This window comes from Lysobacter yananisis (assembly GCF_031199375.1).
In the GTDB taxonomy this organism is placed as follows: domain Bacteria; phylum Pseudomonadota; class Gammaproteobacteria; order Xanthomonadales; family Xanthomonadaceae; genus Lysobacter; species Lysobacter yananisis.
This window is the reverse complement of sequence record NZ_CP133568.1, coordinates 3,441,920-3,670,168: the sequence shown is the minus strand read 5'-3', so window position 1 is coordinate 3,670,168 and position 228,249 is coordinate 3,441,920. Positions and strand designations below refer to the sequence as shown.

The following is a 228,249-nucleotide window of genomic DNA, read 5'->3' as shown; positions in this document are numbered from 1 at the left end:
GGGCGCGGGCCGGACGCGGAGCCGCGGCCGGCTGAGCACGATGCTAGCGGCGGGCCGGGACCGGCCCATGGCCGATTGGGGGGGATGACCGATGGCAGGGCGGGCGGCGGGTGCGTCCGGGGCGGTGCGGTGGCGGCGATGCTGGGCGTTCGCGGGCGGCGGGATTGCGCGCTGGGAGGGATCGGCGCGAGCGGATCGGAAGGCGTCGGGACTGAAGTCCCTCCCACAAAAGCCGAGCGCTCCGGACCCCATACACCGGCATCCCCGCGAAGGCGGGGATCCAGAGAGTTCAGAGTCCTGCCGCGATGAGGCCCTGGATCCACGCCTTCGCGGGGATGACGGACTTGAGGATGGCAGTGCTCACCGGGCCCTCGGTTCTTGTGGGAGGGACTTCAGTCCCGACGCCCTCCGCTCCGCTCGCGGCGATCCGCCCCGCGCCCTCACCCCTGCCGGCGAAACTCGTTCGGCGTGAGCCCATAGCGCTTCCTGAACACCGCCGACAGATGGCTGTGGCTGGAAAACCCGTTCTCCACCGCGATGGTGGCGATGTCGTCGGCGCTGCCGCGCAGGCGCAGGCACACCCGGCGCAGGCGCTGCGCCAGCACGTACTGGATCGGGGTCAGGCCGAAGGCGTGGCGGAACGCGATCAGCAACTGGTGGGTGCTCAGGCCGCCGAGTCCGGCCAGTTCGTCCAGGGTGATGCGCCGGTCTAGATGGGCCTGGATGTGGTCCTCGATCCGCCGCCGCGCCGGCTCGGCCAGGCGCACCGGCGCCGGCGCGGCGCGCGCGGCCGTGCCGGCGCCGTGTTCGCGCAACAGGTGCAGGCACAGCGCCTGGCCCAGCGATTCGCGCAGCATCGCGGCGAGGTCGTCGCCGGCTTCGCTGAGCTGGGCCAGGCGCGCGGCGATGCCGTGCACGAACGGATCGCGGTGCTTCATCCGCGCGGCCAGCCCCGCACCATCGCCCAGGCCGGGCGCGAGCGCGGCGAAGCCGGCCGGGTCGATGTTGAGCTCGGCGTAGGCGATCTCGCCGCCGAGCGCGCGGCCGAGATAGCGACGGCCGGCCGGGATCAGCCACCAGTCGCCCGCGGCCGGCGCCGCGCGCAGGCGGCCGGCGCCGTCGATGCGGGTCTCGAGCCGGCGCATCGGGCCGTCGAGATGGACGATCAGGGTGTGGCGCGCGTGCTCCAGGCTCCACTGGGTGGGCTCGGCGATGTTCTCGGTCGCGAACGCGAACTGCAGGCCGGGGCCGAGTTCGAGCTCGTGCCGGCGCTCGACCCGGCGCTGCCGCGCCCAGCCGCGCGCGGCCGCTTCGCCCAGCGCCGCGGCGCCGTCCAGGCCGGTGCGCTCGGCTTCGCCGGCACGCGGAGAAATTGACAGTGCGTCGGACATGTTGAAAGCGCAGCGGACCTTGGCCGATGTAAACATGACTCAGCTCACAAATGCGTCAAGGCGGTGTGTTTCCGATGCTCGGCTTCGTTGGCCCCGCCCGCCCTCGTCCACCCGTCGCGCCCGGCGCCCGCGTCTTCGCCGCGGCGCTGGCGCTCGCAGCCGCCCTGGCCGTCGTCCCGGCCAGCGCCTTCGCCCAGGAACCCGCCGCCATGTCCGCCCCCGCCCTGCCCTCGCCCCTCGCCGAGTTCGTCGCCGCGGTCAATCGCGGCGACGCCGCCGCCGCGCTGGCCTTCTTCGGCCGCGACGGCGTGGTCGACGACTGGGGCACGCGCTATGTCGGCGCCGCGGCGATCGCGCAGTGGAGCGCGCGCGAATTCGTCGGCGCGCGCGGCCGACTGACTCCGACCCGGGTCGGCCGCGACGGCGGGCGCATCGTCGTCGACGCCGGCTGGACCAGCGATTTCTACAGCGGCGACAGCCGCTTCGTGTTCACCGTGGACGGCGCGCGCATCCGCGAGATGCGCATCGTCGGCCACTGATTGCCCGTCCGTCCCTCACCCCCAAGGAGATTTCCATGCCCGACCGTTCCCTCACCGGCAAGCACGTCGTCATCGGCGGAGGCGCCAAGAACCTCGGCGGCCTGATCTCGCGCGAGCTCGCCCAGGCCGGCGCCGCCGGCATCGCCGTGCACTACAACTCCGACGCCACCCGCGCCGCGGCCGAAGAGACCGTGGCCGCGGTCAAGGCCGCCGGCGCCGACGCCTTCGCCCACCAGGGCGATCTGACCCGTCCGGCCGAAGTGGCCAAGCTGTTCGACGCGGCCAAGGCGAAGTTCGGCAAGCTCGACATCGCCATCAACACCACCGGCATGGTGATCAAGAAGCCGCTGGTGGAAGTGACCGAGGCCGAGTACGACACCATGTTCGCGGTCAATTCCAAGGCCGCGTTCTTCTTCATCCAGGAAGCCGGCAAGAAGCTCGCCGACGACGGCAACATCTGCACCATCGTCAGCTCGCTGCTGGCCGCGTACACGCCGTTCTACGCGGTGTATCCGGGCAGCAAGGCGCCGATCGAGCACTTCACCCGCGCCGCGTCGAAGGAGTTCGGCGAGCGCGGCATTTCGGTCAACGCGGTCGGCCCGGGGCCGATGGATACGCCGTTCTTCTATCCGGCCGAGTCCAAGGAATCGGCCGCCTACCACGCCACCGCCGCGGCGCTGAGCAACCGCACCAAGAGCGGCCTGACCGAGATCCAGGACATCGCCCCGCTGGTGAAATTCCTGGTCACCGACGGTTGGTGGATCACCGGGCAGACGATCTTCGCCAACGGTGGGTACACCACGCGCTGAGGGCGCATGGCGGGTCCGGCGCGTCCGTGCGGATCTTGCGGCGGCGGGGCTCGAACGCTTCGCCGCCGTCTCGTCCGGGAGACGACCGCGGTCGGCAACGACAGCGAACGCCGATCTGCACGCGGCTTGCACGCGCCGGTGCGAAAGATGGCCGCACGTTCGCGCTGCCGCAGCCGCCCCGCCATCGAACGCATCGTTGTCGAACGCATCGTTGTCGAACGCCTTCCTATCGAAGCCAGGGGAACCCGCATGCACACCGTCCTCGTCATCCTCGGCGGTTTCGCCCTGCTCGCCGTGTGCCTGCTCGTCGGCCGAGGCCTCGGCGGCCCCGGCGCGGCGCCGCTGATCCTGGCGATCCAGGCCTTCCTGCCGCTGTGGCTGCTCGGCGCGGGGATCAACCTGTACATCGGCGTCGCCCGCGCCGGCTACACCGTGGCCGAGGAGTTGCCGATCTTCCTCGGCGTGTACGCCGTGCCGGCCGCAGTCGCCGCGTTGCTGTGGTGGCGGCTGGCCAAGAGCTGAAGGCGACTGGCTGCGGTGGGAGGGCCCTCAGGCCCGATGCATTTGTCCCGGATCGCCGCGACCGGAGCGAAAGGCATCGGGCCTGAAGGCCCTCCCACCACGACGCGCATCGGGCCTGAAGGCCCTCCCACTGCAACGCGCGTCGGGCCTGAAGCCCCTCTCATGGACACCCGCCCTCTCCCGCCTGCACGCCGCCTGCGCGAGCCGTCGCGCTAGTCTGTTTCCGCTCCCGCCCCGGCCCCTCCGCTCATGACCCCATCCCGCCCCAGCCTGCTGCGCCTGCGCGAAGGCCACGCCAAGGTCGGCTTCGCCGAACTGTTCTTCGACCTGGTGTTCGTGTTCGCCGTCACCCAGCTCTCGCACACCCTGCTCGAACACCTCGACCTCGCCGGCGCGCTGCGCACCGGGCTGCTGTTCCTGGGCGTGTGGTGGCTGTGGATCTACACCTCCTGGGTCACCAACTGGCTCGACCCGGAAAAGGTTCCGGTGCGGCTGATGATCTTCGCGCTGATGCTCGGCGGCCTGTTGCTGTCCTCGTCGCTGCCGCACGCCTTCGCCGAGCGCGGACTGGCCTACGGCGCGACCTTCGCCGCGATGCAGGTCGGGCGCACGGCGTTCATGCTGTGGGCGCTGCGCGGCGGCCGCAGTCCCGGCAATTTCCGCAACTTCGTCCGCATCCTGGTGTGGCTGTGCGTGTCGGCGGTGTTCTGGCTGCTCGGCGGGCTGGCCGAACCCGAGGCGCGGCTGTGGTGGTGGCTGGCCGCGGTCGCGATCGAATACCTCGGCCCGATCTCGTTCTTCCGCGTGCCCGGCCTGGGCCGCTCGTCGCTGACCGACTGGGACATCGAGGGCGGCCACCTGTCCGAGCGCTGCGGCCTGTTCGTGATCATCGCGCTGGGCGAATCGATCCTGATCACCGGCGCCACCTACGCCAAGCTCGACTGGAACCCGACCACGCTGGCGGCGTTCGTGAGCGCGTTCCTCGGCAGCGTGGCGATGTGGTGGATTTACTTCGACAGCGGCGCGGCGCGCGGCGAACACCGCATGGTCCACGGCGGCGACGCGGCGCGTCAGGCGCGGCTGGCCTACACCTACCTGCATCTGCCGATCGTCGGCGGCATCATCGTCTGCGCGGTCGCCGACGAACTGGTGCTGGTGCATCCGGGCCACGCCGATGCTGCCGGCGTCGCCGCCATCGTCGGTGGTCCGGCGCTGTACCTGCTGGGCTGCGCGTTGTTCAAGTGGGTCACCAACACGCGCAGGTTCCCGCCGCTGTCGCACCTGGCCGGGCTGGCGATGCTGCTCGCGCTGTGGTTCGCCGCCGGCCCGCTGCATCTGTCGGCGCTGGCGCTCGGCGCGGCGACCACGACGGTGTTCGTCGTCGTCGCCGGCTGGGAGACCGCGGCGCTGCGGCGCGGCAACGCCGCGCCGGCGCACTGAGCGCACGAGCCGAGACATCGACGAGAACGGGCGGCAAAGCCTTACCGGCGCAGCGCCAAGCCTGCTGTGTGAGGGCCTTCAGGCCCGATGCCTTTGTGTCGGATCGAAGTGAGCTGAACGAAAGCATCGGGCCTGAAGGCCCTCCCACCGAAGCTCAAAGGCCTTGCGGCACGATGTGGTCTTGGCCGCGTGAAGGCCGAAAATCCGGCGTTTGCTACAATCGCCGGGCTCCGCATCTCGCACCGGACCCTCGCGTCCGCTTGCGCCGCCACCGCCGCGGCCATGGCTCGCGACGCGGAGCGCCTCCGTCGGTCCCTCATCGCCGCTGCCTCAGTCGGCTGCGCCCGCGCTCGCGGGCGTCCGGGCCGTGTCCGTCCGCTCTCGCGCGTTCCGCGCAGCGGCGCCCTGCGCGCGAAGCATTCGCGCGCCCGCATGGAGAGAGCCCTTTGGTTTTCCGATTGTCCATCGTCCTGCTCGCCGCCCTGGTCGCCGCCGGCGCGCTGATCCCGCAGGAATTCAACGCCGCCGCGCAATTCGCGCTGGCGCTCACCGTGGCCAAGGCCGGCTGGCTGTACCTGATCGTGGTGTTCGCCGCGCTGCTGTTCCTGCTGTATCTCTCGCTCGGCCGCTTCGCCGACCTGCGCATCGGCGGCGACGACGCCGAACCCGAGTTTTCGCGCACCAGTTGGCTGTCGATGCTGTTCGCCGCCGGCATGGGCATCGGCCTGGTGTTTTGGGGCGCGGCCGAACCGATCTCGCACTTCCAGCACCCGCCCGAGGGGCTGACGCCGGAAAGCATGCAGGCCGCGCGCGCGTCGATGCGCTATGTGTTCTTCCACTGGGGCCTGCACCCGTGGGCGATCTACGCCCTGGTCGGGCTGGCGATGGCCTGGTTCCAGTTCAACCGCAACGGCCGCGGCCAGATCAGCGATCTGCTGCAACCGCTGATCGGGCGCTGGCACCGGCGCTGGCCCGGCAAGCTGGTCGATGTCGCCGCGGTGGTCGCCACCGCGATCGGCGTGGCCACCACGCTGGGCTTCGGCACCATCCAGATCAGCGCCGGCCTGGGGCGCGTGTTCGGCCTGCAGGCGACGCCGGCGCTGCAGCTGTGCGTGGTCGCGGTGGCGTTCGTGCTGTACATGGCCTCGACCCTCACCGGCCTGCACCGCGGCATCAAATGGCTGAGCAACCTGAACCTCGCCCTGGCCGCGCTGCTGCTGGCCTTCGTGCTGGTGGCCGGGCCGACCGCGTTCGTGTTCGAGACCTTCACCACCACGCTCGGCAGCTACATCAACCAACTGCCGAACATGAGCCTGCGCATGGCGCCGTTCTCGCGCGACCCGTGGGTCGGCGAATGGACGATCTTCTACTGGGCCTGGTGGATCGCCTGGGCGCCGTTCGTGGGCAGCTTCATCGCCCGCATCTCGCGCGGCCGGCGCATCCGCGAATTCGTGTTCGGGGTGGTGCTGGTGCCGTCGCTGATGAGCTTCGTGTGGTTCGCCACCTTCGGCGGCACCGCGCTGTGGGCGCAGATGTTCGCCGGCGCCGACCTCGGCGGCGCGCTGGCGCAGGGCTACGAGCAGGTGCTGTTCTCGCTGCTCGACCAGTTGCCGGGGGCGCACCTGCTGGCGGTGGCGGCGATCGCGCTGCTGATGATCTTCTTCGTCACCTCGGCCGACTCCGCCACCCTGGTGCTGGCGAGCATGTCCAGCGACGAACGCGAGGACCCGCCGCTGTGGCGGCGCGCGGTGTGGGGCGCGATCCAGGCGCTGATCGCGGTGACCTTGCTGCTGGCCGGCGGGTTGGATGCGCTGCAAGGCGCGATCACCGTCGCCGCGCTGCCGTTCGCGCTGTTGCTGGCGCTGATCATGTGGTCGCTGTATCGCGCGCTGGATCAGGAATACGTACGCCAGCAGCGGCAGGCGGCGCGCTTCCGCCATGCGATGCAGCGCTGGCTGCAGCGCGAGGACGCCGGCGCCGACGCCTCGGCGCAGCCCCAGTCCCAGCAAGCGCCGCGCGGGCCCGCGTCGGCCGACGCCGCCGCATGAAAAACGGCGGGAGCCTCACTAGGCTCCCGCCGCGTCCGACACTTGGGCGCACGCCCGGCCGCAACGGCCGGGCGCGCGCGTGGGCTTACTGGCGCGACTCGCAGGTCGCCTGGTTCTGGTCGACGCGGATCTGCCGTTCCTGCGCGGTCAGTTGTTCCTGCAGGAAGTCGATCACGTTGTCGCGGTACGCCGCGGCGGTGAAGCAGGCGTCCGAGTTGGCGTGGAAGCGCACGCGCCCGTAGCCGCAGCTGCCGTCGTGGCCGACCGCGCCGAGGTCGTTGCCGCCGGTGCGGCCGACCTGCTGCAGGCTGTCGCGGGTGGCGTTGGCCAGCGCCAGGCGCTTGGCCGCGGTGTCCTGAACGTCCGGCGGATCTTGCCCGTCCTGCGCGTCGCCCTGCGCCAATTCGATCTGCCGTTGCAGCACCAGCGCGGCCAGGCCGGCCACGTGCGGCGTCGCCGAGGACGTGCCGTTGAACTCGCCCGGCCCGTAGGACACGGTATCGACGTTGGCGAAGCTGGCGGCGTTGGGCTTGGGGTTGTTGTCCGCGCCGTTGCCCGGCAGCGCGCCGCCGGCGGCCAGCGCCGGGCCGCGCGAGCTGTAGTTCTCCAGCGCCGAATCGCCGACGTTGAGCGCGGCGATGGTCAGCACGTCGGCGGTATCGGCCGGGAAACTGAGGCTGCGCTCGGGCACCGAGCGGCCGATGCCCCAGTTGGCGAACAGCTGCAGATTGTTGTTGGCGCCGGCGGTGTTGCGGCTGACCCGCACCGCGTAGACCGCGCCGCGGTTGCCGCACTCGCGCGTGGCCTGGTTGGCCGGCGGGGTGTAGTTGAAGCGCTCCACCGGCTCCTGGCCGGCGCCGCCGTTCTGGCGCGCGTCGACCGAGCCGACCAGCACCCACGACGCCACGCCTTGCGCGTTCGGGTTGCCGCGGCGGTACAGGTGCAGGCCGTAGTCCTGGTCGGTGAGGTTGGCGGCGTTGGCGCCGCCGGCCCAGTCGTTCCAGAACAGCGAAGCCGACAGGCTGTAGTTGCCGGCCACCGGGAAGCACTGGCCGTTGTTGAGCAGGTTGTAGGTCTCTCCCGCCGCGTTCCAGCGCTGGAAGCCGTTGGCGTCGACGTTGCTGGCGCCGCCCCAGTGCTTGAGCGCTTCGTTGCCGGCGGCGTTGAGCACCACCACGCCGTTGGCGCGGGCGGCGCGGATCGCGTCGTAGAGGCCCTTGAGGAAGCCCAGGCGGCCGCTGCCGTCGCCGATGCTGCCGTTCTCGAAACCGAGCGAGGCGGTGATGACCTGCGCGCGCGGGCGGCCCTGGGCGACGTTGTTCGCGTCGAGGTTGGCGGCGTGGCGCACGGCCGCGGCCCAGTCGTTGTTGTCGCTGGTGTCGTAGGCGATGAAGCTGGCCTGCGGGGCGAGGTCGTAGGCGATCTCGAGCACGGCGTTGCCGTGGCTGGAATCGTCGGCGCCGAAAGCGCCGGCGGCGTCGCGGCGCAGGATCAGGCGATCGGCGTCGGGCCATTCGCCCGCGGCCTGCAACGCGGCGACTTCGCCGTCGGTGTCGTCGAAGCCGTCGATGACCGCGACGGTGATGCCCTCGCCGTTCAAGCCCAGATCGTGCAGGCGCTGCACTTCGCTGGCGGCGGCGCCCTGGGTGGCGACCGGAGCGGGAGCCGCCTGGGCGAAGTTCGGCAGGGTCTTGAGATCCACGCGCGCGACCAGCGCCTGTGCGGCGACCCACTCCATGCGGTCCAGCGGCACGCTCGCGTCGAGCACGGCGGAGCCGGCGATCTGCTGCGCGCGGATGCCGGCGCGCTGCAGGCTGCCGGCCAGTTCGCCGCCCAGGCGCGCGAGCACGCCGGGACGTTCGATCTGTTCGGGCGTGGCGGCGAGGTCGATGTGGACCGATACGCGGTTGTCCTCGCGCAGCTTGGCCGGCACGCCGGCCTGGACCAGCGCGGCGATCTGCACGGCCACGCTCGGCGCGGCGGCGCCGGCGCTGCCGCCCGCGCGGACGGCGCCGGCGGCGACGGCCGACGCGCCCGGCGCGGCGGCGGCGGCTTCGGCGGCCTGCAGGGCCTGCAGCAACTGCCCGCCGAGCTTGGCCTGGGCGTCGTTGCGCGGCTGGGCGAAGGCGTTCAGCGCGACCGGCAGCATGCGCCCGGCCGGCGCCGGCGCGGCGCCCGTCGCGCCCGGATGCGCGGCCTGCGCGCCCGCCGCGGCGACGGACGCAGGCGACGACGAGGACGAGGACAGGCCCGACCACAGCGCGCCGAGGCCGACCGCGATGCCGATGGCGAGCGCGGCGTGACGGCGTTTTCCAGAGGGGATCTTCATGCAGGAACGGCTCCGAATGGGGAAGGTCGAAAAACGCCGGGCGCGACCCGCAGGGGGTTGGCGCGGGCCACGCCCGACATCATGAAAGGACACAAAAAATGCGCCTTTCACTCGATCTAACGCCGGTGGCGAAGCGCCTCCCTACACCGATCGGAAAAAAACTTCAGAACGCTTTCTTATGTAGAAAACACCCTACGTCGCCGCCGGCGACCGCGGCCGCCGGAATGCGATGGGCTGCTCAATTCGCATCGTTGCCGCGGCCGCGCCCGCGACGCCGGATCATCGGCGGCGACCGCCGGCTCAGGCCCGTCCCAACCGCCGCAGCGCGATGCCCAAGGCGAGGCGGTAGCTCGCGGCCAGATCTCCGTTGATGACGATGGTGGCGATCGGCGCGGCGCGCGCGCGCAAGCGCTCGTCGAGCGTGGTGGCGCTGTCGGCGTGCACTTCGATGTAGTCGCTGGGCAGTTCGTCCAGCGCCTGCCGCAGCGGCTCGGGGCTGGCCAGCGCCTGCGGCGCCAGTTCGCCCGGGTCGAGCAGGACGAACTCGCAGCCGCGCCGACGCGCCGCGCGCAGGCTGCCGATCAGTTCGCGCAGGTCCGCGCAGGGCCGCAGTTCGAGGTGGCGGCCGACCGCCTGCGCGAGCCGGCGCAGTTCGGTCAGCCGCCGCGATTGCAGCGGCAGCGCAGCCGGATGGCGGCCTTGCAGGATCAGGATGCTCATGCGTTCGCGACGATGGGGGGATGCGCGCAGCGTGCGCGCCGGCCGCATAAAGCCGCCATGCCGGCCGGCGACGGCGCGCGTAAATTCTTCGCAATCGCCGCATCGCGACGCAGCGATCGCGCGCTATCGATCGCGCCGGCATCCGCTCGCGTCATCGCCGCGCCGCGGCGCCGGTTTGGCCGCTTCGGCGGCTGCGGCCTGGCGCAGCATCAGCGACGGTTGCGGCGTCGTCCGGTACGCGCTGCAATCGATGGCCTGCACCGGCGAGCCGCGGTTGCGCCAGATCTCGCGGTCCAGCGGCGCCAGGCTGCCCTCGAACACGATGTCCGCGTCCTCGTCGCCGCCGCCGGGCAATCCGTCGCGCCCCAGCGAGAACAGGGCGAAGCGGCCCTGGCGGTCGTCGGAGGCGTAGTAGAGCGCGCGGCCCCAGCTGTCGGTCAGGTCGTACTCGTTCGCGTAACGGCCGTAAGGCAGGTCGCCGGCGGTCAGCGTCGACAGCGCCGCGGGCAGGAAGCCGACGTCGCAGCGGAACGCGCGGACCTTTTCGCCGAGTATCGCCACCTGCGCCCGCACCCGCGCATGCGGGGTGCAATGCGGTCCCAGCCACAGGTGCAGCAGCCACACGATCGAGGCCAGCGACCCGACCGCGACGGCCGCGCCGACGACGCGTTTGCGCAACCGCACGTTCATGCCTGCCTCCTGCGATCCGTCCGCTTCCCTGCCGGCGGGCGCGCCGCGCGCCGCTAGACCAGCAGATCCTCGTAGAACGCCCCGAACGGCCGCTCGGGGTGGGCGATCTGGATTTCCAGGATCCACAGCCCCGGCGCCGGCGTGCCTTCGAACTCGCCGAGGTCGCCGGCGCGGTACACCGCATGCGGGAAGTCGCTGACCCGATGGCCCTGGATGTCGAGGTTCAGCCGCCAGCCCAGCGCCTGCGCGCGTTCCTGCGCATAACCGTACAGCTGTGGCCCGCTGGCGCCGCGCTCGCGCCAGCGCTGCGCGACTTCGTCGAACAACTGCCGCGCGGCGGCGGCGCAGGCGTGCATGTCGGCGTCGTCGCCGACCACGAAGGTATCGCCCGAATCGCCTTCGTGGCCGTTCCAGACCACGCCCATGTCGATGAAGTAGATATCGTTCGCGCCCAGTTCCGGATCGCCCTCGGAGCGCTCGCGGAAGGTCTTGAGGGTGTTGGCGCCGAAGCGGATCAGCAGCGGGTGCCAGATCCGGCCCATGCCCATCTCGACCAGGGTGCGCTGGCCCATCTCGCGCGCCTGCGATTCGCGCATCCCCGGCGCGATCTGCGCGCGGATGCGCTCCACCGCCTGCCAGGTCAGCTCGCGCGCGCGTTGCATCGCGTCCGCGTCGAAGGCCGCGCCGACGCGCTGCTTGGGATCGACGCCGTCGCAACCGTTGGCGTTCGCGTTCGTATCGCTCATGGCATCGCTCATGGCCGGGCTCAAACCTGCAACGTCAGGCCCGGCCGCGCCAGCACCGCGCGGGTGCCGAAGCGTTGGCCGATCTCGCCCGCCAGCGCTTCGCGCGCCTTGTCCTCGCCGTGCACCAGCGCCAGCGGCGGATGCCCGGCGATCGCGCCGTACCACTCGATCAGGCCGTGCTGGTCGGTGTGCGCCGACAGCCCGCCGATGGTGTGGCGCTGCGCGCGCGCGCGGATGTCGCGGCCGTGGATGCGCACCCACTGCGCGCCTTCGACCAGGCGTCGGCCGACGGTGCCCTCGGCCTGGTAGCCGACGAACACCACATGGGTCTGCGGCTTGTCGAGGTTCTGGCGGAAGTGGTGCAGGATGCGGCCGGCGTTGGCCATGCCGGAACCGGCGATGACGATCGCGCCGCGTTCGATCGCGTTGATCGCCATCGACTCCTGGGCCGATACGGTCAGGTGCAGATTGGGCAGGTCGAACGGGTTGGGCTTTTCCTTCCACACCTTCGCCGCGTCCTCGTCGAACAGTTCGGCGTGGCGGTCGTAGACGGCGACCACCTTGGCCGCCATCGGGCTGTCGAGGAAGATCTTCCAGCGCGAGAGCTTCCACTCGTCCCAGTACTTGGCGAACCAGTACAGCAGTTCCTGGCTGCGGCCGACCGCGAACGCCGGGATCAGCACGTTGCCGCCGTCGTTCCAGGCCGCTTCGAGGATGCGGCCGAGTTCGAGGATGGTTTCGGCGCGGTCCTTGTGCAGGCGGTCGCCGTAGGTCGATTCCATCAGCACCAGGTCGGCGGCGGCGATGGGTTCGGGATCGCGCAGGATCGGCGTGCCTTTCGGACCGAGGTCGCCGGAGAACACCAGGGTGCGGCCGTCGGCGCGCAGTTCCACCACCGACGAGCCGAGGATGTGGCCGGCCTCGCGCAAGGTCAGCCGCACGCCGGGCAGGATCTCGCTGTCGCTGCCGTAGCGCAGCGGGCGCACCCGGCGCATCGTTTCCTCCACGTCCTCGCGGGTGTACAGCGGCTGCAGTTCCGGCTCGCCGGCGCGGCGCTTGCGGTTGCCGCGCTCGGCTTCGCTTTCGGCGATGGACGCCGAATCCAGCAGCATGATCCGCATCAGCTCGGCGGTGGCCTGCTGGGCGTGGATCTCGCCGCGGAACCCGCGCTTGAGCAGCAGCGGCACCCGGCCGATGTGGTCGATGTGGGCGTGGCTGATCACCAGCGCGTCGAGCGCGGCGGCGTCGAAACCGAACGGATCCAGGTTGCGGCGCTCGGCTTCGGGGCTGCCCTGGATCATGCCGCAGTCGAGCAGCAGGCGATGGCCGGCGGCTTCGACTTCGTGCAGCGAACCGGTGACCTCGCCGGCCGCGCCGTGGAAATGCACTCGCATCGGATCGGACTCCTCGGCCGCGGCGGGGGCCCCGGCGTGCGCCGAAATTAGCATGCGGCCGGCGACGAAGGTTTCGCGGCGGCGGGCTGTTGTAGGAGCGACTTCAGTCCCGATGCCTTGCGATCCGTTCGCGGCGATCCGAACCATGCGCATCGGAACCGAAGCGGCCCCCACCTCGCCGCAAAGCCCGCATCGGGCAAAGCCGCCCGCCACCCCACGTGACTGAAGACACCCTCCCCCGGCGGCCGCCGGGTCCATCATCGCGGGGTTGCGCGCCCGCGCCGCGCCCGTTCCATGCCTTCAGGGAGTTCCCGCGATGACCCTCCGCCCCCGCCGCCTGTTGCTGCCGCTGGCCCTCGCCGCCGCGCTGACCGCCTGCGCCAAGCCCGAACCGTCCGCGCCGGCCGCCGCGCCGCAAGCCCAGGCCCCGGCGCCCGCCGCCGCGCTCGCGCTCGACGAGTCCAAGCTGCCGCAGCCGGTGCGCTTCGCCGCGACCGACCTGGACCCGTCCCGCAACGCCTGCGACAGCCTCACCGGCTACGTCAACGCCAAGTGGTTCGCGGCCAACCCGATCCCCGGCGACCGCTCCTCGTGGGGCGTGTCCGACGTGCTGGCCGAACGCTCGCTGGCGATCCAGCGCCAGCTCGCCGAACAGGCCGCCGGCGACGCCAAGGCCGCCGGCGTGGAGAAACTGATCGGCGACCTGTGGGCCACCGGCATGGACGAGGCCAAGATCAACGCCCAGGGCCTGGCGCCGCTGAAGGACGAACTGGCGGCGATCGACGCGGTGGATTCGCCCGCGCGCCTGTCGGCCTACCTGCGCGACAGCGCCGCGCTCGGCCGCAACGTGCTGTTCGACTTCTCGCCGGAAGCCGACTTCAAGAACTCCGCGGTGAACATGGCCTACGCCGTGCAGGGCGGGCTCGGCCTGCCCGACCGCGGCTATTACTTCGACGCCGACAAGCGCGACAAGCTCGCCGCCTACGGCAAGCACATCGCCAAGGTGCTGGAGCTGGCCGGCGCCAGCGTCGCCGACGCGCAAGCGCAGGCCAAGGCCGTGCTCGAATTCGAAACCCGGCTGGCGCGGGTGTCGCTGTCGAGCGAGCAGTTCTCGCGCGACGTCGCCCTGTACTACAACCCGATCAGCCCGGCCAAGGCCGACGAACTGACCCCGAATTTCTCCTGGACCCAATTCTTCGAATCCCAGGGCGTGGCCGCGCCGAAGACGTTCTCGCTGGCGGTGCCCGGCTTCCACCAGGAAGTCAGCAAGATGATCGCCGACGTGCCGCCGGCGACCTGGCGCGCGTTCCTGCGCTACCACACCGTCGACAACGCCTCGCCCTACCTCGGCGACGCTTTCGTCGCCGAGAACTTCGAATTCCACGCCAAGACCATGCTCGGCCAGAAGGAGCCCAAGGCGCGCTGGAAGCGCGTGCTCGGCGGCATCGACGACCAGGCCGGCGAGGCGATGGGCCAGCTCTACGTCAAGGTCGCGTTCCCGCCGGACGCCAAGGCCCAGACCGAGGCGCTGGTGCAGCAGCTGCGCACCGCGTTGAAGGCGCGCATCGAGAACCTGTCGTGGATGAGCGCCGACACCAAGAAGAAGGCGCTGGAGAAGTGGGCCAGCTTTACTCCGAAGATCGGCTACCCCGACAAGTGGCGCGACTGGAGCGGCCTGGCGACCGGCCGCGACAGCTACTACGCCAACGTCATGGCCGCCAACGAATTCAATTACAAGTGGCGCCTGGGCAAGATCGGCCAGCCGGTCGACAAGACCGAATGGAACATGAGCCCGCAGACGGTCAACGCCTACTACAACCCGCTGCAGAACGAGATCGTGTTCCCGGCCGCGATCCTGCAGCCGCCGTTCTTCGATCCCAAGGCCGACGCGGCGATCAACTACGGCGGCATCGGCGCGGTGATCGGCCACGAGATGACCCACGGTTACGACGACCAGGGCGCGCGCTTCGACGCCCGCGGCAACCTCGCCGACTGGTGGACGCCGGCCGACGCCAAGGGCTTCGCCGCGCGCAGCCAGAAGCTGATCGAGCAGTTCGACGGCTACGAGGCGGCGCCGGGGCTGAAGGTCAACGGCAAGCTGACTCTGGGCGAGAACATCGCCGACCTCGGCGGCCTGGCCACCGCCTACGACGCCATGCATCGGGCCGTCGGCGACACGCCCGATCCCAAGACCGACGGCTTCAGCCGCGACCAGCGCTTCTTCATGAGCTATGCGATGAGCTGGCGCGACCGCTACACGCCGGACCTGCTGAAGGTGCTGGTCGCCTCCAACCCGCACGCCCCCAGCGACCTGCGCGCGATCGGCGCGCCGTCGAACCTGCCGGCCTACGCCGCCGCGTTCTCGTGCAAGCCCGGCCAGGCGATGGTGCGCACGGCGGACAAGCAGGTCGTCATTTGGTGACTCGGGACCGGGGACCCGGGACCCGGGACCCGCCAGAAGCCCGGCGATCTGCCGCTCTGCTCGGACCCCGGTCCCTGGTCCCCGGTCCCCGGTCCCGCCCTCCCAGAACATTACGAAGCCGTCACACATGACCTTCGACACCCTGCGGGCACGCCCCGCCGGACTATCGTCGGCCCGGTGCCGGGGGCTCGCGCCTGCCGCGACGCCCTGGAATCGGCCACAATTCCCGCCTCGTTTCACGCCTACGCCTTACGGCCGGAGCCCGCTGTGACCCTCAAGAAACCGCAAGTCCTGTTGTTGTCCGTCGCCATCGCCACCGCCGTGGCGGCCTGCGGCGGCAAAACCGAAGCCCCGGCCGCGAACGCACCGGCCGCCGACCAGGCCGCCGCCAAGCCGGCCGAACCCGCCGCGCTGACGCTCGACGAGAGCAAGCTGCAGAAGGTCAACCGCTTCGAGATCGGCGACCTGGACAGCAGCAAGGACGCCTGCGTCGACTTCGCCGGCTACGCCAACGGCAAGTGGCTCGCGGCCAACCCGATCCCGGGCGACCGCACCTCCTGGGGCGCGTTCGAAATGCTCGACGAGCGTTCCAACGACGTCCAGCACCAGCTCGCCCAGCAGGCCGCGGCCGACACCAAGGCCACCGGCGTGGAGAAGATCGTCGGCGACCTGTGGGCCACCGGCATGGACGAGGCCAAGATCAACGCCCAGGGCCTGGAACCGCTGAAGGGCGACCTGGCCAAGATCGACGCGATCGACAGCCCCGAGAAGATCGCCGCCTACCTGCGCGAGACCGCCGCGACCGGCGACAACCCGCTGTTCGGCTTTGGCGCCGAGGCCGACTTCAAGGATTCGGCCAACAACATCGCCTACGCCTCGCAGGGCGGCCTGAGCCTGCCCGACGCGCCGTACTACACCGACGCCAAGTTCAAGGACAAGCTGGCCGCGTACGAGCAGCACGTGGCGAAGGTGCTGGAACTCGGCGGCGCCAAGCCCGAGGACGCCGCCAAGCAGGCCAAGGACGTGATCGCGTTCGAGACCCGCCTGGCCAAGGCCTCCAAGACCCGCGAGCAGCTCTCGCGCGACGTCTCGCTGTACTACAACCCGCTCAGCCCGGCCAAGGCCGACGAACTGACCCCGAACTTCTCCTGGACCAAGTTCTTCGAGTCGCAGGGCGTGGCCGCGCCGAAGATGTTCTCGCTGGCGGTGCCGGGCTTCCACCAGGAAGTCAGCAAGATGATCGCCGACACCCCGGCCGCCGCCTGGCAGGCCTACCTGCGCTTCCACGCGATCGACGGCGCCTCGCCGTTCCTGTCCGACGCGTTCGTGCAGGAGAACTTCAACTTCTATTCCAAGACCCTGCGCGGCCAGAAGGAAATGAAGGACCGCTGGAAGCGCGTGCTCGACACCGTCGAGGGCCAGGCCGGCGAAGCGATGGGCCAGCTGTACGTGAAGGTCGCGTTCCCGGCCGAATCCAAGCAGCGCATGCAGGCGCTGGTGGAGAACCTGCGCCAGGCGCTGAAGGTGCGCATCGAGAACCTGTCGTGGATGAGCGCCGACACCAAGAAGAAGGCGCTGGAGAAGTGGGCCGGCTTCACCCCCAAGATCGGCTACCCGGACAAGTGGCGCGACTGGAGCGGCCTGGCGACCAGCCGCGACAGCTACTACGCCAACGTCAAGGCGGCCAACGAGTTCAACTACAAGTGGAACCTGAGCAAGGTCGGCAAGCCGGTCGACAAGACCGAGTGGGGCATGAGCCCGCAGACCGTCAACGCCTACTACAACCCGCTGCAGAACGAGATCGTGTTCCCGGCCGCGATCCTGCAGCCGCCGTTCTTCGATCCCAAGGCCGACGACGCGGCCAACTACGGCGGCATCGGCGCGGTGATCGGCCATGAGATGACCCACGGCTACGACGACCAGGGTTCGCGCTTCGGCCCGACCGGCAACATGGAAGTGTGGTGGGCGCCGTCCGACGCCAAGGCGTTCTCGGGCCTGACCGGCAAGCTGATCAAGCAGTTCGACGGCTACACCGCGATCGGCGGCCAGAAGGTCAACGGCACCCACACCCTGGGCGAGAACATCGCCGACCTCGGCGGCCTGGCCACCGCGTACGACGCGATGAAGAAGGCCGCGGGCGAGACCCCGGACCCGAAGACCGACGGCCTGACCCGCGACCAGCGCTTCTTCCTCAACTGGGCCACGGTGTGGCGCCGCAACTTCACCCCGGACGAGGAGAAGATGCGCCTGCAGACCGACGAGCACGCGCTGGCCAACTTCCGCGCGATCGGCGCGCCGTCGAACCTGCCGTCGTTCGCGGCCGCGTTCTCGTGCAAGCCGGGCCAGCCGATGGTGCGCGAGGGCGACAAGCAGGTGATCATCTGGTGATCGTGGCGGCGCGGTAATTGCGCCGAAGCCGATGCATCGACGAAGGCCCGGGGATTCCCCGGGCCTTTGTTTTTGCTTAGCCCCTCTCCCGCTTGCGGGAGATGGGTTGGGATGAGGACCGCCCGCCGCCGCCCTCATCCGGCCCTTCGGGCCGCCTTCTCCCGCCAGCGGGAGGAGGAACAGCGTCACGACACCGAACTCCCAACCCCGTTCACCGCCATCCCACGCCGGATTGTTAAACTCCCGCATCCTCCGGATGGACTACGCGATGCTGACCCTACGCCCGCTTGCCTGCGCCCTCGCCCTGAGCCTCATCGCCGGCCTGGCCTCGCCCGCCGCCGACGCCGCCAAGAAGAAGGCCGCGCCCAAGTCCAAGGCCCCGGCCGTCGCCAACGCCTGCACCGACTTCTACGGCAACGCCAACGCCGATTGGCTGCGCGCCAACCCGCTGTCCGGCGCCGCCTCGGTCTCGGCGCTGGAAACCCTGGCCAACAACGCCCGCCGCCAGCAGTTGGAACTGCTCAACACCGCGATGACCTCGCCGCAGGGCAACGTGCAGAAGCTGCTCGGCGACTTCTGGGCCAGCGGCCTGGACGAGGCCGCGGTCGAGCGCGACGGCTCGCAGCCGATCGCCCCGCTGCTGGGCCGCATCAACGCGATCAAGAAGTCCAAGGACATCCCCGCCTCGATCGCCGCCCTGCACCAGGTCGGCATCCCGGTGCTGTTCAACTTCGGCGCCGACATCGACCTGCAGGACCTGGAACGCCACATCGGCTACTTCAGCCAGGGCGGCCTGGGCCTGCCCGACCCGGCGTACTACACCCGCACCGACAACGACACCCGCCAGCTGCTGGCGCAGTACAACGTCTACGTGCAGAAGATCCTGACCCTGACCGGCACGCCGAAGGAAAAGCTCGCCGCCGAGTCGCAGCTGGTGATCGATCTGGAAACCCGCCTGGCCCGCGCCTCCAAGCCGCTGGCGGACCTGCGCGATCCGCGCGCGAACTACGCGACGGTCGCCACCAACACCCTGGGCAAGACCTACAAGCGCCTGCAGCTGGGCGACTTCCTCAAGGCCCAGGGCGTCAGCGACGACAGCGTGTCGATGGCCAATCCGGCGCTGTTCGCCGAGATGGACAAGCTGATCGACCAGCTCAAGCCCGAGCAGTGGAAGACCTACCTGCGCTGGCGCGTCGGCGATTCGATGGCGCCGTACCTGGCCAAGTCGTTCCGCGACGCCGAATTCGACTTCCGCGGCAAGATCCTGCGCGGCCAGCGCGAGCAGCCCGCGCGCCAACAGGCGGTGCTCGACGCGATCACCCTCGCCGCCGGCCCGATGGTCGGCCACGAGTACGCCGCGCGCTACCTGCCGGCCGCGACCGACCAGCGCGCCGAGCAGATCGCCCAGCAGGTGCGCGAAGCGCTGGCCAAGGCCATCGACGCCGACACCCGCTTCAGCGACGGCGTCAAGAACGAAGCGCGCGCCAAGCTCGGCAAGCTCAAGATCGAAGTCGGCACGCCCAAGCGCGACCTCGACTACACCGTGCAGCCGATGGGCCGCGGCAGCTTCGGCAGCAACATGCTGATCGCCTCGACCTGGCGCCACCGCGAGGAAATGAAGCGGATCGGCCGCGGCAACGCCGACCGCCGCTGGGACGTGCTGCCGCAGGAGCCGTCGCTGGCCTACGACATCGCCCAGAACCGCCTGATCGTGACCGCGGCGATGCTGCAGGCGCCGGTGCTCGACATGAGCCGTCCGGAGTCCGCGCAGTACGGTTCCTTCGGCGCCCTGGTCGGCGCCGAGCTGACCCACGGTTTCGACAGCCGCGGCCGCTACGTCAACGCCAAGCAGGAAGTGCGCGACTGGTGGACCCCGGCCGAAGTCTCGGCCTGGGACGCGCTCGCCGCGCGCGTGGCCGCGCAGTACAGCGCCGAATCCTGGCCGGGCCTGGGCTCGGTCAAGGTCAACGGCAACCAGGTGCGCGACGTCGCCATCGCCGACCAGGCCGGCGTCGAACTGGCCTGGAGCGCGTACCGCGCCGCCCAGCCGGCCGCGAGCAAGGACGCCAACCAGACCTTCTTCAAGGCCTGGGCCGGCGTGTGGGCGCAGCAGCTGAGTCCGGAAGCGGCGGCGCAGCGCGCGGCCTCGGGCATCCACGCCCCGGGCCAGTGGCGCACCAACATCCCGCTGTCGAACCTGCCCGCCTTCGGCGAGGCCTACGGCTGCAAGGCCGGCACCGCGATGACCCGCAAGGCCGACCAGCAGATCAAGGTTTTTCCCTGATCGCCGGCGCGGTACGCGGATAACGAAAAAGCCCGGCGCCTGCCGGGCTTTTTCTTTGCGGCGGCATATCGGACGGCGCCGACATCGCGCAGCCTTGTGCAAGACCTGCGCACGCCGCGACCAACCGCAGCGATTCACCCAAGCGCCATTGCCGAAGCCCGGCCAACCGGCGCGGCCGCGCAACCGACGCCGCCCCAAGCCTCCTGCAGGAGCGGCGCGAGCCGCGACCGCGCCAACGCAGCCTCGACGCGGCGTTCGGCGCAGTTGCGCTGGCGCGGTCGCGGCTCGCGCCGCTGCTACCGGGGAACACCCGACTGCGGCGACCTCAACGCAACTGCACGCTGCGCACCTGCGAGGTCTCCACGCCGATCGACATCGCCCGCCCTTCCTCGTCGAACAGCACCAGCCGGTCGGCCTGCTCGCGCGCGCGCAGCCGCGCCTGCGGCCAGTCGATCCGCGCCACGCAGCGCGCGGCCTCGTCGTTGCCGCGGCGGATCAGGTAAGCGCGCATCCGGTAGACGCCGTGCAGCACCACCAGGAAGCCGCGCGCCAGCGGGATCAGCGAGCTCTCGCATTCGCCGCCGACCGGTTCCGGCGGTTCCAGGTCGATCGCGCAGTTGCGGCCGCTGAAGCGGAACGAGAAGCGCATGCCGCCGTCTTCGTTGGCGGCGATGACGACGTCGTCGACGGTGTTGTGCGGGTCCAGCAGCATCCAGCCGTGCGCCGGCACCTCGACCGGCTCGCGCGAGACCAACCCGCGGCTGGGATGGGTGCGGTAATGCCAGACCGTGGTGACGCCGCGGCCGGCGACCAGGAACAGTTCGTCGTGGCGCAGGAACCGCGCCTGGACGATGTCGCCGCCGAGGTCGCCGACGCTCCACAGCACCTGCAGCGGCCGTGCGCCCTCGCCCACCGGTCCGGCATCGAAGGCGACGATGCGCTGGCCGGCCACCGCCGCCCAGGCGACGCCGTCGAAGCGGTCGGCGAAGAACTGCAGCGGCAACGCGCCGAGGTCTTCGATGCGGTGCCCGGTCAGGTCGAGCCGGGCGATGCGCCAGACCGATTCGCGCCGCGCCAGCGCCAGCGCGACCTCGCCGCTGTCGCCGATCACCAGCCGGTGCGCGGGCGCCGCATAGCGTTTGAGGCAGCGGCCGGCGGCGTCGAACATCGCCGCGCCGGCTTCGCCGAACGCGGCCAGCCAGCGGCCGTCGCCGAGCGCGGCCAGATCCAGCGGCGCCTGCAGGCCGGGATCGGCCTGCAGGCTCGCCTCGAGCGCGGCGCGGCGTTCCCACAGCGGCAGCGCCGGCGGCGTCGGCGGCACGCCCCACACGGGCAGGTCGGCGTCGAGCCAGGGATCGGCGGCGAGCGCGCGGATGCGGTCGAGTTGGGCGCGTTCGAGCGCGTTGGCGCCGCCGGCGCGATCGGCCGCGAGCGCCGGCAGCGCGCGCGCGGCGATCCGCGCCAGCGCGTCGTTGCGCTGCGCGTGCGCGATCGTCGCCAGGGCGAGGCCGAGCGCTTCGCGCGGCGCCGCCGGCGCGTCCGGGTCGGTCAGTTCGGCGACGCGCCCGGCGTAGTGCTGCAGGGTGTCGGGCAGCAGCGCGGCGCGGCGCACCAGCGCGCGCGCCGACAGTTCGGCGCCGCCGGCCTCGGCGGTCTGCAGCCAGCGCGCGGCCTGTTCGCGCGAATCCGGGTCCGGCCACACCGCTTCCACCGCGTCCAGCCAGCGCCCTTGCGCGGCCAGCGCGCGGCCCCATTCGCGGCGCAGGCTCAGCGCGTGCGCGCGGTGTCCGGACGCGCCTTCCAGCAGCGCCAGCGCCGTGGCGAAGGCGTTGTCGCGGCGCGCCACCAGCGTCGCGCGCTCGGCGTCGCCGGCCAGCATCAGCAGGCGGATGATCGCGTCGGCCGGCATGTCCCAGCCCAGGGCCAGTTCCGCCGCCTGCGCCGCGCGCCCGTGCTTGACCAGATAGTCCAGCGCTTCCTGGCGCGCGTTGAGCAACTCGGCCAGCACGAACACCGCTTCGTCGATCTTGCCCGCGCCGTCGAGCCGCTCGAACGCGCGGCGGTAACGCTGGCGCAGCAGTTCGCGGATGTCGTGGCCCGCGCCGATGCTGGCGCCGACGTTGCGCTGCGCGCTCAGGCTGAGGTCGTCGCGGCGGCCCGGCGTGCCGAAGGACTGGCCGAGCGAACCGGCGTCGTCGCCGTCGATCGGCAGCGCGTGGCGCAAGGCTTCCAGGGTATCGCCGTGGTCGAACTGTTCCAGCAGCCGGCGCAGGTAGGCGCCCTGGCGCAGGCCGATCAGCCGCGCCGCGCCGCTGGCCGCGGCCATGCGCGCGAGCGCGGCGCGCCAGCGCTGCGGCAGCACCGTGTTGCGGCGCTGGGCGATGCCGCCGGCGGAACCGGACGTCGTCGCGTCGGCCACGCCGGATCCGAATCCGCCCGCGCCACCGCCACCGCCGCCGAAGCCGAAGCCGACGCCCAGCCCGGGAAAGCGGCGCAGCAACCACGCCGCGGCGCCATCGCGCACGCCGGTCGCGCGTTCCAGCAGGCCCGGCTTGTCGTTGCCTGCATCGTCGCGGTCGCGGCCCAGCGCGCGCAGGAAGCGCTGGCGTTCCTCGCTCGGCGGTGCGATGCGGTCGCCGAGCAGTTCGCGCACCGCCTTGCCGGCGATCTTGTCCGGCTGCAGCTTGGGCAGCGCGCGGTCGCAGACGAAGGTGTCGTGCAGGGCGTAGTCGTCGAGTTCGATCGCCAGCGACGGGTCCAGCGCTTCGCCGTCGGCCAGATCCAGCGCCAGCGACTGCCCGCCCAGCACCAGGCGCACGTCGGCCGGCGCCAGGCCCTCGCGTTCGGCCGTGGTCAGCGGGCCGGCGTAGAGGCCGTGCGCGCCGATCCGGCACAGCGGCGTGCCGCCGGCGTCGTCGCAGTGCAGCGCGCGTTCGGCCTCGAAGCGCAGCAGGTCGCCGCGCGCGGGACCGCGGTCGAAGCGCCAGGCGCGGCAGCCCGGCGCCCACCAATGCAGCAGGCGTTCGCCGCGCTGCTGCGCGTTGAGCAGGTCCGCCGGCAGCCACAGCCCGGCCACGGCCTGCTGGCCGCGCCATACCGGATACCGCACCTGCGCGCCGTGCGCGTCACTCATCTGCGCTCCCCCCGGCGTAGATCGTGGTGCTGGCGCCGCGTTCGTGCAACACCACCAGTCGGCCGTCGAGATCGATCAGGGCGATGGTCTCGCCGCCGCCGGCGACGCTGCCGACGCTGAGCCGGGTCGCCGACTGGTACAGGGTGCGGCGCTCTTTCTCGCCGATCGCCAGCACCGCGGTGCGGTCGGGGTTGATCGCGATCAACGCGGCCGCGCCCTCGGGCCCGGCGTCGACCCCGATCACCTTCCACTCGCTCGGCAGGATGATCTCGAAATCGGCGGTCTTGTCCTGCTCCAGCCACTGCAGCACCCGCCACAAGCCGGCGCGGTCGCCGCCGTGGCCGCCGATGCGCAGTTCCACCGCGGCGGTGCGCAGGTAGCGGCGATCGACCCGCTCGGCGTGCAGCCACGCCGACAGCGGCGTGCCCGCGCACTCGGCCTTGGCCAGGATCTGCCCGCCGAAACCGGCGCGCGTGCAGCAGACCTGCAGTTCGCTGTCGCGCACGCGCAGGTAATCGACCCAGGCGCCGTGCATCGGCGCGAACGCCAGCACGTCCTCGGAATACGGGCCGTTGCCGAAACTGGCCGCGCGCGCGGTGTCGGCGTCCTGGCGCCAGCGCCACAGCTTGCCGGCGGCCAACATCAGAAGTTCCGCCGCCGGCGCGGCGTCGTAGGCCTGGCGTTCGGGCTGCACACGCGTCAGCGGCAGCCAGCGGCCCTGTCCGGGCGCGCTGTTGAGCGCGTCGGGACGGTCGCCGTGGCTGAAACCGCTCAGCGACCAGAACACCAGCCCGGCCGCGCTCGCCACCGCGCCGCCGAACTGGTGCTTGTGGATCGTCGCCGCCAGCAGCGAACGCGCCGGGCCCCAGCGCACCAGGGTCGGCATGCCGAGCCGGCGCTTGCCGCTGAGGCGCTGCACGTAGGCCGCGGCGCCGTCGAGCAGCGGCACCGCCACGTCGTGGCCGTCGGCCGAGAACAGCGGCGGTTGCTTGAGCGAAATCCGCTTGCGCATGCGCACGATCCGCACTTCGCCGTCGTGCTCGACGAGCGGCGCCAGGCTCGAGCCGCGCGCCAGCACGAACTGCCCGCGCAGCAAGCGCGTCGCGCGCGCCGGATCGGGCAAGGCCAGGGTCGCCTCGCGCCGCGCCCGGGCCGCGCTGACCGTCACCGCCAGTTCGCCCGCCTGCGCCGCGCCGATGCCGACGCGGTGGCCGAGCCCGTGGCCCGCGCCCGGCGCGCCGATCGACCAGCGTTCGCCGGGGCTCGGCTCCAGCGCGTCCAGGTGCTGCGCCCATTGCTGTTCCAGCGCCGCGCGCGCCGCGCTCGAACCGGCATGGCCGGCGTCGGCGCGGAACCGCCACGCGCGCGCATCGAGCAGTTGCCGCAAGTGATCGGCGCTGGCGGCCTCGTGCAGTTCGCCGGGAATGCCGAGCACGCCCCACGCGAACCGCGCCTTGGCCGCCTGCGCGCGCTGCGCCAGCAGGATCCACAAAGCCAGATGCAGCAGCCGCGGCGCGCCCAACTGCGCCGGGCCGCTGTCGAACACCGCCACGGTCAGCGCATCGGCCTGGCGCGCGACCAGCTTCGGGCTCAGGAACAGATGCTCGCCGCCGGCGGCGCGGCGGTCGAATTCCTCCGGCGCGGCGTCGGCCAGCGCCCACTCGCTCAGCAGCAGGCGCTCATAGCTGCCGCGCCGGCGCAGGTCGTCGATGCCTTCGGGTTCCAGTTGCCCGCTCTGCGCGCGCAGGCGGAACGCGCCCAGCAGCGGATGCAGGCGCAGCAGCAGTTCGCCGAGCGCGCCGGCCAGGTCCGGGTCGAACCAGTCCAGCCACGGCCGCCAGGGCGTCAGGGTCGCGGGCAGGCGCATGCGCTCAGTCCTGCCAGCGCGCGCGGATCTGCGCGATCAGTTCGTCGCTGGCCGGCAACGCGCGATGCAACGGCACCAGTCGCGCCGGCTCGCGCAGCATCAGCAGCGGCGATTGCGGATGCCGCCGCGCCAGCGCGCGCTGCAGCAGGTCCAGCGGCAACTGCGGGCGCTGGGTGGTCGGCAGCCACAGCGCCGGCGCGGGCTCGCGCGGGGCGATGTAGAGCACGCCCTCGCACCAGGGCAGCGCGTCGCCGGGGCCGGTGGCGACCAGCACGTCGGCGTTGGCGGTCAGCGCGAGCGCGCCGCGCCGCGCCGGCTCCAGCGCCTGCAGCGCGGCCAGCAGCGCGCGCGACGCGGCGCGGCCGACTCCGGCCGCGCCTTGCGGCGGCGGCGGTTCCGGCTCCGGGCCCCACGACCACTTCATGCCGCCGCCGACACCCGCTCGGCCAGGCGCGCGCGTTCGGCGGCCAGTTCGGCCGGCAACGCGTCGGCGTCGAAGTTGGCGTCGATCTCGCGCAGCAAGGCTTCGGCGATAACGCCCGCGCCGGGCGCGTCGCCGGGGCCGGCCAGGCAGGCGCGCGCGGCTTCGAGCAAGCGCGCGACCCGCGACACCGGCTGCAGCGCGGCATGCTCGACCGCCGCGCGCAGGGTCGGATTGGCGGCGGCGGCGAGCGAATCGCGCAGCACATCCTGCGCCGCCACCTGCGCCTCGCGCGTGGGCAGCACGTAGAACAGCGGCCACAGGTCGGCCTCGGTCGCGTGGTCGCGCCCGGCCAGCACCGCGGCCGCGGCGATCAGGCGCTGGGCCTTGACGATGCGCCGGTCCGACAGGCTCAGCCCGGCGCCGCGCAGCTTGCGGATCGCATCGGCCAGCGCGCCGCGCGCGCGTTCCATCGCCACCGCCGGCACCCGCCGGCTCAGTTCGTCGATGTCGCTCAGTTCGGCCTGGTGCGACAAGGCCAGGCGCTCGGCCTGCCAACCGCCGGCGAGCAAGGCTTCGAGCTGGTGGTCCGGCACCGGCTCGACGAACAGGTGCAGCAGGAAGCGGTCGGCGAAGGCGGCCAGCGATTCGTCGTCGGGCAGCGCGTTGGACGCGCCGACGCAGACCCGCAGCGGGCACGCGATCTGGGTGTGGCCGCGGCGGAAGCGGCGCTCGTTGAGCACGCCGAGCAAGGTGTTGAGGATCGCGGTCGAGCCCAGGAACACTTCGTCGAGGAAGGCGACCTCGGCCTGCGGCAGCATGCCGCTGACGTCGGTCTCGACCACGCCCTCGCGCAGCCGGCGCAGGTCGACCGGGCCGAACAGTTCCGACGGCTCGGTGAAGCGGCCCAGCAGGTATTCGAAATAACGCCCGCCCAACGCCGCGGCGACCCGGCGCACCACCGCGCTCTTGGCGGTGCCGGGCGGGCCGAGGATCAACAAGTGCTCCTGCGCCACCGCCGCCAGCACGATCAGTTCGGCCAGTTGCTCGCGTTCGATCAGGCCGGTGGTGGCCGCGTGCACGGCATCGCGGACGCGGGCCGCGGCGTGTTGCGCGGCGGAGTCTTGCGGGCTGGAAATCATGGCGGAGGCGGCCTGGGTCCTTAGGCCGCGCGCGCGGCGGCGTGGCCGGCGCGGCGGGCGGGCGTGGAATCGGTAGGAGGGTCGGCCGCGCGCGCATGCCGCGGCCACAGCGCGCACTGTAGGCGCGGGCCGCGCGAAACCGCAACTGCGGTCGCGTTAGGATCGTGAGCGGCGCAGCGCTCGCGCGCCGTCGCCGCCACGCGCGGCGGTTGGTTACCCTATCGCTCCCCTGCTCCACCGACCCGCTCCACCGATCCGCTCCATTCACCCGCTCCGCTCCGGCCCGGATGCCGCCATGCCCGATACGCCACCGAACGATCCCACCGCCGGCCTGCTCGCCGCGCTCGCCGCCGGCCCCGACAATCCGGCGCTGGCCCGGTTGGTGGTCGACGCCTGCCTGGGCGCGGCCGACGCCGCCGCGCTGGGCCGCGCGCTGGACCTGTCCGGTCCGGCCCTGCTCGCCGATCCGGCCCAGCGCGACGCCGCGCTGGCGCTGCTGCTGCGCGCCGGCGACGACGCGCGCGCGCTCGCCGTCGCCGCGCCCGATTCGGCCGCCGCGCTGGTCGCGCAGGCGCGGCTGAAGCTCGGCGAGGGCGCGCGCGACGAAGCCCGCGCGCTTTACCAACGCGCGATCGCGCTGAATCCGGCGCTGGAAGACGCCGCGCTGGCCTCGGAACTCAGCGGCAAGGTGATCTCGCTCGCCGCCGCGCGCCGGCCGAGTCCCGGCCCCGGCGCGCAGACCAGCATCGCCAACGACGACACCGACGCCGACGACGTGGTCCGCCTGCTGCAACCGGCGCAGGCGCGGATCGACTTCGCCCAGGTCGGCGGGCTGGACGAGGTCAAGCAGCAGATCCGCCGCCGCATCGTCACCCCGTTCCTCAAGCCCTCGCTGTTCGAGCGCTTCAAGCGCCGCTCCGGCGGCGGCATCCTGATGTACGGCCCGCCCGGCTGCGGCAAGACCCTGCTCGCCCGCGCCACCGCCGGCGAGTGCGGCGCGCGCTTCTTCAACGTCGCCATCACCGACGTGCTGGACATGTACATCGGCGAATCCGAGCGCAAGCTGCACGCGATCTTCGAGACCGCGCGCCGCCAGGCGCCGGCGGTGGTGTTCTTCGACGAAGTCGAGGCCATCGGCGGCAAGCGCCAGCACTCGCGCGAGGCCGGCGCGGCCAAGCTGGTCAGCCAGTTCCTGACCGAACTCGACGGCTTCGCCCAGAACAACAGCGGCGTGCTGATCCTCGGCGCGACCAACGTGCCGTGGGCGGTCGACGCCGCGTTCCGCCGCCCCGGCCGCTTCGACCGGGTGCTGTTCGTGCCGCCGCCGGACGAGCCGGCGCGGCGCACGATCCTGCAATTGCTGCTGCGCGAGCGGCCGCAGGCCGACGGCATCGACGCCGGCGAACTGGCGCGGCTGACCTCGGGCTACTCCGGCGCCGACCTCGGCCATCTGGTCGAGACCGCGGTCGACGAGGCGATCGAGGAATCGATCGAACAAGGCCGCGAGGCGCCGCTGACCATGCAGCACCTGCGCACCGCGCTCAAGGACACCCGCGCGACCACCCTGGAATGGCTGACCACCGCGCGCAACCACGCGCGCTACGCCAACCAGGGCGGCCAGTACGACGAGGTGCTGGACTTCCTCAAACGCCACGGAGCCGGCTGATGGCCGAACGCGCCCTGTACCGCCTGCCCGACGAGCCGCTGCCGTCGGGCCTGAGCCGCTACGCCACCGATCCGCTGTGGCCGCTGCTGACCCTGATGCTGGCCGGCGGCGGCTTCGGCCTGGCCTGGTTCGCGTTCAACTCCGCCGCGCTCGGCAGCCCGACCCGCATGCGCGAATGGGGCTGCGTCGCGCTCAGCCTGCTCGGCGCGCCGGTGCTGGTGATCGCGGTGACCGTCGCGGTCGGCGCGGGCTGGCTGACGCCGGCGGCGGCGCAGTACGCGCTGCTGTCGGTGCTGCTGCTCAAGGTCGCGGTGGCCTACGCGCTGTACCTGATGCAGCAACGCACCTTCGACATCTGGGAGCACTACGGCGGCGAGCCGCGCAACGGCATGCCGCTGACGATCCTGCTGGCCGTGGTCGGACGCGGCGCGCTCGACCTGTCGGCGCTGCCGCCGCTGCTGCGGGCGGCGCTGCAATGAGCGCCTTCGGCCACGACGCGCTGTACCGCATGGCCGAGCGCTACTACGCGCACGGCCAGATCGACGCCGCCATCGACGCGCTGCTGCGCCTGCTCGGCGAGGACGCCGACCACAGCGACGCGCACGCGTTCCTGGCGCTGTGCCTGGTCAAGCGCAAGCGCCTGCACGCGGCCGCGCTGGAGGCGCGGCGCGCGCTGGAGCTGACGCCCGAGTCGGCGTTCGCGCACCTGGCCGCGGCCAGCGCGGCGACCGCGCAGCGCCGCTACGCCGATGCCGAAGCGCACCTGCAGGCCGCGCGCGAACGCTCGCCGGAGGCGGCGGCGGTGGCCGACGCCTTCGCCCGCCTCTACCGCGCCTGGGGCCGCGACGCGCAGGCGCTGGAGCAGGCGCGCCGGGCCTGCGCGCTCGATCCCGACGATCCCGACTACCCCGCCCTGCTGGCCTGGCTGGAACTGCGCCGCGGCGACCGCGCGCAAGCCGAGCGGCTGGCGCGCGAGGTGCTCGCCGGCCATCCCGAACACCTCGACGCGCTGTGCGTGCTCGGCCACTGCGAACTCGCCCGCGGCCGCGCCGACAGCGCCCGCGAGCACGCCGCCTGGGCCCTGCAGATCGATCCCACCGACGCCGACGCGCTGACCCTGATGGCCGCCGTCAAGGCGCGCCAAAGCCCGCTGCTGGGCCTGTGGTGGCGCTTGCAGAGCTTCCTCAGCGCCGGCTCGCGCACGCGCATGGTGTTGCTGCTGCTGGGCATGTTCCTGATCTACCGCATCGCCCTGATCGCGTTGCCGCAGCAGGGACTGGCGCAATGGGTCGGCCCGATCTCGTACGGCTGGCTGCTGTTCTGCGCCTACACCTGGATCGCGCCGACGCTGTTCTGGCGCTCGGTCAAGAAGGAACTGGAACAGGTGCGGCTGCGCCCCGGTTTCTGAGCGGGGTGCTTTTTGTAGGAGCGGCGCAAGCCGCGACCGCGACGACGCAACCGCCGCGCAAGTTGCGGCGTAGGTGCGTTGTCGCGGTCGCGACTCGCGTCGCTCCTACAGCGGCAGCCGTCGCGGCTTACTTGACCAGCCGCAGCTTCGACGCCTTGCGCCGCGCGCGCAGCGCCTCGGCGCGCGGGTCGCGGCGCGGGCCGCCGCTGCCGCCGCGCGGCGGGTGCGAGCGCCACCAGCGGATCAGCAGCCACCCCACCAGCATGCCGCCGAGATGGGCGAAGTGGGCCACGCCGGTGCCGGTGGTGAACACGCCGTAGAACAGCGAGGCGACCACGTACACGATCACCAGCGTGCGCGCCTTGAGCACGATCGGGAACGGCAGCAGGGTCACCTTGCGGTTCGGGAACATCACCCCGTAGGCCAGCAACAGGCCGTAGATCGCGCCCGACGCGCCCAGGGTCAGGATCAGCTGGCCCTGGTAGATGGCATAGGTGGCCGCCGCCAACTGCAGCAGCGCCGAGCCGAGCAGGCAGACGACGTAATAGATCGCGTAGCGCCGCGCGCCCCATTCGTGCTCGATCGACGCGCCGAACATCACCAGCGCGAGCATGTTGAACACCAGGTGGCCGAGCCCGCCGTGCATGAAGCCGGAGGTCAGCAACTGCCACGGCATGAAGCCGGGCCCGTCGACCTCGTACGGCGCCGGCACCCACGGCCACAGCTCGAACCACAGCGGCCAGGCGCGCGTGGCCTCGCTCGCGCCGGCGATGGACTGCAACAGGAAAACGGCCACGTTGGCGATCAGCAGCTTGCGCGTGACCGACGGGATGCTGGAAAAAAGCCTGGAAACCATCGCGACTCCTCGAATCGGGCGCTATGGTAGCCGCGCCCGCGCGCCATCGAGGTGAGCGCGGCGTGCAGGCTGCGCCGCGCGTTCAGATCGGAATGCGGCGGCGGTCGCGCCGGGCCGCGGCGCCGGTTCAGTCGCCCGGACCCCAGATCTGCTCGTCCACGCTCGGCGCCGCGCGCTGGCCGCGCACCCGCCCGTTTTCGACCTTCACGCCTTCCGCGCGCAGGCGTTGGGATTGTTCGCGCCAGCCCTTGGAACCCTCGGGGAAGGCGATGCGGCCGTCCGAGCGCAGCACGCGGTGCCAGGGCAGCCTGGCGTCCTCGTTCTGGCCGAGCAGCCGCGCGACCAGGCGCGCGCGTCCGGGCAGTCCCGCGCGGCGCGCGACCTCGCCGTAACCGGCGACTTCGCCGCGCGGAATCGCGCGGATCGCGGCGAAGATGCGTTCGGCGGCAGTTTCGCTGTCCATCGCGGTAGCATATGCCCTGTTGCGCGCAGGAGTCGCCCCCATGCAGTTCGACCGTATCCACAAGCATCTGACCCAGGCCGGATTCCGCCTGTCCGTCCACGACAGCGTGATCTGCGTCGAGCTCTCGCTCGAACAGGGCACCCGCCACCAGTCGATCTTCCTGTCCGAACAGGAAGACGACGACGGCCGCGCGTTCCTGCGGGTGAGCACCGCGATCGCCCCGACCACCGGCCTGGACGCGCGCCGCGCGCTGGCGTTCAACTGGGAAAGCCACGTCGGCTATCTCGCCATCGGCAACCTCGACGGCGTGCCCTACCTGCAATTGTGCGAGAACCGCCCGCTGGAGACCCTGGACGCGGCCGAACTGCAGCGCCTGGTGATGGAAATCGGCGGCGTCGGCGACCGCATGGAGCGGGTGCTGTCGGCGGACGGCGATCTGCTTTGAGTTCGCGCGAAGGTCGGGTTCGTCGCGGTTGAATGCGGTCGCGGCTCGCGCCGCTCCTACAGGGTCTGCGGATGCCGCATGGCTTACCTGTAGGAGCGGCGCGAGCCGCGACCGCGTCATCGCAGCAACGACGCAACCCCATCTCCCGCAACGAAAAAGGCCCGCATCCGCGGGCCTTTTTCGCATCCGGCGCCGGACCTCAGATCCAGCCCATGAACCGCATCAGCTCGAACAGCCCGTAAGCGATGCCGCCGGCCGCGGGGATCGTCAGGATCCACGCCCAGATCATCTTCTCGACCACGGTCCACTTGATCGAGTTGAAGCGCTTGGCCGTGCCCACGCCCATGATCGCGGCGGAGATGTTGTGGGTGGTCGAAACCGGGATGCCCAGCGAGGACGCGGCCATGATCACCGAGGCCGCGCTGGTCTCGGCGGCGAAGCCGTGGATCGGGTGCAGCTTGACCAGCTTGTGGCCGAGCGTCTTGATGATGCGCCAGCCGCCGGCGGCGGTGCCGGCCGCCATCACGATGGCGCAGGTCAGCTTGATCCAAGTGTCGATGTCGTTGTGGGCGATCGCGCCCGGCGAGGGATGCAGGAACGCCAGCCACGCCGGCAGGTTGTCGAGCGTGCCGGCCTGCTGCGCGCTGATCAGGGCCAGGGCGATGATGCCCATGGTCTTCTGCGCGTCGTTCATGCCGTGGGCGAAGCCCATGCCGGCGGCGCTGAGCAGCTGGGCCTTGCCGAAGAAGCCGTTGACCCAGCGCGGCCGCGCGATCCGCCGCAGCACGCCGCCGCTGGCGGCCATGGCGGAGATCAGCGCGAACAGCACGCCCATGACCAGGAAGCCGGCGGCGAAGCCGAGCACCGGCGAGGTGAACATCGGCACGATCACCTTCCACAGCACGCCGGCGCTCTTCCAGATCGGTTCGGCCGGGTGCGACCACACCACCGCGTGCCAGTTGTTGGAGGCCGCGGCGATCGCCGCGCCGCACAGGCCGCCGATCAGCGCGTGCGAGGACGAGGACGGCAGGCCCAGCCACCAGGTGATCAGGTTCCAGATGATGCCGCCGAGCAGCGCGCACAGCAGCAGCTGCGAACCGACTTCGACCACGCCGGCGTCGATCAGGCCCGAGGCGATGGTCTTGGCCACCGCGGTGCCCCACAACGCGCCGACCAGGTTGGTCGAGGCCGCCAGCATCACCGCCTGCATCGGCGAGAGCACCTTGGTCGCCACCACCGTGGCGATGGAATTGGCGGTGTCGTGGAAGCCGTTGACGTATTCGAAGATCAACGCGGCCAGGATCACCACCAGGACGAGCGTAAGCATCGCGCGCGCCTCAGGAGTTTTTCAGGACGATCTGGTAGGCGACCACGCCGGCCTCGCGGCAGCGGTCGATGGCCTTCTCCAGGATCTCGAAGAACTCCTTCAGCAGGAACATCTGCAGGTTGTCGAGCTGGCCGGAATAGATGTCGCGGTACAGCTCCAGCATCAGCCGGTCGGCCTCGTTCTCCAGCGCGCGCAGCTGGTCGTTGAGCGCCTTCATCGGCTCCAGCTTCAGGTGGCGCAGCTGGTGGACCATCTTCACCACCACGTCGGCGGCCTGTTCCAGCATCGCCGCGCGCGGGGCGAAGTCGATGTGCTCCAGGTGGCGGGTCGCCAGCGAGTAGCGGTCGGCGAACTTCTCCACCTGCTTGGGGATCTTGTACAGCGCCGAGGACAGCGCCTCGATGTCCTCGCGCTCGATCGGGGTGATGAAGCTGTCGACCAGCTCCTGGCTGATCTTGTCGGAGGTCTCGCGCTCGCGCTGGCGGGCCAGCTTGAACGCGTCCAGCGCCGGCTGGCGGTCGGCGGCCTTGAGCATCTCGTGCAGCGCCTTGGTCGCGTCGTGGGCGGCGACGGCCGCTTCCTCCAGCAGGGTGTAGAACTGGTTGCCTTGGCCGAAAATCGTCTGCAGGGAGAACATGCGGGGAGCCTCTGGGCCGGTCGCGGCGAGGCCGTCCGGCGGGTTCGAATGGGGGTCGGCGACCGGCCGGGCCGGCGCCGCGCGCCGCCGCGCCGGGGAGCCGGAACGGGGCGTGCGGGCGCGATTATGACGGTTTGACGACGGCCCGCCCACCTTGACGGGCCATCCGGGCGTCCCCAGTACGGTACGGACCCGCACCGAGTTGGCGGTTCCGCGCGCCGGCCCGGCTTTCACGAAAGGGCGCCGCGCGGGCCTGCTAAGATCGGCCCCGCCCCGTCCCCCGCCCCGCGCGGCGGCCGCGGCGACCCTTCCTTTCACGCACCACACAATGGACGACGACCCAAAACCGCCGCCCGGCCGCGCCCTGCCGGCCTTCGCGCACCGCACCGCCCCTTTCCGTGAATCGCCCTTGCGAGGGTCCACCGGCCACAGGAGGCGCTGCCGATGCTGGAACTTCTGATCGTCGTGGCCCTGATCGTCCTCAACGCTTTCTTCGCGATGTCGGAGATGGCGCTGATGACCTCGCGCAAGCTGCGGCTCAAGCAAATGGCCGAGACCAGCAAGGGCGCGCGCACCGCGCTGGCGCTGGCCGAACAGCCCGACAACCTGCTGTCCTCGGTGCAGATCGGCATCACCGGCATCGGCGTGCTGACCGGCTATTTCGGCGGCGAGTCGATCGGCCTGGTCATCGCCGGCTGGCTCAGCCACGTGCTGACCGGCGATTTCGCCCAGTACGCCCGTCCGATCGGCATCGGCACGGCGATGGCGCTGATCACCGCCTCGCAGGTGATCTTCGGCGAGCTGATCCCGAAGCGGCTGGCGCTGACCAATCCCGAACGCATCGCCAGCACGGTAGCGGTCGTGCTGTACACCATCACCCGCGTGGCCAGCCCGGTCGTGCGCGCGCTCGGCGCGATCAACCGCTTCGTGCTGCGCCTGCTCGGGATCAAGGACGACGCCCGCAGCGAGATCAGCGAAGAGGAGATCCGCCTGCTGGTCAGCGAAAGCCACGAGCAGGGCGTGATCGACGCCGACGAGCGCAAGATGGTCAATCGCGTGCTCAGCCTCGGCGACCGCACCGCCGACAGCCTGATGACGCCGCGCACGCGCATCGCCTGGCTCGACGCGTCCGCCTCGCGGGAGGAGAACCTGGCGATCATGCGCGAGTCGCCGTTCTCGCGCTTCCCGGTCTACCGCGGCAGCGACCAGGACGTGCTCGGCGTGCTCGAGGCCAAGGCGCTGCTGGCCGATCTGGTCCAGGGCCGGGTGCCCGACCTGTTCGGCCAGCTCAAGGAAGCGCTGTTCGTGTCCGAGTCCACCCACGCGCTGAAGCTGCTGGAGATCTTCCGCGAGGAACAGCAATCGGTGGCGCTGGTGGTGGACGAGTACGGCGACGTCACCGGCCTGATCACGGTCAACGACCTGCTCGGCGCGGTCATCGGCCGGGTCCAGAACGCCGATTCCGACGACCAGCCCGGCCCGGTGGTGCAGCGCGAGGACGGCAGTTACCTGGTCGACGGCGCGCTGCCGGTGGAGGAGTTGCGCGAAGTCGTCGGCGGCCGCCTGCCGAACGAGGACGAGCACGACTTCAACACCGTCGCCGGCATGGTCATCGCCCACTTCGGCCGCATCCCGCACGTGGGCGAGCATTTCGCCTGGGCCGGCTGGCGGATCGAGGTGATCGACCTGGACGGCCCGCGCATCGACAAGCTGCTGCTGCAGCCGCAGCAGGCCAAGCCCGCGGAATCCGGCGACGATGACGCCACCAGCGGCTGATCGCGATCCGCCCGGGCGCGGCGACGGCGGCGCGCGCCGCCGCGCCGGCGCGGGCGCCGCGCACGAGGCCGGCACGCGCGCCTTGCTCGACGCCATCGCCGCCGGCGATCCCGACGAGGCGGTCAAGTTCGGCGACGTGTTCAACGGCCTGGGCAACCGTTCGTTCGGCATGCTGCTGTTCGTCTCCACCCTGCCCGCCTTCATCCCGATCCCGGGCGTCGGCGGCGCGGTCAGCGGCCCGCTGGTGATTCTGGTCGGCCTGCAGTTGCTGATCGGCCTGCGCAAGCCGTGGCTGCCGGGCTTCATCGCCCGGCGCGGCCCGCACCGCAGCGCGCTGGGCAAGTTCCGCAACCTGCTGGCGCCGTGGCTGACCCGGCTGGAACGCTTCGTCAGCCCGCGCCTGCCGGCCGTGCTCGACCATCGCGCCGCCAGCGCCTGCACCGGCCTGCTGCTGGTGCTGGTCGGCGTGCTGCTGTCGCTGCCGATTCCGTTCACCAACTTCCTGTTCGGCGCGCTGCTGCTGTTGTTCGCCTTCGCCCTGCTCGAACGCGACGGCAAGCTGATGCTGATCGCCTGGGCCGCGGGCGCGGCGGCGGTGGTGGTGTTCGGCATCCTCTCCGGCAGCCTGGTGCAGGCGGTGGCGGAGTGGGTCGCTTTGGCCCAAGACAAGCTGGGCTGAAAGCGAGGAGTGAGCGGAGAGAAGTGAGAAGTGAGCGAAAGCAGGCCTTCGCTCTTGCTCACTCCTCACTCCTCTCCGCTCACTCCTCGCCTCAAGGCAGCTGCGCCAGAAACTCCGCCGCCGGCACCGGATGGCCTAGCCAATAGCCTTGCGCCAGATCGCAGCCGCGCTCGCGCAGCACGGCGTACTGGCCTTCCTTCTCCACGCCTTCGGCCACCACGATCACGCCCAGCGAATGGGCCATGGCGATGATCGCGGTGGTCAGGGCCAGGTCGTCGGGGTCGCGCAGCACGTCGGCGATGAAGCTGCGGTCGATCTTGACCCCGTCCACCGGCACCCGGCGCAGGTGGCTCAGGCCGGAGAAGCCGGTGCCGAAATCGTCCAGCCAGACCTTGACCCCGCTCGCGCGCAGCCGCGACAGCAACGCGCTGGCGTGGACTTCGTCGCCGATCACCGCGGTCTCGGTCAGCTCCAGGTGCAGCCGCCAGGCCGGCAACTGGGTTTCCTGCAGGCAGGCGGCGACCACGTTGGGCAGGTCGCCGTTGCGCAGCTGGCGCGGCGAGACGTTGACCGAGACGAACAGCGGCTCGGCGTCGGGGCGCGCGCGCTGCCACGACACCGCGTCCTCGCAGGCCGCGCGCAGCACCTGCGGGCCCAGGGTCTCGATCTGCCCGCTCTGCTCGGCCACGTCGATGAACACCGACGGCGCGATCAGGCCCTGCTCGGGATGCTTCCAGCGCAGCAAGGCCTCGGCGCCGACCATGGCGCCGTCGCCGAGCCGGTACACCGGCTGGTAGGCCAGGCTCAGTTCGCCGCGGTCCCAGGCGCCGCGCAGCGCGTGTTCGAGCTGCACCCGCCGCTCCACCGCCTGGTCCATCGCGCGGCTGTAGAAGCGGTAGCAGTTCTTGCCGGCGACCTTGGCCTGGTACATGGCGATGTCGCCGTTCTTCATCAGCGAGGTCGCGCCCGCGGCGTCTTCCGGATACAGGGTCACGCCGATGGACGTGCCCAGGAACACCTGGCGCTCGTGCACCGCGATCGGCTGGCCGAGTTCGGCCACCAGCGCCTCGGCCAGGCGGGTGGCGACTTCGCGCGCGGCGTCGGGGCGGCCGGCCTCGCCGCGGCCCTGCACCAGCATGACGAATTCGTCGCCGCCGAAGCGCGCCAGCAACGCGCTGTCGCCGCCGACCCGCTCGACCGTGGCGGCGATGCGCTGCGCGCACTGCAGCAGCACCTCGTCGCCGGCGTCGTGGCCGAGGGTGTCGTTGACCCGCTTGAAGTCGTCGATGTCGGCGAACAGCAGCGCCAGCTGGCCGTGGCCGCCGTCGAGCTGCTGCAGGCGCGCGTCCAGCGCCTCGCGGAACGCCAGCCGGTTGGCCAGCCCGGTCAGCGAATCGGTGTAGGCCATGCGCCGGATGTCGCGGTCGTGGCGCGCCAGCGACTGGCTCATGCGGCTGAAGGCGCGCATCAGGTCGCCGACTTCGTCGTTGTGGCGGGCCGCGTCGGAATCGTCGAACTGGCCGAAGCGGCCGTCCTCGATCGCGTGCGCGGCCTCGGCCAGATCGCGGATCGGCCGCACCAGCCAGCGCTGGATCAGCCACAGCATCGCCGCGCCCAGCGCCAGCAGGCCCAGGCTCAGCAATCCCACCCACAGCAACTGCAGCCGGCCGAGCGCGTCCAGGCGCTGGCGCAGTTCGTCCAGCGCGCTGTCCTGGTAGGCGCGCATGGCCTTGAGGTCGTAGCCCACGCGCACCCCGCCCAGGCGCTGCTGGCCGATCTTGATCGGCGCGGACACGTCGAAGGTGTTCTCGTCCCACTGCCCGAGCAGGCGTTGCGAGGCCACGATCCGCGCCGCCATCGCATCGTCCATGCGCTTGCCGTAGCTGGGAATCGCCTCGCTGCCGTCGTGGACGATGTTGCCGTCGTTGTCGTAGACCACGACGTAGCGCACGCCGGGGTTGGCCATCGCCGCGCGGCCGAGTTCGCCGATCGCGTCCAGGTCGAAGTAGTACAGCGGGTTGGTCAGCGAGCCGGCGAGCTGGGCCACCTCGCCCTCGCCGTGGCGGCGCAGGCTGGCGACGAAGCTGTCGCGCATCGCGTCGCGGCTGACCCCGACCACCGCGCTCTGGATCCGCTCCTGGCGCAGCAGCAACAGGGTGATCAGCACCGCCACCACCAGCAGCGCCAGGCCCATGATCGACAGGAACTTGGCCTGCAGGCCGCGCGGCGATTTCATTCCACCTCCGCGCGCACCTGCGCCACGCCGTGGCCGATGCGGTCGAGCGCGCGTTGCGAGGCCGGGTCGACCGGCATGAAGCGGGTGGTCTTGAAGAAGCGCAGCAGCGCTTCGCCGGCGTCGGGATCGCCGGCCGCCTCCAGCAGCACCTCGCGCAGGCGCGCGCTGACTTTCGGGTCCAGGCCCGGGCGCACCAGCTCCAGCGCGCGCGGGTAGTCGGCGCTGCGGCCGATCAGGACCAGATCGCCGCGGAACGCCTCCGGCACCCGGCGCGGGTTGTCCCAGTCCAGGTTGCTCATCACCCCGGCATCGACCAGGCGCTTGTGCACCCAGGTGGCGATGTTGAGCTCCGAGCGCGCGAACAGGTAGCCGACCGCGCCGCGGTTGATGCGGTCGGTCGGCGACAGCAGGATTTCCAGGCGCAGGCCGCGTTCGAGCAAGGTCGCGGCGGGCACGAAGTAGGCGCTGGTCGAGGACGGGCGCTGAAACGCGACGTTGTGGCCGCTGAGGTCGTCGAGCGAGCGCAGGCCGCTGTCGCGGCGGGCGAAGAACACGCTGTGGTAATGGCTCACGCCGTCGCGCTCGGTCAGCAGCAGCGGCAGCGCGCCGGCGCGCTGGTTCAGCAGCATCGCGGTGCCGGCGGTCTCGCTGACCCAGTCGACCCGGCCGCGGCGCAGATAGCTGCCCATCTGCTGCGCGTCCTTGGCCATCAGGATCCGGCCCTCGCGGATGCCGACCTCGGCCATGCGCGGGACCACGTAGTCCAGCAGCGGCTTGAGCTGTTCGTAGTGGGCCTTGGGATCGTCGCTGATCCGGCCCAGCACCAGCACGTGGGCGTCGGGATCGTCGCCGTGGCCATGGCCGGGGCGCTCGTGCGGCGCCGGCGACGCGGCGGCCGGACCCCAGGCCCCGGACAGGACCAGTCCGAACAGCAACGCCAAACGCCAAGCTCTAGCGACCAATCGCATCATCCTCGCCGAGCGGATCGGCACACCGCAGCGGCAGCGTAATCGAAACCCCGGGGCGGCCGATAGTTCGACCGCGCCGGCCCGCATGGCGCAGCGCGCCGCGGCGACCGGCGTCGCGACGGCCGCGGGCGCGTCAACGCTTCTGCGCGGCGGCCAGCAGCATCGCGGTGCGCTCCACGTCGGCCAGCACGCCGCGCAACAGGCGCACTTCGCGCTCGTCGAGCTGGGCGCGCAGGAACAGCCGGCGCAGCTTGTGCATCGCCGCCTCGGGCGTGCGGCCCTTGTGGAAGTCGATCGCGTCCAGGGCCTGGCCGAGTTGGCCGAAGAAGCCTTCCATCTGGGCGTGGCTGGCCGGCGGCTCGCGGCGGTCGCCGCCGTCGCCCACGATCGCCGCGGGCAGCGGCGCAGGCGCCGCCGCCGGCGCGGACGCCGCCAGCGAGGCCATGCGCAGCTCGTAGCTGAGCACCTGCACCGCCGCGGCCAGGTTCAGCGAGCTGTAGGCCGGATTGGCCGGAATGTGCACGGCGGCGTGGCACAACTGCAATTCGTGGTTTTCCAGGCCCGTGCGCTCGCGCCCGAACACCAGCGCGACCTCGCTGCCGGCGCGGGCGCGGGCCTCGCACAGCGCGGCGGCCTGGCGCGGGTCGAACTGCTCCAGGGCGATGCGCCGGCTGCGCGCGGTGCAGCCGAGCACGAAATGGCAGTCGGCCACGGCGGCGGCGAGGTCCGGCACGACGGTCGCCGCGGCCAGGACGTCGTCGGCGCCGGCGGCCAGGGCGTAGCTGTCGCGGTCCGGGGCCTTCTCCGGCGCGGCCAGGACCAGCCGCGACAGGCCCATGGTCTTCATCGCCCGCGCCGCCGAGCCGATGTTGCCGGGGTGCTGGGTGCCGACCAGGACGACGCGGATGCGGGCCATGGCCGGGTCGATGGCGGCGGGTTCGTCGCCGGGCGCCGGGGCGGGCGCGGGCGCCGATGCAGCCTCAAGCGGGTTGGTCTTAGGGTTGGCGTTCGGGTTGGCGTTTTCGGTCGCCTGGGCGGTCGGGGCGGGTTCGCGGGGATCGTGATTCATGCGCAGATGGTAAACTCCCCGCCCCGGCCACAGGCGCCGGCCCGCTCTTTCCCCCCGTCAGCCGTCCCCACCTCATTCCGCCCGAGGCCGTAAAGCCATGCAGAAACCCGCCGTCACCCTCATGGTCAAGGCCGCCCGCGCCGCCGGCAACATCCTGTTGCGCCACATGCACCGCCTGGACGCGCTCAACGTGGTGGAGAAGGACCGCATGGACTACGCCAGCGAAGTCGATCGCCTGGCCGAAGCCGAGATCATCAAGGAATTCCGCCGCGCCACGCCCGACTACGCCATCCTCGGCGAAGAGCACGGCCCGCTCGGCCAGTCGCGCAACACCTGGGTCATCGACCCGCTCGACGGCACCAGCAACTACCTGCACGGCATCCCGCACTTCTGCGTGTCGATCGCGCTGTGCGAAAACGGCGAGCCGACCCACGGCGTGATCTTCGACCCGCTGCGCAACGACCTGTTCACCGCCAGCCGCGGCAGCGGCATGCAGCTCAACGAAAAGCGCGTGCGCATCGCCGACCGCAAGGACCTCGGCGGCGCGATGCTGATCACCGGCTTCCCGCCGCGCGAGCGCGCCCGCGCCAGCGCCCACCTCAAGTGCCTGGACAACCTGCTGCTCGACGCCGAGGACGTGCGCCGCACCGGCTCGGCCGCGCTCGACCTGGCCTACGTCGCCTGCGGCCGCGCCGACGCCTACTTCGAAGCCGGCCTGAAGCCCTGGGACGTGGCGGCCGGCGTGCTGATGGTGCGCGAGGCCGGCGGCAAGGTCTCCGACTTCAAGGGCCGCGCGACCGGACCGATGGACAACCGCGGCCTGCCGCCGCGGCAGATCGTGGCCGGCAACCTGCGCATCGCCGAAGCGCTGCAGCAGCGCATCGTCAACACCGGCTACGCCGCCGCGTTCGACTGAGCCGGCGCGCCGCGACGGCGCCGCTGCCGAACGAAAAACGCCGCGCCCGTCGCGGCGTTTTTCGTTGGCGTTCCCGAATCTCACGCCGCGACGGGCGCGCGATCGGATGGTACCGGCTTGCCTCGCGCGCCGAGGCGGGCGCACTCACCCCGCCCGCGCCGTCACCACCCAGATCGCCCCGCCGACTTCGAGCCCGTCGTCGTCGGCCAGTTGCAGCAGCGCCGCGCGGATCGCATCGCGCGCCGCGGCGTTGAGCTCTTCGCCGCGCGCCTCCAACAGCCGCGCGACCGGCCCGACCCGGAACACCTGCTCCATCGCGTCGTCGGCCATCGCCTCGCGGGTGGCGCCGCGGCCTAGGTAGAACGGCGTGGCGAACGGCGCCAGCTCGATCTGCGCGAAACCGGCCGCGGTCAGCACTTCGCGGGTGTAGCCGGGATCGCTGAACGCGAACGGCCCCGGCTGGCGCGTGTCCACCGGCGCGCGCTCGACCAGGTGCGCGATCGCGGTCAGCGGCAACTCGTACCAATCGTTGAGCCGCGGCTCTTGCCAGCAGGCGAACGCGATGCGGCCGCCGGGCTTGAGGGTCTTGCGCAGTTCGGCGAAGGCCGCGACCGGGTCGTCGAAGAACATCACTCCGAATCGCGAGAACAACAGGTCGAAGCGCTGCGGCGCGAACGGCGGCCGGCTGGCGTCGGCTTCGAGGAACTCGACCGCCAGGCCGAGCGCGGCGGCGCGTTCGCGCGCGCGGCCGAGCAAGGGCGCGGAGATGTCGATGCCGGTCGCCGAACCGTCGCGGCCGACCGCGCGCGCGAGTTCGAACGTGGTCGCGCCGGCGCCGCAGCCGATGTCGAGCACGGCCTCGCCGGGTCGCGGCGCGGCCGCGGCGAACGCCGCGCGGCCGTAGGCGGCGGTGCGTTCGTCGAGCCAGTCGTTGTAGGTCAGCCAGCGCAGGCCGACCGCGCCGTTCCAGTATTCGATCTGTTCCGCGTTCGGCGGCGCGTCGGGAATGGGGGTTTCCAAGTCGGTCTCCGGTGGCGCTCAGCGCTTGAGGCCGCGGGCGTGGGCGAGCAGACCGGGCGTGGCCCGGATCCAGCCCACGCTGTCGTCGGTCGGGTACAGCCGGCCCTCGGGCGTACGGCTGAGGTTGAGAATGTAGTCGCCGCCGTCGGGCGGCTGGCTCGGCTGCTCCTGGGTGACTTCGAAATCGAACTCGCCCGGCGGATCGCCCTTGAACGTTTCCAGCGCGCGGGCGCGGACGCGAAAGGTGCGATAGCCCAACCGTCCGTCGCTGCCGTGGTGATCGGCGACGGCCTGCGCGCCGAGCAGGCGCGCATGCACGCTTATCGCGGAGCGCTCATGGAAATACGCGATGTCGCGCTTGAAGAACGCCTCATCGTGCGCCTGCGCGAACGCCAGGCCGCTCGCGGCGAGCGTCGCGGCGATCGCGGCCGCCGCCAGCGCGGGCGCGAACCGTCGCGGCACGTTCTTGTCCGACTTCATACCGATCCTTGCGCAGTCGTGGCCGCAGCAGTCTTCCGCGTAGCGCCGGCGCGGTCAATCGCCGCGGTGTCGCACGCCTCCCTGCAGGAGCGGCGCGAGCCGCGACCGCGCCAACCCAGCCACGGCGCCAGTTTCGCCGCGAGCGCAAACCCCGCGACCGCGGCTCGCGCCGCTCCTGCAGGGGCCCGCGCCGGATCACACGTCCGGCGCTTCGCCGCGGCCGGCGCCTTCGCGATCGCGCTCGTAGCGGCGGGTCCCGGCGAACGCCGGCAGCCAGGGTTCGCGCCGGATCGTCCACAGCTCGTAGGTCGGCACGAACTGGCCAGGCGCATCCATCGCACCGAGATTCACCTCGACTTCGTCGCCGCTGCGGCCGAACACCGAGGAGCCGCAGTCCGGGCAGAAATGCCGGCCGGCGTAGGCGCGCGTCTCGCCTTCGATCGCGACCGCGGCTTCGGCGAAGATCGCCGAAGCCTGAAACAGCGCGCCGTGATGCTTGCGGCAATCCAGGCAATGACACACGCCGACGCGGTACGGGCGGCCGCTCGCGACCAGGCGCACCTTGCCGCACAGGCAACCCGCGGTGACTCGGTCCATGCTGCGCCCTCTCGATCGTATGGCCCGCGGGCCGGTGCCGCCACGGTAGCGCCGCCGCGGCCGCCCGCGCCCGAACCTGCGCCGCAGAACGGCCGCGCGGGCACGCCGGGCGGAACCGGAGGCGGCCCGTCTCTACGCGCGCCCACGAAAAAGGCCGCGCTCGCGCGCGGCCTGTTCCGGGATACGGACGCGAAAACCGCTTACGGCCGGCGCGCCAGCGCCGCTTCGTCCTTGGCCTTCGGCATCAGGTCCTGCTTGGTGACCTTGAGCAGGCCCAGGGTCAGCAGCGGACAGGCGACGAAGATCGACGACAAGGTGCCGATGATGATGCCCAGCATCTGCGACTCGGCCATGCCGCGCAGCGAGCCGCCGCCGTACAGGTACAGCGCCAGCACGGTCAGGAACGCCACGAACGAGGTGATGATGGTGCGCGACAGGGTCTGGTTGATCGACTTGTTCAGCACCGTCTCGGGATCGGCGCGCATGGTGCGGAAGTTCTCGCGCACGCGGTCGAACACCACGATGGTGTCGTTGATCGAGTAGCCCATCACCGACAGGATGCCGGCCAGCACGGTCAGGTCGAACTCGTGGCCGCTGACGGCGAACCAGCCGGCGACCACGATCACGTCGTGCAGGGTGGTGATGATCGCCGCCACTGCGAACTTCCATTCGAAGCGGAAGGCGATGTAGATCAGGAAGCCCACCACCACGAACACCAGCGCGTACAGGCCCTTGAGCGCGAGTTCCTTGCCGACCTGCGGGCCGACGAACTCGTTGCGCACGATCTTGGCGGTGCCGCCGTTGCTGACGACCGCGCGGGTCACCGCCTCGGCCGCGTGCGCGGTGGCGGCGTCGCCGCTCTCGCCCTCGCGCGGCTGCAGGCGGATCAGCAGCTGGTTGCCGGAGCCGTAGGTCTGCACCTGGGCGCTGTCGTAGCCGTCGGCGGCGAGCTTGTCGCGCACCGCGTCCAGCGACAGCGCCTTGTCCAGCTGCGCCTCGATCAGGTTGCCGCCGGTGAAGTCCAGGGCGTAGTTGAAACCGCGCGTGCCCATCGCGCCGATGGCGACGAACATGATGATCGCCGCGACCGCGATGGAGACCCATCGCAGGCGCATGAAGTCGATGTTGGCGTCGTTGGGCAGCAGCGTCAGCGGGAAAATCTTCATGTCAGGGTTCTCCCGTCAGATCGCGATGGACTTGAGCTTGCGGCGGCCGCCGTAGATCAGCGTGGCGATGCCGCGCGACACGGTGACCGCGGTGAACACCGAGGTCAGGATGCCGATGATCATGGTCATCGCGAAGCCCTGCAGCGGACCGGTGCCGAACGCCCACAACGCGACGCCGGCCAGCAGCGCGGTCATGTTGGAGTCGAAGATGGTGCCGGAGGCCTTGTCGTAGCCGGTGGCGATCGCCGCCTGTGGCGGCACCCCGGCCCGCAATTCCTCGCGTATGCGTTCGTTGATCAGCACGTTGGCGTCGACCGACATGCCGACCGACAGGGCCAGGCCGGCGAAGCCGGGCAGGCTCATGGTCGCGCCCATCAGCGACATCAGCGCCACCACCATCAGCAGGTTCAGCACCAGCGCCAGGCAGGTGATCAGGCCGAACACGCGGTAGTAGATCAGGAAGAAGCTCAGCGCGAACACGAACGAGTACAGCACCGCGGTGGTGCCGCGCTTGACGTTCTCCGCGCCCAGGCTCGGGCCGACCACGCGCTCTTCGACGAACACCATCGGCGCGGCCAGGGCGCCGGACTTGAGCTGGTTGGCCAGCGACTTGGATTCTTCCGCGCTCAGGCCGGTGGTGCGGAAGCTCTTGCCGAACACGCCGCGGATCGTCGCGGAGTTGATCACCCGCTCCTCGGTGCGGACCGACTGCACTTCCTTGCCGTCGACGATGCTGGTGGTCGGGATCTGCTCGACGTAGACGATGCCCAGGCGCTTGCCGACGTTCTCCAGCGTGTGCTCGAGCATGCGCTGGCCGCCGACGCTGTTGAGGTTGATGTCCACGCCCTGCTCGCCGGTCTGCGAATCGGTCAGCGGCTGGGCGTTGACCAGCTGGTCGCCGGAGACCAGAAGGCGCTTGGACAGCAGCAGCGGGACCTTGTCCTGGGTGTAGTAGATGCGCGAATCCGGCGGGATGCTGCGGTCCTTCAGCGCGGCCTCGGCGGCGCGCTCGTCGCCGGTGACGGCGCGGAACTCCAGGGTCGCGGTGGCGCCGATCTGGCGCTTGGCCTCGACCGTGTCCTGCAGGCCCGGCAGCTGGATCACGATGCGGTCGGTGCCCTGGCGCTGGATCACCGGCTCGGCCACGCCGAAGGCGTTGATGCGATTGCGCAGGGTGTTGAGGTTCTGCTCCACCGCTTCCAGCGCGATCCGGCTGAGTTCGGCCTGCGGCACTTCCAGGGCGACCGTCTGGCCGTCGAGGTTGATGATCAGGTTCGGGAACGCGGTGCGCAGGCGCTCCTGCGCCTTGGCCTTGTCGGCGTTCTGGCCGAGGGTGGCGACCAGGGCCTCGTTGCCGCGGCGCACCACCGAGGTGTAGGGCACGCCGGCGTCGCGCAGGGTCGAGCGGATGTCCTCGACGTAGGCGTCCAGGCGCTTGTCGAGCGCGGCGTTCTGGTCCACCTGCATGACGAAGTGGACGCCGCCCTGCAGGTCGAGGCCGCGCGGCATCGGCTTGGCGGCCAGCGCTTCGAGCCACTTCGGCGCGGTCGGCGCCAGGCTCAGCGCGACCACGTAGTCGCCGCCCAGGCGCGGGCGCAGGGTGTCGGCGGCGCGGGTCTGCTGTTCGGTGTCGGTCAGGCGCACCAGCAGGTTGCCCTGCTCTTCCACCAGCACCGACTTGGCCGGAATCTTGGCCTCGGCCAGGATCCCCTCGATGCGCTTGGCCAGCGAGGCGTCGATCGCGGTCGTACCGGCCTTGGCGGCGGAGACCTGGACCGAGGGGTCTTGCGGATAAGCGTTGGGCAGCGCGTAGATCACGCTGAGGATCAGGACCGCCAGGATGGCGAAGTATTTCCAGCGCGCGAAGGTCAGCATCGAAAACCCCTGCGACGGCCTCCCCGGCCGCCGCTTCTCAAGATGGCGTGGCGTCGGCTCAGGCCGACTTCAAGGTGCCCTTCGGCAGCACGTTGGCGATCGCGCCGCGCTGGACGCGGATGGCCACGTTCGGGGCGATCTCGACGGTGATGAAGTTCTCGCCGATGTTGGTGACGGTGCCGGCGATGCCGCCGTTGGTCAGCACTTCGTCGCCCTTGGACAGCTTCTCCAGCATCGCGCGGTGTTCCTTGGCGCGCTTCATCTGCGGGCGGAAGATCAGGAAGTACATCACCGCGATCAGCACCAGCGGCAGGACCAGGCCGCCGAAGCTGCCGAGCGGGCCCGCCGAGGGCGCGCCGGCGGCGGCCTGGGCGTAGGCGGGGGCGATCAGGAGGTCGAGCAGGTTCATCTGTGAAGTCCTGGAACTAAAAATAGCCGGGGATTATGCCACGGCCGGGCCGGGGCTACGGCCGGCCCCGATCCGGGCGGAGCCGGGTCGGATCTGGGCCGGGGCGCACGCTTTCGGGCCGGGCCGGGGGCCGTCGCGGGCCGCGCCGGCCCTGTACGGGGCGGCGGGCGACGGCGGCTGGGAGGCCCTCACCCCTGCCCTCTCCCGCGGGCGGGAGAGGGGGACGGGGAGTTCGCCCGCCTTGCGGGCGAACGGCTTACTGCGTGCGTGCGGCGTAGAAGGACTCGCGGAAGGCGGCAAAGGTTCCCTGCTCGATCGCCGCGCGCATCTGCGCCATCAGCCGCTGGTAGTAGCGCAGGTTGTGCAGGGTGCCCAGCATCGGCCCGAGCATCTCGTTGCAGCGGTCCAGATGGCGCAGGTAGGCGCGGCTGAAGCCGTTGGCGCAGGCGTAGCAGTCGCAGCCCTCCTCGATCGGGCGCAGGTCGCGCTCGTACTTGGCGTTGCGCACCCGCACCGTGCCCTGGGCGGTGAAGTAGTGGCCGTTGCGGGCGTTGCGGGTCGGCATCACGCAATCGAACATGTCCACGCCGCGCGCGACCGACTCGACCAGGTCCTCGGGCCGGCCCACGCCCATGAGATAGCGCGGGCGGTCCTGGGGCAGCTGCGGGCAGGTGTGCTCGAGCATCTCGTTGCGCTCGGCCTCCGGCTCGCCCACGGCCAGGCCGCCGATGGCGTAGCCGTCGAAGTCGAGCGCCTTGAGCCCCTCGGCCGAGCGCGTGCGCAGGCCGTGGTGGACGCCGCCCTGGACGATGCCGAACAGCGCCGCGTCGTTGCCCTCGTGGGCCTTCTTCGAGCGTTCGGCCCAGCGCAGGCTCAGCTCCATCGACTTGCGCGCGACGTCCTCGGTGGCCGGATACGGCGTGCATTCGTCGAAGATCATGACGATGTCCGAATCCAGCACGCGCTGGATGTTCATGCTCTCTTCCGGGCCGAGGAACACCTTGCTGCCGTCCACCGGCGAGGCGAAGGTCACGCCCTGCTCGGTGATCTTGCGCCGGTGCGCGAGCGAGAACACCTGGAAGCCGCCGGAGTCGGTCAGGATCGGCCCGTTCCAGCGGGCGAAGCCGTGCAGCCCGCCGTGGTCGCCGATCACGTCCAGGCCCGGACGCAGGTACAGGTGGAAGGTGTTGCCGAGAATGATCTGCGCGCCGAGGTCGCGCACGTGCTCGGGCATGATGCCCTTGACCGAGCCGTAGGTGCCGACCGGCATGAACGCGGGGGTTTCGACCGTGCCGCGCGGGAACGTCAGGCGGCCGCGGCGCGCGGCGCCGTCTTGGCCGAGGAGTTGGAAGGACATGCGGCTCATGCGCGGGTTCCTTGGGTGGCGGCGGGCGCTTGCAGCGGCACGCGGGTGTAAGTGGAATTCGTTGCGGCGCGCGGCGCGGATGTCTCCGCGCCCGTGCCCTTTTCGCCGTCATTCCGGCGAAAGCCGGAACCCATCTTGCCGTTGCTTTTCGATTCGATGGCGCGAAGCAAGATCAAAATGGGTTCCGGCTTTCGCCGGAATGACGGCGTGTGAGGTTCTCGCTTTCGGGACGGCGCTACTCGGCGTCGCTCGCCGACAACAACATCGCGTCGCCGTACGAAAAGAACCGATAGCGTTGCGCGATCGCGTGCGCATAGGCGTCGAACACGCGCTGCTTGCCGGCGAAGGCCGAGATCATCATCAGCAGCGTGCTTTCCGGCAGGTGGAAGTTGGTGACCATCGCGTCGACCGAGCGGATGCGGTAGCCCGGCAGGATGAACAAGCGGGTCTCGCCGGCGTAGGGCTGCAGTTCGCCGCCGCCCTGGCGGGTCGCGCTTTCCAGCGCGCGCACCACGGTCGTGCCGACCCCGATCACGCGACCGCCGGCGGCGCGGGTGCGGCGGATCTGCTCGACCAGGCCGGCGCCGACGTTGAGCCATTCGCTGTGCATCACGTGCTGGCTCAGATCGTCCGCGCGCACCGGCTGGAAGGTGCCGGCGCCGACGTGCAGGGTGACGTGGCCGAACTGCACGCCGCGCTCGCGCAACGCCTGCAGCAAGGACTCGTCGAAATGCAGGCCGGCGGTCGGCGCGGCCACCGCGCCGACTTCGCGCGCGAACACGGTCTGGTAGCGCTCGGCGTCGTCGCGGCCGGGCTCGCGCTGGATGTACGGCGGCAGCGGCAGGCGGCCGGCGTGCAGCAGCCACTGCTCCAGCGACTCGGACACGTGGAAGCGCAGCCGATAGAACTCGCCGTCGCGGCCGAGCACCTCGGCCTCGCCGCCGGCGTCCAGGGCGATGCGCGCGCCTTCCTTCGGCGACTTGCTCACGCCCAGCTGGGCGCGCGCCTCGTTGCCGCCGAGCAGGCGCTCGATCAGGATCTCGACCCGCCCGCCGGTGCTTTTCTGCCCGAACAGCCGCGCCGGGATCACCCGGGTATCGTTGAACACCAGCAGGTCGCCGGGCTGCAGCAACTGCGGCAGGTCGCGGACGTTGCGGTCCTCGAGCGCGGCCGGCGCCGGCGGCACCCGCAGCAGCCGGCTGGCCGAACGCTCCGGCAGCGGCGCCTGGGCGATCAGCTCGGGCGGGAGGTCGTAATGGAAGTCGGATTTTTTCAAAGGGAACCGGAGTGTTTGAGCGCCAAGCGCCGCCCCGTCCGAAGCCCGGCCAATCGGCCGCGCTCCCGGCCGCGGGGCCGGTTCGGATCGGGGAAGAGAACGGGCCATTATCCCGGCTAATGCCCGCGAGCGCCAAAACGGCGGTTCAGCCGCGCATGACCGCAGCCCCAACCGCCCTCGAATCCACGCGATCTACCTGTAGGAGCGGCACAAGCCGCGACGCGGCCCTGTGAGCGCCGACGCGCCTGGAACGGGCGAGATCCCGTCGGGCTGCCCCGAATGCTCGATCTTCAGTAGCCCATTGACTCTTGATCAACAGGCCCAAGGCCGATGCCGTGCGGCGCCGGCCTGCCGAACGCGCGCCGCTAACGGTCACCCCGCGGTCGCGGCTCACGCCACTCCTACAGGGGGCTACGGGCGGGATTACAGCCAGCCGTTCTGGCGCGCGCGCCGGTAGGCCTCGATCCGGTTGCTGCTGTCGAGCTTGCCGATCGCCTCGGACAGGTAGTTGCGCACCGTGCCCTGGCTCAGGTGCAGGCGTTCGCCGATCTCCGCCGTCGACAGGCCCTCGCCGGCCAGCCGCAGCACCTGCCGCTCGCGCTCGGTCAGCGGGTCTTCGTCGCTCCACGCCGCCACCGCCAGTTGCGGGTCGATCGCGCGGCCGCCGCGGTGGACCTGGCGCAGGGCCTCGGCCAGCTGCCCGGCCGGGGCGTCCTTGAGCAGGTAGCCGCGCACGCCCGCGTCCATCGCCCGGCGCAGGTAGCCGGCGCGGCCGAAGGTGGTGACGATCACCACCCGCGTCGGCATGCCCGAGTCGCGCACCCGCATGGCCAGGTCGATGCCGGTCATGCCGGGCATCTCGATGTCGGTGACCACCACGTCCGGCTGCACCCGCTTGACCGCCTCCCAGGCCTGGGCGCCGTCGCCGGCCTCGGCGATCACCTCGATGTCGGGTTCCAGGTTCAGCAGCGCGGCCAGCGCGCCGCGTACCAGGGCTTGGTCTTCGGCCAGAAGCAAACGGATCATGCGGTACCTCGTTCGAGCAGCGCCGGTTGGCGCACGGACCCAGCGGGAGCGACGGCGGCCGGCAGCCGGCGCGCGGCGTTGAGCGCCTCGCGCGACACCAGCAGGCTCAGGCGCGTGCCCGCGCCGGGAGGGGATTCGATTTCCAGCACGCCGCCGACCGAGCGCAGGCGCTCGCGCATGCCGGTCAGGCCGTGGCCCTCGGCGGACACGCCGCCGCGACCGTCGTCGACCACGCGCAGGACGATGCCGCCGCGCGGGTCCTCGGTCAGCTCGACCTCGACCCGGCGCGCGCGCGCATGCCGCAGCACGTTGGTGACCGATTCGCGCAGCGCCAGCGCCAGCGCGGTCTCCACCGCGACCGGCAGGTCGATCGGGTCGAGGCGCTGGTCCAGGCTGATCTCGCCGCCGAGCAGGGCCAGCCGCGCCGCCGCCAGTTCGGCCTGCAGGCCGTTGGCGCGGATTCCGGCGACCGCCTCGCGCACCTGGGTAAGCGCCTCGCGCGCGACCCGCTCGACCTCGCTGATCTGGTCCTGGGCCGCGCATTTGTCGTGTTCGATCAGGCGCGCGGCCAGCTGCGACTTCAGCACCACCACCGACAAGGTGTGGCCGAGCAGGTCGTGCAGGTCGCGGCCGATGCGCTCGCGCTCGGCCAGGCTGGCGAGCCGGCGCACTTCTTCCTGGGTCAGGCGCAGTTCGGCGTTGCGGCGCTCGCGCGAGCGCGCGGCCAGCACGCCGGTGAACACGATCGCCCCGACCAGGGCCTGGATCAGCACGCTGAACACCGGCGCGCCCTGCGCCGGCAGGGTCGCGATCGATTCGGCCGCGAACAGCGCGAACAGCGCCGCGGTCAGCGCCAGCCCGCGCCACAGCGGCAGGAAGCTGGCGATCATGCCGGCGGCGAAGATCAGATAAGTGCCGCCGCCGATGCCGAACGGCACGGTGGCGAAGCCCAGCGCCGCCACCGCCAGCACCAGCCACAGCCGCAGGGTGGCGCCGCCGCGGTAGAACGCCCAGTACAGCGGCAGGAACACCAGCACCGAGCCGATCGCCAGGGCCAGGATCCACCACGGCGCCGGGAAGTTGAACACCGGGATGAACACGAAGCTCAGGTAGAGCAACGAGGCCAAGTGCCAACCCAGCAGGTTGTCGTGGGCGTCGAGCGGTGGGCCGGGCGTGCGCATGAGGGCGGTGATCCTGGAAGTCGGGCGCGACCGGCCGGAGCGTGGGTCCGGCGTTCCGCCATAACGGGCGGCGATCGCGGCGACCAGCGCGGTGAATGGGGTGCGCGCCGGCGATCCCTCCTCGGCGCGCGGCGCGGCAGCGGAAAATGAACGATTCGGTCGCACGCTGGCCACGAACGATGCGGACTTTAGCCGAGTTCGGCCGCGTCGGCCGCAACCGTGAGACGCGCGGCGGGCGCGACCGCCGTGGGCGCGCTCGCGGCAGGCGCGCTCGCGGCAGGCGCGCTCACGACACGCCCGCTCACGGCAGGCTCCGCGCACCGGCGGCGGCTGCGCGCGCCGCCGTCGGCGCGTGCGGCGGCGCATGCTCGGCCGCGCGCGCCGCGCGCACCAGGGCCGGCGCCGCGCGCCGCGGCGGCTCGGGCCGGGCCCGGCGCGCGATCGCGGCGAGGACGTGGTGGAACGGATGGATCGCGCTCATGGGCTGCCTCGCCGGGGTCGGCTCGCTGGGGCCGATGCTCGCCGCCACTGTCGGTTCCGCCGCCCCGGGCGGGCAGTGCAGCCCGCCACCGATCGCCGGTGACAAGCGTCATCCGCCCCGCCGGAGCCCGCCCGACGCGGCCAAGCCAGCGGCCCGGCGCAGGGGGTTATCGGCGTTGGGCGGACGTGCTAGACTTCGATAAATCATTGAAATGAAACGAAAAATCGTCAAAAGCCCTAGGGCTTGCGCAAAAATTTTGCGCGGTTTTCCGGCATTTCAACGAGTTAGCCCGAGTTAGCCGCAGCCTGGTCCGACGCGCCCGCCGACGACTCGGCCCGGCACCCATTCCCGTTGTGAGAGATGGCGCTTGGCGGCCGGGGAGGCCGTTGCAACTGCGAGGGTCCGGCCCAGGGGGCGGACCGGTCTGCTCACGCAACAACCCGGCAGGACGCCGACGAAACCGACACGCAGGAGATCCGCCATGACCCAGTTGCTCGCCACCCTCGCGCCGCTGCGCGCCCACGCCGGCAAGCGCCGCACCGTCGGCCTGGACGACGAGACCGTCGTCCGCTTCGCCGTCACCCACCCGGAACTGGGCGAGGCCATCGCCGCCGCCGCCGCCGAGTACGCCCTCATCCGTGCCTCTGACAGCGCCGAGCTCCACGCCGACCTGCTCGACCTCGACGAGGACGCGCAGATCCAGGCGATCCAGGCCGGCTACGTCAACTTCTACCCCGACGACGGCGTCAATCCCTACGTCGCCCTGACCGCGCGCGGCCCGTGGGTGATCACCCTCAAGGGCGCGGTGCTGCACGACTCCGGCGGCTACGGCATGCTCGGCTTCGGCCACACCCCCTCGGCGGTGATCGCGGCGATGGCCAAGCCGCAGGTGATGGCCAACATCATGACCCCGTCGCTGTCGCAGCTGCGCTTCGAGCGCGCCCTGCGCGGGGCCATCGGCGCGCAACGCGGCGGCTGCCCGTACGAGCGCTTCTTCTGCCTGAACTCGGGCTCCGAGTCGGTCTCGCTGGCCGCGCGCATCGCCGACGTCAACAGCAAGCTGATGACCGACCCGGGCGCGCGCCACGCCGGCCGCGCGATCAAGCGCCTGGTGATCAAGGGCAGCTTCCACGGCCGCACCGAGCGCCCGGCGCTGTACTCGGATTCCTCGCGCAAGGCCTACAACCAGCACCTGGCCAGCTTCCGCGGCGAAGACTCGGTGATCGCGATCGAGCCCTACGACGCGCAGGCGCTCAAGCAGGCCTTCGCCGACGCCGACGCCAAGGGCTGGTTCATCGAGGCGATGTTCCTGGAGCCGGTGATGGGCGAAGGCGACCCGGGCCGCGGCGTGCCGGCATCGTTCTACGCGCTGGCGCGCGAACTCACCCGCGACCACGGCTCGCTGCTGCTGGTCGACTCGATCCAGGCCGGCCTGCGCGCCCACGGCGTGCTGTCGATCGTCGACTACCCCGGCTTCGAAGGCCTCGACGCACCGGACATGGAGACCTACTCCAAGGCGCTCAACGCCGGCCAGTACCCGCTGTCGGTGCTCGCCGTCGGCGAGCGCGCGGCCTCGCTGTACCGCAAGGGCCTGTACGGCAACACCATGACCAGCAACCCGCGCGCGCTCGACGTCGCCGTGGCCGTGCTCGAACAGGTCACCCCGCAGCTGCAAGCCAACATCCGCGCGCGCGGCGCCGAGGCGATCGAGAAGCTGGAGAAGCTCAAGGGCGAACTCGGCGGCCTGATCACCAAGGTCCAGGGCACCGGCCTGCTGTTCTCGTGCGAACTGGCCCCGCAGTTCAAGTGCTTCGGCGCCGGCTCCACCGAAGAATGGCTGCGCGAGCGCGGCATCGGCGTGATCCACGGCGGCGCCAACTCGCTGCGCTTCACCCCGAACTTCACCATCGCCAGCGACGAGCTGGAACTGCTGGTGTCGATGGTCGGCCGCGCGCTGCGCGAAGGGCCGCGGGCGCAGCAGGCGGCGGCGGCCTGACGGCCGCTGCCCAGGAGCGAGCGAAGAGAAGCGAGAAGTGAGCGCAAGCCGCTTCCTGCTTTATGCTCCTGCTCGCTCCTCACTCCTCTCCGCTCACTTCTAGAGAAACGAAATGATCCGTTTGTCCAACAAGGAAACCGGCGCCGACATCGGCGAGATCAGCGAGGAAGAGCTGCAGATCCTGGTGCTGGCGCTGGAAGAGGAAGACAGCAAGGACCAGGACTACTGGATCGACCACGCCACCGTCGACATGATCGAGATCGACCATCTCAACGCCGGCTCGCTGATCACTGTGCTGCGCGCGGCGATCGGCGACAGCGACGGCGTCGAGATCCGCTACGTGCGCACGGCCTGACGCCGACGGCGCGCGCGGGCCGGGCGCGGCGATACCGCGCGCCGGCCCTCGCGGGCCTCGCAGCGGCCCCGTCCATGGCGCTCGAACTGATCCAGGCCCGGCACCAAAGCGCGATCCACGACTCGCGCAAGCTGTTCGCCATCGACGAACGCTTCCATGCGCAGTTGTTCGCCCGCGCTACGTCCCAGCGCGAGTATCCGCTGCTGCACCAACTGCGCGACTACTACGCCGACGCGACGCTGCTGCTCGGCGACTTGCCGCGGCTGCACGCGGAGCTGGAGCGGTTGACCGCGCAGTTCACCGAGCGGACCCAGGTGCGCGAGTTTTCCCGCTTCGTCGCGCAAGCCATCGCCGACGGCGACAACCTCTACGCCACCGCCGACTGAGCCTGCCGCCGGATCATCCCGTCGGATCGCCGCGCCGGATTTGCGCCGCCGACGCGCACCGCAAGCCCCTGCCGACGCGCGCCACCGGATGTTCCCGCGACGCTCCGCGTCGTCGTCCACCCGGCGCAAGCGGCCGCGAACGCGCGCGGCGAACTTGCGCCGCGCCCGACAACCATCAATCCTTTGCGGCAAGGATCGCCCGCTCCGCCCGACTGAGGCCACCGCATGAAGATCGTAGAAGTCCGCCATCCCTTGGTCCAACACAAGCTCGGCCTGATGCGCCGCGCCGACAACAGCACCAAGTCGTTCCGCGAACTGGCCTCGGAAGTGGCCACCCTGCTCACCTACGAAGCCACCGCCGACCTCGAGACCGAGGAAGCCGTGGTCGAAGGCTGGGCCGGCCCGGTGACCACGCGCCGGATCAAGGGCGCCAAGGTCACCCTGGTGCCGATCCTGCGCGCCGGCCTGGGCATGCTGCCGGGCGTGCTGGAACTGATCCCGGCGGCCAAGGTCGGCGTGGTCGGCCTGCAGCGCGACGAGCAGACCCTGCAACCGGTGGGCTATTACGAGAAGCTGACCGGCCGCATGGACGAGCGCACCGCGCTGATCCTCGACCCGATGCTGGCCACCGGCGGCAGCCTGATCGCGACCATCGACCTGCTCAAGAACGCCGGTTGCAAGCGCATCAAGGGACTGTTCCTGGTCGCCGCGCCCGAGGGCCTGAAGGCGCTGGAAGCCAAGCACCCCGACGTGGAGGTGTTCACCGCCTCGGTCGACGAGCGCCTCAACGAAGTCGGCTACATCCTGCCGGGGCTCGGCGACGCCGGGGACAAGATCTTCGGCACCAAGCACTACACCTGAGCGCGGCGCTGGTTCCCGCGGATAGCCCGATGGCGGCGCGATCCGCGCAAGACCGAGCGCCATCAGACGCAGAGACTTTTGCCCCCCGCTCCCGCGAACCCGCGGTCGCCTCCTGTAGGAGCGGCGCAAGCCGCGACCGCGACATCGCACATACGACGCAAACTGCAACCCTGCGGTCGCGGCTCGCGCCGCTCCTACAGGGGCGATCGGTTCAACGCGGAAGCGTGAGGCAAAATCAAAATGGGTTGCTGCTTTCGCCGCAACCCATTTTGCTCTGCGCTCTACCCCGCCCGCTTCAGGCCGCGCGCCTGCGCCGCCGACCGCGCAACCACACCAACGCGGCCGCCGCGACCGCGACGCCCGCCACCAGCCACGCCCACGACCAGCGCCGGTCCTGCGGCAACTCGCCCAGCACCGTCGCGCTCGGCCGCGCCGGCGCCGCGTTGAGCGCGGCCGCGGCCGCTTCGGGCTTGAGCTGCCACGCGCCCTCGCGCAGTTCCAGCTTGCCTTCCAGGGCCGGCAGGCGCAGTTCGCGCCAGGTCACGCGCAGGTCGCCGATCTGCGGCGCCAGCGGGTTCTCCGAGCTGCCCAGGCCATCGCCCTCGGGCTGGAACGTCGCCGCCAGGTTCGCCGGCAGGCGGCTGAAGTTGGGCCGGAACACGCTCCATTCGCCCAGCGCGCGCAGCACTTCGCTGTCCAGCGGCTTGCCGTCGAGGGTCGCCGACTCCGACCACCAACGCTTGTTCTCCAGCGGCAGGCCGGCGGGATTGACGTGGCCCGGCGCGAACTGCGAGGAATCGATCGGCGCCGAATTCCAGATCCGCTCATAGCCGCCCTGCCCGGCGGCCGGATCGGCGGCGCGCCGCCATTGGTACATCTCCACCCGCCGGTCCAGGCCGAACTGGCGGGTCAGCACGCCGAAATCGCGATCGCGCAGGTTCTTGCCGGCGACCGGCTCGCCGATCGGTTCGCCGCTGTCCTCGTCCTGCGCCGCGGCCGGCAGCGCCGCGCACGCCGACGCCGCGAGCGCGAATGCGAACAACGCGCGCGCCGCGGCGGAGCGATTCATGCCGCCAGCGCCCTGGCCTGCAGTTCGGCGACCTCGTGCGCGGTGCCGAACTTGCCCTTGTCGTCGCGCACCACCTGGGCCAGCGCGCAGCCGGGATCGTGGGTGAAGAACAGATGCACGTTGCGTTCGAGCTTATCGCTGAGGAAGGCGCGCTTCTCGTCGATCAGCAGTTCGGCGTTGCGGTCGTAGCCCATGGTGATCGGCACGTGCACCCACGGCCGCCCGGGAATCAGGTCGGCGCAGAACACCACGCCGCCGTGCGCCTGGCCGTCGAGCGTTTCCGGGCCGACGATCTCGGCCAGCATCAGCCCCGGCGTGTGGCCGTGGCTGTAGTGGAAGCGCACCGTCTCGCCGAGCAGGCGCGAATGCTCGCCCTCGACCAGTTCCAGCCGGCCGGTGGCTTCCAGCAGCGCGGGCAGTTCGGGAATGAAGCTGGCGCGATCGCGCGGATGCGGATGGCGCGCGCGCTCGTAGTGCTCGCGGCCGATCAGGTAATGCGCGTTGGGAAACAGCAGCCGCGCCGCCTCGCCTTCGGCCCACGGCGCCAGCAGGCCGCCGGCGTGATCGAAATGCAGGTGCGAGAGCACCACGACGTCGATGTCCGCGGGCGCGAAACCCGCCTGCGCCAGCGAATCGACCAACACATGGCGCTGCTCGACCACGCCGTAGCGCTCGCGCAGCTTGGGCTCGAAGAACGCGCCGATGCCGGTCTCGAACAACACCGTCTTGCCGGCCAGCGGCGAGGCCAGCAGCGCGCGGCAGGCCAGGTCGATGCGGTTGTGCTCGTCCGGCGGCGCCCACTTGGACCACATCGCGCGCGGCGCGTTGCCGAACATCGCCCCGCCGTCGAGTTTCTGCGAGTTGCCCAGGATCGACCAGAGTTTCATGGCGGCATCGCCCTCGCGGGCGTCGGCTGAGTGGGGTTCGATTTTAGGCGTTGGGGCGTGAAGCGGGAATGGCCGACCGGCGCGGCGGAATCGCGGACGCGGCCGCGTTCGATTTCCGAACCTTTATTGCCGATCCCCTCGCTTCACTGCGGCGTCGCCGCCGTGGCGAAATGGAAAATGAACTCGCCGTCGCGCGGATCGGCCGCGACCACCTTGACCGGCGCCAGCGCGCGCTCGGCGACCAAGGTCGCGGTGCCGCTCGCCGACAGCTTGCTGATCAGTCCGCCGGAGCGGCCGCTGATCTTCACCAGCATTTCCTGGCCCGGCACCAGGGTGACCCGGCCCATCGACGGATCGCTGGTGCGCGGCGTGGCGATGCGGCTGTCCTCGGCGTCGTTGTAGTCGCGCGCGGGCAGCTCGAACAGGTCCTGGCCGCCGGCGCTGACGTCGAAGGTCCACGACGTGCTGCCGCTGGTGCCGTCGTTGACGACTTCGATCTTCTCCAGCGTCAGCACCACCGAATAGCGCGCCGGCGCCTTGGGCTCGGCCGGCTTGACCTCGGGCGCGGGCGCGGCCGGCGCGGCGACGGTGGCGGCCGGCTTCTTGTCCTTGAGCCCGCCGATCTCGCGCACGTTGTTGACCAGCGTGGTCAGGGTCACCAGGAAGGCCACCAGCGCGACCGAGATCGCAGGCACGCGGGTATACCAGCGCTTGTCGTTGTCGTCGCTCACTGCCGTGGTCCCCTGTACGGCCGCGTCCGGGTGCGGCTCATGCGGCGCAATCTACCTTGGGAAGGCGGAATCGGGAATGAGGGGAATCGGTGCGATGCAGGCAAGGCAAGCCGCGCGGCCGCGCGCCTTGCCTGCCTGGCCGCCGCTCACGGCCGGCTCGACAACACGTCCGCCTGCCCGACCGGATTGCGCGGATCGGTGCCGCCGGACAGGGTATTGGCGGCCTTGTCCCACATCACCGTCTGCAGGTTGCCCCAGGTCGATTCGCCGGCGTTGACCTTGTGGCCCATCGCCTGCAGCTTGGCCACGGTATCGGCGTCGAGCGCGCCGGCCTCGGCCGAGATCGCGTCGGGCATCCACTGGTGGTGGATGCGCGGCTGCGCGGCCACCTGCTGCGGCGCCAGGCCGGCGTCGTAGGCCAGCACCGCCAGCATCACCTGGGTGATGATGCGGCTGCCGCCGGGCGCGCCGACCGCGATCACCTTGTCCTTGGATTCCAGGAAGCTCGGCGTCATCGAGCTGAGCATGCGCTTGCCCGGCTCCGGCGCGTTGGCGGCGAAGCCCATCACGCCGAAGGCGTTGGGCGTGCCCGGGCGCAGGGCGAAGTCGTCCATCTCGTTGTTGAGCAGCACGCCGGTGCCGGGCGCGACCATGCCCGAGCCGTACAGCAGGTTCACCGTCTGGGTCGCCGAGACCCGGTTGCCCTGCGCGTCGATGATCGAGAAATGGGTGGTCTCGTCGTCCTCCAACGGCGCCGGTTGGCCCGACAGCAGGTCGCTCGGCGTGGCCTTCTCCGGGTGGATGGTGGCGCGCAGGCCGGCGGCGTAGTCGCGGCTGGTCAGGCGCGCCAGCGGCATCTTCACGAAGTCCGGATCGCCCAGGTAGATGGTGCGGTCGCGATACGCGCGGCGCATCGCCTCGGCGATGATGTGGGTGCGGTGGGCGGGGTCGAGCTTGCTGAGGTCCCAGCCTTCCAGGATCTGCAGGATCTCGGCCATCGCCACGCCGCCCGAGGACGGCGGCGGCGCGGTGACGATGTCCCAGCCGCGGTACTTCAGCCGCAGCGGCTCGCGCTCGACCACCTTATAGCCGGACAGTTCCTCCGGCTTCCACTGCCCGCCTTCCTCCTTCACCGCGGCCAGCAGCTTGGCGCCGACGTCGCCGCGATAGAAACCGTCGTAGCCCTTGGCCGCGAGCAGTTCCAGCGTGCGCGCCAGGTCGGGTTGCTTGAGGATTTCGCCGGCCTTCGGCGGCGAACCGTCGGCGAGGAACACCTCGCGGGTGCCGCGGTAGCGCTCCATCACTTCGCGCCGGCTGCCGTAGCCCTTCTCCAGGCGCGGATACACCTCGAACCCTTCGCGGGCGATGCGGATCGCCGGCGCCAGCGAGGTCTTCAGCGGCAACTTGCCGTACTTCTGCGCCAGGTGCACCAGCGCCGCCGGCAGGCCGGGAATGCCGGCCGACCACGGGCCGTTGGTGGCGCGGTCGCGGTTGAGTTCGCCCTTGGCGTCCAGGTATGCCGCCGGAGTGGCCGCGGCCGGCGCGGTCTCGCGCGCGTCGAGGAACACGTCGCGGCCGGTCTTGGCGTCGTGCAGCAGGAAGAAGCCGCCGCCGCCGATGCCGGAACTGATCGGCTCGACCACCGACAAGGTCGACGACACCGCGATCGCGGCATCGAAGGCGTTGCCGCCCTGGCGCACGATCTCCAGCCCCGCCTGGGTGGACAGCGAATGCGCGCTGGCGATGGCGGTGCCCGGCGGATGCGCGGCGGCCGGCTGGGCCGCCGGCGCGCGCGCCGGCGCGGCCGGCGTCTTGCAGTACGCGGGCGCGGCGATCAGCAGCAACGAAGCCAGCAACCACGGGGACATCAGACCGGCTCGCGGCCGCAGCGCCTTGCGCATCGGGTTCACTCCTGTTGTAGGCGGCGCAGCTTGTCGAGCAACTGCGTTTGCGATTCGACGAATTCGGGATCCGGGTCGATGCATTCGACCGGGCACACCATCACGCACTGCGGTTCGTCGTAATGGCCGACGCATTCGGTGCAGCGCGCCGGATCGATGACATAGATGCTCTCGCCCTGGGCGATGGCCTGATTGGGGCAGGCCGGCTCGCAGACGTCGCAGTTGACGCAGAGTTCGTTGATCTTCAGCGACATGGGCGGTTCGAAGGCGCCGGCACGGCGGCGCGGAGGGATGGCCGGCTCGGACGGCCAGTTTAGGCCGGCGCCGGCCCGGGGCATAGCGCCGGGCCGGGATGCTGCGTGTCGCGGCGGGCCCGACCGGCCTGTCGAAGCGGCTCGGGCCGCTTGCGCGGCGGGCGGCGGGCCCAAAAAAGATTCGGGCCGCGTACGCGGCCCGAATCGGCAAAGCTGGAGCTAACCAGCGGCGCGCCGGAACCGGCGTGGCGCGGGCTTACTTCGCTTCGACGAAGGTGTAGTTCACGCCGGCCGGGGTCACCGCGGCCTTGACCCGCTCGCTGTCGGCGGCGTCGCCGACGAAGATGAACTTCACGCCCTTCATGGTGTTCGGGTCGACCTTCTCGAACGAGGCCACGGCCAGGTCGGCCGACTTGGCCGAGTTCGGCGAACCGAACGCCACCAGGTTGCCTTCCAGCACGCCGCGGCTCATGTCGGCCTGGGCCTTTTCCAGCATGCGGTCGTAGTCGCCCTGGAAGGTCGGCGCTTCCGGCGCCGGCAGGGTGTAGACGTAGGTGCTGCCGGTCACGCCGTCGAGATTGCGCTTGATCACGTCGGTCAGGTACGCGCTCCAGGCGTTCTCGTCGCTGGTCTTGGGCGCCGACAGCGGCGCGGTCTCGGCGGCGGCTTCCTTCTTCTCCTCCTTCTGGCAGGCGGCGACGAACGGCAGCGCCAGGCAGGCGATCAGCAGCAGACGGGAGGAAGTTTTCATCGGTAGGCCCCTTGGGTATCGGTTCGTTGTGGCTTGGGTTGGAATCGGTGTCGCGCCGGCGAGCTCAGGGCTGCCGGCGCTGCCATTCGTCCTGCAGCGCTTGCGCGACCTGCGGCGGCACGAAGCCGGAGACGTCGCCGCCCAGGCGCGCGATCTCGCGCACCAGCGAGGAGGAGATGAAGCCGTATTGCTCGGCCGGCGTCAGGAACAGGGTTTCGACGTCGGGAATCAGGTGGCGGTTCATGCTCGCCAGCTGGAATTCATACTCGAAGTCCGAGACCGCGCGCAGCCCGCGCAGCAGCACCCCGCCGCCGACTTCGGCGACGAAATGCGCGAGCAGGCAGTTGAAGCCGCGCACCTCGACATGGGCGTGGTGGGCGACGGCCTTGCGCGCCAGATCGACCCGGATGTCCAGCGGCAGCGCCGGGCCTTTGCCGGGGCTTTCGGCCACGCCGATGATCATGCGCTCGAACAGAGGAGCGGCGCGGTCGACCAGGTCGATGTGGCCGTTGGTGATCGGGTCGAACGTGCCGGGATAGACGGCGGTGCGCAGGCGGGCCGAGCTCATTCGTGGGGTCGTTCTTCGCGGGAAAGAGCGGGAGGCGGGCAGGCCGCCGCGCCGGATGCGGCGCAGTGTAGCAGCCGTCCGCGCGGCGGGAACCTGCACGGGCGGTCGAATCGGCGCGGCGGATCGGCCTCGGCCGGGCACGGCGGCCGAGGCCGGGCGGCGCCCGGCGCGCGCTCAGCCGGCGCGGCGGTACAGCGCGTAGCGCACCTCGCGGGTGGCGCCCTCGCGGTGCGGCAGCCACGGCGCGGGCAGCGCCAGCGACGCGGCCAGCGGCGCTTCCACGTACAGCCAGGCCGCCGGCGCCAGCCGCGGCGACAGCGCCGGCCACACCGCGTCCCACAATCCGGCAGCGAACGGCGGATCGACGAAGGCCAGGTCGAAACCGGCGCCGCCCTCGCCGGCCGCGCCCGCGGCGACGGGTTGCTGCGCCAGCCACGCCAGCGCATCGGCCTGGACCACCTGCGCGGCCTCGCCGCCGGGCAGGCGCGCGGCCAGCGCGCGCAGCTGCGCGGCCAGGGCCGGATCGCGTTCCACCAGCACCGCGCCGGCGGCGCCGCGCGACAGCGCCTCCAGCCCGAGCGCGCCGCTGCCGGCGAACAGGTCGAGCACGCGCGCGCCGGACAGCATCGGCTGCAGCCAGTTGAACAAGGTCTCGCGGACCCGGTCGGAGGTCGGGCGCAGACCCGGCGCGTCGGCCACGTCCAGACGGGTGCCGCGCCAGCGGCCGCCGATGATGCGGACCTTGCCGGGCTGGCCGCGCGCGGGCGCGCCGCCGGCCTTGCTTTGGGCGGCGTCGGACCGACCCGCGGATCGAGCGCCGGAGCGGCCGCGCTTGGACATGTTCATCTCGGACCGTGGTTCATCGGGGGCGGAGGGAGGCCGGTGCTAGCATGTACGGATTCTCGCGCATGCCCCCATCTTCCGTCTCATGCTCAGTTTTTTCCGCCGCAAGAAGCCCGACGCCGGCAAGCCGTCCGAGCGCGAATACAGCATCGAGGAACTGGCCGCCGCCATTCCCGGCGCGCAGCCGCAGGCGCCGGCCGATGCGCCGGCCCAGGGCGGCGAAGCCGAGGCGGCGGCCGACGCCGCGCCGGCTGCGCAGAACGAGGCCGGTCTCGCCGCGGCAGCCGTTGTCGACATCCCGCCGGTCGAGGCCGCGCTGGTCGACGCTACGCCGGTCGAAGCCGCGCCGGTCGAAGCGCCGCCCGCCGAAGTCCGCCCCGCCGAAGCCCGTTCCGCACCCGCCGCGTTCACGCAGGTCGCGCCGCCGCCCGCCGCTAACCCGCCTGCACCCGCGCCGACTCACGCGCCAGCCGCTGGCGCACCGGCTCCAACCGCACCGGCTCCAATCGCACCCGCCTCCGCCGCGCCGGCCCAGGCCGAACCGCCCAAGCCGGCGGCGCCCACGGTCGTGGCGCCGGCCGCGCTCGCGCCACGGGAAACCGCGCCGGCCACGACCGACCCGGTCGCGCTCGCGCCGGTCGAAACCGCTCCCATCGAGTACGTCGACAAGCCCGCCGCCCCCGCCGGCAAGAGCGGCTGGCGCGAGCGCCTGCGCAACAGCGCGTTCGCCCGCAGCTTCGGCGGCCTGTTCTCGCGCAACCCGCGCCTGGACGACGACCTGCTCGACGAAATCGAAACCGCGCTGATCACCGCCGACGTCGGCGTCACCGCCACCACCGCGCTGGTCGAGAACCTGCGCAAGCGGATGAAGTCGCGCGAGTTCGCCGACGCCAACGCGCTGCTGTCCGCGCTGCGCGCAGACCTCATCGGCATGCTCCAGCCGGTGGCCAAGCCGCTGGCGATCGACACCGACGCAAAACCCTTCGTGGTGCTGACCGTCGGCGTCAACGGCGTCGGCAAGACCACCACCATCGGCAAGTTGGCCAAGCGTTTCCGCGACGAGAACCGGCCGCTGATGCTGGCCGCCGGCGACACCTTCCGCGCCGCCGCGGTCGCGCAGCTGCAGGCCTGGGGCGAACGCAACGGCGTGCCGGTGGTGGCGCAGGGCCAGAACGCCGACGCCGCCTCGGTCGCCTTCGACGCGCTGACCGCGGCCAAGGCGCGCGGCACCCAGGTGCTGATCGCCGACACCGCCGGCCGCCTGCACACCCAGCAGGGGCTGATGGCCGAGCTGGGCAAGATCCGCCGGGTGCTGGCCAAGGTCGATGCGACCGCGCCGCACGAGGTGCTGATGGTCATCGACGGCACCACCGGCCAGAACGCGCTGTCGCAGTTGCGCCAGTTCCACGCCGCGGTCGGCGTCACCGGCCTGGTGGTGACCAAGCTCGACGGCACCGCCAAGGGCGGCGTGGTGTTCGCGCTGGCGCGCGAGTTCGGCATTCCGATCCGCTTCGCCGGCATCGGCGAGCGTCCGGAAGACCTGCGCGTGTTCGACGCCGAAGCCTTCGTCGACGCCCTGCTGCCCGAAGCGCTGGGCGGCTGAGGCGCCGCGCATGGCCGCCGCCGAAACGACGGCGCCGCCCGCACGCCGCTCGCGCAAACGGCTCTGGATCGCCCTGGCGCTGCTGCTGGCCGCGCTGATCGGCCTGCGCTGGGTCTCGCGGCCGAGCCAGGTCGGCTGGATCGTCCTGAGCCAGGCCGGACGCGCGCTCGGCCTGGAGATCAGCGCCAGCGGCGCCAGCGAGTACCGCCTGCGCGGCACGCCGATGCTGGAAGTGCGCGACCTGGTCGCGCGCGTTCCCGGCAGCGACAAGCCGCTGCTGCGCGCCGGCCGCGTCTATCTGGCGGTGCCGTGGACGACGATCCGCGCCGCCGGCGCGTCGCTCGACGTCGAGCGGATCGAACTCGACGCGCCGCAACTGGACATCGGCGAACTCCAGCGCTGGCTGGCGTCGCGTCCGGCTTCGACCGAACCGTTCGACATCCCGCGCCTGAGCCGCGGCGCGCGGGTGCGCGACGGCCGCGTCGCCGCCGCGGGCTGGTCGGTGCAAGGCATCGGCGTGGAGTTCGCCGAACTCGATCCTGACCAACCCGTGCGCGGGCGCCTGCGCGGCCGCGCGCTGGCCGACGGCGTCGAAGTGCCGTTCGATCTGTACGCGACCCTGCAACGCCCCGCCGCCGCGCGCGGCCTCGGCCTGGCCGGCGCGATCGCGGTGCAGGCCAAGGACTGGCGGTTGCCGATGCGCGTGCGCGCCGGCGCGCGCCTGCACGCCGGAGACGACGGCCTCGGCCTGGACGCGCTGCGGCTGGGCGCTGACGCGCGCTATCGCGCTGGTGCAGGTGCGGACTCCACCGACCTGCCGTTCGCGTTCGGCGTGGCCGGCCCGCTGCGCTACCGCGACGGCGAGCTGACCCTGGCGCCGATGGGCGCCGCGCTGCGCGCCGCCGCCGACAGCGCCGTGCCCAACCTCGACGCCGGCGGCCGCTTCGGCTTCGGCCAGTCCTTGGCGCTGCGCTGGCGCGGCCGCATCCATGCCTGGCCGCGGGCCTGGCCGGCGCTGCCGCCGCCGCTGGGGCAATCGGCCGCGCCGCTGGCGTTCCAGCTCGACTACGACGGCAAGGCCGATTTCTCCGACACCGCCGCGCTGCGCGTCCAACGCGAGCAGACCCTGTTCGACGGCCGCTTCCGCCTGCCGCAGATGCTGGCCTGGATCGAAACCAAGGACGGCCCGCCGTTGCCGCCGCTGGCCGGACACCTGAGTACGCCGAAGATCGAGATCTCCGGCGCCACGCTGCAAGGCGTGGAGGTGAGCATCGAAGACGATCCGCCCGCCGCCGCGCCCGCGCCGGCCTCCTGATACCGCAACCGCAATGACCGCCCGTAGCCAAAGCGCCAACGCCCCCGCCCGCTCCCGCCGCAAGCCCGCGACCGCCGCCGCGGCCGCACCGGCCGCCGCCGGCGACGACACCTTCGCCGCGCGCCTGCTGGCCTGGTTCGACGTCAGCGGCCGCCACGACCTGCCCTGGCAGCATCCGCGCTCGCCGTACCGGGTGTGGCTGTCGGAAATCATGCTGCAGCAGACCCAGGTCAAGACCGCCGCGCCCTACTTCGAACGCTTCGTCGCCCGCCTGCCCGACCTGCCGGCGCTGGCCGCGACCGAGCAGGACACCGTGCTCGGCCTGTGGTCGGGCCTGGGCTACTACGCCCGCGCCCGCAACCTGCACGCCGCGGCGAAACTCTGCGTCGAGCGCCACGGCGGCGAACTGCCGCGCGACCTCGACGCGCTGACCGCATTGCCCGGCATCGGCCGCAGCACCGCCGCGGCGATCCTGTCGCAGGCCTGGGGCGACCGCCACGCCATCCTCGACGGCAACGTCAAGCGGGTGCTCGCCCGCTATCACGGCATCGACGGTTTTCCCGGCCTGCCGGCGGTGGAGAAGCAATTGTGGGCGCTGGCCGAATCGCACCTGCCGCCGGCGCGCATGACCGACTACACCCAGGCGCAGATGGACCTGGGCGCGACCGTATGCACCCGCGCCGATCCGGCCTGCATCCTGTGTCCGCTGCAAAACGACTGCGTCGCACGCGTCCACGGCCGCACCGCCGAACTGCCGGTGCCCAAGCCGGGCAAGGCGGTGCCGCAGCGGCATGCGCAGGTGCTGTGGCTGCTCGACCGCGGTGGCCGCGTGCTGCTGCAGCGGCGCCCGCCGACCGGCATCTGGGCGGCGCTGTGGACGCTGCCGCAGCACGAGGACGAAGAGCAGGCCGAGCGCTGGTTCGAAACCCACCTCGACGGCGAATACGCCGACGGCGAAGCGCTGGCGCCGATCGCCCACGCCTTCAGCCACTACAAGCTGGAACTGCAGCCGCGACGCTGGCGCGCGGTCGCCTTGCGCGCGCGGGTCAGCGACAATGACGGCCTGCGCTGGTTCGCGCGCGAGGATCTGGCCGAACTCGGCATTCCCGCGCCGATCCGCAAGCTGATCGAAGCGGCGGGCTGAGCGCGGCGGCCGAGATCGCCCCCTCGCCCGCTCTCGTTTCGCCCGCTCCCGCCTAGCACGCTCTCGCCCAGCCGATCCGCACCGCCACTTTCGCCGCCACACCAGGACTTCCGATGAGCCGCAGCGTTTTCTGCCAGTACCAACAGCGCGAGGCCGAAGGCCTGGATTTCGTCCCCTGGCCCGGCGAGATGGGCAAGCGCATTTTCGCCAACATCGGCAAGGCCGCCTGGGCGGCGTGGCTGGCCCACCAGACCATGCTGATCAACGAGAACCGGCTGTCGCCGATGAATCCCAAGGACCGCGCCTTCCTCGAAACCGAGATGGAAAAGTTCCTGTTCGGCGGCGGCGCCGACAAGCCGGCCGGCTACGTGCCGCAGGCCTGAGCGCGCGAACCGTGGCGGCGCGCTCGCCGCGAAACTGCGACAAGGCTCACATCGCATGCACGCTCGCGTTGCGACGGCTTTCGTGTTGAATCCAGATTCCGGCTCCCGCCGGATGCGCAGGGAAGCGCCGTATCGCCGCAGCCGCGGCCGCGTCGCGCCAGGCGCACCAACACAAGGAAGAGTCCCAATGCACAAGTCGTCCAAGAGCAAGCTCGCCCTGATCGCGTTCGCCGCCGGCATGACCCTGTCGCTGGCCGCCGGCGCGCTGCCGCATCCGAATCCCGGCGAAAGCTACATCCAGACCTACTACAGCGACGCCACCTACACCGAGGTCGTCGGCGAACGCGGCTACGGCGATTGCCTCAACCCGCGCTGGGGCGTGAGCACCCGCTACGTCAGGCTGGTCCGGGTCGTCTGCCCGGTCATGGACTGAGTCCATCGCGACGGCGGACCCGGTCCGTGCCGGGTCCGCCGCGCGCATCGCGGCGCGCTCGCGCCGCGCCGTTCGCTACGCCGCGTCGATGCCGAACGCGGCCGGATAACGCACTTCGCCGGCCTCGCCGCGCAAGCCGCCTGCGGCCAGTTCCAGCGCCATGAACGCCTCGCCGGCGAACGGCGACGCCAGCTTGGCGGCGAGCGCCGCGCTGAAACCGAAGCGCGGGTAGTAGCCCGGATGGCCGAGCACGATCGCCGCTTCGCAGCCCTCGCACGCCAGCCGCGCCAGGCCTTCGCGCACCAGCTCCGAACCCACGCCGGCGCCCTGCCAGTGCGGATGCACCGCCATCGGCGCCAGCGCGACCGCGTCGACTTCGCGCCCGTCGACGCGGGTCGGCAACCGGGTGAACAGGATGTGGCCGACGACTTCGTCGTCCTCCACCGCCACCAACGACAATCGCACCAGGCCATCCGCACGCAAGCGGTCGACCAGATCGGCTTCGTCGGCGCGGCCGAAGGCGGCGCGGTTGAGCGCGTGCGTCTGCGCGCGCTGGGCGTGGGTTTCTTCCTCGATACGCATGGGTTCCTCCTGCGCGGACGGCAGCGGGCCGCAACGGCCGGCATCGAACATGAGCAAGCTCAACATAGTCGTCACCGATTGTCGGGTTGCGGACGCACGCTGCGGCGTCCGAGATGGCTGATGCGGTACGGCTGCCCGTCGTGCGAGCAGATCAGGCCGCGTCGTTTGAGTTTCTTGAACACCGCCACGGTGCAATCCACGAGGCGGAAGCCGTCGCGGTTGTAGCAGTCGACGGCAAGGACGGCCGCGCTGTCGTCGGCGCGGCGATGGTGGATGCAGCCACCCTGAGCCAACGCGTGCAGGACGCGTTGCTCCGATTTGGAAAGGTTCATGTCGCAGGTCGGTTGTAGCCGGAACGAACGCGACGGCGCGCACCCGCTTTGCGCGGATGGCGAACAGACTCGACGCGTTACCCACCTTCACTGAAAGCGAAGGTCAGCGGGTGGCCACAATCTCCGACATGCTTCCCTCTTGGACCGCCGGTCGGCGGGAATACGGGGAAGCGAACCCTAGTTCGGCGCAATGCGCGTGTCAACCGCGCCGGGCAGCCGGGCATCCGTGCGTTCCGGGTCGATTCCAGGCCGATTCCAAGCCGATTCGAAGCCGAATCGGAAGATCGCCCGAGTCCGATCCGCGCCGATCCCGAGCAGGCCCGTACGCGCGCCGCCGGTCGCAGCGACCGCGCCGGCGATGCCGCACAATCCTCGGTCGGCGCCCCGCCCAGGGCCGGGCGCCGCCGCGGCGGACCCGTTACGCCGCGACGCAAGCGCAGTCCAATCGTCCGTTTACCAAGGAGAGAACGAATGAAAGGCTTGTCCGCCCGATCCACCCTGCTGTTCGTCGCCGTCGCCGCGTTCGGCTTCTCGGCGTCGGTCTACGCCGCGTGCCAGGACCGCTGGTGTACCAAGAACTACAACCAATGCCGGCTGGAGGCGCGCGCCGACGGCGTCATGACCGACGCCGAGTTCCAGAAGTGCTTCCAGGAATGGAGCGACTGCCTGCTCGCCAACGGTTGCCAGGCGCCGTAAGCGCACCGCCCGGGCTTGCGCGCAGGCGCGGGCCCGGGCCCGCGCAGCGAGTTCAGCGCGGCGCGACGGACGCTCCGTCGCCGGCCGCGCCGCTGCGGCGGCCGGCCAGCCAACGCCGGCCGGGTTCCTCGATCCAGCGATGACTGCAGTACGAGAGCGCGAGCACCGCGGCGATGAAGGCCGGGAAGAACCAGCGGTCGGCGTAGGCGAGCGGCTGGCCGCTGTGCAGCGTCCACAGGTGCAGCGCCAGCATCAGCGGGAAATGGACCAGGTAGATCGAATACGACATCTCGCCCAGCCGCACCATCGGCCGCAGCCGCAACGCCGCGCGGACCGCGCCGCTGCGCACCACGCTCAGGATCAGCACCGGAAACGCGAGATAGCAGGTCAGCAGATCGCCCGCGTTCGACCACGCATCGCTCGACAGATACCAATAGACGCCGGCCATCGCGGCCAATGCCAGCAGATCCCACGGCCAGCGTACGCGGGCCCCGGCCTGCGGCGCGGGCTCGCCCAGCGCACGATGCAACCGGTGCAGGACCACGCCGAGGAAGAAGCCCGCGGCCGTGCGCACCACGTCGTTGTCGATCCAGCCCAGCGCCTTGCTGGCGTTGATCACCCCGCGCACCGCCATCGTCGCCAACGCCGCCGCCAACACCGCCCAGACCAAACCGCGCGCGATCTTCGCCGGCGCGGCGATGATCGCCAGGAACGCCAGATTGACCAGGAACTCGGTCGAAATCGACCACGACGGCGCGTTGAACGAGAACCCTTGCTGCAGGCCCGAACTGTTCAACAGCAGCAGGTTGAGCGCGAAGTGATAACCGTCGTTGGCGGCATAGACGAACGGCGGCTGGCCGAGCGCGGCCAATCGCCACTGCATCGCCGCGACCGCGCACAGCGTCAACAAATGCAGCGGATAGATGCGGGCCAGGCGCGCGCGCAGATTGGCGCCGAACCGCTGAGCGCGACCGTCGACCCAGAACGCGCGCGCCAGCACGAAGCCCGACAGCACGAAGAAGAAATCCACCATCAGCAGGCCGCGCCCGTAGAACGGGGCCAACACCGCGGCCAACGGCGCGACGTGATAGGTGTGGACGTAATGCCAGCAGATCACGCCCAGAGCCGCGATCGCGCGCAACGCGTCCAATTCGTGATAACGCGTGTCCTTCACCTGCCAGCCTCGCCTTCTGCGCGCCCGCCGATCGCGGCCGGACGCGCGGTGCCTGCGAAAACGCCGGCGCCGGGCCTGCGCCCGACGCGTGGCCGTCGCGCGCCGTACCCCGCGCGCGCCCAAAAACAGAGGGCCTGGCATCGCTGCCAAGCCCTTCTCGTAAATGGTGGCCGGGGAGGGAATCGAACCCCCGACACGGGGATTTTCAATCCCCTGCTCTACCAACTGAGCTACCCGGCCATTTCACGGGCAACCCGTGAGAGAGGCGGCATGATACGGACGGATGCCGCCGATGGCAAGCCTCCCTTGCGCTGAACGATGCCGGCCGGCGATGCGCCCGCCGCGCGCGCCAAGCGCATGATGCGGGCGTACTCCCATCGGCGCCGATGCCGCCATAAGGAAACGCCCATGAAACGCCCGACTGTAGCGATCCCGCGCGGCCGCGCCGCGCGGTTGTTGGCCGCCTGCCTGGCGGTCGCCGCGTTGGCCGGCTGCGCCAGCGCCGGCCCCAAGCTCGACGACGCCCAACGCCTGGCGCTGTACCGGCAGCATGCCGGCGCGCCGGTCGACAGCTTCCAGTACTTCGGCCGCATCGACGGCTGGACGCCGCTCGGCGACAGCGCGCTCGGCCTGTGGACCAAGCCCAGCCAGGCCTACCTGCTGGAACTGCGCGGCAGCTGCCCGGGCCTCGACTTCGCCCAGGCGATCACGGTGACCAACCAGATGGGCCGCGTGCACCAGCGCTTCGACAAGGTCGTGGTGCTCGACCGGCAATCGATCAAGATGCCCTGCTTCATCGACCGCATCCTGCCGCTCGACGTCAAGGCGTTGAAACAGGCGCAGCACGACCTGCGTTCGGCCGGGACCATGCCGGAAGAATCCAAGCCTTGAGCTCGGCGATGCGCGGTCTCCTGGACCGCGCATCGCGCCCCCTGCCCGCGCGCCGGGCCGGCGGCGTTGCCTGCGCGGCGCTTGCGCCGGGCGCGACGCCGGATCGCCTCGGCCTCCCCGGGCCGGCCCGTTGCGCATTCGCCGCGTGACGCTTGTCAGAAAATTCCTACACGGCGCCGCGCCGTCGGCCTACTGCGCCGGGCCGGGCGGCAGGCGCAATCTGTGCGGGCCCCGGCAGCACGGCCATGCGACGACACGGACGCCGCTCAGCAATGGAACGAGGCCGCCGCCTTGAGCAAGCGCACCTGCGGAGCCTGGGGCTACTGATTACAGAAGTTGGGGAAGCGGTAATGCACTGCGAACAGGATGTTGCACCGGCGGCCCGGACGGCCGGCCGGTTGCCCCCGCAGGGAATGCGCGGGGCGAGTGCATGAAGGCGGCGAATTGGGTCCAGGACACGTTCCGCGCGCTGCCACGCTATCTCTTCGTACTGACCGCCGTCTCGGCGCTGGCGTTGTTGGCCCGAGCGGCGGTTCCTTCTTTCTCGCGCGCGTCCGCCGCGGACTCCGAATCCCTCGTCTCCGAACTGCGCGGACAAACCCGCGAGCTCGTTGCGCCTGCCGCCGCCCCGGCCGCGGCGCGGACGATCGCGGCCGCCGCCTCCGGCTCCAGACTCGTCGCCCAGGCGCGCCTGCCCGAGCCGGTGCGCTCCCGCTCGCCTACGCCCGCGCACCGCTACTCCCCCGTCGAATCGCAGCTCAAGCGCACTCGCGGCGCCGACTGAGGCAACGCTCGCCTTGCGCGTGCTTCAGCGCGACGCATTCCCTCATTGCGCCCGGTGCGCGATGCAGTCGCGCCGATGCATTCCAGTGGTTTCGCGTCGCCACGGCATCGTCGCCCCAATCGCCCGTTTCGTCGCCTGCCGCACGCGGCTCGCGGCTCGCGGCTCGCGGCTCGCGGCTCGCGGCTCGCGGCTCGCGGCTCGCGGCTCGCGGCTCGCGGCTCGCGGCTCGCGGCTCGCACACTATGTGCCCGCCTGGCCGCTATGCAAGCCTCACCGATCCGATCCGATCCGATCCGATCCGATCCGATCCGATCCGATCCGCATCGACCTTATGTCGCCGCGCCGCAAGGCCGATGCCCTCAACTTCGCCATCCTCGCGTCCTGCGCGTCCTGGACGCGGCGGATAAAAAAAACGGATGCCCGAAACTTTCCCGGGCATCCGCTCATGACAATCGTTCAACGACTCGCTGGAGAGAGCGCCCGCAACGCCGGGGACGCGGCGCTGCGGGCGAAGTACGGACGGGGTTCGCCACCCGTCCGAACCCGGTGACGGCGCGGCCGCGTCGGCGTGGCGCCGCGCGAGGCCCGGCCGGATCGATCAATAGGCGTTGGCGACCCCCACCGCTTCATAGGCGTCGACATGGCCGCTGCCGACTTCGAAACGCTGCCGGCCCGGCATCGGGTTGGCGGTCTGGCTGAGGATCTGCTTGACCTCCAGCGGCTGCAGCGACGGCTTGGCTTCCAGCAGCAGGGCGACGATGCCGGCGACGTGCGGCGTGGCCATCGAGGTGCCGCTCATGTGGGTGTAGAACAGTGCGCGCGCGCCGAGCGCGGCGTCCTGCTGCGCGGCGAGCAGCGGCAGCGCGCCGGTCAGCGCGCGGGTGGACACGATGTCCACGCCGGTGGCGACCAGGGTCGGCTCGTTGACGTAGGTCCAGGCCTGCCCGTCGGGCATGGTGAAGCCGCCGCTCTCGCCCGGATTGCCGCGCGAGGAGAAGTCGGCGAGCGTGCCGTCCTTGTTGCCGGCGCCGACCGAGATCACCCACGGCGCCTGCGCGTAGGGATTGTGGGTGTTGGCGTTGGGGCCGTCGTTGCCGGCGGCGAACACGCTGACGATGCCGTTCTTGTAGGCCTCGTAGCTGGCCAGGTTGACCGGGTCGGTCGGGTCGAACGCGCCGGAGGTGCCCCAGGAGTTGGAGATCACCCGGATCGGCGAGGCGAAGCTGTTCTTGTGCGAGATCGCGTAGTCGTAACCGCCGACCGCGTCGAGGATCGAGATCACCGCGCCGGAGCCGTAGCCGACCAGCGCCGCGCCGGTGGCCACGCCGCGGTACAGGCCGGCGGACTGCGCGCCGCTGCCGCCGACGGTGCCGGCGCAGTGGGTGCCGTGGCCGGAGCTGATGTCGGTGTTGAGCTGGTTCTCCAGCACCGTCACCGGCAGGAAATCCAGCAGCGAATGCAGGTTGGTCAGCGCCTGCACGTTCTGCACCACGCGCTGGCCGTACTTGAGGTCGGCGTGGGTGGCGTCGATGCCCGAGTCGTTGATCATCACCGCCACGCCGCGGCCGGTGAACGGCACGGTGCGGCCGAAGTCGCCGGGATTGGCCTGGACCCGGTTGACCCCGGACAGTTCGCGCGCTTCCTGGTTGTAGTAGCGCAGCGGTTTGTTGAGGTGGATCGACAGCACGTCGCCGCGTTGCGACAGCGCGCGGATCTGCGCCGGCGTCGCCAGCGCGCCGGCGATCGGCAGCGCGCGCATGCTCACGCCCTTGTCGATGCCGAGCAGCTTCAGCGCCTGCACCTGGGCCGCGCGCAGCGGGCCGGGCTGGTTGTAGGCGACCACCACCTCGAGCGGCGCGGTGTCCGCGGCGCCGGCCAGGGCGCGCTCGAGCGCGGCGTCGAGGCGGGCGGCGGCGAGGCTGACGCCGCTGGCGGCCATGCCCAGGGCCAGTGCGGTCAGTTTTACCAAGGTGCGGCGATTGCGTTGCATGTCGTGCGGACTCCCTGCGTTCCCCGACGACCGGGTGGCCCACCTTGGCCCGGCGCGCGGGCGCGGCGACATCCGGGAGACCGCCCAGTCCGCATGAGGGAAAACCCCTACAGACCGGCGACCGGACGCACAGTAGGCTCGGATCGGCGTCGCCTCGCGCCGGCTACGGCGGGCCGGCGGCCGGTTCATGCGGACCCGACGGGTTCCGGGTTACCGTCGCGACGGCCAGGCCGCCGCGGCCCGGCGAGGCCAATTCGCGACGTACAGGGGACGACACCGACATGCGCCATACCGATTCGATCCCGACCGGCTCGCTCCTTGCCGGCTCGCTCGCTGCTTGCTCGATCACTGCCGGCTCGATCACTGCCGGCTCGATCCCCGCCCGCTCACTCCCTACCGCGTCCAACCCGACCGACCCGGCCGCGGCCGAATCGCCGCCGCGCGCCGCGCGCCGCATCCTGCCGCGGCTGGCCGCCTGGGTCGCCGCCGCCGGATTGCTGTTCGGCAGCGGCGCCGCCGCGGCCCAGATTCCGTTGCCGGTGACCGTGGCCGCCAACGGCAACCACGCCGAGGCGACCGTGCGCCTGCCGTTCCTGCCCGGCTGGCCCGGCCCGGTGGTGGCCGAACTGCTGCTCGACTTCGAAGACGCCAGCGGGCTCAGCCCGGCCGCGCTCGGCGTCTCGGCCAAGACCGTGAGCCTGTACGACCCGAACCTGATCGCGCGCCTGCCCGACACCGACCTCACCACCCTGCCGGGCAGCCTGCCGATGTTGGTGACGGTGCAGCCGCCGCTGTCGGGCGGCCTCAAGTTCAAGGGCAGCGGCCGGGTCGAGATCCACACCCACTGGCTGCCCTACGCCGCCGGCACCCGCCTGCGCCTGTTCAAGGCACCGCTGGGCGGCGCGTTCTACGACGTCACCGACGAGATCGCCGCCGGCAGCGTGCGCGCGCGCGGCACCTACGGCGGCTTCTCGCAGTTCCTGATCCTCGCCGACGCGCGCCCGACCCCGCTGGTGATCGCCTCCAAACTGCAGCGCCTGCGCGACCGCGTCGACCTGCTGCCGGCGGCCGAGCAGCCCGGCTTCGACGCCCTGCTCGACGACGTCGAGACCGCGCTGGCGCTGGCGACGCCCGACTACGCCGCCGCGCTCGCCGCCGCCGACGCCGTGCGCACGCGCGCGCAAACCCGCGCCGGCACCTACATCGACAACGAATGGCGGGCCACGCGCACGCACCGCAACGACGCCGGCGAACTCGCCGCCGGCGCGGCGACCCTGCGCTTCAGCGTCGCCTACCTGCGCGACTACGGTCCCTGAGCGCGCCGCGGCGCCCGCCCCGCGCCGGCATCGACGCGGGCGCGGGCGTTCCAAGTAAGATGCGGCCATGCCGGCGCGCCTGATCGTTTACCCGCCCGAAGCCGCAGCCATCAGCCGATGGATCCCCGCCGGTTCGCGCTTGCGCATCGGCCGCGATCCCGCGTGCGAGTTGCGCATCGACCACCCCTCCGTCTCGCGCCAGCACGCCGAGCTGACCCACGGCGCGGACGGCTGGCGGCTGCTCGATAGCGGCAGCAAGAACGGTTCGCACGTCGACGGCATCCAGGTCGCCCAGGCGGTGCTCGAGCGCAGCGAAGCCTGGCTGCGCTTCGGCGATGTGCTGTGCGAGTTCTCGCTGCACGACGAGGCCGAGGCCCAGGCCTGGCAGGAGCGCGAGCGCGAGCGCCGCGCGCTGTCGCAGGCGTGGACCCGGCGGCTGGAGGTCGGCGCGGCGCCGCCGGCCGAGGCCGCGATGGCGGGCGACTTCGACGACGACGCCGCGGCCGCCGACCTGCCCGGCGACATCCTGCGCGGCGTGGTCGAACTGGCCGGCTGCAGCCGCGGCTTCCTGCTGCTGGCCCAGGGCGAGGACTTCCTGGTCCAGGCCAGCTTGTCGCTGGAGCACGAGGACCTCAACGCGCGCGCCTTTTCCGGCAGCGTCGGCGCGGTCCAGCGCAGCCTGCGCGAACGCCAGCCGGTGGTGGTGAACTGGATCGACGACGACCCGTGGCTGGCGCAGCGCTCCTCGGTGGTCACCGGCGGCCTGCAAAGCCTGGTGTGCCTGCCGCTGCTGCACGCCGGCCGGGTCCTGGGCGCGGTCTACGCCGACCGCCGCGGCGCCGGCGAGGCGATCAGCCAGTTCGACATGGAACTGCTCGCCGCCTTCGCCGACAGCGCCGCGCTGTGGCTGCTGGCGCAGCGCGCCTTCGAGGCGCTGCAGCCGCCGGCCGCGCCGCTGCGCTGGACCCGGGTGCTGGGCGCGCAGGCCACATCCTCGTGAGCGACACCACCGCGACCGGCCTGCACGCGGGCCGCGGCCTCGCGCCCGGCAGCCTGCTGGCCGGACGCTTCCGGATCGAGGCCATGCTCGGCCTGGGCGGCATGGGCGAGGTCTATCGCGCGCTCGACACCACGTTGGGCATCCAGGTCGCGCTCAAGCTGCTGCGCCCGGAACTGGCCGCGCGTAGCGACGCGTTCGAACGCTTCCGCCAGGAGTTGCTGACCGCGCGCCAGGTGTCGAGTCCGCGCGTGGTGCGCATCCACGACCTGTTCCGCCACGAAGGCCAGTGGCTGATCGGCATGGACTGGATCGACGGCGAGGCGCTGGACCGGCGCCTGGATCGCGACGGCGCGCTGCCGGTCGACGATGCCGCGCGCATCGCCCGGCAGATCGCCGAGGGCCTGGCCGCGGCGCATGCGCGCGGCGTGATCCATCGCGATCTCAAGCCGGCCAACGTGCTGCTCGACCGCAACGGCGATGCGCTGATCGCCGACTTCGGCGTGGCCCGCTCGCTGGCCGGCAGCGGCCTGACCCAGACCGGCGCGATCGTCGGCACGCCCGATTACCTTTCGCCCGAACAAGCGCGCGGCGAAGGCGCCGACGCGCGCAGCGACCTGTACGCGCTGGGCCTGATCCTGCACGAAATGCTCAGCGCGCAGATGCCGTTCGCCGGCGGCACCGCCAGCGAAGTGCTGGCCCAGCGCATGCTGCGCACGCCGCCGCCGGTGAGCCGGCTGCGCGCGGACGCGCCGGCCTGGCTGGTGCGGCTGACCGACCGCCTGCTGCGCCCGCAGCCGGCGCATCGCTTGCCCGACGCCGAAGCGGTGATCGCGGCGATCGACCGCCGCCACGTGCCGCGCGACTGGCGCCCGCGGCGGCGCGCCTGGATCGGCGTGGGCGTCGCCGCGACGCTCGCCGCGGCCGCCGCCGGCGCGTGGTGGCTGCGGCTCGCGCCCGTCGCGGTTTCGGCCCAGGCGACGACGCCGGCCGCCGCACCGCTGCAGCGGCTGCTGGTCGCGCCGCTGCAAGCCGCCGGCGACGACACCGAACGCCGCTACCAGCGCGCGCTCGCCGCCGCCCTGCGCCAGGCGCTGGCGGCGCGCGGCGTGGCGATGGTCGACGACGAGCGCAGCCAGCAGGCGCTGCGCCAGCTCGATCCCAGCGGCGCCGCGCCGCCGGCCGCGCAGCAAGCGGCACGGCTCGCCCGCGCCGAGCGCACGCTCGGTTTCGCGCTGGCGCGCGAAGGCGCGCAGTGGCGCCTGCGCGCGCGGCTGCAGGCCGGCGCCGGCGCCGCGCGCGAGTTCGCCGCGCAAGGCGCGACGCCGACCCAGGCGCTGGACGCGCTGCTGGACGCCGCGCCGCTGCGCGACGCGCTCGCTGTCGCGCCCGCTTCCGCCGCGACGTCGGCCGCGCCCTCGCACCGAACGTCGGCCGCCAGCGCACCCGAGCCGCCCGCCGCGCTGGAAAGCTACGGCGCCGGCCTCATCGCCCGCGACGACGGCGACCTCGCCGCCGCCGCGGCCCCGCTGGCACGCGCCACCGCGGCCGCGCCCGGCTTCGCCGCCGGCTGGCTGGCGCTGGGCGAGGCGCGCAACGCCGCCGGCGACGCCGACGGCGCCTATGCCGCGTTCGAAAGCGGCGAACGCGCGGCGAGCGCGACAGCGGCCGAAAACGCCGTGGCGGACGGCGCCGTCAAGGACGCCGCCGCGAACGACGCCACAGCGGACGGCGCCGCATTTCGCCGCCGCTTCGCCGCCGAACGCGCGATCCTCGACGGCGACGCCGCGGCCGCCGCGGCTTACTGGCGCGAGCGCGCCCAGGCCGCCGGCGACGACACCTACGCGCAACTGGCGCTGGCGCGCGCGCTCGGCGCCGGCGGCGACGCGCCCGCGGCGATCGCGCAACTGCGCGCGCTGGCCACGCGCGACCCCGACGACCCGCGCGCCTGGTTCGAATTGGGCAAGTTCTCGATCCTGCACGGCCAGGCGCAGCCGGCCGTCGACGATTACCTGGTGCGCGCGCTGGTCCAGTACAAGCGCGGCGGCAACCGCTACGGCGAGGCCGAGACCCAGAACGCGCTCGGCATCGGCTACGCCCGCCTGGGCCAGAACGACCACGCCCTGGCCCAGTACCGCAGCGCGGTCGAACTGCGCCGCGCGGTCGGCAACCGGCGCGGGCTGGCGACCAGCCTGCGCAACCTCGGCAACGTGTTGGCGCTGACCGGCCGCTTCGACGAAGCCGCGCGCAGCCTCGGCGACGCGCGCGGACTCTACGCCGCGCTCGACGACCGCCACGGCCTGGCCGCGGTCGAGAACGAACTCGGCCTGCTCGCCGAGGAACGCGGCGACTACCCCGCCGCGCTGGCCGCGTTCCGGCGCGCGCTGGCGGCCTGGCAGCAGGCCGGCGACGCCGCCGGCACCGCCCAGGCGCTCAACGACATCGGCTTCGCCCATTACCAGCTCGGCGCCTACGACGACGCCCAGGCTTACCTGGTGCAGTCGCGCGAGGCCTACGCCAAGCTCGGCGACGAGACCGGCCGGGTGCGCACCGCGCAGAACCTCGGCCTGCTCGCCGCCGCGCGCGGGCAGTGGCCGCAGGCGCGCGAACTGCTGCAGTCCTCGCTCGACGCGGCGCTGGCCGCGCAGATGATGGAAGAAGCCGCGGTGGCGCGGCGCAACCTCGGCGAACTGGAACTGATGCAGGGCCGGATCGGCCCGGCGCTGGCGCAACTCGATGCCGCGCAGGCGCTGTTCGCCCAGCGCGAAGACGCGCGCGGGCAGGCCGATGTCGGGCTGCTGCGCGCGCAGGCGCTGGCCGCCGCGCACGCCGCCGCGCAGGCGCGCGCCACGCTCGACGCGCTGGCGCCGCAACTGGCCCAGGCGTCGTCCGAACAACGCGGCATCGCCGGCCTGCTGCGCGCGCAGCTCGACCGCGCCGGCGGCGACCGCAACGGCGAGCGCGCCGCGCTGGCCCAGGCCCGCCACGAAGCCGGGCGCTCCGGCGTGCGCCTGCTGCAGTTGCAGGTCGCGCTGCAGGCCGCCGAGGCCGACGGCCGCTTCGAACCGGCGCTGCAACGCGCCATCGATGCGCTCGGCCACGCCGGCCTGCGCCTGCAGGCCGCCGGCGCGCGCATGCGCCTGGCGCTGGCCGCCGGCGACGCCGACGCGGCGCTGCGCGCGTATCGCGACGCGCAGCCGCTGCTGCGCCGCGGCGATCGTCTCGACGCGGCGGCGCTGCACGCGCTGGCCGCGCAGGCGCAGCGCGCGCGCAGCCTCGATCCGGCCGCCAGCGACGCGCGCGCGCTGGCCGAGCGGCAGCGCTTGCGCGAGCAACTGCCGCCGGCCCTGCGCGCCGGCTACGACCCCGCCCGCGCCCAGGCCGGCAACGCCACCGAAACCGGCGCGCGCCGCGAGCCCGTGCGATGAGCGATCCCTCCGACCTGCGCACGCTCTACCAGGAACTGCTGCAACGGCTGCAGCGCAACGAACGCGAGTTCCGCCGCCTCGGCCGCGCGGTGTGGCGGGTGCAGGAAGACGAACGCCGCCGCATCGCCCGCGACCTGCACGACGGCGTCGGCCAGAACCTCACCGCGCTCAAGCTGCGCCTGCACGACATCCAATCCGCGCTGGAACCGCGGCAGGACGCGCTGCGCGAGGGGCTGGCCCAGGCCCTGGCGCTGTGCGCCGACACCCTGGAAGACACCCGCGAACTCTCGCGCCTGCTGCGCCCGCCGATCCTCGACGACCTCGGCCTGGAAGCGGCGCTGCGCTGGCTCGCGCGCAGCCACGACGGCCGCGACGGCGCGCGGGTCGAACTGGAACTGGGCGCGCTGCCCGAACTCGACGGCGAACTGCAGACCGTGCTGTTCCGCACCGCCCAGGAAGCGCTGGCCAACGCCGCGCGCCACGCCCAGGCGCGGCGGGTGCGGATCGGCCTGCACTGCCGCGGCGACGAGCTGCACCTGGACGTGCGCGACGACGGCCGCGGCTGCGATCCGGTCGCGGCCCTGGCCAGCGGCGGCAACGGCCTGGGCGGCATGCGCGAGCGCCTGCGCCTGTACGGCGGCCGCCTGGAAATCGCCAGCGCGCCCGGCGCGGGCCTGCGCCTGAGCGCGCGCCTGCCGCTCGACTACGCCTGATACCGCTGCGGGCACCGCCGTCGTCGCCCGCTCGCTGCGGCAGGCCGTCCGCACCGCCCCGTAACGCAGTACGCCTGCAGCCGACTACCCCCACAGGCACGCTCTGCGCGTCCGCGCCGACACCCGGCTTGACGCCCCGCGCCGCCCTGCGCACGCTGCGGCCATGTCCGAGCCCAGCGTGCGCGTGCTCATCGCCGACGACCACACCATGGTTCGCGAGAGCCTGGCCGGCCTGTTGCGCGGCGCCGGCATCGACGTGGTGGCGCAGGCCGCCGACGGCGTGCAGACGTTGCAGCGCGCGCAGGAACTGCAACCGGACGTGGTCGTCACCGACCTGTCGATGCCGGGCCTCAACGGCCTGGAAGTGGTCCGCCGCCTGCGCGAGCTGGCGCCCGCGCCGCGCGTGCTGGTGCTGACCATGCACCAGGAGGACGAATACATCCTGCAGGCGGTGCGCGCCGGCGCCGCCGGCTACGTGGTCAAGGACAGCCCGGCGACGGAACTGCTGGCGGCGGTGCGCGAAGTCCACGCCGGCCGCGGTTACTTCGGCCCGCAGGCCGCGCGCGCCCTGGCCGAGCAACTGCGCCACCCCGGCCGCGACCTCGGCGATCCCTACGGCCGCCTGACCGCGCGCGAACGCGAAGTCTTCCACCTGATCGCCGACGCCCTGACCACCAAGGAGATCGCCCGGCGCCTGGCGATCAGCGTCAAGACCGCCGAGAACCACCGCGCCCGCGTGCTCGACAAGCTCGGCGTGCGCAACAGCGCGGAGTTGGTGCGCTACGCCTCGCGCAAGGGGTTGGTGGACTGAGTCGGCAGGCGTTCGGCCTTCGCCGCAGCCGGGTTGTCGCGGTCGCGGCTCGCGCCGCTCCTACAGGGGCTGCGGCCGGTTCGTTTGCGACTGTAGGAGCGGCGCGAGCCGCGACCGCGCCAATCCACCTACGACGCCCGCCTCCCGCGCCGATACCACGTCCCGCCGCGCCGACCGCCCTCCCCGCCGCCACCGGGCCGCCCGCCCCGGGGTCGCGACCGCCCCACCATTCGCCGTAGTATCCTCGGCATCCCAACAAGCGTTTTAACGGAGCGGCGGCATGAAGGCAGCGGTCTGGGTGCGGGTAATCGGTCTGGCGCTGCTGCTGGCGCTGCTGGCGGGCTGCAAGACCGGGCCGGTGCGGCGCGTGTCCGAGCCGGCCGCGCGCATCCAGCAGCTCACGGTCAAGGCCGACGGCAGCTGGTCGGTGGACCTGCGGATCGAGAACTTCAGCAGCATCCCGATGCAGTTCGACCGCCTCGACCTGCAGCTCAAGCTCGGCGAGGAAAACGCCGGCCAGCTGCAGGCCCAGCCGGCGCTGTCGATCGGCCCGGAATCGGCCGACGTGGTCACCCTCGCGCTCAAGCCCGCCGGCGGCGCCCGCATCGCCATCGCCGACGCGCTGGCCGGCGGCCGCAGCGTCAACTACAGCCTCGCGGGCGACATCGCCGCCACCCCCAGCGAAGCCAAGCAACGCACCTTCCAGATCGAGCGCAGCAGCGCGCTGAGCCCGGCGCCGGGCTTGCCCGGCGTGATGCGGTAACGCCGGATCGGGGAATCGGCAGCACGGCATCGTCGATGCCGTCCCCGCCGCGCTCCCCGCCCGCCTGCGCGCCGTCGCCCCCGACTCCCTTTCCCCTTTGCGAACCGAGCCCATGAGCACCTACAAAGCCCCCCTGACCGACATGCGTTTCGTCCTGTTCGACGTGCTCGGCGCCGAAGCGCAGTTCCAGCGCCTGGGTTACGCCGACGCCACCCGCGACGTGCTCGACGCGGTGCTGGAAGAAGGCGCGCGCTTCAACGAAACCGTGCTCGCGCCGCTCAACGCCGTGGGCGATCAGATCGGCTGCAAGCACGACAAGGCCACCGGCGCGGTGACCACGCCGCCGGGCTTCAAGCAGGCCTACGACCAGTTCGTCGACGGCGGCTGGTCCGGCCTCACCGCCGAAACCCAGTTCGGCGGCCAGGGCATGCCGCACGCGGCCGGCGTGCCGCTGAAGGAAATGATCGACGCGGCCAACCTGGCCTGGGGCAACTTCCCGCTGCTCTCGCACGGCGCCACCGAGGCCCTGCTGCACCACGGCGAGGAATGGCAGCAGGAAGTGTTCCTCAAGCCGCTGGTGGAAGGCCGCTGGACCGGCACCATGTGCCTCACCGAACCGCATTGCGGCACCGACCTGGGCCTGCTCAAGACCAAGGCCGAACCGCAGGCCGACGGCTCGTACTCGATCAGCGGCACCAAGATCTTCATCACCGCCGGCGAGCACGACCTCACCGACAACATCATCCACCTGGTGCTCGCGCGCCTGCCGGACGCGCCGGCCGGCAGCAAGGGCATCTCGTTGTTCATCGTGCCGAAGGTGAAAGTCGCGCGCGACGGCAGTGTCGGCGAAGCCAACGCGGTGCGCTGCGGCAGCCTCGAACACAAGATGGGCATCCACGGCTCGGCCACGTGCGTGATGAACTTCGACGGCGCCCAGGGCTACCTGATCGGCCAGCCGAACAAGGGCCTGATGGCGATGTTTACGATGATGAACACCGCCCGCCTCGCCGTCGGTCTGCAAGGCCTCGGCCTGTCCGACCGCGCCTTGCAGAACGCGCTGCGCTATTCGCGCGACCGTTTGCAGATGCGCTCGCTGTCGGGCCCGAAGTTCCCCGAGCTGCCGGCCGATCCGATCATCGTCCACCCCGACGTGCGGCGCATGCTGCTGACCTGCAAGGCGCTGGTCGAGGGCGGCCGCGCGATGGGCTACGACGCCGCGCTGCTGGTCGACATCGCCCACGCTTCGCCGGACGAGGCCGAACGCGCGCAAGCCGACGCGCTGATCGGCTTCATGACCCCGATCGTCAAGGCCTGCCTCACCGAGTGGGGCGTGGAGTGCACCTATCACGCGCTGCAGTGCTTCGGCGGCCACGGCTACATCGCCGAACACGGCATGGAGCAGCTCGCCCGCGATGCGCGCATCACCACCTTGTACGAAGGCACCACCGGCATCCAGGCGCTCGACCTGCTCGGCCGCAAGGTCATGCAGCTGCAGGGCGCGGGCCTGCAGGCGATGCTGGCCAAGATCGAGGCCTTCTGCGCGCAGAACGAGAACAACGCGGCGGTCGCCGAATTCGTCGCGCCGTTGCGCAAGGCCGCCGGCGAGTGGCTGCAGCTGACCATGAGCGTGGGCAAGCGCGCCGCCGCCGACGCCGACGAGGTCGGCGCGGCTTCGTACGATTACCTGTTCTATTCCGGCTACGTCTGCCTGGCCTATTGGTGGGCGCGCAGCGTCGCCGCGGCCGAGGCTTCGGGCCAGAGCCAGGCGTTCAAGGACGGCAAGCGCGAGACCGCGCGTTTCTACTTCGCCCGCCTGCTGCCGCGCACCCAGGCGCACAAGGCCGCGATCGACAGCGGCACCGCGCCGCTGATGGCGCTGGCGGCGGAAGGCTTCGACGCGTGATCGCGCGCGGCGGGCGCGCGAAGCCGGCGGTCGTGCGGCTCCGCGGCCTCGCCGCGGCGGCGATCGCGGCGCTGATCCTCGCCGCCTGTTCGCAAGAGCCGCCGCCGACCGAGTTCCCCGGCGGCATCGCGATCCCGTCCGCCGCCAGCGACGTGCGCGAACACATCGACGACCAACTGCGCACGATGACCGCGTACTACCGCTTCGACCTGCCGCCGGCGCAACTGCCGGCGCTGGCGGTGGCGCTGCACTGCCGGCTCGGCGACGTCGGCCACGGCGCGCGCGCGGCCGAGCGAGGCGATCCGGCCTGGTACGCGCCGCGCCCGGACCGCGCCCATCGCCACTGCGAAAGCCGGATCGCGCACTGGATGTACGAACTCGACGTCGATGTCTCGCGGCCCGACCGCTACACCGTCTATCTCAGCGCTTCGAGCTGATCGGGCCGTTCGCGGCCGGGCCCGCATCCGGGCTCGCATCCGGGCTCGGCGCGAGCCGCAGCCAGGCTCGCCGGACCGTTCGAACACCGACCGCCGGCGCACCGCGTCTACACAAAATGTAACCGACAGGGTATAAGCTCACTCTCCGATGGAGACCGATAGAGCGAAGATCCGCCTGGTCCGCACCGGAACCCACGCTGAAATGCTTCAGCGTGAGCCGGAAGTCTCCGGTGTCGGCGAGCCCTACTCGCCCTGGACCGGTCCGCGCGCAGTGCCGCGCAATCCCCTGGAACGCCTGAACTCGGTGCGGCTGCTGGCGCTCGATGCGCACGGGCGCGTGCTCGACTGGATGAACTGGCAGGACGCCGCCTGCCTGTACGCGCGCGGCGCGGTCGCCTGGACCCTGGGCGATCCCTGCCTGCAGGTGCACGGCGGCATCAACCGCTTCACCGGCGAGCGCAGCGTGCTCGAACTGCACCCGATCGTCGCCGCGCGCGGCCATGCCCGTCCCGGCGCGCTCGACCCGACCCCGGCGCTGACCAATGCCGCGCTGTTCGCGCGCGACGGCCACCTGTGCATGTACTGCGGCCACGATTTCCACCGCCCGCACCTGACCCGCGACCACGTCGTGCCGGTGTCCAAGGGCGGCCGCGACATCTGGGAGAACGTGGTCGCGGCCTGCTTCGGCTGCAATTCGCGCAAGGGCAACCGCACCCCGCAGCAGGCCGGCATGCCGCTGCTGGCGGTGCCGTACCGGCCGAGCTGGGTCGAGCACCTGATCCTGTCGAACAGGAACATCCTGGCCGACCAGATGGCGTTCTTGAAGAACCAGCTGCCGAAGAACTCGCGCCGGCTCGGATAAAAGCCGTGAACGCGGTCGCACTATCGCGGCCGACACGCCCGCCGATGTGCCGGTGTGCGCGCATAAGCGACGCAAAGCGCTCGTTGACGACATTACGGTCGTCCCGGACACTCGTCGCCATCGACTTACGGACACATTCGCGATGCCTTTGACCCTCGGTCTGACCGGCATGGACCCGGCGACGGAGTCTGCGCTGCAGACGGCTTTCAAGTTGGCCAACACCCGTCTCGGCAGCCGCTGGAGCCTGGTGCCGGAACAACAGGCCGACTTCGTCGTGGTCGACATGGACAGCATGTACGGACCGATGAGCTGGCTGCGCCTGCATGCCGCGGGCAAGTCGGTGATCGCGCTGACCGCGGCCCAGCGCACCCAGGCCGACTTCCTGCTCGGCCATCCCTTCAGCGCCGACAGCATCGCCGAGCTGCTCGGCGAGATCGCCGGGCACAACGGCGAGCCGGCGGCGGCCGCCGCCGCGCCCAAACCGGTCGAAATTCCGCAGCAACCGCGCACCGACCCGACCGCGGCGCTGCCCGACGTGGTGGTGGAACTGCTGCAGACCGACCTGGCCCAGGCCAAGGCGGCGACGCCGGTCGTCGCGGCACCGGCCGCGCCGGCGAGCATCGCCGCAGCGCCTGTCGAACCGGTCGCTGCCGTCGCGCCGACCGCAGCGGTTGCGCCGCCCGCGCCCGCCGCACCGGTCGCGGCGCCCGCCGCGGGCGTCGCGCCCACGACGCCCGCCTCGCCCGCGCCCGCTCCCGCCGCGCCCGCGCCAGGCTTGGTCGCTCCCGCCGCGCCGGCCCCCGCATCGGTTCCCGCAGCCGCCGCCAGCGTCACCGCGCGCGGCGACGGCCTGCTCGACTGGCTGGTCCCCGGCCGCCTGCGCGGCCTGCTGCGCGTGGGCAGCGGCGAGGAGCGCCTGCTGATCGACGCCGACCAGCGCCGCTACCACGGCCCGGCTGCGCTCAAGCCGCTGTCGGCGCTGTTCGAGCGCGGGTTCGCCGCTTCCGAATTCGAACTGCTGCCGGCCGCGCAGTGGGACGCCGCCGCCGCGCAACTGGGCGCGCCGATGCCGCTGGCGCGGCTGGTGTGGTTCGGCAACCTGCTCGCCGGCCGCGGCCGCCTCGCCCCGGGCTACGACCCGGCGCGCCGCTACCGCATGACCAAGTGGCCGCAGACCGAGCGCGAGTACCCCAAGCACTTCCGCATCGCCACGGTGATGATGAAAGGCCTTTCGCACCTGGCCGAGATCGCCGAGGCCAGCGGCGTCAGCGAGGCCGAGGTCGCCGATTTCATCAACGCCAACCTCGCCACCGGCTTCGCCGAGGCCGAGGGCGATCCGCCGCCGGCCGAGCAGGCCAAGTCCGGCGGCCTGTTCGGGCGCCTGCGCGGCCGCTGAGCGGCTGCGTCCGGGCGTCGCGGGCTAGGCCGACGGCGATCCTGCGAAACGCCGGCCAACGCGCGCCAACGGCGCGCTACGGCGCTCAACGCACGTGTGACCGGGCCGGCGCCCGGGCCTGACGGAATCTGTCCGCAGGCACCAGCCTGAACCTGGAATCGTCACACTTCTTGCCCGCCTCACGCGGCGGCGGGACAATGCCCGACCAGCTGAACGCCCGTGGTCGTAATGATCGATTCGCAGCGCTACCCGCGTCTTTCCCGCATTCAGGTCCCCGCCGACCTGCGCCGCTTTCCTGAAGAGGAACTGCCGGCGATCGCCGAGGAACTGCGCGCCTATTTGATCGAACAGGTCGCCCTGGTCGGCGGCCACTTCGGCGCCGGGCTCGGCGTGATCGAGCTTACCGTCGCCCTGCACTGGTTGTATGACACCCCGCTCGACCGCCTGGTCTGGGACGTCGGCCACCAGAGCTATCCGCACAAGATCCTCACCGGCCGCCGCGACAGCATCCACACGGTCAAGCAGAAGGACGGCGTCGCGCCGTTCCCCAAGCGCGACGAATCCGAGTACGACACCCTCGGCGTCGGCCACAGCTCGACCTCGATCTCGGCCGCGCTGGGCATGGCGGTGGCGCTGCAGCGCCGCGGCGACGAACGCAAGGTGGTGGCGGTGATCGGCGACGGCGCGATGACCGCCGGCATGGCGTTCGAAGCGCTGGCCCACGCCGGCGGCATGAGCGATCCCGAGCCGAACCTGCTGGTGATCCTCAACGACAACCAGATGTCGATCTCCGAGAACGTCGGCGGCGTCACCAAGATGCTCGGCCAGCTCACCAGCAGCCGCACCCTCAACGCGATCCGCGAGGGCGGCAAGAAGCTGCTCGGCGACAAGCGCAAGAAGCCCGCGGCCAAGTTCGTGCGCCGCTGGGAAGAGCACTGGAAGGGCATGTTCGTGCCCTCGACCTTCTTCGAGGAGGTCGGCTTCCACTACACCGGCCCGATCGACGGCCACGACCTGCCGGCGCTGCTGAGCGCGATGAAGACGCTCAAGGGCCTCAAGGGTCCGCAACTGCTGCACATCATCACCACCAAGGGCAAGGGCTACGAGCTCGCCGAGGGCGACCAGATCGGCTACCACGCGGTCGGCCCGTTCGATCCCGAGAAGGGCCTGGTCAGCAAGCCCGGCGCGAAGAAGCCGACCTACACCGACGTCTTCAGCGACTGGCTGTGCGACATGGCCGCCGCCGACGAACGCCTGATGGGCATCACCCCGGCGATGCGCGAAGGCTCGGGCCTGGTGCGCTACAGCAAGGAATACCCGCAGCGCTACTTCGACGTCGCCATCGCCGAGCAGCACGCGGTGACCCTGGCCGCGGGCATGGCGATCGAAGGCGCCAAACCCGTGGTGGCGATCTACTCGACCTTCCTGCAGCGCGGCTACGACCAGCTGGTGCACGACGTCGCGATCCAGGACCTCGACGTGCTGTTCGCGATCGACCGCGGCGGCGTGGTCGGCCCCGACGGCGCCACCCACGCCGGCAACCTCGACCTGTCCTACCTGCGCTGCGTGCCGAACATGGTGGTGATGGCGCCGGCCGACGAGGACGAGTGCCGCAAGATGCTGTCCACCGGCTTCCAGTACCGCGGCCCGGCCGCGGTGCGCTACCCGCGCGGCACCGGCCCCGGCGCGGCGATCCAGCCGGGCCTGGACACCCTGCCGATCGGCAAGGCCGAACTGCGCCGCAGCGGCAAGCGCATCGCCCTGCTCGCGTTCGGCGCGATCGTGCCGGCGGCCGAACAGGTCGCCGCCGAACTGGGCCTGACCCTGGTCAACATGCGCTTCGTCAAGCCGCTGGACCGCGCGCTGATCCTGGAACTGGCGCAGAGCCACGAAGGGTTCGCGACGATGGAAGACAATGTCGTCGCCGGCGGCGCCGGCAGCGGCGTGGCCGAGTTGCTGGCGGCCGAGGGCATCGTGCTGCCGATGCTGCACCTGGGCTTGCCGGACGAGTTCCAGCACCACGCCAGCCGCGAGCAGCTGCTGGCCGAGGCCGGGCTGGACGCGGCCTCGATCCGCGCCAGCCTGATCAAGCGCTGGCCGCAGCTGGCGGCGCAGCCGGCGCCGCAGTCGGCGGCGGGATAACGCCGCCGCGCATCCTCGCGCAACGCAAAACGCCCGGCGCGAAGCCGGGCGTTTTCGTTTGCGGCTGCCGATTCGGCCGCAGCCCTTGTGGGAGGGACTTCAGTCCCGACGCGTTCCGCTCCGATCGCCTGATTGCCCAGCGACCTGATGCCAAAGCATCGGAACTGAAGTCCCTCCCACAGGAGCCGTCGCCGCGCTCAGCCGATCCAGAACGGCATCGCCACGAACGCGCTCAGCACCGCCGCCGCAGCGATCTTCGTACTCGCCTTCGGCGCCATGGTCATCGCCAAGGTCCACGCCAGCGCCGACACGATCAGCGCCGCAGTCCAGAAGATCGGCCCCTGCGCCCAGCCCCAGCCGTGCACGAACAAGGCGAAATCCAGCGCCAGCAGCGCCCAGCCGGCGCCGCGCAGGAGCCGCGCGCGCGCCGGGCGGAACGCGCCGGCGAACACCTGTTGATGGTGCTTTTCCAACCCCAGGCTCAGCAGGCACCACGCCGCCACGCCCAGACACAGTCCCAACCAAAGCATCGATGCACGCTCCTCAGCGATCGGCCAATGCAGGATTGCCGCCGGCGGGCTCGCCGCCCGCGCGTTCGCGCCGCGGCTTGCGTTCGGGCGCCGGCTGCCGCGCCTTGACGAAGCTGCGCCGCGCCAGCAGCGCGAAGCCCAGCGCCAACGCCAGCGCGGTCAGGTCCACCGCCGCCAGCGTCCAGTCGCCGCGCGCGATGGTCGCCAGCAGGTGGCTATTCGGCGCGGTCGCGAAATTGACCAGCGGGATCAGCGCAAACGCGACCGCATTGAGCGCGAAGAACTGGCCCCAGCCGCGCTTGTGCACCGCCGGGATCGCCGCGTATAGGGTCGCCGCGATCCACACCGCGCAGAACACCGTGATCTCGGCGTTCGCACGCGCGGCCGCGTCGGCCGGGATCAGGCGGTTGCCGATCACCATCGCCGCGCTCGCCAGCGGCAGGCCGCCGACCACGCCGAGGTTCAACGCCTGCACCAGGCCGTAGCCCGACAGGCTGCCGGCCTCGGCGATCTTCTTGGCGCGCTTGTTGACCCACACCTGCATGCCGCTGGCGATCATCACGCAGCCGGCGATGCCCATGACGAAGTACAGCCAGCGCAGCGCGCTGCCGCCCCACTGCGCCATGTGCATGCCGCCGATGAAAGTGTAGGTCTTGTAGCCGGCCGCCATCGGCCCGCTGACGTGCAGGAAGCGGCCGTCGTTGGCGTCGTAGAACACCTGCTTGAAGTTCCAGGCGACGTCGCGGCTGTGGTCGCCGCCGAAGGAGATCGTGGCGCTGGTGTCGTCGGGATGGTGCACGCTGACCCAGGTCACCGGCTGGCCCAGGCGCGCGCGCGCGTCGGCGATCAGCGCGTCGATCGAGTGGATCGTCTTCAGCGGCTTGCCGGTCTCGGGCCGCTCGTAGCTGTCGGAGGCCTCGACGAAGAACTTCTCGACGTCGCCGTTGAACGCCGAGTACAGCCCGGCCGGCATGTAGTTGGCGACGAAGATCGCCACGCCGGTGTAGGCGATCATCAGGTGGAACGGCAGGCCGAGCACGCCGGTCAGGTTGTGCCCGTCCAGCCACGCGCGCTGGCCGCCGTTCTTCGGGCGGAAGGTGAAGAAGTCCTTGAAGATGCGCTTGTGGATCACGATGCCGGTGAAGATCGCGATCAGCATGAACATCCCGGCCAGGCCGACGATGTACATGCCCCAGGTCTGCGAATGCAGGTTGAAGTGCAGGGTGAAGAAGAATTCGCCGCCGGCGGTCTCGGGCACCGGCTTGCCGGTCGCCGGGTCGAGGTTGAATTCGTCGGGGTCGCCGACGTCGTAGTAGACGCCGCCCTGCAGCGACTTGCTGCGCTCGCCCGGCAGGGTGATGTAGTAGGCGTGCGGATGCTCCTTCGACACTTTCTGCAGCTGCGTCAGCGCCGCGTCGAGGTCGACGCTGTCGGCGCCGCGCTCGTGGCCGTGCAGCGCCGGCTGCATCCAGTGGGTGAGTTCCTTGTCGAAGCAGGCGATGGTGCCGCCGACGAAGATCACGAACAGCAGCCAGCCGATCGTCAGCCCGGCCCAGGTGTGCAGCCACGCCATCGCTTGCGAGAAAGTGTTTTTCATCGTGTCGGCGCCTCAGGCCGCCGGCGTCGCGGCGGAAAACAACGCGGCCGCGCCGCACAGCCGCGCGACGCCCAGCAGCAGAGCCGCGCCCAGCGCCGGCGCCCAGCACGCGCGCCAGGCGCTGCGCGCGGCGAAGGCGTACATCGCCACCGCGCACCAGACGAAAAAGCTCAGCAGGCTCGCCGCGATCACGTTGTCGACCCGCGAGAACGGCAGCGTCAGGCTCAGCACCGCGGTCAGCGCGTAGGCGAACAGGTAGCCGAGCACGATCGCCGCGAACGCGCGCGCCGCGACTTCGCCGCGGTAGCGCCACGACAACGGCGCGCGCGGCTTGCGCGCCGGCGCGGCGGGGCGCGGGTCGTGGCCGGCGCGCGTGGCGGCCAGGGCCGGAGTGGCGGAGCTTTGCGTCATTGCGGCGTCGGGTCGTGGGGCGGCCGGTGGGGTAGCGCCGGGCCGGGTCGTGCAGGGAGCCGGAAACGGCGCCGGAGCGCCCACCTTGGGGCGCGCCGGCCTGCGCAGTCTAGTTGGCAATGGTTCTCATTTGCAAACCATGGCGGCGCGGGCCGAATCGCCAGACCGGCACCGCGAAAGCGCCAGGGCGTGTTACAGATGGCGCATACCGCCGGCGCGGCGAACCGGCTACGATCCGCTCGCCCGACACCGTCGCCCTCCCTCACCTTCCAGAGAACGCCAAGGATGCGCCGCGCCCTCACCGCCCTCGCCCTGCTGGCGCTGCTGCCGGCCGCAGCGGCGCAGACGCCGACGCCGCCCCCGGCCGGCGACATCCGCGACCTCGACACCCTGGTCGTCACCGGCGAACAACCCGGCCCCGGCCTGTGGAAGGTGACCCGCGGCGGCCACGTGCTGTGGATCCTCGGCACGGTCAGCCCGCTGCCCAAGGACATGACCTGGCTGTCGCGCCAGGTCGAGGCGACCATCGCCGATTCGCAGGAAGTCATCGCCCCGCCCTCGGTCAGCCTCGGCACCGAGCTGGGCATGTTCCGCACCATGATGCTGATTCCCACCGCGCTGAAGGCGCGCAAGAACCCGGACGGCAAGACCCTGCAGGACGTGGTGCCGGCCGACCTGTACGCGCGCTGGAGCGCGCTCAAGGCGCGCTACATCGGCCGCGACGGCGGGGTCGAGAAATGGCGGCCGATCTTCGCCGCGCAGGAGCTCTACGAGGCGGCGATCAAGCAATCCGGGCTGTCGCTCAAGGACGTGGTCCAGCCGGTGGTGGAAAAGGCGGCCAAGCAGCACGGCGTGCCGGTAACCGAGGCGCGGGTGACGCTGAAGATCGACGACCCCAAGGCCACGCTCAAGGAATTCGCCGACAGCGCGATGGACGACCGCGAGTGCTTCGCCAAGACGCTCTCGCGCATCGAGACCGACCTGGAAGCGATGCGCGCGCGCGGCAACGCCTGGGCGGTCGGCGACATCGCCACCCTGCGCACGCTGCCGCAGGGCGACCAGTACCGCACCTGCCTGGAAGCGCTGGCCGCGACCGGCGTGGCCCGGCGCCTGAACCTCGGCGACCTGCGCCAGCGCGTGACCGCGAACTGGCTCGAACGCGCGCAGGAGGCGATCGCCAAGAACAACAGCACCTTCGCCTCGCTGCCTGTGGCGGATCTGCTGGAGAGCGGCGGATTGCTCGACAAGCTGCGCGATGCGGGATACACGGTCGAAGATCCCTGAGTTTTCGGCGACCGGATCGAAAGGCGTCGGGCCTGAAGGCCCTCCCACCAGAGCCTGTCGTGGGAGGGCCTTCAGGCCCGATGCTTTCCGCTCAGCCGCCGCAAGCCCTCCCGGCTCAGCCGGCCGCCCCCGGCGCGCCCCGACCGAACACCTCGTAGATCCGCCGCAGCAACGCCGGCGTGTCGTCGAACACCTCATGGCGCAGACGCAGGCCGGCGTCTTCGCGGGTCCAGAACTTGAGCAGCCAGCCGTTGTCGGTGCGCTCGAATTCGCCGGTGCGTTCCAAAGGCGTCGGGGTCATCGCGGCTTCCTCGCAGCGCCGGCATCGGGCCCCGCCGGTTCGGGGACGCGGCCTTCGGGCCGGTTCGGCCATGATCGCGCGCGGGCTTCGCAGGGGCTGCGATGCGGGCTCGGCAGCCGGAACCCTGCAGAACTGCTGAGCGGCTGAGCGGCTGAGCGGCTGAGCGGAAAGCATCGAGCCTGAAAGCCCCGCCACCCAAAAACCCAGGCGCCGGAAACGAAAAACCCCGGCGTTCGCCAGGGTCTCGGTACTGCGTTTCGCAAGATGGTCGGGACAGCCGGATTTGAACCGACGACCCTCTGCCCCCCAGGCAGATGCGCTACCAGGCTGCGCTATGCCCCGACGTCGCTTGCAAAGATCCGCTCATGCGAGCGGGCGGCAAGTATAGCCGCTTGTGGCTGCAATGGGGAACCGGACGCCCGCGGCGAACCGCGGCTTTTCCTTCCCCGTTCCCGCCCTTTCAGCGCCGCAGCAGCTGCAGCACTTCTTCCAGTTCCATTCGCACCTGCTTGACGATCTGCGAGGACAGCGCCGATTCGTCCTTCGCCGCCTCGCCTTCCAGGCGCAGGCGCGCGCCGCCGATGGTGTAGCCCTGTTCGTACAGCAGGCCGCGGATCTGCCGCACCATCAGCACTTCGTGGCGCTGGTAATAACGGCGGTTGCCGCGGCGCTTGACCGGGTTGAGGGTGGGAAACTCGGTCTCCCAATACCGCAGCACGTGCGGCTTGACGTCGCACAGCTCGCTGACCTCACCGATGGTGAAGTAGCGCTTGGCCGGAATCGGCGGAAGTTCGCGGTTACTGCCCGGATCCAGCATGTTCGCCTCCGCTGTACGCCTCGACCCGCTCCTTGAGCTTCTGGCCCGGGCGGAAGGTCACCACCGTGCGCGCGGAAATCGGAATCTCCTCGCCGGTCTTCGGATTGCGGCCCGGGCGCTGGTTCTTGCGGCGCAGATCGAAGTTGCCGAAACCCGACAGCTTGACCTGGCGCCCCTGCTCCAACGCTTCGCGCAACGCATCGAAGAACGCGTCGACGAACTCCTTGGCTTCGCGCTTGTTCAGTCCGACTTCGTCGAACAGACGCTCCGCCATTTCCGCTTTGGTAAGTGCCATGGTGACCTCTGAATAACGTCCGGACCGTGACGGCCGCGCGAGGCGTCAGGCGCGCAGCCTGGCACCGTGTTCGCGCTCCACCGCGGCGGTCACTTCGGCCACCACGGCATCCACGTCCCGGTCGGTCAGGGTGCGCGATTCATCCTGCAGAATCAAGCCCATAGCGAGACTCTTGAATCCGGTTTCCACGCCCTTGCCCTGGTAGCGGTCGAACAGCACCAACTCGCGCAGGCTGGGCCCGGCGGCGGCCTGGACGGTGGCCTGAATGGCCGCCCACGGCACCGTATCGGCGACGATGAACGCGCGATCGCGGCGCACCGACGGGTACTTGGACTGCGCCCCGGCCTTGGCGATGGCGCGTTCGACCAATCCGCCCAGATCCAGTTCGAAGGCGACGACCTCCACGTCCAGATCCAGCGCGCGCTGCAGGCGCGGATGCAGCTGGCCGATCCAGCCCAGCCGCTGCTCGCGGCCGCCGTCCACGCGCCAGACATCGGCGCTGCGGCCCGGATGCGCCCACGCCGGCGCGCTCGGGCGGTACTCCAGGCGCGCGCCGGCGGCGGCGGCGAGGCTGTCGAGGTCGCCGCGCAGGTCGTGGAAGCCGACCGGCTGCGCCGCCCGCCCCCACTGCTCGGCGCGGGCGTCGCCGCAGACCGCGGCGGCGATGCGCGGGGTCTCCAGCGGCGCCGCGGCCGCGGCGTGGAACACGTTGCCCAGCTCGAACAGGCGCACCCGATCCTGCTGGCGCGCGGCGTTGCGCGCGAGCGCGGCGACCAGCCCCGGCAGCAGCATCGTGCGCATCACCCCGAGCTCGGCGCTGAGCGGGTTGGCCAGCGCCACCGCGCCCTCGCCCGCCTGCCACAGCTGCAGCCAGGCGGCGTCGACGAAGGCGTAGTTGACCGCTTCCAGGTAGTCGCGCGCGGCCATCTGCCGGCGCACCGTCGGCGCATCGACGCGGGTTTCGCTCGGCGCGATCAGGCGCGAGGCGCCGCCCGGCAGCGTGGTCGGGATGCGGTCGTAGCCGTGGATGCGGGCGATCTCTTCGATCAGGTCCTCTTCGATGGCGATATCGAAGCGGCGGCTCGGCGCGGTCACGCTCCAGCCATCGTCGCTGCGCTCCACCGCCAGGCCCAGGGCCTGCAGGATGCGCTCGACTTCGGCGTCGGCCACGCTCAGGCCGAGCACGCGCGCCAGCCGCGCACGGCGCAGCGCCACCGGCCGCGGCTGCGGCAGGTGCTCGGGCAGCGCCGATTCGGTCAGCGGGCCGGCGGCGCCGCCGGCGATGTCGAGGATCAGCCGGGTCGCGTACTCGATCGCGGTGCGCGGCAGCTCCGGATCGACGCCGCGCTCGAAGCGGTGGCCGGCGTCGGTGTGCAGGCCGAGCTTGCGGCCGCGGCCGATGATCGCGGCCGGGGCGAAGTGCGCCGCTTCCAGGAACACGTTGACGGTGGCGTCGGTGACGCGGCTGTCGTAGCCGCCCATCACGCCGCCGAGCGCGACCACGCGCTGGGCCGCGCCGGCGCCGTCGGTGATGACGATGAACTGCTCGTCCAGCGCCACTTCCTGCGCGTTGAGCAGTTGCGTCGCCTCGCCCTTGCGCGCGCGGCGCGCGCCGACCGGGCCGGCCAGGGTGTCGCGGTCGAAGGCGTGCATCGGCTGGCCGATCTCCAGCATCACGTACTGGGTCACGTCGACCAGGAACGACACCGGACGCACGCCGCTGCGGCGCAGGCGCTCGGCCATCCACACCGGCGTCGGCGCGGTCGCGTCGACGCCTTCGATGACCCGGCCGCAGTAGCGCGGCACATCGGCGCCGGCGTCGAGCTCGACCGCGAGGGCAGAGTCGATCGTCGCCGGCACCGGCTCGATCGCCAGCGGCGCGACCGCGCTGCCGGTCGCGGCGGCGACGTCGAAGGCGATGCCGCGCACGCTGAAGCAGTCGGCGCGGTTCGGGGTCAGCTTGATCTCGATGCTGGCGTCGGGCAGGCCCAGGTACTGCGCCAGCGGCTGGCCGACCGGCGCGTCGGCCGGCAGTTCCAGCAGGCCGGACGCGTCGGCGTCGATGCCCAGTTCCTTGGCCGAACACAGCATGCCGAAGGATTCCACGCCGCGCAGCTTGGCGGCCTTGATCGCCATGCCGCCGGGCAGACTCGCGCCGACCGTGGCCAACGGCGCGATCAAGCCGGCGCGCGCGTTCGGCGCGCCGCACACGATCTGCACCGTGCCGCTGCCGGTATCGACCGAGCACACCTGCAGGCGGTCGGCTTCCGGATGCTTTTCGGCGCTGACGATGCGCGCGACGACGACGCCGTCGAGCGCCGCGCCGAGCGCGGTCACTTCTTCCACTTCCAGCCCGATCGCGGTCAGGGTCGCGGCGAGCTCATCGCGCGTGGCGGCGGTCGGGACGTGCTGGCGGAGCCAGTTTTCGCTGAATTTCATGGGGATGGACCGGGAATCGGGAATGGGGGAATCGAGCGGCGGACGGATGGCGCGCAAACGGGGCGCGCAAACGGGGCGGGCCGGCGGAACCGGGGCGCTCGCGCTTGCGATCGCCCGCTCCCCGGCCCCCTGCCTCAGGCGAACTGCCTGAGGAAGCGCACGTCGTTCTCGAAGAAGCTGCGCAGGTCGTCGACGCCGTAGCGCAGCATGGTCAGCCGCTCCACGCCCATGCCGAAGGCGTAGCCGGTGTAGCGCTCCGGGTCGATGCCGACGTTGCGCAGCACGTTCGGGTGGACCATGCCGCAGCCCAGCACTTCCAGCCAGCGGGTGCTGCCGTCGGCCTGCTGCCAGGCGATGTCGACCTCGGCCGAGGGCTCGGTGAAGGGGAAGTAGCTCGGGCGGAAGCGCATTTCGAAATCGCGCTCGAAGAACGCGCGCACGAATTCGGCCAGGGTGCCCTTGAGGTCGGCGAAGCTGGAATGCTCGTCGATCAGCAGGCCTTCGCACTGGTGGAACATCGGCGTGTGGGTCTGATCGCTGTCGCTGCGGTAGACCTTGCCCAGCGCGATCATGCGCAGCGGCGGCCCGCTCTTATCGGCAACGGCCTGCAGCATGTAGCGCACCTGCATGCCCGAGGTGTGGGTGCGCAGCAGGCGGGCGACGCCGGCGCTGTCCGGCGGAAAATAGAAGGTGTCGTGCATCGCCCGCGCCGGATGGTGCGGCGGGAAGTTGAGCGCTTCGAAGTTGTGCCAGTCGTCCTCGATCTCCGGGCCGTCGGCCAGTTCGAAGCCGAGCCGGCCGAAGATGTCGGCCATGCGCTCCATCGTGCGGCTGACCGGATGCAGGCCGCCGCGCGCGGCGTCGATGCCCGGCAGGGTCACGTCGATGGTTTCCGCGGCCAGGCGCGCGTCGAGCGCGGCATCGTCGAGCGCGCTCTTGCGCCGGGCCAGCGCATCGGTCAGCGCGTCGCGCGCCTTGTTGATCGCCTCGCCGGCGGCCTTGCGTTCGTCCGCCGGCAGCGCGCCGAGCTGCTTGAGCTGGGCGGTGACGCTGCCGGACTTGCCGAGCAGCGACACGCGCAGCGCCTCGATGGCCTCGGGGGAATCCGCCGCCGCGATCTCGGCCAGCGCGTGCTGGGTCAGTTGCTCGATCTGCGCCATGTGCTCAAGGTTCCTTTCACTTGCCTTGCGTTGAATTGCCTCGCGATCGCCGGCCGCGGAGCTCGTCCGCCCAGGTCCGCGCCTGTTCGCTGCCCGCCTCGACCGACTGCCGGGCCGCCTCGTCGCAGTTCGCCGCCGATGCCGGCTCGCCGGTCGCGACCGTCGCGTTGAGCGCCACCCCGAGCAGCTTCTGCGGCGAAACCCGCTTCTCCAGCTTCTTGAGGATCGCGGTGACGTCGTCGTCGAGCTGCCGGGTGCGCGCTTCGTCGAGCACCGTGCACTGCTCGTTGCGGCCCTTGGCCAGCATCACCTCGGCGAAGCGCTGCAGGTTCTCGGTTTCCTCGGCCGCCTTGTCGCGCGCCGCGGCGACCGTCGACCCCGCCATGCCGCCCAACAACGCCAGCGCGCACACGCCGGACCGGCCGTAACTGGAAATTCCTTTCATCGCATCCTCCTGGGTGGGTCCGACGGCCCGATGTCGCGGGCCCAGAAACGACAATGGGGAAGGACTCGCGCCCTTCCCCATGCCTTGTGGTTCCTCTTTCAAAAGTCCGCACATGGATGTGCGGGCTCTTGCGGAGGGACCCGCATCAAGCCGCGAGCGCGCTCTTCGCCTTCTCTGCCAGAGCCGCAAAACCCTTCGCGTCGTGCACGGCGATGTCCGCCAGCACCTTGCGGTCGAGGGTGATGCCGGCCTTCAGCAGGCCGTTGATAAATCGGCTGTAGCTCATGCCGTTGATGCGGGCCGCCGCATTGATGCGGGTGATCCACAGCGAACGGAAATTGCGCTTCTTCTGCTTGCGACCGATGTAGGCGTACTGCAGGGCCTTCGTCACCGCCTGCTTGGCGACGCGGAAGACCTTGCGGCGGGCGTTGTAGTAGCCCTTGGCCTGCTTCAGGATTTTCTTGTGACGGCGACGCGCCGTAACACCACGCTTAACTCGTGCCATTTTTCAGTCTCCTCACAAATACGGAAGCATGCGGTCCAGACGGCCCGCGTCCTCGGCACGAACATGGTTCGTCTGCCGCAGGTTGCGCTTCCGCTTGGTCGCCTTCTTGGTGAGGATGTGGCTCTTGTTGGCGTGGCCGCACTTGTACTTGCCGGAAGCGGTCTTCCGGAAGCGCTTGGCCGCCGCCCGATTGGTCTTGATCTTGGGCATTGCGATGTCCTTTCGGATGGTTTTATGTCACTGGCCTGGGCGGTGGCTGGGCACGGCATGCGTGCGGCCACTCTTTCCGTCCTGCCCTTGCCGGCTTGTAAGTCGCTGATTTACAAAGAATCTACGACAGGTCCGTGCATCTGCATACAACAAACCCGGCGAACCGGGCCGCATAGTATGCGGGCTGGAGGCCGGGCTTGCAAATATCTTCAGGCAAATCAGGGGATTGGGAGCCGCGCTCCCACCCCGACCGCGTCCGCGACCCTTCCCCGGCGACGGGGAAGGACCCGGCTCAGGTCTTCTTCTTGGGCGCGATCATCATGACCATCTGCCGCCCTTCCAGGCGCGGACGCGACTCGACCACGATGTCCTCGCCCAGGTCGGCCTCGATCCGCGCCGCCATCTCGCGACCGAGCTCCTGGTGGCTCATCTCGCGGCCGCGGAAGCGGATGTTGACCTTGACCTTGTCGCCCTCTTCCAGGAAACGGCGCATGTTGCGCAGCTTGATCTGGTAGTCGCCCTCGTCGGTGACCGGACGGAACTTGAGTTCCTTGATCTCGACCTGCTTCTGCTTCTTCTTGGCCTCGTTGGCCTTTTTCTGCTGCTCGAAGCGGAACTTGCCGAAATCCATGATCTTGCAGACCGGCGGATCGGCGTTGGGCTGGATTTCGACCAGATCCAGGGCTTCCTCTTCGGCCATGCGCAGCGCTTCGTCGCGCGTGAGCACGCCGATCATCTCGCCGTCGCTGCCGATCACGCGCACGCGCGGGACGCGGATTTCCTGGTTCTTTCGATTCGGCTTCTCAGGGGTACTGATTGTTGCAATCTCCAATAAAAACGCGATGTTACGCGCCTGGGGCCGTCCCGGCCTGACCGGGACGGAGGTTGTGACGCTGCGCGCGGGCGGCGGCCGGCCGGGTCAGGCTCGCTCGCTCATAAGACGCGAAGCGAACTCGGCGACGGTCATCGTCCCCAGGTCCTCCCCACCCCGCGTACGCACTGCGATCGTGCCGGTCTCCTTCTCGCGGTCGCCGGCCACGAGCAGGTACGGCACGCGCTGCAGCGTGTGCTCGCGAATCTTACGGCCGATTTTTTCGTTTCGCAAATCGGCCTCGACCCGGAACCCTTGATTTGCAAGGAGTTTCCTGACCTCTTCCACATAATCGCCCTGGGCATCGGTGATATTGAGCACCGCCGCCTGGACCGGCGCCAGCCAGGCCGGGAACTGGCCGGCGTGGTGTTCGATCAGGATGCCGATGAAACGCTCCATCGAGCCGACGATGGCCCGGTGCAGCATCACCGGCGTGCGCCGCTGGCTGTTTTCGTCGACGTATTCCGCGCCCAGGCGGCCCGGCATCATGAAGTCGACCTGCATCGTGCCGAGCTGCCAGGTGCGGCCGATCGCGTCCTTCAAGTGGTATTCGATCTTCGGACCGTAGAACGCGCCTTCGCCCGGCAGTTCCTGCCATTGCACATCGCACGCCGACAACGCACTGCGCAGCGCGCCTTCGGCCTTGTCCCAAGTGGCGTCGTCGCCGAGGCGCGATTCCGGGCGCAGCGCGATCTTGATCTGGATGTCGTCGAAACCGAAATCGGCGTACACCGCCAGCGCCTGCCGGTGGAACGCGGTGACTTCGGCTTCGATCTGGTCTTCCAGGCAGAACACGTGGCCGTCGTCCTGGGTGAAGCCGCGCACGCGCAGGATGCCGTGCAGCGCGCCGGACGGCTCGTTGCGATGGCAGGCGCCGAATTCGCCGTAACGGATCGGCAGATCGCGATAGCTGTGCAGGCCCTGGTTGAACACTTGCACGTGGCCCGGGCAGTTCATCGGCTTGATCGCGTAGGTGCGCTTCTCCGACTCGGTGAAGAACATGTTCTCCTGGTAGTTGTCCCAGTGGCCGGACTTCTGCCACAGCGACACGTCGAGGATCTGCGGGCAGCGCACTTCGCCGTAGCCGCTGTCGCGGTAGACCTTACGCATGTACTGCTCGACCACCTGCCAGATCGACCAGCCTTTCGGGTGCCAGAACACCAGGCCCGGCGCTTCTTCCTGCAGGTGGAACAGGTCCTGCTGCTTGCCGATCTTGCGGTGGTCGCGCTTCTCGGCCTCTTCCATGCGCTGGATGTAGGCGGCGAGTTGCTTCTTGTCGGCCCAGGCGGTGCCGTAGATGCGCTGCAGCTGTTCGTTCTTGGAATCGCCGCGCCAGTACGCGCCGGAGATGCGGGTCAGCTTGAACGCCTTGAGGAAGCGCGTGTTGGGCACGTGCGGACCGCGGCACATGTCCACGTATTCCTCGTGGTAGTACAGGCCCATCGCCTTCTCGTCGGGCATGTCCTCTACCAGGCGCAGCTTGTAGTCCTCGCCGCGCGACTGGAACACCGCGACGACCTCGTCGCGCGGCGTGACCTTCTTGATCACGTCGTAGTCCTTGTCGATCAGCTCGATCATGCGCGCTTCGATCGCGGCCATGTCGTCCGGGGTGAACGGGCGCTCGTACCAGATGTCGTAGTAGAAGCCTTCCTCGATGACCGGGCCGATCACCATCTTCGCGGTCGGGTACAGCTGCTTGACCGCGTGGCCGACCAGGTGGGCGCAGGAGTGGCGGATGATCTCGACGCCTTCGGGGTCCTTCGGCGTGATGATGCGCAGCTTGGCGTCGTGGTCGATGCGGTCGCTGGCGTCGACCAGCTTGCCGTCGACTTCGCCGGCGACGGTGGCCTTGGCCAGGCCGGCGCCGATCGAGGCGGCGACGTCCATGACGGAAACGGGGTGGTCGAATTCGCGGCGGCTGCCGTCGGGGAGGGTAATGGCGATCATGGCTTCGTGGTTCGCAGGGCGTGGGTCGGAGGCGCCGGCGCGCGCGGCCGGGTTGCGGCGCGACGGGCGCGGACGGAGTCGCGGCGGGCGCCGCGCCTACAAGGGGGGGTGGTCGAAGAATCCGGCGACCGGACAAGAAAAAAGCGCCGCGAGGGCGCCTGCGTGAGCGGGGCCTGCGCGGGGATCAGCGGTGGGCGCGGGTAGTGTCCATGTCGCACGCTCGGCCGGCGCGTTGGCGCGGGCCACCTGGGGCTCTCGGGAGGGCGCGGCCGGATGCCGCGTCGCAGGCGCTAATAGTTGGGGACGCGGCGGGGGCAAGTCAACCGTTCGCCGCCGTCGGATTTGGCAGGTCCGGTGCGGCAGGGACCGCGACGGGCCGCACACGGAAAGCGCGCGGCATTGCGTTAATGTGGATGCATCAAGGACGCCATCTGCGTGGGGACGTGATGGGAATCAGGGAAGCCGGACGCGCCTGGCGCAACCGCGCGGCGGCGATGCCGGCATCGATATCCGGCCGCGGCGCGGCCGTTTACGGCGAGGTCGGGCACGACCGGGCGGGCCGGGATCGGGCCAGCTTCAATCAGAGCGCCTTCGATCGGGCCGCCGTCGATCAGACCACCTTCGATCGGGCCGCTTTCGGCCGAACCGCTCCCGGCCCACGATGAGCGACGACACGCCCGCCCCCTCCCCCGCCGCGCCGACCGCCAGCGCCTCCGCCTTCGCGGTGCTGCGGCGCCTGGCGCCGACCGTATGGCATTACCGCGGCCGGCTCGTCGCCGGCCTGCTGCTGGTGCTGGGCACCAAGGCGACCCTGGTCGGGCTGCCGCTGGTGCTCAAGGAGCTGATCGACGCGCTCGACCTCAAGCCGACCCCGCTGACCGTGCCGGCCGCGCTGCTGATGGCCTACGGCGCGCTGCGGCTGGCCTCCTCGGTGCTGCAGGAGTTGCGCAACGTGGTGTTCGCGCGGGTGATGGCGCGCAGTTCGCGCGAGGTCGCGCTGCGGGTGTTCGAGCACCTGCACGCGCTGAGCCTGCGCTTCCACCTGGACCGCCGCACCGGCGCGGTCGGCCGCGACCTGGAGCGCGGCATGGGTTCGATCTCCGAGCTGCTCGACACCGTGCTGTACATGGTCGTGCCGACCCTGGTCGAACTGGCGCTGATCGTCGCGATCCTGGTCGCCGGCTACGACCTGTCGTTCGCCGCGATCACCCTGGTCACGCTGGCGCTGTACATGGCGTTCACCTACCGCATGACCGAGTGGCGGCTGCGCTGGTACCGGGAGATGAACGAGGCCAACACCGAGGCCAGCGCCGGCTCGGTCGATTCGCTGCTGAACTACGAGACGGTCAAGTACTTCAACAACGAGGCCTTCGAGACCGAGCGCTTCGACCGCCGCCTGCGCACGCTGGAGGACAGCGCGGTACGCAGCCTGAAGGCGGCCTCGCTGATGGGCATCGGCCAGTCGGCGCTGATCGCCCTGGGCCTGACGGCGCTGCTGTGGCGCGCCACCGACGGCGTGGTCGAAGGGCGCATGAGCCTGGGCGACCTGGTCCTGGTCAACGCCTACCTGCTGCAACTGGCCGCGCCGATGAGCTACCTCGGCGTGGTCTACCGCGAAGGCAAGCAGATGCTGGCCAACCTGGAGCGCATGTTCGCCCTGCTCGACGAGCCGGTGGAGGTGGTCGACCGTCCCGGCGCGCCGGCGCTGCGGGTCGGCGGCGGCGAGGTCCGGTTCGAGAACGTGTCGTTCCGCTACGGCGAGCGCGAGATCCTCGCCGGCATCGACCTGGTCATTCCCAGCGGCCATACCGTGGCGGTGGTCGGCAGCACCGGCGCGGGCAAGTCGACCCTGGCGCGGCTGCTGTACCGCCACTACGACCCCGACGGCGGGCGGGTCACCGTCGACGGCCAGGACCTGCGCGAGGTGACCGCCGACTCGCTGCGCCGGCGCATCGGCGTGGTTCCGCAGGACACCGTGTTGTTCAACGAATCGCTGTACTACAACATCGCCTACGGCCGCCCCGACGCCAGCCGCGAGGAAGTGCTGGAGGCCGCGCGCGCCGCGCGCATCCACGACTTCATCCAGACCCTGCCGCAGGGCTACGACACCGGCGTCGGCGAGCGCGGGCTCAAGCTCTCCGGCGGCGAGAAGCAGCGCATCGCCATCGCCCGCACCCTGCTCAAGCGGCCGGCGATCCTGATCTTCGACGAGGCCACCTCGGCGCTGGACGCGCAGACCGAAGGCGAGATCCAGCGCGAGCTGCGCCAGGCCGCGCAGGGCCGCACCGCGCTGGTGATCGCCCATCGCCTGTCGACCGTGGTCGACGCCGACCAGATCGTGGTGCTGGAAGCCGGCCGCATCGCCGAACGCGGCGACCATGCCGAACTGCTCGCCGCCGGCGGCCGCTACGCCGCGCTGTGGGCGATGCAGCAACGCCGCCCGCCCGGCCTCGCGCCCGCGGCCGGCGACGACGGCGCGCCGCGGGCCCGGCACGCCGACGAACACCCCGCCCTTACCGACTGAAGGAAACCCGCATGACGACATTGATTGTCTCCGACCCCTGGGACATCCACGCCAGATCGGTGGCCTGGGCGCTGGAGAACGAAGGCGAGCGCGTGCACGTGTGGTACACCCACGACTATCCGCAAAAACACGGCGTCAGCCTGCGCACCGGCGGCGGCCCCGCGGCGGTGTCGCTGTATTGCCTGCGCCACGAGCGCGCCTTCGACACCGCCGACGTCGATACGGTGTGGCTGCGCCGCTGGTACCAGCCCGAGCCCTCGGCCCAGCTGCATCCGGCCGACATCCGCTTCTCGCAGCTGGAATCCACCGAGTTCGTGCGCGCCACGATCAACCTGCTTGAAGCCCAGCGCGAGCGTTTCTGGATCAACCCGATCCAGGCCAAGGCGCTGGCCGACCGCAAGGCGGTGCAACTGCACCACGCCGCCGCGGTCGGCCTGGACACGCCGCCGACGCTGATCTCGAACGATCCCGAGGCGATCCGCGCGTTCTACCGCGAGCACGGAGGCCGCGCGATCTACAAGCCGATCACCGCGGCGGCCTGGATCAGCGAAGGAGAAGAAAAGGTGCGCGGCACCTTCACCACGCCGCTGACCGAGCAACTGCTGCGCGAGGACGCCGCGCTGTCGAACGCGCCCGGCATCTACCAACCGTTGCTGGACAAGGCTTACGAGCTGCGGGTGACGGTGATGGGACGCACCGCGATCGCCGCGCGCCTGCATTCCCAGCGCGACGGCGACTACCTCACCGACTGGCGCGCGAACGAATTCGACGAACGCATGGGCTGCGAGCGCTACGCCCTGCCCGAGGCGGTGCAGGCGCGCTGCCTGCAGGTCATGGCGCGGCTGGGACTGGTGTTCGGCTGCATCGACATCGTGGTCACCCGCGACGGCCGCTACGTGTTCCTGGAAGTCAACGAGATGGGCCAGTTCATGTGGCTGGAGGCGATCAATCCCGGCCTGCAGCTGATGGACTGCGCGGTCGAATTCATCCGCAGCCGCGACCCGGCCTTCGTCTACGACTGGCGCGAACCGGTCTACCGCTACCGCGACTACTGGGAATCGCGCGGCGAACGCGGCGAGGCCGAGCCGGACGCGCGGCGCCACGTGCCGCTGCCGCAGGTGTTCCAGATGCGCGAGTGAGCGCCCGGCCGCGCCCGCGCGGCCGCGCACGAACGAACGGGCCGGGAGGCGACGCCTCCCGGCCCGTTTTGTTTCGCGTAGTCCGGCGTACCGGGTCGCGCCCGGCAGGCGCGTACCGGATTACGGGATCTGGTCGCCGTTGTCGGCGAAATCGATCTCGTTGAACGGGCTGGTGCGGCGATAGGTCGTCGCGGCCACGAACGCGGCATTCTGCTCGGCGCCTTCCATCTGCTCGGATTCGATCGCGACCATGCGGCCGATCAGGCGGGTCTGTTCGCTCATAACCTACTACTCCGTTAGCAAGGCGGCGGATCGCCGCCATCCGAAGATAGGAAGCCGCGTTCGCAGGCGGCAAGACGCCCGCACCTGTCAATTGTTCCAGCACGAACCGGTACGTCCTAAAAAAGCGCGACGGGGCAAGCAGTTAGCCACAACGAAAGCACCCAATCCGCAAGCCAAACTCGGCAAAGAAAGCCACCTCAATGCTTGCCGACCGTGAAGAAAAAGTGACGGTCGTTGAGGGCTGCGCGAACGGTGGCCGCGGCCGCGAAAATCCCTGGTTTGCGGGAAAAAACGCGAGCCCCGGGCGGGACCTCGGGCGGCACGCGGCGGCGGCCCGGTGGACGACGCGGCGACGGCACACCGCTTCGGGACCGCCGCGGACCGCAGCGACCGGACCCGGCCGCGCACAGAAAAACGGCGAAGCCCGAGGGGCTCCGCCGTTCGCGTTCCGAATTGGTGGGCGATACAGGGTTCGAACCTGTGACCCCTACCATGTCAAGGTAGTGCTCTACCGCTGAGCTAATCGCCCGTCGCCGAATTTTGCGTGAAGCTCCCCGGCGAAGGGAGCGCAGTCTAGCCCAGAGCCCGGCGCGGGACAAGCGTTTTTTGCGCCGCCGCATCCGTTGCGGCCGTCCTCTCGCCCCGCCGCCGCACGCCGGCGGCGAACCAGCGGCGAACCCCGGCGGATCAGGCGCCGAAGCCGGCATCCTTGAGCTGGCGCAGTTGGTCGCGCACCGCCGCGGCCTGCTCGAACTCCAGGTCGCGCGCGTGCTGGTACATCTGCTGCTCGAGCTGCTTGATCCGGGCCGCGAACTGGGCCGGCGACAGCGCCGCGTACTCGGCCTGCTCCTCCGCCACCCGCCGCGCCTTGCCGCGCGCCTTGAGCGCCTCGGGATCGACCCGCGCGCCTTCCATGATGTCGACCACCGCCTTGGCCACCGACTTGGGCACGATGCCGTGCTGCTCGTTGTACTCGACCTGCTTCTGCCGGCGCCGGTCGGTCTCGTCGATCGCCTTCTGCATCGAGTTGGTGATGCGGTCGGCGTAGAGGATCGCCTTGCCGCGCAGGTTGCGCGCGGCGCGGCCGATGGTCTGGATCAGCGAGCCGGCCGAGCGCAGGAAGCCTTCCTTGTCGGCGTCGAGGATCGCCACCAGCGACACCTCGGGCATGTCCAGGCCCTCGCGCAGCAGGTTGATGCCGACCAGCACGTCGAACTTACCCAGGCGCAGGTCGCGGATGATCTCCACGCGCTCGACCGTGTCCACGTCCGAGTGCAGGTAGCGCACCTTGACCCCGTGCTCGCCGAGGTACTCGGTGAGGTTCTCGGCCATGCGCTTGGTCAGGGTGGTGATCAGCACGCGGTCGCCGATGGCGACGCGCTCGCGGATCTCGCCGAGCACGTCGTCGACCTGGGTCGCGACCGGACGGATCTCCACTTGCGGGTCGACCAGGCCGGTCGGGCGCACCACCAGTTCGGTGATCTGGTCCTCGGACTTGCGCAGCTCGTACGGGCCCGGCGTGGCCGAGACGAAGATCGAGCGCGGCGAGCGCCCTTCCCACTCCTCGAAGCGCAGCGGCCGGTTGTCCAGCGCCGAGGGCATGCGGAAGCCGAACTCGACCAGGGTCTCCTTGCGCGAGCGGTCGCCCTTGTACATCGCGCCGATCTGCGGAACGGTCACGTGCGACTCGTCGACCACCAGCAACGCGTCGGGCGGCAGGTAGTCGAACAGGCACGGCGGCGGCTCGCCAGGCATGTGCCCGCTGAGGTGGCGCGAGTAGTTCTCGATTCCGTTGCAGTAGCCGACCTCGGCCAGCATCTCCAGGTCGAACTGGGTGCGCTGGGCCAGGCGCTGGGCCTCGACCAGCTTGTTGTTGGCGTACAGGTACTCCAGGCGCTCGCGCAGCTCGGCCTTGATCGTCTCGATCGCGTCGAGCACGGTGCGGCGCGTGGTGACGTAGTGCGAGCCGGGATAGATCGTGTAGCGCGGCACCTTCTCCAGGCTTTCGCCGGTCAGCGGATCGAAGATCGTCAGGTTCTCGATCTCGCCGTCGAACAGCTCGATCCGCAGCGCCTGGGCGTCGCTTTCGGCCGGGTGCACGTCGATGACCTCGCCGCGCACGCGGTAGGTGGCGCGGCGCAGTTCGGTGTCGTTGCGGGTGTACTGCATCTCGGTCAGGCGGCGGATCAGCTCGCGCTGGTCGATGCGCTCGCCTCGGACCATGTGCAGGACCATGCGGAAGTATTCGTTCGGGTCGCCCAGGCCGTAGATCGCCGAGACCGTGCACACGATCAGCGCATCGCGACGCTCGAGCAGGGCCTTGGTCGCCGACAGCCGCATCTGCTCGATGTGCTCGTTGACCGAGCTGTCCTTCTCGATGAAGGTGTCGCTGGACGGGACGTAGGCCTCGGGCTGGTAGTAGTCGTAGTAGCTGACGAAGTATTCGACCGCGTTGTGCGGGAAGAACGCCTTGAACTCGCCGTACAGCTGCGCCGCCAGGGTCTTGTTCGGCGCCATCACCAGGGTCGGCTTCTGCACCCGCTCGACCACGTTGGCGATGGTGTAGGTCTTGCCCGAGCCGGTGACGCCGAGCAAGGTCTGGTGGGCCAGGCCGTTGTCGAAGCCGGCCGTCAGCCGTTCGATCGCCTGCGGCTGGTCGCCGGCGGGCTGGTACGGAGCCACCAGTCGGAAACCGCTGGGAGCGCTGGAATCGTTCATCGGGGCCGGTCGCGAAGTCGGGGGAGGCCTGGACCAGATGGGGACGGTACGGGCGACTTTCCAGCTTACCTCACCGCGCCGGCGCGCTATCGCGGCCGCCAAAACGCCGATGCCCGCCCCGCGGCGGCGGGACGGGCATCGGCGAGGCAGGCGATAGCGCGGGATTTACCAGCAGTCGGTACGGCTGGAGCTGGTGCCCCTTTTCCCGGTCGCATCGATGGTCAGGTTCTTGCACGCGTCGCTGGCCTGGTCGCCTTGGGCGGTCGCGGTCAGGGTGAAGGTACTGGCGGCGGTGTCGGCGCCGGCATCGCGGGTGATCACATAGAACGCCTGGGCGCGCGGCTTGGTGCGCGGCGAGTAGTCCATGTTGTCGGTCTTGACCCTGGCGAAGAAGCCGGCATAGCTGTTGTTGGCCGTATACCAGCGTTCGGCGCGCTGGGTCAGTTCGGCCAGATCGGCCTTGGCCTGGGCCCGGCGCGACTTGCGCACCGAGTCGGTATAGGCCGGATACGCGATGGCGACCAGGATGCCGACGATCGTCACGGCGATCATCAACTCGATCAGGGTGAAGCCCTGGACCCTGCGAGGCAGGGTCCGGTGGCGCGGCGCGGAAGCGGCAGTGCGGGTCATGACGTATGTCCTGGCAAGAATCAGCGGACCTGGCGCCACGACTGGCGGCCGCAGGGACGGGGCAGGTACAGCGGATCGGCGCCGGCCGCGGTCAGCACCAAGGTGCACTGCTGGGCCTGCAGTTGCCCGCGCAGCTTGTCGGCGGTGCATTCGACGCCGGTGCAGTTGATGATGTCGCGCTGCTTCGGCTGCGGCAGCAGCAGGTTGGTGTTGCGCGTGGGCGGAGAGCGGTCTTCGCCGTTGTTGAGCGACAGGCCGCCGGTCTGCGAGGTGCCGACCGAAGCGCCGCCCGGCGAGGTCGCCACGCCTTCCATCGCCGCGCCGCCGGTCAACACGTTCATGCCGTACAGCCAGTTGACGCCGAGCGGATTGCAGATCTCGCCGGTGGGCTCGTAGCTGGTGAAGAACACCCGGCCGTTCTGCAGGCGCGGCGTGCCGATGAAACGTTCGCCCTTGCCGTTGCCGTCGACGACCAGGTCGACGAACCAGCCGCGCTTCTCCGGATAGTTGACCGCGTTGCGGGTGATGTTGCGGGTGCTGTAGACGCCCGACATGCCGCCGGAGGTGATGGTCTGCTGCACCATCGGCCAGGACGCGCGGCTGCTGCTGGGAATCGCGCTGCCCAGGTTGTCCCAGATGCCGTACAGCGACTGCACCTTGGTCGAGGTGATGTTGTCGCCCTTGGCGAAGTACTGGCCCGTGCCGAAGAACAGGGTCACGCCGCCGCCCGGGCCGCGCGAGGCTTCGATCGCGCCGGTGATCGGCTGGCCGTTGCCGTTCGGGTCGCGCGCGGTGAACAGCGGCGCGCCCGAGTAGGCGATGCTCCACGCGGACGCGGTGGCGTTGGACAGGTCGTACTTCCAGACATTGCCCTGCATGTCGCCGCCGTAGACCGTGTCGGCCAGGCCGTCGGTGTTGTTCAGGCCGACCGCGACGATGTTCATCAGGCCGTTGCGGGTTGCGTAGCCGGCACCGGTCGGCTTGATCTGGCGCAGCACGTCGCCGGTCTTGATGTCGACGACGAACAGCACCGGCGCGCCGGAGTTCGAATTGACGCCGTTGCCGAAGATCGCCACCCACTTCGGGCCGGTCGCGGTCGAGATCGGCGCGATGGTCGCCTTGCCGAGCACGTGGCCCAGGTCGGGCAGCTGGTCGCCGCTGATCTCCCACAGTACGTTCGCGGGCTTGAAGCCGTTGGTCTGGTCGGCGCTGGTCACGTCCAGCGCCGAGATCGAACGCCCGCCCGCGCCCATCGCCGCGATCAGCACGGTGCGCCAGTCGCCCGCGGCGTTGAACGCCACGTCGCCGCTGGTCAGCGCGCCGTCCAGGTAGTACTGGTGCGTGTAGTCGGGATTGGCCAGCTGGCCCATCTTGCGCAGCGACTGCGACGGGATGTACGCGAACATCTCGGTGCCGCCGGTCGCGTCCGGCGTGGCGTCGATGCCGTGGACCATGCCGTCGTTGGCGCCGACGTAGACCATCGGCTTGCGCCCGGTCTGCCGCTTGGCCGCGAGATAGGTCTTGTACGAATCGCCCAGGTCCTTGCGCCAACCCGAGGTGGCCTTGTACGACCAGGTGCCGTAACCGTAGTCGGCGCGCAAGGTCACCGCTTCGGCGGCGGAATTGATGATGTCGCCGAAGTTGGTCGAGCGGGTGCGGAACGGCCCCTTGCTGGACTGCTCCTTCGACTTGGTGCCGCGCAGGTAGTTGACCACGTCGTCGCCGGTCACCGGGGCGGTGTCCCAGAAACGCCGGCCGCTGGTCAGGCCGAGCGCGTTGAAGCGCGCGTCGTCGTTGGCGCCGAGGTTGGTCGCGACGAAGTTCTTGGCCGCCACCGCGGTGGCGATGCCGGCCGTGTTGTAGGTGGTCGGCGCGGTCATCGCCGCGATGTTGCGCGCGGCCGGCAGCTTGGCCGCCGCGTCCCACAGCGGATTGGCGGTGTCGGTGACGCCGTTGGCGTCGATCTTCAACCCGCGCACGGTACCGGTCCAATCGTTGTTGCTGCCGATGTTGTAGCGCGCTTCGATCGTGAACGAGCCGTCGCTCAGGCGCGCGCCCGAGGTCGAGCTGTCGGTCGGGCGGTTGCCGTCGTTGGCGACGCTGTCGAAGATCTTGCGCAGCTCTTCCTTCAGGCGCGACGGATCGCGGGCGAGGAAGAAGTTGTCCGGGGTGCCGGCCACGCGCGAATCCCACTCGCCCGCGTCGGGCACGCCGTTGCCGTTGGCGTCCCTGAAGCTGCCGTACTTGGCGGCGTAGAACAGCGGGTTTTCCAGCAGCTTGGCGCCCGAGTTACCGAGCTTGTACTTGATCACCTGCGGCCGGCTCCAGCCGCCGGGCGCGTTGTCGGATTTGGTCAGCATGCTGCCGTCCTGGCCGCCCGGGCGCAGCGCCACGCGCTGCTGGCCGTCGTTGTTGGAACCGGTCACGCCGAAACCGGTGAGCATGGCGTTGCCGGCGTAGGCCGACAGGTTCTCGATGCGGACCAGCGCCTCGTCGGCGCCGACGGTCGGATTGCCGCCGGAGCACGCGGCCGACGGGGAGTTCCAGCAAATGTGCTGGCGCGTGTTGCTGAAATCGCCGCAGGAAGCGCCGACGCAGTACGTCATCAGCGAGACCACGTCGTTGTCGTGGTCGTTGCCCCACAGCGAGTCTTCCCACACCAGCGAGAAGCTGCCGGCCTTGCCGTCGTCGGCGAGCGGACGGCCGTAAGTGAACCTGCTGTTGGTCACCGACTTCTTGGTGCCGATGCCGACCGCACCGAGGAAGCAGCTGCGCCAATTGACGCTGCTCGCGGTCGCCCCGCCGCTGTCGTGAGCCTGGCAAAGCGGGGTCAGGGTGATCTTGCCGTTGCCGATCGGGATGTCGAACTTCGGCAGGTTCTCGGCCAGCGCCACGGCGAAGGTACGCGCCTTGACCGATTCGCTCGCCGGCTTGCCCGGCAGCCCCGGACGCTGATCGGTGGTCCAGGCCTTATGGGCCATGCCGGAGATCAGGTAACTGCCTTCCATCGACGGAATGTCGGGACACATGCCGCGCACCCGGCCGAGGCTGGGCACGGTCTTGGCGGTACACATGTCCTCGTAAGTGTTGACGCTCTTGCCGACGTTCAACTCGGCGGCGTTGGCCACCACGCGGCCGACCACGTAGCTGCCGTCGTTTATTTTTTCGTTTGCGCCGAGCGCATCGGTCGCCGTCACCGCGGCGTCGCGCATATTGCCCAGCTCATCGCTGTCGAACGAGCTCAGGCCGGTCGACAGCACCAGGATGTTGCACTTGGCGCAATAGCTGTTGCCGCCCGAATCCGGCGTACGGTAAGGATCGAGCCAGTTCGGCGCGGGCAACCCGGACAGGTCGGTGCCGGTGCCGAAATCGGCGCTCTTGGATTCGTTGCGGATGTAGCGCAGGGCCTCCGCGTACATCTCGCCGAGCGGGTTGCCCCACGCGCTGCAGTTCTGGCCGCTGCCGACCGTGCCGGGATTGTTGAGGAAGCCGTTGCCGACCGGCATGCCGTTTCGGTTCAGGATGCCCCAGGTGGTGCAATCCGACCAATAGCCGTTGTTCCACTTCTCCAGCTTGAAACGCTCGATGGTCTTCACCACGCTGCCGGCGGCGGCATCGGCCGTCGGGCAGAAAATCCCGGTGGTGGTGTCGACTTCGTCGCCGGGCTGGCAGACCTTGTCGGCGACGTTGCCGGCGAAGCGGCCGATGTTGCGGCGGAGCAAGCCGCCGGAGCGCGGCGCGGAGAAGCTGCCCGAGATCAGGCCGAAACGCACGCTGCCGTTCTCGCCGTAGGTCTGCAGCAGGCCGGTCGGCTTGTAGGTGGTCGCGGTGCCGCTGCCGTACTTCTGGCAGAAGCTTTCGCGCACCGCGTTGTTGGCCGGATTGCAGACCTCCACGCTCACGACGTAGTCGGTGGTCGAACTGGGGCTGTCCTGCTTGGCATCGTCGTTGGGCGCCTCGCTGTCGGTCGCGCACTGCAGCACCGAGGTCGAGGCCCATTCGCTCCAGTTGCCGCTGGCCACGCGCATCAGCGGCGAACCGCCGTTGCCCTTGGACATGTTGCAGAACGACTGCGTTCCGCTCAGCGGGGTGTACTTGTTGATGTCGCTTGCGCTATAGACCTTGACCCAGGCGTGCAGATCGTTCGGGATGTGCGCGCGGGTCAGCACCGTGGTCGTCGCGTTGTCGACCGAGCGCGAACCTCCGTACAGCACGTAACGGACGATATCCAAACGGCTCATCGTCACCCAGTTGAGGAAGTTGCCGCTCCACTGGCCGCTGCATTGGTGGTTGGTCGCCGCGCCGCTGGCCTTGAACTGGGTGCCGCTGCCGCTATAGCAAAGATCCGGGTCGAAGTAACCGGAATAAGAGAACTTGTTCTGATAGGTCGTATCCAGCAGACCGTCGCCGTCGAGGTCGGTGTAGTCGGCGTACGCCTTCATGAACAGCTGCTCGTCGCGCGACATCACCATCATCATCAGCGGCGGCTGCACGCCCTTGATGAACAGCGGCGCCTGCTCGATTTCGTAATCGGTGACGCCGGCGACGATGTCGTCGCCGCGGGACATCAGCACGCCGATGCCGAGCAACAGGCCAGCGATCTTGATCAAATGAGGAATTCGCATGGGAGTCTCTCGCCGCCGTCAGGGGATGAACACGGTGTCGATCACCGCGATCGAGGAGGCATTGGCATCGCGGTCGCCGCCGAGGGCGCTGACCTGGTAGATGTTGCTGGTCTCTTCGCTCTTGTTGTTGCCGACCTTGATGCTGGAGCCGGCGAAGCACTTGTCGATGCGCCGGGTGAAAACGTCCTTGCTGTTGGTGTTCTCGGCCGGGTCCGACCAGGTCATCGGGTCGAACGTCGGCGAGCACATTTCCTGGTTCGCCTCGTACACGCCGCTGCCGGCGAACAAGGTCTTCTGGATGTCCGACTCCTTGGCCCGGGCGACCTGCTCGGCGGCCTGGAACGCGGCGTTGACGTTGCTGTAGTTGGTCGACATGCGTTCCTGCAGGCCGCTGACCTTCATCCCGACCAAGCCGAGCAAGGCCAGCAGGATCAGCATGATCAGGGCGATGTAGAGCACCGCGCCGCGTTGGCGGCGGGGGGAACGGAGCGATCCGTGGCGCAGGCGGTTGTTCACGACGGAGTTCTCCTCAGTTCCCGTACAGGCGGTTGCGCATGGCGATCGTGGTTTCGTACACGGCGCGGTAACGCGTATCGGTGGGCGGCGTGACCTGCACGCCGAGCAGGCGCGGCAACTCGGCCGGCGCGAGCGCGGCGGACGGAGTGTTGGCGCGGCTCAACAGCGCCACCTGGACCAGGCCGACGCGGCGCCAAGGCACGGTCGACGCGCCGGTCTGGACCTTGTCGGCGACCATCTGGCTGGCGATGAAGCCGGTCGGCGGCAGCGCGCTGTTGGCCTGGCTGTCCATGCCGTAGATCAGCTGCATGTTCTCGATGCCGCGCACCAGTTCCTCGATCACCGGCGTCACCGCCGTGCCGTTCTTGGTCGCGCTGAAACGGGCGCGGAACAGCGCCGGGTTGCCGTCGGCGCGATAGGCGACGTAGAACACCTCCGACTCGGCGCGGTACAGCATCGCCTGGCCGGTGGTGAAGTTGTCGGTGATCATCGACGACTTGTTCAGGCCGGTCGCCGCAACCGACACCGTGACCTTGTTCGCCGAGGCCACGATGGCGCTGGCCTGGAACGCGGTCGCGCCGATGCAATCGGCCACGCCGAGGATCGCCGGCTCGGCGAGGCCGCTCGAGGCGATCACCTTGTCCCAACGGTCCTTCTCCACCGTCATCGTGGTCGTGGTGCCGGACGCGAAGGTTTCCAGCGGCACGCCTTCGGGCGAGAAGTAGCGCAGCACGACGACGTCGCTGCCGGCCGCCGGCGCGGGGCTGAGATTCTTGATGTAGGTCGGCAGCGCCGGCGAACCGGCCCAAGCGCCGCTGGTCGGCAGGGTCACCGAGCCGCCCGGCGCGGTCCCCTGGGCCTCGTAGCCCTGCACCGACACCTGGAACTGCAGCTGCGCCGCGGCCGCGGCGAACTGCGCTTCGGTCGGCTGGGTCTCGGCGACGAACGTGCTGCGGAAGCCGGCCGGGTTGGTCAGGAACCGCGCCTGGTCGTTGACGCAGCCCTGGTGGCCGACCATGCGCAGGTCGCGCTGCATGTAATCGACCGCGAAGCGCGCGTTCTCCTGCACCCGGGCCAGTCCTTCGGACAGCTGGTACGCCGTGCGCGAAGCCGAAAACACCTGCAAAAGACCGAGCACCAGCATCGCGCCGATCGCCAGCGCGACCATCAACTCGATCAGCGACAGGCCGTGTTGAGCATGGGAAGTCTTCACAGTTCGGTCTTCACGTTGATCTTGCCGTTGTAGTAGCCGTCTTGCTTGCCGGCGGCGCCCTGCAGGTCGCTCCACGCGATTTCGATGCTGTATTCGTTGTTGCTGCGGCGGACGATCGCGTAGGCCTCGGGCCCCAGCGCGGCGCGCACCTGGCAGCGCCAACGGATCGCGTTCTCCTCGGTGGTGATCAGCCCGTCCTGGGTGGTGATCGGGCGCGTGCACTGCTTGCCGGTCACGCTGGCGAAGCTGTCCTTGGTCACGGTGTTCTCGAACTGCAGGGCCAGCGCGCGGTTGGCGCGGATCTGGTCGAGCAGGTCGTAGGCCAGGTTGGTGGCGCGGGTGCGGTAGTTGGCGCTCTGCGCGTAGCGCACGTTCAAGGTCTGCAGCATCGCCAGGCCGAGCAGGCCCAGGCCGAGCACCAGGACCGCGATCAGCACCTCGATCATCGAGAAGCCGCGCTGGTTGCGCGCGCGCGGAGCGCCGGCGCGACGGACGGTGACGATCATGGGCACTTGTCCTTTTCCATGGTGACCTGTCCGGTGGTCGACAGTTCGAACTTGCGCAGTTGGTTGGCGCCGCTGCGGCACGACACGGCCTTGAGCACGAAATCGCGCTTGCCGCCTTCGCTGAGCCGGCCGCGGTTGTCGAACTTCAATGCGGTGGTGCTGCCGCCGGCTGACGCGGTCGCGGTGAGGTCGACGTCGCGCACGCTCTCGGTGCGGCGCGGCCGCTCGTCGGCGTCGGCGACGGCGTTGTTGTTGAGATCGGTCCACACCAGCCAGCCGTCGTTCCACTGGCCGCCGCAGCTCGTGCCGTTGACGCTCGCGCACATGTAGCCGGTGCGGCCGCTGCGGATCGCCTCGCTGCGCGCCAGCGCCACCGAGGCGGAGAACTCGTTCGCCGCCGAGGTCACCCGGCTGGAACGCAGCGCGTCGGTGAAACTGGGCAGGGCCAGGCCGATCAGAACCGCGCCGATGGCGATCGTCACCAGCAGTTCGATAAGGGTGAAACCGGCAGTTCGCCGCCTGCTCATGGACGCGCGCTTCCCCATTCCAAGACGGCTCGGATGCTAACAGTCGGAATTACCTACAAAAGGTGCCACACCGACGAGCGGTCAGGCGGAGTCAGTCAGTGGTTTTTGAGCCTAGGAATAGTCCGACAGGCGTCACGGCTTAGCCCTACCGGCGGTCGCGCGCTGCGCCGCTGGCCGCGGACAAGCGTGGGCGGCCAAGCTTCCCAGACACGCAAGGATGCGCGCCCGCCAAGGAAAGGCTTATGCGAATCAAGACGTTGGACGCGTACGAATTCGTCGCCGCGTTCCTGCTCGCCAACCTGCTGAGCCTGTTGGTCAGCCCGGGGCCCAACGCCAGCTTCCACCACCTGTCGGCGCGATCCTTCGCCCAGGGGCTGGCCGGCCTGTACCGGCAGGCCGGCGAGCACGCGGCGCGCACCGGCTCGCCGGTGCTGCTGTGCCCGGTGCGCTGGATCTACTTCCACTGCCGCCAGCAGCTCGACTGGAGCCGCGGCCTGATGGCGTTCGCCGACCACAGCCGCAATCGGATCTTCGACCCGGCCGACGAACTGCTGCGGCGCGAACTGCCCCTGCCCTCGCACCTGCGCCTGCGCGCGCTGCGCGGCCCGGTGCAGGTCCGTTTCGAAGCCGGCAGCGGCCGCGTTCTCGCCGACACGCCCTGGCTGCTGTGCGACCTGCGCAGCGCCCCCCGCGCCTGGGTGCTGCGGCGCGATAGCGCAGGCGGATTCCAGGTCCGCGATGCCAGCGCGGCGGACACTGCGCGCTGCCGCGACGAGTGAGCGCGATGCGGCCTGCGCGGACGGCGCGGGACCGTCCGCTATCCGCAACACCCCGCGGGACGGCGACGCTTTCGCGCGCGCAAAAAAGAAGGCCGCGATTGCTCGCGGCCTTCTCGAATCTGGCGCCCGAAGTTGGACTCGAACCAACGACCCCCTGATTAACAGTCAAGTGCTCTAACCGGCTGAGCTATTCGGGCGGGGCTGCATATGATGCTGATTCAGCACCCCGGCGTCAACACTTCATGGTGATGAAGCTGCGTCGCCGCCGGAGCCCGCCATCATACCCGTTCAGGTCACCACGCGGTAGCAGGGACGGTACTCGCCGGCGATCTTCATGCGGCGCTGCTCGACGAACGCGCGCAGCAGCGCGTCCAGCGACTGCATCATGTCCGGGTCGCCGTGGATCTCGAACGGGCCGAACTCCTCGATCCGGCGCATGCCGTCTTCCTTGACGTTGCCGGCGACGATGCCGGAGAACGCGCGGCGCAGGTCCGCGGCTAGCTCGTGCGGCTTGCGGCCGTGGTGCAGGTCCAACGAGGCCATCGCCTCGTGGGTCGGCACGAACGGCTTCTGGAAGGTCAGCGGGATGTCGATCGACCAGTTGAAGAAGAACGAATCCTTGTGCTCGATCCGGTACTCGCGCACCTTGCGGATGCCCTGCGACATCGCCCGGGCCACGCGCTCGGGATCGCCGACGATGATCTCGTAGCGCTGGGTCGCGACCTCGCCCAGGGTCAGGCGCAGGAACTTGTCGATCTGCTCGAAGTACGGCGCCGACGCGGTCGGGCCGGTCAGGATCAGCGGGAACGGCAGACCGGCGTTCTCCTCGCGCAGCAGGATGCCGAGCAGGTACAGGATCTCCTCGGCGGTGCCGACGCCGCCGGGGAACACGATGATGCCGTGGCCCATGCGGACGAAGGCCTCCAGGCGCTTCTCGATGTCCGGCATGATCACCAGGTGGTTGACGATCGGGTTCGGCGATTCGGCGGCGATGATGCCCGGCTCGGTGATGCCGATGTAGCGCATCGCGCGGCGGCGCTGCTTGGCGTGGGCGATGGTCGCGCCCTTCATCGGGCCCTTCATCGCGCCCGGCCCGCAGCCGGTGCAGATGTCGAGGCCGCGCAGGCCCAGCTCGTAGCCGACCTGCTTGGTGTAGATGTACTCGTCGCGCGAGATCGAGTGGCCGCCCCAGCACACCACCAGGTTCGGATCGGCCGGGTGCAGGATGCGGGCGTTGCGCAGCAGGCCGAATACCGAGTCGGTGAGGCCGTCGCTGGACTCCAGGTCGCGGCCGCCGCCCTTGCCGAGCTCGATCGCGGTGTAGGCCAGGTCGCGGACCACCGCGAACAGCAGCTCGGCCACGCCGCGGATGATCTCGCCGTCGACGAAGGCCATCGCCGGCGCGCGGGTCAGGTCGATGCGCATGCCTCGGTCCTGCTGGTGCACCTCGATGTCGAAATCGGGATACAGCTCGCGCGCGGCGCGCGGATCGTCGGAGGCGCTGCCGCTGGTCAGCACCGCCAGGGCGCAGCGGCGCAGCAGGTCGTGGATGCCGGTGGAGGCGTCGCGCAGGCGCGCGACCTCGTCGCGGGACAGGACGTCGAGCCCGCCCTTGGGGTAGATGCGGGCGTTGACCGTCGGCAGGACGGTCGCGTTGGGGGTTGCGGTCATTGCGTTTTTCTCGGCTTTTTCATCGATTCGTGGGGTGGGACTCTAGCAGTTCGGCCGCCGCCTCCGGTATCCGCGCGCGGTCGTCCCGGCGCGGCCGCGCGGCCGGCGCGGCGGCGGGTTCTGCCATGAAAAACGGCCGGGACAGGCCCGGCCGTTTCGCCCTCCTCGAAGCCGGCGCCCGCCCCTGCCGGGCGGGCGCGCGGCCGCGCTCAGTGCGGCAGGTAGCCCAGGCTCTGGCAGACCTCGCGCAGCCGCGGCGGCACGCTGTCGCCGGCCGGCAGCTCGCGCGAGGCCTGGATCCGGCCCGAGTGGATGCGCTCGCTGTTGTCGCCGAGGAACACCTTGAACGGACCGTGGTCGACCCGGCCGTACTCCATCATCTCCGGCTCCCACTCCAGCCCCAGGAACCGGCAGATGTCCTGGGTCACCCGCGCGGGGTCGGCGGTGAGCTCCTCGTAGCGCACGGTCAGGCCGGGCAGCGCCGCGCGCGCCTGGATCACGCCCGACAACTGCGGCAGCAGCATGGTCTGCGCCGAATCCGGATTGCCCCAGCGTTCGTTCTGCTCGCCGAAGCGTTCCTTGAGCTCCTGGCCGAGCGCGCCCTTGGCCGCGGCCAGCATCGAATCGAGCACATGGCTGGGATGGCGGACCAGGAAGATGAAGCGCGCCTGCGGCCAGCACTGCGCCAGGCGCTGCCAGCGCAGCGCGTTGGCCGGGGTCTTGTCGACGATGGTGTGCTTGCCGCTGGCGTCCAGCAGGCGGTGCAGCATGCGGTCCCACAACAGGTGCTCGACCTCCGCCAAGTCCAGGCCCATCGCTTCCATCGAGACGTTGGCCTGGAGGGTGTCGAGCTGGACCTGGAAATCCGGCAGGTGCAGCTCGTGCGGCGCGCAGATGCGCGAGTGGGTGTCGAGCACGCAGCGCAGCAGGGTCGAGCCGCTGCGGACGGCGGAAATCACGAAAACGGGCGAAGCGACCAGGCGCGAAGGCGCCGGCGTAGCGGTGGTTCTGTCCATAGCGATTGTTTCTCCAGTGCGCGGACATTCATTGGTGGCGTCAATCAATGCGTTGCGGCGTTGCGGCGTTGGCGGACGGTATCCCTCCCCTGGCATGGAAGCCCTGCGCGCGCAGGGCGGAACGGCCGAGCGGCGGCCGTAGCCTTGCAATCATCGCCGGAGATTGCTGCGAACGTGCGACCGAACAGCGGCCGATCGGCCCGCGCCGCGAGCCGGCCCGACCCATAAAAAAAGACAGCCGGGCGAACCCGGCTGTCTTCGGTGGAGCGTTCGATCGCGCGGATCAGAACTTGTAGCGGAAGCCCAGCTGGACCGACCACTGCGACACACCGACGTTGAAGCCGTCGGCGTCGGCGTTGGCCACGGTCGGCGCGTCCGGGGTGTTGAAGTTGTACACGTACTTGCCGTTGTACATGCCCTGGATCGCGGCGACGCGCTGGCTGGCGAAGAAGCCGTAGTCGTAGATGTGGCCCCAATCCTTGTTGATCAGGTTGCCCACGTTCTGGATGTCCAGCCAGATCTCGGACTTGTGGTCCTTGAAGAAGCCGGGCAGTTCCTGGCTGATGCGCACGTCGAAGGTGTTGACCCAACGCGCGCGGCCGGCGTTCTGCGGCGCGGAGCGGCCGGCGTAGCGGCCCAGTTCCGGGTTCGAGGCCAGCCAGTCGAAGAAGCGCTTCTCCATGGCCGGGTCGGCGGTGAACTGGCCGGCCGGGCTGAGCGAACCGAACAGCACGTCGCCCGGGCCGCTGGGCACGTAGAACAGGTCGTTGCCCGAGCGGTTGTCGCCGTTGACGTCGTTGGAATAGACGTAGCTGAAGGGACGGCCGCTGCGGCCTTCGTACACCAGGCCGATGCGGGTCTCGTAGTCGCCGAAGAACTTATGCTTCCAGTCCAGGGTGCCGATGATGCGGTCCTTGATCTGGTAGCGCGAGGTCGAGGCGGTCTCTTCGTTGGCGTCGAACAGGTAGTTGTAGTTCCAGCCGGAGGTCGCGGTCGAGCTGGTCAGGCCGCTGACTTCGGTGGCGTGGGTGTAGGTGTAGGCCAGGCTCCAGGACCAGTCGCTCTCGACGCCGAAGGGCTTGCTCAGGCCGACGGTGAACTGCTGGGTTTCGCCCTTGTCGGTGTTGTCGAGCAGCAGGACCTGGTCGAAGCGGCGGTCGCGGGCGAAGCGGTTGTTGCCCGACGACCACGGACGGTTGCGCAGGTTCGCGGCCTGGCTCCAGAACAGGTCGCGGCCGTCCGGACCCTCCGCCTGCGGCGTGCCGAGGTTGAGGTTGCGGTAGAACAGCGCGTTCTTGACCTTGGTCACCAGCAGCTCGGCCGAACCGACCACGCCGTACCACGGCAGCTCATGCTCGAACGCCAGGTTGGCCTTCCACACCGACGGCTGCTCGAAGTCGGGGTTGATGACGTTGACGTTCTGCAGCTGGCTGCCGGCGCGCGACGGGATCGGCGGGTTGAGGCCGTCGCCGTTGAACTTCAGGTTCTGCCAGTTCTCGGTCGACGCCAGGTTCTGCGAGTACTGGATGTAGTTCAGGCCGGTGGTGTTGTAGGCGTTGGTCAGCCACACCTGCGGCGACTCGCCCTGGAACAGGCCGAAACCGCCGCGCAGCTGGGTCGGGCGCTCGCTGTCGAAGGTGTAGTTGAAGCCCACGCGCGGCTGGATCAGCCACTTGGAGTTCAGCACCTTGCGGGTGTCGTAGCCGAACACCTGCTGGACCAGCGGGTTGTAGTCCGGGTTCTTGTTGACTTCCGGCTTGTCGGCGCGCAGGCCGAAGTTCACCGTCAGGTTGTTGTTGACGAACCACTCGTCCTGGATGAACAGGCCGTACTGCTTGTACTTGAACGCGCCGGCGACGCTGTCGATGCCCGCGCCCGGCTGCGGGGTGCGCACGTCGTACTTCAGCCAGCGGCCGGCCTGGTAGTTGTCCAGGCCCCAGAACTCGTACACGCCGTAGACCTGCGGTCCGAACAGGTTGTAGACGTCGTTGTTGCTGTAGTCGAAGCCGAACTTGATGTTGTGGTCGCCCAGCGCCAGGGTGCCCGAACCGAACGCGTTCCAGGTCTTGGTGTAGAGCTTGTTGGCCTGCGAGTTGGTCTCGGTGCCCAGGAACAGCGAGTCGCCGCCCGGGTTGCCTTCGGTGCCGCCGAACCAGATGCGCACGCTAGGCGCGGTGCCCGGGGTTTCGCGCACGGCCGAGTAGTCGCGGTAGGAGACCTTGAACTCGGTGGAGAAGTTGTCGGTCCAGTCGCTGAACAGCTGGCCGACCCAGCTCTCGACCGACTTGGTGTGCTGGTACCAGTACGAGTTCAGCGAGATCTGGCTGCTGTTGATGCCGTTGATGCGCAGCTTGCTCTGGTCGAGCTTGCTGTAGCGCAGGCTGGCGCGGTGCGCGTCGGAAATGTTCCAGTCGATCTTGAGCGCGTACTCTTCCAGGTCGGTGTTGCCCGAGCTGCCCAGGCCGCCGGCGTCGAAGCCGTAGCCGCTGGAGATGGTCTGCGCGCGCGACAGGTCGTTCTGGGTGATCACCGCGCCGCGGCGACCCAGCGCGCTGCCCGGGATGTCGGCGCCCGGAGCGGCCTGCTTGAACTTCTCGTAGTTGGCGAAGAAGAACAGCTTGTCCTTGACCAGCGGGCCGCCGAAGGTGGCGCCGTAGGTCTCTTCCTTGTCGAAGCCGTTGAACTTGGTGTCGGTCGGATCCTTGCCGAACCAGCCGCCGTCGCGGTAGCTGCCGTAGATCGAGCCGTGGAATTCGTTGGTGCCCGACTTGGTCACCGCGTCGACCACCGCGCCGGTCGCGCCGGTGATGGTGACGTCGTAGCTGGCCAGGTCGACGTTGATGCCTTCGATGGCTTCCATCGACACCGGCTGGCGGCGGGTCGGCATGTTGTTGCCTTCCAGGCCGAAGGTGTCGCTGGCCGACACGCCGTCGATGCGGATGGCGTTGTAGCGCGGGTTCTGGCCGCCGGCGGTGATGCCGCCCTCGGCGCGGTTGACGTAGGCCACGCGCGGGTCGAGGCGGACGTAGTCCTGGATGTTGCCGCCGATCGAGGGCAGCGCCTCGATGGTCTGGCGGGTCACGTTGGTGCCCGAGCCCATCTTGGTCGCGCTGAACAGCTCCGAGCCGCCGGTGGCGACCGCGGTGACCGCGCCCAGGGTGGTCACGTCGGCCGGCGACAGCGCGGCGTTGATGGTGTTGCTCTTGGCCAGATCGAGGTAGACGCCGTCCTCGGTCTTGGTGCCCTCGCCTTCCTTGGTGATGTTGATCGTGTACGGACCGCCGACGCGCAGGCCGCGCGCGTTGTAGCGGCCGCTGGCGTCGGTGGTGGCGCGGCTGACCGTGCCCGACTCGACGTGGGTGATGGTCACTTCGGCGCCGGCGACCGGCTGGCCGCTGGCGCTGGTCACCGTGCCGTTGACGCCGGCGGAGGTGGACTGGGCGAACGCCGGTGCGGTGGCGAGTACGGCGAGCAGGCCAAGCGTGAGCTTGGACATGCGGACGCGGTTCTGATAGGTCATTACGATGGCCTCGGTACAGTGGAATGCGTGGCGGAGTCGGCCGGCCGGCGCGGCTTCGCGCCGCGCTCGTACCAGGTCCGTTTTATGGCTAGCCCCTAGACCCGCGCGGCGCCGTGGCCGCCGGGGTTAACAGCAGTTTAACAGGCTAGGGAGGGTGTGTGACAGAGACGTGACCGGCATCAAGCCTTGTCACACGGTGACTGCGTCCACACCTGAACTGCCATGCAGCGCAAAGTTGTATAAACCACCGCCGCGCCGCGTCCCCATGCGCTTGCGAATGGGCGCCGGCCTACATACGCCAGGCACCGGATCGCCACTCGAAATCGCGGACCGGCGCCGCATCCCGGCACGCGCATGGCGCGCGCATCGCACCGTTCGTCGGCAACCCGGGCGGATGGGGGCGGTCGCCGCGATTTCGTCGCGCCCCGGCGGCGGGCGATCGGTTCCAGCGAGCGGCGGCCGATGGCCCGGCCTCGAACGACGTTGATCCATCCCTGGACCACCGGGTTCGGACGACCCGGCTCCCCCTCCGGGGCTTCGCTTACGGCGGCCCCGGCAGGTAAGAACCCAGGCCGTCGAGGATCATCTGCACCGAGATCGCGACCAGCAGCATGCCCATCAGGCGTTCGATCGCGATCAGCGCGCGCCGGCCGAGCAGCTTGTAAAGAATGGTCGCCGAGAACAGGATCGCCGCGGTCGCGCCCCAGGCGATCAGCAGGGCCAGGCTCCAGTCGCCGAGCCGGGCCGGATCGTTGCTGCCCATCAGCATCACCGCGGCCATGCCCGAGGGGCCGGCCACCAGCGGGATCGCCATCGGCACGATGAAGGGCTCGCCGTCGGGGATCTCGCCCATCAGCCCTTCCGGCGGCGGGAAGATCATGCGGATGCCGATCAGGAACAGCACGATGCCGCCGGCGATCGACACCGATTCCTGGCGCAGGTGCATCAGTTCCAGCGCGTACTTGCCGCCCCACAGGAACAGCATCAGCACGCCGAGCGCGATCAGCAGCTCGCGCGCGAGCACGATGCGCTGGCGCTTGGGCGGCAGCCCGCGCAGCAGGCTCAGGAACACCGGGATGTTGCCGAGCGGGTCGAGGATGATGAAGAGCAGCAGCGCGGCCGAGGCGATGGTCATGGCGGCGGGCTCAGGCGTGCGGCGCCCAGACCGTGCCGCGATGGCCCGCGCCGGCGGCCGACAGCAAGGTCACGCAGGCCTGGGCGTAGGCCGAGGGCTCGCGCGCGGAGCGGTCGCTTTCCTCGACATAGGCGCGCGCGCGCAGCGGCGTGCGCATCGGCCCGGGACGCAGCCCGGCCACGCGCACGCTGGAATTGCCCAGCTCGGCGTGCAGGATCCCGACCAGCGCCGCGAGCCCGTGCTGGGCCGCGCCGTAACCGCCCCAATAGGCCTGGCCGACCCGCGCGGGATCGTCGAGCGCGAACACCAGGGCGGCGTCGCCGGCCTTGGCCAGCAACGGCAGGCAGGCCTGCGACAGCCACCACGGCGCGGTCAGGTTGACGTGCACGGCGCGCGCGAACGCGGCCGGATCGGTCTGCAGCAGCGGGGTCAGGCCGGGGAAGTCGGCGGCGCAATGCAGCACGCCGTCGAGGCGGCCGAGTTCGGATTCGATCCGCTGCGCCATCTCGGCGTAGTCGTCGGGCTGGGCGCCTTCCAGGTCGAGCGGGTACAGCAGCGGCTCGGGCCCGGCCTGGGCCGCGGCGTCGTAGACCCGGTTCAACTTCGGCAGCTTGCGCCCGAGCAGGACCACGGTGGCGCCGGCGGCGGCGGCGGCCACCGAAGCGGCCGAACCGAGCCCGCCGGCGGCGCCGGTGACCAGCACCACGCGCCCGGCCAGCGCCTGCGCGCCGGCCTGCGGATCGTTCGAGCGGGCGGCGGCTTCGGTCACTGCGACTGGGTCTCGCTGATCATGCGCGCCAGTTCGCCGGACTCGTACAGCTCCAGGGTGATGTCGCAGCCGCCGATCAGCTCGCCGTGGATGAAGAGCTGCGGGAAGGTCGGCCAGTTCGAATAGCGCGGCAGGTTGGCGCGGATCTCCGGGTCTTCGAGCACGTTGACCGTATGCAGCGAAGTCGCGCCGGCGGCCTTGAGCGCCTGCACCGCGCGGCTGGAGAAACCGCACATCGGGAACTGCGCGGTGCCCTTCATGAACAACACGACCGGATGGGACTCGACCTCGGTCTGGATCCGTTCGATAACCGACGACATGGGCACTGCTCCTGACGAGGTTTGTTGCCGAGTTTGACGGTTCGGCAACCTTGGGTGGGGATAGAATATGAATTGTAAGCCTTCGCGGCGTCGCCGACGCGCCCGTTCCCGGAACCCAACGGTCCACGACCGCGCGGTCCCGGGCCTGGAGCGCCGGCCGCGGCGCCCTCCGCTAGCCAGCCCCCTCGCATCTCCAGGAGCCCGCCAATGGCCATCGAATTGCCTGCCCTGCCGTACGACCGCACCGCGCTGGAGCCGACCATCTCGGCCGAGACCATCGACTACCACTACGGCAAGCATCACAAGGCCTACGTCGACAACCTCAACAAGATGATCGAAGGCACCGAGTTCGCCTCGCTGTCGCTGGAAGAGATCATCAAGAAGTCGCAGGGCGGCATGTTCAACAACGCCGCCCAGATCTGGAACCACACCTTCTATTGGAACTGCCTGTCGCCGAAGGGCGGCGGCGAGCCGACCGGCAAGCTGGCCGAACTCATCAACAAGGCCTTCGGCGACTTCGCCAAGTTCAAGGAAGAGTTCACCAAGACCGCCGTCGGCACCTTCGGCTCGGGCTGGGGCTGGCTGGTGCAGCGTCCGGACGGTTCGCTGGCCCTGGTCAGCACCCCCAACGCCGCCACCCCGCTGACCGGCGAAGACACCGCGCTGCTGACCTGCGACGTGTGGGAACACGCCTACTACATCGACTACCGCAACGCCCGCCCGAAGTACGTCGAGGCGTTCTGGAACCTGGTCAACTGGGACTTCGTGGCGTCCAACCTCAAGTAAGCCGCCGCGTCTACGCGATACGAAAAACGGCCGGGGAAACCCGGCCGTTTTTCGTTGCCCGAGCGTCCGTCCCGCCTTTCGCAGGAGCGGCGCAAGCCGCGACCGCGCCGCCGCGCCGACCGACGCATGCCCAGGTCGCCCGCGCATTCCGCCAGCCGCCCCGCCCGCACGCTTGCGCAACCGCGGCCCCCACGCGCAAGCTCGTGCCGCCGCGCACCGCGGCCACCGGAACCGCAGCCATGGCCTCGCCGATCGCCGCCACCGCCCCGTACTGGGTCCCCGCGCTGTCGATGCTGATGATCTACCGGCGCGTCCGCCGCAACTTCGGCGTGCAGCCGTGGCGGCCGGTGCGCAGCGGCATCCGCCTGGGCGTCCTGGTCCTGGTCGCGGCGATGCTGTGCGCGCTCGGCGCATTGCAGCCGTCGCTGGCGCTGGGCCTGGGCATCGGCGCGACGCTCGGCGCCCTGCTCGGCTTGCTCGCGCTCAAGCACACCCACGTCGCCTGGCGCGACGACCAGCGCACCTACACGCCGAACCCGTGGATCGGCGGCGCGCTGGCCGCCCTGCTGGTCGGCCGCATCGCCTGGCGCTACACCCACGAAGGCTTCGCCGCGACGCAGGCGCCGAGCGCGCTGACCATGGCCATGGCGACGGTGTTGATCGGCTATTCCCTGGTCTATGTCATCGGACTGATGGTGCAGATGCGGCGGCTGGCGGCGGAACGCGCCGCGACCAGTGCGTCCACGCCCCCGGTTGAGCTTTGATCCAAGCGCGGCCGGGTCAACTGCGTTCGAACCGGCACGCCTGCGGCGCGCCCAAACGCCAGCGGAAATAGAACCCCAGACGTCCGCGGCGGTAATCGCACACCGCGCGGTCGCCGGTTCGCAGCGCAGCGTATTCGTGCCGGTCGATGCGCAACGACACCACTGCGCCGCTGCGCGCGTCGCGCAAATATACGCCGTAAGTCGGCGAACGGCCGTCTTCTTCCCAGCGGTCGATCGCCACGCCGTCGAAACGCACCGCATCGCTGCCGGCCAAGGCGTTGGCGGCGTACACGTAGGGCCAGCTGAAAGCCGCGAGCAGGAAAGCGAGCACCCACGGCGCCAGCAACGCCATCCAGGCCGGCGAACGCCAGCTCCACATCGGCCAATGCCGGACCAGCGAGAAAGCCGCCAACGCCAGCCAGAACAGCAGCAGCCAGCGCCAGACCCGGTCGTGGTCCGGCTCCTCGGGCACGAACAGGCAGCAGCCCGGCTCGATCGAGATCAGGCTCAGCAGCGCGCCGACGAAGTGCGCGACCAGCAACCAGCCGATCGGCCCGCCGCGCACCAGCGACGCGGCAGCGCGCGGGGAGCGCGACCGCGTCGGAATGATGATCAGGTCAGCCTCGCGATCACCGGCGCGACCTGCTCCTGGCGGCCGAGCGCGACGCCGACCCGGGCCAGCGCCTGCGCCAGCGCCTGCGCCGAATCCGCGCGCACCGTCGCATGCCCGACCTTGCGCCCCTCGCGCGGCGACTTGCCGTAGTCGTGCCAGTGCCCGCCGGCCTCGGCCAGCACCGGCGCGGCGTCCGGCATCGCGCCGATCCAGTTGAGCATGCAGGCGTGGCCGAGCATGCGGGTGTCGCCCAGCGGCAGGCCGAGCACGGCGCGCAGGTGGTTCTGGAACTGCGAGGTTTCCGCGCCTTCGATGGTCCAATGGCCGGAGTTGTGCACGCGCGGGGCCAGTTCGTTGGCCAGCAGCACGCCGTCGCGGCAGAACAGCTCCAGCGCGAACACGCCGACGTAGTCGAGCGCGTCGGCGAGCTTGCGCGCATGCGCGACCGCGGTCGCGGCCAGCGCCTCGTCGGCGACGGCCGGCGCGAGGCTGGCCGAGAGCACGCCGTCGACGTGCCAGTTCTCGGTCAGCGGCCAGGCGCGGAACTCGCCGTCGCGGCCGCGCACGGCGACCACCGACAGTTCGCGCTCGAAGCGCACGAAGCCTTCCAGGATCAGGCCGACGGTGTCGGCCTGGGCGCCGAGCGCGGCCCAGGCGGCGTCGGCGTCGGCCGCGGTCTTGATCCGGAACTGGCCCTTGCCGTCGTAGCCCAGGCGCCGGGTCTTGAGGATGCATGGCGTGCCGATCGCCGCCAGCGCGGCGTCGAGGCCGGCGCGCGAGTCGATCGCGGCGAAGTCGGGCACCGGGATGTCGAGTTCGCGGAACAGGGTCTTCTCGGCGAGCCGGTCCTGCGCGACGGCGAGCGCGCGCGGGCTCGGGAACACCGGCCGGCGCTCGGCCAGCCAGCGCGCCGACTCGGCCGGCACGTTCTCGAAATCGAAGGTGGCCACGTCGATCTTGGACGCGAATTCGTCGAGCGCGGCCTGGTCGGTGTAGTCGCCGACCACCATCGGCGCGAACTGGCCGGCGCAGGCGTCGGCGGTGTTGTCCAGGACCAGGAAGCGCAGGCCCAGCGGCGCGCCCGACAGCGCCAGCATGCGGGCCAACTGCCCGCCTCCGAGGATGCCGACGGTGGTCATTGGCGCGGATCGTCGTGGGCCAGCACTTCGTCGGTCTGGCGCGCGCGGAATGCGGCCAGCGCCGCGCCGATGGCCGGATACTCCGGCGCCAGCACGGCGGCGGCGAACAGCGCGGCGTTGGCGGCGCCGGCGTTGCCGATGGCGAAGGTCGCCACCGGGATGCCGGCCGGCATCTGCACGATCGACAGCAGCGAGTCCATGCCGTTGAGCGCCTTGGACTGCACCGGCACGCCAAGCACCGGCACCGCGGTCTTCGCCGCCAGCATGCCCGGCAGGTGCGCGGCGCCGCCGGCGCCGGCGACGATCGCGCGCAGGCCGCGGCCGGCCGCGCTTTCGGCGTACTGGAACAGCACGTCCGGGGTGCGGTGCGCGGACACCACCCGCACTTCGTGCGGCACGCCCAGGGCTTCGAGCTTGGCGGCGGCGTGCTGCATGGTCTCCCAGTCCGAGCGCGAGCCCATGACGATGCCCACGAGCGGGGCGGGACCGGCGGCGGCGGACGAGGTGCTTGGATCGGACGAGGCTGGGGACATGGGACGTGCCTTGGCGCAAAGACGTATTCTAACGCCCTGTCCCGTCGTACCGGCATCAAACCGTATGGATCGCAAACTGCTCGACCTGCTCGTCTGCCCGACCACCCGCCAACCGCTGCTGCTGCTGGACGGCCGCGGCCTGCAGGCGCTCAACGCCGCCATCGCCGCCGGCGGCGTGGTCCGCGGCGGCGGCGACGCCCAGACCCAGGCCCTGCGCGAGGCGCTGGTGACCCGTGACCGCAAGACCGTCTACATCGTCGACGACGGCATCGCCCTGCTGGACGCCGACAACGCCCTGGCCACCGCCCAGGTCGAGGGTTTCCCCGCCGCATGAACGCCGCCGCCCGCGACCTGACCCCGCCGCCGGCGGCCGAGATCGAAGCCGACGTCGCCGATGCCCTGGCCGAAGACCTCGGCGGCGGCGACGTCACCGCCGAGCTGCTGCCCGACAGCGCCGACATCGCTTACTTGTTGTGCAAGGAAGACGCGGTGATCTGCGGCCGGCCGTGGTTCGACGCCTGCCACCGCGCGCTCGACCCGCAGGTCGAGATCGACTGGAAAGTCGCCGAGGGCGACCGCGTCGCCAAGGGCACGGTGCTGGCGACCCTGCGCGGCCGTTCGCGCGCCCTGGTCAGCGCCGAGCGCGCCTCGCTGAACTTCCTGCAGACCCTGTCCGGCACCGCCACCGTCACCGCCCAGTACGTGGCCGCGGTGGCCGGCACCGGCACCCGCATCCTCGACACCCGCAAGACCCTGCCCGGCCTGCGCCTGGCGCAGAAGTACGCGGTGCGCTGCGGCGGCGGGGTCAACCACCGCATCGGCCTGTTCGATGCGGTGATGCTCAAGGAAAACCACATCCGCGCCGCCGGCTCGCTGGTCGCGGCGATCCGCCACGCGCGCGAACGCCATCCCGGGCTGCCGCTGATCGTCGAGGTCGAGACGCTGGACCAGTTGCGCGAGGCGCTGACCGAGGGCTGCGACCGCATCCTGATCGACGACTTCGACGCCGCCACCCGCCGCGAGGCGGTGCGGATCGCGCGCGCGGCGCCGTTCGCCGGACGCATCCCGCTGGAAGTCTCTGGCGGCGTCGATCTCGACGGCCTGCGCGCGATCGCGCAGGACGGCGTGGACTGCATCTCGATCGGCGCGCTGACCAAGCATGTGCGCGCCATCGACCTTTCGCTGAAACTGGGACCGCCGCCGGGCTGACCGCATCGACCGGGGGCGCCCGCCCCCTTGCGTTGCGCCGATCCCGCCGCCAAGAACACGCCATGCCTACCCTGATCCTGCTGATGATCTTCGGCGCCGCCGCGTTCTCGTTCTGGAGCGCCGGCCGCGCCGCCGCCGAACGCGCCGAAGTCGTCGGCCGCGACGCCTGCCGCGCGGCCGGGGTGCAATGGCTCGACCAGAGCGTGCACGCGATCGGCCTGCGGGTGATCCGCCGCGAAAGCGGCTGGCTCGGCTTCGAACGCACCTTCCGCTTCGACTACTCCATCGACGGCGAAGACCGCCACATCGGCCGGCTGGTGCTGCGCGGCGACCGGCTGGTGGCGTTCAGCGGTCCGGTCACGCGCGAGCCCTCGCAGTTGCACTGACGGGTCCGGCCAACCGAAGCGACGCAGCTCCGCCACCACGACCCGAAGCCGCTTCTCCCCATGCCGTCATTCCGGCGAAAGCCGGAATCCATTTTGATCTCGCTTGTCTGTTTGCGGCGCAGCGCAAGCAGGAGCAGAAGCAAAATGGATTCCGGCTTTCGCCGGAACGATGGGACGGTGGTGGGCACGCCGTAATTGCGGTGGCGCGGTCGCGGCTTGCGCCGCTCCTACAGGGGGCGGGCGCGACGACGCGGCGACCGGAATGAACGCGGCGATTAGGCTACGGCTGCGCCGCGGTACGCCCGCGAGGTCGCGGCTTGAGACGCTGCGACAGGAAGCCGGCGCGAGCGCGGGCGGCTCGCGACGCGGGCGGCTCGCGGCGCCTGCGGCTCAGCTGGCGACCGCGGCTTACTTGACGATGCGCAGGTGCCCGCCGCGTCGCGGCGTCGGGGTGTGCGGGCCGTCGTCGTCGCCGTCCGGCGGGTCGCTCGGCACGGCGCTGAGCTGCGGCGACGGCGCGGCCGACTCGGGCTGCTCGGAGGACGCCTCGTCGAGCGCGGCGTCTTCCAGGCTGGCGTCCTCCGGCAGCGCCATGCCCTGCCCGGTCTCGCGCGCATAGATCGCCAGCACCGCGCCGACCGGCACGTTGACCGGATGGCTGACGCCGCCGAAGCGCGCGCTGAAGCGGATGAAGTCGTTGCCCATTTCCAGGTGCGAGACCGCGCGCGCGGCCACGTTGAGCACGATCTTGCCTTCCTTGACCGCGTGCGCGGGCACCTGCACGGCCGGACGCGTGGCGTCGACCAGCAGGTGCGGGGTCATGCCGTTGTCGGCGATCCATTCGTACAGCGCCCGCAACAGATAGGGGCGGTGGCTGGTCATCGAGGTGCTGCTTTCGCTCATGCGCGCAGTTTAACGCCTGGCGCGCCCGGACAGAGGATTTCGCCGCGCATCGGCGCCGCGATCGCGCGTCCGCCCGGCCCGGTCCGCCCGGCCCGGTCCGCGTCGCGCGGTGCGGCCGCGCCTGGCCGCGCGCGGCGCCGTCCGCGCCGCCCCCCTGCGGCCCGCGCCGAGGCCGTCGCCGCCGCGGGCGACGCCCGCGCGGCCCGCGCTCACATCGGCATGTCGCGCAGCTTGCGTTCCTGGTCGGTCAGGCTGCGCGAGAAGCCCGGGTTGCGGAAGATGCGGTTGCCGTAATCCTCGATCGCCTTGGCGTCCTTCGGCAGCGGCACGTCGAGCGACGGCAGGCGCCAGATGATCGGCGCCATGGCGCAATCGGCCAGGCTCATTTCCGGGTTCAGGAAGAACTTGCTGGCCTTGAACAGCGGCACCGAGGCGGTCAGCAGTTCCTTCAGGCGCTTGCGCGCGGCCTCGGCCTGGACCTTGTTGCCCATCTGGATCGCCTGCACCTGCGGCACCCAGTCGTGCTCCAGGCGCAGCATCGCCAGGCGCAGGCGCGCGCGCGAAAGCGGGTCGACCGGCATCAGCGGCGGATGCGGATAGCGCTCGTCCAGGTACTCGCTGACCACGCTGGCCGCGTACAGGACCAGGTCGCGCTCGACCAGGGTCGGCACCGAGTGATAGGGATTGAGGTCGACGAGGTCTTCCGGCGGGTTCTGCGGATCGACCGGAATCAGGTCGTAGGTGACGCCCTTGGCCGCCAGCACCAGCCGGACGCGGTGGCACAGCACGCAGTCGGTAGACGAAAACAGAGTCAGGGCATTACGCATACGGGGGCTCGCCGCCATCATCGACCTCTCCAACGACCGGAATCCGCCAGTCGCAAGACGCCCTCCACCCTGTGTGGAAGGTCGTCACGGCCTCGAGCCCGCACACCCCGGCTTTGCGCAGATTGCCGGCTCGCCAGACCGTCAACCCTAACGGAAAACCCGCGCTTGTGGCGCGGGTTTTCCAGGCGAACTACGTCAATGTTCCACGTCGCGCCAGTACTCGGTCTTCAGCAGGTAGGCGAGGAAGGTGAACAGAGCGAGGAACAGGATCACCCAGACGCCGAGGCTCTGGCGCTTGAGCGCCGCCGGTTCGCCGGCGTACTCGAGGAAAGCGGTGATGTCGCGGGTCGCGGTGCGGAAGCCGGCTTCGTCGAGCTTGCCGGCCTGCTCGATCTTGAGGCCGTGCACCGGACGCTCGCCCGTCGCCTTGTCCTTCTCGCCGTACTCGGCGTGCTGCAAGCCCTGCAGCTCCCACAGCGGGTTGGGCATGGAGGCGTTCGGGAACAGCTTGTTGTTCCAGCCCAGCGGCCGCGACTCGTCCAGATAGAACTGGTTGAGGTAGGTGTAGACCCAGTCGCTGCCGCGCACGCGGGTGATCAGGCTCAGATCCGGCGGCATCTTGCCGAACCACTGGTTGGCGTGTTCTGCGGTCAGGTTGACCTGGATCTGCTCGCCGAACTTGGCGCCGGTGAAGTTGAGGTTGTTCATCACCTCGTCTTCGGTCAGGCCCAGGTCTTCGGCCATGCGCGAGTAGCGCAGGTACTTCAGCGAGTGGCAGCCCGAGCAGTAGTTCATGTACAGCTGGGCGCCGCGCTGCAGCGACGCGCGGTCGCTCAGGTCGGTGCCCGACTGCAGCAAGTCGCCGCCGCCGGAGGCGTAAGCGGTGACCGACACGAGCAGGCCGGCGACGAAAGTGGCGAGCTTCTTCACGATGCGGGTCTTCCGGAGAGGCTGGCTGTGGTTAGTCATGCATCGTCACCCGTTCCGGGACCGGCTTTGTTTTGTCCAGCTTCGTCCATACCGGCATGGTGATGAAGAAAGCGAAGTACAGGAAGGTCAGCACGCGGCCGATGACGGTCTCGACCGGGTCGGTGCCCGGGCCGGCGCCGATCTTGCCCAGCCACACGAAGCACACCGCCAGCAGCATCAGCATGAACTTGCTGATCAGGCCGCGGTAGCGCACCGACTTGACCTTGCAGCGGTCCAGCCACGGCACCAGGAACAGGATCGCGATCGCCAGGAACATCACGATCACGCCGCCGAGCTTGTCGGGGATCACCCGCAGCATCGCGTAGTACGGGGTGTAGTACCACACCGGCTTGATGTGCTCCGGCGTCACCAGGCGGTTGGCCTCGGTGAAGTTGTCGTGCTCGAGGAACCAGCCGCCCATCGCCGGGGCGAAGAAGATGATGAAGGCCGCCAGCATCAGGAAGAAGCCGACGCCGAACAGGTCCTTGACCGTGTAGTACGGATGGAACGGGATGGTGTCGATCGGCTTGTTGGCGTCCCAACGGTTGCCCTTCGGACCGTGCTTGGTGTCGACGCCCTCGGGGTTGTTGGAACCCACTTCGTGCAGCGCGCCCAGGTGCAGCACGACCAGCAGCAGCAGCACCAGCGGCAGCGCGATCACGTGCAGGGCGAAGAAGCGGTTGAGGGTGGCGTCGCCGGGCAGGTAGTCGCCCATGATCCACTCGGTCAGGCCGTTGCCGATCACCGGGATCGCGCCGAACAGCGAGATGATGACCTTGGCGCCCCAGAACGACATCTGGCCCCACGGCAGCACGTAGCCCATGAAGGCTTCGGCCATCAGCACCAGGTAGATCAGCATGCCCAGGATCCACACCAGCTCGCGCGGCTTCTGGTAGGAGCCGTACAGCAGGCCGCGGAACATGTGCAGGTACACGACGATGAAGAACAGCGAGGCGCCGGTGCTGTGCATGTAGCGGATCAGCCAGCCCCACTCCACGTCGCGCATGATGTATTCGACCGACGAGAACGCCTCGGCCGCGGACGGCTTGAAGTGCATCGTCAGGAAGATGCCGGTGACGATCTGGTTGACCAGGACCAGCAGCGCGAGCGAACCGAAGTAGTACCAGATGTTGAAGTTCTTCGGCGCGTAGTACTCGCTCATGTGCTTGCGGTACATCGGCATCATGCCGGGCGCGCGGTCGGTGACCCAGCCGAAGACGTTGTTGGCGGTACGCGTGAGGATGTTGGCCATGGCTTATGCCCCCTTCGCCGGATCGACGCCGATCACGATCGTGTTGTCGTTCTCGTAGTGGTGCGGAGGCACCAGCAGGTTGATCGGCGCGGGCACGCCCTGGAACACGCGGCCGGCCATGTCGAAGCGCGACTTGTGGCAGGGGCAGAAGTAGCCGCCCTTCCATTCCGGATCGAACGGCTCGGGCCGGATCTCGGCCTTCATTTCCGGCGAACAGCCCAGGTGCGTGCACAGGCCGACCAGGACCGAGATGTCGGGCTTGAGCGAGCGCAGTTCCGGGCTCGCCTTGAACACGTACTCGGGCTGCTGGTCCTTGTTCTCGGACTTGGGATCGCGCAGGTGGCCGTCCAGGGTCGGCAACGCGTCGAGGATCGCCTTGGAGCGCTTGACGATCCAGATCGGCTGGCCGCGCCACTCCAGGATCAGGCGTTGGCCTTCGGCCAGCCCGGTGATGTCCGCGGTCACCGGCGCGCCGGCGAGCTTCGCGCGGGCGCTGGGATTCCAGGACTTGATGAAAGGCACTGCCACAAAACCGGCTCCGACCGCCCCGACCACCGCGGTGGTGGCGGTGAGGAACCGACGTCGGCCCGTGTTGATAGGATCGTTGACCCCTTGGTTGGCCATCCGGCACTCCGCGAAATCTGCAATGCGAGGGTAACGCCGCACAACCCGGAACCGATGGCTATAAACCAAACACAACCACTGGCGAAAGGCTGGCGGCTCAAAAGACGGGGAAGTGTAGCGGAACCGTTAAGGGCGCGACAATCCGCGCTCTTGCAAAACCGCGACCGCCCCCGCCCGGACGCGACCGCGCGCACAAGCCCCGGATTCGCAAGGCGTTTGCGCGCGGCGCCTGGCCGCGCCGCGCGCGCGGCCGGGGCTTCGGCACGGCCGCGGCGCGCGAACGGCTTTGCCGAGGCGGCGCGCCGGCTTGGCCGGATCGGCGCGGGCGGCGTGCGCCGCAGGGGGATTCGCACCAGGACGTTCGGGCCGCCGGGCGCGCCCGGCACGGATGCGCGGCGCCGATGCGGCGCCCGGCTCAGCGCTGCACCACGCCGGCGGAACGGTAGCGCTGGGCCAGCACCGCGACGCGCTGGACGTAGCGCTGGGTCTCGGAATACGGCGGCACGCCCTTGTATTTGTCGACCGCGCCCTCGCCGGCGTTGTAGCCCGCCGAGGCCAGGGTCAGGTCGCCGTTGAAGCGCTTGAGCAGCCAGGCCAGGTACTGCACCCCGCCCTGGATGTTCTGGCTGGCGTCGAAGGCGTTGCCGACGCCGAAGCGGCGCGCGGTGGCCGGCATCAACTGCATCAGCCCCTGCGCCCCGGCGCGCGACAGCGCATTGGGGTTGTAGGCCGATTCGGCGTGGATGATCGCGCGCACGATCGCCTCCTCGACCCCGTGCTGGCGCGCGGCCGCGGCGATCTCGGCCGAGTAGGCCGCGGTGTTGAGCCGCAGCGTGCCGAAGTTGACCCCGGGCCGGGCGGCGCAGGCGAAGCAGGTCTCGATGAAGCTGTAGCGGATGGTCCGCATCTGGGTGGCGTTGGCCAGCCCCTTGGGCCGCTTGCTGACGTAGTGGCGGACCCCGTCCTGGACATAGGAGTAGATCTGGCCCTGGACCAGCCGGGTCGGCGCCTGCCCCAGCGCCGCCGGGACCGGCGCCGCGGCGGGCGCGGACGCGACGGCCGCAGCCGGCGCACTGGCCGCGGCGGCGCCGCTGATGCCGCCGGCGACCATGGCCGCGGCCGCGCCGGCATAGGTCGCCGGCGGATTGCTGTGGGCCGAGGCCGGAATCGCCGCGTCGCCGCCGGCGCCGACCGAGCCCATCGCCGGTGCCGGCTTGGGCGGGGCGTAGGCCACCGGGGTCGGATCGCGCGGGCGGCTGGCCTTGCTGGTGTACTGGCTGACGACGGTGCAGGTCGCGCCCTTGACCTTCTTGCTGACGTAGCTGCGCTCGCCGCTGGGGCTGTCGCAGCGCCAAAGCGTACCGGCCGCCGCCGGCGCGAACGCCAGCAACCCCAGTACCCCCAGCAGCAGCGAGCTCCCCCTCATCCGGCCCAGTGTCCCCTGCCTGGGCCGAGGCTGCCAAGGGGGCCGGCGCAGAATGTGACGGGGGCCGCGGCTTGGCTGGGATCGCGGCGGCTGGCGGTATACTTCTAGGAGCGAGCGTGGAGGAGCGAGGAGTGAGCGGAGCCCGCTTTCGCTCACTCCTGGCTCCTCCACGCTCGCTTCTCGCTCGCCCGGCGCGGAATAACCGCCGCCCCTCCCGGACCCGCCATGACCGACCTGCATCCCCTGCCCGCCCTGCCGGGCGTCGCCCCGCCGTCCCGGCCGGGCGCGAAGAAGCTCTTCATCGAAACCCACGGTTGCCAGATGAACGAGTACGACTCGGCCAAGATGGCCGACGTGCTCGCTGCCAGCGACGGCCTGGAACTCACCAACGACGCGTCCGAAGCCGACGTCATCCTGATCAACACCTGCTCGATCCGCGAGAAGGCGCAGGAGAAGGTGTTCAGCCAGCTCGGCCGCTGGAAGCAACACAAGCAGGGCGAGCGCCAGGTCATCATCGGCGTCGGCGGCTGCGTCGCCTCGCAGGAAGGCGCGGCGATCGTCAAGCGCGCCCCGCACGTCGACCTGGTGTTCGGCCCGCAGACCCTGCACCGCCTGCCCGAGCTGATCCGCGCCAAGCGCGAGACCGGGCTGCCGCAGGTCGACATCAGCTTCCCCGAGATCGAGAAGTTCGACCGCCTGCCCGAGCCGCGCGCCGAAGGCCCGAGCGCGTTCGTCTCGATCATGGAAGGCTGCTCGAAGTACTGCTCGTTCTGCGTGGTGCCGTACACCCGCGGCGAGGAAGTCAGCCGGCCGTTCGAAGACGTGCTGGTGGAAGTCGCCCAGCTCGCCGCGCAGGGCGTACGCGAGATCAATCTGCTCGGCCAGAACGTCAACGCGTATCGCGGACCGATCGCAGGCGAAGACGGTGCCAGCAGCGCCGAGGTCGCCGACCTCGGCCTGCTGATCCGCACCATCGCCGAAATCGACGGCGTCGACCGCATCCGCTTCACCACCTCGCACCCGCTGGAGTTCTCCGACTCGCTGGTCGAGGCCTACCGCGACGTGCCGCAGCTGGCCGACTACCTGCACCTGCCGGTGCAGGCCGGCAGCGACCGCATCCTCTCGGCGATGAAGCGCGGCTATACAGCGCTGGAGTTCAAGCAGAAGATCCGCAAGCTGCGCGCGGTGCGGCCGAACATTTCGATCTCGTCGGACTTCATCGTCGGCTTCCCCGGCGAAACCGAGGCCGACTTCGAGAAGACCATGAAGCTGATCGAGGACGTCGGCTTCGACCAGTCGTTCTCCTTCATCTATTCGCGCCGCCCGGGCACCCCGGCCGCCGACCTGGAGGACACAGTCACCAGCGAGGAGAAGCACGCGCGCCTGTCGCGCCTGCAGGCGGCGATCAACGCCAACGCGGCGAAGATCTCCCAGGCCATGGTCGGCAGCGTGCAGCGGGTGCTGGTGGAAGGCCCCTCGCGCAAGAACCCCGACGAACTCACCGGCAAGACCGAGAACATGCGCTCGGTGAACTTCCCGGCGCCGAAGCGGCTGATCGGCCGATTCGTCGACGTGACGATCACCGAAGCCCTGTCCAACTCGCTGCGCGGCCGCGTGCGGCTCGGCGACGACGCCCACACCGCGGCCTGAGCCGCGCCGGAGACAGCGATGGACCGCGACTTCGACATCCGCGAGATCGGCCCGGAACACTTCCACCTGGCCTGGCCGATCTTCCGCGAAGTGCTGGCGCGCGGCGAGAGCTACAACTACGCCGCCGACCTCAACCTGGACGGCGCGCGGGCGATGTGGACCAGCCCGCCCTACCGCATGTTCCTGGCCCAATCCGGCGACGAGGTCCTGGGCTGCTACAAGCTCGGCCCGAACCAGCGCGGCCGCGGCGACCACGTCGCCAACGCCAGCTACATGGTCGCCGAGAGCGCCTGGGGCCAGGGCGTGGGCACGGCGCTGTGCGAGCACTCGCTGATGCAGGCGCGCAAGGCCGGCTACCTGGCGATGCAGTTCAACTACGTGGTCAGCACCAACGCGGCGGCGGTGCACCTGTGGCTCAAGCACGGCTTCGCCGTGGTCGGACAGGTGCCGGAAGCGTTCCGGCATCCGACGTTGGGGTTGGTCGACGTCTACGTCATGCACCGGATGCTGTGAGCGCGCGATCGCCGCGTCGCGCGGCGAACCGTCGCGTCCATGCCCCGTCCGCAGCCGCTTCCGCACTCCCCCGTCGCCCCGGCGCTTCGCCCCTCCGGATCCGTCGTTCCGGCGAAAGCCGGAATCCATTTCGACTTTGCATGGGCTTCGCTCTTGCGCGGTCGCGGCGACAGCGGCGGAAAATCAAAATGGATTCCGGCTTTCGCCGGAATGACGGTGGGGCTTCGGTGGAGATTTCGCCCGACCGCCGGTGGGGCTTCTGCCATGATGACGGCGTAGGTTCCGCCTGAATGCCGATGAGGCTCGCGTCGGCGTTACGGCGCGGACCCGCGGCCGAGCGACAGCAACCCGGGATACGCCGCCCCTCGCCTTTCGCGCCCTGCCCAGGCGTCCCGCCTGAGCCCTCGCCTCAACGCTGCGCTGGCTCGCGCTGCCACACCGGCGCGCCGTCCACATAAGTTCCCAGCAACGTCAACTCGCGCAATCGCTGCGGCTCCACCGCCAGCGGGTCCTGTTCGAACACGACGAAATCCGCGCGCTTGCCGACCGCCAGGCTACCGACCTCGTTCTCGGCGAAACCCGCGTAGGCCGCGTCCAGGGTGAAGCCGCGCAAGGCTTCGTACGCGGTCAGCTTCTCTTGCGGGTGCCAGCCGCCGAGCGGCTTGCCGGTGGCGTCGGTGCGGGTGGCCGCGGCGAACAGCCCCAGCCGCGGATCGACCGATTCGACCGGGAAATCCGAGCCCAGCGCCAGCCGCGCGCCGCTGTCGCGCAGTTGCCGCCAGGCGTAGGCGCCGTCGATGCGCACCGGCCCGAGCCGGTCTTCGGCCCAGGGCATGTCGCTGGTGGCGTGGGTCGGCTGCATCGAGGCGATCGCGTGCAGCGCCGCCAGCCGCGGCAGGTCCTGCGGCGCGAGGATCTGCGCGTGTTCGATCCGCCAGCGGTGGTCGCGCGTGGTCGCGTTCTCGCCGAGCGCCTGGGCGTACAGGTCGAGCACTTCGCGATTGCCGCGGTCGCCGATGGCATGGGTGGCGACCTGCACGCCGCAGCGTTCGGCCTTGGCGATCGCTTTCGCCATCGCCTCGGGCGACATCCGCAGCAGCCCGCGGTTGCCGCGTTCGTCGCTGTAGTCCTGCAGCAGCGCGGCGCCGCGGCTGCCGAGCGCGCCGTCGGCGTAGAGCTTGACCGTGCGCATCTTCAAGCGTCCCGACGGATGCTGGTACAGGCCGTCGCGGCACAGCGATTCCAGCGCGTCGCCGTCGCCGGCGGCGAAGGCGGTGATGCGCAGCGGCAACTGCTTGCGCCCGGCCAGGCGCCGGTAAGCGCGCAAGGTCGGCAGGTCGACGCCGGCGTCGTGCACCCCGGTCAGGCCGTGGCGGACCGCGGCCTGCATGCCCAGGCTCAGCGCCTGTTCGACCGCGGCCGGCGGCAGCGGCGGACGCGCGCGCTCGAGCAGCGCCATCGCATCGTCGATGAACACGCCGGTGGCACGGCCCTTGTCGTCGCGCACGATGCGCCCGCCGTCGGGTTGCCAATCGCCGCCCAACTCGCGTCCGGCCGCGCGCATCGCCGCGCTGTTGGCCCAGCCGGCGTGACCGTCGATGCGCTGCAGCCAGACCGGACGCTCGGGGAACTCGGCATCGAGATCGGCCGCCTCGGGGAAACGCGCATCGGGCCAGTCGTTCTGGTCCCAACCGTGGCCGATCAGCCACTGCCCGGGCGGCAGCGCGCGCGCGAACTCGCGCAGCCGCTGCAACGCTTCGGACTTGCTGCGGGTGCCGCTGAGGTCGGCCTGGAGCTGGTTGATGCCCAGTTCGAACACATGTGCGTGCGCGTCGATCAGCCCGGGCACCAGCGTGGCCTCGCCGAAGTCGATGTGGCGGGCGTTGGGATACAGATGCAACAGGTCGCCGCGGGTGCCGACGGCGACGATCTTGCCGGCGGCGTCGAACACCAGTCCTTGCGCGCGCGGTCGGGCCGGATCGAGCGTGTGCACGCGCGCCGCGGTCACGACGGTGAGCGGCTGCGCCGATGCGGCGCTGCCGCATGTCAGGGCCAGCGCCAGGGCAAGGATGGCCGCCGGGCCGATTCCGCGTAACCGCCGCATCGTTCGCATGCTTCGCTTCCCTGGCCGCGGACTGCGGCGTCCGAAAGTGGCGAATGTGCGAGATCGGCGGTTGCGGCGCAAGTGCGGCAGATGCGGACGGTCGGGCGATTCTCGATCGGGGTCGGAAAGCGACGAAAAAAGAATCCGGCTTTCGCGGTAATACAAGGCAGCGCCGGGGTCGGCGCGAACCGCGCAGCCGCGGCGTTTGCGCCAGGCCGCAAGAACGTCGCGCTCAATCCAGCCGCTTGCGGAACCGCGCCACCGCCAGGCTCATCATCACCGCGATGAAGCCGAGCAGGTAGGCCACGTCGCGCCACAGCTCCAGCAGCCCCGCGCCGCGCAGCATCACCCCGCGGATCAGGCGCAAGAAGTGGGTCATCGGCAGGATCTCGGCCAGCCATTGCGCCGGCGCCGGCATGCCGGCGTACGGGAACATGAAGCCCGACAGCAAGATCGACGGCAGCAGGATGAAGACGGTCATCTGCATGGCCTGGAACTGCGAGGCGGCCTTGGTCGAGATCAACAGGCCGAGCGCGAGGTTGGCCAGGATCAGCAGCACCGCGGCGACGTAGACGTCGAGCACGCTGCCCTTGACCGGCACCTCGAACAGCCACAGCCCGAGCAACAGCACCACGCTGGTCTGCAGCAAGCCGATCAGCGCGTACGGCAGCACTTTGCCGACCATCAGTTCGGTGCGGCTGACCGGCGTGGTGATCAACAGCTCCATGTTGCCGCGCTCGCGTTCGCGCACGATCGCCACCGCGGTGAACATCACCATGGTCATGGTCAGGATCACTCCGATCAGCCCGGGCACGATGTTGACCGGCGAGCGCCGCTGCGGGTTGTAGAACGCGACCACGCCGATCGATCCAGTGCTCGGCCCGATCCGGCGCGGCGCCGCCGCCGAGCTGTCGACCGGCGTCTGCGCGAGTTGCGCGGCCGCGCTCTGGACCACGGTGTCGCTGCCGTCGACCATCACCTGCAGCACTTCGCGGCCGTCGGCGCGGCGGCGCTCGAAGTCCGGCGGCACCGCGATGCCGACGCTGATCTCGCCGCGCCGGAGCATGCCGACCAACTGCTGCGGCGTGTCGGCGCGGGCGACGGTGCGGATCACCCCGGTGGCGATCATGTCCATGACCAGCGCGCGCGAAGCGGCGGTGCCTGCCTGATCGGCGACCGCGGCGGTGAGGCCGCGCGGGTTGAGGTTGATGGCGTAGCCGAACAGCACCAACTGGCCGACCGGGATCATCACGATCATCGCCAGGGTGATGCGGTCGCGGCGCAGTTGCCGCACTTCCTTGAGCACGATGGCCCACAGCCGGCGCAGTTTCATGCGTCCTCCTCGCGCGCCGCGGCGGCGCGCGGCGCGTCGCCGCGGGTGGCGGCGACGAACACGTCTTCCAGGTTCGGCTTGGCCTTGGCGACCTCGGCCTGCAGCCCGGCCGCGCGCAGCGCGTCGGTCAGGCCTTGTTCGGCGGTGTCGGCGTCGGCCAGCAGCACCCGCAGGTCGTTGCCGATCTGGGCCACGCTGAGCACGCCGGGCAGATCGACCAGCGCGCGCTGGGCCTTGCGCGGCTGCGCGGCGCGCACTTCCACCGCGCGCCCGCGCAGTTCGCCGGTGAGTTCGGCCGGGGTGCCGTCGGCGACCAGGACGCCGCGGTCGAGGATGGCGAGGCGGTGGCAGCGCTCGGCCTCGTCCATGTAGTGGGTGGACACCAGCAAGGTGGTGCCGGCGTCGGCCAGCTCGAACAGTTTTTCCCAGAAATCGCGGCGCGATTCGGGATCGACCGCGCTGGTCGGCTCGTCGAGGAACAGCAGTTCGGGTTCGTGGATCACCGCGCCAGCCAGGGCCAGACGCTGCTTCTGGCCGCCGCTCATGGTGCCGGCGAGTTGGTCCTGGCGGTCGCCGAAGCGGTACTGCCCGATCAACGCGTCGATGCGCTTGCGCGCGGCGGCCTTGGGGATGTCCTGCACGGCGGCGAGGAACTCCAGGTTTTCGCGCACGCTCAGGTCCTCGAACAGCGAGAACTTCTGGGTCATGTAGCCGATGCGACGGCGCAGCGCTTCGGCCTGCTCGGGAATCTTCAGCCCCAGCACTTCGATCTCGCCCGCGCTCGGGGTCAGCAGGCCGCACAGCATGCGGATGGTGGTCGACTTGCCTGAGCCATTCGGGCCGAGGAAGCCATAGACGCAGGCGCGCGGCACGGTCAGGTCGACCCGGTCCACCGCCTGCAGTTCGCCGAAGCGCTTGCTCATGCCGCGCGCGCGGATCGCCGGCGCCTCGGCCGTCGCCGAAGCCGCCGTTTCGCGCGCGCCCGCGACCGCGCTCACGGCGCGAACTCGGCCCGCACCGGCAGGCCGGCCGGCAATTCGACCGCGTCGGCGTCGGTCAATTCGACCTCGCACAAATAGCTCAGGCGCGCGGCGTCCTCGCCGGTCAGCGCGTAGTACGGGGTGAAACTGGCCTCACTGCGGATCATGCGCACGCGGCCGTTCCAGGCGCGCGCGCGGCCCTCGACATAGACCTTGGCGGCGCGGCCGACACGCACGTCCTGGCGGATCGGCTCGGGCACGTACACGCGCGCGAACGGGCGTGGCCCGACCAGCATCACCGCCAGCGGCGACCCCACCGGCGCCTGGTCGCCAAGCTTGTACGGCAGGCTGTCGACCACGCCGTCGCGCGGCGCGACCACGTCGAGCTTGGCGAACGTGGTCTGCTGCACCGCGGCCTGGGCCTGCGCGGCGGCGAGCGCGGCGCGGCCCTGGGCGATGTCTTCGCGCCGGTTGCCGCGTTCGAGTTCCAGCAACCCGGCTTCGGCCGCGCGCACCTGCGCGAGCGCGTTGCCGGCGGCGGCGCGGGCGCGGTCGACGTCGGCCGCGGCGATCAAGCGGCGCTGGCCGAGCGGGCGCACGCGCTCGAAATAGGCGCTGGCGTCGCGTTGCTGCGCCTGCGCGGCGGCGAGGTTGGCGCGGGCCTGCTCGATGGCTTCGCGGCGCGGGCCGGCTTCCAGTTCCGCCAGCGCCTGCGCCGATTGCTGCGCCTGCGCCTGCGCGGCCTGCAGTTGCGAACGGGTGCGGTCGGGTTCGAGTTGCAGCACGCGCGCGCCGGCCTTGACCCGCTGGCCCTCGCGCACGTCGATGCGCACGACTTTCTCGGCCGCGGGTGCGGGCAAGGTAATGCGGTCCCATTCCAGCGTGCCCAGCGCCTGCGGCGGCTGGCGCGCGCAGCCGGCGAGCGCGAGCGCGGCCAGCGCGCACAGGCCGGCGCTGCGCAACGCGGCGCGTCCGCGCGGCGACGCCGGGGTTTCGGCGCGACGCGGCGAGCGCGCCGCGGCCGGCGGCGACGCCACCGCGTCCTGCAATGCGGCCGCGGCCAACGCGCGGCTGCGCAGCGGGATCAACGCGGCCGACGCCGGCGCGGCGGCGGACGACGCGGTGCGGGTCTGGGCGTTGCGGGCGTCGCGCTGCGCGCTCATGGCGTCAATCCCTTATCGAGCAGGGCCAATGCGTGGCGGCGCTGCGCCGCCAGGTCGAGGTCTTCGGCGCCGAACAGATGGCGCCAGGTCGGCGCGCTCGCCGCCGGGAACAGGGTCAGGCCGATCAGGCTGACCATCAGCAGGCGCGGGTCGAGGTCGGCGTTGATCCGGCCCTGCGCCTGCGCGTCGGCGAAGCGCGCCGCGAGCATGCGCGGCAACAGCGGACCGATCTTGTCGTACAGCAGGGTCTGCCGCAGCGCCCCGCCCTCGCACAGCACCTCGCGCACCCACAGCGACGGCAGCCACGGATGGGTTTCGATGATGCGCCCCATGTTGGCGACGAAACGCCCGACCAGATCGAAGACGTCGTCGCCGCCGTCGGCCAGCCCCTCGCGCAAACCGACGATCAGCGGGAACAGCCGCTCGCTGCTGACCGCCTCCTGCAATTGCTCCTTGTCGCCGAAGTAGTAATGCAGCAAGGCCGGATTGACCCCGGCCTCGGCGGCGATCGCGCGCAACGAGGTCGCGGCGATGCCCTGGCGGGCGTAGCAGGCGATGGCGGCGTCGAGCAGGCGTTCGCGCAGATCGGGATTGTCGGCAGCGGCGGGCCGGCCGGGGGCGCGCTTGGGCGCCTCGGTCTTGCGCGGGCGGCCTCGCCGCGCGGGCTTTGGGGTGTCCATGGCTATATTTAATTCAATGATTAATTAGTTGGCAAGATCGCTCCGACGAGTGGTCGTTTTGGGGCTGTGCGTCCTGTCGGGGCAGCCCGGGCCGCTGCCGCGTGCCGCCGTGGCTCGCGCCGAAAGTTCCGTCGCAGCCGCGTCGTCGCGGTCGTGGCTAGCGCCGCTCCTACAGCCGCTCCGGCCATCGCGCGATCTACCTGTAGGAGCGGCGCGAGCCGCGACCGCGGGGCTGCCCGTTCGCGTCGGAAGCAACGCCATAGCCGCGCTGTCGCGGGCGCGACTTGCACCTCGCCAGCAAAGGAAACGCGATCGGACTCGATCGTCGCGTTGGCGAAACGCCGCTTGCGAAACGAAACGAATCGGCCCGCCACCGCGGCCGTTCAATCGGCCGCGTCGAGCACCGACTGCGGATGACGCTCGCGCCACTGCGCCAGCGTGTCGGCGCAATGCGAGGGAATCACCCAGGCGCCGTGGTGGGTGTCGCGGAATCGCGCCAACCGGCGCAGGGTGTCGAGGTAGGCGCCGGCGTCGTCCATCGCCAGTAGCTGAGTCAGCCACGGCAGGGCCTGCGGCCGGTCGAGTTGTTCGCGCCGCCAGAACGCATCGGCGGCGAGCACCACGCGTTCGCCGTCGCGGGTGCGCAAGGCCAGGCCGATCTGGCCGCGGGCGTGGCCCGGCAGCGACAGCGCGTGCAGGCTGCCGTCGCCGAACAGGTCCCAGCCTTCGCCGAGGCCGGCCAGGTCGGCCGCGAGCGGGCGCCGGCCGTCCTCGTCGAGCAATTGCAGACGCTCGGCGAAATCGGCCGGCAGCAATTCCTTCCAGATCTGCGCGTGCAGCAGCTCCAGCCAGCCGGCCTGCCCGATCCGGCGCCAGCCCTGGGCGTGGGCGACGAAACGCGCGTTGCGGAATTCGCCGAGGCCGCCGATGTGGTCGGGGTGGAAATGGCTGATCACCAGCAGGCGCACGTCGTCGGCATCGAGCCCGCGCTGGCGCAGCAGGTGCGCGGCGTCGGCGTGCGGCGGGCAGCAGGCGTGGATGGCGCGGCGGTAGACCCAGCGCAGCCCCGCGCGCATCGCCTCGCGCGCGTCCGGGCCGTAGCCGCAATCGAAGAGAATAGCGCCCTGCACCGGATGCTCGATCAGCGCCCAGCCCGCGGGAAAGCGCATGCGCGCGCCGGCGGCGAGACCGAGATGGCGCGGATCGGCGCAGCTGTGGCCGGACGCGGCCAGGGTCAGCGCCACCTCGCCGCTCATGTCCGCCGCTCCGCGCGCGCCAGTTCGCGCAAGGTCTTGTCCAGCGCTTCGTCCATGTTCACCCGCGGACGATACCCCAGTTCCTCGCGCGCGCGGGCGATGTCGAGGGTCATGTCGACGCTGAGCAGTTCGACGCCGTAACGCAGCAGCGGCGGCTCGGCGTCGGGCCGGAAGCGGCGATGGAACGCTTCCACCGCGCTCGCCAGCGCCAGCGCCAGCGGCTTGGGCACGCGCTTGCGCGGGCGCGGCAGCGACAGCGCATCGGCGAGGCGGTCGATCACGTTCCAGATCGCCACCGGCTCGCCGTTGCTGATGTTGTAGACGCGGCCGCCCAGCCGCCACGAGGCGTCCATCGCCAGCACGGTGGCGTCGACCACGTTGTCGATGTAGCTCAGGTCGACCATGCAGGCTTCATCGCCGATGCGGCGCAGCCGGCCGGCGCGCAGCGCCTGCGCCAGACGCGGCAGGATCGCGCTGTCGCCGGGGCCGAAGATCGCGCGCGGTCGCAGCGCCAGCGCCGATACGCCGCCGGCGGCGCAACGTTCGAACACCAGGCGCTCGGCGACGAGTTTGGTCGCGGCATAGTCGTTGACCGGCTTGGCCGGCAGGCGATGGTCTTCGCGGATGCCCAGATGCGGCGCGCCGTCGTGATAGATGCCCGGCGTGGAGATGTGCACCAGCCGCCGCACCTGACGCGCGATGCAGGCGGCGACGACGTGTTCGGTGGCGGTGATGTTGGCGGCGACGAAAGCCTCGCGCCGGCCCCAGGGGCTGGACAGCGCGGCGCAGTGGACGACGGTGTCGGCGCCGCGCAGGACCCGGTGCACGGCGGCTTCGTCGGTCAGGTCGAGCGCGTGGAATTCCACCCCTTGCGCCTGCAGCGCGCGGCCGCGGCCGGCGTCGCGCCCCAGTCCGACCACTTGCTGCCACGGCCGCGTCGCCGCGAGATGGCGCGCGAGCGCGCCGCCGAGGAAACCGGTGGCGCCGGTGACGACGATGCGGCGTTCGGCGGTCATGGATGGCGGCCTGTGCGCGGAGCGTTGCGATGAAGGAAGCGGGCAGTATCCGTGGATGAGGTTGCGGCGCGGGGACGGTTCGCGTCGTTCGCGGCGAGTGGATCGAACAGCGTCGGGCCTGAAGGCCCTCCCACAAAAGCGCTCGCGACTCGGGCAGCTGTTGTGGGAGGGGCTTCAGCCCTGACGCCTCTCGATCTGGTCACCGCGAACTGAGCACAAAGCATCGGGCCCGAAGGCCCTCCCACCAAAGCGCTCGCGACTCGGGCCGCCCTTGTGGGAGAGGCTTCAGCCCCGACGCCTTTCGATCCGCTCGCCGCGAACTGAGCGCGAAGCATCGGGCCTGAAGGCCCTACCACAAGCATCGGAACCTTCGCGATGTCCAGCGCGGTCCGCATCCTCGTCCGGGTCAGTAGGTCAGGGTCAGGCCGACGCCGGACAAACCCGCGCCGGTGCCGAGCAGGATGCCGGTGTCGCCGCGGCGGATCTGGCCTTCGCGCACGCCCTGCTCCAACGCCAGCGGAATCGAGGCGGCGATGCAGTTGCCGGTGTGTTCCAGGGTGCGCACCATCGCCGCGCCGGCGAAGCCGATCTGTTCGATCACGTCGAGCGCGGCGCGGCTGGCCTGGTGCGGCGCCACCCAGCGCAATGCGGCGCGCGCGGCCATGTCGTCCAGGCCGAGCCTGCGCATCACGTGCGGCACCAGGCGGATGCCGCTGCGCAGCGCGGCCTGGCCCTGCATCGAGAACAACGCATCGGCCGGCACCGTGTTCGGTCCCAGCGGCGGGCGCCAGCTGCCGCCGCCGCGCAATGTGGTGATCTCCACGCCCTCGCCCATCGTGCGCCAGGCGATGCGGTGGATGCGGCTGGGACTGTCCTGGGCCGCGCGCTCGAGCACCGCCGCGGCGGCGCCGTCGCCGAACAGGGTGCAGACCTCGGGATTGGCGAAATCCAGGCCGACCGAGGCGATCTCGCTGCTGACCACCAGCGCGCGCTCGATCCGTCCGTGATGGATGCGTTCGGCCGCCAGCTCCAGCGCGGCGACGAAGCTCAGGCAGGTGGCGTGCACCGACAGCGATGCGATGCCGGAGCGGCCCAGGCCGAGTTCGCGCTGCAGCAGCGGGCCGCCATCGGGAATGGCGCGTTCGGCCGAGCCGGACGCGTTGACGATCAGATCGACCGAGCCCGGCTCGATACCGGCGCGTTCGCAGGCCTGCAACGCGGCTTGCGCGCCCATCCAGCTGGCGCGCTCGGTTTCCGGTTCGGCCCAATGGCGGAACGCGACGCCGCTGTTCTCCAGCGCCCAGCCGCGCGGCAAGCCGACCCGATCCTCGATCTGCGCGCTGTCGACGCGCCGCCGCGGCAGATAACGGCCGAGTCCGGCGATGCGCACGCGCCAGTCGAGGTCGGCGGTGGCGCCGTGGCCGCGGCGTGCGCCGGCGGTGTCCGCCGCCGATCCGGACGGCGGGCTGTGCTGCGTCGTTCTGATGTCCATGTGCGGGCGCAGTATGCGTCAGCGCGGCGGGTTTGCCGATAGCGGGACAGGCCGCGCCGTCGTTGGGAAGGGACTGCGGTCCGGAGGCTTGCCGATCGTTTCGCTGCCACCTGAATGAAAAGCGTCGGGGCTGAAGTCCCTCCCACTGCATCTCCGCTTATAGCCGACCTGCGCGAAACGCCTTGTCCGCGCCCCGGCTCAACCGCAATACCGCGCATGCCGTCGCGCTGCCGCGACCCGCGCTACCACCGCGACGATCCGCCCCTTGCCCGCGTCCCGCCGGCCCGCGATCCTGTCCGCACGCCGGAGCCGCGCCCTGCCGCCGGCCGAAGGAGCCTGCCATGCCGCCCTCGCCCGCCCCTGCCCCGCCGCCCAAGTCCGGCCTGCTGCGGCGCGAGGCGCTGGGTTTCTGGTTCTTGGGCCTGGGCGCGCTGGGCTTGGTGCGCGCGTGGATGCGCGCGACCCGCCACGGCGGGTTCGAGACCGACACCGTATCGCTGCTGTGGTTGATCGGCTCCGCTGTGCTGGTGGTGATCGGCGCGGCGCGGATCTGGCGGGCGCTGCGCAGCGCGCGCCGCTGAGTTTCGCCGACCCGCTGCGACGACCCGCCAGGCACGACACCGCCGCGATCGCGTAGCCCCGCGCCGACGCGCCGCCCCGCCCGCGATCCGCCGCGCCCGGCGGTCGCGGCTTTGCGAAAAACCGCCGACAGGCGCAAGCTGTGACACCCCGGCACGCATCGCGTGCACGATCCGCCTACGCTTCCGCCATGCCCGTACGCACCGCCTCCGAATTCACCCTGGACCCCGCCGACAGCGAGCGCCTGGCCAACCTCAGCGGCCCGTTCGACGGCCACCTGCGCATGATCGAACTGCGCCTGGGCGTGGAAATCGCCAATCGCGGCAACATCTTCCGCATCGACGGTCCCGACGGCGCGGTCGGCCGCGCCGAGAAGCTGCTGCGCCGACTGTGGAAGGACGCGGCCGAGGAAACCCTCGACGACAGCGCGATCCATCTCGCGCTGACCGAAAGCGGCGCCGAACTGGCCGTGCAGCAGGAATTCGAGCCGCAGGAAGTCGCGATCCGGGTCAAACGCGGCACCATCCGCGGCCGCGGCGCCAACCAGGCCAAGTACCTGCACGCGATCGCCACCCACGACATCAATTTCGGCATCGGCCCGGCCGGCACCGGCAAGACCTTCCTGGCCGTCGCCAGCGCGGTCGAGGCGCTGAACGAATCGCGCGTGCAGCGGCTGATCCTGGTGCGCCCGGCGGTCGAGGCCGGCGAGAAGCTCGGCTTCCTGCCCGGCGACCTGACCCAGAAGGTCGATCCCTACCTGCGCCCGCTGTACGACGCGCTGTACGAGATGTTCGGCGTCGAGAAAGTGGTCAAGCTGCTGGAAAAGAACGTCATCGAGATCGCGCCGCTGGCGTACATGCGCGGACGCACCCTCAACGACGCCTACGTGATCCTGGACGAAGCGCAGAACACCACCATCGAACAGATGAAGATGTTCCTGACCCGCATCGGCTACGGCAGCACCGCGGTGGTGACCGGCGACCTGACCCAGGTCGACCTGCCCAAGCACGTCAAGTCGGGCCTCAAGGACGCGCTGGACGTGCTGCGCAACGTCGACGGCATCAGCTTCACCTTCTTCGAGGCCAAGGACGTGGTCCGCCACCCCATGGTCGCGCGCATCGTCAGCGCCTACGACGCGCGCGACGCCAAGGACGCGCAGACCGGCCCGGCCGCCTGAGGCGACGGTCCGGACGCCCGCGCGTCGCCGGTTCCGCGACGGCGCGGGCCCCGGCGCGATCGCGGCCGCGTCCGCCGCACCAACCCCGCCGGCCCGCGGCTGCAGCCGCGACGCCGCCACCGCAGCACCCGAACCTTCGCATTGCCAGTGAGCGCCACGATGACCAAAGGTCCCGTCCGACTCGATGTCGCCATCAACTACGCCTTGCCGCGCAAGGGCCTGCCGGCCGCGGCGAGCTTCCGCAAGTGGGTCGCCGCCGCGCTCGAGGGCCGCATCCGCGAGGCCGACCTGGCGATCCGCCTGGTCGACAGCAAGGAAGGCCGTTCGCTCAACCGCCACTACCGCGGCCGCGACTACGCCACCAACGTGCTGAGCTTCCCGGCCGACATGCCCGAGGGCCTGCCCGAAGGGGTCAAGCTGCCCTTGCTCGGCGACCTGGTCATCTGCGCGCCGGTGGTCGCGCGCGAGGCGCGCGAGCAGAAGAAGGCGCTCAATCACCATTACGCGCACCTGACCGTCCACGGCGTGCTGCATCTGCTCGGCTGGGATCACGAGGACGAGCGGGAAGCCGAGTGCATGGAGCAGTTGGAGCGGGAGATTTTGGCGACGCTGGGCGTGGCCGATCCCTATCTGGAAGATTGAAGCCCGGAGACCGATGGCGCGAGGCGCAGACGCCGCGCGCCATCCCGGCCGCTGCGCCTGCCGCGGCTCACAGACAGTCGATCAGCCCGTCGTAGATGGATTTGGTCGTGCCCGGCAAGGGCGCGTACAGCGGGCGCTCGCCCGCCAACGCTCCCAGCAAGGCCTGCGCGGTGGTCTTTCGCGCCAGGGGCGCGCGGCACCGCCAGACCTTGGGAGCGACCGCGACGCGTCCGGTCGCCGCATCGACTTCTTCGTGGCTGGCCGCGAAAGTCCACACGCACTGCCCGAGCACGCCGCTGCCGGTTTCGACCGAGCAGACGAAACGCAGCGCCTGGATGTTGCTGTAATCGCCCTCGCAGAACGTGTCGCCGCAGATCTCGTCGAAGTTCTCGCGCAGGCGATACAGCAGTTCGTACCAGGCGTTTGTCTCCGCATCGCTGTGCAGATAACCGCCGAGCTCGGTATAGCTCGCCGTATCCGCTTGCGGCTTGGATTGAGCCGCCAGAGCCTGATTCGACTGCCCGAACACACCGAGCAGCAACAACACGGCCCACCACTGATTGCCAATGCGCATTGCATTCCTCCTTGAAAAGTGAATCGTCCCTGGATTCGTCGGTACGGCGGGCCCGCCGTACCGACGAAGCGATCCTCCCTCATCCCTCGCCCTATGTCCGGCAGGCTTCGCCGCTGACCGGTGTAGGAATCTTCCGCGGCTCAATGCCGTCGCACGAAACGCAGTCCGTTCGTCACCAACAACGCGCCGGCTCCATCGAGCCGGAGATGGAACGAACGCCCGCCTGATTGATGCTCAACGTCCCGCATCCGGAATCGGCGACCTGCGCTCCGGTTGGCGTCGCGGACAAGGTGAACGCATTGGCATCGGTATCGCCCGACGAGCGCTCGAGCAGGTAAAAGGCGTTCCCGGTTCGCGGCGAGCGTTTGTCGCCCGACGGCACGCTGCCCCAAAAACCCGCGTAGGTATTGTTCAGCGTGTAAAAGCGCTCCGCGCGCTGCGCCAGTTCCACCAAGTCCGCCTTGGCCTGCGCGCGACGCCCCTTGCGCACGCTGTCGTCGTACGCCGGATAGGCGATCGCCGCCAAGATACCGACGATCGCGACCGCGATCATCAACTCGATCAAAGTGAAGCCCGCCTGCCGCCGCGCGCGGCCGTGACCATGAAGTTCCGCAAAACCTTGAACGGACATACCGAAGCTCTCCACCTTGGTCGACGGAACCATCAGCGCACCTGACGCCACGACTGCCGTCCGCACGGACGCGGCAGATACAGCGGGCCCGAGCCGTTGCTGCGCAGGACCATCGAGCACTGCTTCGTAGCCAGTTGCTCGCGCAACGCGGCTTCGTTGGAGCAGCTCGGATCGGTACCGCAACCGACGATCTGCGAGCCGGGCGGCGGCGGCAGCAATACATCGGTGTGCTTGGCCGGCGCGCTGACCTTGTTGTCCAGCGATACGCTGCCGCAATCGCCGCTGCAGACGCTGCTGCCGCCCGGCGAGGTGCTGACGCCGGCCATCGAACCGCCGCCGGAACGCATGTCCACGCCGAACAGCCAGTTGCGTCCGCCCGCTTCGCAGTTGTCGCCCAGCGGCTCGAAGGTGGTGAAGAACACCTTGCCGTTCTGCAGCCGCGGCCGGCCGATGAAGCGCTCGCCTGTCGCAGTACCGACCTTGAGGTCGATGAACCAACCCGACTCCTTCGGCTCGTTGCGGCTCACGTTGCGAACGCGATAGCCGGCGTTGTTCGTCCCCACGCTCAGTATCTGCTCGCCCAGCACCGCAGTGCGGTCGCCGCGGATCGGCGTGGCGCAGGCGGGGCTCGAACAGCGGTCGAAGATGCCGTACAGGCTCTGCACCTGCGGATTGCTGACGATGTTGTCGCCGACCGCGAAGTAGCGGCCGGTACCGAAGTACACGGTGGCTCCGCCGCCGGGCCCGCGCGAGACTTCCAGGCCGCCGGTGATGGGTTGCGCGGCGCCGGCCGCATCCTTCGCGGTGAACAACGGCGTCGCGCCGAACGCGACCGACCAGCTGCTCGCCGCTCCTCCGGACAGATCGAACTTCCACACGTTTCCCTGCAGGTCGCCGCCGTAGACCGCGTCGACCAGGCCGTCGTTGTTGTACAGCGCCACCGGCGCGACGTTCATCAGGCCGTTCTTGACCGAATACTCCGACTGGGTCGGCTTCAACCGCGCCAACACCGCGCCGGTGTTCACGTCCACCACGAACAGGACCGGCGCGCCGGTGCTCGAATTGACACCGTTGCCGAACAATGCCACCCAGCGCGGCGGACTGGTCGCGCTGGCGCCGACGATCGGCACGATCGCCGGCCGCCCCAGCACATGCCCGAGGTCGTCGGTGGCGGCACCGCTGCCGTTGCCGTTGGTTCCGCGCAACTCCCACAGCACCGACGCATTGCCGAATCCGTCCGGATCGGTGACGTCGAGCGCGGACAGCGAGCGTCCGCCCGCCCCGGCGCTGGCGAGCAACACGGTACGCCAGTCGCCGCTCGCCGATGTCGGCACATCGCCCGACACCACGTCGCCGTCCATGGTGTATCGGTGGTCGTACAAGGGATTGGCGAGGTCGCCCATGCGCGACAGCACCGCCGACGGGATATAGGCGAAGCGCTCCCGGCCGCCGCTGGCGGTCGCGTCGAAGGCGTGCAGCATGCCGTCGTTCGCGCCGACATACGCCGTGTTGCGCGTCGGGTTCTTGTTCTTGACGAATTCCTTGTAGCTGCCGCCGAGCTGGCCCTTCCAGCCCGGAGACGCTTGCAGCGCCCAATCGCCCCAACCGAAATCGTCCTTGGACGAAACGATCTCCAAGGTCGAGTTGACGATGTCGCCCAATACTTCGCTGCGCCTGCGGAACGGCGCGCCGTTGGTCGCGCCCTTGAGATACGCGACCACGTCGGCCGCGGTCTTGCCGGCCATCCAGCTTTCCGTACCGGTCAGGCCCAGGCGCTGCAATGGGCCGATCAAGGGATTCGACGCCAGCTCGCCCGCGGTGAAATCGCGCACCGCGGCGGCGGCCTGAACCGCGCCGTTCGCGCCGACCTTGGTCGGCTCCAGCACCACGCGGATCTTGCGTGCGCCGCCGGCGGCCTGCGAGGTCAGCATCCTGGCCGCGCTCCAGCGTTCGCTGCCGAGGGTGCCGTCCTGGTTGAGATTATAGGCGGAGAGATTGCCGACCCAGTCGTTGGTCGCTTTCGTCACCTCCATCTTGAACGAGGCGTCGATGGCGAACGAAGCGTCCGGCGTCAAGCGCGCGCCCGAAGCTCCGCCCCCGCTGACCGAAGGCGGCGCCGCGGCATCCTCGATCAGGGTTCGCAGTTGCTGCTTCAACTTGGCCGGGTCGCGCGCGAGCAAGTAGTTGTCGGGCTCGCCGTCGCCGTCGTTGTCCCAATCCGGGTTGGCATCGTTGTCGGCGCTATCGCTGATCTGCGTACCGTACTTGGCTGCCAACCACAGCGGGGATTCGAGCGAGCTGGAAGCCTGGTTCGCCGCGGCGAACTTGACCACGACCGGCCGTCGCCATTGGCGATTGAAGGCATTGTTCATCGGCCAACGCACCTGGTCCGGAGATTCGCCGGTGAGCAGGTTGAAGGTCGCGCTGGCCGAGCACACCGCGCCATTGGGACGACGGCAATTGCTTCCGTTTCCGGGAGGATCGTAACGGTAGACGCCCGGATACGCCTGATTTCCGGAGACCGCGCCGGTGATACCGAACCCCATGTAGAAATGTCCGCCCGACGAGGAACCAATGCCCTCCACTCGAACTAGCACCTCGTCTTCGGCCACCAACGGCCGCTGGTTGGCATCTCTGCAAACCGGCGCCGACTGCACATTGGTGTCGGCGTCGATGCCGGTGCCCCAACACACGTCGTAGCCGGCGAACCCAGTCGTCGTCTCGACATTGCAGGCCGAGCCGACGCAATAGCTGATCATGAAGGTGACGTCGCGATCGTTGGATTCGCCGGCCGCGGCGCCGTCCCAGGTATACATCAGGCTACCGGCCCGGCCGTCGGTACGAAAATGCCGGCCGTAAACGCGCCCGCCCGCACCGGCTTGCTGACCGGCCTGGGTATCGATCAGCTGGCAGCTTCGGCCGCTGGAGAAATCGCCCGCCTTGCATATCGGCGACAGGGTGATGACGCGAGCCGCCGCGCCGGTTCCTCCCATATCGATTTCGATCTTGGGAAGGGTATCGGCCAAAGCGACGGCATAGGTGACGACATTGTTGATCCGCCCGACCGGACGTCCCTTGGCGCTCAGATCCGAACGCAGGTCTTTCTCATAGGCGGTCTTGGCCAGCCCGGCAACCAGATAGCTTCCTTCGCGCTGGGGAGCGTCGTCGCAGATACCGCGCACCCAGGCCAGATTGGAGATCGTCGTGGCCGTACAGACGAATGTGGCCGACGACTGATACAGGTTCGCCTGCGGCGCCGTCGCCCCGGAACCGACGAAGTACTTGCTTCCGTTGATGCCCTCGGCCTGGCCCAGTGCGGCGGTGGCGGCGGCCGCGGAGTCCAGTCCGGAAGGCGAGCCGGGAATGTTGTTTCCATCGTAGGTATTGGTGCCGCTGGACAGGATCATGATGCGGCAGTTGGCGCAGTAGTTGTTGCCGCCGCCGTAGGCCTTGGCCGGCCCGTAGGGGTCGACCCAGGCCGGACGAGGCGCCCCGGTTGCATCGCCGACTGTGGAGATCGCCCCGAAGGTGCCGGTCGGCGAGCTGCCGGCCAGATAGCGCAACGCTTCGGCGTACATCTCGCTGATGGGATTTCCCCAAGCCGTGCATGCGGCCCCGGACCCCGGACCTGGATCGGCGATCGACGCATTCGAATGCATGTAAGGGCAATCGTTTCCCCAGCCGTAATTGAAATCCCAGCTGCCGCCGCTGTTCCTGGAATTCCAGCCGACTTCCCTCCCGTCCCAGTTCACTAGCCGGAAACGGTCGAGTGTATTGACGATGCCCTCGCTGCCGTTGCCTTGGTTGCAGAACGTACCGTTCGACAGGTCGACCTCGTCGCCCGTCGCGCAACCGCCGGCGGCGGCGTTGCCGGCGAACAGGCCGACGTTCTTGCGCAGCACCCCGCCGTCGCGCGGCCGGCTGTAGGTCCCTGAAATCATGCCGAAGCGAAGCCTGCCGGTTTCACCGTACTCCTGCAGCAGGCCGGCCGGCTTCCAGGAGCTACCGTACGGACGGCAAAAGCTCTCGCGGGCGTCTTCGCCAACCGTGGGGTCGCACACTTCGACCCGCATAACCTTGTTGGTGATGGCCGCCCGCGCCGGTCGGTCGCCGTCGCCGTCGGGCGCGCCGCCGTCGACGCCGAGCGGCCCCAACTTGGCCAGGCACTGGGCGTACTCGGTCACGCCCCAACTCGGATAGGCCCCGGATGCGTACCTCAGCAACGGCGCCCCTCTACCCGTCCTGTCGTACTCGATACCATCCTCCAGACTGACGTTGCAGAACGTCATCGGCGCGCTCCCCCCGGGAACGTAACTGGCGATGTCGCTGCCACGATAAACCTTCGACCAGGCGTGGCTGTCGTTGGGCAAATGAGCGCGTTCTATGATCGTCTGGCTGGCCGAGTCGGCGGAACGCTTTCCGCCGTAAAGCACGTAGCGCAGCAGGTCGAGCCGGCTCATCGAGACCCAATTGGCGAAATTGCCGCTCCACTGGCCGTTGCATTTGTGGTCTTTTTTTCGCCCGGCCACCGCCTTGAACACCTTCCTCGCCTCGTCGTACGAGTAGCAAAGTTCGGGATCGAAATAGCCCTCGTAGGTAAGCGAGTTGTCGTAGGTCGGATCGAGCAGGCCGTCGCCGTCGATATCGGTCAGATTCGAGTAATCGCTGTAGGCTTTCTCGAACAACTGCTCGTCCCGCGAAGCGACCAGCATCATCAGCGGCGGCACGGAGTTGGCCGTGTACAGCGGCTTTTCGGCGATCGCGTAATCGTTACTCGAAGCGACGCTCTCGCCGGAATTGCTGAGCCACAGCCAGCCGACGACAGCCGACGCGGCGGCGACGGCACACAGGGCGCTGCGCAGTTGGGTCTTGGGATTCATGTCGTAACCCGCCGAATCAAGGAATGAAGATCGTGTCGACCGCGGCGCTGGCGCCGGCGTTCGCGTCCAGGTCGCCGCGCAGGGCGCTGACCTGGTAGATGTTTCCGGTGTCTTCGTTCTTCTTTCCGCCCACGACCAGGCTCGATGCCGGAACGCATTTGTCGATGCGGCGGATATGGGTGGCGCTATCGGAGGCGGCGGCGTTGGCCCAGGTCGACGGGTCGTACGTCGTCGAACACAGCTCCTCGTCGGCCTGGAACGTGCCGCCGCCTGCGTAAAGCGCCGTGCGGATCGCGGTTTCCCGCTGCCGGGCCAGCGCTTCCGCGTTCTGGAACGCCGTACTGACGCGGCCGTAGTTGGCCGACATCCGCTCCTGCATGCCGGTCACTTGCATGCCCACCAGGCCGAGCAAGGCCAGCAGGATCAGCATGATCAGGGCGACGTAGAGCGCCGCGCCGCGTTGGCGCCGCGGCGGCGCCCGGTATAGGCGGATGGAGGGCATGGGCGTGCTCCGGTCAGTTTCCGAACAGTCGGTTGCGCAAGGCGATGGTGGATTCGTAGACGGTGCGGTAGCGGCCGTCGTCGGGCGGAGCGGTCTGCACGCCCAGCAATCTCGGCTTCTCCGCGATCAGACTCGCGGGCGCGCCGGCGCCGTCGGCGCTGCGCAAGAGGAACGCGACCTGCACCAATCCGACGCGGCGCCATGGCAGCCGATCTGCGCCGGGCTGCACCGCATCGGCCACGGCTTGGCGCGAAACGAAGCCGGTCGGCTGGCGCGTCTGATCGGTCTGGCTGTCCAGGCCATAGATCAACTGCATGTTCTCGATCCCTTCGACCAGCGGCTCGGGCGCGCCGCCCACCAGGGTCGCCGTCGCGGCGCCGGGCTCAGCGGTGAAACGCGCCCGGTACAGCGTGGGCTCGTTACCGGCCTCGGGGTTTGGCGCGACGTAGTACACCATCGTCTCGGCGCGATACAGGGTGGCCTGGCCCGGCGAAAAAGGCCCTTCGCCCAAGCCGGACCGATTGAGCCCGGACACCGCCACGCCGATGACGGTATCGGCCCCGCTCTGGTCGATCGAGGTGGCCTCGAAGCTGATCGCGCTCTGGCAATCCGCGACCGCCAGCAACCCGGGACGAACGTAGCCGTTGGCGGCGATGACCTGGTTCCAGCGCGCGCTGTCGACGGTCACGCTCGATGCGGAGAACGCCTTGACCGGGACGCCTTCGGGCGAGAAGAAGCGCACCGCGACCACATCGCTGCCCGCCATCGGCGCCGGCGTCAGCGCGGCGACATGGCCGGGCAGACTGGGCGAGCCGGCCCACGCGCCGTTGGCCGGAAGCCCGACGCTGCCGCCGGGAGCGGTGCCGCGGGCTTCGAACCCCTGGATCATGTGGTTGAAACGCAGCGCATCGGGCGCGGCATCGAGCTGCGCTTCGCTGGGCCGCTGTTGCGCCACGAACGCCGAGCGGAAACCCGCCGGGTTCGACAAGAACCGGGTCTGGTCGTTGAGGCAGCCCATGTGCCCGGCCATGCGCAGATCGCGCTGCAGGTAGTCCATGGCGAAACGGCCGTTTTCCTGCACCCGCGCCAAGCCTTCGGAGAGCTTGTAGCTGGCGCGCGATGCGTCGAAGATCTTGAGCAGGCCCAGGACCAGCAACGCCCCCAGGACCAGGGCGACCATCAATTCGATCAAGCTGAAACCGGAGGCGCGGTAGAGGCGGGTCATAGGTCGGAGCTCACCGTGATTCGTCCGTTGGCGTTGTTGCCGACCGCGCCGACCGCGGCGCGCGCGTCCGACCAACTGATCGTGACGGTGGTGCGCGCGCCGTCCTGCGTCACCTGCGCGAACGCGCCCGCGCCGAGCGTGGAGCGCACCTGGCATTTCCACCGTGTCGCGCTCTCGGCCGGGCCGACGAAGCCGCTGGTCGCGCGCGAGCAGTTCTTGCCGGTCACCCCGCTGAAGCTGCCCTCGTCGATCTTGGTGAACTGCGCGGACAGGGCGCGGTTCGCGCGGATCTGGTCGAACAGGTCGTAGGCCAGGTTGAAGGCCTGGGTGCGATAGTTGGCGCTCTGCGAATAGCGCACACTCAGGGTCTGCATCATCGCCAGTCCGAGCAGGCCGAAGCCGATCACCAGCATCGCGATCAACACTTCGATCAGGCTGAAGCCGCGCTGGCGCGAACGCGCGCCAGGCAGCGAACGGCGCGGCGCCGCCCGCGCGGAAATGCGGTTGACGATTAGGGACATGTCTTTCGCTCCATGCGCACCTGCCCGGTGACGCCCAGGCTGATCTCCCGCAACAGATTGGCGCCGGAAGCGCAGTCCGCCGGCTTGAGGCTGAAGCGGCGCGGGAACCCGTCCTTCAACCGTCCGCGCAAGTCGAAGGCGAGCCGGGTGGCATCGCCTCCGGTCGCCGCTGCGCCGATCTCGAGCTGCGCGGTGGGCTTGAAATAGCGCAACACTTCGTCGGGCTGGGGCACATCGTTGTTGTTGCGGTCGGTCCAGACCATCCAGCCGTCGCTCCAGCTTCCGCCGCACCCCAGCCCGTCGCGCGAAGCGCAGACGTGGCCGCCGCGCGGCGTGCGCATCGCTTCGCTGCGCGCCAAGGTCATGGCGGCCTGCATTTCGTTCGTCGACACGGCGACCCGGTTCGAGCGGATGGCTTGCTGGAAGCTGGGCAAGCCCAGTCCGAGCAGGATCGCCACCAGCGAAATCGTCACGAGCAGTTCGATCAAAGTGAAACCGCGTACGTTGCGTGCGCGCACGATCGTTTCCCCAAGACTGCGACCGGGGCGAATCGTCGATCGCCCGATGTCGGCTGGGAACACCGCGACCGATCGGCGGTCGGCGAGCGAAGACGGACGGAAGAGTTTCAGTAGAAAAAGTGCGCGTTTCTCACAAGGATTCCGTCCAGATTTCTTTGCGATGCGCGAAGAGCGGAATCGAAAAGGCGACTGCTTTCGCAGTTATCGCGGCAATGTGGCGCTCGAAGAGCATCGCGCGCGATCCATCGCCTCTTATTACAGGTATCGGCCGATCGGTGCGGTTGAAGCGCCACGCCCCCAGCGGACACCGCGGCCGATTCCGAACCGCGCAGCGGAGTTTTCCTATTCGCCTCGATCCGGGCAGCGGCCACACTGACGCCTCGCACAGCACGCCAAGGAAGGCGCATGAAACGAATGCAGGGAATCTCCGTCATCGAGGTCGCACTGGCGCTGGCGGTCGTCGCCGTACTCACGGGCGTCGCTGCGCCGGCCGCGCTTTCGGCTTTGCTCGCGGTCCGGTACGCGAGCGTTCGCGCGGCGCTGGGCGAGAGCGTGCTCATGTCCAATCGGGTGTCCGTCGCCAGCGGAGGGGTCGCCGTCGTATGCCCCAGCGATCCGGGCGGGCGGTGCCGCGACGACGCGGACTGGAGTTCGGGATGGCTGGTCTACGCCGACATCGACGAGGACCGCAGGTTCGGCGCCGGGGACGTCCTGCTGCGACGCCAGCCGCCGCTGCCCGACGGCCTGCGCTTGGTGACCACCGACGGCCGCCGGCGGATCGTCTTCCATCCCGATGGCAGCAATTCGGGCAGCAACGTGACTTTTAGTCTGTGCAGCCGTTCCGGCGACCGCGTGGAATCGCTGGTGCTGTCGAACGCGGGGCGACTGCGCATCGCCGCCGGGTCCGACGAACAGCGCAGCGCCTGCCGCGGACGCTGACGGCCGCCAGCGCCGTACAAGCCCGCGTTTGCATCCTTCCCCGGGCGCGCGCCGGTGCCGCGCGAGGATGCCGAAACGGCGTATTCAGTATCGCCCGGCCGGCGCCCGCGCCCGACTCGCTCCGCCCCGACCCGACTTCCGGGTTAGACTTGGAGAATCGGCCCCTCCCCCAGGGGGCGCAACCGAAAACCGAATGTCCGAGGACGACAGTAGTACCCACTCGCCGGAACCCCACGAGAAACGGCGCTCCTGGCTCGACCGCATCAGCTCCGCGCTGTCCGGCGAACCCAGCTCCCGCGAAGACCTGGTCGAATTGCTGCGCGATGCGCAATCCGACGGCCTGATCGCCGCCGACACCCTGCACATGATGGAAGGCGCGATCGCGGTCTCCGACCTCACCGTCGGCGACGTGATGATTCCGCGCTCGCAGATGGTCGCGCTGCCGGCCGACGCCAAGTTCCTCGACCTGATGAAGCTGGTGGTCGAATCCGGCCATTCGCGCTTCCCGGTCCACGGCGAAGACAAGGACGAGATCCTCGGCATCCTGCTGGCCAAGGACCTGCTGCGCGGCGTGGTCGCCGACAACGGGCCGGGCACGATCCACGAACTGCTGCGCCCGGCGGTGCTGATCCCCGAATCCAAGCGCCTGGACGTGCTGCTGCGCGAGTTCCGCCAGTCCCGCAACCACATGGCCATCGTCATCGACGAGCACGGCGGCGTCGCCGGGCTGCTGACCATCGAGGACGTGCTGGAGCAGATCGTCGGCGACATCGACGACGAGCACGACGAGGCCGAGAACACCGATGCGCTGATCGCCGCGCAAGCCGACGGCCAGTACGTGGTCGATGCGCTGACCCCGATCGACGATTTCAACGAGCGCTTTGGCGCCGACTTCGACGACGACGAGTACGACACCATCGGCGGACTGGTGACCGCGGCGATCGGGCACCTGCCCGAGGCCGGCGAGGAGCTGACCCTGGGCCGGTTCGTGTTCCGCGTCGCCAGCGCCGATGCGCGGCGGGTGCATGCTTTCCATGTCGGCGTGCTCGGCGCCGATTGAGCGGCACCGATTGAGCAGCACCGATTGGATCGCGGCGCGCGGTTTCGTCCGTAGACCGGAAACCGGCCCCTGTGGGCCGGTTTTTTGTTTGCGCCCGGCCTGGTTTGCGGCGGCTTCTTTCCGATCGCCATGGGTCGGTGCATCGGGATCGGAGAGGAAAGCGCCGGGCCTGAAGGCCCTCCCACAGGAAACGCCCTGCAGCGGGTTATCGACTCGTCGGCCGTTCCGCTCGGATTCGCAAACCTCGCGCGGCCGCTTCGTGGGAGGGACTTCAGTTCCGATGCTCTCGGCTCGGATCGCCGCGCCGCGCCGCGCCGCGCCGCGCCGCGCCGGATCGGATCGGATCGGATCGGATCGGATCGGATCGGGACGGGACGGGACGAAAAGCATCGGACCTGAAGGCCCTCCCACAAAGCATCGGGCCTGAAGGTCCTCTCATGACGCACTGTCAGAGGGCTTCAGCCCCACTGTGAGAGAGACACCCTGAGAGAGGCCTAGCCCCACTGCGGGAGGGGCTTCAGCCCCGACGCTCTTCGCTCAACGCGCAGCCGGCGCAACGGCGCGCCGCCGGCCCACCCGATGCCCGACCCGGGCGGCCACAGGCCGACCAGCGCCTCTGTTTACAATGACCGCCACCCGCCCCGCCGGATCAGGCCGCCCGTGACCGCTTTCCCCCGCTTCGTCCGGCTCTACGCCCTGCTCGCCTTGTTGACGCTCCTGCCGTTGGCCCAAGCGGCCCCGCCGCCGCTTGCGGCGAGCGCTGCCGAAGCCGCCAGCGCTTCCGCCCGCGCCGGCAGCACCGACGCCGGCAGCGCCAACGCAGACACCGCCGGCATGCCGGGCATTCCCGCCGCGACGCCACCGGCCACGCCCCCGCCCTCCGCGCGGGACGCCACCGACTCAACGGTCCCGCGCATCGGCGTGGTCACCATGCAGCCGGGCCAGGAATTCTGGTCGCGCTTCGGCCACGACGCCCTGGTCGTCTACGACCGCGCCAGCGAAAAGGCGATCTCGTACAACTTCGGCTACTTCGACCCCAGCGACCCGGACTTCGTCCAGCGCTTCGTCCGCAACGACATGCGCTATCGGCTGGTGGCGCTGCCGTTCGACCAGGACATGGCCCAGTACCGCTACGAAGGCCGCAAGGTCGAGCTGCAGTGGCTGGACTTGAACGATGCGCAGGCGCGCGCGCTGGCCGAGTCGCTGCGGGTCAATGCGCTGCCGGAAAACGCGTTCTACCGCTACCAGTATTTCGACGACAACTGCTCGATCCGGGTGCGCGACGCGCTCGACCGCGCGCTGGGCGGCAACCTGCGCCGGCAGATCGAGGGCCGTTCGCACGGCAACACCCTGCGCAGCGAAGCGCTGCGCCTGTCCAAGCCCGAGCCGTGGATGTGGTTCGTGCTCGACGTGCTGATGGGCCCGGAAACCGACAAGCCGGTGCCGGTGTGGGCCGAGTCCTACGTGCCCGGACGCCTCGCCGCGGCCCTGCGCGAGGTCAAGAACGACGAAGGCCGGCCGCTGGTGGAATCCGAGCGGACGCTGCTGCTCTCGCACATTCCGGCCGAGCCGGAGGCCACGCCGCTGCCGTGGTGGCCGTGGGCGCTGGCCGGGATCGGCCTGGGCGTCGCGCTGGCCTGGATCGGACGGCGCAGCCCGCGCGTGCTCGCCGTCGCCGCGCTGCCGCTGTGGGCGGCGCTCGGCGTCGTCGGCGCCTTGCTGGTCTACGCCTGGCTCGGCACCGGCCACACCTACATCCACGCCAACCGCAACCTGCTGCTGTTCGACCCGCTGTGCCTGTTGCTGCTGTTCGGCGGCCTGCGCGCGCTGCGCGGGCGCGATCCCGGACCGGTGTTCGGCTGGTTGAGCCTGGCGGTGGCGCTGGCCGCGGTCGCCTCGCTGTTCGTGTACTGGCTGCCGGTGTATCCGCAGCGCAATGCGCATTGGGTCGCGCTGTGGCTGCCGGTCCACCTGGGCCTGTGGTTCGGTTTCCGCCGGGCGACCGGGCTCGCGCGCCGCTGAGCGGCCGCCGCGGTGAGCGGACCTTGCGTGCGCGTGGCTCGCGCTGCGCGGCCTGCCGCAAGCATCGGCGCGCGGGCGCTTGCTCCCGCCCGGCCCCGGGGGCAGGATGCGCGCATGAGCGATCCTTCCCTGCCCCAATGCGTCATCAACTGCGCCGCCTACGACCGCAACGGCGGCCGCCGCGACATCACCCTGGACCAGATCAGCGACGCGCTTGCCGTCGACGACGGCAGCTTCGTCTGGGTCGGCCTGTACGAGCCGGACGAGAACATCCTCGACAAGCTGCAGGAAGAATTCTGCCTGCACGATCTGGCCGTTGAGGACGCGCACAACGCGCACCAACGGCCGAAGATCGAGGCTTACGGCAACTCGCTGTTCATCGCCATCCATACCGCGCAGAAGATCGACAACCGCATCCGCTTCGGCGAAACCCATCTGTTCGTCGGGCCGCGCTATCTGGTGACGGTGCGCCACGGCGCCTCGATCAGCTACAAGAACGCGCGCATGCGCATGGAGCGCGAGCCCGACCTGCTCGAACACGGCCCCGGCGCGGCGCTGTATGCGGTGCTCGACAGCGTGGTCGACAACTTCATGCCGATCGTCGAGGGCTTCACCCAGGAGCTCAACGAGCTGGAGAAGGACATCTTCGCCGAGGATTTCCGCAACGAGACCGTGCGCGAGCTGTACGACCTCAAGCGCGAACTGACCCGGCTGCGCATGGCGGTGTCGCCGCTGCAGGACATCCTCGGCCAGCTGGCGCGCTCGCGCGGCGGGCTGATCGACGAGGAGATCCAGCTGTATTTCCGCGACGTGCTCGACCATGCCGTGCGCATCAACGAAACCACCGACACCCTGCGCGAGATGCTGACCGCGGCGGTCAGCGTGAACCTGTCGCTGGTGACCGTGCGCCAGGGCGAGATCGTCAAGCGCCTGGGCGCCTGGGCCGCGCTGCTGGCGGCGCCGACCCTGATCGCGAGTTGGTACGGGATGAACTTCACCCACATGCCGGAGCTGGCGGGGCAGTTCAGTTACGGCATCCTGATCAGCGTGGTGGTGGTGACCTGCCTGGTGTTGTACATCGGGTTCAAGCGGGCGAAGTGGTTGTAACGCGGTTGCGTCGGCTGCGTTGCAGCAGCCCGCTGTAGGAGCGACGCGAGTCGCGACCGCGACCTCGCAGCGACGCAAGCGCGGTGCCGCGGTCGCAGCTTGCGCAGCTCCTACAGTCGGAAGCCCACCGACGCGGCGATCCGGCCGCAGCCCCGCCGCGACGCCGCCAACCGCCCGACATCGCACCGCCAACGGCCCCGATCCGGCGCCTAAGACCAAAGTATCAGCCCCTTTTTCGCGCCTTTGCCGCGCTGCGCATTGACCCGCCCGGGCCCAGGCGCGACGCTTCCCGGGTCCTATCCGGGAGGGTCGTCATGAAAAATGGTCTGGGCAAGGTGGGCTGGGCGGCCCTCGCGGTACTCGGGGCGTTCTGCCTCGGCACGGTCGCGCTGCGGCGCGGCGAGCACATCAATGCGCTGTGGATCGTCACCGCCGCGGTCTCGATCTATCTGGTCGCCTATCGCTACTACTCGCTGTTCATCGCCGACAAGGTGATGCAGCTCGACCCGACCCGGGCCACGCCCGCGGTCATCAACAACGACGGCCTGGACTACGTGCCGACCAACAAGCACGTCTTGTTCGGCCATCACTTCGCCGCCATCGCCGGCGCCGGTCCGCTGGTCGGTCCGGTGCTCGCCGCGCAGATGGGCTACCTGCCCGGCCTGCTGTGGCTGATCGTCGGCGTGGTGGTGGCCGGCGCGGTGCAGGACTTCATGGTCCTGTTCGTGTCCAGCCGCCGCAACGGCCGTTCGCTCGGCGACCTGGTGCGCGAGGAGATGGGCCGCATCCCCGGCACCATCGCGTTGTTCGGCGCGTTCCTGATCATGATCATCATCCTCGCGGTGCTGGCGATGATCGTGGTCAAGGCGCTGGCGGAAAGCCCGTGGGGCATGTTCACGGTGATCGCGACCTTGCCGATCGCGGTGTTGATGGGCGTGTACATGCGCTACATCCGCCCGGGCAAGATCGGCGAGATCTCCATCGTCGGCCTGGTGTTGCTGTTGCTGGCGATCTGGTACGGCGGCAAGGTCGCCGCCGATCCGGTGCTGGGCCCGGCCTTCACCTTCACCGCGACCCAGATCACCTGGATGCTGATCGGCTACGGCTTCGTCGCCGCGGTGCTGCCGGTGTGGCTGGTGCTGGCGCCGCGCGATTACCTGTCGACCTTCCTCAAGATCGGCACTATCGTCGGCCTCGCCATCGGCATCCTGATCGTGATGCCGGACCTGCGCATGCCGGCGCTGACCCAGTTCACCGACGGCAACGGCCCGGTGTGGAAGGGCGGGCTGTTCCCGTTCCTGTTCATCACCATCGCCTGCGGCGCGGTGTCGGGCTTCCACGCGCTGATCTCCTCGGGCACCACGCCCAAGCTGCTGGCCAACGAATCGCACATGCGCTACATCGGCTACGGCGGCATGCTGATGGAATCGTTCGTCGCGATCATGGCGCTGGTCGCCGCCTCGGTGATCGATCCGGGCGTGTACTTCGCCATGAACAGCCCGGCCGCGCTGGTCGGCAGCGACGTGCACGCGGTCGCGCAGACCATCAGCGGCTGGGGCTTCGCGGTAACGCCCGAGGTGCTGGAGGCAACCGCCAAGGACATCGGCGAACACACCATCCTCGCCCGCGCTGGCGGCGCGCCGACGCTCGCGGTCGGCATCGCCCAGATCCTGCACAACGTGCTGCCGGGCGAGAACACGATGGCGTTCTGGTACCACTTCGCGATCCTGTTCGAAGCCTTGTTCATCCTGACCGCGGTCGACGCCGGCACCCGCGCCGGACGCTTCATGCTGCAGGACCTGCTCGGCAGCTTCGTGCCGGCGCTGCGCCGCACCGAGGCCTGGGGCCCGAACCTGATCGCCACCGGCGGCTGCGTGGCGCTGTGGGGCTACTTCCTCTACCAGGGCGTGGTCGATCCGCTCGGCGGCATCAACACGCTGTGGCCGCTGTTCGGTATCGCCAACCAGATGCTCGCCGGCATCGCGCTGATGCTGTGCACGGTGGCCTTGTTCAAGATGAAGCGCGACCGCTACGCCTGGGTCACCATCGTGCCGACCGTGTGGCTGCTGATCTGCACCACCGCCGCCGGCCTGATCAAGATCTTCGATTCCAACCCTGCGGTGGGCTTCCTCGCCCAGGCGCACAAGTACAGCGCCGCCATCGCCAAGGGCGAAGTGACCGCGCCGGCCAAGAGCCTGGAGCAGATGCACCAGATCATGGTCAACAGCTACGTCAACACCGGCCTCACCGCGCTGTTCCTGTTCGTGGTGTTCAGCGTGCTGGTGTATTCGCTGGGCGCGATCATGAAGGCGCGGGCCAACCCGCAGCGCAGCGACCGCGAGTCGCCGTACGTGGCGCTCAAGCCGCACGAAATGGGGAACCTGTGATGGGCACCGCGCTCGTTCCCGTCGGCCAGTACCAGTCGTTCAAGCGCGCCTGGCGGCGCATCGTGCAGACCGCGCGGCTGTGCTGCGGGGTGCCGGACTACGACAACTATGTCCGGCACCTGATGGAGAAGCATCCGGAGCGGCCGATCCCGGACTACGCGACGTTCTTCCGCGAGCGGCAGGAAGCGCGTTATGGCGGGGGGCGGTTCGGGTGTTGTTGAAGCGCTGAATGCGCAACAAAGGAAAAGGCCGCCCACGGGCGGCCTTTTTCATGTCCGGCTTCGCGTCGTTCTTGCCTGCCGTCATTCCCGCGAAGGCCGGCATCCAGAGACTTCAGAGCCATGCTTCGATCAAGCTCTGGATTCCCGCCTTCGCGGGAATGACGGTCGGTAGGTGCGCCAGCTCTGCAGAAACGACGCCGTCGCGCGATCTACCTGTAGGAGCGGCGCGAGCCGCGACCGCGACACCTCGCTTGCGTCGTATGCGAGGTGTCGCGGTCGCGGCTCGCGCCGCTCCTACAGGTCGGACTTCAAGCCGGCGTGTCGCCGGCGATGGAGCGCAGGGTGATGCCTACGAGATAGGCCAGCCCGGTCCCGGTCGCGTAACCGAGCGTGCCGAGCAAGGCGCCCACCGGCGCCAGCGAGGGATGGAACGCCGAGGCCACCACCGGCGCCGAGGCCGGGCCGCCGATGTTGCTCTGCGAGCCGATCGCGAAATAGAACAGCGGCACCTTCAGCAGCCGGCCGACGCCCCACAGGATCGCGATGTGCACCGCGATCCAGATGATCCCGAGCGCGAACAGCCACGGCTTGTCGAGCAGCGCCAGGATGTCCATCTGCAGGCCGATGCAGGCGATCAGGAAGTACAGCAGCAGGCTGCCGATCTTCGACGCGCCGGCGCCTTCGAGCTGGCGCGCGCGGGTGAAGCTCAGGCCCAGGCCGGCGAAGGTCGACACCGCCACCACCCAGAAGAACGGTTCGTGCAGGCTGACCGTGCGCGCCCACGACACGTTGGCGCCGAACCAGGCCGACAGCGGCCCGGCGATGGCATGGGCCAGGCCGACCACGCCGAAGGCGATGCCGACGATCATCGCCAGATCCGTCAGGCTGGCTACGCGCTCGTGCTGGGCGCGGAAATGCTCGATCCGCTGCTTGAGTTCCTCGATCCCGCTGACGTCGGCGCCGCTGCGCGCGTCGATGGCCTGGGCGCGGCTGGCCAGGAAGATCAGCGCCGCCATCCACACATAGCCCACGCCGACATCGACCACGGCGAACTGGCCGAAGGTGGTCGCGTCGACCTGGAAGATCTCCTTCATCGCCAGCATGTTGGCGCCGCCGCCGATCCAGCTGCCGGCGAGCGCGGCCATGCCGCCCCAGGTGTCGCCGGCCACGGTTTCCGGGTGCACCGCGCGCATCACCACGAAGGCGACGATGGCGCCGAAGGCGACGCTGAGCGACGACACCGCGTACATGATGAGTAGCTTGGGCCCGAGCTTGAGCACGCCCTTGAGGTCGATGGTCAGGGTCAGCAGCACCAGCGCCGCCGGCAGCAGCACGCGGCTGGCGACCGGGTTGTAGAGCTTGGTGTTGTTGCCGTCGACCAGGCCGACGGTGTTGTAGATGCCGGGAATGAAGTAGCACAGCAGCAGCGCCGGGACGAAGGTGTAGAACTTCTTCCAGAAGCCGGTCTGCCGCGCGGAGGTCCAGAACACCAGGCCGAGGGTGGCGGCGATCAGGCCGAGGACGACGATGTCGTTGCTGATGAGCGCCGTGCGGGCGGTGTCGGGCATGCGGGCTTCCCCTCGAAGGCGTCCACGCTTTTACTTCGGATCGGCCCGCACGGGCAAGGCCCGGCGGTGCCCGAACGCGAGTTCAGGTGGCGCGATGCGGCCGAAGCCCTGTAGGAGCGGCGCAAGCCGCGACCGCGAAACCGCATATACAACGCAAGCGAGGTATCGCGGTCGCGGCTCGCACCACTCCTACAGTCGGAGACGAACCGACGCGGCGACCGGATACAAACAAAAACAAGAAGGCCGCCCGAAGGCGGCCTTCCCGCATGCGCGCGGCGGCGTCGCTTACTGACCGATATGCTGCTTCAGCCAGCCGTTGACCGTGTCGTGCCACAGCACGCTGTTCTGCGGCTTGAGCACCCAGTGGTTCTCGTCCGGGAAGTACAGGAACTTGGACTCGATGCCCTGGCGCTGCAGCGCGGTGAACACGCCGATGCCCTGCTCGACCGGAATGCGGAAGTCCTGCTGGCCGTGGATGACCAGCATCGGCACCTTCCAGTCCTTGACGTGGTTGACCGGGTTGAACTTCTCGTACGCGGCCGGCTTCTCGTAAGGCGTGCCGCCCTGCTCCCACTCGGTGAACCACAGCTCTTCGGTGGCGTAGCCCATCATGCGCTGGTCGAACACGCCGTCGTGGCTGACCAGGCACTTCCACGGCTGCTGCCAGTTGCCGGCGATCCAGTTGACCATGAAGCCGCCGTACGACGCGCCGAGCGCGCAAGCCTTGTCGCCGTCGAGGAAGGAATACTTCTTCTGCGCCGCGGCCCAGCCTTTCTGCAGGTCTTCCAGCGGGCGGTCGCCCCAGTGCTGGCTGATCGCGTCGGTGAAGGCCTGGCCGTAGCCGGTGGAGCCGTGGAAGTCGATCATCACCACCGCATAGCCCTGCCCCGCATACGTCTGCGGGTTCCAGCGGTAGCTCCAGCCGTTGCCGAAGCTGCCCTGCGGGCCGCCGTGGATCAGGAACGCGACCGGATACTTCTTGCCTTCCTGGTAGTTCCACGGCTTGACCACATAGCCGTACACGCTGTCGCCGTTCCAGCCCTTGAACTCGAACTGTTCGAAGTCGCCGAACTGGGTATTGCCGAGGATCTGCGAGGCGCTCGGGGTGATCGCGCGCTCCGGCGCGCCGTCGAGGCCGCCGACGAAGATCTGGTCGCCGCTCTTGAGCGTGTTGCGGGTGAAGGCGAAGGTCTTGCCGGCCAGCGTCGGCGAATTGACCGTGCCGTCGGCGATCAGGCGGGTGGCCTTGCCGCTGGCGATGTCGACCCCGAACAGCGGCTGCTGGCCGAGGTCTTCGGTGGTGGTGTAGATTGTCTTGCCGTCGGCCGACAGCACGATGTTGGAGGCCGAACGGTCCCATTGCGGCGCGATCTCGCGCGACTTGCCGCTGGCCAGGTCGAGCGCCATCAGGCCGTAGCGGTCGGCCTCGAAGCCCGGGCGCTTCATCGCGCGGTAGTACAGGGTCTTGCCGTCGGCGCTGAAGGTCGCGCCGGTGTCCCAGGCGGGGTTCGACGCGGTCAGGTTCTTGGCCGCGCCGCCGTCGGCGCTCACCAGGTACAGGTCGAAGTTGGTCGACCACGGTTCCTTGGCGTCGGCCTTGCGCGCGCTGAACACCAGCGACTGGCTGTCGGGCGACCAGGTGTATTCGCTGCTGTCGCCGAACGGGCGCGAGGGCACGTCGCCGATGACTTCGCCGCTGATCAGCTTGGCGCTGGACGCGGTCTTGCCGGCCGCCGGCAAGTCGGTCACGAACAGGCGGTTCAAGCGACCGTCGTTCCACGCGTCCCAGTGGCGGATGAACATGCGGTCGAACACCTTGCCCGTGGCCTTGCTCTTCTCGGCCGCGTCGAGCTTCTTCTTGCTGCAGGCCAGGTCGGCCGCGCAATCGGGATAGGCCTCGGCGTTGAACGCGATGCGCTTGCCGTCGGGCGAGAGCTGGAAGCCGCCGACGTCGCCGTCGAACGCGGTCACCTGCTTCGGCGCACCGCCGCTCAGCGGCAGCGAGTACAGCTGCGAGCTGCCGCTCTTGCTGCTGAGGAAGTACACGGTCTTGCCGTCGGGCGAAAACGCCGGCGAATTGACGCTCCAGCCGTCCGGGGTCAGGCGCTTGGGCGGGGCCGAATCGCGCGCGAACAGGTCCTCGATCCACAGCGAGGTGGCGGACTTGTTGGCGGCGAAATCGACCGTGCGCTTGGCGAACACCAGCTGGCGGCCGTCCGGCGACAGGGTCGGCGAGGAATAGCGGTCCATGCTCGCCAGGTCGCGGATCTGCAGGCCCTGCGGCGCGGGCGGCGTGAGCGAGAAAGCCGGCGCGGATGCGCAGGCCAGCGACAGGGCCAGCGGCAGGAGGGCGTGGCGTGGCGTCATGGCGAACCTCTAACGGTGAACGGTGAGCGATGCGGGAAACGGCGGCGCGAGGCGCGGCCGCACGAACGGATGCAATCGGTGGCGGCGAACGCGCGACGGCCCGGCATCGCTGCCGGGCCGTCGCGCAAACTCAGTCGTGCGCGGCCGCGGCCGGCGTGGCCGCGTTCTTGCTGCTGCGGTAGAACAGCCAGACCACCGCCGCCAGCACCGCCAGGCCGACCAGCGGGCCGAAGTGGAACTGCTCCGGCAGCGCCAGCACGTTGCGGTCGCTGGTGATCACGATCGGGAACGCGATCGCGATGCCCATCAGCGCCTCGCCGGTGATCAGGCCGGCCGCGAACAGGGTGCCCGGTCGGTGCACGCGGTCGCTTTCCTCTTCGCTGCTGTTCGCGGTCAGGCCGCGACGGCGGCCGACGATGTGCGAGAGCAGGCCGCCGAGGAAGATCGGCACCATCAGCTCCAGCGGCAGGTAGATGCCGATCGCCGCGGCCAGCACCGGCACGCGGAACTTGGCCTTGCGCGACTTCAGCCACTCGTCGAAGGCGATGATGATCGCGCCGATGCCGGCGCCGATGCCGATCATCGTCCACGGCAGCTCGCCGCCGAACAGGCCCTTGGCGACCGAGGCCATCAGCGTGGCCTGCGGCGCGGCCAGTGCGTTCGGGTGTTCCGGCGTCGGCGCGCCGATGCCGTAGGCGGCGGCGAGCAGGTTCAGCACCGGCGCCATGATCAGCGCGCACGAGAACGCGCCGATGCCGAGCATCAGCTGCTGCTTCCACGGCGTGGCGCCGACGATGTAGCCGGCCTTGAGGTCTTGCAGGTTGTCGCCGCCGACGGCTGCGGCGCAGCACACCACCGCGCCGATCATGATCGCGGCGACCGCGCCGATGGGCGAATCGCGGCCGAGCATCAGCACCAGCACCGCCGAGGCGAACAGGATGGTGGAGATGGTGATGCCCGAGACCGGGTTGTTCGACGAACCGATCAGGCCGGCCAGGTACGCCGACACCGATACGAACAGGAAGCCGGCGACGATCATGATGATGGTCATCGGCACGCTGACGAACCAGTTGCCGACGATGGCCTGGTACAGCAACAGCAGCGGCAGCACGAAGCCGACCAGGGCGACCAGCATCCACTTCATCGGCAGGTCGCGGTCGGTCTCGGCGACTTCGCCGACGGCCGCGCTCTTGCGCGCCGCGGCCAGGCCGCTCTTGACCCCCGACAGCAGCGACTTGCGCAGCGAGAACAGGGTCCACACGCCGCCGATCAGCATGGTGCCGACGCCGAGATAGCGCACCTTCGCCGACCAGATCGCACCGCCGATGTCGGCCGCGCTGCCGCCGGCGATCTTCGCCCCCAGCGCCGGGTCGGAGTCGAGGAAGAACATGTGGTAGATCGGAATCGCGAACTGCCACGACAGGATCGAGCCGGACACCACCACGATGCCGACGTTGAGGCCGACGATGTAGCCCACGCCGATCAGCGCCGGCGACAGGTTGGTGCCCATGTAGCCCAGGTACTTGCCCATGAAGCCCGAGACCACGGCGTTGTCCGGGATCAGCTTCATGCCGCTTTCGGCGGCGAGCTTGAGCAGCGCGCCGATGGCGCCGGCCAGGCCGAGGATCTTCATGCCCGGGCCGGGGTTCTCGCCGGCCTTGAGCACTTCCGCGGCGGCCTTGCCTTCGGGGAACGGCAGCGGGTCTTCGACGATCATCGAGCGCCGCAGCGGCACCGAGAACAGCACGCCGAGCAGGCCGCCGAGGCCGGCGATGGCGAGCACCCACGAATACCGGAAGTCCTGCCAGTAGCCCAGGATCACCAGCGCCGGAATGGTGAAGATCACGCCGGCGGCGATCGACGAGCCGGCCGAGGCGCCGGTCTGGACGATGTTGTTCTCCAGGATGGTGCCGCCGCCGAGCAGGCGCAGCACGGCCATGGAGATCACCGCGGCCGGGATCGCGGTGGCGATGGTCAGGCCGGCGAACAGGCCCAGGTAAGCGTTGGCGGCGGCCAGGATCACCGCGAGGAACACGGAGAGCAGGACGGCGCGGAAGGTCAATTGGGGCTGCTTGGCGGGTGAGGCCATCGGCGTCTCCATCGCGGGTGGGCGGGCATGCGGCGGTGTATGCGAACGCTCGTCCGGCGGGCCGGCAGCGGGGCAATCCGCCGATGATCGCATCCGTTGCGCCCGCCTGTAAAAGTGCACTGCGGTAAAAAGCGGGATTGGGCAAAAGCCCGCGCGTTCGAATGAACAGGCGGTTTTCCCGGGGAATTTCGGGAATTGCGGCCATCCCGGCCGAGCCTGGACTGCTTTATGTGGGAGGGACTTCAGTCCCGATGCCTTTGGTCCCGCCGGGATCGGGCTTGCGAGGCGCCAGGGTTTGCCGGCGATCGGGCCGAAAAGCGTCGGGATTGAAGTCCCTCCCACAGGAGTCCCTACCATGGGAGTCCAGCCCATGAGAGTCCCACCCACGGCAGCCCCCGCCCCAGCCGCCCACGCCCGCCCCGGCCGGCGCGGCCTATACTCCGCGCTCCCGCCTGGCGCCGACCGGACCTTCGCTAGTGCCCGCAGCAAGCCCCGCCTCTTCCGCCCTCGCCGCCGCCCGCGACGACGACTTCCTCGGCCATCCCAAGGGCCTGTACGTCTGCTTCTTCACCGAGATGTGGGAGCGCTTCTCGTTCTACGGGATGAAGGCGCTGCTGCTGTTGTACCTGCTCAAGTACCACCTGTTCGGCGACGACGCCGGCTACGACCTGATCGGCGCCTACGGCGGCCTGGTCTATGCGGTGCCGGTGATCGGCGGCCTGATCGCCGACCGTTATCTGGGCATGCGCAAGGCGGTGGTGCTCGGCGGCGTGCTGCTGGTGCTCGGCCACCTGGGCATGGCCTACGAAGGCCACGCGGCGAAGCTGGTGAACGGCAAGGTGGTGCGCGACGAAGTCGCGATGCAGGTGTTCTACCTGTCGCTGGCGCTGATCATCGCCGGCGTCGGCTTCCTCAAGCCGAACATCTCCACCATCGTCGGCAAGCTCTACGCCCAGGACGATCCGCGCCGCGATTCGGGCTTCACCCTGTTCTACGCCGGCATCAACGTCGGCGCGCTGTTCTCCTCGCTGATCTGCGCCTTCCTCGGCGAGACCTACGGCTGGAAGTACGGCTTCGGCGCCGCCGGCATCGGCATGGTCGCGGGGCTGGCGACGTTCCTGTGGGGCCAGCGCTACCTGCACGGCCACGCCGAGCCGGCCGAACCGGCGCGGCTGCGCGAAAAGCTCAACGGCCTCTCGCGCGAAGCCTGGATCTACCTCGGCAGCGCCGGCGGCGTGCTGGTGCTGTGGGGCACGATCCAGTTCGCCTCGCAGGTCACGCTCCAGCTCGGCGACCTCAGCTTCACCGCGGCGCTGGCGATCATGCTCGCCACCTTGCTGGTGTTCCTGATCTGGTTCTTCGGTTTCATCGCCCGCCAGTGCACCAAGATCCAGCGCGAGCAGATGCTGGCGCTGGTGGTGCTGATCCTGGCGGTGCTGATCTTCTTCACCCTGTACGAGCAGACCTACGGCTCGTGGGTGACCTTCAACGACCGGCTGATGACCAAGGACATGTTCGGCGTGGTCGCCGCCGCCGGCTACAAGCCGCCGCTGCCGTGGTCCTTGTTCTCGATGGCCGCCAGCCCCGTGCTGATGGTGGCCGCGCTGATGGCCAGCGACCGCGGCCGCGGCGGATTGGCCAAGACGTTGATCGCGCTGCTGGTGCTGGGCCTGGCGCTGGCCACCGCGCACGACGTGGTGCTGGTGCCGCAGACCGCCGGTTCGCTGACCTACCTGGGCCCGTTCTTCCTGGTGGTGCTGGCGCCGCTGTTCTCGTGGCTGTGGCCGTGGCTGGCGCGGCGCGGGCGCAACCCGAGCAAGCCGGTGACGATGTCGCTGGGCTTGATCCTCGCCGGCCTGTCGTTCCTGCCGCTGGTCGCCGCGGCCAAAATCTCCGGCGGCGGCGAACTGGCCAGCGTGTGGTACCTGGTGCTGGCTTACTTCGTGCTCGAAGTCGGCGAGATGTGCCTGTCGCCGCTGGGCCTGTCGGCGGTGACCCAGCTGTCGGTGGCGCGCGTGGTCGGGCTGATGATGGGCGCGTTCTGGTTGTCGACCGCGTTCTCGGAAGTGCTGGCGGCGCAGCTGGCGAAGATCGCCTCGGTCGAGATTCCCGCAGGCGGCGCGATCGACATGGCCGCCGCCTCGCTCAAGTACGGCGAACTGTTCTCGATGCTGACCTGGCTCGGGATCGGCTCAGGCGTGGCGTTCCTGTTGTTGTCGCCGTGGTTGAAGCGGTGGATGCACGGGGTGCAGTGAGCTTGCGGTTCGCGAAACAGAAAAAGGGCGCCCGCGGGCGCCCTTTTTCGTTTTCGACCGGTAGTTGCGGCGCGACCGGCGGCGGCGCGGTCGCGGCTCGCGCCGCTCCTACAGGGGCCTCGGGTTGCGGCGTTTGCGACTGTAGGAGCGGCGCAAGCCGCGACCGCGACACCGCGACAACGACGCAACCGCCCTGCCCCCTGTTGGCGCCTCGCTGCAAGCCTACGCCCGCCGCCTGCAGAAGCGGCGCAAGCCGCGACCGCGACACCGCACCTGCGACGCAACCGGCCGTCCCGCAATCGCCGCTTGCGCAGCGCCTGCAACGCCCTGCGACCGTCATTCGCGCAAGATCCGCAAACGCAGAGCGCTCACCGCGCCATCGCCACCCGCAGGCCCTCGCGCCAATCCGGCAGTTCCAACCCGTACTCCTCGCGCAACGACCGCGTATCGAGCACCGAATACGCCGGCCGCTGCGCCGGCGTCGGGTACTCGGCGGTCGCGATCGGCAGCACCCGCGGCGCGCGCGCCAGCCGGCCGCCTGCGACCGCCTCGACGAAGATCGCCTCGGCGAAGCCGTGCCAGGTGGTCTCGCCCGCGGCGGCGACGTGGCGCACGCCCGGCTCGGCGATGCCGCGTTCGAGAACGCGCGCGACCGCGTCGGCCAGCAGCCAGGTCGGGGTCGGCGAGCCGCGCTGGTCGGCGACCACGCGCAATTCCTCGCGCTCGCCGCCCAGGCGCAGCATGGTGCGCAGGAAGTTGTGGCCATGATCCGCCGCGTACACCCAGGCCGTGCGCAGGATCAGATGGCGCGCGCCGCTGGCGGCGATGGCGCGTTCGCCGTCGAGCTTGCTGCGGCCGTAGACGTTGAGCGGCGCGGTCGCGTCGTCCTCGCGGTACGGACGCTGGCCGCGGCCGTCGAAGACGTAGTCGGTGGAAAAATGAACCAGGCCGATGCCGAGTTCGGCGCAGGCCTGCGCCAGCCGCCCCGGCGCGACGGCGTTGATCGCTTGCGCCAGCGCCGGTTCGGATTCGGCGCGGTCCACCGCGGTGTAGGCCGCGGCGTTGACCACGTGATCCGGACGCAGGCGCCGCAGCAACGGCGCGATCGCCTCGGCCTCGCCCAGGTCCAGCGCCTCGCAGGCGCAGCCGTCGGCGAGCCGGCCGCTGCGCGTGGTCGCCAGCACCTGCGCGGCGTCGGCAACCAGGCGCCGGCGCAGTTCGACGCCGAGCTGGCCGTCGCCGCCGACCACCAGCACCCGGCCCAGGCTCATGGCGCGTAGACCGGCAGGCGGTCTTCGGGCACGTCGCGCAACCACAGCGCGGCCTGGTCCTTGGCCGACAGCAGCGGTTCGCTGACCGGCCAGTCCACGCCGAGGTCCGGATCGTCCCAGCGCAGGCCGACTTCGGCCTGGGCGTCGTAGGTGTTGGTGCACAGATAACTGAAGGTGGCCCGCTCGCTGAGCACGACGAAGCCGTGGGCGAAGCCTTCCGGCACCCAGAAGTGGCGCTTGTTCTCGCCGCTGAGCACCACCGCGGTCCAGCGGCCGAAGTGCGGCGAGCCGCGGCGGATGTCGACCGCCACGTCCCAGACTTCGCCGTCGAGCACGCTGACCAGCTTGCCCTGCGGTTTGGGCCACTGGTAATGCAATCCGCGCAGCACGCCGCGCGCGGACGAGGACACGTTGCCCTGGACGAAGCGCAGGCGCAGGCCGGCGGCGTCGAGCTTGTCCTGGTTGAAGGATTCGTAGAAGAAGCCGCGCGCGTCGCCGAACACTTGCGGTTCCAGCACCCGGCAGCCGGGCAGATCGGTATCGATGATTTTCATGGGGTACGTCGCTTGCGTCGCCGCGGCCCGCCGCTCACGGCACCGGGCCGCGTTCGATCAGGCTGAGCAGGTATTGGCCGTAGCCGTTCTTGATCAACGGCCGGGCCAGGTCGGTGAGTTGTCCCGCGTCGATCCAGCCGTTGCCGTAGGCGACCTCCTCCGGGCAGCAGATGCGCAGGCCCTGGCGGGTCTCGATGGTCTCGATGAAGTTGGACGCCTCCAGCAGCGACTGGTGGGTGCCGGTGTCGAGCCAGGCGTAGCCGCGGCCGAGCTGCTCCAGGTGCAGCGAGCCCTCGTCGAGGTACTTGCGGTTGAGATCGGTGATCTCCAGCTCGCCGCGCGCGGACGGCTTGAGCTGGGCGGCGAAGTCGCTGGCGCGGCCGTCGTAGAAGTACAGCCCGGTGACCGCATAGCGCGAGCGCGGCTTGAGCGGCTTTTCCTCCAGCCCGATCACCCGGCCTTCGGCGTCGAACTCGGCCACGCCGTAGCGCTCGGGATCGCTGACCCAGTAACCGAACACGGTCGCGCCCTCGCGGCGCGCGTCGGCGCGCTTGAGGATCGCGGTCAGGCCGGGACCGTGGAAGATGTTGTCGCCCAGCACCAGGCAGCTCGGCTCGCCGGCGACGAAATCGCGGCCGATCAGGTAGGCCTGGGCCAACCCGTCGGGACTGGGCTGGACCGCGTACTCGATGCGCATGCCCCACTGCGAGCCGTCGCCGAGCAAGTGCTGGAACAGCGGCTGCTCGTGCGGGGTGTTGATCACCAGCACCTCGCGGATGCCCGCCAGCATCAGCACGCTGAGCGGGTAATAGATCATCGGCTTGTCGTACACCGGCAGCAGCTGCTTGCTGATCGTCTGGGTGATCGGATACAGCCGGGTGCCGGAGCCGCCGGCCAGGATGATGCCCTTGCGGTTCATTGCGTGTCCCCTTGGAAACTGCGGATCGTCACCGCTCAGGCCTGGCCGATGCGCTCGAGCCGATAGCTGCCGTCGAGCACGCGCCGCACCCACTCTTGATTGCTCAGGTACCACTCGACGGTGCGCTCGATGCCTTGTTCGAAGGTCACCGTCGGGGCCCAGCCGAGTTCGTTCTTGAGCTTGGACGCATCGATGGCGTAGCGGCGGTCGTGGCCCGGACGGTCGGCGACGAAGGCGATCAGCGACTCGCGCGCGCGGCCGTCGGCGAGCGGACGGCGCGCGTCGAGCAGCGCGCAGATGGTCTTGACCACGGTCAGGTTGGGACGCTCGGCGTCGCCGCCGACGTTGTAGGTCTCGCCGACCCGCCCGGCTTCGAGCACGCGCGCGATCGCCGCGCAGTGGTCGCCCACGTACAGCCAGTCGCGCACGTTCATGCCGTCGCCGTACACCGGCAAGGCCTCGCCGGCGAGGGCCTTGGCGATCACCAGCGGGATGAGCTTTTCCGGGAATTGGTACGGGCCGTAGTTGTTGGAGCAGTTGGTGGTCAGCGTCGGCAGGCCGTAGGTGTGGTGGAACGCCCGCACCAGATGGTCGGAGGCCGCCTTGGACGCGGAATACGGCGAGTTCGGCGCGTACGCCGTGGTCTCGCTGAACTTGCCGTTCTCGCCGAGCGAGCCGTAGACCTCGTCGGTGGACACGTGCAGGAACCGGAACCCGTCGCGGCCGGCGGCGTCGAGCGACTTCCAATAATCGCGCGCCTGCTCCAGCAGGCTCAGCGTGCCGACCACGTTGGTATGCACGAACGCGGCCGGGCCGTCGATGGAGCGATCGACATGGCTCTCGGCGGCGAAGTTGACGATCGCATCCGGGCGATGCTCGGCCAGCAGCCGCCCGACCAGCCCGGCGTCGCCGATGTCGCCCTGGACGAACGCGTGCCCCGCCTCGCCGTCCAGCGGCGCCAGGGTGTCGCGGTTGCCGGCGTAGGTGAGCAGGTCGAGGTTGACGACCTTGACGCCGCGGCGCACCGCGTCGAGGACGAAGTTGCCGCCGATGAAACCGGCGCCGCCGGTCACTAGCCAGGTGGGCACGCAGGACACTCCTTGGGAAATCGCGGATCGGGGACGGCGCCGGCCTGCCGAGGCGGCGCCGCAGCGGGCCCGGGCGCGGCGTTCGCGGCGTTCGCCCCGTCCCGTCGCGGCCGCGAGTCCCGGCAAGGCGCTGATTGTAAAGCCTTTCGCCGCCGCACCGAGGCCGCACGCGGCCGCCCGGACGGCTTGGCTACAGCTTGTGTGCCGCGACACTCAGGGTTCGAGCGCATCGTTGCACTCGGAGTGTGCTCGCCGCACAGGCGCGCGCCGGCCGCCGCGGCCGACGCGGGACGCAGGGACGGGGGGACGGGAAGCCGATCGCGGATCGCTCCTCTCGCGCCGGGCCGGTCTTTTCGGATCGGGCGCTTCAGGCGGCGCGCTTCAGGCAGCGTGCTTCAGGCGGAACTCTTCAGGCCGCCCTCCAGCGGATCGATCGCACTGGCCGGAGCCCGCGACGCGGACGCCGCGGTCTCGCCGCACTGCGGCCGCCAGCCGCTGCGCCGCAACAGGTCCTGCGCGTTTTCCGGCGTCGCATGCAACAGCTCGTACAACGCGCGGCGCTTGTCGGCCGCGCGCGCGTAGAACGCGGCGGCGATGCGATAGCCGGCCCAGTAACCGAGGTCGCCGGGACGCCGGGCGTCGCCGACGCCGTTGTAGAACCAGCGCGAAAGGTCGCTGCCGCCTTGCTCGGCCGCGAATTCGCGCTCGAACTCGCATTCGCGTCCGCGCGTACGCTCGCGCAGGTGCACCGCATTGACCTCGCCCGAAGACAGCTCGCCGACCAGCTCCGCGCCACCTTCGATCAGCGCCTGATAGAGCAGGCTGGCGCCGGGCGTCTCGACCGCCGCGCCGGGCTGCTGCACGTGCGCGTACTCGTGCGCGATCAAATGGACGAAGCGCGCGGTGAGGTCGGGCTGCAGCCAATCGGCGCTGCAGATCGTCTCCACGCCGATCACCACGCCGGCCGGCGTGGTCGTGCCGCCGGTGCCGCCGCGGCCGATCGCCAGCGTCACCGGCGGGAACGACGCTTCGGGATAGATCCGCCCGAGCTCGGCCATCGCCGCGCGCACGCCGGCGCGGATCTGCGGCAGCCGCTGCGCGCAGGCGCGGGCCTTTTCGTAAGCCTGCGGGCGCTCGCCGATGCGCTCGGCCAGCCGCTGCATCGTGCCGATGCGCGCGGCCGCGAACTGCCGCAGGGCCGGCGTGCCGGAATCCAGGTAGCCGCGTTGCAATGCCTGCGCGTCGGGCTTGCCGCGCGCGGCGTCGTAGACGGCGTAGAAGCGCTCCACGTCGGCGATGTCGACCACCGGTTCGCGCGCGGGCGCCGGGCCGGCGTCGGCGGACGCGGCGGGCGCCGCGCCGGCCAGCAGCAACGCGGCCGCGACCGAGCGCGCCAACGCGGACACGGACGCGGACGCAGCGACGGATACAACGCGCAATCGCAGATTCATGCCCGGTCCTGTTTCGACGAAACGGACATGCTAGCCGCGCAGGCGCGGCGGCGCGGGTGAGAAAAGTCAGCACTGCGGCGAATCCGGCCTGCAAGCGGCGTCCGCCGCCGGCCGCGCCCTGCGCAGGTCCGGCCTCGGCGGCGGCACGGGTGCGGCCGCCGCCACAAGACAACGTTATCCTGCAACGAACCGCCCGCACGGCGAGCCATCACCCCATCGGCGCAACGCCGCAAGCGCCGACCGCGCGGCGGCGCGCTCCCGCATCGCCTCGTGTCCGCAGGCGACACCGACGCGGTGCGCGGAACGTGATCGCGCGCAAGCGCGCAAGGATCCGACATCGTTGTCCGCCCCGCGCGACCTCGCCGGCCACTGCTAGGTTCGCCAACGTCGCCGCGCCCACGCACTGCGGCGCCGCGCCTTCGCCCCCGACACTGGAGAGTTTCCGATGAAGCGTCTCGCCCTGTCCGCCCTGCTCGCCGCCAGCGCCCTGGCCGCGCCCGCCGCGCACGCCGTCGTCGTCGGCGGCATCGTCAGCACCGACGCGCGCTGGCCGGCCGCGGCCGCCGGCTACGACCGCATGACTTTTTACGATCAGGTCGTCCAGGACGGCGGCGCGCGCTCGAATTACTACTGGGCCAACCAGTTCTGGTTCGTCGGCGGCGACGGCGGCTATATCGGCCTGCAGAACCGCAGCGGCCAGCATTGGCTGAATTTCTCGATCTGGCTGGCCAGCGGCTGGGACCCCGCCAGTCGCGCCGCCTGCAACCACTTCTCGCACGAAGGCAGCGGCGTGCAATGCCAGCTCAAGTGGGACTGGAAGACCGGGCACAAGTACAAGGTCGAGGTGGCGCGCGCGTCCAACCGCGTCACCGGCACCGTCACCGACCTGATGACCGGCGACAGCGTCGCGGTCGCCACGATCCTGATCCCCACCGGCTGGAGCGGCTTCAAGAACACCGCGGTCAGTTTCGTCGAGGAATACAGCCAGGGCGACAACCAGCTGGCTTCGTGCAGCGTGATCGGCGCGCAGTCCTCGGTGTTCCACCTGCCGGTGGCCAACGGCAACCTGCCGGCCAGCAGCCAGACCACCAAGACCTACGGCAATTGCAACGACCGCAATATCGTCCACGCCGCCTGCGACGCGGGCGGCAAGTGCATCAATATCGTCGGCGACCTGGGCGGGTATCCCTCGCCGGCGCAGTGACGGCGCGCGGTGCGCGAGGCGTCCGCCGCCAGCCGCGGCGGACGCCGGCCGCGGTCATGGCGCGCATTCGAATACGCTGTGTCCGGTCTCCAGGCGCTCCACGCCCAGCACCCGCAGCCGCGCCGCCTCGATCAGGCGGCGCAGTTGCGCCTCGTCGAGCCCGCGCGTGCCGTCCTCGCAGATCACCTTCTGGAACAAGGCCCGCGGCGCGTCGGTTTCGCGCTCGAACAGCGGCTCGACGACCAGCAGCCGCGGCGCCGCCCGGCCGGGTTCGGCGGCGGCGGTCTGCGCCATCGCCGCGCGCGCGGCGGTCAGCAGTTTCAGGCCGCTGTCGAAGGACCAGTCGTAGAGCACGTTCTTGACCAGGTAGAGATCGCCGCCGGCGGGAACCTCGCTGAACACGTCGGCCGCGCGGAACTCCAGCCGCGCATCGCCGCCGCCGGCGCGCTGCGCGGCGCGCGCGCAGACGCTGGGGCGGTCCAGGCAGATGCCGCGCAAGTGCGGATGGGCATCGAGCAGGCCGCGCAGGAACGCACCGCTGCCGCCGCCGATGTCGATCGCCATGGCCGCCTCGGCGAAGCCGGGACGCGCGGCGATCGCCCGCGCCACCGGCCGGGCCAGTTCGGCCATGGCTTCGTCGAAGATCGCCTCGGCGTCTGGATGCGCGGCGAGGTAATCGTAGAGCGAGGTGCCCAAGGCCGGGCGGAAGCCGGATCGCCCGCTGCGCACGGTCTCCAGCAAGCCGGCGAAGGCGTCGTCGTAGGTCTCGGCCACCAGGATGCAGACGTGGCGCTGCGACTGCGGATGATCGCCGCGCAATGGCTGGTACGCCTCGCTCAGGCCGAAGCGGCCTTCGTCGTCGATATCGAACACCCCGGCCATGGCCAGGGTGCGCAGCAGCAGCGCCAGCGTCTGCGGATCGGTGCCGGTCTGCGCGGCCAGTTCGGCGGACGTGCGCGCCTGCGTCGCGGTGAGGTCGGCCAGGCCCAGGCGCGCCGCCACCGCCAACGCGCGCGCGAACGCGCCGCTCGCGGCCAGTTGCGCCGGACCCAGCGGACGTTGGGAGGAAGAGGGTTCGCTGCTCGCCGTGCGCATCGTGTTCTCCTGGGCGGGTTGCCGGTCGGAAGGCCGCCGCGCGCATCGCGGCGTAGCGGGAAACGGACGCCCTAGCCGTCCGCGGCGCGGTCGCGCGCGGATGCCGCAACGGTGCGGGCGTCGTCGTCGCGATGCTGGTAACGCGCGCGCCGCCGCAGCGGATGCAGGACGCTGGCGAACACCGAGCGGGTCTGCGGAAATGTGCTCGGGTCGATCAATCCCACCCGCAGCGGCTTGCGTCCCGGACGCCAGGTATAGCTGCCGAACACGTGGTCCCAGATCGAAAGTTCCGCGCCGAAGTGGCCGGCATCGGCCGGATCGGTGCTGTGGTGCAGGCGGTGCTGTTCCGGCCCGACCACGATGTGGTTGAGCCAGCCCAGGCGCACGTCGATGTTGGCGTGGGCGATATAGCCCTGGGCCAGCACGAAGATGCCGATGGCGAACACCGAAGCTTCGGAAAACCCGGCCAACGCCAGCGCGAACTGGACCACGAACTGGTCGATGGCGACATCGAAGACATGGTTGACGCCGTTGTTGCCGACGTTGACCTTGTCCGGCACGTGATGGATCCCATGCACGCGCCACAGCCAGCGGTTGTGGTGGCTGAGCCGGTGCATGACGTAGCCGGCGAGCGAGCCCAGCAGCAGCGCCAGCGGAATCTCCGCCCACATCGGTAGGCGTGGCTGCGCCGGCGCCAGCGCGGTCGCCGCGGCCGCGACCAGGCCCGCCGACAGCGCGCCGCCGAGAACGGTCAGCAGGAAATAGACGCCGTACTGCGCCCACTCGCGGCGGGTCGGATGCCAGTCGATGTCGTAAGGGATGAAGCGCTCCAGGATGCCCAGATAGAGCATGGTCCCGAGCAGGAACGAGAAACTGGTCGCGCCCGGGTCCCAGTGCAGGCGCAAGCCCGCGACCGCGGTCGCCAGCGCCGCCGCCAGCAGCAGCGGATAGGCGGCGCGGCGCAGCAGCGGGTAGCGCGATCCTGGCTCGGGCGTGCGGTCGGACACCATCGCCTATCTCCTGGGCTGCATGCGGCGTTCGCCGCTGCTTCGCTCTCCGGCGCGCGGGCCGGCCGGTCGGCGAGGCAGCTTTGTACACGAAGGTTTCGGCCGCATCGGTGATCGCGATCATGGATGGCCGCCGCATCGCGGATGCCTCCACGCATGTCCGGTTCGATCTCATGGCCGTTGAAAACGGCTGCATTTCGATCACATCGGCATCGCGATGAACGCCGCGGCCGCGACGCGATGCCGCTTCGCCGCCGACTCAACGCGATGCGAAACGACCGCCCGTTCGTTAGCGTTCCGGCACGCGGCACGCGCGAATGCGCCGACGCGCGCGGCGGCGCGGACAAAGAAAAAGCCCTCGCGAACGAGGGCTTTCTGTGCGGCCGGATCTGCGTCGCGTTTCGCAACTGTCTAGCGCGTACCGCAACGGCGCGTCGTCGCGGTCAGGGAACGTATTCCACCGACTCCGCTTCGCCGGCCTGCGCCTTGACGATCTGGGTGTAGTACGCCGACGCCGAGGCGGTGTCGAGGAAGGCATTCGGCGCCCAGATCATCACGCCCTGGTAGCCGTCGTCCTCGACGTCCTGGGCGATCGAGCGCACCGACGAGGCCGGGCTGAACTGCGGCGAGATGCCGAGGAACAGCGCGTTCTTGCTCATGCCGTAACCCACGTAGGGCGCCAGGTAGCTGACGCTGCCGGCGTAGGTCATCTCGTAGCCTTCGGTCAGGTAGTCGGCCGCGTTCGACGGCGAGCGGAAGTAGCTGGAATCCGACCACAGCGCCTTGGACAGGGTCTTGCCGGCGAACTTGCTGTTGGCGCGGATAGCCTTGAGCACCGAATAGAACGCCTTGGCGTTGCCCGAGCACTGCGAATACTCATCGTCGACGCTGATCCCGTCCAGGCCGTACTTGACCACGTCGGCGACCATCGCGTTGGCGAGCTTGGTCGCCGCGGCCGAACTCATGTTGCACGACCAGCCCGCGTTCTGATGGTTGCCCAGGTAGGAGATCTGCACCTTGATGCCCTGGGCCTGCAGACCGCGCACGATGCTCAGGTTGTCCTTGAGGATCGCGCTCATCTCGGCGTTGTAGTACAGCACCGGCGTGTTCGGCGTGCTGCCGTTGATGTTGGCGGCGAACAGCACCAGGTCGGAAAAGAACGGCTGGCCGGTGCCGCTGACCAGGTACTTGCCTACGTCTTTCACGTCCTGCGGCGAAGGATTGTTCAAGAACACGACATTGCGCGCGCTGGCTTCGCCAACGCCGAAAAACGCCATTAGACCGACCGCAAGAAGCGCAGATTTTCCAAACATTGGCTGATCTCCTCTGGTTTTAGCTGGAAAACGCTATCGATTTGACCGGCGCGCGGGCCGCTTCGAAGTCGTGTCCCTGCGCGTCCAGCCTAGAAACGAACCAAGAGGCGAACATCCCTACGGTCCGCTTCGCCCACGCGCGCCGGCTGCGCGGCGCGACGCGGAGTTATCGCATCCGCGCGCCGCGCTTGCGCGAACGCAGGTCACAGCGTTCGCCTTGCGCGGGCGCGGCGATGCGCGGCGTCGGCGCAACGGGCTGAACGATAAAAACGGCATGCGGCGGATCGAACGCGCGAGCGGATCGGCGCCAACCGCTGCCGATGGCGGGCGCGAGTACGGCGCGCGGCGATGGCGACGAGGTTCGGCGAGGATGTCGCGCAGATCGATTCCAGCGAAGGAGTCGTGCGCTAGCGAACGGTCGCGAAGAGGCCGCGTCCGCCGTGCGCCAACCGACGCCTTAGCCGCGGCGTTCGGCCGGCAGGCCGGCATGCGGCGACGCCGCGGCGCACGCAGCCCAAGTCGAGCGATCCGACCGCGAACGCCGCAATCGCCGGCCCAGCCGCCAGTACGCGGTGAGCGAACGTGAGTCACCGATCGCGTCCGCGACGGCAGGATACGGCGCTCATCCACCCGCAAGGACCGCACCATGAAGACCATGGAAACGATCTGCCTCGCGCTCGCCCTGTCCGTCAGCTTCGGCGCCGGCGCGCAGAGCATCGAGGGCCCGAATACGCCCTGCATCGGCCAGCCCACCGCCTACAAGCTCTGCCTGACCCAGAACTTTCCCTACAACTGGGGCTGGAGCGTCAACAACGGCGCCTCCGTCGTCGACATGGGCACCGACGGCGTCAGCTGTTACCTGGCGACGGTCACGCCCGGCGCGTCCGCGTTCTTCCTGACTTTCAGCCAGAGCAATCCGCCCGGGCTGCCGCAACCGGCCAACATCACCAAGTACGCCGTGCCGCGGCGCTGCAACTGAGCGCGGCAGTCGTCCCGCGGAACCGTCGCGCCGGCGCAGGCCGGCGCGACGGCCCTCCTCAGAACTTGTAGCCGACCGTGAAGCTGTAGCTGCGCCCGAAGATGCTGGCGTAGTCCGGCGAGTCGCCGAGGAAGCTGTTCGGATCGTAGAACGGCAGCCGGTCGAACAGGTTCTTGACGGTGACGCCGACGTTGAGCTTGTCGGTCGGGCGCCAGTTCAGGCTGAGGTTGGCGGTCCACCACGACGGCGCGCCGTCGCATTGCGGCTTGGGCACCGGCAGGTAGCCGGCGGTGCAGGTCTGCTCGTTGTTGTCGACTTCGTCGACGCGCTCGCGCGCCCACTTGCTGCCGCCGACGTAGTTGACGAACACGCTGGTGGTGAACTTCTGGTAGTTCCAGTCGGCGTTGATCGTCGCGCGCAGGCGCGGGTTGTTGTAGTAGCCGACGGTGTCGCCGTAGAACCAGCCGCTTTCGTCGTCGAGGTAGGAGCGGTTGCGGTTGGCAATGGTCGCGGCCAGGCCGATGTTGAGCCCGCCCCACTCGCCCAGCGAGAAGCGGCTGCGCGCGTCGATGTCGAAGCCGTCGATCAGGGTGCGGCCGCGGTTCTTGTACTGGCCGACCACGCTGGCGACGTTGCCGGCGCTGTAGCCCGGCAGCGTGCCCGGACAGGCCACGCCGCTGGCCGGGTCGGCGCACATCGCCGCCAGCGCCGCCACCGCGGCGCGGTCGGAGTCGGTGATCGGCGAACGGCGCAGCTCGGAGATGTCCTGGATCTTGCTGAAATCCGGCGCGGCGATTTCGTTGCGGCGGTAGACGAACCAGTAGTCCGCGGAGACCGACAGCCAGTCCAGCGGCTCGAACACCACGCCCAGGGTGGCGATCTTGGCCTTCTCCGGCTTCAGCTCCTGGTTCGGCTGGGTCATGCGCGCGACGGTGCGGCCGCAGTCGACGTTGAGCAGCGAATTGCCGAGGTCGACGTCGCCGGCGCGGCGCGACTGGCGCAGCAGGTTGGCGATGGCGTTGGTCTCGTTGCAGCGCAGTTCGTCGCGGAAACCGCCGAGCTGGGCGAACACGCCGCCGGTGCCGGCCTCGGCCAGGCTCGGCGCGCGGAAGCCTTCCGAGTAAGTGCCGCGCAGCAGCAGCTGCGGCATGACCTGGTACTTCAGGCCGATCTTCGGCGCGACGTTGGCGCTGAAGTTCGGGTACTTGTCCACGCGCAGCGCGGCGTCGAGTTCGAGCTTGTCGGTCAGCGGCGCCACGGTCTCGGCGAACAGCGCGTAGGTGTTGCGCTTGCCGTCGAACCACGAGCCGCCCTGCTGGGTGATCAGGCCGCGCGCGGCGTCCTCGTTGCCCGGGGTGTAGAAGGTCTCGCGGCTGATGTTGAAGCCGAACGCGGCGCGCATCTCGCCGGCCGGCAATTGCGCCAGCGGGCCTTCGATCTTGCCGTCGAGGGTGTGCAGGCGGGTCCAGGACTGGATGTCGAAAGTCGGATAGGCCTCGCGCAGCAACGCCGCGTTGGCCTCGCTGATCTCGCCGAACTTGTACGCTGGGTGGTCGGAGATGATCACCCGGCCGGTGCCCGGGTCGACGGTGAACGGGCCGAAGGCCTTGCGGAAGCCGTCGAGGTTGACGTTGATGGTCTGGTAGGTGATCGAGTGGCTGCCGGCGGTGGCGAACGCGGTTTCCCAGTTCCAGTCGCCGAGATTGCCGCGCATCCCGGCCACCGCGCGATAGCTCTGGTCGGTGTTGCGCTGGCCGAAGTAGTTCTTGCCGGCGTCCTGCAGCAGGTATTGCAGGCCGACCACGCCGCCCATCATCGCCTTGAGCTCGGGGCTGGCGCGGTTGTACTCGTTGTTCGGGCCCAGGAACGGGTACAGGAACTGGTTGACGTTGGCGCCGGTGTCGCGCGAGAACCAGCTGGTCGGGTTGCCGGTGGTGGTGCTGAAGCTGCGCGGGGTGCCGCCGTTGGCGCGCAGGTCGATGTCGGTGTAGGTCAGTTCGGCGAAGGCCTCGGTGCTCTCGCCGATCAGGAAGTGGGCGTTGACGTAGCCGGTCATGCGCTCGGTCTGCGCGCCGGCGTCGATCTCGTTGTTCATCCAGGTCTGCCAGATGCAACGCGGGCCGGCGGCTTCGCCGGTGAGCACGTTGTTGCAGCCGGGCGCGGCCTCCTGCACGCGCGCGCCGGTGCGCGGATCGAAGGCGAAGTAGGTACCGGGATTGAACTCGCCCGGCTTGCTGCCGGTGCCCAGGCGCAGGTTCTTGATGTAGTTCGGATTGTTGATGTAGTACTGGTTCGGCCGCTTGTCGTAGAAGTCGCTCAGCGGGATCGCGTCGCGACGGTAGAAGTTGAACGAGCCGTAGACGTTGTAGCGGTCGCGGTCGAGGTCGCCGAAGCCGGCGGTAATGCTGGCTTGGTGCTCGCCGTAGGAGTCGATGCGCGAGGACAGGTCGGTGGTCGCGGTGATCTCGGCGCCCTGGTAGTTGCGCTTGGTGATCACGTTGATCACGCCGGCCATCGCGTCGGTGCCGTACACGGCCGAGGCGCCGTCGGTCAGCACTTCCATGCGTTCGATCGCCGCGGCGGGGATCGAGTCGATGTTGACGAACTGGGTCTGGAATCCGGCCGGCGCGCCGTAGTACGACAGACGGCGGCCGTTGAGCAGCACCAGCGTCGCCTGTGCGCCGAGGCCGCGCAGATTGGCCTGCGAGGCGCCGTCGGAACCGGTGAACAGCGAGCGCGAGTCCTGCTGCGCCGGGCGCGCGGCCGGCAGGTTGTCGAGCACCTGCAGCAGCGTGCGCGCGCCCATGTTCTCGATGTCCTGCTTGCTGATCACCTGCACCGGCGAGGCGGTTTCCACGTCCAGGCGGCGGATGTTGGAACCGGTGACCTCCACGCGCGAGAGTTCGGTGGTCTTGCTCTTGCCGTCCGCGCCGTCGCTGCCCTGCTCCTGTGCGGCGGCGATGGACGCGTGGCCGAGCAGCGCGGCGGCGAGCGCCAGCGACAGCGGCGCGACGGGGAAACGCGGGGTGGAACGGTGGGCGCTGTGACGGCGCGGGCGACGGCTGGCGGGCGACATCGGAACTCTCCTGGCAGGATGACTGCGGCGCGAATGGCGGAATGAAGGCAACAGCGATCCCGGGCCGCGGCCATCGGGCCGCAGTCGGTATGGGCGGGGGGAGGAGCGGTGTTGCGTTTGGGTGCTGCGTTGCGGATTCGGAGTTGGGCGCTACCTGTTCGGTGCGGGGCGGACGGCGGGCGGTATGGCGGGACGGTGCGCCGGCTCACGGCGCGAGGATGCTGGCGCTGTCGCCCTCCTGGCCGATCAGCGCGGCGTTGGCCCAGTTCGCGCAGACCTGGGCGGGTTGGCTGCCTTGCGCGCCGAGCGTGCGCAGGCTCAATGCGGACAGGCCGCGGATGTCGAGCTCGGGCTTGACCACGCCCGGCGCCTTGACCAGACCGCTGTCGTAAAGCAGGCGGCCGTCGCCCCAAACCTGGAACTGCAGGCCGCCGGCCGCGCGGCAGGCGTCGTCGACGCCGAGGTCGGCGCGCAGCAGGCGCCATTGGCCCTGCAGCTTCAGATCGATGCGGCTGGCCGGGCCGACGCCGAGGCCGCGGCGGAACAGCAGGCCGTTCATGCGCAGCGGCTGGTCGGCGCCGAACGAGCGATCGGCGCGCACCTGCGCGGCCAGCGCGGGCGGCAGCGGCAGTTCGGACAGATAGCGCTGCTGCTGCGGGCGTTCGGCCTGCGGGTGTTCGAGGATGTGGAAGCTCGCCAGCGCGATCGGGCCGACATCGCGCGGTTGCAGCGCGTCGACCGCGCGCGCGGCGCCGGCCTGCGCCGCGGTGACCATCGGATCGGTCGCGGAAGCGCCGTCGCCCTCGGGGTTCTGCACGCTGAGCACGCGGAAACGCAGCAGGCGGCCGGCGCGCGCCGGGAACTCGATGCGCTGGGTGTCCTGCTTGAGCTGCAAGCGACCGCGCGCGATCGGTTCGCCCCACTCGCCGTTGCTGTCGCCCAGGTAGACCTCGTAGTCGCGGACCTGGCCGTGCTTCCAGTTCTTGTCGTTGCGCGGCGCCAGCTCGATGCCGTCGATCAGCTTGCGTTCGCCGAACCCGATCGTCCATTCGTGCGCGCCGGTGCGCACGGCTTGATTGCGGACGCTGCGGAACCACGTATTCGCGTCGTCGTCGAACGCGTTTTCCAAGGCGTGCCCGGGCTCTTCGGCCGGGCGGTTGACCACCAGCAGGCTGTCGGCCGGCAACGCGCGGCCCAACGCCGGCGCGGCCGGGAAGGCGTCATCGGCGGCCGCGGCGGCGACCGCGATGTCCAGCGCGAACCGCAGCGGCTTGCGGATATCGACGGCAGCGCTGCGCACGTGCACGCTGCCCTTGCGTTCGTTCGGATCGAAGTACCAGCCTTCCGGCGCCGTCTTCAGCGCGGCCGCGTCGGCCAGCTTCGGCAATGCGCGGCCGTCCAGCGTCACCGCGCGCGGCGCCTGCCGGCTGAGCACGCGCAGCGCGTAGCGGCGCTGCGGCAGCTGGCCCTGGTACTGGCCCTGCACCGCGTCGATCGCCACCGCCACCGGGCCGCTGCCGCTCGCCGGCGCGCTCATGCGCACCTGCTGGGTGCTCGACTCGCCCTGTTCGTAACGGCGGGTGTTGCCGTCGTCTTCGTACATCGCGTACTGCGACTCGCCCTGCGGATACAGGTCGAAAGTAATTTCGTCGAGCGGCTTCTCGCCGTCGTAGAGCATCGCCGGGTGCATCGGCACGATCGCGCCGGCGCGCACGAACACCGGCAGCGTCGCCAGTTCGACCGCGCGGTCGAGCTCGCGTCCGGCGGCGCCGACCTGCACGCTGCGCCCGTCCCAGTAGTCGATCCAGCGCCCGGCCGGCAGGTGGATGCCGCGCCGCCAGCCGCGGCTCGCGGCCTGGCTGCGGTACACCGGCGCGACCAGCAGGTCGCGGCCGAGCAGGAACTGGTACTTGTAGGCTTCGTCGCGCGCGTGCGGGTCTTGCGGGTAGTCCCACATCAAACCGCGCACCGGCGGCGCGCCGGTCTGCGCGGCCTCGTGCACCAGGCCGTACATGTACGGCGTCAGCCGCATCTTCAGTTTCAGATAATCGCGGTTGATGCTGCGGTAAGGCTCGTCGAACCACCACGGATGCTTGCGCGCGTTCGACGACCAGCCCGACATGCCCATCAGCACCGGGGTGAACGCCTTCCACTGCAGGTCGCGGGTGTAGGTCTCGGCGCTGCCGCCGAAGATCGCGTCGACATCGCCGGTGGCGTAGGCCATGCCCGACAGGCCCGAGCCGACCAGGGTCGGCACGTGCCAGCGGATGTAGTCCCAGCTCGCGCTCTGGTCGCCGGTCCAGGCCACCGCATAGCGCTGGATGCCGGCCCAGCCCATCACCGTCCACAGGAACGGGCGCGATTCGGAATTCTTCAGGATCCCGTCGAACGCCGACTGATTGGCGTCGAGCGCGAACTGGTAGCCCTTGCCGGTCCAGGCCACGTCGAGCTTCTGCACCCGGCTGCCGGCGGTGCCGACTTCCCAGGCGATCTTGTCGACCCCGTTCTCGGTCCACAGGCCGGTACGGAAGCCGTATTTCGCCAGCCCTTTCACCGTTTCGGGCAGTTGCTTGTAGCCGCAGCCGTAACCGTCGTTCGGCAGGATCCAGCCGCCTGGCATGTCGTGTTCGCGGTACTGGCGCGCCACGCTCTCGACCACGTCGGGCGTGGCGCCGGTGGGGCCGTCGTGCCAGCCTTCGGGCACGGTGCCGGGCTTCTTGCCGTTGTCGCCGTCGTTGTAGCAATCGGCGTCGCCGTACGACAGCGCCCAGCGCGGCAGCAGCACCGGGCGGCCGGTCAGGCGGGTGTAGCGTTCGAGCAGGCGCGGCAGTTCGCCGACGAAGTAGTAGGCGTCGAATCGGTCCTCGCGGTGCAGCAAGGTGACCTGGTCGCCCTGGCGCAGGTCGTAGCTGCCGTCGCTCCAGGTGTTGCGCAACATGCCCCAGCCGCGCGAGCTCAGCAGCATCGGCGCCGGGCTGGGGCGGTCGCCCTCTTCCCAGCCGCCGGAGTACGAGACTTCCACTTCGCGGCCCTTGAACTGATAGCGGCCGTTCTGCTGGCCGCCGCCGTAGAAGGCTTCGTCGGGTTGCGAGGACAGCACCTGCACGCTCTGGCTGGCGTCCAGGTCCAGCGGCTGCAGTTCCTGCCACAGCGGCTCGCGGCGCTCGCCGTCGATGCGCTCCAGGCTCAGCTTCAACGGCTGGCGCTGCACGTGCAGGACCAGCGCGCCGGTGCGCACGCGCACCTCGGCGGCATCTTCTTCCAGCGCGGCCTCGACCCGGGCCGCCGGCTGCGCCAGCACGATCGGCGCGGCCTTGTCGCCGGCGCCGCTGAGCTTGCCGCCGCGCCCGGCCTGGACCCGCACGATGTCGTCGGCCAGCACCTCGATGCGCAGCACGCTGCCGCTGTCGGTGCTCAGCTCCCAGTTCGGCGTCGCGCCGGCGCCGGCGCGCACCGCGCGCAGGTTGCCGACCGGCTCGGCCGACGCCGGCAGCGCGCCGGCGCACAGCGCGGCGAGGATCGCGATGCGCAACGGCGCGCCCGGACGGGACGCACCGGCCGAGACCGCGCTGGGAGAAAGCGCGCTCGACGATCGCGGACGACGCACACGGAATTCCACCTTGCCCCCAAGGCCCGTTCGACGGGCATTCCGAAAATCAGACGACCAACAGCGGTTGCGGCCGACTCTAGGGCAGGGTTTCGAAAGCTGTCAATAAATTGAAAGCAAAAAGGAAGAATTTCTCATCCAAAACGAAAGTTTGTGCAATGCAATACTTTCTAAACATCGTGAAAACGCCTGTTAAGCGCGTAACGAAAGCGCGACTCCATCGATCTTTCGCTTTGTCTTCACGGCATCGCAGGCCAGGCCCATCCGGCCAATTTCTTTTGTTTTACTTTCGATATTTGACTTTCCGAAAGAAAGCGCTGATCGTGCCGTCGCTCAACAGGAATCATCCATGGACGTCACTCCGCTTTCCGACTCGTCCGCCTGGCAGCGCCTGGGCGGAGCCGACACCGCCGCCGAAATCGCCCAGCAGCCGGCGCTGTGGGAACAACTGGCCGCCGATCTGGCGCAGGCGCGCGAACGCGTGCAGGCCTTCCTCGGCGACCGCCTCGACGATCCGCGCCAGCGCGTGCTGTTCACCGGCGCCGGCAGTTCCGGCTTCATCGCCGACATGGTCGCCGACCGCATCAACGCGCAGTGGCCGGCCGACGTGCGCGCCGTGCACACCACCAGCCTGCTCACCCATCCGGCGCTGTACCTGCAGCGCGACCGCCCGACCCTGCTGGTGTCGTTCGGCCGCAGCGGCTCCAGCCCGGAGAGCGTGGCCGCGGTCGAACTGCTGCGCGCGCAGGTCGACGACGCGCGCTTCCTCGACATCACCTGCAACGCCGACGGCGAACTGGCGCGCCGCGGCCAGGGCCGCGAGGATACCTGCACCCTGCTGATGCCGGCCGCCAGCTGCGACCGCGCGTTCGCCATGACCAGCAGCCTGAGCTGCATGCTGCTGGCGGCGCTGTGCGTGTTCGACGCAGAGCCGTGGCAACAGCGCCTGGAGCATCTGCGCCAGGCCGCCGCGCTGGCGCGCGAAGGCCTCGCCCAATGGAGCCAGGCCGCCGGCGCACTGGCGCAGCGGCCGTTCCAGCGCGTGATCTACCTCGCCAGCGGTCCGCTGGAAGCGCTGGCGCGCGAAGCCGCGCTGAAAGTGCTCGAACTCACCGCCGGGCAGGTGCTGGCCCTGGCCAACACCCCGCTGGGTTTCCGCCACGGCCCCAAGTCGACCCTCGACGGCGCTACCCTGGTGGTGATGATGCGCAGCAACCACGCGCTGGCGCGCCGCTACGAGCAAGACCTGCTGGACGAACTGCGCCGCGACGGCGTGGCCGCGCAGGTGCTGGCGATCGGCCCGCATTCGGACATCGGCGGCGGCGACGACTACAGCCTGCGCGTGCCGCCGCTGGACGACGGCACGCTGGCAGACGGCACACTGGCGGACAGCTGGCTGGCGCCGGTGTGGCTGACCTTCGCCCAGGTGTTCGCGCTGCAGCGCTCGGCCGCGCTCGGCCTGACCCCGGACAATCCGTTCCCCGACGGCACCGTCAACCGCGTGGTCAAGGGCGTCACCATCCACCAGGGCTGAGAGCCTCATGTCTGAACCCGCACGCGCCGCGGTCGGCTACGGCATCGACATCGGCGGCACCAAGATCGAACTGGTCGCCTGCGATGCCGCATTGCAGGTGCTGCACCGCCGCCGCATCGCCACCCCGCAGGGCGATTACGACGGCTTCCTGAGCGCGTTGGAAACGCTGGTGAGCGATGCCGACGCCCAACTCGCCGGCGCCGCGCGGTTCCAGGCCGACGTCGCGGTCGGCATCGCCCTGCCCGGCGTGCGCGACCGCCGCAGCGGCCTGCAGCTCAGCGCCAACGTGCCGGCGCTGACCGGCCGCAACGTCGCCGCCGATTTGCAGACGCGCCTGCGTAGGCCGCTGCGTTTCGGCAACGACCTGCAGTGCTTCGCCCTGTCCGAAGCGCACGGCGGCGCCGCCGACGGCTATCCGAGCATGTTCGGCGCGATCCTCGGCACCGGCGCTGGCGGCGGCTATTGTCTGCACGGCCGGCTGGTGTCCGGCTTCAACGGCATCGCCGGCGAATGGGGCCACTGGAGCGTGCCGGCGCAGCTGCTGCAGCGCCACAATCTGCCGCTGCTGGACTGCGCCTGCGGCCTGCGCGGCTGCCTGGAGCGCTATGTCTCCGGCAGCGGGCTGGTCGCGCTGTATCGCCATTTCGGCGCCGATGCCGCCGACGCCAGCGCGGTGTTCGCCGACGCCGACGCCGGCGATGCGCGCGCCGAAGAAGCGCGCGCCGTCCACCTCGACCTGCTCGGCCACGGCCTGGCCATGCTGGTGCTGGCGCTGGACCCGCACGTGATCGTGCTCGGCGGCGGCCTGTCGCAGCATGCGCCGCTGTACGCCGCGCTGCCGGCCGCGGTCGCCGCGCACCTGTTCAAGGGCGTGCAGGTGCCACCGATCGTGCCGCCGCGCTTCGGCGACGCCGGCGGCGCGCGCGGCGCGGCCTTGCTCGCCTTGTCCTGAACACGCTTCGTTCTGCCCGCTTCGTTCTACCCGCTTCGTCCAGCCTGTTTCGTCCAGTCTGTTTCGCAAAACTCCGGAGTCCGCCATGTCGATGCCGCCCGTGGAATCGCTGATCGCCATCCATCGCCAGGGCCACAACGTCGGCCTGTACAGCGTGTGCTGCAGCAACGAACTGGTGCTGCGCGCGGCGATGGACGTGGCCCGCCGCCACGACACCGTGCTGTTGATCGAGGCCACCTCCAACCAGGTCGACCAGTTCGGCGGCTACACCGGCATGACCCCGTCGCAGTACCGCGACTACGTGCTGGCCCTGGCACGCGACGAGAACTTCCCGGCGCAGCGGCTGGTGCTCGGCGGCGATCATCTCGGCCCCAACGCGTGGCAGAAGCGCCCGGCCGAGGAAGCGATGGCGAACGCGCGCACGCTGATCGAGGCCTACGTCGCCGCCGGTTTCCACAAGATCCACCTCGACTGCAGCATGTCCTGCGCCGACGACCCGACTCCGCTGCCCGACGCGACCGTCGCCGCGCGCTCGGCCGAGCTGGCGCGCATCGCCGAACGCACCGCCGCCGCGCACGGACTGCCGCCGCCGGTGTACGTGATCGGCACCGAAGTGCCGGTGCCCGGCGGCGAAGCCTCGCTGGCCGGCGGCCTGCAGGTGACCACGCCGCAGGCGGCCGAGCAGACCCTGGCGATCCACCGCGAGGCCTTCGCCGCGCCCGACCTGATCGCGGCCTGGGACCGGGTGATCGCGATGGTGGTGCAGCCGGGCGTGGACTTCGACCACAGCAGCGTGCACGACTACGATCCGGACGCGGCCCGCGCCCTGGCCGATTTCCTCGAGCGCCAGCCGCGCATCGTGTTCGAGGCGCATTCCACCGATTACCAGCGCGAGGACGGCCTGCACGCGCTGGTGCGCGACCATTTCGCGATCCTCAAGGTCGGCCCGGCGGCGACCTTCGCCTATCGCGAGGCGCTGTTCGCGCTGGCGGCGATCGAGGCCGAACTGCTGCCGCCGGCGCAACGCTCGGACCTGCCGCAGGTGCTGGAGCGCTGCATGCTCGAACACCCGCGGCACTGGCAGCAGCACTACCACGGCGACGACGACGAACTGCGCCTGCTGCGCGCCTACGCGCTCAGCGACCGCTGCCGCTACTACTGGGGCGAGCCGGCCCTGGTCGCGGCGGTGCAGCGCCTGTTCGACAACCTGCGCGCGCACGCGCCGCCGCTGTTCCTGCTCAGCCAATACCTGCCCGAGCAGTACCGCGCGGTGCGCGCCGGCGCGCTGGCCAACCGGCCCGAGGCCCTGGTCCGGCACCGCATCGGCCTGTGCCTGGGCGAGTACGCGCGCGCCTGCTCGGCGAACGTGGCAGGACCGCGCGCGGCCGATGGGCGCGCGGCGGCCGCGGCGAACGGCTAATCTTCTGTTTTCCCCGCGGACCCGACGATGGCCACGCGCAATACCCGCTCCCGCCGGCAGCAGATCCTGCAGTGCCTGATCGAGCAAGGCTCGGTCCAGGTCGCCGAACTGGTCGAGCGCTTCGAGGTCTCGGCGGTGACCATCCGCGCCGACCTCAGCCACATCGAATCGCAGGGCCTGGCTACCCGCACCCACGGCGGCGCCACCTTGGTGCGCACGCCGCCGCAGGAGCAGGACATCCATGAGAAGGACGCGCTGAACCTGCCGCTGAAGGAGCGCATCGGCGCGCGCGCCGCGCAACTGGTGCAGGCCGGCGACAACATCATCATCGACTCGGGTTCCACCACCATGACCCTGGCCCGCCACCTGCGCGGCCATCGCGACGTCACGGTGATGACCAACGGCCTCAACATCGCCTGGGAACTGGCCAACGCGCCCGGCGTCGACGTGCTGCTCAGCGGCGGCCTGCTGCGCAAGCAGTCGCTGTCGCTGCAGGGCAGCCAGGCCGAGGCCAGCCTCAACGCCTACAGCTTCGACACCCTGTTCCTGGGCGTGGACGGCCTGGACCTGCAGTTCGGCCTGACCACCCACGACGAGGCCGAAGCCCGCCTCAACCACCGCATGGTCGAACACGCGCGGCGGATCGTGGTGCTGACCGACGCCTCCAAGTTCGGCCGGGTCAGCCTGCATCGCATCGCCCGCCTCGACCAGATCCACGCCATCATCACCGATCCCGGCATCGACGAGCGCTACCGCGAGGGGCTGCTGCGGCTGGGCATCGAAGTGATCATCGCCGAGCCGCTGCCATGACCGAACTTCGCACCCTGCAAGGCCGCATCCTCACGCCGGCCGGCTGGCGCCGCGGGCGCATCGGCTTCGACAGCCACGTGCGCAGCATCGAGGACAACGGCGGCGCCGACCGCGGCGACGACGAACGCATCGTGCTGCCGGGCTTCATCGACCTGCACGTGCACGGCGCCGCCGGCGTCGACCTGATGCAAGGCTTTGATGTCGCGCGCACCATCGCCCGCGCCCATGTCCGCTACGGCACCACCGCCCTGCTCGGCACCACCATGACCGCGGCCGAGGACGACATCGTCCACGCCCTGCGCGGACTCGCCACGGCGATGGCCGCGCCGGATCCGGACGCGGCGCAAATCCTCGGCGTGCACCTGGAAGGCCCCTTCATCAGCCCGCACCGGCTCGGCGCGCAGCCGCCGCTGACGGTCGAGGCCACGCTCGACTCGGTGCGGCGCCTGCATGCGCTGGCGCCGATCCGGGTGCTGACCCTGGCGCCGGAGATCGGCCGCCACACCGAACTGATCCCGGCCTTGTGCGCGCTCGGCATCCGCGTGCAGGTCGGCCACAGCGCCGGCACCTACGAGGAAGGCCTGGCCGCGCTGCGCGCCGGCGCGTCCGGCTTCACCCATCTGTTCAACGGCATGACCGGCGTGGACCACTACACGCCCGGCATCGCCGCGGCCGCACTCGCCCACGCCGAATACGCCGAACTGATTCCCGACCTGCAGCACGTGCATCCCGGCGCGATCCGCCTGGCCCTGCGCGCAATCCCGCGCCTGTACGCGGTCACCGACGCCACCGCCGCGACCGGCATGCCCGACGGCGAATACGCGCTGGGCTCGCAGCGCGTGCACAAGTGCCTCGGCTGCGTGCGCCTGGCCAGCGGCTCGCTGGCCGGCAGCGCGCTGACCATGGACCAGGCGCTGCGCAACCTGGTCGAAGTCGGGCTCGACTTGGCCGACGCCTCCGATCGCGTCTCCGCCTTCCCGGCGCAGTACCTCGGCCTGCCCGACCGCGGCCGGCTCGAACCGGGCGCGCGCGCCGACCTGGTGGTGCTGGACGCGCAGCTGCGCGTGGTCGAGGTGCATGTGGCCGGACGGGCGATCGCGCTGTCCTGAGCCGCGCTGCAACGCCGCTTCCTGCTTGATCGCAACCGCGCGCAGCGACCGGCCCGCGCACCTGCGGCCTGCGCGCATCCGCGCGGAAGCGCCGCCGCCGGCTCCGTTCGTACGCCCCGCGCGCGCGTCCATCCGAAACCCCGGCCGCGCCTGTCCGCGGCCGCGCCGCATTGCGTTCGACTTGGATGCGCGCGCACCGGCGTCCGCGCCGCTGCGCCGCCGCGGCAGCGACCGCGCTGCCCGACCATCGCCACATGCACACAGGAGCATCCATGAAGAAGTCATTGACGACCGTGTTGCCCGCGTCTCTCGCCACCGTCCTGCTCGGCCTGGCCCTGGCCGGCGCCGCCGTCGCCGCGCCGCCGGGCGGCATCGGCACCCAGCCGCAGCCGCCGCAGCCCTTCGGCACCTGGCAGGCGAAGGTGAAGTACCTGTCTCCGCACACCGCGCCCGACGGCCGCCGCCTGACCTGGAAGTACGCCGACATCGTCGCCTCGACCCAGGAGTACTGCGACGCGCAGTTGCAGAGCTGGATGTCCGGCGGCAACGCCAGCGTTGTCGAGTACTGCCACTTCGTGACGGCCGGCGGTTGATCGCATCGGCGGTGTCTTCGCCGGGGCGAGCCGGTAGCCGATAACCGCTGATCCACGCGCGTTGCGGGCGACCGCAGCGGCGCACCGCGACCGGCATCGGCGCGGGAAACCGGCCGTCGCAACGGCCGGTTTCCTTGCGCGGCGCGGGTCACACCGGCAACGCGCTGTCGTACGTCTCCGCCGCATGCGCCGCCGCGCCGAGCAAACCCGAGCACGCATGCACCACCGCCAGCGCCGGCACTTCGGCCATCGCCGCGGCGAACCGGCCCTTGGCCTCGAACGCGGCGCGGAAACTGTCCGATTGCAACGCGCCCAACAGTTTCGGCACCACCCCGCCGGCCAGGAACACCCCGTCCCAGGCGCCGAGCGTCAGCACCAGATCGCCGGCCATCGAACCGAACGCGGCGCAGAACAGTTCCACCGCGCGCGCGCAGCGCGGATCGCCGCCGGCGGCCTGGGCATTGATCTGCGCCGGCGACCAGTCCTGCGCGGCGACGCCTTCGATCTCGCACACCGCCGCGTACAGGTTCGCCAGTCCCGGCCCGGACACCAGACGCTCGCACGAGACCCGGCCGAAGCGCCGCATCAGGCACTCCAGCACCCGCATGTCGCGCGGCCGCGACGGCGCGAAGCCGGCGTGGCCGCCTTCGGTCTCCAGCGCGAAGCAACGGCCGTTGCGCACCAGCAGGCCGCCCACGCCCAGGCCGGTGCCGGGGCCGATCACCGCATAGGTCTGCGAGGCGCCCATGTCGAAACCGGGCCAGCCGGCCGCGCCGACCGCGACCACGTCGTCCGCGCCCAGGCGCGAGATCGCCATGGCCTGCGCGGCGAAGTCGTTGATCAGCGCGACCCGCGGCGTGCCCAGCGCCGAGCCTATGTCCGGCGCGCGGATCTGCCAGGGATGATTGGTGATGCGCGCTTCCTCGCGGCGCACCCGTCCGGCCACCGCGAACACCGCGGCGTCGGCGCGCTCGCCCAGTTCGTCGAGGAAATGGCGCGCGGCGTCGGCGGCGCTGGCGAAGCCGGCGGCCGGGTATTCGCGCACGCTGTCGCGCAGCAGCCGTTCGCCGCGGCCCAGCTCGGCCATCGCGAAGCGCGCGTTGGTGCCGCCGATGTCGCTGACCAGCACGCGCATCAGCGCGACTTCGCCGACGTGGGCGCGGGCATGGGCGCGAACCGCAGCGCGGATACATCCGGCGCGCCCGACACCGCCTCGACTACCAGCGTGTTGCGCCCGCGCTGCAGCGTCGCCGGCTGCGGCCGGTCCGCCGCCGCTGGCGCCAGGGCCACGCCGTTGAGCCGCACGCGGATCTCGCCGGCGCCGCCGCGCCAGCTGAGTTGATAGGTCCCGGCCGCATCGGCCTGGACGCTGTACTTGAGCCATTCGCCCGGCCGCAGCGCCGCCACCCGCAGCGTCGCGCCGTCGCCGGCCAAGGCCACGCCGTCGTTGCGGTAGCGCTGCGACGGGTTCCAGTCGGTATTGGGCTTGCCGCTCTCGTTGGCGGCATGACGCGAGAAATAGGCCACGCCGTTGCGGCCGAGGTCGAAATCCACCGCCGCCAGTTCGCCGCCGTCGCGGCCGATGCGGTGCGGCTTGAACGGCAGGCTGCGGTCGTCGCGCGGCGCGCGCAGCCAGGCGTCGACCACATCGGGGCGGCGCGCGTTGTGCTCCAGCCGCACGTCGCGTTCGGCCAGGCCCATCAAGGCCGCGCGCGCCTGTTCGCGGGTCGGTCGCGGGCCTTTGCCTTCCCAGTACGCCAGCACCCGCGCATAGCCGGAATTGGCGATCACCTGCAGCGGATTGTTGTAGCGCAGCTTCTTCACCGGCCAGTTGGCCCAGCCGATGCCCTCGCCTTCCAGGGTTTCGACCGTGCGCGCGAACCAGTCGTTGGAGTTCTCGCCGGTCTCGCCGAGCCACAGCGGCAGGTTCCAGCGCTCGCGCAGCGCCAGGTGCTCGCGGATGCTGTCGCGACCGGTGCCGTTCCAGTACTTGTGGAAGCTCAGCACGAGGTTGTCGTCCCACAGCCCGGCATCGAGCACGCCGCGGTAGTTGTTGCCCCAGCAATTGCCTTCGATGAAGACGATATGGCGCCGATCGACCTCGCGGATCGCCGCGGTCGTGCGCACCAGCAGTTCGCGCAGCGGCGCGTTGCCGGCCTCCTTGCAGCCGTTCTTGTCGCCGGCGTCGGCGAAGCCCCAGTTGGGCTCGTTGATGATGTCGTAGCCGGCGACCGCGGGCTCGTCGCGATAGCGCTGCGCCAGCGTGCGCCACAGCGCGACCATCTTGTCGCGATTGGCGGCGTCGTCCCACAGCGAAGGCTGCGACGGGTCGCGGTCGGAGATGTTGAGATCGTTGCCCTGCCCGCCCGGCGCCGCGTGCAGGTCGAGGATCACGTACATGCCGTTGGCCTTGGCCCAGGCGATGAGATCGTCGGTGCGGCGGAAACCGTCCTCCAGCCAGGTGTGCTCGCCGCGCACCGGCTCCTGCGCCACCGGCAGGGTGTACAGCGCGTAGTGCATCGGCAGGCGCACCGAATTGAAGCCCCAGGCCGCGAGCGCGTCGATGTCGTCCTTGGCGACGTAGTTGTCCAGCCACGCGCGGTAGAACGCGCGGGTGTCGTCCTCGCCGATCAGGTCGGCGATGCGCGCGCGAATCGCATGCTGCATGCCCGGGCCGGTGAGGCCGAGCATGTAGCCCTCCTGCAGCATCCAGCCGCCGAGGCCGACGCCGCGCAGGATCACCGTGCGCCCTTGTTCGTCGACGATGCGTTGGCCGTCGGCGCGCAGGAAGCCTTCGGCATGGCCCGCTCGCGGCGCCAGCGCCAGCGCGGCCGCCAGCGCGGCCAGGCCCGCGGCCGCGAGCGTGCGCCGGCCGCGGCGGCCGGCGATGGATCCGAGCGTGTCGCCCATGGCGCTCCTCAACGGTTCAGGCCTTGCAGCAGGCGCGCGCGCAGCTCGCGCGCGCGCGCTTCGTCCAGCGGCGCGAGCGCGCCGCGCATGGTCTCGGGGATATGCGCCGAGGTCTGCGCGTCGGCGTCGAAGACATAGTGGCGGAACGCTTCGCGCCAGATCTCGCGCTGCGCCGGCGGCAGGTCGCGCACGCTCATGATCGCGTGCAGCAGCGCGTTCATCGGCGTGTCCATCCAGCGCGGCGACTGCCGCCACCAGTAGTTGACCAGCACGTTGTAGCTCTCCAGCGCCTGCATGTGGTGCCACCACATGCTCGGGATCAGCACCGCGTCGCCGGGGCCGAGCTCGGCCACGCGCGCGTGGCGCATGGCTTCGGCGAAGTCCGGATGGCGGTCGTAGTCCGGCGCGGCGAAGTCGACCAGGCTGACCGCCTGCCCGGCCGGCGTGCGGTCGAGCGGGCCGATGTAGAGATTGCGCAATTGCCCGGGCGGGAACAGCGTCACCCGCCGGCGCCCGGCGACCACGCAGGCGATGTTGTCGGGCACGTCCTGATGCGCGGGGATGCGGGTGCGGTTGCCGATCCAGATGCTGGCCAGCGGCTGCACCGCGCCGAAGCCCAGGTCGTTGCGCTCGCGCAGGCCGGGCAGCCAGGTGTCGATCGTGGTCGAGCCGACATAGATCGTCGGCGGCGCCGGGTCGTCGGCATGGTGCAGCAAGGCGTCCAGCACCGCCGCCAGCGGCGCTTTCTGCTGGGCGAAGCCGAAGCCGAGCAAGTCCGGCCGATAGTCGATCCGGCCGTCGGCCTGCGGCGGCGCCACGCTGACGGTGACCGGCGCGTCGCTGGCGAACTGCTTGAGATAGGCGGCGCCGGCCTGCGCCGACGCGCCGGCCTGGGTCAGCGGCCAGTGCGCGGCGAGACCGCGCAGCACGTACGGCCGGGTCGGCTGCAGCAGTTCCGGCGGCAGAGCCGCCGCGTCGATGCCGTGCAGTTCCTCGATGGCGTCAACGGCCGGCGGCATGGCGGCGGCTCAAACGTTCGATCAGATCGCGCAGGCGCGACAGCGAGGCCACCGCCATGTACGCCGCCTGCAGATGGCCGGCCTGCGACAACGCCTGCAGCGCGGCGCCGTCGAGCGCGCCGAGCCGGCGTTCGTCGATGGTGTGGAATCCGCTGAGGCGATGTTGGCTGCGCTCGTCCAGGCGGATGTCGAGCGCGAACGGTTCCAGCAGCTCATGGCGCCGCAATGCGGCGATGAAACCGGCGTCGTCGCGCAGGCCGTCGTGCAGCGCACGCAGCAGCGAGGCGATGCCTTGCAGGAACGCGCTGGTGCCGCCGTGCTCCAGGAACAAGGCCTCGCCCGCGTCGCCGCCGCGGACCACGCGCGGATGGTCGAGGTCGATGTGCACCATCGGCTCCTCGTCGGCGATGCCGATCAGGAACGGCAGGCGCGCGATCGCCATCGGCAGGTAATGCGCGTCCCAGCGTTCGCCGTCCGCCGCCGCGCCGGGCGCGGGTTCGGGTTCGAGGAACAGGTTCTCGCCCGGCCGCAGGCCCAGCAGCGCCACCGAGCGGAAACCGCCGTCGGCGGTCTTCTGGAACACGATCGGATAGTGCGCCTGCAGCTCGCGGAACTCGCCGAAGAAGGTCGGCGCCAGCATCTCGCCGTCGCCATAGCGGGCCCCGCGCGCGACGATCACGCGCAGGTCGTGGTGCTCGAGGTTGTTGAGCAATACGGTTCGGGACATCGCGGTTTCCGTGATCGGTACGGCCGCGGGCGGCGCCCGCGGCGCGGCGGACGCGTTCTGCGCCGGGTTCCCGGCAGGCCCGCGCGCGTCCCGCGCCGCGGCGCGGGACGCGCGGGCGCCGCGGTCAGAACTTGTAGCGCACGCCGAACATGTAGCGCGGCCCGTACTGGTCGAACGAGTACAGCTGGCGCTTGTTGCGCCCGCGCGTGCGCATGGTCTCGTCGGTCACGTTGATGCCTTCCAGGGTCAGCACCAGATTGTCCGAGACCGCGTAGCTGACGTTCATGTCCAGCTGCCCGTACGCCTCGACGTAGATCGGGTTGGCGCCCTTGCCGTCGCCGAGCGCGGTCAGGAACTCGTCGCGCCAGTTGTAGGCCGCGCGCGCCTGCCACGGGCCCTTTTCGTAGAACGCGACCACGTTGGCCGAATCGCTCAGGCCGGTCATCGCGAACTGGGTGCCGAGGCTGCCGTTCTTGTAGGTCAGGCCCGAGTCGACGATGGTGTAGTTGGCAGCGAGGCCGAAGCCGGATTGGCCGAACACGTGCTGGACGTTGAACTCCCAGCCGTCGAGCGTATCGGCGCGGTTGTTGACCGGCTGGGTGATGTTGAACGCCAGCACCGGATCGCCGGGCAGGCCGCTGATGCTGCCGGTGGCGAAACCGTTGGAGTCCACGCCGGTCTTCACCACGCCGGGCTGGCCGTTATAGGTGTTGAGGATGTAGTTGCGGATGCACGGCCGGTCGGTGCTGGCGCAGCCGCCGGCGGCGATGGCCTGGTTCCAGTAGTTGCCGCCGGAGGGCGTGTGCAGATCCGGGTACGGGCTCTGCCGGCTGACCTGGTCGGCGATGAAGTTGTCGATCTTCTTGCGGAAGTAGCCGACCGACAGGTAGCTGGATTCGCCGTAGTACCACTCGTAGGACAGATCGAAGTTGCGCGATTCCAGCGGCTTGAGCGCCGGATTGCCCGCGCCGCCGCCGCCGCCGTCGAACCGCGCCTGGCCGCCGACGCTCAGCGCCGGATTGAGGTTGGTCCAGTTCGGCCGGCCGATCGACTCGCCGTAGCTGGCGCGCAGCTTCATGCTGTCGTTGAGGTCGATCGCCACGTCCAGGCTCGGCAGCCAGTACTTGTAGTCGCCGTCGAGCTCGCGGAACTGCGAGCCGGCGTAGCGGATGACGAACTCGTTGGCGGCGATCCAGTCGATGCCCACCGGCGCCGGCTGCAACGCGGAGGCCTTGACCTTGGTGCGCTCGTAGCGCACGCCGCCGGCCACGTGCACCGGCAGCTTCCAGTCGAAGGTATTGCTCCACTGCACGTAGAAGCTGCGCGATTCCTCGCGCACGCGGCTGTCGCCGACGGTGCGGTTGGCGGCGCTGCCGGGCACCGGCGCGCCGGTGTAGTCGAACGAAGCGCGGTAGTCGTCGCGCACGCCCTTGCCGCTGGCGACCCAGGCGTCCTCGGCCAGCTGGCGCACGCGGTCGAAGTCGAACACGAAGAACGCGTCGGTGAAGCGCGGATCGTTGGCGCCGCTCACGCCGCGGAAGTAGTCGCCCATGTGCGCGAGCCGCCACACCGAATCGGGGTAGTCGTTCGGGCTGGTCGCGCCGCCCCAGGTGTCGAGCTGGACGTGGGTGAAGGCCGAGCGGTTCTTGTAGTCGGTCGAGCCGACGCCGAAGTTGAGCTTGGAATACCCCTCGAACTGGTACTCGCCGCTGGCCTGGAACTGCTCGATCTCGGCGCGCTCGCGCTCGTTGCGGAACACCGAGCCGGTCACCAGCATCTGCGCCGGGTCGATCGCGCTCATGCCGTTGGGCAGGTGCAGGGTCAGCACCGGGAAGTCGCGGCTGAAATCGATGGTGTTGCCGGCGCGGAAGAAGCCGGCGCTGGCCAGGGTGTTGTTCGAGCCGTAGGGGCTGTCGGGCGAGGAATCGGCGGTGGAGCGGTGGTAGTCGAAGTTGAGCTTGAAGTCGTCGCTCACGCGCCAGTCGACGTTGAGGCCGACCGATTTGTTCTCGCGCTTGATCGCGCTCTTGCCGGCGCCGTTGGCGAAGTCGGACAGGCCGTTGTAGCGCTCGTCGTAGACCAGCGGCGAGGAGCCCGAGCCCTTCGTCCACGAGCTCAGGCCCGGGGTGAAGTTGAGCCACACCGACATGTCGTGGCGCATCTGCTCGATCTTGTTCTGCGAATAGGTGTAGTCGAGGGTGGTGGTGAGATTGTCGGTCGGCGCCCACTGCAGGGTCAGCTGGCCGTTGAGGCGCTCGCGTTTGACCGAGTTGACGCTGTAGCCCAGGCTCTGCGGCATCGAGTAGACGTCGTTCGGGCCGGGCCGGTCGGTGATGTTCTCCGAGCCCGGCTGGCCCGGCAGCGGCAGCGCCGAGCCCGAGCCTTCGCCGCTGGCCAGCGGGGTGTCGATGAACGGCCGCCAGCCGTTGCCGGACGCGACGAACGCCGACGCCGAGCCGGATTCGCGCTTGAGGTAGTTGGCGCTCAGGCCGATGCCGAAGCGGCCGTCGGCCGAAGTCGCGCTGAAGATGCCCGAGGCGTCGGGGGTGACCGAATCGCCCTTCAGGTCGCCGGGCAGGTCGTCGTCGGAGGTGTCCCAGATGCCCTTGACGCCGACGTTGGCGTGCAGCCCGGGATTGTCCAGCGGCCGCGCGGTCTTGATGTTGATCGTCGCGCCGATGCCGCCGGCGGGCGTGCTGGCGCGGCTGGTCTTGTAGACCTCCACCGCCGAGATCGATTCGGCGGCCAGATCGCTGAACTCGAACGCGCGGCTGCCGGTCGAGGTCGGCATCTGCCGGCCGTTGAGCAGGACCATGTTGAAGTCGGGGCCGACGCCGCGCACGGTCACCCGCGAGCCTTCGCCGGCGTTGCGGTCGATCGACACGCCGCTGATGCGCTGCAGCGCCTCGGCCAGGTTGGTGTCGGGGAACTTGCCGATGTCCTCGGCGACGATGCCGTCGACGATGCCCTCGGCGTCGCGCTTGAGGTTCATCGACGAGGTCAGGCTGCCCTTGATGCCGGTGACCACGACGGTGTCGAGCGTGCGCGCGTCGTCGGCGGCGCCGGGACGGCTTTGCGCGGCCGCGGCGGCGGGCGCGGCGGCCTGGGCGTCGGCCCCGGCCGCGGATGCGCCGCTCTGCGCGTACACCGGCTGGCCCAGCGCCAGCAGCATTGCGGACGTCAACACCGAGCGCCGCAAGGCGCCGCGCGTTTGCTTCATCGAAATTCCTCCCCAGGATCTCTCACGATGCGTAGGCGGGCGGGTCTGCCCGCCCCCGGACTGATGGGGGCCGATTTGGCACGCGCATGACAGCGCTGTCAATTATCGGGACAAAAATGGAATCGCAGTCATGGAAAAAGCGTTTTCCCGGCCGCTTTTATTGTCGCGGCGCAGCATGGAACGCGCGGCGGCGCTGCTGCGAGGGCGACGCGCGGCATCGCCGCGGACTGGCGTATACCGTTAGCGGACGCGCGGGCGCGCACGGTCGCGGCGGTCGCCGGACGGTTCCGGGGATCGCATGCGGATCGCCGTTCGCAACGCCGGCGCGCGAAAAAACGACGGAAGGCGCGCGCCTTCCGTCGTTGGGTCCCGATGTTGCCGCCGGACCGGCCCGGCCATCGGACCGATCCGCCGGCGGCGCCGCGCTCAGCCCGTGGTCAACACCAGGCCGTATTCGGCGAGGATCGAATTGAGCGGATCGAACCAGGACTTGCGCTGCGCCGCCGGCGCGTCGCAGTTGTGGCCCGCGCTGGAATTGCCCTGGTTGCCGGACTGGATGCCCTGCGCCTGCCCGCCGCCGTCGATCCACGGCCCGCCGGAATCGCCGAAGCCGGAGCAGGCGTTGCTCTCGGTCATGCCGTAGACCGCGCCTTGCGGATAGTTGACGGTGACCTGCTTGGCGGTGATCTGTCCGCAGCGATAGCCGGTCTTCGGCCCCGCGCGGCACACCGTCGCGCCCACCGGCGCTTCGATCGAACCCTTGACGGTGATGTAGTTGCCGGCCCAGTCGTAGATCTGCGGGGACACGGCGAACGAACTCGACGAGGCGATCCAACCGCGGTCGGCGGTCGGGAAGCGCGAATGCACGAACTGGCCGAACGGCGTGCGGCCGATGCCGGACCAGTCCACGTCGATCCGGTCCGGCGCCTTGCCGCAGTGCCCGGCGGTCACCACGCCGGGGACGCCGGCCTTGTAGGCGACGAAGCCCGCGGTGCAGCCGCCGCCGTACGCGGTGATGTACGACAGCCCGCCGAAGATCCAGTTGGTCGTCTGCGGTGCGCCGTCCAGATATTCGAAACGCAACGCGTCGGCGTCGGCGCCGCTGGCGGCGACGAAATCGACCGCCTGCGCCTGCGCATCGCGGGCGATGCGCACCACCACGCGGTTGCTGGCCGGATCGACGTGCCAGGTGTACAGGCCGGTCAACGGCTTGTGCAGACCGGGCCGGCGCGATTGCAGCGCCTGGTCCAAACGCTGCTTGGACGCCTGCAATCGGCGCCAGTTGCGCGCCACCGGACGGATCTCCACGCCCGCGACGTTCGCGCGCGCGGCCCCCGCACTGGCCACGATCAGGCGATAACCGCCGCCGGGCCCGCTCTCGATCCAGGAACCGGCGAAATCCTCGCCGAGCGCGCGGCGCGCGGCGGCCTCGCCGGCCACCGCGTCGCGCTGCGCCCGCCACTGTTGCCTCGCCCGATCCGGCGAAACCTCGGCATCGCGCGGCACGGCCGCAACTACGCCCGCGCCCGGGTTCGAAGCCCGCGCGGCCGGCGCCGCGGGCGAGCGCGCATGCGCGGTGTGCGCGCTCAGCGCGAGCAGGCCCAGGATCGATAGCGCGGATGCGCGGACAGACGCGTGCGGCATGGTCAACCTCCTTGCTGGGGAACGTTCCGATGAGTCGCCATGATCGTCGGTTCGCTCGCGCACGTCGCGGAACGGCATCACGCCCGACGATCGCGACGCACCCGCGGGGGCCGCCGCTGTCGTCGCGGCGGGCGCAGCGGGCGCGGTTACGCTAGCGATCCGCCGGCATCGCCCGCTTCGACAAGGCCTCGCACACCGTCATGTGGCCGCCCGGGCCGTAGTGCAGGTCGGAAGAAACGAAGTACTGCGCATGCATGCCGCTGCCGACCACGCTCATGTCCTCGTCCTGCGTGCGCCCGGCGATCACATCGCGGCCGCCCTGGCCGGCATCGCGCGAGACCGCGAAGCCTTTTCCGCGCAACCACTGCTCCAGCAATTCGACGGTGCGCGTGGGCGTGTCCTCGGAATAGACCAGCATCGCGTCGCGGTAGCGGTCCTGCGACGCGCCGGGGATCGCCGCCTGGCTCGCGTCCAACGCGTGTTCGAGCCGCTCCAGGTAACCGCCCGGGCCGTTCCAGGTGTCCGGCCCCGGCGGTTGGCCCTGACCATCGGTGCAGCCGGAAAAGACGTGGCCCAGGCCGATGTGGCCGCTGCTCCAGCCCAACGCCACCGCGACGCAGCCGCTCAGGCCGTGGGTCGCCAGGCTCGCCGTCACCTCCGCCGCGAGCGGCGGCCGCACCGGCCAGTCCTGCCGTTTGCCGCGTCCATCGACGACGATCCACTCGTCCAGTCCCACCATGATCCACATGCACATGCGCCGGTCCTCCGCGGCCAGGGTCTGAAAGCTAGGAACGGCGGCGGCGCGGAGGCGTGAAGCCGCCGCGCGCTTGCCCGCGCGCGCGGTCGCGAGCGCTGCGAGCAAGCGTCGGGGCGTCGCGTCGCGTTCCGCAAGGTCCGCGGCGCGTGGTCTAATTCTTCGCCCCGACCCGCGCCGCGCGCGCCAATGTACTTGCCTGCTCGCGCGAACCGATTACGGTCGGGAGCGGCGCGCACCGCGACGCCGATCACGCGCCCGCCATCACCCGCTTCGCAACCCGGAACGACGCTGCATGCGCCTGGCTCCCCTGCCCCGATACTTCGCGTTTCCGCTTCTGTGCGTCCTGGCCGGCTGCGGCGCGAGAGGCTTGGCGCACGAGTCCGCGGACGCCGGCGCGAACGAGTTCGGACACCCGCTCGACCGACGCGCGAACGCGCCCTTGGCCGCCATGGACGAAGACGGAAAACGCTTGCGCTACGGTCTCTACCGCGACCGCGGCGCCGCTCGGGCGCGCAACATCGTTCCGGATTTCTCGCGCGCCGGCTACATGGGCGGCGGCGTCGCCTTGCCCGCGCGCGACAGCATTCCGGTGCGCGCGACCATCGCGCCCGGCGACGGCAGCGGCGACGACCACCCGCGCATCCAGGCGGCGATCGACGCGGTCGCCGCGCTGCCGGCCGACCATCGCGGCTTGCGCGGCGCGGTGCTGCTGCGCCGCGGGCGATACGCGCTGAGCGACACCCTCGCGATCCGCGTCGGCGGCGTGGTGTTGCGCGGCGAAGGGCGCGGCGCGGACGGCACCGTCCTGCGTTCCGCCATCACCGCGCGCCTAGGCAGGATCGTCGAAGTGGGCGACCGCGAAGCGGCCGTGCCGCGCGCCGCGCAGCAGCCTCGCCGCACCGCCATCGCGGCGGCCTACGTGCCGGTCGGCGCGATGCGCATCGAGGTCGCCTCCGCCGCCGGCTATCAGACCGGCGACCGCATCGCCGTGGTCCGCGAACCCAATGCCGCCTGGATCGGCGCCGAGGGCATCGACACCGCTCGCTATGGCTGGCAGGCGCGGGACTATGTCATGCACTACGAGCGCGTGGTCGCCTCGGTGCATGGCAACACGCTCAGTCTCGACGCGTCCATCGTCGACGCCATCGACGCACGCTTCGGCGGCGGCTATGTCTATCGCACCGACCCGCGGCGCATCGCCCAGGCCGGCATCGAAGACCTGCGCCTGGAAGGCGATCCCGCGACCGGCATTGCGCGCGGCACGCCCGACACCGGGCCCTACACCGCGGTGCGCTTCGCCGCGGTGCGCGACTCCTGGGTCCGCAACGTCGCCGTCCGCTACGTCTCGCACGGCTTCGCCACCCACAACGGCGCCCACTTCAACACCTTCGAGGATCTGGCCTACCTGGATCCGCGCTACGGCGAGAGCGAAGGCGTGCGCCGCTATGTGTTCGTCTACGAGGGCAACTCCGCCTTCAACCTGACCCAGCGCTGCTACGGCGAGGGCGGCCGCCACACCTTCGTCACCGGCGCGCGCGTGCCCGGCCCCAACGTGTTCCTGGACTGCGTCGCGGCGAACGCCAACAACGACAGCGGTCCGCACCACCGCTGGGCCACCGGCACCTTGTACGACAACACCCGCGGCGGCCTGCTGCGCGCGCAGAACCGGCGCGCCAGCGGAACCGGACACGGCTGGGCCGGTGCGCAGCAGTTGTTCTGGAACGTCGAGCATCCGCATTACCTGGTGCAGGCGCCGCCGTTCGCGATGAACTGGGCGGTGGGCCCGGCGGGCGCGACAGGCGCGGCGAAGTTTCCGCCCGAGGAACCGGCGGGGATCGTCGAATCCGCCGGCCGCGCGGTCGCGCCGCGCAGCTTGTATTTGCAGCAACTGCGCGATCGCCTGGGCGAACCGGCGGTGGAAGCGGTCACCACCGCCGCACAACGCGAGGGCCGGATCTGGGACAGCCTGGCGACGCAGCGCGGCGACTGAGGCGCACTGCGGTCCGCGCCGCACCTGGCCGCAATCGGCCTTAGTCCGCGAAAATCCGGATAAAGCTCTCGCGCAGCCCAAGCCGACGGGGCCGCCGAAATGCATCGCTCGCGCGAATGGTCGCGCAATCCGCGCGAAACACAGGAAATTCGACCGGCGCGGCTACGCTTTCGCAGGCTGGAGGCCGGCGCGAACCGGCCTTGCCCATCGGCACAACTTTTCGTAGCGCACCATCATCGGTTTCGATCCCGGCAAGAACTCGCGCCAGCGCGATGCCTCGAGCGAATGCGCAGCGCCGTCCGCAGTGACTGGTTCATCGGCATGAATGCAGGCCATGCGTCTTCACTACCCCAAAGGACAGCTGAACTCGCGTGTTCGACGCAGCGCGACTTGTCTGCGCATCGCTGCATGCGCTCGCGAATCGAGCCTGTCCGCATGCGCGAAGCGCTACCTGTCCTGTTGTCACCATCATGCGCATGACGAATGTCATCGCGGCTGTGACGCGCTTTGCGGTCGAGATCCGATGACCTGTCCGTCTTTCGCCATAACCCGTAAATTTCCGTGAAATGCGGCGGCCACGCACGCGTCGTTCCCGCGTCATCCGCATGACGCATTCGCATCGCGTTCGTATCCATGCAACGGCATTTGGATCGCGTTTACCGCAATACGTGCATCGCAACACAATCGATATTGCGTGGCCTTGCTACTTTCGCCGCGTTCCGCGATCAAGGCCAAACAGTGAGCGAACAGCAGACAACCCGGAATCATTTGTGGCGACTGATCCGTCGCGGGCGGCCGTCGGTTGCGGCATCGTCCGTCGCCCTGCTCGCCGCGCTGGCGTCGGTCGCCGGTTCGCTGTGGTTCCCGATCCAGACCAAGCACCTGATCGACCGCTTCGACGGCGGCGGCATCGAACTGCAGCAGGTGCTGCTGGTGGCCGCGGCGCTGGTCGGCGGCGCCGCCGCGGGCGCGCTGTCGGCCTATATGCTCGCGCGCATCGGCTACCAGGTGGTGGCGGAACTGCGCGCCGCCCTGGTCGAGAAGCTGCTGCGACTGCCGGTCGCGTCCTTCGACAAGGAAAGCAGCGGCGAGCGCGTCAGCCGCGTGATCCGCGATTGCGAAGCGATTTCCGAGCTGATCACCAAGCAGACCGTCAACCTGGTCACCGGCGTGCTGCTGCTGGCCGGGTCGGTCGTGGTCCTGCTGTTGCTGGACGTGCCGCTGACCCTCACTCTGCTCGGCTCGGTCGTCGCCGCCTTCGCGGTGATGATCCCGATCGCGTTCCTGCTCGACGGACTCTCGCGCCGCACCCAGGACCGCGTCGCCCGGATCAGCGGCATCCTCACCCACATCTTCCAGGAAATCCGCCTGGTCAAGGCGTTCACCGCCGAGGCGCAGGAGCGCCGGCGCAGCGTGGCGGAGATCGAAGACCTCAAGCGCCTGGGACTGAAGACCGCGCGCGTGAACGTGGCGCTGGAACCGGTGATGAGCCTGGCGATGACCATGGCGATCATCATCATCCTGGTCTACGGCGCCGCGCGCGTCGCGGCCGGCGAGATCAGCGTCGGCACGCTCACCGCCTTCATCCTGTACATCTTCAACGTGGTCAATCCGCTCGCGCAGCTGACCAATTTCACCGCAGAATTGCAGAAAGCCAAGGGCGCCTCGGTGCGGATCGCGGCGATCTTCGACGAAGCCGAGGAAGAGAAAAAAAACAGCGCCCAACCCGCGCCGCACAGCCCCGGCGGCGTGCTGGAGTTCCGCAACGTCTCCTTCGCCTACGCCGGCCGCGACACCACCGTGCTCAACGGCATCGACCTGTTGTTCGAGCCGGGCACCACCACCGCCCTGGTCGGTGCCAGCGGCAGCGGCAAGACCACGATCCTGTCGCTGATCGAGCGCTTCTACGAACCCAGTTCTGGCCAGATCCTCTACGACGGCCGCCCGATCGCCGATTACCCGCTGCAGCAGTGGCGCGGCGGCATCGGCTACGTGGCGCAGAGCGCGCCGGTCATGCCCGGCAGCGTGCGCGACAACATCGCCTATGGCCTGTCCGGCGAATTCACCGACGCCCAGGTGCGCTCGGCGGCCGAGCGCGCCGGCGCGCTCGACTTCATCGAACGCATGCCGCAGGGCCTGGACACCGTGCTGATCGAACAGGGCAACAACCTGTCCGGCGGCCAGCGCCAGCGCATCGCCATCGCGCGCATGTTCCTGCGCGATCCGGATCTGCTGATCCTCGACGAGGCCACCTCCAACCTCGACAGCGAGACCGAGCACCAGGTGCGGCTGGCGCTGGAAGCGCTGATGCGCGGGCGCACCAACATCATCGTCGCCCACCGCCTGTCCACGGTGATCCACGCGCAGCGCATCTGCTTCCTCGAAGCCGGCCGCATCTCCGGCATCGGCAACCACGGCGAACTGCTCGCCAGCCATCCCTATTACGCGCGCCTGGTGCAGCGCCAGTTCCAGCAACCGGTCGAGGCCGAACCGATGGAGGCCGGCTGAGCCCCCGGGCTCCGATTCCTTCGATGATCCACGCGCCTTTTCGCCCGCCCCCACAGGACCGCGCGCCGTCGCGACGCCTCGCGCGCCGCGGCTGAAACGCGGTCCGCATACAGACCAGAGCCAGACGCCCCTCCCGCGAGGGCCGCGTCGAGTGGCCGCTTTTTCCTCGAAATCTTCACTTACTTCCGGTAGGCATATGGACATGAATAGAAAGCGGCTGGACGGCGACGTGCCCGCTCCTTTGCTGGTCACGCCCGCCCATGCCCATTGCGATCTCGCCGCGCTGCTGGCCGAGCGCGCGAGCGAGATCAAAGACGACTTGCTCGAACACGGCGCCCTGCTGTTCCGCGGATTCGCCGTCGACAGCGTGGAGAAGTTCGGCGCGGTCGCCGACCAGATCGGCAACGCGCGGCTCAACTACACCTATCGCTCGACCCCGCGCACGTCGCTGGGCGGCGGCGTGTTCACCGCGACCGAGTTCCCGCAATCGCAGGAAATTCCCCTGCATTGCGAAAACGCCTACCAGCGCGACTGGCCGATGCTGGTGGCGTTCTGCTGCCTGACCCCGGCCGACGTCGGCGGCGCCACCCCGATCGCGTCCATGCGCGAGGCCACCCAGGCGATCGGCGCCGGGCTGATGGACGAGTTCGAACATCGCCAGGTCAAGTACGTGCGCCACTACCGTCCCTATGTCGACCTGCCGTGGGAAACGGTGTTCCAAACCGACGACAAGGCCGAGGTGGCGCGGTTCTGCGACAGCGCCGGCATCGAGCACGAGTGGCTCGACGAGGAAACCCTGCGCACCGGCCAAGTCTGCCAGGGCGTGGCCACCCATCCGGTCACCGGCGAAAAGCTGTTCTTCAACCAGGCGCACCTGTTCCATGTCTCGTCCCTGGGCGAGGACACGGCGCAATCGATGATCGACATGTTCGGCGCCGATCAACTGCCGCGGCAGTCGTTCTTCGGCGACGGCAGCGACATTCCCGCCGACGTCCTCCAGGCCGTGCGCGACGGCCTGAACCGGAAGGCCTACGACGTCGCGTGGCAACGCGGCGACGTGCTGCTGCTGGACAACATGCAGTTCGCGCACGGGCGGCGCACGTTCAGCGGCCCGCGAAAAATCGCCGTCACCCTCAGCAACCCCTATTCCGGCCACCTGCCGGGCTAGCCGCTGATCCGCGGTGCGAACGTTCGCCGGCCCCGTCCTGGCCGAGCGGCCGGCGCACGACTTCGTTCGAGGCTGGGCGGGCTTGCCGGCGCATCCCCGTCATGCCGCGCTGCAATCGGTGCAATCATGAATAAAGAAACGCAACGCGGTTTGCGCCCTCTGTCGTCGGCGCAGTCGGAAATGTGGTTCGCCCAGGCACTCGATGCCGACAACTGGCTCTACCACAGCTGCGGCTACCTCGATATCGGCGGACCGCTGGACCTCGTCCGGTTCGAGCAGGCGCTGCGCCGTTTCGTCGCCGAAACCGACGCGCTGCACCTGCGTTTCCTCGACGGCCCGGACGGGCCGCTGCAATGCATCGGCGAAGCGCCCGCCCTGCCGTTCGAGACGGTGGACCTGTCCGCGCACGAACAGCCTTTCCAGGCCGCGCTGTCGGCGATGCGCGCCGACATGCGGCGCGTGTTCGACCTGCGTTCGTCGCGGCTGTTCGACTACATCGTGTTCAAGCTCGGCGAAGAACGTTATCTGTGGTACAAGCGCTACCACCACATCGTCCTGGACGGCGCGGGCTCGTCGCTGGACATCGTCCGCGTCGCGCAGATTTACACTGCGCTGTGCCGCGGCGAGGAGATTCCGGCCAGCGATCTTGGCGGCATCTCCGCCCTGTTGGACGACGACCGCGACTACCGCGAGTCCGACCGCTGCCGGCGCGATCAGGCGTTCTGGCGCGACTACGCGCGCAATCTGCCCGAAACCACCGCGCTGAGCGGCCGCCCGCTCGCCCGCACCAGCACGTTCCGGCGCTGCTCGCTGCCGATTCCGCCATCGCTGGCCGCCGCGCTGATGGCGGCGCAGACCCGCGACAGCAAGTGGCCGCAACTGATGACCGCCGCGGTCGCGGCCTACCTGTACCGGATCAGCGGCGGCAAGGTCGACACCTTCGATTTCCCGGTGGCCGCGCGCGCCAAGCAGCTGCGCCATGTGCCGGGCACCACCGCGAATGTATTGCCGGTGCGCCTGGGCCTGCAGGCGGACGAATCCCTGGCCGGGCTGGCCGCGCGCTGCGGCCGCGAAATCCTGCGCGTGCTCAAGCACCAGCACTTCCGCGGCAAGGACATCCAGCACATGCGCGCGGCCCCGGCCAGCGCGTTCGGGCCGCGCATCAACATCATGCCGTTCGATTACGAATGCGCGCTCGACGGCCATCCGGCGACGCTGCACTCGCTGTCCAACGGACTGGTCCACGACTTCTCGGTCACCCTGCAGGGCGAGCCGGGCCAGGCCAGTTGCGTGCTGAACGTCGACGGCAACGACGAGTCGTACAGCGACGAGGACATCGCCCGTCACGCCTCGCGCCTGCTGCTGTTCGTCGAACGCGCGCTGGCGGAGCCGTCGCGGCCGCTGGCCGAGATCGAGCTGCTGGACGCCGACGAACGCCGGCAAGTGCTCGGCGATTGGAACGACACCGCGCAACCGCTTGCGGCCGCGACGATTCCGGAGCTGTTCGAACGACAGGCGGCGCTGACTCCGCACGCGCTCGCCGTGGTCGGCGACGGCGCCCAGCTCAGCTACGCCGAACTCAACGCCCGCGCCAATCGCCTCGCGCAGCGCCTGATCGCCCATGGCGCGGGCCCGGAAAACATCGTCGCCATCGCCCTGCCGCGTTCGGCCGAGCTCGTCGTCGCCCTGCTCGCCGTGCTCAAGGCTGGCGCCGCGTATCTGCCCTTGGATACCGATTACCCCGCCGACCGGCTGGCGTTCATGCTCGAAGACGCCCAACCGCTGCGATTGATCACGCGCAGCGATATCGCCCTGCCGGCGACGACGGTACCGCGTTGGCAACTCGACGATGCGGAGCTGCAGGCTTGCTTGCACGGTGAGCTCGGCGACGACGCGCAGGACGGCCAATGGCGCGGCACGCTCGCGCCGCTGCACCCGGCCTATGTGATCTACACCTCCGGCTCCACCGGCAAGCCCAAGGGCGCGCCGAACACCCACGAAGCCCTCGTCAATCGCCTCGCCTGGATGCAGCACGCCTACGCGTTGCGCGACGACGACGTGGTCCTGCAAAAGACGCCTTTCAGCTTCGACGTATCGGTGTGGGAGTTCTTCTGGCCGCTGCTGTACGGCGCGCGTCTGGTGATGGCGCGTCCCGGCGGCCATCGCGATCCGGCCTATCTCGCCGACGTCATCAACCGGCACGGCGTCACCACCCTGCACTTCGTGCCGTCGATGCTGGAAGCCTTCCTGCACGATCCGGCGGCCGCGACCTGCACGAGCTTGCGCCGCATCGTCTGCAGCGGCGAAGCCCTGTCCGGCGCCCTGCGCGAGCGCTTGCGCCAGACCCTCGACCGCCCGCTGCACAACCTTTACGGCCCGACCGAAGCCGCCATCGACGTCACCGCCTGGACCTGCCGCGACGAAACCGCCGGCACCGCGGTGCCGATCGGCGCGCCGATCTGGAACACCCAGACTTACGTGCTCGACGCGGCGCTGCGACCGGTGCCGCAGGGCGTGCCGGGCGAGTTGTACCTCGCCGGTACCGGTTTGGCGCGCGGCTATCTGCATCGCCCCGGCCTGACCGCCGAACGGTTCATCGCCAATCCGTTCGCGCCGGGCCAACGCATGTACCGCACCGGCGACTTGGCGCGCTGGCGTACCGACGGTCAGCTCGACTACCTCGGCCGCACCGACCATCAGGTCAAGATCCGCGGCCTGCGCATCGAGTTGGGTGAGATCGAGGCCGCGCTGGCGCTGGCCGGCTTCGCCCAGAACGTGGTGGTGGCGCGCGAGGACGGCAACGGTCTGGCGCAGCTGGTGGCCTACGTGGTCGCGCCCGAACTCGACGTCGCGCCGCTGCGCGCGCAGCTCGGCCAGCGCCTGCCCGACTACATGCTGCCGGCCGCGTTCGTCGCCCTGGACGCGCTGCCGCTCAACGCCAACGGAAAACTCGACCGCAAGGCCCTGCCCGCGCCGACCTTCGCCGTCGGCGCGCGGCGCGCGCCGGCCACGCCCGAGGAAGCCGCGCTGATAGCGCTGTTCGCCCAGACGCTCGGATTGGAAGAGGTCGGCGCCGACGACAATTTCTTCGAACTCGGCGGACATTCGCTGTTGGCGCTGCGCCTGATCGGCGCGATCCGCGCGACGCTGCGCGCCGAGGTGTCGATCCGCGACGTGTTCGAAGCACGTACGCCGGCCGCATTGGCGCCACGATTGCGCGCGGCCCGCGGCGAACGCCCGCCGTTGCGGCCGTTGCCGCGGCCGGAGCGGCTGGAGCTCTCGCACGCGCAGCGCACGCTGTGGTTCATGCACCAGCTGCAAGGGCCCAGCGCGACCTACCATATTCCGTTGACCGCGCGCCTCGACGGCCCGTTGCAAGTCCCCGCGCTGCAGGCGGCGCTGAACGACCTGGTCCAGCGCCACGAAAGCCTGCGCACCGTTTTCCCGGCGACCGATCGCGCCTGCCAGCAGGTGCTGGCGCAGGCCGAAGTCGAGCTCGCGCTGGTCGAACTCGCCGAAACGGAGCTGCAGGCCGCGCTCGACGCCGCGGTGATGCGCCCCTTCGACCTCAGCCGCGAACTGCCGCTGCGCGCCACCGTATTCCGGCTCGGCGCGGAACGGCACGTGCTGCTGTTGTTGCTGCACCATATCGCCGGCGACGGCGCATCGCTGGCACCGCTGACCGGCGATCTCTCCGACGCCTACGCCGCGCGGTTGCAGCAGCGCGCTCCGCACTGGCAGGCGCTGCCGGTGCAATACGCGGACTACACCCAGTGGCAACGCGCCGCGCTCGGCGATCCGCACGACCCGGACAGCGTTCACGCGCGCGAAATGGCGTATTGGCGGCAAGCCCTGGCCGATCTGCCCGAGCAGCTGAGCCTGCCCTACGATCGCCCGCGTCCCGCCGAGATCAGCTATCGCGGCCAGCACCTGCTGTGGAGCCTCGACGGCGAATTGCACGCCCGCCTGCTGGCGCTCGCGCAGCGGCACGACTGCACCTTGTTCATGGTGCTGCACGCGGCGCTGGCGGCGCTGCTGACCCGGCTGGGCGCAGGCACCGACATCCCGATCGGCAGCTCGGTCGCCGGCCGCGCCGATCCGGCCCTGGACGGGCTGGTCGGCCTGTTCCTCAACTCGCTGGTGCTGCGCGCCGACACCTCGGGCAATCCGCGTTTCGACGAATTGCTTGCGCGGGTGCGCGCGACCGACCTCGCCGCGTACGAGCACCAGGCGCTGCCGTTCGAGCAAGTGGTCGACGCGCTGAGCCCGCAGCGCTCGCTGTCGCACCATCCGCTCTACCAGGTGATGCTGGTCTTGCAAAAAGCGCAAGGCCACCGCCTGGAACTGCCGGGGCTGCGCAGCAGCGAACAACTGTTCGACATGCCGACGGCGAAGTTCGACCTGAGCTTCGAACTGGCCGAACACGAGCACGCCGACGGCCGCCCGGCCGGGCTGCGAGGCTTCGTCGAATACGCCACCGATCTGTTCGACGCAGCCACGGCGCAGTCGTTCGCCCAGCATCTCGAACGCATGCTGCGCGCGGTCGTCGCCGACGCCGGCCAACCGATCGAAGCCATCGAACTGATGGACGCCGGCGAACGCCGGCGCCTGCTGCAGGAGTGGAACGACACCGCGCAGCCCTTCGACGCGGCCACCCTGCCGGCGCTGTTCGAGGCCCAGGTCGCGCGCACGCCGACGGCGGTCGCGGCGATCTGCGGTGCGCAACGGCTCGACTTCGCCGAACTCAACCGACGCGCCAACCGCCTGGCGCACCTGCTGATCGCCGACGGCGCGGGCCCGGAATCGGTGGTTGCGGTCGCGCTGCCGCCGTCGCTCGATCTGATCGTGGCTCTGCTGGCGGTGGTCAAGGCCGGCGCCGCCTACCTGCCGCTCGACCTCGGCAATCCGCCCGAGCGTCTGGCGGTGGTGCTCGACGACGCGCGGCCGGTGCGGGTGATCGTCCACAGCGCGTCCGCGCACCTGTTCGCGGCGAACGCGCCGCTGTGCGCGCTGGATACGGCCGAACTGCAGGACCGCCTCGCGCAGAGCCGCAGCGACGACCCGGGCAACGCCGACCGCCCGCGCGCGCTGGAACTGCTGCATCCGGCCTATGTGATCTACACCTCCGGCTCGACCGGCAAGCCCAAGGGCGTGATGGTCTCGCACCGCTCCGCCGCGCACTATTTCGCCTGGAGCGGCCACGCCTATTTCAACGGCGACGGCAACGGCTCGGCGACCACGCTGTCGGCCGCGTTCGACGGCAGCGTCACCGTGTTGTTCGGCCCGCTGCTGGCCGGCCAGCCGCTGACCCTGGCCGCGCTCGACGGCGACTTCGCCCGGCTCACCGCCGAATTGCCCGCGGGCGGCTACGAGCTGCTGAAACTCACCCCCGCGCATCTCAAGCTGCTCAACGCCAACCTCGAAGCCGGCGCGCCGGCGCCGGCGCGGGCGTTGCTGCTCGGCGGCGAAGCCCTGATGCAGGCCGATCTGGCCTATTGGCAACAGCACCATCCGCAAGTCCGCCTGCTCAACGAATACGGCCCGACCGAGGCCACCGTCGGCTGCTGCGTCTATCAGGCGCGCGGGGACGAAGACCCGGCCGGCGGCGTCGCCATCGGCCGCCCGATCTGGAACACCCAGCTGTACGTGCTCGACGCGAACCTGCAACCGCAGGTCGTCGGCGCCGCCGGCGAGCTGTACATCGCCGGCGACGGCCTCGCGCGCGGCTACCTGCACCGTCCCGGCCTGACCGCCGAGCGCTTCGTCGCCAATCCGTTCGCGCCCGGCCAGCGCATGTACCGCTCCGGCGACCTGGCGCGCTGGCGCGCGGACGGCGAACTCGAGTACCTCGGCCGCATCGACCAGCAGGTGAAAATCCGCGGCTATCGCATCGAACTGGGCGAGATCGAAGCGGCGCTGGCCCAGCTCGGCTTCGCCGGCAATGCGGTGATCGTGCGCGAGGACCAGTCCGGGCAGAAGCAACTGGTGGCCTACCTCGTCGCCGCCGAGATCGACAGCGCCGCGCTGCAGCAACAACTCGGCGCGCGCCTGCCCGGCTACATGGTGCCGGCCGCGTTCGTGGCGCTGGACGCATTGCCGCTTACCGGCAACGGCAAACTCGACCGCAAGGCGCTGCCGGCGCCGGACTTCCACAGCGGCAGCCTGCGCGGGCCGCGCAACCCGAGCGAAGCGTTGCTGTGCGAATTGTTCGCCGACGCGCTCGGGCTCGACCGGGTCGGCATCGACGACAGCTTCTTCGAACTGGGCGGCGACAGCATCCGCGCGATCCGGCTGGTCGCCGGCGCGCGCAAGCGCGGCATCGCGCTGGCGCCGCGCGACATCTTCAAGCATCCCCGAGTCGAGGCGCTGGCGGCGGAAGTCGCCGCGCGCGAGCTCGCGACGCAGCCGGCGGCGCCGGCGCAGACCGCCGACCAGGCGCTCGGCGACCTGCCCTTGCTGCCGATCATGCGCGGGTTCGTCGCCCAGGGCGGCCCACTCGCGCGCTTGCATCAGTCGCAGCGGATCGAGGTGCCCGCCGGCATGACCGAAGCGGCGATGCTCGCCGCGCTGCAGGCGCTGTTGGACCGCCACGATGCGCTGCGCTTACGCCTGATCGCGCACGACGGTCGGCACCATGCCTCGATCGCCGCCATCGGCGCGGTCGATGCCGCGTCGTGCCTGACCCGCATCGCGCTCGACGACGCCGACATCAGCCGCGATAACTTCGAACACGCCGCAGCCGACGCACCGACCCGGCTCGATCCTCACCAAGGCAAGCTGGTGCAGGCGATCTGGGGCGACCGTGGCGCGGACCGTCCTGGCCGTCTGTGCCTGATCGTTCACCACCTCGCCGTCGACGGCGTGTCCTGGCGCATCCTGCTGCCCGATCTGCAGCAGGCGTGGGAGGCCGCGTTGAAAGGCCGGACCCCGACGCTCGACGCGGTCGGCACATCGCTGCGGCGCTGGGCCGGACTGCTGCAGCAAGACGCCGATGCGGGGCGGCGCAACGGCGAACTCGGCTTGTGGCGCGATATCGCCGCCACGCCCGACCCGACGCTCGCCGCGCGGCCGCTGGACCCCGGCCGCGACACCGTGGCCACGCGGCGCGAGCTGCGCCTGCGCCTGGCCGGCGACGCGGTGGTCCGCTTGCTCGGCGAAGTCCCGGCGGCCTACCGCGCCACCGTCAACGACGTACTGCTGACCGCGTTCGCGTTGGCCGTGGCCGGATGGCGCCGCAACCGCGGCGCGCAGGCCGGATCGGCGGTGCGCTTCGAAGTCGAAGGCCACGGCCGCGAGGATGTGTTCGACGACGTCGACCTGTCGCGCACGGTCGGCTGGTTCACCAGCCTGTACCCGGTCGCGCTCGATCCGGGCCAGATCGACCTCGCCCGCCCGAGCGACGGCGGGCCCGGCCTCGGCAACGCGTTGCGCCGGGTCAAGCAACAACTGCGCGCGATCCCCGACCGCGGCCTCGGCTACGGCGTGCTGCGCCACCTGGCCGGCGACGCCGCGCTCGGCGCCGCGCCCGCGGCGCAGTTGGCGTTCAATTATCTGGGCCGCTTCGCCGCCGCGCACGGCGAGGAGGAACAGTTCGGCGGCGGCGACGATCCGCGCCGTCCTCTCGGCCATGCGATCGCGCTCGACGCCATCGTGCTCGACCGCGCCGACGGCGCCGAACTCATTGCGGCATGGTCCTATGCCGGCGAGCTGTTCGCGGCCGACGACATCCGGGCCTTGGGCCAGGCGTGGTTCGATTGCCTGCAGGCGCTGATCGCGGATTCCGCGCGCGGCGATGCCGCCGGCCTGATTCCGTCGGACCTGTCGCTGCTGACGCTGGACCAGGACACCATCGCCACGCTCGAAGCGGCGCGGCCGCTGGCCGACATCCTGCCGCTGGCGCCGTTGCAGCAGGGCATGCTGTTCCATGCGCTGTACGACAAAGACGCGGCCGACGCCTATCTGGTGCAGATGGTGTTCGCGCTGGACGGTCCGCTCGACGCCGGCGCGCTGGAACGCGCGGCGGGCGAGGTCTTGTCGCGCTATCCGCACCTGGACGCGGCCTTCGTCCAGCTCGATGCGCAGCCGCCGCTGCAGCTGCTGCCTCGCACGCCGTCGCTGTGCTGGCAACGCCGCGATCTGGGCGCCGTGCCCGCGCATCTGCGCGAACAGGCGCTGCACGACTTCCTGCGCGAAGACCTGGCGCGGCCGGTCGATCCGGCGCAGGCGCAACTGCTGCGTTTCAGCCTGGTGCGCCTGGGCGAGAGCGACCACCGTCTGGTCTTCACCCATCACCATATCCTGCTCGACGGTTGGTCGGTGCCGGTGTTGCTGCAGGAGTTGTTCAACCTGTACCACGCGCGCGCCGATGCCTCGTCCCTGCCCGCGGTCGCGCCGTACGCCGACTATCTGCGCTGGATCGCGGCGCAGGATCGAGCGGCCGCACTCGCTGCGTGGCGCGAAGCGTTGCAGGGCTTCGGCGAGCCCTGCCTGATCGCGCCGCAGGCCGCCGCGCAGCCGGTCGTACCACGCACGCGCCGGCGCGATTTCTCGCCCGAACTCACCGCCCGGCTGGAAGCGCAGGCGCGCCGCCGCGGCCTGACCATCAACACCTTGCTGCAAGGCGCCTGGGCGTTGTTGCTGGCGCAAGCCACCGGCCAGCAGGACGTCTGCTTCGGCATCACCGTCTCCGGCCGCCCGCCGGAACTGGCCGGCATGGACCGCATGGTCGGCCTGTTCGTCAACACCCTGCCGCTGCGCCTGCGCATCGACCCTGCACGGACCCTGGGCGAGCTGCTCGACGACTTGCAGGACGGCCAGTCGCGCCTGCTCGGCGCGCATCACCTCGGCCTGACCGAACTGTTGGCCGAATTGGGCCAGCAGGCCTTGTTCGATACCTTGCTGGTGTTCGAGAACTACCAGCTCGAGGCCCAGGACCGGCGCTTCCTCGACAACGACGAGCCCGGTTCCCTGCGCGTGCGCCTGGCCGAAGGCGGCCGCGGCGGCGACATGTCGCATTATCCGCTCGGCCTGCTGCTGGTGCCGGGCGAACGCCTGCACCTGCGCATCAGCTATCGTCCGGACCTGTTCGACGACGCGCAGGTCGAGCGCATCGAGCAGTGCTACGAGCGCATTCTGGAAGCCTTCGCCGGCGATATGCAACTGCGCGTGGGCCGGCTGGAATTGCTCGATGCCCCGGCGCGCCGACAGGTGCTCGGCGAATGGAACGACACCGCGCAACCGCTTGCGGCCGCGACGATTCCGGAGTTGTTCGAACGACAGGCGGCGCTGACTCCGCACGCGCTCGCCGTGGTCGGCGACGACGCCCAGCTCAGCTACGCCGAACTCAACGCCCGCGCCAACCGCCTCGCGCAACGCCTGATCGCCCACGGCGCGGGCCCGGAAAGCATCGTCGCCATCGCCCTGCCGCGCTCGGCCGAACTCGTCGTCGCCCTGCTCGCCGTGCTCAAGGCCGGCGCCGCGTATCTGCCCTTGGATACCGATTACCCCGCCGACCGGCTGGCGTTCATGCTCGAAGACGCGCAACCGCTGCGATTGATCACGCGCAGCGATATCGCGCTGCCAGCGACGACGGTACCGCGTTGGCAACTCGACGATGCGCAGCTGCAGGCTTGCCTGCTCGGCGAGTCCGGCGAAGAGCAGGGCGACGGCCAATGGCGCGGCACGCTCGCACCGCTACATCCGGCCTATGTGATCTACACCTCCGGCTCCACCGGCAAGCCCAAGGGCGCGCCGAACACCCACGAAGCCTTGGTTAACCGCCTCGCCTGGATGCAACACGCCTACGCGTTGTGCGACGACGACGTGGTCCTGCAAAAGACGCCCTTCAGCTTCGACGTATCGGTGTGGGAGTTCTTCTGGCCGCTGCTGTACGGCGCGCGCCTGGTGATGGCGCGCCCCGGCGGCCATCGCGATCCGGCCTATCTCGCCGAAGCGATCAATCGCCACGGCGTCACCACCCTGCACTTCGTGCCGTCGATGCTGGAAGCCTTCCTGCACGATCCGGCCGCCTCGACCTGCACGAGCTTGCGCCGCATCGTCTGCAGCGGCGAAGCCCTGTCCGGCGCCTTGCGCGAACGCCTGCGCCAAACCCTCGACCGCCCGCTGCACAACCTCTACGGCCCGACCGAAGCCGCCATCGACGTCACCGCCTGGACCTGCCGCGACGAAACCGCCGGCAGCGCGGTGCCGATCGGCGCGCCGATCTGGAACACCCAGACCTATGTGCTCGACGCGGCGCTGCGGCCGGTGCCGCAAGGCGTGCCGGGCGAGTTGTATCTCGCCGGCACCGGCCTGGCGCGCGGCTATCTGCATCGCCCCGGCCTGACCGCCGAACGCTTCATCGCCAATCCGTTCGCGCCGGGCCAACGCATGTACCGCACCGGCGACTTGGCGCGCTGGCGTACCGACGGTCAGCTCGACTACCTCGGTCGCACCGATCATCAGGTCAAGATCCGCGGCCTGCGCATCGAGCTGGGCGAGATCGAAGCCGCGCTGGCGCTGGCCGGCTTCGCCCAGAACGTGGTGGTCGCGCGCGAGGACGGCAACGGTCTGGCGCAGCTCGTGGCTTACGTGGTCGCGCCCGAGCTCGACGTCGCGCCGCTGCGCGCGCGGCTCGGCCAGCGCCTGCCCGACTACATGCTGCCGGCCGCGTTCGTCGCCCTGGACGCGCTGCCGCTCAACGCCAACGGCAAGCTCGATCGCAAGGCCTTGCCGGCGCCCGCCCAGAGCGCCCGCGCGCTGAATCCGCCGCGCAATCCGCGCGAGGAACTGCTGTGCCAGCTGTTCGCGCAGTTGCTGGGCCGCGACCGGGTCGGCATCGACGAAAACTTCTTCGAACTCGGCGGGCACTCGCTGCTGGCGATCCGTCTGACCGGCATGTTGCGCTCGCGCCTGCAGGTGGAACTGCCGATCCGGCACCTGTTCGAAGCGCCCACAGTGGCGCAACTGGCGCAGCGGCTGGAGCCGGAGCAGGCGCCGCGTCCGCTGCTGCGTCCGCAAGCGCGGCCCGACGACCTGCCGCTGTCGTACGCACAGCAGCGCCTGTGGTTCCTGCACAAGCTCGAAGGCGCCAGCTCCACTTACAACGTCACCGTCGCACTGCGCCTGCGCGGCGAACTCGACGTCGCCGCCCTGCGCGCCGCGCTCGGCGATCTGGCCGCGCGCCACGAAAGCCTGCGCACGATCTTCCCCGACAGCGAGCGACCGCTGCAGCGGATCCTGTCGCCGCAGCAGGCCGAAGTGCCGCTGACGCTGCACGCCAGCGACGACGCGCGTCTGGCCGACGACCTGCTGCGCGCCGCCGGCCACGCCTTCGACCTGGGCCGCGAGCTGCCGCTGCGCGCGGATCTGTTCGACCTCGGCGCGGGCGAGCATGTGCTGTCGTTGTTGCTGCACCACATCGTCGCCGACGCGGTATCGATGCGGCCGCTGGCGCGCGACCTCGCGCAGGCCTATGCCGCGCGCCGCGCCGGCCGGGCCCCGGCGTGGGCGCCGCTGCCGTTGCAGTACGCCGATTACAGCCTGTGGCAACGCCAGCTGCTCGGCGATGTCCAGGACCCGCACAGCCGCGGCGCGCGCCAGCTGGACTACTGGAAACGCCAGCTGGCCGATCTGCCCGAACAGATGACCCTGCCCACCGACCGGCCGCGTCCGGCCAAGGTGAGCTACCGCGGCGGCAGCGTCGGCTTCCATGTCCCGGCCGAGTTGCATCAGCGGCTGCTGGACCGCGCCGGCGCCCACCACGCCAGCTTGTTCATGCTGCTGCAGGCGGCCGTGGCGGCGCTGCTCAGCCGCCTCGGCGCGGGCGAGGACATCGTGCTCGGCAGTCCCATCGTGGGACGCGGCGAGGACGGCCTCGACGAGCTGATCGGCGTGTTCCTCAACACACTGGTGCTGCGCACCGACACCTCGGGCAATCCGAGTTTCCAGACCCTGCTGGCGCGCGTGCGCGATACCGACCTGGGCGCCTACGAGCACCAGGACCTGCCGTTCGAGCAACTGGTCGATGCGATCAAGCCGACCCGTTCGCTGTCGCATCACCCCTTGTTCCAGGTGCTGATGGCCTTGCAGACCCAGGACGCGCAGTTGCCGGCCTGGGACGGGCTGGAAGTCGGCGCGCAACCGCTGCAGCTGGAAAACGCCAAGTTCGACCTCAGCTTCGACTGGACCGAACACCGCCACGGCGACGGCAGCGCCGCCGGCTTATTCGGCCGGCTGGAATACGCCAGCGACCTGTTCGACGCCGCCACCATCGAACGGCTGGCCGAGCGCCTGCAGCGCGTGCTCGACGCGGTCGCCGCCGATCCGCGCCTGCGTCTATCCGAACTGCCGGTGCTGGCCGACAGCGAGCGCGCGCGCTTGCTCGGCGACTGGAGCCGTGGCCCGGACGTCGCCACGGACGAACTGCTGCCGCAG

Annotated in this window: 188 protein-coding genes, 4 tRNA genes and 4 pseudogenes (1 of these 196 running past the window's edge); 75 read left to right on the top strand and 121 right to left on the bottom strand. The window is 70.2% G+C overall.

The features are described from left to right. Window positions 1-289: 289 nt before the first annotated feature. Both RDV84_RS26560 and RDV84_RS15370 read right to left on the bottom strand, forming a co-directional pair. The gene (locus RDV84_RS26560; RefSeq protein ID WP_425606255.1) at window positions 290-478 is read right to left on the bottom strand and encodes a DUF6053 domain-containing protein; all 189 of its coding nucleotides are present in this window, start codon (window positions 476-478) and stop codon (window positions 290-292) included. Beyond that, window positions 441-1,391 carry an AraC family transcriptional regulator gene (locus RDV84_RS15370; protein WP_309150823.1) on the bottom strand — a complete coding sequence of 317 codons (951 nt, stop codon included), beginning with the start codon at window positions 1,389-1,391 and terminating at the stop codon, window positions 441-443. The genes RDV84_RS26560 and RDV84_RS15370 overlap by 38 nt, the downstream gene beginning before the upstream one ends. A gap of 209 nt (window positions 1,392-1,600) precedes the next feature. Between RDV84_RS15370 and RDV84_RS15365 the strand changes: the two genes are divergently transcribed. From RDV84_RS15365 to RDV84_RS15355, 3 genes are all read left to right on the top strand, one after another. Beyond that, window positions 1,601-1,930, top strand: a complete 330-nt coding sequence (locus RDV84_RS15365) for a nuclear transport factor 2 family protein (protein WP_309150822.1) — start codon at window positions 1,601-1,603, stop codon at window positions 1,928-1,930. 35 nt (window positions 1,931-1,965) lie between these two features. Continuing rightward, window positions 1,966-2,739 carry an SDR family oxidoreductase gene (locus tag RDV84_RS15360; protein ID WP_309150821.1) on the top strand — a complete coding sequence of 258 codons (774 nt, stop codon included), beginning with the start codon at window positions 1,966-1,968 and terminating at the stop codon, window positions 2,737-2,739. A 249-nt stretch (window positions 2,740-2,988) separates the two neighbouring features. Beyond that, window positions 2,989-3,261 carry a hypothetical protein gene (locus tag RDV84_RS15355; protein WP_309150820.1) on the top strand — a complete coding sequence of 91 codons (273 nt, stop codon included), beginning with the start codon at window positions 2,989-2,991 and terminating at the stop codon, window positions 3,259-3,261. On the opposite strand, the gene RDV84_RS26555 is transcribed toward RDV84_RS15355, so the two are convergent. Then, window positions 3,165-3,371 (bottom strand): DUF6053 domain-containing protein, encoded by a 207-nt coding sequence (locus RDV84_RS26555; RefSeq protein ID WP_425606386.1) that lies wholly within the window; start codon window positions 3,369-3,371, stop codon window positions 3,165-3,167. The genes RDV84_RS15355 and RDV84_RS26555 overlap by 97 nt on opposite strands. Between RDV84_RS26555 and RDV84_RS26550 the strand changes: the two genes are divergently transcribed. From RDV84_RS26550 to RDV84_RS15345, 3 genes are all read left to right on the top strand, one after another. Then, entirely contained in the window at window positions 3,277-3,477 is a 201-nt protein-coding gene (locus tag RDV84_RS26550; protein WP_425606256.1) for a DUF6053 domain-containing protein, read from the top strand. The genes RDV84_RS26555 and RDV84_RS26550 overlap by 95 nt on opposite strands. A 33-nt stretch (window positions 3,478-3,510) precedes the next feature. Beyond that, window positions 3,511-4,701: a low temperature requirement protein A gene (locus tag RDV84_RS15350; protein ID WP_078999994.1), complete on the top strand. Its 1,191-nt coding sequence runs from the start codon at window positions 3,511-3,513 to the stop codon at window positions 4,699-4,701. A gap of 446 nt (window positions 4,702-5,147) precedes the next feature. After that, window positions 5,148-6,749, top strand: coding sequence for a BCCT family transporter (locus tag RDV84_RS15345; protein WP_309150819.1), 1,602 nt, complete (start codon window positions 5,148-5,150; stop codon window positions 6,747-6,749). 85 nt (window positions 6,750-6,834) lie between these two features. Here RDV84_RS15345 and RDV84_RS15340 read toward each other — a convergent pair whose 3' ends face one another. The 5 genes from RDV84_RS15340 to RDV84_RS15320 form a co-directional block, all read right to left on the bottom strand. Continuing rightward, window positions 6,835-9,078, bottom strand: coding sequence for a S8 family serine peptidase (locus RDV84_RS15340; RefSeq protein ID WP_309150818.1), 2,244 nt, complete (start codon window positions 9,076-9,078; stop codon window positions 6,835-6,837). Window positions 9,079-9,378: 300 nt separating this feature from the next. Beyond that, a complete protein-coding gene (locus tag RDV84_RS15335; protein WP_309150817.1) occupies window positions 9,379-9,798 on the bottom strand; it encodes a type II 3-dehydroquinate dehydratase in 420 nt (139 codons plus the stop codon). Between the two features lie 123 nt (window positions 9,799-9,921). Then, window positions 9,922-10,488, bottom strand: coding sequence for a type II secretion system protein GspG (locus tag RDV84_RS15330; protein WP_309150816.1), 567 nt, complete (start codon window positions 10,486-10,488; stop codon window positions 9,922-9,924). A gap of 53 nt (window positions 10,489-10,541) precedes the next feature. Beyond that, window positions 10,542-11,234, bottom strand: coding sequence for a M24 family metallopeptidase (locus RDV84_RS15325; RefSeq protein WP_309150815.1), 693 nt, complete (start codon window positions 11,232-11,234; stop codon window positions 10,542-10,544). A gap of 20 nt (window positions 11,235-11,254) precedes the next feature. Beyond that, on the bottom strand, window positions 11,255-12,628 hold the full coding sequence (locus RDV84_RS15320) for an MBL fold metallo-hydrolase (protein WP_309150814.1): 1,374 nt from the start codon (window positions 12,626-12,628) through the stop codon (window positions 11,255-11,257). Between RDV84_RS15320 and RDV84_RS26545 the strand changes: the two are divergent. Further along, window positions 12,534-12,800 (top strand): annotated as a pseudogene (locus tag RDV84_RS26545) (DUF6053 domain-containing protein); the annotation flags it as partial. The gene RDV84_RS15320 and the pseudogene RDV84_RS26545 overlap by 95 nt on opposite strands. Here the strand turns inward: RDV84_RS26545 and RDV84_RS26540 are convergent. Further along, window positions 12,719-12,886, bottom strand: a pseudogene (locus RDV84_RS26540) (DUF6053 domain-containing protein); the annotation flags it as partial. The pseudogenes RDV84_RS26545 and RDV84_RS26540 overlap by 82 nt on opposite strands. A 58-nt stretch (window positions 12,887-12,944) precedes the next feature. On the opposite strand from RDV84_RS26540, the gene RDV84_RS15315 reads away from it, so the two are divergent. The 3 genes from RDV84_RS15315 to RDV84_RS15305 all read left to right on the top strand — a co-directional run bounded on the left by RDV84_RS15315 (window position 12,945) and on the right by RDV84_RS15305 (window position 19,722). Beyond that, window positions 12,945-15,050, top strand: a complete 2,106-nt coding sequence (locus tag RDV84_RS15315; RefSeq protein ID WP_425606257.1) for a M13 family metallopeptidase — start codon at window positions 12,945-12,947, stop codon at window positions 15,048-15,050. A 267-nt stretch (window positions 15,051-15,317) separates the two neighbouring features. Next, window positions 15,318-17,438 carry a M13 family metallopeptidase gene (locus RDV84_RS15310; protein WP_425606258.1) on the top strand — a complete coding sequence of 707 codons (2,121 nt, stop codon included), beginning with the start codon at window positions 15,318-15,320 and terminating at the stop codon, window positions 17,436-17,438. Window positions 17,439-17,706: 268 nt separating this feature from the next. Continuing rightward, window positions 17,707-19,722 carry a M13 family metallopeptidase gene (locus RDV84_RS15305; protein WP_309150813.1) on the top strand — a complete coding sequence of 672 codons (2,016 nt, stop codon included), beginning with the start codon at window positions 17,707-17,709 and terminating at the stop codon, window positions 19,720-19,722. Between the two features lie 325 nt (window positions 19,723-20,047). Here the strand turns inward: RDV84_RS15305 and RDV84_RS15300 are convergent, their stop codons facing one another. Genes RDV84_RS15300 through RDV84_RS15285 form a run of 4 tightly spaced genes read right to left on the bottom strand, consistent with a single transcriptional unit; the run spans window position 20,048 to window position 26,285 of the window. Then, a complete protein-coding gene (locus RDV84_RS15300; protein ID WP_309150812.1) occupies window positions 20,048-22,855 on the bottom strand; it encodes a bpX6 domain-containing protein in 2,808 nt (935 codons plus the stop codon). Beyond that, complete coding sequence (locus RDV84_RS15295; RefSeq protein ID WP_309150811.1) at window positions 22,848-24,722, bottom strand: hypothetical protein; 1,875 nt, start codon at window positions 24,720-24,722, stop codon at window positions 22,848-22,850. Before RDV84_RS15295 ends, RDV84_RS15300 begins: the two co-directional genes overlap by 8 nt. Window positions 24,723-24,726: 4 nt before the next feature. Then, complete coding sequence (locus RDV84_RS15290; protein WP_309150810.1) at window positions 24,727-25,146, bottom strand: bpX5 domain-containing protein; 420 nt, start codon at window positions 25,144-25,146, stop codon at window positions 24,727-24,729. Next, window positions 25,143-26,285, bottom strand: a complete 1,143-nt coding sequence (locus RDV84_RS15285; protein ID WP_078998953.1) for an AAA family ATPase — start codon at window positions 26,283-26,285, stop codon at window positions 25,143-25,145. The genes RDV84_RS15290 and RDV84_RS15285 overlap by 4 nt, the downstream gene beginning before the upstream one ends. 295 nt (window positions 26,286-26,580) lie before the next feature. Between RDV84_RS15285 and RDV84_RS15280 the strand changes: the two genes are divergently transcribed. The 3 genes from RDV84_RS15280 to RDV84_RS15270 are packed head-to-tail and all read left to right on the top strand — an operon-like array spanning window position 26,581 to window position 29,359. Next, window positions 26,581-27,951 (top strand): ATP-binding protein, encoded by a 1,371-nt coding sequence (locus RDV84_RS15280; RefSeq protein ID WP_309150809.1) that lies wholly within the window; start codon window positions 26,581-26,583, stop codon window positions 27,949-27,951. Beyond that, window positions 27,951-28,430 carry a hypothetical protein gene (locus tag RDV84_RS15275; protein WP_309150808.1) on the top strand — a complete coding sequence of 160 codons (480 nt, stop codon included), beginning with the start codon at window positions 27,951-27,953 and terminating at the stop codon, window positions 28,428-28,430. The genes RDV84_RS15280 and RDV84_RS15275 overlap by 1 nt, the downstream gene beginning before the upstream one ends. Further along, on the top strand, window positions 28,427-29,359 hold the full coding sequence (locus tag RDV84_RS15270; RefSeq protein ID WP_309150807.1) for a tetratricopeptide repeat protein: 933 nt from the start codon (window positions 28,427-28,429) through the stop codon (window positions 29,357-29,359). The genes RDV84_RS15275 and RDV84_RS15270 overlap by 4 nt, the downstream gene beginning before the upstream one ends. 127 nt (window positions 29,360-29,486) lie before the next feature. Here RDV84_RS15270 and RDV84_RS15265 read toward each other — a convergent pair whose 3' ends face one another. Both RDV84_RS15265 and RDV84_RS15260 read right to left on the bottom strand, forming a co-directional pair. Further along, entirely contained in the window at window positions 29,487-30,215 is a 729-nt protein-coding gene (locus tag RDV84_RS15265; RefSeq protein WP_057948334.1) for a rhomboid family intramembrane serine protease, read from the bottom strand. Window positions 30,216-30,342: 127 nt separating this feature from the next. Continuing rightward, entirely contained in the window at window positions 30,343-30,720 is a 378-nt protein-coding gene (locus RDV84_RS15260; RefSeq protein WP_101944026.1) for an MGMT family protein, read from the bottom strand. Between RDV84_RS15260 and RDV84_RS15255 the strand changes: the two genes are divergently transcribed. Next, complete coding sequence (locus tag RDV84_RS15255) at window positions 30,719-31,123, top strand: hypothetical protein (protein ID WP_078998955.1); 405 nt, start codon at window positions 30,719-30,721, stop codon at window positions 31,121-31,123. The genes RDV84_RS15260 and RDV84_RS15255 overlap by 2 nt on opposite strands. A gap of 199 nt (window positions 31,124-31,322) precedes the next feature. Here the strand turns inward: RDV84_RS15255 and RDV84_RS15250 are convergent, their stop codons facing one another. Together RDV84_RS15250 and RDV84_RS15245 are read right to left on the bottom strand one after the other, a co-directional pair. Further along, window positions 31,323-32,450: an inorganic phosphate transporter gene (locus RDV84_RS15250; protein WP_057948337.1), complete on the bottom strand. Its 1,128-nt coding sequence runs from the start codon at window positions 32,448-32,450 to the stop codon at window positions 31,323-31,325. 10 nt (window positions 32,451-32,460) lie between these two features. Further along, window positions 32,461-33,087 (bottom strand): DUF47 domain-containing protein, encoded by a 627-nt coding sequence (locus RDV84_RS15245; RefSeq protein WP_057948338.1) that lies wholly within the window; start codon window positions 33,085-33,087, stop codon window positions 32,461-32,463. A 444-nt stretch (window positions 33,088-33,531) separates the two neighbouring features. On the opposite strand from RDV84_RS15245, the gene RDV84_RS15240 reads away from it, so the two are divergent. Together RDV84_RS15240 and RDV84_RS15235 are read left to right on the top strand one after the other, a co-directional pair. Beyond that, window positions 33,532-34,863 carry a hemolysin family protein gene (locus tag RDV84_RS15240; protein ID WP_057948339.1) on the top strand — a complete coding sequence of 444 codons (1,332 nt, stop codon included), beginning with the start codon at window positions 33,532-33,534 and terminating at the stop codon, window positions 34,861-34,863. Next, a complete protein-coding gene (locus tag RDV84_RS15235; protein WP_250449603.1) occupies window positions 34,844-35,542 on the top strand; it encodes an exopolysaccharide biosynthesis protein in 699 nt (232 codons plus the stop codon). Before RDV84_RS15240 ends, RDV84_RS15235 begins: the two co-directional genes overlap by 20 nt. A 91-nt stretch (window positions 35,543-35,633) precedes the next feature. On the opposite strand, the gene RDV84_RS15230 is transcribed toward RDV84_RS15235, so the two are convergent. From RDV84_RS15230 to RDV84_RS15220, 3 genes are all read right to left on the bottom strand, one after another. After that, the gene (locus RDV84_RS15230) at window positions 35,634-37,778 is read right to left on the bottom strand and encodes a putative bifunctional diguanylate cyclase/phosphodiesterase (RefSeq protein WP_250449602.1); all 2,145 of its coding nucleotides are present in this window, start codon (window positions 37,776-37,778) and stop codon (window positions 35,634-35,636) included. Further along, window positions 37,775-38,746, bottom strand: a complete 972-nt coding sequence (locus tag RDV84_RS15225) for a phosphate/phosphite/phosphonate ABC transporter substrate-binding protein (RefSeq protein WP_082644854.1) — start codon at window positions 38,744-38,746, stop codon at window positions 37,775-37,777. Before RDV84_RS15225 ends, RDV84_RS15230 begins: the two co-directional genes overlap by 4 nt. A 133-nt stretch (window positions 38,747-38,879) precedes the next feature. Then, on the bottom strand, window positions 38,880-39,662 hold the full coding sequence (locus RDV84_RS15220) for an RNA methyltransferase (RefSeq protein WP_309153737.1): 783 nt from the start codon (window positions 39,660-39,662) through the stop codon (window positions 38,880-38,882). Between the two features lie 250 nt (window positions 39,663-39,912). On the opposite strand from RDV84_RS15220, the gene RDV84_RS15215 reads away from it, so the two are divergent. Continuing rightward, a complete protein-coding gene (locus tag RDV84_RS15215) occupies window positions 39,913-40,731 on the top strand; it encodes an inositol monophosphatase family protein (protein WP_057948341.1) in 819 nt (272 codons plus the stop codon). A 144-nt stretch (window positions 40,732-40,875) separates the two neighbouring features. On the opposite strand, the gene RDV84_RS15210 is transcribed toward RDV84_RS15215, so the two are convergent. From RDV84_RS15210 to RDV84_RS15155, 12 genes are all read right to left on the bottom strand, one after another. Further along, a complete protein-coding gene (locus tag RDV84_RS15210) occupies window positions 40,876-41,751 on the bottom strand; it encodes a class I SAM-dependent methyltransferase (RefSeq protein WP_309150806.1) in 876 nt (291 codons plus the stop codon). An 18-nt stretch (window positions 41,752-41,769) separates the two neighbouring features. After that, on the bottom strand, window positions 41,770-42,231 hold the full coding sequence (locus tag RDV84_RS15205) for a hypothetical protein (RefSeq protein WP_250449599.1): 462 nt from the start codon (window positions 42,229-42,231) through the stop codon (window positions 41,770-41,772). 195 nt (window positions 42,232-42,426) lie between these two features. Beyond that, window positions 42,427-42,828: a GFA family protein gene (locus tag RDV84_RS15200; RefSeq protein ID WP_309150805.1), complete on the bottom strand. Its 402-nt coding sequence runs from the start codon at window positions 42,826-42,828 to the stop codon at window positions 42,427-42,429. A 200-nt stretch (window positions 42,829-43,028) separates the two neighbouring features. Next, complete coding sequence (gene secF / locus RDV84_RS15195) at window positions 43,029-43,994, bottom strand: protein translocase subunit SecF (RefSeq protein ID WP_250449597.1); 966 nt, start codon at window positions 43,992-43,994, stop codon at window positions 43,029-43,031. 15 nt (window positions 43,995-44,009) lie between these two features. Next, window positions 44,010-45,869 (bottom strand): protein translocase subunit SecD, encoded by a 1,860-nt coding sequence (secD, locus tag RDV84_RS15190; protein WP_057948346.1) that lies wholly within the window; start codon window positions 45,867-45,869, stop codon window positions 44,010-44,012. Between the two features lie 58 nt (window positions 45,870-45,927). Then, complete coding sequence (yajC, locus tag RDV84_RS15185; protein ID WP_057948347.1) at window positions 45,928-46,278, bottom strand: preprotein translocase subunit YajC; 351 nt, start codon at window positions 46,276-46,278, stop codon at window positions 45,928-45,930. 256 nt (window positions 46,279-46,534) lie between these two features. After that, a complete protein-coding gene (gene tgt, locus RDV84_RS15180; protein ID WP_309150804.1) occupies window positions 46,535-47,644 on the bottom strand; it encodes a tRNA guanosine(34) transglycosylase Tgt in 1,110 nt (369 codons plus the stop codon). Continuing rightward, entirely contained in the window at window positions 47,641-47,820 is a 180-nt protein-coding gene (locus tag RDV84_RS15175; RefSeq protein WP_309150803.1) for a hypothetical protein, read from the bottom strand. Before RDV84_RS15175 ends, tgt begins: the two co-directional genes overlap by 4 nt. A gap of 59 nt (window positions 47,821-47,879) precedes the next feature. After that, window positions 47,880-48,920: a tRNA preQ1(34) S-adenosylmethionine ribosyltransferase-isomerase QueA gene (gene queA, locus RDV84_RS15170; RefSeq protein WP_078996667.1), complete on the bottom strand. Its 1,041-nt coding sequence runs from the start codon at window positions 48,918-48,920 to the stop codon at window positions 47,880-47,882. A 423-nt stretch (window positions 48,921-49,343) separates the two neighbouring features. After that, window positions 49,344-49,946 (bottom strand): response regulator transcription factor, encoded by a 603-nt coding sequence (locus RDV84_RS15165; RefSeq protein WP_057948350.1) that lies wholly within the window; start codon window positions 49,944-49,946, stop codon window positions 49,344-49,346. Further along, window positions 49,943-51,127 (bottom strand): sensor histidine kinase, encoded by a 1,185-nt coding sequence (locus RDV84_RS15160; RefSeq protein WP_057948351.1) that lies wholly within the window; start codon window positions 51,125-51,127, stop codon window positions 49,943-49,945. Before RDV84_RS15160 ends, RDV84_RS15165 begins: the two co-directional genes overlap by 4 nt. A gap of 301 nt (window positions 51,128-51,428) precedes the next feature. Continuing rightward, window positions 51,429-51,713 carry a hypothetical protein gene (locus RDV84_RS15155; RefSeq protein ID WP_309150802.1) on the bottom strand — a complete coding sequence of 95 codons (285 nt, stop codon included), beginning with the start codon at window positions 51,711-51,713 and terminating at the stop codon, window positions 51,429-51,431. Window positions 51,714-52,089: 376 nt separating this feature from the next. Between RDV84_RS15155 and RDV84_RS15150 the strand changes: the two genes are divergently transcribed. The 4 genes from RDV84_RS15150 to upp all read left to right on the top strand — a co-directional run bounded on the left by RDV84_RS15150 (window position 52,090) and on the right by upp (window position 55,206). Beyond that, window positions 52,090-53,604, top strand: a complete 1,515-nt coding sequence (locus RDV84_RS15150) for an aminotransferase class III-fold pyridoxal phosphate-dependent enzyme (protein WP_309150801.1) — start codon at window positions 52,090-52,092, stop codon at window positions 53,602-53,604. Between the two features lie 112 nt (window positions 53,605-53,716). Continuing rightward, window positions 53,717-53,959, top strand: coding sequence for a hypothetical protein (locus tag RDV84_RS15145; protein ID WP_057948353.1), 243 nt, complete (start codon window positions 53,717-53,719; stop codon window positions 53,957-53,959). A 74-nt stretch (window positions 53,960-54,033) separates the two neighbouring features. After that, entirely contained in the window at window positions 54,034-54,345 is a 312-nt protein-coding gene (locus RDV84_RS15140) for a hypothetical protein (RefSeq protein ID WP_309150800.1), read from the top strand. A 225-nt stretch (window positions 54,346-54,570) separates the two neighbouring features. Then, window positions 54,571-55,206, top strand: a complete 636-nt coding sequence (gene upp / locus RDV84_RS15135) for a uracil phosphoribosyltransferase (protein WP_057948355.1) — start codon at window positions 54,571-54,573, stop codon at window positions 55,204-55,206. 295 nt (window positions 55,207-55,501) lie between these two features. Here the strand turns inward: upp and RDV84_RS15130 are convergent, their stop codons facing one another. From RDV84_RS15130 to rsmD, 8 genes are all read right to left on the bottom strand, one after another. Further along, window positions 55,502-56,275, bottom strand: a complete 774-nt coding sequence (locus RDV84_RS15130) for a TMEM43 family protein (protein WP_309150799.1) — start codon at window positions 56,273-56,275, stop codon at window positions 55,502-55,504. After that, on the bottom strand, window positions 56,272-57,162 hold the full coding sequence (locus RDV84_RS15125) for an MBL fold metallo-hydrolase (RefSeq protein ID WP_078996672.1): 891 nt from the start codon (window positions 57,160-57,162) through the stop codon (window positions 56,272-56,274). The genes RDV84_RS15130 and RDV84_RS15125 overlap by 4 nt, the downstream gene beginning before the upstream one ends. 143 nt (window positions 57,163-57,305) lie before the next feature. After that, on the bottom strand, window positions 57,306-57,893 hold the full coding sequence (locus tag RDV84_RS15120) for a hypothetical protein (protein ID WP_309150798.1): 588 nt from the start codon (window positions 57,891-57,893) through the stop codon (window positions 57,306-57,308). Window positions 57,894-58,039: 146 nt separating this feature from the next. Beyond that, window positions 58,040-59,761, bottom strand: a complete 1,722-nt coding sequence (ggt, locus tag RDV84_RS15115; RefSeq protein WP_309150797.1) for a gamma-glutamyltransferase — start codon at window positions 59,759-59,761, stop codon at window positions 58,040-58,042. A 38-nt stretch (window positions 59,762-59,799) separates the two neighbouring features. Beyond that, window positions 59,800-60,048 carry a YfhL family 4Fe-4S dicluster ferredoxin gene (locus RDV84_RS15110; protein WP_057948359.1) on the bottom strand — a complete coding sequence of 83 codons (249 nt, stop codon included), beginning with the start codon at window positions 60,046-60,048 and terminating at the stop codon, window positions 59,800-59,802. Between the two features lie 256 nt (window positions 60,049-60,304). Beyond that, window positions 60,305-60,799, bottom strand: coding sequence for a hypothetical protein (locus tag RDV84_RS15105; protein WP_057948360.1), 495 nt, complete (start codon window positions 60,797-60,799; stop codon window positions 60,305-60,307). 64 nt (window positions 60,800-60,863) lie between these two features. Beyond that, complete coding sequence (gene coaD, locus RDV84_RS15100; protein WP_057948361.1) at window positions 60,864-61,367, bottom strand: pantetheine-phosphate adenylyltransferase; 504 nt, start codon at window positions 61,365-61,367, stop codon at window positions 60,864-60,866. A gap of 174 nt (window positions 61,368-61,541) precedes the next feature. Then, window positions 61,542-62,207, bottom strand: a complete 666-nt coding sequence (rsmD, locus tag RDV84_RS15095) for a 16S rRNA (guanine(966)-N(2))-methyltransferase RsmD (RefSeq protein ID WP_309150796.1) — start codon at window positions 62,205-62,207, stop codon at window positions 61,542-61,544. Window positions 62,208-62,295: 88 nt separating this feature from the next. Between rsmD and ftsY the strand changes: the two genes are divergently transcribed. The 5 genes from ftsY to RDV84_RS15070 all read left to right on the top strand — a co-directional run bounded on the left by ftsY (window position 62,296) and on the right by RDV84_RS15070 (window position 67,088). After that, on the top strand, window positions 62,296-63,813 hold the full coding sequence (gene ftsY / locus RDV84_RS15090) for a signal recognition particle-docking protein FtsY (RefSeq protein ID WP_309150795.1): 1,518 nt from the start codon (window positions 62,296-62,298) through the stop codon (window positions 63,811-63,813). Between the two features lie 10 nt (window positions 63,814-63,823). Further along, window positions 63,824-65,128, top strand: coding sequence for a hypothetical protein (locus RDV84_RS15085; RefSeq protein ID WP_309150794.1), 1,305 nt, complete (start codon window positions 63,824-63,826; stop codon window positions 65,126-65,128). 13 nt (window positions 65,129-65,141) lie between these two features. After that, entirely contained in the window at window positions 65,142-66,272 is a 1,131-nt protein-coding gene (gene mutY / locus RDV84_RS15080; protein WP_309150793.1) for an A/G-specific adenine glycosylase, read from the top strand. A gap of 113 nt (window positions 66,273-66,385) precedes the next feature. Then, window positions 66,386-66,655 carry an oxidative damage protection protein gene (locus RDV84_RS15075; RefSeq protein ID WP_057948364.1) on the top strand — a complete coding sequence of 90 codons (270 nt, stop codon included), beginning with the start codon at window positions 66,386-66,388 and terminating at the stop codon, window positions 66,653-66,655. A gap of 187 nt (window positions 66,656-66,842) precedes the next feature. Then, on the top strand, window positions 66,843-67,088 hold the full coding sequence (locus tag RDV84_RS15070) for a DUF6289 family protein (protein ID WP_250449585.1): 246 nt from the start codon (window positions 66,843-66,845) through the stop codon (window positions 67,086-67,088). 75 nt (window positions 67,089-67,163) lie between these two features. Here RDV84_RS15070 and RDV84_RS15065 read toward each other — a convergent pair whose 3' ends face one another. Together RDV84_RS15065 and RDV84_RS15060 are read right to left on the bottom strand one after the other, a co-directional pair. Continuing rightward, a complete protein-coding gene (locus tag RDV84_RS15065; protein WP_309150792.1) occupies window positions 67,164-67,670 on the bottom strand; it encodes a GNAT family N-acetyltransferase in 507 nt (168 codons plus the stop codon). A 71-nt stretch (window positions 67,671-67,741) separates the two neighbouring features. Further along, entirely contained in the window at window positions 67,742-68,002 is a 261-nt protein-coding gene (locus RDV84_RS15060; RefSeq protein ID WP_078996679.1) for a YjhX family toxin, read from the bottom strand. A gap of 471 nt (window positions 68,003-68,473) precedes the next feature. Between RDV84_RS15060 and RDV84_RS15055 the strand changes: the two genes are divergently transcribed. Beyond that, window positions 68,474-68,698 (top strand): hypothetical protein, encoded by a 225-nt coding sequence (locus RDV84_RS15055; protein WP_057948367.1) that lies wholly within the window; start codon window positions 68,474-68,476, stop codon window positions 68,696-68,698. 52 nt (window positions 68,699-68,750) lie between these two features. On the opposite strand, the gene RDV84_RS15050 is transcribed toward RDV84_RS15055, so the two are convergent. Both RDV84_RS15050 and RDV84_RS15045 read right to left on the bottom strand, forming a co-directional pair. Then, window positions 68,751-69,872 carry an acyltransferase family protein gene (locus tag RDV84_RS15050; RefSeq protein ID WP_309150791.1) on the bottom strand — a complete coding sequence of 374 codons (1,122 nt, stop codon included), beginning with the start codon at window positions 69,870-69,872 and terminating at the stop codon, window positions 68,751-68,753. 164 nt (window positions 69,873-70,036) lie between these two features. Then, window positions 70,037-70,112: transfer RNA gene (locus tag RDV84_RS15045), tRNA-Phe, on the bottom strand. 168 nt (window positions 70,113-70,280) lie between these two features. Between RDV84_RS15045 and RDV84_RS15040 the strand changes: the two genes are divergently transcribed. Further along, on the top strand, window positions 70,281-70,763 hold the full coding sequence (locus RDV84_RS15040) for a DUF6491 family protein (RefSeq protein WP_078996701.1): 483 nt from the start codon (window positions 70,281-70,283) through the stop codon (window positions 70,761-70,763). Window positions 70,764-71,193: 430 nt separating this feature from the next. Further along, window positions 71,194-71,547 carry a hypothetical protein gene (locus RDV84_RS15035; protein ID WP_309150790.1) on the top strand — a complete coding sequence of 118 codons (354 nt, stop codon included), beginning with the start codon at window positions 71,194-71,196 and terminating at the stop codon, window positions 71,545-71,547. A gap of 598 nt (window positions 71,548-72,145) precedes the next feature. Here RDV84_RS15035 and RDV84_RS15030 read toward each other — a convergent pair. Then, on the bottom strand, window positions 72,146-73,537 hold the full coding sequence (locus tag RDV84_RS15030; RefSeq protein WP_309150789.1) for a S8 family serine peptidase: 1,392 nt from the start codon (window positions 73,535-73,537) through the stop codon (window positions 72,146-72,148). Between the two features lie 281 nt (window positions 73,538-73,818). On the opposite strand from RDV84_RS15030, the gene RDV84_RS15025 reads away from it, so the two are divergent. From RDV84_RS15025 to dxs, 11 genes are all read left to right on the top strand, one after another. Beyond that, on the top strand, window positions 73,819-74,853 hold the full coding sequence (locus RDV84_RS15025; RefSeq protein ID WP_309150788.1) for a DUF6689 family protein: 1,035 nt from the start codon (window positions 73,819-73,821) through the stop codon (window positions 74,851-74,853). A 67-nt stretch (window positions 74,854-74,920) separates the two neighbouring features. Then, complete coding sequence (locus RDV84_RS15020) at window positions 74,921-75,853, top strand: FHA domain-containing protein (RefSeq protein WP_309150787.1); 933 nt, start codon at window positions 74,921-74,923, stop codon at window positions 75,851-75,853. Continuing rightward, on the top strand, window positions 75,850-79,278 hold the full coding sequence (locus RDV84_RS15015) for a protein kinase domain-containing protein (protein WP_309150786.1): 3,429 nt from the start codon (window positions 75,850-75,852) through the stop codon (window positions 79,276-79,278). The genes RDV84_RS15020 and RDV84_RS15015 overlap by 4 nt, the downstream gene beginning before the upstream one ends. After that, a complete protein-coding gene (locus RDV84_RS15010) occupies window positions 79,275-79,991 on the top strand; it encodes a sensor histidine kinase (RefSeq protein WP_309150785.1) in 717 nt (238 codons plus the stop codon). Before RDV84_RS15015 ends, RDV84_RS15010 begins: the two co-directional genes overlap by 4 nt. Window positions 79,992-80,154: 163 nt before the next feature. Then, window positions 80,155-80,802, top strand: coding sequence for a response regulator (locus RDV84_RS15005; protein ID WP_078996704.1), 648 nt, complete (start codon window positions 80,155-80,157; stop codon window positions 80,800-80,802). A 280-nt stretch (window positions 80,803-81,082) separates the two neighbouring features. Continuing rightward, complete coding sequence (locus RDV84_RS15000; RefSeq protein ID WP_057948375.1) at window positions 81,083-81,565, top strand: LEA/WHy family protein; 483 nt, start codon at window positions 81,083-81,085, stop codon at window positions 81,563-81,565. A gap of 112 nt (window positions 81,566-81,677) precedes the next feature. After that, entirely contained in the window at window positions 81,678-83,468 is a 1,791-nt protein-coding gene (locus RDV84_RS14995; RefSeq protein WP_057948376.1) for an acyl-CoA dehydrogenase C-terminal domain-containing protein, read from the top strand. A 32-nt stretch (window positions 83,469-83,500) separates the two neighbouring features. Beyond that, complete coding sequence (locus tag RDV84_RS14990; protein ID WP_309150784.1) at window positions 83,501-83,905, top strand: hypothetical protein; 405 nt, start codon at window positions 83,501-83,503, stop codon at window positions 83,903-83,905. Between the two features lie 349 nt (window positions 83,906-84,254). Next, window positions 84,255-84,767 carry an HNH endonuclease gene (locus RDV84_RS14985; protein WP_394541352.1) on the top strand — a complete coding sequence of 171 codons (513 nt, stop codon included), beginning with the start codon at window positions 84,255-84,257 and terminating at the stop codon, window positions 84,765-84,767. 142 nt (window positions 84,768-84,909) lie between these two features. Next, window positions 84,910-86,163, top strand: coding sequence for a hypothetical protein (locus tag RDV84_RS14980; RefSeq protein ID WP_309150783.1), 1,254 nt, complete (start codon window positions 84,910-84,912; stop codon window positions 86,161-86,163). A 228-nt stretch (window positions 86,164-86,391) separates the two neighbouring features. Continuing rightward, window positions 86,392-88,305: a 1-deoxy-D-xylulose-5-phosphate synthase gene (gene dxs, locus RDV84_RS14975; protein ID WP_078996708.1), complete on the top strand. Its 1,914-nt coding sequence runs from the start codon at window positions 86,392-86,394 to the stop codon at window positions 88,303-88,305. 197 nt (window positions 88,306-88,502) lie between these two features. Here the strand turns inward: dxs and RDV84_RS14970 are convergent, their stop codons facing one another. The 3 genes from RDV84_RS14970 to RDV84_RS14960 are packed head-to-tail and all read right to left on the bottom strand — an operon-like array spanning window position 88,503 to window position 90,843. Further along, on the bottom strand, window positions 88,503-88,835 hold the full coding sequence (locus tag RDV84_RS14970) for a DUF3325 domain-containing protein (protein ID WP_078996709.1): 333 nt from the start codon (window positions 88,833-88,835) through the stop codon (window positions 88,503-88,505). 13 nt (window positions 88,836-88,848) lie between these two features. Beyond that, window positions 88,849-90,432, bottom strand: coding sequence for a PepSY-associated TM helix domain-containing protein (locus RDV84_RS14965; protein WP_309150782.1), 1,584 nt, complete (start codon window positions 90,430-90,432; stop codon window positions 88,849-88,851). 12 nt (window positions 90,433-90,444) lie between these two features. Continuing rightward, window positions 90,445-90,843 (bottom strand): hypothetical protein, encoded by a 399-nt coding sequence (locus RDV84_RS14960; RefSeq protein WP_309150781.1) that lies wholly within the window; start codon window positions 90,841-90,843, stop codon window positions 90,445-90,447. Between the two features lie 285 nt (window positions 90,844-91,128). Between RDV84_RS14960 and RDV84_RS14955 the strand changes: the two genes are divergently transcribed. Then, entirely contained in the window at window positions 91,129-92,127 is a 999-nt protein-coding gene (locus tag RDV84_RS14955) for a TraB/GumN family protein (RefSeq protein ID WP_309150780.1), read from the top strand. 115 nt (window positions 92,128-92,242) lie between these two features. Here RDV84_RS14955 and RDV84_RS14950 read toward each other — a convergent pair whose 3' ends face one another. From RDV84_RS14950 to thrS, 11 genes are all read right to left on the bottom strand, one after another. Then, a complete protein-coding gene (locus tag RDV84_RS14950) occupies window positions 92,243-92,428 on the bottom strand; it encodes a hypothetical protein (protein ID WP_309150779.1) in 186 nt (61 codons plus the stop codon). Window positions 92,429-92,693: 265 nt separating this feature from the next. Then, window positions 92,694-92,770 (bottom strand) — tRNA-Pro (locus RDV84_RS14945). Window positions 92,771-92,888: 118 nt separating this feature from the next. Then, a complete protein-coding gene (locus tag RDV84_RS14940) occupies window positions 92,889-93,245 on the bottom strand; it encodes a MerR family transcriptional regulator (protein WP_057948383.1) in 357 nt (118 codons plus the stop codon). Further along, a complete protein-coding gene (locus RDV84_RS14935) occupies window positions 93,226-93,540 on the bottom strand; it encodes an integration host factor subunit alpha (RefSeq protein ID WP_036101930.1) in 315 nt (104 codons plus the stop codon). Before RDV84_RS14935 ends, RDV84_RS14940 begins: the two co-directional genes overlap by 20 nt. A 45-nt stretch (window positions 93,541-93,585) precedes the next feature. Then, window positions 93,586-95,979, bottom strand: a complete 2,394-nt coding sequence (pheT, locus tag RDV84_RS14930; protein ID WP_309150778.1) for a phenylalanine--tRNA ligase subunit beta — start codon at window positions 95,977-95,979, stop codon at window positions 93,586-93,588. Window positions 95,980-96,113: 134 nt separating this feature from the next. After that, window positions 96,114-97,139 (bottom strand): phenylalanine--tRNA ligase subunit alpha, encoded by a 1,026-nt coding sequence (gene pheS / locus RDV84_RS14925; protein WP_057948385.1) that lies wholly within the window; start codon window positions 97,137-97,139, stop codon window positions 96,114-96,116. Between the two features lie 16 nt (window positions 97,140-97,155). Beyond that, complete coding sequence (locus tag RDV84_RS14920) at window positions 97,156-97,638, bottom strand: hypothetical protein (protein WP_309150777.1); 483 nt, start codon at window positions 97,636-97,638, stop codon at window positions 97,156-97,158. A gap of 91 nt (window positions 97,639-97,729) precedes the next feature. Further along, window positions 97,730-98,089, bottom strand: coding sequence for a 50S ribosomal protein L20 (gene rplT / locus RDV84_RS14915; protein ID WP_057948387.1), 360 nt, complete (start codon window positions 98,087-98,089; stop codon window positions 97,730-97,732). Window positions 98,090-98,101: 12 nt separating this feature from the next. Then, entirely contained in the window at window positions 98,102-98,299 is a 198-nt protein-coding gene (gene rpmI, locus RDV84_RS14910) for a 50S ribosomal protein L35 (RefSeq protein ID WP_027083463.1), read from the bottom strand. Between the two features lie 292 nt (window positions 98,300-98,591). After that, the gene (infC, locus tag RDV84_RS14905; protein WP_394541351.1) at window positions 98,592-99,125 is read right to left on the bottom strand and encodes a translation initiation factor IF-3; all 534 of its coding nucleotides are present in this window, start codon (window positions 99,123-99,125) and stop codon (window positions 98,592-98,594) included. Between the two features lie 93 nt (window positions 99,126-99,218). Further along, window positions 99,219-101,117: a threonine--tRNA ligase gene (gene thrS, locus RDV84_RS14900; protein ID WP_057948388.1), complete on the bottom strand. Its 1,899-nt coding sequence runs from the start codon at window positions 101,115-101,117 to the stop codon at window positions 99,219-99,221. 661 nt (window positions 101,118-101,778) lie between these two features. On the opposite strand from thrS, the gene RDV84_RS14895 reads away from it, so the two are divergent. Next, window positions 101,779-103,641, top strand: a complete 1,863-nt coding sequence (locus RDV84_RS14895) for an ABCB family ABC transporter ATP-binding protein/permease (protein ID WP_250449553.1) — start codon at window positions 101,779-101,781, stop codon at window positions 103,639-103,641. 11 nt (window positions 103,642-103,652) lie between these two features. After that, window positions 103,653-104,780 carry an MvdC/MvdD family ATP grasp protein gene (locus RDV84_RS14890; protein WP_250449552.1) on the top strand — a complete coding sequence of 376 codons (1,128 nt, stop codon included), beginning with the start codon at window positions 103,653-103,655 and terminating at the stop codon, window positions 104,778-104,780. A 120-nt stretch (window positions 104,781-104,900) separates the two neighbouring features. Here RDV84_RS14890 and RDV84_RS14885 read toward each other — a convergent pair whose 3' ends face one another. The 9 genes from RDV84_RS14885 to RDV84_RS14845 form a co-directional block, all read right to left on the bottom strand. Continuing rightward, entirely contained in the window at window positions 104,901-105,062 is a 162-nt protein-coding gene (locus tag RDV84_RS14885) for a hypothetical protein (protein ID WP_157490410.1), read from the bottom strand. A gap of 454 nt (window positions 105,063-105,516) precedes the next feature. Further along, window positions 105,517-105,591, bottom strand: a tRNA-Val gene (locus RDV84_RS14880). A gap of 158 nt (window positions 105,592-105,749) precedes the next feature. After that, window positions 105,750-107,780: an excinuclease ABC subunit UvrB gene (uvrB, locus tag RDV84_RS14875; protein ID WP_078997903.1), complete on the bottom strand. Its 2,031-nt coding sequence runs from the start codon at window positions 107,778-107,780 to the stop codon at window positions 105,750-105,752. A gap of 165 nt (window positions 107,781-107,945) precedes the next feature. After that, window positions 107,946-108,410, bottom strand: a complete 465-nt coding sequence (locus RDV84_RS14870) for a type IV pilin protein (RefSeq protein WP_309150776.1) — start codon at window positions 108,408-108,410, stop codon at window positions 107,946-107,948. 20 nt (window positions 108,411-108,430) lie between these two features. Next, the gene (locus RDV84_RS14865) at window positions 108,431-113,020 is read right to left on the bottom strand and encodes a pilus assembly protein (protein WP_250449551.1); all 4,590 of its coding nucleotides are present in this window, start codon (window positions 113,018-113,020) and stop codon (window positions 108,431-108,433) included. A gap of 33 nt (window positions 113,021-113,053) precedes the next feature. Continuing rightward, window positions 113,054-113,494, bottom strand: a complete 441-nt coding sequence (locus RDV84_RS14860) for a pilus assembly PilX family protein (RefSeq protein ID WP_057950202.1) — start codon at window positions 113,492-113,494, stop codon at window positions 113,054-113,056. Window positions 113,495-113,564: 70 nt separating this feature from the next. Next, window positions 113,565-114,764 carry a PilW family protein gene (locus RDV84_RS14855; protein WP_231736145.1) on the bottom strand — a complete coding sequence of 400 codons (1,200 nt, stop codon included), beginning with the start codon at window positions 114,762-114,764 and terminating at the stop codon, window positions 113,565-113,567. Next, on the bottom strand, window positions 114,761-115,270 hold the full coding sequence (gene pilV / locus RDV84_RS14850) for a type IV pilus modification protein PilV (RefSeq protein ID WP_078997905.1): 510 nt from the start codon (window positions 115,268-115,270) through the stop codon (window positions 114,761-114,763). The genes RDV84_RS14855 and pilV (RDV84_RS14850) overlap by 4 nt, the downstream gene beginning before the upstream one ends. Continuing rightward, window positions 115,267-115,797 carry a GspH/FimT family pseudopilin gene (locus tag RDV84_RS14845; protein ID WP_158229892.1) on the bottom strand — a complete coding sequence of 177 codons (531 nt, stop codon included), beginning with the start codon at window positions 115,795-115,797 and terminating at the stop codon, window positions 115,267-115,269. Before RDV84_RS14845 ends, pilV (RDV84_RS14850) begins: the two co-directional genes overlap by 4 nt. A gap of 242 nt (window positions 115,798-116,039) precedes the next feature. Here RDV84_RS14845 and RDV84_RS14840 point away from each other — a divergent pair, with 242 nt between their 5' ends. Continuing rightward, a complete protein-coding gene (locus tag RDV84_RS14840; RefSeq protein ID WP_309150775.1) occupies window positions 116,040-116,576 on the top strand; it encodes a GspH/FimT family protein in 537 nt (178 codons plus the stop codon). Between the two features lie 120 nt (window positions 116,577-116,696). Here RDV84_RS14840 and RDV84_RS14835 read toward each other — a convergent pair. The 7 genes from RDV84_RS14835 to grxD form a co-directional block, all read right to left on the bottom strand. After that, window positions 116,697-116,773: transfer RNA gene (locus tag RDV84_RS14835), tRNA-Asn, on the bottom strand. Window positions 116,774-116,864: 91 nt separating this feature from the next. Further along, window positions 116,865-118,247 (bottom strand): nucleotide 5'-monophosphate nucleosidase PpnN, encoded by a 1,383-nt coding sequence (gene ppnN / locus RDV84_RS14830; RefSeq protein WP_250449548.1) that lies wholly within the window; start codon window positions 118,245-118,247, stop codon window positions 116,865-116,867. 209 nt (window positions 118,248-118,456) lie between these two features. After that, the gene (locus RDV84_RS14825) at window positions 118,457-119,206 is read right to left on the bottom strand and encodes a sulfotransferase family protein (RefSeq protein WP_057950204.1); all 750 of its coding nucleotides are present in this window, start codon (window positions 119,204-119,206) and stop codon (window positions 118,457-118,459) included. Between the two features lie 340 nt (window positions 119,207-119,546). Beyond that, on the bottom strand, window positions 119,547-122,759 hold the full coding sequence (locus RDV84_RS14820) for a TonB-dependent receptor (protein WP_057950205.1): 3,213 nt from the start codon (window positions 122,757-122,759) through the stop codon (window positions 119,547-119,549). 565 nt (window positions 122,760-123,324) lie between these two features. Next, window positions 123,325-123,918 (bottom strand): YhgN family NAAT transporter, encoded by a 594-nt coding sequence (locus RDV84_RS14815; protein WP_057948396.1) that lies wholly within the window; start codon window positions 123,916-123,918, stop codon window positions 123,325-123,327. Window positions 123,919-123,928: 10 nt separating this feature from the next. After that, window positions 123,929-124,687, bottom strand: a complete 759-nt coding sequence (locus RDV84_RS14810; protein ID WP_057948397.1) for an SDR family NAD(P)-dependent oxidoreductase — start codon at window positions 124,685-124,687, stop codon at window positions 123,929-123,931. Beyond that, window positions 124,684-125,007: a Grx4 family monothiol glutaredoxin gene (gene grxD / locus RDV84_RS14805; protein ID WP_078997910.1), complete on the bottom strand. Its 324-nt coding sequence runs from the start codon at window positions 125,005-125,007 to the stop codon at window positions 124,684-124,686. Before grxD ends, RDV84_RS14810 begins: the two co-directional genes overlap by 4 nt. A 207-nt stretch (window positions 125,008-125,214) precedes the next feature. Between grxD and RDV84_RS14800 the strand changes: the two genes are divergently transcribed. Beyond that, a complete protein-coding gene (locus tag RDV84_RS14800) occupies window positions 125,215-125,793 on the top strand; it encodes a superoxide dismutase (RefSeq protein WP_057948399.1) in 579 nt (192 codons plus the stop codon). A 239-nt stretch (window positions 125,794-126,032) separates the two neighbouring features. Continuing rightward, on the top strand, window positions 126,033-126,557 hold the full coding sequence (locus RDV84_RS14795) for a CcdC protein domain-containing protein (protein WP_309150774.1): 525 nt from the start codon (window positions 126,033-126,035) through the stop codon (window positions 126,555-126,557). Between the two features lie 16 nt (window positions 126,558-126,573). Here the strand turns inward: RDV84_RS14795 and RDV84_RS14790 are convergent, their stop codons facing one another. The 3 genes from RDV84_RS14790 to purE form a co-directional block, all read right to left on the bottom strand. Next, window positions 126,574-127,098 carry a hypothetical protein gene (locus tag RDV84_RS14790; RefSeq protein ID WP_139381991.1) on the bottom strand — a complete coding sequence of 175 codons (525 nt, stop codon included), beginning with the start codon at window positions 127,096-127,098 and terminating at the stop codon, window positions 126,574-126,576. A 71-nt stretch (window positions 127,099-127,169) separates the two neighbouring features. Further along, window positions 127,170-128,309: a 5-(carboxyamino)imidazole ribonucleotide synthase gene (locus RDV84_RS14785; RefSeq protein WP_078997912.1), complete on the bottom strand. Its 1,140-nt coding sequence runs from the start codon at window positions 128,307-128,309 to the stop codon at window positions 127,170-127,172. Beyond that, window positions 128,306-128,842 carry a 5-(carboxyamino)imidazole ribonucleotide mutase gene (purE, locus tag RDV84_RS14780; protein WP_078997913.1) on the bottom strand — a complete coding sequence of 179 codons (537 nt, stop codon included), beginning with the start codon at window positions 128,840-128,842 and terminating at the stop codon, window positions 128,306-128,308. The genes RDV84_RS14785 and purE overlap by 4 nt, the downstream gene beginning before the upstream one ends. 64 nt (window positions 128,843-128,906) lie before the next feature. On the opposite strand from purE, the gene RDV84_RS14775 reads away from it, so the two are divergent. The 3 genes from RDV84_RS14775 to RDV84_RS14765 all read left to right on the top strand — a co-directional run bounded on the left by RDV84_RS14775 (window position 128,907) and on the right by RDV84_RS14765 (window position 130,437). Then, entirely contained in the window at window positions 128,907-129,176 is a 270-nt protein-coding gene (locus tag RDV84_RS14775; RefSeq protein ID WP_309150773.1) for a Trm112 family protein, read from the top strand. Then, window positions 129,173-130,051: a carboxylating nicotinate-nucleotide diphosphorylase gene (gene nadC, locus RDV84_RS14770; protein ID WP_309150772.1), complete on the top strand. Its 879-nt coding sequence runs from the start codon at window positions 129,173-129,175 to the stop codon at window positions 130,049-130,051. Before RDV84_RS14775 ends, nadC begins: the two co-directional genes overlap by 4 nt. Window positions 130,052-130,113: 62 nt before the next feature. Next, window positions 130,114-130,437, top strand: a complete 324-nt coding sequence (locus RDV84_RS14765; protein ID WP_057948406.1) for a DUF3301 domain-containing protein — start codon at window positions 130,114-130,116, stop codon at window positions 130,435-130,437. A 408-nt stretch (window positions 130,438-130,845) separates the two neighbouring features. Here the strand turns inward: RDV84_RS14765 and RDV84_RS14760 are convergent, their stop codons facing one another. From RDV84_RS14760 to RDV84_RS14735, 6 genes are all read right to left on the bottom strand, one after another. Continuing rightward, entirely contained in the window at window positions 130,846-131,340 is a 495-nt protein-coding gene (locus RDV84_RS14760) for a ClpXP protease specificity-enhancing factor (protein ID WP_078997916.1), read from the bottom strand. A gap of 209 nt (window positions 131,341-131,549) precedes the next feature. Beyond that, a complete protein-coding gene (locus RDV84_RS14755; RefSeq protein WP_057950207.1) occupies window positions 131,550-132,185 on the bottom strand; it encodes a glutathione S-transferase N-terminal domain-containing protein in 636 nt (211 codons plus the stop codon). 177 nt (window positions 132,186-132,362) lie between these two features. Next, window positions 132,363-133,136 (bottom strand): cytochrome c1, encoded by a 774-nt coding sequence (locus RDV84_RS14750; RefSeq protein ID WP_057948407.1) that lies wholly within the window; start codon window positions 133,134-133,136, stop codon window positions 132,363-132,365. Next, window positions 133,129-134,388 carry a cytochrome b gene (locus RDV84_RS14745; RefSeq protein ID WP_057948408.1) on the bottom strand — a complete coding sequence of 420 codons (1,260 nt, stop codon included), beginning with the start codon at window positions 134,386-134,388 and terminating at the stop codon, window positions 133,129-133,131. The genes RDV84_RS14750 and RDV84_RS14745 overlap by 8 nt, the downstream gene beginning before the upstream one ends. 3 nt (window positions 134,389-134,391) lie before the next feature. Continuing rightward, window positions 134,392-135,012 carry a ubiquinol-cytochrome c reductase iron-sulfur subunit gene (gene petA / locus RDV84_RS14740; protein ID WP_057948409.1) on the bottom strand — a complete coding sequence of 207 codons (621 nt, stop codon included), beginning with the start codon at window positions 135,010-135,012 and terminating at the stop codon, window positions 134,392-134,394. 415 nt (window positions 135,013-135,427) lie between these two features. Next, window positions 135,428-136,438: a lytic transglycosylase domain-containing protein gene (locus RDV84_RS14735; protein ID WP_309150771.1), complete on the bottom strand. Its 1,011-nt coding sequence runs from the start codon at window positions 136,436-136,438 to the stop codon at window positions 135,428-135,430. 225 nt (window positions 136,439-136,663) lie between these two features. Between RDV84_RS14735 and miaB the strand changes: the two genes are divergently transcribed. Both miaB and RDV84_RS14725 read left to right on the top strand, forming a co-directional pair. Continuing rightward, window positions 136,664-138,088, top strand: a complete 1,425-nt coding sequence (gene miaB, locus RDV84_RS14730; RefSeq protein WP_078999815.1) for a tRNA (N6-isopentenyl adenosine(37)-C2)-methylthiotransferase MiaB — start codon at window positions 136,664-136,666, stop codon at window positions 138,086-138,088. Window positions 138,089-138,106: 18 nt separating this feature from the next. Then, window positions 138,107-138,601, top strand: coding sequence for a GNAT family N-acetyltransferase (locus RDV84_RS14725; RefSeq protein ID WP_250449542.1), 495 nt, complete (start codon window positions 138,107-138,109; stop codon window positions 138,599-138,601). A gap of 409 nt (window positions 138,602-139,010) precedes the next feature. On the opposite strand, the gene RDV84_RS14720 is transcribed toward RDV84_RS14725, so the two are convergent. The 7 genes from RDV84_RS14720 to RDV84_RS14690 form a co-directional block, all read right to left on the bottom strand. After that, window positions 139,011-140,609 (bottom strand): amidohydrolase, encoded by a 1,599-nt coding sequence (locus RDV84_RS14720; protein WP_309150770.1) that lies wholly within the window; start codon window positions 140,607-140,609, stop codon window positions 139,011-139,013. Between the two features lie 328 nt (window positions 140,610-140,937). Continuing rightward, window positions 140,938-142,038 (bottom strand): ABC transporter permease, encoded by a 1,101-nt coding sequence (locus RDV84_RS14715; protein WP_078999817.1) that lies wholly within the window; start codon window positions 142,036-142,038, stop codon window positions 140,938-140,940. Further along, a complete protein-coding gene (locus tag RDV84_RS14710) occupies window positions 142,035-142,976 on the bottom strand; it encodes an ABC transporter ATP-binding protein (RefSeq protein ID WP_057950208.1) in 942 nt (313 codons plus the stop codon). The genes RDV84_RS14715 and RDV84_RS14710 overlap by 4 nt, the downstream gene beginning before the upstream one ends. Before the next feature lie 56 nt (window positions 142,977-143,032). Beyond that, window positions 143,033-144,181: an HlyD family secretion protein gene (locus RDV84_RS14705; RefSeq protein ID WP_082644572.1), complete on the bottom strand. Its 1,149-nt coding sequence runs from the start codon at window positions 144,179-144,181 to the stop codon at window positions 143,033-143,035. Continuing rightward, on the bottom strand, window positions 144,178-144,861 hold the full coding sequence (locus tag RDV84_RS14700; RefSeq protein WP_309150769.1) for a TetR/AcrR family transcriptional regulator: 684 nt from the start codon (window positions 144,859-144,861) through the stop codon (window positions 144,178-144,180). The genes RDV84_RS14705 and RDV84_RS14700 overlap by 4 nt, the downstream gene beginning before the upstream one ends. 383 nt (window positions 144,862-145,244) lie before the next feature. Then, window positions 145,245-146,117 (bottom strand): MBL fold metallo-hydrolase, encoded by an 873-nt coding sequence (locus tag RDV84_RS14695; RefSeq protein WP_057948416.1) that lies wholly within the window; start codon window positions 146,115-146,117, stop codon window positions 145,245-145,247. Further along, the gene (locus tag RDV84_RS14690; protein ID WP_057948417.1) at window positions 146,114-147,133 is read right to left on the bottom strand and encodes an NAD-dependent epimerase/dehydratase family protein; all 1,020 of its coding nucleotides are present in this window, start codon (window positions 147,131-147,133) and stop codon (window positions 146,114-146,116) included. Before RDV84_RS14690 ends, RDV84_RS14695 begins: the two co-directional genes overlap by 4 nt. A 51-nt stretch (window positions 147,134-147,184) precedes the next feature. Between RDV84_RS14690 and RDV84_RS26530 the strand changes: the two genes are divergently transcribed. Then, on the top strand, window positions 147,185-147,346 hold the full coding sequence (locus RDV84_RS26530) for a DUF6053 domain-containing protein (RefSeq protein ID WP_425606259.1): 162 nt from the start codon (window positions 147,185-147,187) through the stop codon (window positions 147,344-147,346). On the opposite strand, the pseudogene RDV84_RS26525 reads toward RDV84_RS26530, so the two are convergent. The 3 genes and pseudogenes from RDV84_RS26525 to RDV84_RS27365 all read right to left on the bottom strand — a co-directional run. After that, window positions 147,295-147,495 (bottom strand): annotated as a pseudogene (locus RDV84_RS26525) (DUF6053 domain-containing protein); the annotation flags it as partial. The gene RDV84_RS26530 and the pseudogene RDV84_RS26525 overlap by 52 nt on opposite strands. 44 nt (window positions 147,496-147,539) lie before the next feature. Beyond that, window positions 147,540-148,625, bottom strand: coding sequence for a 3-oxoacyl-[acyl-carrier-protein] synthase III C-terminal domain-containing protein (locus RDV84_RS14685; RefSeq protein ID WP_309150768.1), 1,086 nt, complete (start codon window positions 148,623-148,625; stop codon window positions 147,540-147,542). Window positions 148,626-148,702: 77 nt separating this feature from the next. Next, window positions 148,703-148,843 (bottom strand): annotated as a pseudogene (locus tag RDV84_RS27365) (DUF6053 domain-containing protein); the annotation flags it as partial. A gap of 123 nt (window positions 148,844-148,966) precedes the next feature. On the opposite strand from RDV84_RS27365, the gene RDV84_RS14680 reads away from it, so the two are divergent. The 3 genes from RDV84_RS14680 (at window position 148,967) to ybeY (ending at window position 151,023) form a co-directional block, all read left to right on the top strand. Further along, a complete protein-coding gene (locus tag RDV84_RS14680; protein WP_078999822.1) occupies window positions 148,967-149,206 on the top strand; it encodes a hypothetical protein in 240 nt (79 codons plus the stop codon). Between the two features lie 188 nt (window positions 149,207-149,394). Then, window positions 149,395-150,381 carry a PhoH family protein gene (locus tag RDV84_RS14675; protein ID WP_309150767.1) on the top strand — a complete coding sequence of 329 codons (987 nt, stop codon included), beginning with the start codon at window positions 149,395-149,397 and terminating at the stop codon, window positions 150,379-150,381. A gap of 159 nt (window positions 150,382-150,540) precedes the next feature. Then, window positions 150,541-151,023: an rRNA maturation RNase YbeY gene (gene ybeY, locus RDV84_RS14670; protein ID WP_057948421.1), complete on the top strand. Its 483-nt coding sequence runs from the start codon at window positions 150,541-150,543 to the stop codon at window positions 151,021-151,023. Window positions 151,024-151,090: 67 nt separating this feature from the next. Here ybeY and RDV84_RS14665 read toward each other — a convergent pair whose 3' ends face one another. From RDV84_RS14665 to RDV84_RS14635, 7 genes are all read right to left on the bottom strand, one after another. Next, on the bottom strand, window positions 151,091-151,597 hold the full coding sequence (locus tag RDV84_RS14665) for a hypothetical protein (RefSeq protein WP_309150766.1): 507 nt from the start codon (window positions 151,595-151,597) through the stop codon (window positions 151,091-151,093). 172 nt (window positions 151,598-151,769) lie between these two features. After that, window positions 151,770-152,228, bottom strand: a complete 459-nt coding sequence (locus RDV84_RS14660; protein WP_078999824.1) for a type IV pilin protein — start codon at window positions 152,226-152,228, stop codon at window positions 151,770-151,772. A gap of 32 nt (window positions 152,229-152,260) precedes the next feature. After that, entirely contained in the window at window positions 152,261-157,108 is a 4,848-nt protein-coding gene (locus RDV84_RS14655; protein ID WP_309150765.1) for a pilus assembly protein, read from the bottom strand. A 16-nt stretch (window positions 157,109-157,124) separates the two neighbouring features. Beyond that, complete coding sequence (locus RDV84_RS14650) at window positions 157,125-157,610, bottom strand: pilus assembly PilX family protein (RefSeq protein ID WP_250449533.1); 486 nt, start codon at window positions 157,608-157,610, stop codon at window positions 157,125-157,127. Between the two features lie 13 nt (window positions 157,611-157,623). Further along, the gene (locus RDV84_RS14645; protein ID WP_309150764.1) at window positions 157,624-158,910 is read right to left on the bottom strand and encodes a PilW family protein; all 1,287 of its coding nucleotides are present in this window, start codon (window positions 158,908-158,910) and stop codon (window positions 157,624-157,626) included. Beyond that, complete coding sequence (pilV, locus tag RDV84_RS14640; protein ID WP_082644574.1) at window positions 158,832-159,356, bottom strand: type IV pilus modification protein PilV; 525 nt, start codon at window positions 159,354-159,356, stop codon at window positions 158,832-158,834. The genes RDV84_RS14645 and pilV (RDV84_RS14640) overlap by 79 nt, the downstream gene beginning before the upstream one ends. Further along, window positions 159,347-159,874: a GspH/FimT family pseudopilin gene (locus tag RDV84_RS14635; RefSeq protein ID WP_157490411.1), complete on the bottom strand. Its 528-nt coding sequence runs from the start codon at window positions 159,872-159,874 to the stop codon at window positions 159,347-159,349. Before RDV84_RS14635 ends, pilV (RDV84_RS14640) begins: the two co-directional genes overlap by 10 nt. 405 nt (window positions 159,875-160,279) lie before the next feature. Here RDV84_RS14635 and RDV84_RS14630 point away from each other — a divergent pair, with 405 nt between their 5' ends. The 7 genes from RDV84_RS14630 to RDV84_RS14605 all read left to right on the top strand — a co-directional run bounded on the left by RDV84_RS14630 (window position 160,280) and on the right by RDV84_RS14605 (window position 167,610). After that, complete coding sequence (locus RDV84_RS14630; protein WP_250449531.1) at window positions 160,280-160,813, top strand: GspH/FimT family protein; 534 nt, start codon at window positions 160,280-160,282, stop codon at window positions 160,811-160,813. Window positions 160,814-161,006: 193 nt separating this feature from the next. Then, window positions 161,007-161,873 (top strand): CorC family transporter, encoded by an 867-nt coding sequence (locus RDV84_RS14625; RefSeq protein ID WP_057948428.1) that lies wholly within the window; start codon window positions 161,007-161,009, stop codon window positions 161,871-161,873. Then, window positions 161,824-162,300 carry a DUF6053 domain-containing protein gene (locus RDV84_RS27360; protein WP_486624538.1) on the top strand — a complete coding sequence of 159 codons (477 nt, stop codon included), beginning with the start codon at window positions 161,824-161,826 and terminating at the stop codon, window positions 162,298-162,300. The genes RDV84_RS14625 and RDV84_RS27360 overlap by 50 nt, the downstream gene beginning before the upstream one ends. Before the next feature lie 233 nt (window positions 162,301-162,533). Further along, window positions 162,534-163,895, top strand: a complete 1,362-nt coding sequence (locus tag RDV84_RS14620; protein ID WP_309150763.1) for a lipoprotein N-acyltransferase Lnb domain-containing protein — start codon at window positions 162,534-162,536, stop codon at window positions 163,893-163,895. Window positions 163,896-164,009: 114 nt separating this feature from the next. Further along, a complete protein-coding gene (gene corA / locus RDV84_RS14615) occupies window positions 164,010-165,002 on the top strand; it encodes a magnesium/cobalt transporter CorA (RefSeq protein ID WP_309150762.1) in 993 nt (330 codons plus the stop codon). A 314-nt stretch (window positions 165,003-165,316) separates the two neighbouring features. Then, window positions 165,317-167,389, top strand: coding sequence for a carbon starvation CstA family protein (locus RDV84_RS14610; protein ID WP_078999833.1), 2,073 nt, complete (start codon window positions 165,317-165,319; stop codon window positions 167,387-167,389). Beyond that, window positions 167,389-167,610: a YbdD/YjiX family protein gene (locus tag RDV84_RS14605; protein WP_057948431.1), complete on the top strand. Its 222-nt coding sequence runs from the start codon at window positions 167,389-167,391 to the stop codon at window positions 167,608-167,610. Before RDV84_RS14610 ends, RDV84_RS14605 begins: the two co-directional genes overlap by 1 nt. Window positions 167,611-167,918: 308 nt before the next feature. Here the strand turns inward: RDV84_RS14605 and RDV84_RS14600 are convergent, their stop codons facing one another. The 3 genes from RDV84_RS14600 to RDV84_RS14590 all read right to left on the bottom strand — a co-directional run bounded on the left by RDV84_RS14600 (window position 167,919) and on the right by RDV84_RS14590 (window position 173,634). Continuing rightward, the gene (locus tag RDV84_RS14600) at window positions 167,919-169,178 is read right to left on the bottom strand and encodes a DUF819 family protein (protein ID WP_078999899.1); all 1,260 of its coding nucleotides are present in this window, start codon (window positions 169,176-169,178) and stop codon (window positions 167,919-167,921) included. Between the two features lie 285 nt (window positions 169,179-169,463). Next, window positions 169,464-171,545, bottom strand: a complete 2,082-nt coding sequence (locus RDV84_RS14595; protein ID WP_309150761.1) for a S9 family peptidase — start codon at window positions 171,543-171,545, stop codon at window positions 169,464-169,466. A gap of 130 nt (window positions 171,546-171,675) precedes the next feature. Then, entirely contained in the window at window positions 171,676-173,634 is a 1,959-nt protein-coding gene (locus RDV84_RS14590; RefSeq protein WP_309150760.1) for an OPT family oligopeptide transporter, read from the bottom strand. A gap of 476 nt (window positions 173,635-174,110) precedes the next feature. Between RDV84_RS14590 and RDV84_RS14585 the strand changes: the two genes are divergently transcribed. Next, window positions 174,111-175,889, top strand: a complete 1,779-nt coding sequence (locus tag RDV84_RS14585; protein WP_309150759.1) for a peptide MFS transporter — start codon at window positions 174,111-174,113, stop codon at window positions 175,887-175,889. A 368-nt stretch (window positions 175,890-176,257) separates the two neighbouring features. Here RDV84_RS14585 and rfbD read toward each other — a convergent pair whose 3' ends face one another. The 5 genes from rfbD to RDV84_RS14560 form a co-directional block, all read right to left on the bottom strand. Continuing rightward, on the bottom strand, window positions 176,258-177,160 hold the full coding sequence (rfbD, locus tag RDV84_RS14580; protein ID WP_309150758.1) for a dTDP-4-dehydrorhamnose reductase: 903 nt from the start codon (window positions 177,158-177,160) through the stop codon (window positions 176,258-176,260). Next, window positions 177,157-177,714: a dTDP-4-dehydrorhamnose 3,5-epimerase gene (gene rfbC, locus RDV84_RS14575; protein WP_309150757.1), complete on the bottom strand. Its 558-nt coding sequence runs from the start codon at window positions 177,712-177,714 to the stop codon at window positions 177,157-177,159. The genes rfbD and rfbC overlap by 4 nt, the downstream gene beginning before the upstream one ends. A gap of 34 nt (window positions 177,715-177,748) precedes the next feature. Continuing rightward, a complete protein-coding gene (gene rfbA, locus RDV84_RS14570) occupies window positions 177,749-178,633 on the bottom strand; it encodes a glucose-1-phosphate thymidylyltransferase RfbA (protein WP_309150756.1) in 885 nt (294 codons plus the stop codon). Between the two features lie 35 nt (window positions 178,634-178,668). Then, on the bottom strand, window positions 178,669-179,721 hold the full coding sequence (rfbB, locus tag RDV84_RS14565) for a dTDP-glucose 4,6-dehydratase (RefSeq protein WP_078999903.1): 1,053 nt from the start codon (window positions 179,719-179,721) through the stop codon (window positions 178,669-178,671). A gap of 395 nt (window positions 179,722-180,116) precedes the next feature. Beyond that, a complete protein-coding gene (locus RDV84_RS14560) occupies window positions 180,117-181,172 on the bottom strand; it encodes a DUF2268 domain-containing putative Zn-dependent protease (RefSeq protein ID WP_309150755.1) in 1,056 nt (351 codons plus the stop codon). A 445-nt stretch (window positions 181,173-181,617) separates the two neighbouring features. On the opposite strand from RDV84_RS14560, the gene RDV84_RS14555 reads away from it, so the two are divergent. Next, entirely contained in the window at window positions 181,618-182,376 is a 759-nt protein-coding gene (locus RDV84_RS14555; protein WP_309150754.1) for a DUF3472 domain-containing protein, read from the top strand. 54 nt (window positions 182,377-182,430) lie between these two features. Here RDV84_RS14555 and RDV84_RS14550 read toward each other — a convergent pair whose 3' ends face one another. The 3 genes from RDV84_RS14550 to RDV84_RS14540 form a co-directional block, all read right to left on the bottom strand. Then, the gene (locus tag RDV84_RS14550) at window positions 182,431-183,471 is read right to left on the bottom strand and encodes a methyltransferase (RefSeq protein ID WP_309150753.1); all 1,041 of its coding nucleotides are present in this window, start codon (window positions 183,469-183,471) and stop codon (window positions 182,431-182,433) included. A gap of 71 nt (window positions 183,472-183,542) precedes the next feature. Beyond that, entirely contained in the window at window positions 183,543-184,481 is a 939-nt protein-coding gene (locus tag RDV84_RS14545; protein ID WP_309150752.1) for a sterol desaturase family protein, read from the bottom strand. 440 nt (window positions 184,482-184,921) lie between these two features. Continuing rightward, window positions 184,922-185,707 carry a glycoside hydrolase family 18 protein gene (locus RDV84_RS14540; protein WP_158229961.1) on the bottom strand — a complete coding sequence of 262 codons (786 nt, stop codon included), beginning with the start codon at window positions 185,705-185,707 and terminating at the stop codon, window positions 184,922-184,924. 730 nt (window positions 185,708-186,437) lie between these two features. On the opposite strand from RDV84_RS14540, the gene RDV84_RS14535 reads away from it, so the two are divergent. After that, window positions 186,438-186,770, top strand: coding sequence for a hypothetical protein (locus RDV84_RS14535; protein ID WP_250449521.1), 333 nt, complete (start codon window positions 186,438-186,440; stop codon window positions 186,768-186,770). Window positions 186,771-186,828: 58 nt separating this feature from the next. On the opposite strand, the gene RDV84_RS14530 is transcribed toward RDV84_RS14535, so the two are convergent. Together RDV84_RS14530 and RDV84_RS14525 are read right to left on the bottom strand one after the other, a co-directional pair. Continuing rightward, window positions 186,829-189,846: a TonB-dependent receptor domain-containing protein gene (locus tag RDV84_RS14530; protein WP_425606260.1), complete on the bottom strand. Its 3,018-nt coding sequence runs from the start codon at window positions 189,844-189,846 to the stop codon at window positions 186,829-186,831. A gap of 205 nt (window positions 189,847-190,051) precedes the next feature. Continuing rightward, a complete protein-coding gene (locus RDV84_RS14525; protein WP_309150751.1) occupies window positions 190,052-193,378 on the bottom strand; it encodes a TIM-barrel domain-containing protein in 3,327 nt (1,108 codons plus the stop codon). Between the two features lie 424 nt (window positions 193,379-193,802). Here RDV84_RS14525 and RDV84_RS14520 point away from each other — a divergent pair, with 424 nt between their 5' ends. The 6 genes from RDV84_RS14520 to RDV84_RS14495 all read left to right on the top strand — a co-directional run bounded on the left by RDV84_RS14520 (window position 193,803) and on the right by RDV84_RS14495 (window position 199,871). Then, window positions 193,803-194,987, top strand: a complete 1,185-nt coding sequence (locus RDV84_RS14520) for an SIS domain-containing protein (RefSeq protein ID WP_309150750.1) — start codon at window positions 193,803-193,805, stop codon at window positions 194,985-194,987. Window positions 194,988-194,994: 7 nt separating this feature from the next. Then, window positions 194,995-195,939 (top strand): ROK family protein, encoded by a 945-nt coding sequence (locus RDV84_RS14515; RefSeq protein ID WP_309150749.1) that lies wholly within the window; start codon window positions 194,995-194,997, stop codon window positions 195,937-195,939. Window positions 195,940-196,030: 91 nt separating this feature from the next. Beyond that, window positions 196,031-197,359, top strand: coding sequence for a D-tagatose-bisphosphate aldolase, class II, non-catalytic subunit (locus RDV84_RS14510; protein WP_309153735.1), 1,329 nt, complete (start codon window positions 196,031-196,033; stop codon window positions 197,357-197,359). A gap of 27 nt (window positions 197,360-197,386) precedes the next feature. Further along, window positions 197,387-198,169 (top strand): DeoR family transcriptional regulator, encoded by a 783-nt coding sequence (locus RDV84_RS14505; protein WP_057948449.1) that lies wholly within the window; start codon window positions 197,387-197,389, stop codon window positions 198,167-198,169. Further along, window positions 198,166-199,278 (top strand): N-acetylglucosamine-6-phosphate deacetylase, encoded by a 1,113-nt coding sequence (gene nagA, locus RDV84_RS14500; protein ID WP_309150748.1) that lies wholly within the window; start codon window positions 198,166-198,168, stop codon window positions 199,276-199,278. The genes RDV84_RS14505 and nagA overlap by 4 nt, the downstream gene beginning before the upstream one ends. Before the next feature lie 272 nt (window positions 199,279-199,550). Next, window positions 199,551-199,871 (top strand): hypothetical protein, encoded by a 321-nt coding sequence (locus RDV84_RS14495; protein WP_057948451.1) that lies wholly within the window; start codon window positions 199,551-199,553, stop codon window positions 199,869-199,871. Between the two features lie 148 nt (window positions 199,872-200,019). Here RDV84_RS14495 and glk read toward each other — a convergent pair whose 3' ends face one another. From glk to RDV84_RS14460, 7 genes are all read right to left on the bottom strand, one after another. Continuing rightward, complete coding sequence (gene glk, locus RDV84_RS14490; RefSeq protein WP_309150747.1) at window positions 200,020-201,006, bottom strand: glucokinase; 987 nt, start codon at window positions 201,004-201,006, stop codon at window positions 200,020-200,022. Beyond that, complete coding sequence (locus RDV84_RS14485) at window positions 201,006-202,781, bottom strand: cellulase family glycosylhydrolase (RefSeq protein WP_309150746.1); 1,776 nt, start codon at window positions 202,779-202,781, stop codon at window positions 201,006-201,008. Before RDV84_RS14485 ends, glk begins: the two co-directional genes overlap by 1 nt. 8 nt (window positions 202,782-202,789) lie before the next feature. Next, complete coding sequence (locus tag RDV84_RS14480) at window positions 202,790-203,800, bottom strand: cupin-like domain-containing protein (RefSeq protein ID WP_309150745.1); 1,011 nt, start codon at window positions 203,798-203,800, stop codon at window positions 202,790-202,792. Continuing rightward, the gene (locus RDV84_RS14475) at window positions 203,784-204,527 is read right to left on the bottom strand and encodes a SapC family protein (RefSeq protein WP_309150744.1); all 744 of its coding nucleotides are present in this window, start codon (window positions 204,525-204,527) and stop codon (window positions 203,784-203,786) included. The genes RDV84_RS14480 and RDV84_RS14475 overlap by 17 nt, the downstream gene beginning before the upstream one ends. Window positions 204,528-204,651: 124 nt before the next feature. Further along, on the bottom strand, window positions 204,652-207,747 hold the full coding sequence (locus RDV84_RS14470) for a TonB-dependent receptor (protein ID WP_078996476.1): 3,096 nt from the start codon (window positions 207,745-207,747) through the stop codon (window positions 204,652-204,654). A 426-nt stretch (window positions 207,748-208,173) separates the two neighbouring features. Next, entirely contained in the window at window positions 208,174-209,391 is a 1,218-nt protein-coding gene (locus RDV84_RS14465; protein WP_309150743.1) for a S1 family peptidase, read from the bottom strand. Between the two features lie 151 nt (window positions 209,392-209,542). Then, window positions 209,543-210,145 (bottom strand): hypothetical protein, encoded by a 603-nt coding sequence (locus RDV84_RS14460; protein WP_309150742.1) that lies wholly within the window; start codon window positions 210,143-210,145, stop codon window positions 209,543-209,545. 472 nt (window positions 210,146-210,617) lie between these two features. On the opposite strand from RDV84_RS14460, the gene RDV84_RS14455 reads away from it, so the two are divergent. The 4 genes from RDV84_RS14455 to RDV84_RS14440 all read left to right on the top strand — a co-directional run. Continuing rightward, window positions 210,618-212,138: a hypothetical protein gene (locus RDV84_RS14455; protein ID WP_309150741.1), complete on the top strand. Its 1,521-nt coding sequence runs from the start codon at window positions 210,618-210,620 to the stop codon at window positions 212,136-212,138. A gap of 768 nt (window positions 212,139-212,906) precedes the next feature. After that, window positions 212,907-214,646: an ABC transporter ATP-binding protein gene (locus RDV84_RS14450; RefSeq protein WP_309150740.1), complete on the top strand. Its 1,740-nt coding sequence runs from the start codon at window positions 212,907-212,909 to the stop codon at window positions 214,644-214,646. Window positions 214,647-214,848: 202 nt separating this feature from the next. Beyond that, a complete protein-coding gene (locus RDV84_RS14445) occupies window positions 214,849-215,814 on the top strand; it encodes a TauD/TfdA family dioxygenase (RefSeq protein WP_309150739.1) in 966 nt (321 codons plus the stop codon). Window positions 215,815-215,940: 126 nt separating this feature from the next. Continuing rightward, a protein-coding gene (locus RDV84_RS14440; RefSeq protein WP_309150738.1) for a non-ribosomal peptide synthase/polyketide synthase crosses the window boundary here: on the top strand, window positions 215,941-228,249 show its beginning. Its footprint extends 15,540 nt past the window's final position; only the first 12,309 of its 27,849 coding nucleotides appear in the window; its start codon is at window positions 215,941-215,943; its stop codon lies off the right edge, out of view.

Excerpts from the sequence above, each read along its gene's own strand:
- RDV84_RS26560 (WP_425606255.1), bottom strand. The coding sequence starts at position 478 with ATGGGCTCACGCCGAACGAGTTTCGCCGGCAGGGGTGAGGGCGCGGGG.
- RDV84_RS15370 (WP_309150823.1), bottom strand. The coding sequence starts at position 1,391 with ATGTCCGACGCACTGTCAATTTCTCCGCGTGCCGGCGAAGCCGAGCGC.
- RDV84_RS15365 (WP_309150822.1), top strand. The coding sequence starts at position 1,601 with ATGTCCGCCCCCGCCCTGCCCTCGCCCCTCGCCGAGTTCGTCGCCGCG.
- RDV84_RS15360 (WP_309150821.1), top strand. The coding sequence starts at position 1,966 with ATGCCCGACCGTTCCCTCACCGGCAAGCACGTCGTCATCGGCGGAGGC.
- RDV84_RS15355 (WP_309150820.1), top strand. The coding sequence starts at position 2,989 with ATGCACACCGTCCTCGTCATCCTCGGCGGTTTCGCCCTGCTCGCCGTG.
- RDV84_RS26555 (WP_425606386.1), bottom strand. The coding sequence starts at position 3,371 with ATGCGCGTCGTGGTGGGAGGGCCTTCAGGCCCGATGCCTTTCGCTCCG.
- RDV84_RS15350 (WP_078999994.1), top strand. The coding sequence starts at position 3,511 with ATGACCCCATCCCGCCCCAGCCTGCTGCGCCTGCGCGAAGGCCACGCC.
- RDV84_RS15340 (WP_309150818.1), bottom strand. The coding sequence starts at position 9,078 with ATGAAGATCCCCTCTGGAAAACGCCGTCACGCCGCGCTCGCCATCGGC.
- RDV84_RS15335 (WP_309150817.1), bottom strand. The coding sequence starts at position 9,798 with ATGAGCATCCTGATCCTGCAAGGCCGCCATCCGGCTGCGCTGCCGCTG.
- RDV84_RS15330 (WP_309150816.1), bottom strand. The coding sequence starts at position 10,488 with ATGAACGTGCGGTTGCGCAAACGCGTCGTCGGCGCGGCCGTCGCGGTC.
- RDV84_RS15325 (WP_309150815.1), bottom strand. The coding sequence starts at position 11,234 with ATGAGCGATACGAACGCGAACGCCAACGGTTGCGACGGCGTCGATCCC.
- RDV84_RS15320 (WP_309150814.1), bottom strand. The coding sequence starts at position 12,628 with ATGCGAGTGCATTTCCACGGCGCGGCCGGCGAGGTCACCGGTTCGCTG.
- RDV84_RS15315 (WP_425606257.1), top strand. The coding sequence starts at position 12,945 with ATGACCCTCCGCCCCCGCCGCCTGTTGCTGCCGCTGGCCCTCGCCGCC.
- RDV84_RS15305 (WP_309150813.1), top strand. The coding sequence starts at position 17,707 with ATGCTGACCCTACGCCCGCTTGCCTGCGCCCTCGCCCTGAGCCTCATC.
- RDV84_RS15300 (WP_309150812.1), bottom strand. The coding sequence starts at position 22,855 with ATGAGTGACGCGCACGGCGCGCAGGTGCGGTATCCGGTATGGCGCGGC.
- RDV84_RS15295 (WP_309150811.1), bottom strand. The coding sequence starts at position 24,722 with ATGCGCCTGCCCGCGACCCTGACGCCCTGGCGGCCGTGGCTGGACTGG.
- RDV84_RS15290 (WP_309150810.1), bottom strand. The coding sequence starts at position 25,146 with ATGAAGTGGTCGTGGGGCCCGGAGCCGGAACCGCCGCCGCCGCAAGGC.
- RDV84_RS15285 (WP_078998953.1), bottom strand. The coding sequence starts at position 26,285 with ATGATTTCCAGCCCGCAAGACTCCGCCGCGCAACACGCCGCGGCCCGC.
- RDV84_RS15280 (WP_309150809.1), top strand. The coding sequence starts at position 26,581 with ATGCCCGATACGCCACCGAACGATCCCACCGCCGGCCTGCTCGCCGCG.
- RDV84_RS15275 (WP_309150808.1), top strand. The coding sequence starts at position 27,951 with ATGGCCGAACGCGCCCTGTACCGCCTGCCCGACGAGCCGCTGCCGTCG.
- RDV84_RS15270 (WP_309150807.1), top strand. The coding sequence starts at position 28,427 with ATGAGCGCCTTCGGCCACGACGCGCTGTACCGCATGGCCGAGCGCTAC.
- RDV84_RS15265 (WP_057948334.1), bottom strand. The coding sequence starts at position 30,215 with ATGGTTTCCAGGCTTTTTTCCAGCATCCCGTCGGTCACGCGCAAGCTG.
- RDV84_RS15255 (WP_078998955.1), top strand. The coding sequence starts at position 30,719 with ATGCAGTTCGACCGTATCCACAAGCATCTGACCCAGGCCGGATTCCGC.
- RDV84_RS15260 (WP_101944026.1), bottom strand. The coding sequence starts at position 30,720 with ATGGGGGCGACTCCTGCGCGCAACAGGGCATATGCTACCGCGATGGAC.
- RDV84_RS15250 (WP_057948337.1), bottom strand. The coding sequence starts at position 32,450 with ATGCTTACGCTCGTCCTGGTGGTGATCCTGGCCGCGTTGATCTTCGAA.
- RDV84_RS15245 (WP_057948338.1), bottom strand. The coding sequence starts at position 33,087 with ATGTTCTCCCTGCAGACGATTTTCGGCCAAGGCAACCAGTTCTACACC.
- RDV84_RS15240 (WP_057948339.1), top strand. The coding sequence starts at position 33,532 with ATGCTGGAACTTCTGATCGTCGTGGCCCTGATCGTCCTCAACGCTTTC.
- RDV84_RS15235 (WP_250449603.1), top strand. The coding sequence starts at position 34,844 with ATGACGCCACCAGCGGCTGATCGCGATCCGCCCGGGCGCGGCGACGGC.
- RDV84_RS15230 (WP_250449602.1), bottom strand. The coding sequence starts at position 37,778 with ATGAAATCGCCGCGCGGCCTGCAGGCCAAGTTCCTGTCGATCATGGGC.
- RDV84_RS15225 (WP_082644854.1), bottom strand. The coding sequence starts at position 38,746 with ATGCGATTGGTCGCTAGAGCTTGGCGTTTGGCGTTGCTGTTCGGACTG.
- RDV84_RS15220 (WP_309153737.1), bottom strand. The coding sequence starts at position 39,662 with ATGGCCCGCATCCGCGTCGTCCTGGTCGGCACCCAGCACCCCGGCAAC.
- RDV84_RS15215 (WP_057948341.1), top strand. The coding sequence starts at position 39,913 with ATGCAGAAACCCGCCGTCACCCTCATGGTCAAGGCCGCCCGCGCCGCC.
- RDV84_RS15205 (WP_250449599.1), bottom strand. The coding sequence starts at position 42,231 with ATGAAGTCGGACAAGAACGTGCCGCGACGGTTCGCGCCCGCGCTGGCG.
- RDV84_RS15200 (WP_309150805.1), bottom strand. The coding sequence starts at position 42,828 with ATGGACCGAGTCACCGCGGGTTGCCTGTGCGGCAAGGTGCGCCTGGTC.
- secF (WP_250449597.1), bottom strand. The coding sequence starts at position 43,994 with ATGAAGATTTTCCCGCTGACGCTGCTGCCCAACGACGCCAACATCGAC.
- secD (WP_057948346.1), bottom strand. The coding sequence starts at position 45,869 with ATGCTGACCTTCGCGCGCTGGAAATACTTCGCCATCCTGGCGGTCCTG.
- yajC (WP_057948347.1), bottom strand. The coding sequence starts at position 46,278 with ATGAACCTGCTCGACCTCCTGATCGCCCCCGCCTACGCCCAGGCCGCC.
- tgt (WP_309150804.1), bottom strand. The coding sequence starts at position 47,644 with ATGAGCCGCATGTCCTTCCAACTCCTCGGCCAAGACGGCGCCGCGCGC.
- RDV84_RS15165 (WP_057948350.1), bottom strand. The coding sequence starts at position 49,946 with ATGATCCGTTTGCTTCTGGCCGAAGACCAAGCCCTGGTACGCGGCGCG.
- RDV84_RS15160 (WP_057948351.1), bottom strand. The coding sequence starts at position 51,127 with ATGCGCACGCCCGGCCCACCGCTCGACGCCCACGACAACCTGCTGGGT.
- RDV84_RS15150 (WP_309150801.1), top strand. The coding sequence starts at position 52,090 with ATGACCCAGTTGCTCGCCACCCTCGCGCCGCTGCGCGCCCACGCCGGC.
- RDV84_RS15145 (WP_057948353.1), top strand. The coding sequence starts at position 53,717 with ATGATCCGTTTGTCCAACAAGGAAACCGGCGCCGACATCGGCGAGATC.
- RDV84_RS15140 (WP_309150800.1), top strand. The coding sequence starts at position 54,034 with ATGGCGCTCGAACTGATCCAGGCCCGGCACCAAAGCGCGATCCACGAC.
- upp (WP_057948355.1), top strand. The coding sequence starts at position 54,571 with ATGAAGATCGTAGAAGTCCGCCATCCCTTGGTCCAACACAAGCTCGGC.
- RDV84_RS15130 (WP_309150799.1), bottom strand. The coding sequence starts at position 56,275 with ATGAATCGCTCCGCCGCGGCGCGCGCGTTGTTCGCATTCGCGCTCGCG.
- RDV84_RS15125 (WP_078996672.1), bottom strand. The coding sequence starts at position 57,162 with ATGAAACTCTGGTCGATCCTGGGCAACTCGCAGAAACTCGACGGCGGG.
- ggt (WP_309150797.1), bottom strand. The coding sequence starts at position 59,761 with ATGTCCCCGTGGTTGCTGGCTTCGTTGCTGCTGATCGCCGCGCCCGCG.
- RDV84_RS15110 (WP_057948359.1), bottom strand. The coding sequence starts at position 60,048 with ATGTCGCTGAAGATCAACGAACTCTGCGTCAACTGCGACGTCTGCGAG.
- RDV84_RS15105 (WP_057948360.1), bottom strand. The coding sequence starts at position 60,799 with ATGAAAACTTCCTCCCGTCTGCTGCTGATCGCCTGCCTGGCGCTGCCG.
- coaD (WP_057948361.1), bottom strand. The coding sequence starts at position 61,367 with ATGAGCTCGGCCCGCCTGCGCACCGCCGTCTATCCCGGCACGTTCGAC.
- rsmD (WP_309150796.1), bottom strand. The coding sequence starts at position 62,207 with ATGTCCAAGCGCGGCCGCTCCGGCGCTCGATCCGCGGGTCGGTCCGAC.
- ftsY (WP_309150795.1), top strand. The coding sequence starts at position 62,296 with ATGCTCAGTTTTTTCCGCCGCAAGAAGCCCGACGCCGGCAAGCCGTCC.
- RDV84_RS15085 (WP_309150794.1), top strand. The coding sequence starts at position 63,824 with ATGGCCGCCGCCGAAACGACGGCGCCGCCCGCACGCCGCTCGCGCAAA.
- mutY (WP_309150793.1), top strand. The coding sequence starts at position 65,142 with ATGACCGCCCGTAGCCAAAGCGCCAACGCCCCCGCCCGCTCCCGCCGC.
- RDV84_RS15075 (WP_057948364.1), top strand. The coding sequence starts at position 66,386 with ATGAGCCGCAGCGTTTTCTGCCAGTACCAACAGCGCGAGGCCGAAGGC.
- RDV84_RS15070 (WP_250449585.1), top strand. The coding sequence starts at position 66,843 with ATGCACAAGTCGTCCAAGAGCAAGCTCGCCCTGATCGCGTTCGCCGCC.
- RDV84_RS15065 (WP_309150792.1), bottom strand. The coding sequence starts at position 67,670 with ATGCGTATCGAGGAAGAAACCCACGCCCAGCGCGCGCAGACGCACGCG.
- RDV84_RS15060 (WP_078996679.1), bottom strand. The coding sequence starts at position 68,002 with ATGAACCTTTCCAAATCGGAGCAACGCGTCCTGCACGCGTTGGCTCAG.
- RDV84_RS15055 (WP_057948367.1), top strand. The coding sequence starts at position 68,474 with ATGAAAGGCTTGTCCGCCCGATCCACCCTGCTGTTCGTCGCCGTCGCC.
- RDV84_RS15040 (WP_078996701.1), top strand. The coding sequence starts at position 70,281 with ATGAAACGCCCGACTGTAGCGATCCCGCGCGGCCGCGCCGCGCGGTTG.
- RDV84_RS15035 (WP_309150790.1), top strand. The coding sequence starts at position 71,194 with ATGAAGGCGGCGAATTGGGTCCAGGACACGTTCCGCGCGCTGCCACGC.
- RDV84_RS15030 (WP_309150789.1), bottom strand. The coding sequence starts at position 73,537 with ATGCAACGCAATCGCCGCACCTTGGTAAAACTGACCGCACTGGCCCTG.
- RDV84_RS15025 (WP_309150788.1), top strand. The coding sequence starts at position 73,819 with ATGCGCCATACCGATTCGATCCCGACCGGCTCGCTCCTTGCCGGCTCG.
- RDV84_RS15020 (WP_309150787.1), top strand. The coding sequence starts at position 74,921 with ATGCCGGCGCGCCTGATCGTTTACCCGCCCGAAGCCGCAGCCATCAGC.
- RDV84_RS15010 (WP_309150785.1), top strand. The coding sequence starts at position 79,275 with ATGAGCGATCCCTCCGACCTGCGCACGCTCTACCAGGAACTGCTGCAA.
- RDV84_RS15005 (WP_078996704.1), top strand. The coding sequence starts at position 80,155 with ATGTCCGAGCCCAGCGTGCGCGTGCTCATCGCCGACGACCACACCATG.
- RDV84_RS15000 (WP_057948375.1), top strand. The coding sequence starts at position 81,083 with ATGAAGGCAGCGGTCTGGGTGCGGGTAATCGGTCTGGCGCTGCTGCTG.
- RDV84_RS14995 (WP_057948376.1), top strand. The coding sequence starts at position 81,678 with ATGAGCACCTACAAAGCCCCCCTGACCGACATGCGTTTCGTCCTGTTC.
- RDV84_RS14985 (WP_394541352.1), top strand. The coding sequence starts at position 84,255 with ATGAACTGGCAGGACGCCGCCTGCCTGTACGCGCGCGGCGCGGTCGCC.
- RDV84_RS14980 (WP_309150783.1), top strand. The coding sequence starts at position 84,910 with ATGCCTTTGACCCTCGGTCTGACCGGCATGGACCCGGCGACGGAGTCT.
- dxs (WP_078996708.1), top strand. The coding sequence starts at position 86,392 with ATGATCGATTCGCAGCGCTACCCGCGTCTTTCCCGCATTCAGGTCCCC.
- RDV84_RS14970 (WP_078996709.1), bottom strand. The coding sequence starts at position 88,835 with ATGCTTTGGTTGGGACTGTGTCTGGGCGTGGCGGCGTGGTGCCTGCTG.
- RDV84_RS14965 (WP_309150782.1), bottom strand. The coding sequence starts at position 90,432 with ATGAAAAACACTTTCTCGCAAGCGATGGCGTGGCTGCACACCTGGGCC.
- RDV84_RS14960 (WP_309150781.1), bottom strand. The coding sequence starts at position 90,843 with ATGACGCAAAGCTCCGCCACTCCGGCCCTGGCCGCCACGCGCGCCGGC.
- RDV84_RS14955 (WP_309150780.1), top strand. The coding sequence starts at position 91,129 with ATGCGCCGCGCCCTCACCGCCCTCGCCCTGCTGGCGCTGCTGCCGGCC.
- RDV84_RS14950 (WP_309150779.1), bottom strand. The coding sequence starts at position 92,428 with ATGACCCCGACGCCTTTGGAACGCACCGGCGAATTCGAGCGCACCGAC.
- RDV84_RS14940 (WP_057948383.1), bottom strand. The coding sequence starts at position 93,245 with ATGCTGGATCCGGGCAGTAACCGCGAACTTCCGCCGATTCCGGCCAAG.
- RDV84_RS14935 (WP_036101930.1), bottom strand. The coding sequence starts at position 93,540 with ATGGCACTTACCAAAGCGGAAATGGCGGAGCGTCTGTTCGACGAAGTC.
- pheT (WP_309150778.1), bottom strand. The coding sequence starts at position 95,979 with ATGAAATTCAGCGAAAACTGGCTCCGCCAGCACGTCCCGACCGCCGCC.
- pheS (WP_057948385.1), bottom strand. The coding sequence starts at position 97,139 with ATGGCGCAGATCGAGCAACTGACCCAGCACGCGCTGGCCGAGATCGCG.
- rplT (WP_057948387.1), bottom strand. The coding sequence starts at position 98,089 with ATGGCACGAGTTAAGCGTGGTGTTACGGCGCGTCGCCGTCACAAGAAA.
- rpmI (WP_027083463.1), bottom strand. The coding sequence starts at position 98,299 with ATGCCCAAGATCAAGACCAATCGGGCGGCGGCCAAGCGCTTCCGGAAG.
- thrS (WP_057948388.1), bottom strand. The coding sequence starts at position 101,117 with ATGATCGCCATTACCCTCCCCGACGGCAGCCGCCGCGAATTCGACCAC.
- RDV84_RS14895 (WP_250449553.1), top strand. The coding sequence starts at position 101,779 with ATGAGCGACGACACGCCCGCCCCCTCCCCCGCCGCGCCGACCGCCAGC.
- RDV84_RS14890 (WP_250449552.1), top strand. The coding sequence starts at position 103,653 with ATGACGACATTGATTGTCTCCGACCCCTGGGACATCCACGCCAGATCG.
- RDV84_RS14885 (WP_157490410.1), bottom strand. The coding sequence starts at position 105,062 with ATGAGCGAACAGACCCGCCTGATCGGCCGCATGGTCGCGATCGAATCC.
- uvrB (WP_078997903.1), bottom strand. The coding sequence starts at position 107,780 with ATGAACGATTCCAGCGCTCCCAGCGGTTTCCGACTGGTGGCTCCGTAC.
- RDV84_RS14870 (WP_309150776.1), bottom strand. The coding sequence starts at position 108,410 with ATGACCCGCACTGCCGCTTCCGCGCCGCGCCACCGGACCCTGCCTCGC.
- pilV (WP_078997905.1), bottom strand. The coding sequence starts at position 115,270 with ATGATCGTCACCGTCCGTCGCGCCGGCGCTCCGCGCGCGCGCAACCAG.
- RDV84_RS14845 (WP_158229892.1), bottom strand. The coding sequence starts at position 115,797 with ATGAGCAGGCGGCGAACTGCCGGTTTCACCCTTATCGAACTGCTGGTG.
- RDV84_RS14840 (WP_309150775.1), top strand. The coding sequence starts at position 116,040 with ATGCGAATCAAGACGTTGGACGCGTACGAATTCGTCGCCGCGTTCCTG.
- ppnN (WP_250449548.1), bottom strand. The coding sequence starts at position 118,247 with ATGACCGCAACCCCCAACGCGACCGTCCTGCCGACGGTCAACGCCCGC.
- RDV84_RS14820 (WP_057950205.1), bottom strand. The coding sequence starts at position 122,759 with ATGTCCAAGCTCACGCTTGGCCTGCTCGCCGTACTCGCCACCGCACCG.
- RDV84_RS14815 (WP_057948396.1), bottom strand. The coding sequence starts at position 123,918 with ATGACCATCGCCTCGGCCGCGCTGCTGCTCTTCATCATCCTCGACCCG.
- grxD (WP_078997910.1), bottom strand. The coding sequence starts at position 125,007 with ATGTCGTCGGTTATCGAACGGATCCAGACCGAGGTCGAGTCCCATCCG.
- RDV84_RS14800 (WP_057948399.1), top strand. The coding sequence starts at position 125,215 with ATGGCCATCGAATTGCCTGCCCTGCCGTACGACCGCACCGCGCTGGAG.
- RDV84_RS14795 (WP_309150774.1), top strand. The coding sequence starts at position 126,033 with ATGGCCTCGCCGATCGCCGCCACCGCCCCGTACTGGGTCCCCGCGCTG.
- RDV84_RS14785 (WP_078997912.1), bottom strand. The coding sequence starts at position 128,309 with ATGACCACCGTCGGCATCCTCGGAGGCGGGCAGTTGGCCCGCATGCTG.
- purE (WP_078997913.1), bottom strand. The coding sequence starts at position 128,842 with ATGTCCCCAGCCTCGTCCGATCCAAGCACCTCGTCCGCCGCCGCCGGT.
- RDV84_RS14775 (WP_309150773.1), top strand. The coding sequence starts at position 128,907 with ATGGATCGCAAACTGCTCGACCTGCTCGTCTGCCCGACCACCCGCCAA.
- nadC (WP_309150772.1), top strand. The coding sequence starts at position 129,173 with ATGAACGCCGCCGCCCGCGACCTGACCCCGCCGCCGGCGGCCGAGATC.
- RDV84_RS14765 (WP_057948406.1), top strand. The coding sequence starts at position 130,114 with ATGCCTACCCTGATCCTGCTGATGATCTTCGGCGCCGCCGCGTTCTCG.
- RDV84_RS14760 (WP_078997916.1), bottom strand. The coding sequence starts at position 131,340 with ATGAGCGAAAGCAGCACCTCGATGACCAGCCACCGCCCCTATCTGTTG.
- RDV84_RS14755 (WP_057950207.1), bottom strand. The coding sequence starts at position 132,185 with ATGGCGGCGAGCCCCCGTATGCGTAATGCCCTGACTCTGTTTTCGTCT.
- RDV84_RS14750 (WP_057948407.1), bottom strand. The coding sequence starts at position 133,136 with ATGACTAACCACAGCCAGCCTCTCCGGAAGACCCGCATCGTGAAGAAG.
- RDV84_RS14745 (WP_057948408.1), bottom strand. The coding sequence starts at position 134,388 with ATGGCCAACATCCTCACGCGTACCGCCAACAACGTCTTCGGCTGGGTC.
- petA (WP_057948409.1), bottom strand. The coding sequence starts at position 135,012 with ATGGCCAACCAAGGGGTCAACGATCCTATCAACACGGGCCGACGTCGG.
- RDV84_RS14735 (WP_309150771.1), bottom strand. The coding sequence starts at position 136,438 with ATGAGGGGGAGCTCGCTGCTGCTGGGGGTACTGGGGTTGCTGGCGTTC.
- miaB (WP_078999815.1), top strand. The coding sequence starts at position 136,664 with ATGACCGACCTGCATCCCCTGCCCGCCCTGCCGGGCGTCGCCCCGCCG.
- RDV84_RS14725 (WP_250449542.1), top strand. The coding sequence starts at position 138,107 with ATGGACCGCGACTTCGACATCCGCGAGATCGGCCCGGAACACTTCCAC.
- RDV84_RS14715 (WP_078999817.1), bottom strand. The coding sequence starts at position 142,038 with ATGAAACTGCGCCGGCTGTGGGCCATCGTGCTCAAGGAAGTGCGGCAA.
- RDV84_RS14705 (WP_082644572.1), bottom strand. The coding sequence starts at position 144,181 with ATGAGCGCGCAGCGCGACGCCCGCAACGCCCAGACCCGCACCGCGTCG.
- RDV84_RS14700 (WP_309150769.1), bottom strand. The coding sequence starts at position 144,861 with ATGGACACCCCAAAGCCCGCGCGGCGAGGCCGCCCGCGCAAGACCGAG.
- RDV84_RS14695 (WP_057948416.1), bottom strand. The coding sequence starts at position 146,117 with ATGAGCGGCGAGGTGGCGCTGACCCTGGCCGCGTCCGGCCACAGCTGC.
- RDV84_RS14690 (WP_057948417.1), bottom strand. The coding sequence starts at position 147,133 with ATGACCGCCGAACGCCGCATCGTCGTCACCGGCGCCACCGGTTTCCTC.
- RDV84_RS14685 (WP_309150768.1), bottom strand. The coding sequence starts at position 148,625 with ATGGACATCAGAACGACGCAGCACAGCCCGCCGTCCGGATCGGCGGCG.
- RDV84_RS14680 (WP_078999822.1), top strand. The coding sequence starts at position 148,967 with ATGCCGCCCTCGCCCGCCCCTGCCCCGCCGCCCAAGTCCGGCCTGCTG.
- RDV84_RS14675 (WP_309150767.1), top strand. The coding sequence starts at position 149,395 with ATGCCCGTACGCACCGCCTCCGAATTCACCCTGGACCCCGCCGACAGC.
- ybeY (WP_057948421.1), top strand. The coding sequence starts at position 150,541 with ATGACCAAAGGTCCCGTCCGACTCGATGTCGCCATCAACTACGCCTTG.
- RDV84_RS14665 (WP_309150766.1), bottom strand. The coding sequence starts at position 151,597 with ATGCGCATTGGCAATCAGTGGTGGGCCGTGTTGTTGCTGCTCGGTGTG.
- RDV84_RS14660 (WP_078999824.1), bottom strand. The coding sequence starts at position 152,228 with ATGTCCGTTCAAGGTTTTGCGGAACTTCATGGTCACGGCCGCGCGCGG.
- RDV84_RS14655 (WP_309150765.1), bottom strand. The coding sequence starts at position 157,108 with ATGAATCCCAAGACCCAACTGCGCAGCGCCCTGTGTGCCGTCGCCGCC.
- RDV84_RS14650 (WP_250449533.1), bottom strand. The coding sequence starts at position 157,610 with ATGCCCTCCATCCGCCTATACCGGGCGCCGCCGCGGCGCCAACGCGGC.
- pilV (WP_082644574.1), bottom strand. The coding sequence starts at position 159,356 with ATGTCCCTAATCGTCAACCGCATTTCCGCGCGGGCGGCGCCGCGCCGT.
- RDV84_RS14630 (WP_250449531.1), top strand. The coding sequence starts at position 160,280 with ATGAAACGAATGCAGGGAATCTCCGTCATCGAGGTCGCACTGGCGCTG.
- RDV84_RS14625 (WP_057948428.1), top strand. The coding sequence starts at position 161,007 with ATGTCCGAGGACGACAGTAGTACCCACTCGCCGGAACCCCACGAGAAA.
- RDV84_RS27360 (WP_486624538.1), top strand. The coding sequence starts at position 161,824 with ATGCGCGGCGGGTGCATGCTTTCCATGTCGGCGTGCTCGGCGCCGATT.
- corA (WP_309150762.1), top strand. The coding sequence starts at position 164,010 with ATGAGCGATCCTTCCCTGCCCCAATGCGTCATCAACTGCGCCGCCTAC.
- RDV84_RS14610 (WP_078999833.1), top strand. The coding sequence starts at position 165,317 with ATGAAAAATGGTCTGGGCAAGGTGGGCTGGGCGGCCCTCGCGGTACTC.
- RDV84_RS14605 (WP_057948431.1), top strand. The coding sequence starts at position 167,389 with ATGGGCACCGCGCTCGTTCCCGTCGGCCAGTACCAGTCGTTCAAGCGC.
- RDV84_RS14600 (WP_078999899.1), bottom strand. The coding sequence starts at position 169,178 with ATGCCCGACACCGCCCGCACGGCGCTCATCAGCAACGACATCGTCGTC.
- RDV84_RS14595 (WP_309150761.1), bottom strand. The coding sequence starts at position 171,545 with ATGACGCCACGCCACGCCCTCCTGCCGCTGGCCCTGTCGCTGGCCTGC.
- RDV84_RS14590 (WP_309150760.1), bottom strand. The coding sequence starts at position 173,634 with ATGGCCTCACCCGCCAAGCAGCCCCAATTGACCTTCCGCGCCGTCCTG.
- rfbD (WP_309150758.1), bottom strand. The coding sequence starts at position 177,160 with ATGAGCCTGGGCCGGGTGCTGGTGGTCGGCGGCGACGGCCAGCTCGGC.
- rfbC (WP_309150757.1), bottom strand. The coding sequence starts at position 177,714 with ATGAAAATCATCGATACCGATCTGCCCGGCTGCCGGGTGCTGGAACCG.
- rfbA (WP_309150756.1), bottom strand. The coding sequence starts at position 178,633 with ATGAACCGCAAGGGCATCATCCTGGCCGGCGGCTCCGGCACCCGGCTG.
- RDV84_RS14560 (WP_309150755.1), bottom strand. The coding sequence starts at position 181,172 with ATGAATCTGCGATTGCGCGTTGTATCCGTCGCTGCGTCCGCGTCCGTG.
- RDV84_RS14555 (WP_309150754.1), top strand. The coding sequence starts at position 181,618 with ATGAAGCGTCTCGCCCTGTCCGCCCTGCTCGCCGCCAGCGCCCTGGCC.
- RDV84_RS14550 (WP_309150753.1), bottom strand. The coding sequence starts at position 183,471 with ATGCGCACGGCGAGCAGCGAACCCTCTTCCTCCCAACGTCCGCTGGGT.
- RDV84_RS14545 (WP_309150752.1), bottom strand. The coding sequence starts at position 184,481 with ATGGTGTCCGACCGCACGCCCGAGCCAGGATCGCGCTACCCGCTGCTG.
- RDV84_RS14535 (WP_250449521.1), top strand. The coding sequence starts at position 186,438 with ATGAAGACCATGGAAACGATCTGCCTCGCGCTCGCCCTGTCCGTCAGC.
- RDV84_RS14530 (WP_425606260.1), bottom strand. The coding sequence starts at position 189,846 with ATGTCGCCCGCCAGCCGTCGCCCGCGCCGTCACAGCGCCCACCGTTCC.
- RDV84_RS14520 (WP_309150750.1), top strand. The coding sequence starts at position 193,803 with ATGGACGTCACTCCGCTTTCCGACTCGTCCGCCTGGCAGCGCCTGGGC.
- RDV84_RS14515 (WP_309150749.1), top strand. The coding sequence starts at position 194,995 with ATGTCTGAACCCGCACGCGCCGCGGTCGGCTACGGCATCGACATCGGC.
- RDV84_RS14510 (WP_309153735.1), top strand. The coding sequence starts at position 196,031 with ATGCCGCCCGTGGAATCGCTGATCGCCATCCATCGCCAGGGCCACAAC.
- RDV84_RS14505 (WP_057948449.1), top strand. The coding sequence starts at position 197,387 with ATGGCCACGCGCAATACCCGCTCCCGCCGGCAGCAGATCCTGCAGTGC.
- nagA (WP_309150748.1), top strand. The coding sequence starts at position 198,166 with ATGACCGAACTTCGCACCCTGCAAGGCCGCATCCTCACGCCGGCCGGC.
- RDV84_RS14495 (WP_057948451.1), top strand. The coding sequence starts at position 199,551 with ATGAAGAAGTCATTGACGACCGTGTTGCCCGCGTCTCTCGCCACCGTC.
- glk (WP_309150747.1), bottom strand. The coding sequence starts at position 201,006 with ATGCGCGTGCTGGTCAGCGACATCGGCGGCACCAACGCGCGCTTCGCG.
- RDV84_RS14485 (WP_309150746.1), bottom strand. The coding sequence starts at position 202,781 with ATGGGCGACACGCTCGGATCCATCGCCGGCCGCCGCGGCCGGCGCACG.
- RDV84_RS14480 (WP_309150745.1), bottom strand. The coding sequence starts at position 203,800 with ATGCCGCCGGCCGTTGACGCCATCGAGGAACTGCACGGCATCGACGCG.
- RDV84_RS14475 (WP_309150744.1), bottom strand. The coding sequence starts at position 204,527 with ATGTCCCGAACCGTATTGCTCAACAACCTCGAGCACCACGACCTGCGC.
- RDV84_RS14470 (WP_078996476.1), bottom strand. The coding sequence starts at position 207,747 with ATGAAGCAAACGCGCGGCGCCTTGCGGCGCTCGGTGTTGACGTCCGCA.
- RDV84_RS14465 (WP_309150743.1), bottom strand. The coding sequence starts at position 209,391 with ATGCCGCACGCGTCTGTCCGCGCATCCGCGCTATCGATCCTGGGCCTG.
- RDV84_RS14460 (WP_309150742.1), bottom strand. The coding sequence starts at position 210,145 with ATGTGCATGTGGATCATGGTGGGACTGGACGAGTGGATCGTCGTCGAT.
- RDV84_RS14445 (WP_309150739.1), top strand. The coding sequence starts at position 214,849 with ATGAATAGAAAGCGGCTGGACGGCGACGTGCCCGCTCCTTTGCTGGTC.